186 protein-coding genes and 1 tRNA gene (1 of these 187 running past the window's edge) are annotated in these 197,474 nt (G+C 60.3%); 41 read left to right on the top strand and 146 right to left on the bottom strand.

Annotated elements, in window-relative coordinates; all coding sequences use genetic code 11:
- Positions 1-490: 490 nt before the first annotated feature.
- Entirely contained in the window at positions 491-1,801 is a 1,311-nt protein-coding gene (gene tyrS / locus I6E56_RS14745; protein ID WP_307842882.1) for a tyrosine--tRNA ligase, read from the bottom strand.
- A gap of 135 nt (positions 1,802-1,936) precedes the next feature.
- Between tyrS and I6E56_RS14740 the strand changes: the two genes are divergently transcribed.
- A complete protein-coding gene (locus I6E56_RS14740; protein WP_231601653.1) occupies positions 1,937-2,575 on the top strand; it encodes a SatD family protein in 639 nt (212 codons plus the stop codon).
- Positions 2,572-3,126, top strand: a complete 555-nt coding sequence (locus I6E56_RS14735; RefSeq protein ID WP_197139264.1) for a hypothetical protein — start codon at positions 2,572-2,574, stop codon at positions 3,124-3,126. The genes I6E56_RS14740 and I6E56_RS14735 overlap by 4 nt, the downstream gene beginning before the upstream one ends.
- 36 nt (positions 3,127-3,162) lie before the next feature.
- Here the strand turns inward: I6E56_RS14735 and I6E56_RS14730 are convergent, their stop codons facing one another.
- The 19 genes from I6E56_RS14730 to infC form a co-directional block, all read right to left on the bottom strand.
- Positions 3,163-4,083, bottom strand: coding sequence for a DUF817 domain-containing protein (locus I6E56_RS14730; RefSeq protein WP_197139263.1), 921 nt, complete (start codon positions 4,081-4,083; stop codon positions 3,163-3,165).
- Positions 4,083-4,670 carry a DNA-3-methyladenine glycosylase gene (locus I6E56_RS14725; protein ID WP_197139262.1) on the bottom strand — a complete coding sequence of 196 codons (588 nt, stop codon included), beginning with the start codon at positions 4,668-4,670 and terminating at the stop codon, positions 4,083-4,085. Before I6E56_RS14725 ends, I6E56_RS14730 begins: the two co-directional genes overlap by 1 nt.
- 2 nt (positions 4,671-4,672) lie before the next feature.
- Positions 4,673-6,109, bottom strand: coding sequence for an argininosuccinate lyase (gene argH / locus I6E56_RS14720; RefSeq protein WP_197139261.1), 1,437 nt, complete (start codon positions 6,107-6,109; stop codon positions 4,673-4,675).
- A gap of 2 nt (positions 6,110-6,111) precedes the next feature.
- Positions 6,112-7,311, bottom strand: coding sequence for an argininosuccinate synthase (locus I6E56_RS14715; RefSeq protein WP_010205232.1), 1,200 nt, complete (start codon positions 7,309-7,311; stop codon positions 6,112-6,114).
- 67 nt (positions 7,312-7,378) lie between these two features.
- Entirely contained in the window at positions 7,379-8,305 is a 927-nt protein-coding gene (gene argF / locus I6E56_RS14710; protein ID WP_197126746.1) for an ornithine carbamoyltransferase, read from the bottom strand.
- A complete protein-coding gene (locus I6E56_RS14705) occupies positions 8,302-9,489 on the bottom strand; it encodes an acetylornithine transaminase (protein WP_197139260.1) in 1,188 nt (395 codons plus the stop codon). The genes argF and I6E56_RS14705 overlap by 4 nt, the downstream gene beginning before the upstream one ends.
- Positions 9,486-10,400, bottom strand: a complete 915-nt coding sequence (argB, locus tag I6E56_RS14700; protein WP_197139259.1) for an acetylglutamate kinase — start codon at positions 10,398-10,400, stop codon at positions 9,486-9,488. Before argB ends, I6E56_RS14705 begins: the two co-directional genes overlap by 4 nt.
- Positions 10,400-11,551: a bifunctional glutamate N-acetyltransferase/amino-acid acetyltransferase ArgJ gene (gene argJ / locus I6E56_RS14695; RefSeq protein WP_197139258.1), complete on the bottom strand. Its 1,152-nt coding sequence runs from the start codon at positions 11,549-11,551 to the stop codon at positions 10,400-10,402. The genes argB and argJ overlap by 1 nt, the downstream gene beginning before the upstream one ends.
- Entirely contained in the window at positions 11,548-12,594 is a 1,047-nt protein-coding gene (argC, locus tag I6E56_RS14690; protein ID WP_197139257.1) for an N-acetyl-gamma-glutamyl-phosphate reductase, read from the bottom strand. Before argC ends, argJ begins: the two co-directional genes overlap by 4 nt.
- Before the next feature lie 277 nt (positions 12,595-12,871).
- Positions 12,872-15,364 (bottom strand): phenylalanine--tRNA ligase subunit beta, encoded by a 2,493-nt coding sequence (gene pheT, locus I6E56_RS14685; RefSeq protein ID WP_197139256.1) that lies wholly within the window; start codon positions 15,362-15,364, stop codon positions 12,872-12,874.
- Positions 15,364-16,404 (bottom strand): phenylalanine--tRNA ligase subunit alpha, encoded by a 1,041-nt coding sequence (gene pheS / locus I6E56_RS14680; protein WP_197139255.1) that lies wholly within the window; start codon positions 16,402-16,404, stop codon positions 15,364-15,366. The genes pheT and pheS overlap by 1 nt, the downstream gene beginning before the upstream one ends.
- 11 nt (positions 16,405-16,415) lie before the next feature.
- Positions 16,416-17,348 (bottom strand): amino acid ABC transporter permease, encoded by a 933-nt coding sequence (locus I6E56_RS14675; protein WP_197110593.1) that lies wholly within the window; start codon positions 17,346-17,348, stop codon positions 16,416-16,418.
- Entirely contained in the window at positions 17,345-18,013 is a 669-nt protein-coding gene (locus I6E56_RS14670; RefSeq protein ID WP_197110594.1) for an amino acid ABC transporter permease, read from the bottom strand. Before I6E56_RS14670 ends, I6E56_RS14675 begins: the two co-directional genes overlap by 4 nt.
- 84 nt (positions 18,014-18,097) lie before the next feature.
- On the bottom strand, positions 18,098-18,970 hold the full coding sequence (locus I6E56_RS14665; protein ID WP_197139254.1) for a glutamate ABC transporter substrate-binding protein: 873 nt from the start codon (positions 18,968-18,970) through the stop codon (positions 18,098-18,100).
- Between the two features lie 37 nt (positions 18,971-19,007).
- The gene (locus I6E56_RS14660) at positions 19,008-19,760 is read right to left on the bottom strand and encodes an amino acid ABC transporter ATP-binding protein (protein WP_197110596.1); all 753 of its coding nucleotides are present in this window, start codon (positions 19,758-19,760) and stop codon (positions 19,008-19,010) included.
- Positions 19,761-19,852: 92 nt separating this feature from the next.
- On the bottom strand, positions 19,853-20,656 hold the full coding sequence (locus I6E56_RS14655; RefSeq protein ID WP_197139253.1) for an RNA methyltransferase: 804 nt from the start codon (positions 20,654-20,656) through the stop codon (positions 19,853-19,855).
- A 105-nt stretch (positions 20,657-20,761) separates the two neighbouring features.
- Complete coding sequence (gene rplT, locus I6E56_RS14650) at positions 20,762-21,148, bottom strand: 50S ribosomal protein L20 (protein WP_197126598.1); 387 nt, start codon at positions 21,146-21,148, stop codon at positions 20,762-20,764.
- Positions 21,149-21,166: 18 nt separating this feature from the next.
- Positions 21,167-21,361 carry a 50S ribosomal protein L35 gene (rpmI, locus tag I6E56_RS14645; protein ID WP_197108656.1) on the bottom strand — a complete coding sequence of 65 codons (195 nt, stop codon included), beginning with the start codon at positions 21,359-21,361 and terminating at the stop codon, positions 21,167-21,169.
- A complete protein-coding gene (gene infC, locus I6E56_RS14640; protein WP_197139252.1) occupies positions 21,354-22,067 on the bottom strand; it encodes a translation initiation factor IF-3 in 714 nt (237 codons plus the stop codon). Before infC ends, rpmI begins: the two co-directional genes overlap by 8 nt.
- 213 nt (positions 22,068-22,280) lie before the next feature.
- Here infC and I6E56_RS14635 point away from each other — a divergent pair, with 213 nt between their 5' ends.
- Positions 22,281-22,631 carry a DUF1844 domain-containing protein gene (locus I6E56_RS14635; RefSeq protein ID WP_197126597.1) on the top strand — a complete coding sequence of 117 codons (351 nt, stop codon included), beginning with the start codon at positions 22,281-22,283 and terminating at the stop codon, positions 22,629-22,631.
- Between the two features lie 37 nt (positions 22,632-22,668).
- Here I6E56_RS14635 and I6E56_RS14630 read toward each other — a convergent pair whose 3' ends face one another.
- The 6 genes from I6E56_RS14630 to I6E56_RS14605 form a co-directional block, all read right to left on the bottom strand.
- Positions 22,669-23,457 carry an SseB family protein gene (locus I6E56_RS14630; protein WP_231606737.1) on the bottom strand — a complete coding sequence of 263 codons (789 nt, stop codon included), beginning with the start codon at positions 23,455-23,457 and terminating at the stop codon, positions 22,669-22,671.
- A 59-nt stretch (positions 23,458-23,516) separates the two neighbouring features.
- Positions 23,517-24,266: a bifunctional 1-(5-phosphoribosyl)-5-((5-phosphoribosylamino)methylideneamino)imidazole-4-carboxamide isomerase/phosphoribosylanthranilate isomerase PriA gene (gene priA / locus I6E56_RS14625; RefSeq protein WP_197139251.1), complete on the bottom strand. Its 750-nt coding sequence runs from the start codon at positions 24,264-24,266 to the stop codon at positions 23,517-23,519.
- A 79-nt stretch (positions 24,267-24,345) separates the two neighbouring features.
- Complete coding sequence (gene hisH / locus I6E56_RS14620) at positions 24,346-24,978, bottom strand: imidazole glycerol phosphate synthase subunit HisH (protein ID WP_197139250.1); 633 nt, start codon at positions 24,976-24,978, stop codon at positions 24,346-24,348.
- A 1-nt stretch (position 24,979) separates the two neighbouring features.
- Positions 24,980-25,585 (bottom strand): imidazoleglycerol-phosphate dehydratase HisB, encoded by a 606-nt coding sequence (gene hisB, locus I6E56_RS14615; protein ID WP_197139249.1) that lies wholly within the window; start codon positions 25,583-25,585, stop codon positions 24,980-24,982.
- Positions 25,582-26,670 (bottom strand): histidinol-phosphate transaminase, encoded by a 1,089-nt coding sequence (locus I6E56_RS14610; protein ID WP_197139248.1) that lies wholly within the window; start codon positions 26,668-26,670, stop codon positions 25,582-25,584. The genes hisB and I6E56_RS14610 overlap by 4 nt, the downstream gene beginning before the upstream one ends.
- 73 nt (positions 26,671-26,743) lie before the next feature.
- Complete coding sequence (locus I6E56_RS14605) at positions 26,744-27,106, bottom strand: LysM peptidoglycan-binding domain-containing protein (protein WP_197139247.1); 363 nt, start codon at positions 27,104-27,106, stop codon at positions 26,744-26,746.
- A gap of 235 nt (positions 27,107-27,341) precedes the next feature.
- Here I6E56_RS14605 and lexA point away from each other — a divergent pair, with 235 nt between their 5' ends.
- The gene (gene lexA, locus I6E56_RS14600) at positions 27,342-28,031 is read left to right on the top strand and encodes a transcriptional repressor LexA (RefSeq protein ID WP_197139246.1); all 690 of its coding nucleotides are present in this window, start codon (positions 27,342-27,344) and stop codon (positions 28,029-28,031) included.
- A 30-nt stretch (positions 28,032-28,061) separates the two neighbouring features.
- On the opposite strand, the gene hflX is transcribed toward lexA, so the two are convergent.
- Positions 28,062-29,621, bottom strand: coding sequence for a GTPase HflX (hflX, locus tag I6E56_RS14595; RefSeq protein ID WP_197139245.1), 1,560 nt, complete (start codon positions 29,619-29,621; stop codon positions 28,062-28,064).
- 42 nt (positions 29,622-29,663) lie between these two features.
- On the opposite strand from hflX, the gene I6E56_RS14590 reads away from it, so the two are divergent.
- Positions 29,664-30,299, top strand: a complete 636-nt coding sequence (locus I6E56_RS14590; RefSeq protein ID WP_197139244.1) for a class I SAM-dependent methyltransferase — start codon at positions 29,664-29,666, stop codon at positions 30,297-30,299.
- Positions 30,300-30,337: 38 nt separating this feature from the next.
- Here I6E56_RS14590 and dapF read toward each other — a convergent pair whose 3' ends face one another.
- The 10 genes from dapF to I6E56_RS14540 all read right to left on the bottom strand — a co-directional run bounded on the left by dapF (position 30,338) and on the right by I6E56_RS14540 (position 39,942).
- Positions 30,338-31,216: a diaminopimelate epimerase gene (gene dapF, locus I6E56_RS14585; RefSeq protein WP_197139243.1), complete on the bottom strand. Its 879-nt coding sequence runs from the start codon at positions 31,214-31,216 to the stop codon at positions 30,338-30,340.
- On the bottom strand, positions 31,203-32,261 hold the full coding sequence (gene miaA / locus I6E56_RS14580; RefSeq protein ID WP_197139242.1) for a tRNA (adenosine(37)-N6)-dimethylallyltransferase MiaA: 1,059 nt from the start codon (positions 32,259-32,261) through the stop codon (positions 31,203-31,205). Before miaA ends, dapF begins: the two co-directional genes overlap by 14 nt.
- Before the next feature lie 7 nt (positions 32,262-32,268).
- A complete protein-coding gene (gene miaB, locus I6E56_RS14575) occupies positions 32,269-33,804 on the bottom strand; it encodes a tRNA (N6-isopentenyl adenosine(37)-C2)-methylthiotransferase MiaB (protein WP_197139241.1) in 1,536 nt (511 codons plus the stop codon).
- Between the two features lie 122 nt (positions 33,805-33,926).
- Entirely contained in the window at positions 33,927-34,775 is an 849-nt protein-coding gene (locus I6E56_RS14570; RefSeq protein ID WP_197139240.1) for a regulatory protein RecX, read from the bottom strand.
- Positions 34,776-34,782: 7 nt separating this feature from the next.
- Entirely contained in the window at positions 34,783-35,949 is a 1,167-nt protein-coding gene (gene recA / locus I6E56_RS14565) for a recombinase RecA (protein WP_197139239.1), read from the bottom strand.
- 243 nt (positions 35,950-36,192) lie between these two features.
- The gene (locus I6E56_RS14560; RefSeq protein WP_197139238.1) at positions 36,193-36,417 is read right to left on the bottom strand and encodes a DUF3046 domain-containing protein; all 225 of its coding nucleotides are present in this window, start codon (positions 36,415-36,417) and stop codon (positions 36,193-36,195) included.
- A 97-nt stretch (positions 36,418-36,514) separates the two neighbouring features.
- Entirely contained in the window at positions 36,515-36,823 is a 309-nt protein-coding gene (locus I6E56_RS14555) for a helix-turn-helix domain-containing protein (protein WP_009771924.1), read from the bottom strand.
- Positions 36,824-36,944: 121 nt separating this feature from the next.
- Positions 36,945-38,483, bottom strand: coding sequence for a tripartite tricarboxylate transporter permease (locus I6E56_RS14550; RefSeq protein ID WP_197139237.1), 1,539 nt, complete (start codon positions 38,481-38,483; stop codon positions 36,945-36,947).
- Entirely contained in the window at positions 38,483-39,052 is a 570-nt protein-coding gene (locus I6E56_RS14545; RefSeq protein ID WP_197139236.1) for a tripartite tricarboxylate transporter TctB family protein, read from the bottom strand. The genes I6E56_RS14550 and I6E56_RS14545 overlap by 1 nt, the downstream gene beginning before the upstream one ends.
- Before the next feature lie 2 nt (positions 39,053-39,054).
- Positions 39,055-39,942 (bottom strand): tripartite tricarboxylate transporter substrate-binding protein, encoded by an 888-nt coding sequence (locus tag I6E56_RS14540; RefSeq protein ID WP_307842879.1) that lies wholly within the window; start codon positions 39,940-39,942, stop codon positions 39,055-39,057.
- A 392-nt stretch (positions 39,943-40,334) separates the two neighbouring features.
- On the opposite strand from I6E56_RS14540, the gene I6E56_RS14535 reads away from it, so the two are divergent.
- Positions 40,335-41,963, top strand: coding sequence for a sensor histidine kinase (locus tag I6E56_RS14535; protein WP_197139234.1), 1,629 nt, complete (start codon positions 40,335-40,337; stop codon positions 41,961-41,963).
- Positions 41,960-42,646, top strand: coding sequence for a response regulator (locus tag I6E56_RS14530; protein ID WP_197139233.1), 687 nt, complete (start codon positions 41,960-41,962; stop codon positions 42,644-42,646). The genes I6E56_RS14535 and I6E56_RS14530 overlap by 4 nt, the downstream gene beginning before the upstream one ends.
- A gap of 10 nt (positions 42,647-42,656) precedes the next feature.
- On the opposite strand, the gene I6E56_RS14525 is transcribed toward I6E56_RS14530, so the two are convergent.
- From I6E56_RS14525 to I6E56_RS14480, 10 genes are all read right to left on the bottom strand, one after another.
- Positions 42,657-43,154: a CinA family protein gene (locus tag I6E56_RS14525; RefSeq protein WP_197139232.1), complete on the bottom strand. Its 498-nt coding sequence runs from the start codon at positions 43,152-43,154 to the stop codon at positions 42,657-42,659.
- A gap of 10 nt (positions 43,155-43,164) precedes the next feature.
- The gene (gene pgsA / locus I6E56_RS14520; protein ID WP_307842878.1) at positions 43,165-43,821 is read right to left on the bottom strand and encodes a CDP-diacylglycerol--glycerol-3-phosphate 3-phosphatidyltransferase; all 657 of its coding nucleotides are present in this window, start codon (positions 43,819-43,821) and stop codon (positions 43,165-43,167) included.
- A gap of 4 nt (positions 43,822-43,825) precedes the next feature.
- The gene (locus tag I6E56_RS14515; protein ID WP_197139231.1) at positions 43,826-46,585 is read right to left on the bottom strand and encodes a DNA translocase FtsK; all 2,760 of its coding nucleotides are present in this window, start codon (positions 46,583-46,585) and stop codon (positions 43,826-43,828) included.
- A 74-nt stretch (positions 46,586-46,659) separates the two neighbouring features.
- Entirely contained in the window at positions 46,660-48,060 is a 1,401-nt protein-coding gene (locus I6E56_RS14510) for an ABC transporter permease (protein ID WP_197139230.1), read from the bottom strand.
- On the bottom strand, positions 48,057-48,782 hold the full coding sequence (locus tag I6E56_RS14505; protein WP_197139229.1) for an ABC transporter ATP-binding protein: 726 nt from the start codon (positions 48,780-48,782) through the stop codon (positions 48,057-48,059). Before I6E56_RS14505 ends, I6E56_RS14510 begins: the two co-directional genes overlap by 4 nt.
- Entirely contained in the window at positions 48,782-49,750 is a 969-nt protein-coding gene (locus I6E56_RS14500) for a biotin/lipoyl-binding protein (protein WP_197139228.1), read from the bottom strand. The genes I6E56_RS14505 and I6E56_RS14500 overlap by 1 nt, the downstream gene beginning before the upstream one ends.
- A 197-nt stretch (positions 49,751-49,947) precedes the next feature.
- Positions 49,948-51,624, bottom strand: a complete 1,677-nt coding sequence (locus I6E56_RS14495; protein ID WP_197139227.1) for a ribonuclease J — start codon at positions 51,622-51,624, stop codon at positions 49,948-49,950.
- A 93-nt stretch (positions 51,625-51,717) separates the two neighbouring features.
- Positions 51,718-52,692 carry a 4-hydroxy-tetrahydrodipicolinate synthase gene (gene dapA / locus I6E56_RS14490; RefSeq protein WP_197139226.1) on the bottom strand — a complete coding sequence of 325 codons (975 nt, stop codon included), beginning with the start codon at positions 52,690-52,692 and terminating at the stop codon, positions 51,718-51,720.
- A 9-nt stretch (positions 52,693-52,701) separates the two neighbouring features.
- Entirely contained in the window at positions 52,702-53,262 is a 561-nt protein-coding gene (locus I6E56_RS14485; RefSeq protein WP_197139225.1) for a dihydrofolate reductase, read from the bottom strand.
- The gene (locus tag I6E56_RS14480; protein WP_197139224.1) at positions 53,259-54,068 is read right to left on the bottom strand and encodes a thymidylate synthase; all 810 of its coding nucleotides are present in this window, start codon (positions 54,066-54,068) and stop codon (positions 53,259-53,261) included. Before I6E56_RS14480 ends, I6E56_RS14485 begins: the two co-directional genes overlap by 4 nt.
- 134 nt (positions 54,069-54,202) lie before the next feature.
- Here I6E56_RS14480 and I6E56_RS14475 point away from each other — a divergent pair, with 134 nt between their 5' ends.
- Together I6E56_RS14475 and I6E56_RS14470 are read left to right on the top strand one after the other, a co-directional pair.
- Positions 54,203-54,628: an OsmC family peroxiredoxin gene (locus I6E56_RS14475; protein ID WP_197139223.1), complete on the top strand. Its 426-nt coding sequence runs from the start codon at positions 54,203-54,205 to the stop codon at positions 54,626-54,628.
- A 1-nt stretch (position 54,629) separates the two neighbouring features.
- A complete protein-coding gene (locus tag I6E56_RS14470; RefSeq protein WP_197139222.1) occupies positions 54,630-55,541 on the top strand; it encodes a TIGR01777 family oxidoreductase in 912 nt (303 codons plus the stop codon).
- A 58-nt stretch (positions 55,542-55,599) separates the two neighbouring features.
- Here the strand turns inward: I6E56_RS14470 and I6E56_RS14465 are convergent, their stop codons facing one another.
- Both I6E56_RS14465 and dapB read right to left on the bottom strand, forming a co-directional pair.
- Complete coding sequence (locus I6E56_RS14465; RefSeq protein ID WP_197139221.1) at positions 55,600-56,055, bottom strand: hypothetical protein; 456 nt, start codon at positions 56,053-56,055, stop codon at positions 55,600-55,602.
- Positions 56,052-56,807: a 4-hydroxy-tetrahydrodipicolinate reductase gene (gene dapB / locus I6E56_RS14460; RefSeq protein ID WP_197139220.1), complete on the bottom strand. Its 756-nt coding sequence runs from the start codon at positions 56,805-56,807 to the stop codon at positions 56,052-56,054. The genes I6E56_RS14465 and dapB overlap by 4 nt, the downstream gene beginning before the upstream one ends.
- A 70-nt stretch (positions 56,808-56,877) precedes the next feature.
- On the opposite strand from dapB, the gene I6E56_RS14455 reads away from it, so the two are divergent.
- On the top strand, positions 56,878-57,417 hold the full coding sequence (locus I6E56_RS14455) for a GNAT family N-acetyltransferase (RefSeq protein WP_197139219.1): 540 nt from the start codon (positions 56,878-56,880) through the stop codon (positions 57,415-57,417).
- Positions 57,418-57,472: 55 nt separating this feature from the next.
- On the opposite strand, the gene I6E56_RS14450 is transcribed toward I6E56_RS14455, so the two are convergent.
- Positions 57,473-58,075: a histidine phosphatase family protein gene (locus I6E56_RS14450; protein WP_197126633.1), complete on the bottom strand. Its 603-nt coding sequence runs from the start codon at positions 58,073-58,075 to the stop codon at positions 57,473-57,475.
- Positions 58,076-58,093: 18 nt separating this feature from the next.
- A complete protein-coding gene (locus tag I6E56_RS14445) occupies positions 58,094-59,464 on the bottom strand; it encodes a pitrilysin family protein (protein ID WP_197139218.1) in 1,371 nt (456 codons plus the stop codon).
- A gap of 311 nt (positions 59,465-59,775) precedes the next feature.
- Here I6E56_RS14445 and I6E56_RS14440 point away from each other — a divergent pair, with 311 nt between their 5' ends.
- Positions 59,776-60,366 carry a TetR/AcrR family transcriptional regulator gene (locus tag I6E56_RS14440; RefSeq protein WP_197139217.1) on the top strand — a complete coding sequence of 197 codons (591 nt, stop codon included), beginning with the start codon at positions 59,776-59,778 and terminating at the stop codon, positions 60,364-60,366.
- Between the two features lie 98 nt (positions 60,367-60,464).
- On the opposite strand, the gene I6E56_RS14435 is transcribed toward I6E56_RS14440, so the two are convergent.
- Complete coding sequence (locus tag I6E56_RS14435; RefSeq protein WP_197139216.1) at positions 60,465-61,457, bottom strand: aldo/keto reductase; 993 nt, start codon at positions 61,455-61,457, stop codon at positions 60,465-60,467.
- A 192-nt stretch (positions 61,458-61,649) separates the two neighbouring features.
- On the opposite strand from I6E56_RS14435, the gene I6E56_RS14430 reads away from it, so the two are divergent.
- Positions 61,650-62,180, top strand: coding sequence for a YbhB/YbcL family Raf kinase inhibitor-like protein (locus tag I6E56_RS14430; RefSeq protein WP_197139215.1), 531 nt, complete (start codon positions 61,650-61,652; stop codon positions 62,178-62,180).
- Between the two features lie 92 nt (positions 62,181-62,272).
- Here the strand turns inward: I6E56_RS14430 and I6E56_RS14425 are convergent, their stop codons facing one another.
- Both I6E56_RS14425 and I6E56_RS14420 read right to left on the bottom strand, forming a co-directional pair.
- The gene (locus tag I6E56_RS14425; protein ID WP_197126704.1) at positions 62,273-62,458 is read right to left on the bottom strand and encodes a hypothetical protein; all 186 of its coding nucleotides are present in this window, start codon (positions 62,456-62,458) and stop codon (positions 62,273-62,275) included.
- A 187-nt stretch (positions 62,459-62,645) separates the two neighbouring features.
- Positions 62,646-64,895 (bottom strand): polyribonucleotide nucleotidyltransferase, encoded by a 2,250-nt coding sequence (locus tag I6E56_RS14420; protein WP_197139214.1) that lies wholly within the window; start codon positions 64,893-64,895, stop codon positions 62,646-62,648.
- 320 nt (positions 64,896-65,215) lie between these two features.
- Between I6E56_RS14420 and I6E56_RS14415 the strand changes: the two genes are divergently transcribed.
- Positions 65,216-65,398 carry a DUF5302 domain-containing protein gene (locus I6E56_RS14415; RefSeq protein WP_197108771.1) on the top strand — a complete coding sequence of 61 codons (183 nt, stop codon included), beginning with the start codon at positions 65,216-65,218 and terminating at the stop codon, positions 65,396-65,398.
- Between the two features lie 132 nt (positions 65,399-65,530).
- A complete protein-coding gene (gene ppk2 / locus I6E56_RS14410; RefSeq protein ID WP_197139213.1) occupies positions 65,531-66,463 on the top strand; it encodes a polyphosphate kinase 2 in 933 nt (310 codons plus the stop codon).
- 52 nt (positions 66,464-66,515) lie between these two features.
- Here ppk2 and I6E56_RS14405 read toward each other — a convergent pair whose 3' ends face one another.
- Complete coding sequence (locus I6E56_RS14405; RefSeq protein ID WP_197139212.1) at positions 66,516-67,148, bottom strand: FMN reductase; 633 nt, start codon at positions 67,146-67,148, stop codon at positions 66,516-66,518.
- A gap of 52 nt (positions 67,149-67,200) precedes the next feature.
- Positions 67,201-68,316 (bottom strand): LLM class flavin-dependent oxidoreductase, encoded by a 1,116-nt coding sequence (locus tag I6E56_RS14400; RefSeq protein WP_197139211.1) that lies wholly within the window; start codon positions 68,314-68,316, stop codon positions 67,201-67,203.
- Between the two features lie 206 nt (positions 68,317-68,522).
- Between I6E56_RS14400 and I6E56_RS14395 the strand changes: the two genes are divergently transcribed.
- Both I6E56_RS14395 and I6E56_RS14390 read left to right on the top strand, forming a co-directional pair.
- Positions 68,523-69,488 carry an alpha/beta hydrolase gene (locus I6E56_RS14395; protein ID WP_197139210.1) on the top strand — a complete coding sequence of 322 codons (966 nt, stop codon included), beginning with the start codon at positions 68,523-68,525 and terminating at the stop codon, positions 69,486-69,488.
- Between the two features lie 110 nt (positions 69,489-69,598).
- On the top strand, positions 69,599-70,606 hold the full coding sequence (locus I6E56_RS14390; protein ID WP_197139209.1) for a helix-turn-helix domain-containing protein: 1,008 nt from the start codon (positions 69,599-69,601) through the stop codon (positions 70,604-70,606).
- Between the two features lie 35 nt (positions 70,607-70,641).
- On the opposite strand, the gene I6E56_RS14385 is transcribed toward I6E56_RS14390, so the two are convergent.
- The 5 genes from I6E56_RS14385 to I6E56_RS14365 all read right to left on the bottom strand — a co-directional run bounded on the left by I6E56_RS14385 (position 70,642) and on the right by I6E56_RS14365 (position 74,743).
- Positions 70,642-71,460 carry an anti-sigma factor gene (locus I6E56_RS14385; protein ID WP_197139208.1) on the bottom strand — a complete coding sequence of 273 codons (819 nt, stop codon included), beginning with the start codon at positions 71,458-71,460 and terminating at the stop codon, positions 70,642-70,644.
- Positions 71,447-72,007: an RNA polymerase sigma factor gene (locus I6E56_RS14380; protein WP_197139207.1), complete on the bottom strand. Its 561-nt coding sequence runs from the start codon at positions 72,005-72,007 to the stop codon at positions 71,447-71,449. Before I6E56_RS14380 ends, I6E56_RS14385 begins: the two co-directional genes overlap by 14 nt.
- 20 nt (positions 72,008-72,027) lie before the next feature.
- Positions 72,028-72,636: a class F sortase gene (locus I6E56_RS14375; protein WP_197139206.1), complete on the bottom strand. Its 609-nt coding sequence runs from the start codon at positions 72,634-72,636 to the stop codon at positions 72,028-72,030.
- 69 nt (positions 72,637-72,705) lie between these two features.
- Positions 72,706-73,530, bottom strand: coding sequence for a DUF4397 domain-containing protein (locus I6E56_RS14370; RefSeq protein WP_197139205.1), 825 nt, complete (start codon positions 73,528-73,530; stop codon positions 72,706-72,708).
- Between the two features lie 295 nt (positions 73,531-73,825).
- Complete coding sequence (locus I6E56_RS14365) at positions 73,826-74,743, bottom strand: NADP-dependent oxidoreductase (RefSeq protein ID WP_197139204.1); 918 nt, start codon at positions 74,741-74,743, stop codon at positions 73,826-73,828.
- A 101-nt stretch (positions 74,744-74,844) separates the two neighbouring features.
- Here I6E56_RS14365 and I6E56_RS14360 point away from each other — a divergent pair, with 101 nt between their 5' ends.
- A complete protein-coding gene (locus I6E56_RS14360; RefSeq protein WP_197139203.1) occupies positions 74,845-75,453 on the top strand; it encodes an HdeD family acid-resistance protein in 609 nt (202 codons plus the stop codon).
- A gap of 167 nt (positions 75,454-75,620) precedes the next feature.
- On the opposite strand, the gene rpsO is transcribed toward I6E56_RS14360, so the two are convergent.
- Positions 75,621-75,890 carry a 30S ribosomal protein S15 gene (gene rpsO / locus I6E56_RS14355; protein WP_009771894.1) on the bottom strand — a complete coding sequence of 90 codons (270 nt, stop codon included), beginning with the start codon at positions 75,888-75,890 and terminating at the stop codon, positions 75,621-75,623.
- Between the two features lie 152 nt (positions 75,891-76,042).
- Positions 76,043-76,876, bottom strand: a complete 834-nt coding sequence (locus tag I6E56_RS14350) for a hypothetical protein (protein WP_197139202.1) — start codon at positions 76,874-76,876, stop codon at positions 76,043-76,045.
- 94 nt (positions 76,877-76,970) lie between these two features.
- Here I6E56_RS14350 and I6E56_RS14345 point away from each other — a divergent pair, with 94 nt between their 5' ends.
- Entirely contained in the window at positions 76,971-78,152 is a 1,182-nt protein-coding gene (locus tag I6E56_RS14345) for a MarP family serine protease (RefSeq protein WP_197139201.1), read from the top strand.
- A gap of 9 nt (positions 78,153-78,161) precedes the next feature.
- Here I6E56_RS14345 and I6E56_RS14340 read toward each other — a convergent pair whose 3' ends face one another.
- The 5 genes from I6E56_RS14340 to I6E56_RS14320 all read right to left on the bottom strand — a co-directional run bounded on the left by I6E56_RS14340 (position 78,162) and on the right by I6E56_RS14320 (position 83,412).
- The gene (locus I6E56_RS14340) at positions 78,162-78,611 is read right to left on the bottom strand and encodes a VanZ family protein (RefSeq protein ID WP_197139200.1); all 450 of its coding nucleotides are present in this window, start codon (positions 78,609-78,611) and stop codon (positions 78,162-78,164) included.
- Positions 78,612-78,711: 100 nt separating this feature from the next.
- Positions 78,712-79,389, bottom strand: a complete 678-nt coding sequence (locus I6E56_RS14335; protein WP_197139199.1) for a hypothetical protein — start codon at positions 79,387-79,389, stop codon at positions 78,712-78,714.
- The gene (locus tag I6E56_RS14330; RefSeq protein ID WP_197139198.1) at positions 79,386-80,048 is read right to left on the bottom strand and encodes a lysoplasmalogenase family protein; all 663 of its coding nucleotides are present in this window, start codon (positions 80,046-80,048) and stop codon (positions 79,386-79,388) included. Before I6E56_RS14330 ends, I6E56_RS14335 begins: the two co-directional genes overlap by 4 nt.
- 80 nt (positions 80,049-80,128) lie before the next feature.
- Positions 80,129-80,923, bottom strand: a complete 795-nt coding sequence (locus I6E56_RS14325; RefSeq protein ID WP_307842876.1) for a nuclease-related domain-containing protein — start codon at positions 80,921-80,923, stop codon at positions 80,129-80,131.
- Between the two features lie 218 nt (positions 80,924-81,141).
- Positions 81,142-83,412 (bottom strand): UvrD-helicase domain-containing protein, encoded by a 2,271-nt coding sequence (locus I6E56_RS14320; RefSeq protein ID WP_197139197.1) that lies wholly within the window; start codon positions 83,410-83,412, stop codon positions 81,142-81,144.
- Between the two features lie 241 nt (positions 83,413-83,653).
- Between I6E56_RS14320 and I6E56_RS14315 the strand changes: the two genes are divergently transcribed.
- A complete protein-coding gene (locus tag I6E56_RS14315) occupies positions 83,654-84,730 on the top strand; it encodes a hypothetical protein (RefSeq protein ID WP_197139196.1) in 1,077 nt (358 codons plus the stop codon).
- A 38-nt stretch (positions 84,731-84,768) separates the two neighbouring features.
- Here I6E56_RS14315 and I6E56_RS14310 read toward each other — a convergent pair whose 3' ends face one another.
- The gene (locus I6E56_RS14310; RefSeq protein ID WP_197139195.1) at positions 84,769-86,007 is read right to left on the bottom strand and encodes a PrsW family intramembrane metalloprotease; all 1,239 of its coding nucleotides are present in this window, start codon (positions 86,005-86,007) and stop codon (positions 84,769-84,771) included.
- A 43-nt stretch (positions 86,008-86,050) separates the two neighbouring features.
- Positions 86,051-86,878 (bottom strand): hypothetical protein, encoded by an 828-nt coding sequence (locus tag I6E56_RS14305; protein ID WP_197139194.1) that lies wholly within the window; start codon positions 86,876-86,878, stop codon positions 86,051-86,053.
- 124 nt (positions 86,879-87,002) lie between these two features.
- Between I6E56_RS14305 and I6E56_RS14300 the strand changes: the two genes are divergently transcribed.
- Complete coding sequence (locus I6E56_RS14300) at positions 87,003-88,478, top strand: AlkA N-terminal domain-containing protein (protein ID WP_197139193.1); 1,476 nt, start codon at positions 87,003-87,005, stop codon at positions 88,476-88,478.
- Between the two features lie 9 nt (positions 88,479-88,487).
- A complete protein-coding gene (locus I6E56_RS14295; RefSeq protein ID WP_197139192.1) occupies positions 88,488-89,114 on the top strand; it encodes a protoporphyrinogen oxidase in 627 nt (208 codons plus the stop codon).
- Positions 89,115-89,219: 105 nt separating this feature from the next.
- Here the strand turns inward: I6E56_RS14295 and I6E56_RS14290 are convergent, their stop codons facing one another.
- The 4 genes from I6E56_RS14290 to I6E56_RS14275 all read right to left on the bottom strand — a co-directional run bounded on the left by I6E56_RS14290 (position 89,220) and on the right by I6E56_RS14275 (position 95,458).
- Positions 89,220-90,680, bottom strand: coding sequence for an aspartate ammonia-lyase (locus tag I6E56_RS14290; RefSeq protein ID WP_197139191.1), 1,461 nt, complete (start codon positions 90,678-90,680; stop codon positions 89,220-89,222).
- Positions 90,681-90,809: 129 nt separating this feature from the next.
- On the bottom strand, positions 90,810-92,957 hold the full coding sequence (locus I6E56_RS14285) for a DEAD/DEAH box helicase (protein WP_197139190.1): 2,148 nt from the start codon (positions 92,955-92,957) through the stop codon (positions 90,810-90,812).
- Positions 92,958-93,166: 209 nt separating this feature from the next.
- The gene (locus tag I6E56_RS14280) at positions 93,167-93,511 is read right to left on the bottom strand and encodes a DUF6804 family protein (RefSeq protein WP_197139189.1); all 345 of its coding nucleotides are present in this window, start codon (positions 93,509-93,511) and stop codon (positions 93,167-93,169) included.
- A gap of 51 nt (positions 93,512-93,562) precedes the next feature.
- Positions 93,563-95,458 (bottom strand): DUF2207 domain-containing protein, encoded by a 1,896-nt coding sequence (locus I6E56_RS14275; protein WP_197139188.1) that lies wholly within the window; start codon positions 95,456-95,458, stop codon positions 93,563-93,565.
- 66 nt (positions 95,459-95,524) lie between these two features.
- On the opposite strand from I6E56_RS14275, the gene I6E56_RS14270 reads away from it, so the two are divergent.
- The gene (locus tag I6E56_RS14270; protein WP_197139187.1) at positions 95,525-96,856 is read left to right on the top strand and encodes a M20/M25/M40 family metallo-hydrolase; all 1,332 of its coding nucleotides are present in this window, start codon (positions 95,525-95,527) and stop codon (positions 96,854-96,856) included.
- Positions 96,857-96,877: 21 nt separating this feature from the next.
- Here I6E56_RS14270 and I6E56_RS14265 read toward each other — a convergent pair whose 3' ends face one another.
- The 8 genes from I6E56_RS14265 to I6E56_RS14230 all read right to left on the bottom strand — a co-directional run bounded on the left by I6E56_RS14265 (position 96,878) and on the right by I6E56_RS14230 (position 105,628).
- Complete coding sequence (locus tag I6E56_RS14265) at positions 96,878-97,822, bottom strand: glycerophosphodiester phosphodiesterase family protein (protein ID WP_197139186.1); 945 nt, start codon at positions 97,820-97,822, stop codon at positions 96,878-96,880.
- Positions 97,823-97,911: 89 nt separating this feature from the next.
- On the bottom strand, positions 97,912-98,814 hold the full coding sequence (locus I6E56_RS14260; RefSeq protein ID WP_197139185.1) for a ribokinase: 903 nt from the start codon (positions 98,812-98,814) through the stop codon (positions 97,912-97,914).
- Between the two features lie 39 nt (positions 98,815-98,853).
- Positions 98,854-100,326 (bottom strand): SDR family oxidoreductase, encoded by a 1,473-nt coding sequence (locus tag I6E56_RS14255; RefSeq protein ID WP_197139184.1) that lies wholly within the window; start codon positions 100,324-100,326, stop codon positions 98,854-98,856.
- Between the two features lie 66 nt (positions 100,327-100,392).
- Positions 100,393-101,241: a CAP domain-containing protein gene (locus I6E56_RS14250; RefSeq protein WP_197139183.1), complete on the bottom strand. Its 849-nt coding sequence runs from the start codon at positions 101,239-101,241 to the stop codon at positions 100,393-100,395.
- Between the two features lie 58 nt (positions 101,242-101,299).
- Complete coding sequence (locus I6E56_RS14245; RefSeq protein WP_197139182.1) at positions 101,300-102,157, bottom strand: aldehyde dehydrogenase family protein; 858 nt, start codon at positions 102,155-102,157, stop codon at positions 101,300-101,302.
- Positions 102,154-103,665: an aldehyde dehydrogenase family protein gene (locus I6E56_RS14240; protein ID WP_197139181.1), complete on the bottom strand. Its 1,512-nt coding sequence runs from the start codon at positions 103,663-103,665 to the stop codon at positions 102,154-102,156. The genes I6E56_RS14245 and I6E56_RS14240 overlap by 4 nt, the downstream gene beginning before the upstream one ends.
- A gap of 8 nt (positions 103,666-103,673) precedes the next feature.
- Positions 103,674-104,687: a deoxyribose-phosphate aldolase gene (gene deoC / locus I6E56_RS14235; RefSeq protein ID WP_197108838.1), complete on the bottom strand. Its 1,014-nt coding sequence runs from the start codon at positions 104,685-104,687 to the stop codon at positions 103,674-103,676.
- Positions 104,684-105,628 carry a sugar-binding transcriptional regulator gene (locus tag I6E56_RS14230; protein WP_197139180.1) on the bottom strand — a complete coding sequence of 315 codons (945 nt, stop codon included), beginning with the start codon at positions 105,626-105,628 and terminating at the stop codon, positions 104,684-104,686. Before I6E56_RS14230 ends, deoC begins: the two co-directional genes overlap by 4 nt.
- Positions 105,629-105,817: 189 nt before the next feature.
- Between I6E56_RS14230 and I6E56_RS14225 the strand changes: the two genes are divergently transcribed.
- Positions 105,818-106,780, top strand: coding sequence for an ROK family protein (locus I6E56_RS14225; protein ID WP_197139179.1), 963 nt, complete (start codon positions 105,818-105,820; stop codon positions 106,778-106,780).
- A 19-nt stretch (positions 106,781-106,799) separates the two neighbouring features.
- Here I6E56_RS14225 and I6E56_RS14220 read toward each other — a convergent pair whose 3' ends face one another.
- Entirely contained in the window at positions 106,800-108,050 is a 1,251-nt protein-coding gene (locus tag I6E56_RS14220; protein ID WP_197139178.1) for a CynX/NimT family MFS transporter, read from the bottom strand.
- 90 nt (positions 108,051-108,140) lie between these two features.
- Here I6E56_RS14220 and I6E56_RS14215 point away from each other — a divergent pair, with 90 nt between their 5' ends.
- Positions 108,141-108,410, top strand: coding sequence for a hypothetical protein (locus I6E56_RS14215; protein ID WP_197139177.1), 270 nt, complete (start codon positions 108,141-108,143; stop codon positions 108,408-108,410).
- 10 nt (positions 108,411-108,420) lie between these two features.
- Here the strand turns inward: I6E56_RS14215 and I6E56_RS14210 are convergent, their stop codons facing one another.
- The 4 genes from I6E56_RS14210 to truB are packed head-to-tail and all read right to left on the bottom strand — an operon-like array spanning position 108,421 to position 111,159.
- Positions 108,421-109,377 (bottom strand): bifunctional riboflavin kinase/FAD synthetase, encoded by a 957-nt coding sequence (locus I6E56_RS14210; RefSeq protein WP_197139176.1) that lies wholly within the window; start codon positions 109,375-109,377, stop codon positions 108,421-108,423.
- Position 109,378: 1 nt separating this feature from the next.
- A complete protein-coding gene (locus I6E56_RS14205; protein ID WP_197139175.1) occupies positions 109,379-109,792 on the bottom strand; it encodes a hypothetical protein in 414 nt (137 codons plus the stop codon).
- A 25-nt stretch (positions 109,793-109,817) separates the two neighbouring features.
- Positions 109,818-110,186 carry a hypothetical protein gene (locus tag I6E56_RS14200; RefSeq protein ID WP_197139174.1) on the bottom strand — a complete coding sequence of 123 codons (369 nt, stop codon included), beginning with the start codon at positions 110,184-110,186 and terminating at the stop codon, positions 109,818-109,820.
- The gene (gene truB, locus I6E56_RS14195; RefSeq protein ID WP_197139173.1) at positions 110,179-111,159 is read right to left on the bottom strand and encodes a tRNA pseudouridine(55) synthase TruB; all 981 of its coding nucleotides are present in this window, start codon (positions 111,157-111,159) and stop codon (positions 110,179-110,181) included. Before truB ends, I6E56_RS14200 begins: the two co-directional genes overlap by 8 nt.
- Positions 111,160-111,289: 130 nt before the next feature.
- On the opposite strand from truB, the gene I6E56_RS14190 reads away from it, so the two are divergent.
- Both I6E56_RS14190 and I6E56_RS14185 read left to right on the top strand, forming a co-directional pair.
- Entirely contained in the window at positions 111,290-112,309 is a 1,020-nt protein-coding gene (locus I6E56_RS14190) for a ketopantoate reductase family protein (RefSeq protein WP_197139172.1), read from the top strand.
- 78 nt (positions 112,310-112,387) lie between these two features.
- Entirely contained in the window at positions 112,388-113,263 is an 876-nt protein-coding gene (locus I6E56_RS14185) for an A/G-specific adenine glycosylase (RefSeq protein WP_374062252.1), read from the top strand.
- A 39-nt stretch (positions 113,264-113,302) separates the two neighbouring features.
- On the opposite strand, the gene rbfA is transcribed toward I6E56_RS14185, so the two are convergent.
- The 18 genes from rbfA to I6E56_RS14095 all read right to left on the bottom strand — a co-directional run bounded on the left by rbfA (position 113,303) and on the right by I6E56_RS14095 (position 132,271).
- Positions 113,303-113,785 (bottom strand): 30S ribosome-binding factor RbfA, encoded by a 483-nt coding sequence (rbfA, locus tag I6E56_RS14180; RefSeq protein ID WP_197139170.1) that lies wholly within the window; start codon positions 113,783-113,785, stop codon positions 113,303-113,305.
- A 125-nt stretch (positions 113,786-113,910) separates the two neighbouring features.
- Complete coding sequence (infB, locus tag I6E56_RS14175; protein ID WP_197139169.1) at positions 113,911-116,727, bottom strand: translation initiation factor IF-2; 2,817 nt, start codon at positions 116,725-116,727, stop codon at positions 113,911-113,913.
- Between the two features lie 90 nt (positions 116,728-116,817).
- Positions 116,818-117,108: a YlxR family protein gene (locus tag I6E56_RS14170; RefSeq protein ID WP_197108869.1), complete on the bottom strand. Its 291-nt coding sequence runs from the start codon at positions 117,106-117,108 to the stop codon at positions 116,818-116,820.
- A 121-nt stretch (positions 117,109-117,229) separates the two neighbouring features.
- Positions 117,230-118,228, bottom strand: coding sequence for a transcription termination factor NusA (nusA, locus tag I6E56_RS14165; RefSeq protein WP_197139168.1), 999 nt, complete (start codon positions 118,226-118,228; stop codon positions 117,230-117,232).
- A 75-nt stretch (positions 118,229-118,303) separates the two neighbouring features.
- A complete protein-coding gene (locus I6E56_RS14160) occupies positions 118,304-120,085 on the bottom strand; it encodes a proline--tRNA ligase (RefSeq protein ID WP_197139167.1) in 1,782 nt (593 codons plus the stop codon).
- 18 nt (positions 120,086-120,103) lie between these two features.
- The gene (gene ispG, locus I6E56_RS14155) at positions 120,104-121,252 is read right to left on the bottom strand and encodes a flavodoxin-dependent (E)-4-hydroxy-3-methylbut-2-enyl-diphosphate synthase (RefSeq protein ID WP_197110642.1); all 1,149 of its coding nucleotides are present in this window, start codon (positions 121,250-121,252) and stop codon (positions 120,104-120,106) included.
- Positions 121,253-121,292: 40 nt separating this feature from the next.
- Positions 121,293-122,351 carry an alpha/beta fold hydrolase gene (locus tag I6E56_RS14150; protein ID WP_197139166.1) on the bottom strand — a complete coding sequence of 353 codons (1,059 nt, stop codon included), beginning with the start codon at positions 122,349-122,351 and terminating at the stop codon, positions 121,293-121,295.
- A 45-nt stretch (positions 122,352-122,396) separates the two neighbouring features.
- Positions 122,397-123,038, bottom strand: coding sequence for a CoA transferase subunit B (locus tag I6E56_RS14145; protein WP_197139165.1), 642 nt, complete (start codon positions 123,036-123,038; stop codon positions 122,397-122,399).
- Positions 123,038-123,814, bottom strand: a complete 777-nt coding sequence (locus I6E56_RS14140; RefSeq protein WP_197139164.1) for a CoA transferase subunit A — start codon at positions 123,812-123,814, stop codon at positions 123,038-123,040. The genes I6E56_RS14145 and I6E56_RS14140 overlap by 1 nt, the downstream gene beginning before the upstream one ends.
- Entirely contained in the window at positions 123,811-124,719 is a 909-nt protein-coding gene (locus I6E56_RS14135; RefSeq protein WP_197139163.1) for an alpha/beta fold hydrolase, read from the bottom strand. Before I6E56_RS14135 ends, I6E56_RS14140 begins: the two co-directional genes overlap by 4 nt.
- Positions 124,716-125,462, bottom strand: a complete 747-nt coding sequence (locus I6E56_RS14130) for a 3-hydroxybutyrate dehydrogenase (RefSeq protein ID WP_197139162.1) — start codon at positions 125,460-125,462, stop codon at positions 124,716-124,718. The genes I6E56_RS14135 and I6E56_RS14130 overlap by 4 nt, the downstream gene beginning before the upstream one ends.
- Positions 125,459-126,115: a TetR/AcrR family transcriptional regulator gene (locus tag I6E56_RS14125; protein WP_197108884.1), complete on the bottom strand. Its 657-nt coding sequence runs from the start codon at positions 126,113-126,115 to the stop codon at positions 125,459-125,461. Before I6E56_RS14125 ends, I6E56_RS14130 begins: the two co-directional genes overlap by 4 nt.
- Positions 126,112-127,674: a class I adenylate-forming enzyme family protein gene (locus I6E56_RS14120; protein ID WP_197139161.1), complete on the bottom strand. Its 1,563-nt coding sequence runs from the start codon at positions 127,672-127,674 to the stop codon at positions 126,112-126,114. Before I6E56_RS14120 ends, I6E56_RS14125 begins: the two co-directional genes overlap by 4 nt.
- Positions 127,671-128,750 carry a branched-chain amino acid ABC transporter permease gene (locus I6E56_RS14115; RefSeq protein ID WP_197139160.1) on the bottom strand — a complete coding sequence of 360 codons (1,080 nt, stop codon included), beginning with the start codon at positions 128,748-128,750 and terminating at the stop codon, positions 127,671-127,673. Before I6E56_RS14115 ends, I6E56_RS14120 begins: the two co-directional genes overlap by 4 nt.
- Positions 128,747-129,622: a branched-chain amino acid ABC transporter permease gene (locus tag I6E56_RS14110; protein ID WP_197108889.1), complete on the bottom strand. Its 876-nt coding sequence runs from the start codon at positions 129,620-129,622 to the stop codon at positions 128,747-128,749. Before I6E56_RS14110 ends, I6E56_RS14115 begins: the two co-directional genes overlap by 4 nt.
- Positions 129,619-130,314, bottom strand: a complete 696-nt coding sequence (locus I6E56_RS14105) for an ABC transporter ATP-binding protein (RefSeq protein ID WP_197139159.1) — start codon at positions 130,312-130,314, stop codon at positions 129,619-129,621. Before I6E56_RS14105 ends, I6E56_RS14110 begins: the two co-directional genes overlap by 4 nt.
- Positions 130,311-131,066, bottom strand: a complete 756-nt coding sequence (locus tag I6E56_RS14100) for an ABC transporter ATP-binding protein (protein ID WP_197139158.1) — start codon at positions 131,064-131,066, stop codon at positions 130,311-130,313. The genes I6E56_RS14105 and I6E56_RS14100 overlap by 4 nt, the downstream gene beginning before the upstream one ends.
- 14 nt (positions 131,067-131,080) lie before the next feature.
- Positions 131,081-132,271, bottom strand: coding sequence for a substrate-binding domain-containing protein (locus I6E56_RS14095; RefSeq protein WP_197139157.1), 1,191 nt, complete (start codon positions 132,269-132,271; stop codon positions 131,081-131,083).
- A gap of 127 nt (positions 132,272-132,398) precedes the next feature.
- On the opposite strand from I6E56_RS14095, the gene I6E56_RS14090 reads away from it, so the two are divergent.
- Complete coding sequence (locus I6E56_RS14090) at positions 132,399-133,595, top strand: acetyl-CoA C-acetyltransferase (RefSeq protein WP_197139156.1); 1,197 nt, start codon at positions 132,399-132,401, stop codon at positions 133,593-133,595.
- A gap of 90 nt (positions 133,596-133,685) precedes the next feature.
- Here the strand turns inward: I6E56_RS14090 and I6E56_RS14085 are convergent, their stop codons facing one another.
- The 4 genes from I6E56_RS14085 to I6E56_RS14070 all read right to left on the bottom strand — a co-directional run bounded on the left by I6E56_RS14085 (position 133,686) and on the right by I6E56_RS14070 (position 137,844).
- A complete protein-coding gene (locus I6E56_RS14085) occupies positions 133,686-135,014 on the bottom strand; it encodes an RIP metalloprotease (RefSeq protein ID WP_197139155.1) in 1,329 nt (442 codons plus the stop codon).
- An 89-nt stretch (positions 135,015-135,103) separates the two neighbouring features.
- Positions 135,104-136,186 (bottom strand): 1-deoxy-D-xylulose-5-phosphate reductoisomerase, encoded by a 1,083-nt coding sequence (locus tag I6E56_RS14080; RefSeq protein ID WP_197139154.1) that lies wholly within the window; start codon positions 136,184-136,186, stop codon positions 135,104-135,106.
- 49 nt (positions 136,187-136,235) lie between these two features.
- A complete protein-coding gene (locus tag I6E56_RS14075; protein WP_197139153.1) occupies positions 136,236-137,222 on the bottom strand; it encodes an FKBP-type peptidyl-prolyl cis-trans isomerase in 987 nt (328 codons plus the stop codon).
- A 142-nt stretch (positions 137,223-137,364) separates the two neighbouring features.
- Positions 137,365-137,844: an OsmC family protein gene (locus I6E56_RS14070; RefSeq protein WP_197139152.1), complete on the bottom strand. Its 480-nt coding sequence runs from the start codon at positions 137,842-137,844 to the stop codon at positions 137,365-137,367.
- Positions 137,845-138,032: 188 nt separating this feature from the next.
- Between I6E56_RS14070 and I6E56_RS14065 the strand changes: the two genes are divergently transcribed.
- Positions 138,033-139,016 carry an asparaginase gene (locus I6E56_RS14065; protein ID WP_197139151.1) on the top strand — a complete coding sequence of 328 codons (984 nt, stop codon included), beginning with the start codon at positions 138,033-138,035 and terminating at the stop codon, positions 139,014-139,016.
- Positions 139,017-139,033: 17 nt separating this feature from the next.
- On the opposite strand, the gene I6E56_RS14060 is transcribed toward I6E56_RS14065, so the two are convergent.
- The 11 genes from I6E56_RS14060 to I6E56_RS14010 form a co-directional block, all read right to left on the bottom strand.
- Positions 139,034-140,239, bottom strand: coding sequence for a PotD/PotF family extracellular solute-binding protein (locus I6E56_RS14060; RefSeq protein ID WP_197139150.1), 1,206 nt, complete (start codon positions 140,237-140,239; stop codon positions 139,034-139,036).
- A gap of 210 nt (positions 140,240-140,449) precedes the next feature.
- Positions 140,450-143,413: an FtsK/SpoIIIE domain-containing protein gene (locus tag I6E56_RS14055; protein WP_197139149.1), complete on the bottom strand. Its 2,964-nt coding sequence runs from the start codon at positions 143,411-143,413 to the stop codon at positions 140,450-140,452.
- Between the two features lie 131 nt (positions 143,414-143,544).
- Positions 143,545-146,307, bottom strand: coding sequence for an FHA domain-containing protein (locus tag I6E56_RS14050; RefSeq protein ID WP_197139148.1), 2,763 nt, complete (start codon positions 146,305-146,307; stop codon positions 143,545-143,547).
- Between the two features lie 82 nt (positions 146,308-146,389).
- Complete coding sequence (locus I6E56_RS14045) at positions 146,390-148,681, bottom strand: transglutaminase domain-containing protein (RefSeq protein ID WP_197139147.1); 2,292 nt, start codon at positions 148,679-148,681, stop codon at positions 146,390-146,392.
- Complete coding sequence (locus I6E56_RS14040) at positions 148,678-150,108, bottom strand: DUF58 domain-containing protein (protein ID WP_307842874.1); 1,431 nt, start codon at positions 150,106-150,108, stop codon at positions 148,678-148,680. Before I6E56_RS14040 ends, I6E56_RS14045 begins: the two co-directional genes overlap by 4 nt.
- Positions 150,105-151,076, bottom strand: coding sequence for a MoxR family ATPase (locus I6E56_RS14035; protein ID WP_197139146.1), 972 nt, complete (start codon positions 151,074-151,076; stop codon positions 150,105-150,107). The genes I6E56_RS14040 and I6E56_RS14035 overlap by 4 nt, the downstream gene beginning before the upstream one ends.
- Before the next feature lie 9 nt (positions 151,077-151,085).
- Positions 151,086-156,950, bottom strand: coding sequence for an Ig-like domain-containing protein (locus I6E56_RS14030; RefSeq protein ID WP_197139145.1), 5,865 nt, complete (start codon positions 156,948-156,950; stop codon positions 151,086-151,088).
- Between the two features lie 57 nt (positions 156,951-157,007).
- Complete coding sequence (locus I6E56_RS14025; protein WP_197139144.1) at positions 157,008-158,435, bottom strand: serine/threonine-protein kinase; 1,428 nt, start codon at positions 158,433-158,435, stop codon at positions 157,008-157,010.
- Positions 158,436-158,518: 83 nt separating this feature from the next.
- Positions 158,519-159,349, bottom strand: coding sequence for a PP2C family serine/threonine-protein phosphatase (locus I6E56_RS14020; RefSeq protein ID WP_197139143.1), 831 nt, complete (start codon positions 159,347-159,349; stop codon positions 158,519-158,521).
- Positions 159,350-159,368: 19 nt separating this feature from the next.
- Positions 159,369-159,986: an FHA domain-containing protein gene (locus I6E56_RS15380; RefSeq protein ID WP_197139142.1), complete on the bottom strand. Its 618-nt coding sequence runs from the start codon at positions 159,984-159,986 to the stop codon at positions 159,369-159,371.
- A 43-nt stretch (positions 159,987-160,029) separates the two neighbouring features.
- The gene (locus tag I6E56_RS14010) at positions 160,030-161,466 is read right to left on the bottom strand and encodes an aminobutyraldehyde dehydrogenase (protein WP_197139141.1); all 1,437 of its coding nucleotides are present in this window, start codon (positions 161,464-161,466) and stop codon (positions 160,030-160,032) included.
- Positions 161,467-161,588: 122 nt separating this feature from the next.
- Here I6E56_RS14010 and I6E56_RS14005 point away from each other — a divergent pair, with 122 nt between their 5' ends.
- From I6E56_RS14005 to I6E56_RS13985, 5 genes are all read left to right on the top strand, one after another.
- Entirely contained in the window at positions 161,589-162,071 is a 483-nt protein-coding gene (locus I6E56_RS14005; RefSeq protein WP_197108937.1) for an Lrp/AsnC family transcriptional regulator, read from the top strand.
- Between the two features lie 33 nt (positions 162,072-162,104).
- On the top strand, positions 162,105-163,487 hold the full coding sequence (locus I6E56_RS14000) for an aspartate aminotransferase family protein (protein WP_197139140.1): 1,383 nt from the start codon (positions 162,105-162,107) through the stop codon (positions 163,485-163,487).
- Between the two features lie 55 nt (positions 163,488-163,542).
- Positions 163,543-164,604 carry a hypothetical protein gene (locus tag I6E56_RS13995; RefSeq protein WP_231606734.1) on the top strand — a complete coding sequence of 354 codons (1,062 nt, stop codon included), beginning with the start codon at positions 163,543-163,545 and terminating at the stop codon, positions 164,602-164,604.
- A 91-nt stretch (positions 164,605-164,695) separates the two neighbouring features.
- The gene (locus I6E56_RS13990) at positions 164,696-165,208 is read left to right on the top strand and encodes a methylated-DNA--[protein]-cysteine S-methyltransferase (RefSeq protein WP_197139139.1); all 513 of its coding nucleotides are present in this window, start codon (positions 164,696-164,698) and stop codon (positions 165,206-165,208) included.
- Positions 165,205-165,795 carry a DNA-3-methyladenine glycosylase I gene (locus I6E56_RS13985; protein ID WP_197139138.1) on the top strand — a complete coding sequence of 197 codons (591 nt, stop codon included), beginning with the start codon at positions 165,205-165,207 and terminating at the stop codon, positions 165,793-165,795. Before I6E56_RS13990 ends, I6E56_RS13985 begins: the two co-directional genes overlap by 4 nt.
- Positions 165,796-165,874: 79 nt before the next feature.
- On the opposite strand, the gene I6E56_RS13980 is transcribed toward I6E56_RS13985, so the two are convergent.
- The 13 genes from I6E56_RS13980 to I6E56_RS13920 form a co-directional block, all read right to left on the bottom strand.
- Positions 165,875-166,624 carry a YaaA family protein gene (locus I6E56_RS13980; RefSeq protein ID WP_197139137.1) on the bottom strand — a complete coding sequence of 250 codons (750 nt, stop codon included), beginning with the start codon at positions 166,622-166,624 and terminating at the stop codon, positions 165,875-165,877.
- A complete protein-coding gene (locus I6E56_RS13975) occupies positions 166,621-167,142 on the bottom strand; it encodes an ATP-binding protein (protein WP_197139136.1) in 522 nt (173 codons plus the stop codon). Before I6E56_RS13975 ends, I6E56_RS13980 begins: the two co-directional genes overlap by 4 nt.
- Before the next feature lie 10 nt (positions 167,143-167,152).
- Positions 167,153-167,413, bottom strand: a complete 261-nt coding sequence (locus tag I6E56_RS13970; RefSeq protein WP_197139135.1) for a F0F1 ATP synthase subunit epsilon — start codon at positions 167,411-167,413, stop codon at positions 167,153-167,155.
- 2 nt (positions 167,414-167,415) lie between these two features.
- On the bottom strand, positions 167,416-168,999 hold the full coding sequence (atpD, locus tag I6E56_RS13965; RefSeq protein WP_231606733.1) for a F0F1 ATP synthase subunit beta: 1,584 nt from the start codon (positions 168,997-168,999) through the stop codon (positions 167,416-167,418).
- A 20-nt stretch (positions 169,000-169,019) separates the two neighbouring features.
- A complete protein-coding gene (locus I6E56_RS13960; RefSeq protein WP_197139134.1) occupies positions 169,020-169,919 on the bottom strand; it encodes a F0F1 ATP synthase subunit gamma in 900 nt (299 codons plus the stop codon).
- Between the two features lie 50 nt (positions 169,920-169,969).
- Positions 169,970-171,607: a F0F1 ATP synthase subunit alpha gene (atpA, locus tag I6E56_RS13955; RefSeq protein ID WP_197139133.1), complete on the bottom strand. Its 1,638-nt coding sequence runs from the start codon at positions 171,605-171,607 to the stop codon at positions 169,970-169,972.
- Between the two features lie 37 nt (positions 171,608-171,644).
- Entirely contained in the window at positions 171,645-172,439 is a 795-nt protein-coding gene (locus I6E56_RS13950; RefSeq protein WP_197139132.1) for a F0F1 ATP synthase subunit delta, read from the bottom strand.
- Complete coding sequence (locus I6E56_RS13945) at positions 172,439-172,990, bottom strand: F0F1 ATP synthase subunit B (protein ID WP_197139131.1); 552 nt, start codon at positions 172,988-172,990, stop codon at positions 172,439-172,441. Before I6E56_RS13945 ends, I6E56_RS13950 begins: the two co-directional genes overlap by 1 nt.
- A gap of 28 nt (positions 172,991-173,018) precedes the next feature.
- Complete coding sequence (atpE, locus tag I6E56_RS13940; protein ID WP_197139130.1) at positions 173,019-173,243, bottom strand: ATP synthase F0 subunit C; 225 nt, start codon at positions 173,241-173,243, stop codon at positions 173,019-173,021.
- A gap of 49 nt (positions 173,244-173,292) precedes the next feature.
- A complete protein-coding gene (atpB, locus tag I6E56_RS13935; protein WP_231606754.1) occupies positions 173,293-174,117 on the bottom strand; it encodes a F0F1 ATP synthase subunit A in 825 nt (274 codons plus the stop codon).
- Between the two features lie 119 nt (positions 174,118-174,236).
- A complete protein-coding gene (locus I6E56_RS13930) occupies positions 174,237-174,686 on the bottom strand; it encodes a hypothetical protein (RefSeq protein ID WP_197139129.1) in 450 nt (149 codons plus the stop codon).
- Positions 174,683-175,909 carry an MraY family glycosyltransferase gene (locus tag I6E56_RS13925; RefSeq protein ID WP_307842883.1) on the bottom strand — a complete coding sequence of 409 codons (1,227 nt, stop codon included), beginning with the start codon at positions 175,907-175,909 and terminating at the stop codon, positions 174,683-174,685. The genes I6E56_RS13930 and I6E56_RS13925 overlap by 4 nt, the downstream gene beginning before the upstream one ends.
- Positions 175,906-176,562: an L-threonylcarbamoyladenylate synthase gene (locus tag I6E56_RS13920; protein ID WP_197139128.1), complete on the bottom strand. Its 657-nt coding sequence runs from the start codon at positions 176,560-176,562 to the stop codon at positions 175,906-175,908. The genes I6E56_RS13925 and I6E56_RS13920 overlap by 4 nt, the downstream gene beginning before the upstream one ends.
- A 68-nt stretch (positions 176,563-176,630) precedes the next feature.
- On the opposite strand from I6E56_RS13920, the gene I6E56_RS13915 reads away from it, so the two are divergent.
- A complete protein-coding gene (locus tag I6E56_RS13915; protein ID WP_197139127.1) occupies positions 176,631-177,245 on the top strand; it encodes an HAD family hydrolase in 615 nt (204 codons plus the stop codon).
- 55 nt (positions 177,246-177,300) lie between these two features.
- Here I6E56_RS13915 and prmC read toward each other — a convergent pair whose 3' ends face one another.
- From prmC to argS, 9 genes are all read right to left on the bottom strand, one after another.
- Complete coding sequence (prmC, locus tag I6E56_RS13910; protein ID WP_197139126.1) at positions 177,301-178,173, bottom strand: peptide chain release factor N(5)-glutamine methyltransferase; 873 nt, start codon at positions 178,171-178,173, stop codon at positions 177,301-177,303.
- 8 nt (positions 178,174-178,181) lie between these two features.
- Positions 178,182-179,261, bottom strand: a complete 1,080-nt coding sequence (gene prfA, locus I6E56_RS13905) for a peptide chain release factor 1 (protein ID WP_197108951.1) — start codon at positions 179,259-179,261, stop codon at positions 178,182-178,184.
- 2 nt (positions 179,262-179,263) lie between these two features.
- Positions 179,264-181,549 carry a transcription termination factor Rho gene (gene rho / locus I6E56_RS13900; RefSeq protein ID WP_197139125.1) on the bottom strand — a complete coding sequence of 762 codons (2,286 nt, stop codon included), beginning with the start codon at positions 181,547-181,549 and terminating at the stop codon, positions 179,264-179,266.
- A 132-nt stretch (positions 181,550-181,681) separates the two neighbouring features.
- On the bottom strand, positions 181,682-182,620 hold the full coding sequence (gene thrB / locus I6E56_RS13895) for a homoserine kinase (RefSeq protein WP_197139124.1): 939 nt from the start codon (positions 182,618-182,620) through the stop codon (positions 181,682-181,684).
- A complete protein-coding gene (locus tag I6E56_RS13890; protein WP_197139123.1) occupies positions 182,617-182,754 on the bottom strand; it encodes a hypothetical protein in 138 nt (45 codons plus the stop codon). The genes thrB and I6E56_RS13890 overlap by 4 nt, the downstream gene beginning before the upstream one ends.
- Before the next feature lie 3 nt (positions 182,755-182,757).
- Positions 182,758-184,074, bottom strand: coding sequence for a homoserine dehydrogenase (locus I6E56_RS13885; protein ID WP_197139122.1), 1,317 nt, complete (start codon positions 184,072-184,074; stop codon positions 182,758-182,760).
- Positions 184,071-185,474 (bottom strand): diaminopimelate decarboxylase, encoded by a 1,404-nt coding sequence (lysA, locus tag I6E56_RS13880; protein ID WP_197139121.1) that lies wholly within the window; start codon positions 185,472-185,474, stop codon positions 184,071-184,073. Before lysA ends, I6E56_RS13885 begins: the two co-directional genes overlap by 4 nt.
- A gap of 105 nt (positions 185,475-185,579) precedes the next feature.
- Positions 185,580-186,488, bottom strand: a complete 909-nt coding sequence (locus tag I6E56_RS13875; protein ID WP_197139120.1) for an LmeA family phospholipid-binding protein — start codon at positions 186,486-186,488, stop codon at positions 185,580-185,582.
- Positions 186,489-186,493: 5 nt separating this feature from the next.
- A complete protein-coding gene (gene argS / locus I6E56_RS13870; RefSeq protein WP_197139119.1) occupies positions 186,494-188,155 on the bottom strand; it encodes an arginine--tRNA ligase in 1,662 nt (553 codons plus the stop codon).
- Between the two features lie 99 nt (positions 188,156-188,254).
- Here argS and I6E56_RS13865 point away from each other — a divergent pair, with 99 nt between their 5' ends.
- Positions 188,255-188,881, top strand: coding sequence for an arginyl-tRNA synthetase (locus I6E56_RS13865; protein WP_197139118.1), 627 nt, complete (start codon positions 188,255-188,257; stop codon positions 188,879-188,881).
- 71 nt (positions 188,882-188,952) lie between these two features.
- Here I6E56_RS13865 and I6E56_RS13860 read toward each other — a convergent pair whose 3' ends face one another.
- On the bottom strand, positions 188,953-189,747 hold the full coding sequence (locus I6E56_RS13860; protein WP_197139117.1) for a transglutaminase family protein: 795 nt from the start codon (positions 189,745-189,747) through the stop codon (positions 188,953-188,955).
- An 87-nt stretch (positions 189,748-189,834) separates the two neighbouring features.
- On the opposite strand from I6E56_RS13860, the gene I6E56_RS13855 reads away from it, so the two are divergent.
- Positions 189,835-189,907: transfer RNA gene (locus tag I6E56_RS13855), tRNA-Arg, on the top strand.
- Positions 189,908-189,944: 37 nt separating this feature from the next.
- Here the strand turns inward: I6E56_RS13855 and I6E56_RS13850 are convergent.
- A complete protein-coding gene (locus I6E56_RS13850) occupies positions 189,945-190,310 on the bottom strand; it encodes a helix-turn-helix transcriptional regulator (protein WP_197139116.1) in 366 nt (121 codons plus the stop codon).
- 98 nt (positions 190,311-190,408) lie between these two features.
- Between I6E56_RS13850 and I6E56_RS13845 the strand changes: the two genes are divergently transcribed.
- Positions 190,409-191,689: an NAD(P)-binding protein gene (locus I6E56_RS13845; protein ID WP_197139115.1), complete on the top strand. Its 1,281-nt coding sequence runs from the start codon at positions 190,409-190,411 to the stop codon at positions 191,687-191,689.
- Positions 191,690-191,740: 51 nt separating this feature from the next.
- On the opposite strand, the gene I6E56_RS13840 is transcribed toward I6E56_RS13845, so the two are convergent.
- Positions 191,741-192,403, bottom strand: coding sequence for a pentapeptide repeat-containing protein (locus I6E56_RS13840; protein ID WP_197139114.1), 663 nt, complete (start codon positions 192,401-192,403; stop codon positions 191,741-191,743).
- Positions 192,404-192,484: 81 nt separating this feature from the next.
- On the opposite strand from I6E56_RS13840, the gene I6E56_RS13835 reads away from it, so the two are divergent.
- On the top strand, positions 192,485-192,925 hold the full coding sequence (locus tag I6E56_RS13835; RefSeq protein WP_197139113.1) for a rhodanese-like domain-containing protein: 441 nt from the start codon (positions 192,485-192,487) through the stop codon (positions 192,923-192,925).
- 31 nt (positions 192,926-192,956) lie between these two features.
- Here the strand turns inward: I6E56_RS13835 and I6E56_RS13830 are convergent, their stop codons facing one another.
- Entirely contained in the window at positions 192,957-194,393 is a 1,437-nt protein-coding gene (locus I6E56_RS13830; RefSeq protein WP_197139112.1) for a helix-turn-helix domain-containing protein, read from the bottom strand.
- A 125-nt stretch (positions 194,394-194,518) separates the two neighbouring features.
- On the opposite strand from I6E56_RS13830, the gene I6E56_RS13825 reads away from it, so the two are divergent.
- From I6E56_RS13825 to I6E56_RS13815, 3 genes are all read left to right on the top strand, one after another.
- Positions 194,519-196,348 (top strand): phosphoenolpyruvate carboxykinase (GTP), encoded by a 1,830-nt coding sequence (locus tag I6E56_RS13825; RefSeq protein ID WP_197139111.1) that lies wholly within the window; start codon positions 194,519-194,521, stop codon positions 196,346-196,348.
- Positions 196,349-196,452: 104 nt separating this feature from the next.
- Positions 196,453-196,992, top strand: a complete 540-nt coding sequence (locus tag I6E56_RS13820; RefSeq protein ID WP_197108966.1) for a sigma-70 family RNA polymerase sigma factor — start codon at positions 196,453-196,455, stop codon at positions 196,990-196,992.
- Positions 196,985-197,474 carry the 5' portion of a hypothetical protein gene (locus tag I6E56_RS13815; RefSeq protein ID WP_197139110.1) on the top strand. The gene runs 248 nt beyond the window's last position, so only the first 490 of its 738 coding nucleotides appear in the window; it begins with the start codon at positions 196,985-196,987; its stop codon lies off the right edge, out of view. Before I6E56_RS13820 ends, I6E56_RS13815 begins: the two co-directional genes overlap by 8 nt.

The following is a 197,474-nucleotide window of genomic DNA, read 5'->3' as shown; positions in this document are numbered from 1 at the left end:
GACCACAACTCTAAAGTTGTGGAGGATGGTGGCCCCCACTTGAGGCCGGAAACCTAGCAGCAGAACTGCCCGGGACTTCCGCACCTTTGGGGTGACAAGAGGAAACATTACGTGCATTTCGCCCCCCTCGCCAACACCGACCACATCCCGGGCGTGTCGCAAAAATGAGGCCCCCAAAACACTGTGTAGCACTCGAACCGTGCGGTGAAACTTGAGAGTTAATGGCGGCAATGAGCCAGACAACCGGCGGCAGAGCGACGACTAGTTCGGCGGCACGACTTCGTAAACCAGGAGGGCGAATTGACCTACCGCCCACAACCCAGACGTCGCCAGCGCCTGCAGCCTCGCGAATCGCAGGCAGGGCATCCGCGACAGCTCCACGAACAAAGCGGACGTCGGCGCCTTCGGGAACGGGAAGGTCGCGAGTGGTGAAGACGAACGTTGGCTGGTCACCAAAGTAGTCGGCCCACTTCTGCGGGTGCTGTTCGCGCTAGGAGGTGACGAAGATTCCTGCGAGAGTCTTCTTGCCGCGACGGAGAACGGCCACGTTTCCGGGCAGAAGGTCACTGCCCACCGTGGCCTGGTCATCCGCTACAGCAACGTTGTTGAGGTAGACGCCGCCCTGCGAGATTGCGCGACGCGCTTCGCTCGCACTCGACACCAGTTTCGTGTCGACAAGCAGTTGCACAACGGTCGCATCCGCTGAGGTTTCGACGTGGGCGAGCTCGCGCAGAGCTGCGGCAAGAGTGTCCGCATCCAATGACGCCAACTCCCCTTGGCCGAAGAGAGCTGCGGATGCTGCGATTGCCGCTTCCGTTGCAGTGCGGCCATGAACGAGAGAAGTGACCTCGAAAGCGAGAGTCTTCTGTGCTTCGCGACGAAACGGCGCCTCAGCGACAGCGGTCTCGAGAGCAGTGATCTGTTCCCGCGACAGGAACGTGAAGATCTTCACGCGCTCAATGACATCCGCATCATCAGTATTGAGCCAGAACTGGTAGAACGCGTAGGGGCTCGTCATCTTAGAGTCGAGCCAAATGGCGTTGCCCTCGCTCTTGCCGAACTTGGTGCCATCCGAGTTCGTGATGAGCGGGGTGCCAATGGCGTGAACGCTCGCGCTCTCAGCCTTATGGATGAGGTCGCTGCCGCTGATGAGATTGCCCCACTGGTCGCTGCCACCGGTTTGCAAAACGCAGTCGTAGTTGCGGTAGAGCTCCAAGAAGTCCATGCCCTGCATGACTTGGTAACTGAACTCGGTGTAGCTAATGCCGGCGTCGCTATTGAGACGCGCGCTCACCGCATCCTTTTTGAGCATCGTGCCGACACGGAAGTACTTGCCGACATCGCGCAAGAAATCGATCGCGCTCATCGGCGCTGTCCAGTCGAGGTTATTGACCATGCGCACGGCATTGTCACCCTCGGTGCTCAAGAACTTGGAGACCTGGGCCTGCAAGTAGCTGACCCATTCGGCAACGGTTTCGTTGTCGTTGAGCGTGCGCTCTGCTGTGGGGCGCGGATCTCCGATGAGGCCGGTCGCTCCCCCGACGAGTCCGAGAGGTTTGTGGCCAGCCAGCTGAAGACGGCGCAGCAGCAGAAGCTGCACGAGGTTGCCTAAGTGAAGGCTGGGCGCGGTGGGGTCGAATCCGCAGTAGTAGGTGATGGGGTCACCGTCGAGAAGCTTCTCAAGGGCATCCGCATCGGTAGAGACGTGCACGAGACCGCGCCACGTGAGCTCTTGCCACAAGCTCTCGAAAGAGCTGTCGTTGCTTTGGGTACTGAGAGATTCTGATGCTGTCGCTGACACGTCATTAACCGTAGTGCCTATCGGCGGGGTGCTGAGAGCAGCCTGCCGTTGGTTACCCGCAATGCTGAGGCACTGATCTGAAGAAATCAGGCTTGTGGGCCTGATGTTGAAGAATCAATGCTGTAGCCTTTAGTTATGTTTGTGATCACAGCGGACCAAAGAAACAGCCGCAGCAGCGCGGATGCCGTAGCCCAGACCCTGCAGCGCATCAACACCGAGCGCGCGGATGACCTCGCCCTGCCCGCCGAACGCACCGCGGGAGACGAAGCGCAAATGCTGCTCACGTCGGCACAGGCTGCTCTCGACATCACCCTCGAACTGACCCGCACCGAACAGTGGAGCGTGGGAATCGGTATCGGCGCAGTGCCCCTGCCGTTCGGAACAAGCGTGCGTGCAACCAGTGGCCCTGCCTTTCTCGCCGCGAGAGACGCCATCGACCGCGCCAAGAAGAGTCCAGCCAAATGCGCCGTCGAGTCCGACCCCGAGAGCGAGCTCGCCCGCGACATCGAGCCACTTCTTGAGCTGTTGATTCTGCTTCGCAACCGTCGCACTGACAACGGTTGGGAACTCTACGACTTGCTCAGCACCGGAATCACACAAGCCGACGCGGCCGAGCGCCTCGGCATCTCCCCACAATCTGCCAGCCAGCGGGCTCTCGTCGCCGGGCTTCGCACAGAAGAAGAGGCCGTTCGCGCCCTTGCAAACCTGCTCGACAGAGCACACAGTGGAGTAGCAACCGACAACGCGCTCAGCGCAGAGAAAGGCACGTCATGACCGGCTGGTGGATCGCGGTACTCGTTCTCACAATCGGAGCGATCGGCGCATCCATGATTGCCGCGCGCACCGAAAAGTATTGGCTCGCCACCGTCTCGCTACTGCCTGTCGGTATCGCCCTCATCTTGGGTTCCACTGGAAACCCTCTGCCCGGTGATGCTTCGGAACTAATCATTTTGCTCAGCGCCGCCCTCGTCGCACTAGCCACTCTCGCGGGCAGCCCACTCGTGGCGCTCGTGCTCTCGCTCGCCTCGTATCCGGCGCCGCGCGGCGAACATGGCGGCATCCTCGTGATCGACGCCGACTCTCCCCTGCCCGAACGTGAGATTCTGCGCGGCGGAACCACGATCGGTTACCTCGAACGCTTCGCGTTCATCGCGTCCTTCATGGTGTGGCAGCCCGGAGCGATCGCCGTCATCGTTGCCATCAAAGGACTCGGTCGCTTCTCCGAACTCGAGAACGCGGCTGCCCGCGAACGATTCATCATTGGCACGCTCGTGAGCCTCGTCTGGGCCGGGCTCTGCACCGCAGCCCTGCTTGTCGGACGCTAGGTAGCCCGTCGACACGTGCTCTGCGTGGGCTTAGCGTTACGACTGCGCGGTGGCGTTCTCAGCGATCGCTTCCGGCGGCTGTGGTTTCTCAACCCACGTCACCAAGACCACCGAGACGATCATGAGCAGCAGCCACGAACCGAGCTTGGCGATCGAGACTAACTCCCAACCCTCCGACTGATTGGGATATACCCACGCGTTCGACCACGTTGCCACATTCTCGGCAATCCAAATGAATATCGCGACCAGCACGAACGAGACCAGAATCGGCATCCGGAACCGCGCCCGCGAGACTCTGACGTGCATCACCGTTCGCCACCAGACCACTGCGATCGCCGCAAACAGGAACCACCGGGCATCGACGATGAAGTGATGGCTGAAAAAGTTGACGTAGATCAGCGTGGCCAGAATGGCCGTGATCCAGCGTCGCGGATAGCGATCAAAACGAAGCTCGAAGAGCCGGAACACACGCACCATGTACGAACCGACTGCGGCATACATGAAACCGCTATAGAGCGGGACGCCGAAGATATGCAGCACGCCGTCGCCCTCATAGGTCCACGATCCGGCATCCGTTTTGAAAATCTCCATCACCGTTCCCACAATGTGGAACAGGATGATCACCCGCAGTTCGCGCAGTGTCTCCAGCTTGAAGACCACCATGAGAACTTGGATGGCGAGAGCAGCCAACACCAGAAAATCGTTGCGGGCTAGAGCCGCCGACTCTGGGTACCAGAGGCGTGTGAGCACGAGAACGGCGAGTAGTGCTCCCCCGAACACGCAGGCCCAGGCTTGCTTGAGCACGAACACCGTGAACTCAATAGCCCACGTGCGGAGGCGCTGTGGTTGGACCCGACCACTACCGTGCGGATGCTGCGGACCGCCATCGCGAACGCGGTCAAGACGCCGGTGCGCCCACTCATCAATCCGCTGCTCTAGCGGTGTGAAGCGGGCCACTAGCTGCGCTTGCGCTTCACTGCGGGGCGATACGGGGACACGCTCGGCTCCCCCGGAATCCAGAAGCGCCACGGATACTCGTCAGTGCCGCCAGCACCCGCGACGCCCGTGCGCGGACCAATGCTGAACGGAGACCGCGACTGCGACAGTTCCAGACGAACGCGACCCGACTCTAGGTTGGTTCCCGCGTCATCCAAACGAATGCCCAGCGCAACCGCGAGGCGGGCGGGCCCCATTGCGAGGTCGGCCGGTTTCTTGGATGTTGCGCGACGTTCGGCCGCGACATCCATCCCCTCGATCACTTCGCCCGCGCGCAGTAGAATCCCCGAGGCAACGCCCTCGGGCATGCACACGACATTCGCGCACGTGTGCATCCCATAGGTGAAATAGGTATAGAGATGGCCGGGCGGGCCGTACATGACGGCATTGCGCTTGCCCGGCCCGCGAAAAGCGTGCGAGCCAGGATCGACTTCGCCCATGTACGCCTCGACCTCGGTGAGCCGCACCGCGACCTCACCGACGCGCACGACAGCACCCAGCAAGAGCGGAGCAACCTCAGTTGCCGGCCTGCTGAGCAGTTCGAACACGTCTAGCGGATGACCTGCGGGTCGAGAGCAGCCGCGAGCACTCGAACACGCTCGGTGAGCTCGGCGCGCTGCTCCGCAACGCGCACGGGAGCCGTTCCGCCGACGCCGGCACGGCTCGATACAGAACCCTCCACCGTAAGAACCGCGCGCACATCGCCCGTGAGGTGAGGTGAAATGGCGGCGTAGTCGTCATCGGTCGGTTCGTGAAGTTCGAGCGAGTTGTCTTCACAGAAACGCACGAGGGAACCGCTGATTTCGTGAGCCTCACGGAACGGAACATGCTGGCGCACGAGCCAGTCAGCAACATCCGTCGCCAGGGAGAAACCCTGAGGTGCAAGCTCGGCCATGCGCTCCGTGTTGAAGCGCAACGTTGCCACCATGCCAGTGAACGCTGGCAAGAGCACTTCGAGAGTCTCGACGGAGTCGAACACGGGCTCTTTGTCTTCCTGAAGATCGCGGTTATACGCGAGCGGCAGGGCCTTGAGCGTGGCAAGCAGGCCCGTGAGGTTACCAATGAGGCGACCAGACTTGCCTCGAGCAAGCTCAGCGATGTCGGGGTTCTTCTTCTGGGGCATGATCGACGAGCCCGTGGAATATGCGTCATCGAGCTGCACGAAATCGAACTCGCGCGTGTTCCACAGAATGATCTCTTCGCTGAGTCGCGAAATGTCGATACCAAGCTGCGCGGTAATGAACGCGAACTCTGCCACGACATCCCGGCTCGCGGTTGCATCAATCGAGTTTTCAGTGGGGCGAGCAAGCCCCAGCTCCCGAGCGACCAGCGCGGGGTCGAGCCCCAACGTGCTGCCCGCAAGCGCGCCAGAACCATACGGCGATGTGGATGCGCGAACCTTCCAGTCCCGCAAGCGCTCGAGCGTGCGCACCAGAGGCCACGCGTGCGCGAGCAAATGATGCGCGAGCAGCACTGGCTGCGCATGTTGGAGGTGGGTACGACCCGGCATGATGGCTGCATCGTGCTTCTCAGCCTGCGCCACAATGGCGTCAATCAGGTCGACAACCATCGCGGCAATTGCGCCCGCATGGTCGAGAAGGTACATGCGCACCAGAGTGGCGATTTGGTCGTTGCGGCTGCGCCCGGCACGGAGTTTGCCTCCGACCTCAGCACCCGCACGCTCGATGAGCCCGCGCTCAAGCGCGGCATGAACGTCTTCCTCGGATTCGAGGGCTGTGAAGCTGCCATCGGCAACGGCTGCACTCAAGGATGTCAGGGCATCCGTCATCGTTTCGAGTTCAACGTCGTCGAGGTACCCCGCGGTCGCGAGCGCAACAGCGTGCGCTCGCGAACCGGCGAGGTCATACTGCGCAAGCTGCCAGTCGAAGTGAGTTGATTTGCTCAACCGGGCAAGCTCAGGTGAAGGGCCACTTGCGAAGCGGGCTCCCCAGAGTTGTCCCTCACCAGTTTCGGCAGATTGCGCCATGATTAGCCCTGCTTTGCGTCGCGACGAGCCGAGATCTTGCTCGGCAGTGACCAGAGTTCGATGAAGCCCTTAGCGAGCGACTGGTCGAACGTGTCGCCAGTGTCGTAGGTGGCGAGGCTGAAGTCGTAGAGGCTCTGCTCTGACTTGCGGCCAGTCGGTACCGCACGGCCAGCGTGGAGTGTCATACGGATTTCTCCGCTGACATAGCGCTGGGTGTCGTCGATGAACGCGTCAAGTGAACGCTTGAGACCTGAATACCAGAGTCCGTCGTACACGAGGTTCGACCATTCGGCCTCAACTCCACGCTTGTACCGGGAAAGGTCACGCTCGATCGTGAGTGACTCAAGCTCTTCGTGGGCGGCGATAAGAGCCATCGCGCCGGGAGCTTCGTAAACCTCGCGGCTCTTGATACCGATGAGGCGGTCCTCGACCACGTCGATGCGGCCGATGCCATGCTTGCCCGCGAGCGCATTCATGTGCTCAACGATGGCGAGAGCCGACATCGCGACGCCGTCGATGGCGACAGGAATTCCGGCTTCGAAAGTGATGGTCACTTCATCGGCGGGCAGACCAGCGGCAGGATCAGCGGTGTACTCGTAAAGCTCTTCGATCGGAGCGTTCCACGGGTCCTCAAGGAATCCAGTCTCGACAGCGCGACCCCAGACGTTCTTGTCGATCGAGTAGGGGCTCGCGGCGGACTGGCGAATCGGAAGGTTGTGCTTTTCGGCGTAGATGATCGCCTTGTCACGGGTGAGCGCGAGGTCGCGGACCGGCGCGATGCTCGTGAGGTCGGGGGCGAGAGCCGCAACAGCCGCCTCGAAGCGAACCTGGTCGTTGCCCTTACCGGTGCAACCGTGAGCGACGCTGTCAGCGCCGAGAGCCTTGGCGGTGAGTGCAAGGTGACGCGAGATCACCGGACGGCTAAGAGCCGAAACCAGTGGGTAACGCTTCTGGTACAACGCGTTTGCCTTGAGTGCTGGCATCAGGAAGTCATCAGCGAACTCATCCTTGGCATCGATAACGATCGACTCAACAGCACCACAGTCAAGTGCGCGCTGACGGATGTCATCCATGTTTTCGCCGCCCTGGCCGACGTCAATCGCGAGTGCGACGACCTCTTTGCCTGTGGCGTCCTTGAGCCAGCCGATACCTACTGAAGTGTCGAGTCCGCCCGAGTAGGCGAGAACTACGCGTTCTGACATATGTTTTTCTCCTTGACGTCGTGAATCAGTTTAGGGAACTACTACGGCGGCTTCATGCCGCCAAAAACTAGGCAGCCTGTTCGAGCAACCAAATCATGAGAGCCTTCTGGGCGTGCAGGCGGTTTTCCGCCTCATCCCAGATGACACTCTGCGGGCCATCGATCACGTCGGCCTCAACCTCATACCCGCGGTCAGCAGGCAAGCAGTGCAAGAAGATGGCGTCAGGCTTTGCGAGCGCCATCAGCGCAGTGTCGACCTTGTAAGCACCAAGAGAAGCCACGCGAGCGGCCTTCTCGTCTTCTTTGCCCATCGACACCCACGTGTCGGTGACAACAACATCCGCACCCGTCACGGCTTCAGCCGCGTCGGTGAGAATTGAAATCGAACCACCCGTGGATGCCGCAATCTTCTCCGCGTCAGCGACGACATCCGCCAGCGGTAGGTAATCTTCGGGGCACGCGATGCGCACGTGCATTCCCGCGGTGGCTCCAGCGAGCAGGTAGGAGTGCACCATGTTGTCTGCACCATCACCGAGGAACGTGACGGTCAAGCCCTTGAGCTCGCCCTTGTGCTCGCGAATCGTGAGCAGGTCGGCGAGCAACTGGCACGGGTGGAACTCGTCGCTGAGAGCGTTGATCACGGGAACCTGGGTTCCGTGGGCCATCTCAATAAGACCCTGCTGGCCGTAGGTGCGCCAGACAATGGCGGCGACCTGGCGTTCAAGAACGCGAGCCGTGTCTGAGGCTGTCTCCTTACCGCCGAGCTGACTGTTGGCGGTCGAGATGATGAGCGGCGAACCGCCAAGGTCTGCGATGCCCACAGCGAACGAGACGCGAGTGCGAGTTGATGACTTGTCAAAGATCACAGCAACGGTCTGCGGACCCTCAAGCGGCTTTCGCCCCCACCGATCAGCTTTTACTTTTTCGGCGAGATCGAGAATCTCGAGTTGTTCAGCCGGGCTGAGGTCATCGTCGCGAAGAAAATGCCTGGTCATGATGCCTCCGTAGGTGCTGTGTTGGTCACTTCGTTCAGCACCATGCTGAACGTGTCAATGAATTCGGCGATTTCGGCATCGCCAATGATGAGGGGCGGAGCGAGGCGAACCGTCGACGCATTGGGCGCATTGATAATCAGCCCGTGCTCGAGCGCAGTGGCCACGATCTCTTGCGCGACTGGCTCGGCAAGTCCGATGCCGATCAGGAGTCCGCGACCGCGAAGCTCAATGATCAACGAGGAATCGATGCGGGCCAGTGCGGTGCGCAGTTCGGCACCGCGCTGAGCGGCATTTGCCACGAGGTCGTCAGACTCAATCTGGCCCAAGACCGCTTCCGAAACGGCACAGACGAGTGGGTTGCCACCGAAAGTAGTGCCGTGTTGACCGGGATGCATCAGCGAGGATGCCTTCCCGAACGTCACGAGCGCACCAATCGGCACTCCCCCGCCCATTCCCTTGGCCATAGTGATGGCGTCGGGAACGATTCCGCTCTCTTGGAAGCCAAACCAGTCTCCCGTGCGTCCGGCTCCGGTCTGGATCTCGTCGATAATGAGTAGCACGCCGTGCTGAGTCGTCAGTTCACGAGCCGCTTCGAGGTAGCCGGCGGGCAGCGAGTGCACCCCCGCCTCTCCCTTGATTGGCTCGACGATGAGGGCCGAGACATCCGGTCCGATTGCAGCTTCGAGGGCCTCAATAGTGGACTCGATGTGCTCGACATTGGGAAGCAACGGCTCAAATGGCTCGCGCAACGATGCCTTGCCGGTGATCGAGAGAGCCCCCATAGACCGACCATGGAAGGAATCCATCAACGACAGGATGCGCGGGCGCCCCGTCAGGCGAGCGAGCTTGACGGCAGCTTCGTTTGCCTCTGTGCCCGAGTTCGCAAAGAACACGCGCCCCTCGTCACCGGCACCCGAAATGCGCAGCAGTCGTTCCGCGAGCGCAAGCTGTGGTTCGGTCGCGAAGAAGTTCGAGACGTGCAGGAGATTGGCTTGACGGCTGAGCGCGCCCACAATCGCGGGGTGGTTGTGGCCAAGTGAATTGACCGCAATGCCAGCCAAGAAGTCGAGGTAACGCTTGCCCTCGGAATCGAAGACTGTGCAGCCTTCGCCACTCACGAACTCCACCTTCGGTACACCGAACGTGTTCATCATCCGGTGGGCGTAGTCGTCTTTCCAAGTCATGCGGGTACCACCTCGGTGCCAATTCCATCTTGCGTGAATACTTCGAGCAGGATCGAGTGCGGGGCTCGACCGTCAATGATCGCGGCCTTCGGAACGCCAGCATCCACCGCTTCAAGGCAGGCTGTCATCTTCGGGATCATGCCCGACTCCAGACTCGGCAGCAGCTCACGCAGTTCGTCGGTGTTGATGATCGAGACGAGCGACTCACGGTTGGGCCAATCGCTGTAGAGACCGGCAACATCCGTGAGGATGACGAGCTTGGCAGCGTCGAGCGCAATAGCTAGCGCTGCCGCCGCCGAATCCGCGTTGACGTTCAGCAGGCCAGAGGCATCTTCAGCAATCTCTCCCGCTTCTTGGGCCAGCGTCGACACCACAGGGATGTTGTCACTCGCCAAGACATCAAGCACCCGCTGAGGATCAACCTCGGTGACATTGCCGACCAACCCGAGGTCAACACGCTTGCCCTCGATCTCTTTGATCATGCGTTCACCGATAAACAGCGAATGTTCGTGACCGGCAATGCCGTTAGCAAGATCTCCGTGCTCGTTGATGAGATCAACCAGCTCAGCGCCGACCTGGTCGGTGAGCACATCGCGCACCACATCGATCGACTCTTCTGTCGTCACACGGTAGCCAGCACGGAACTCAGATTCGATACCGCGAATCTTGAGTTCCTTGGTGATCTGGGGGCCGCCACCGTGAACAATCACGGGGCGAACGCCAGCAAGACGCAGATAGACCATGTCTTGGACGAACGCACGCTTCAGCTCGTCATTGATCATGGCGTTGCCACCAAACTTCACCACAATGATGCGGTTACGAAAACGCTTCAACCACGGAAGCGCCTCAATAAGCACTCCCGCCTTCGTCATGGCCTGCTCGTGTTCAGCGCCGTGGGTAAAAGCCGGCATCAGCTGGAGTACGCGCTATTCTCATGCACATAATCGTGCGTGAGATCGTTGGTCAAAATGGTGGCCTCGGCATCGCCGGTGGCCAAATCGATCAGCACGTGCACAGCACGGCCCGTGAGATCCACCTCGTCGCGAGAACGGTCGGGGGCGCCCGCGTGGCAGACCCGCACACCGTTCATCGACACATCGACCGCGTAGGGATCGAAGGCTGCATCCGTGGTTCCGATTGCAGCCAGCACGCGGCCCCAGTTGGGATCGTTGCCGAAGATCGCGGCCTTGAAGAGATTATTGCGAGCAACCGAACGGCCGACCACAACAGCGTCGTCTTCGCTCACTGCACCCACAACTTCGATGCGGATGTCATGGCTTGCGCCCTCAGCATCGCCCTGAAGTTGTTCGGCAAGATCGCTGCACACGCTCGTGACAAGCGCGGCAAACTCGGCAGCATCCGGAGTCACGCCCGAGGCGCCCGACGCCATCAGCGTTACCTGGTCGTTGGTCGACATGCAGCCGTCAGAATCGAGACGGTCGAAACTCACGCGAGTGGCTTCCCGCAGCGCCGCGTCAAGGTCGGCGGAGGCGACAGCGGCGTCAGTGGTGATGACTACGAGCATTGTCGCGAGGCCTGGCGCGAGCATCCCTGCCCCTTTTGCCATGCCGCCGACGGTGTAGCCGGTGCCGGTCGCGACAGTAGTTTTGGGCTTGCTGTCTGTGGTCATGATCGCGAGCGAAGCGTCGGTGCCGCCGTCAGCACTGAGCGCACTGACCGCTGCCGACATTCCGGCGAGCACTTTGTCTTGCGGAAGCGGTTCACCAATAAGACCGGTCGAACACACGAGGATGTCGCCGGCCGATGACCCGAGCGCTTCAGCGACGTGCTCTGCCGTGGCGTGCGTTACCTGAAAGCCCTGTGGGCCCGTGAAGCAGTTGGCTCCGCCCGAGTTGAGGGCGATCGCCGTGGCGATGCCATCGTCGATGACCTGCTTGGACCAGATGATGGGGTGGGCCTGCGCACGGTTGCTCGTGAACACGGCGGCTGCATCGAAGCGTGGGCCGCGGTTGACGACGAGGGCGACATCGAGACCACCACTCGCCTTGAGCCCGGCTTCGACCCCGGCTGCTTCGAATCCTGCGGCTGATGTGACACTCATGGTGCTACTCCGTCCAGCGCCAGACCGAGGGTTTCCTCAAGGCCTAACGCAATATTTGTCGATTGAATCGCGGCGCCTGCGGTGCCCTTTACAAGATTGTCGATCGCGCTGACGACGACTACGCGACGCGCAGCTTCGTCAACGGCAAGCCCGATCAGGGCGGTGTTGGCGCCCAACGTATCAGCGGTGCGAGGGAACTGGCCCTCGGGCAAAACGTGAATGAATGGTTCGTCGGCATACGCGGTCTCCCACGCTTGCCGAATCTGTGCGGCCGTGACCCCGTCAGCGAGCTTCGCAGTGGAGGTCGCCAGGATTCCGCGTGACATGGGCACGAGAACCGGGGTGAACGACACCGTCACCGATGCAGCGCCAGCGACCTTCAAGTTCTGCACGATTTCCGGCGTGTGCCGATGAGTGCCACCAACGGCATACGCCGAAGCAGAGCCCATCATTTCGCTCGCCAGCAGATTCACCTTCAGGCTCTTGCCCGCGCCAGAAGGCCCGACTGCGAGAACGGCCACGATATCTTCTGACTCGATCAACGCGGAACGGATGCCGGGGGCTAGCCCCAGCGTGATGGCTGTCACGTTGCACCCGGGCACCGCAATACGCTTCGAACCGGCGAGAACTTGACGTTGCGTTCCCCCGGCGGCGTGCAGCAGTTCGGGCATCCCGTAGTCCCAGGCACCGTAGAACTCGCCGCCGTAGAACGCAGCCCAGTCGTCTTCACTGGTGAGCCGGTGATCGGCACCACAGTCAACGACGAGAGTGTCGGGGCTGAGTTCAGCCGTCAACGCGCCCGACTTGCCGTGTGGCAACGCAAAGAAAACAACATCGTGTCCGGCGAGCACTTCGGGCTCGGTCGGTTGAAAAACAAGGTGTGCGAGGGACCGCAAATGCGGTTGCACATCGATGAGACGCTGACCGGCGTTACTAAACGCCGTCACAGTCGTGACATCGAACTCAGGATGGGTGGACAGCAGGCGAAGAAGCTCGCCACCGGCATAACCGCTGGCACCGGCCACAGCGACCGAAATTGACATGGAATTACCTTCAGTGGGTTCGGAATCGAGAACACTTGCGGCGGCGAATCACACGGCCTCGTGGGTCGTGACAAAACTCCGCCTATCGTCGCTCGTCAGCCCCGCGGAGAACCGGCGAAGACGGCACCACAAAGCTCAGCGGGAATCGCTGGCTGCAAGTGCGGAAGTCGGTCACATTTATAGAGTAGTCCCCAGAGCGCGCGGCAGGCTAATCGACAAACGCAGAAAGCCGGTTGCCGCTCTGCGAGGGACAACCGGCTTTCGGTCTAACAGACAGCTACTCGCGTAGCTCAGCGCCCACGCGTTCACCAGCAAGGGCGACCGCAGCATTCTTCGCTTCGGTGGCCTCAGCCTGAGTGAGCGTGCGATCACTAGCGCGGAACCGTAGCGCAAAGGTCAGTGACTTGTGCGACTCTGGGATGCCGGTGCCACGGTAGTCATCAACGAGCCGCACGTTCTCCAATAGCTCGCCAGCGCCCTCGCGGATAATGGCCAGCAACTCGCCAGCCGGCACCGTCGCGGGCACCACGAGCGAAAGGTCTTGCGTAGCGGCCGGGTAAGAGATGATGGGCGTCGCAGCGATATCTTCAGCAGCACTCGCAATCAGCACGGCGAGGTCGAGCTCAAGCACCGCAACAACGCGCGGCAAATCGAGTTCGAGTGCCAAGGCGGGCAACAGCTCACCGGCGTAACCAACCGTGTGGTCGCCCACCCGAAGCTCCGCGGTACGACCAGGGTGCATTGCCTGGTGGCTGCCTGCCACGACGTCGATCTCGACCGAGAGCGTTGCTGCCAGGTGCTGAACTGTGGCGAGGGCATCCGCGAGCCCGCGCGAGAGTGCTTGCTGCCCCGGCTGGCGCGTGACGGCATCACCGAGAAACAGCGCGGCAACGTGCCACGGTTGTTCCGGGATGCTCGAGCGCAGTTCGGCGAGAGCGGCGTCGCTGGGCAGCTCATAGCCGAGCGGCAACGAGGTGCTTCCGTAGCGGTGGCCTGCTTCGGGCAGGAATACTGTTCCGACCTCGAAGAGAGCGAGGTCCGTGAGTCCACGAGAGACATTGCGGTGCGCGATCGCCGCGAGGCCAGGTAGCAACGAACGACGCAGGGTTGCGGCATCCGGGTCCAAGGCGTTCGCGAGTTTGATCGTGGTCGCTCCCCCAGCTTCAGGCGAACCAAAGAGATCGTTCGAGTGCTGAGAGATAAACGGGTAGGCCAAGACCTCGGTGAGGCCGGATGCCGCGAGGCTGTTAGAGACGGTGCGTCGCAGGCGCTGGGCGCGAGTGAGCCCGCGGCCAGGAGGGGCCACCGGCAGAACAGCCGGAATACGGTCGTAGCCCACGATGCGGGCAACTTCTTCGACGAGAGTGGTCTTGTCACCAAGGTCGGGACGCCAGCTTGGCGGGGTGACGCTCCAACCAGTGTCAGTCACAGCCACATCGGCGCCAATCGCCTGCAGAGAGTCGGTAATCTCATCAGCCGAGTACCGAACACCGATAAGGCCTTCGGCATACCCCTCGGGCAGATCAACAGCATCTGGCGTGTGCTCGGCCAGAAGATTGCTGCCCAAAGTATCGACGGTGCCGCCACCCAGCTCCACGAGAAGCTCAACGACGCGCGCAGCCGCCGCAGGAGCGACCAACGGGTCAACGCCACGCTCGAAACGACGTGATGCTTCGCTGCCGAGCTTGTGGCGGCGAGCAGTGCGGGCGATCGAAATGGGCTCGAAGTTGGCTGCCTCGATCAGGACGTTGGTGGAGGCATCCGTAATCTCAGTGCTCGCCCCGCCCATGACGCCAGCCAAGCCGATGGGGCCGGAATCGTCAGTGATGAGCAGGTCTTCAGGGTTGAGCGTGCGCGACTTGTCGTCGAGAGTAGTGAGAGTCTCCCCCGCTTTCGCGCGACGAACCGTCAAACCGCCCGACACTCGGTCGAGGTCATAGGCGTGAATCGGCTGCCCGAGTTCGAGCATGACGTAGTTCGTGATGTCGACCGTGAGCGAGATCGAGCGGATGCCGGCGAGCGTCAACCGCGTGATCATCCACGAGGGTGTTGGCTTGGTCACATCCACGTTCCGCACGACGCGCGTGACGAACGCGCGCACTCCGGCGCGACCGCGAATGGGCGCGTCGTCAGCGATAACCACGGGGAATCCGCTCGCCTCAGTGATCGTGGGAGCGTCGGCAGGATCGGTGAACTTTGCGCCCGTCGAGAGCGCGTATTCGCGTGCAACTCCGCGCAACGACATGGCGTAGCCACGGTCGGGTGTCACGTTGATTTCGACCGCGAAGTCATCGAGGCCGAGCAGCTCAATCGCGCTCGTGCCCACCTCGGGGTCAAGGCCCAGCGTGGACAGCACGAGGATGCCATCGTGTTCGTCTCCGAGACCGAGCTCGCGAGTAGACGCGATCATGCCATCCGACACGTGACCATACGTCTTGCGCGCAGCAATCGGGAACGGGCCAGGAAGGACCGAGCCGGGAAGGGTGACTACGACCTTGTCGCCGACAACGAAGTTGTGAGCGCCACACACGATGCCGCGAGGCTCAGCCTCGCCAACGTCAACCTGGCACCAGTTGATGGTCTTGCCATTGGATTGGGGCTCACCAACGAACTCAAGAACCTGGCCAACGACGACCGGTCCAGAGATGTCGAAACCGTGGACGTCTTCTTCTTCAAAGCCAACCTTCACGAGCGCGGCGTGAACCTGTTCGTGGGTGATATCTGTCGGGATCTCAACGAATTCCCGCAACCAACTCATGGGAATTTTCATTAGACCACCATTCCGAACTGCTGGGAGAAGCGAATATCGCCCTCGACCATGTCTCGCATGTCGTTCATCTCGTTGCGGAACTGCAGCGTGCGCTCAATTCCCATTCCGAAGGCGAAGCCTTGGTATTCGTCGGGGTCGATCCCGGCGGCACGAAGCACGTTGGGGTTGACCATTCCGCAGCCGCCCCATTCAACCCAGCGGGCGCCGCCCTTGGCGTTGGGCTGCCACACGTCCATTTCGGCGCTGGGCTCGGTGAACGGGAAGTAGTTGGGGCGCAGACGAATCTGGGCACCCTCGCCGAACATCGCGCGCGCGAGGTGCTCGAGCGTGCCCCGCAGGTTCGCCATGGTGAGGCCCTTGTCGATCGCGATACCCTCCAGCTGGTGGAAGACGGGAGTGTGAGTGGCATCGAGTTCGTCGGTGCGGAACACGCGTCCGGGCGCGACAACGTACACCGGCAGAGGGCGCTCAAGAAGGGAGCGGATCTGAACCGGGCTCGTGTGCGTGCGCAACAGCAAGTGCGAGTCGACGGGGTCAATGAAGAAAGTGTCTTGCATCGCTCGTGCGGGGTGATCTTCGTCGAAGTTGAGGGCGTCAAAGTTGAACCACTCGTTCTCGAGCTCGGGGCCTTCTGCGACCTCCCAGCCCATTCCAACGAAGATGTCGCTCATGTGCTCCATGAGCAGGCTCAGCGGATGCCGCGCTCCCTTGACATAGCGAGTGGCGACGGCCGTGACATCCACGGCTTCTGCCGCGAGCTTCGCTTTCTCTTCGGCGACGGCTAGCTCGGCCTCGCGGGCGCTAAACGCGCCGTTGACGCGGCCGCGTGCGCCACCGATGAGCTTGCCGCTGGCCGCTCGGTCTGCGGGGGCCACGTTTTTCATCTGGGCATTGAGCGCCGCAAGCGGTGACCCTTCGCCAAGATGGGCGCCGCGCACCGTTTTGAGGTCGGCCATTGTCGCGGCGGATTCGATGGCAGCAAGAGCTGCTTCGACCGCTGCGGTTACCGCTGGTTCTGTGATCGGGGTGGGTTCAGACACAAGACCCGAGTTTAGCCGACACCACCACTGCTATTTTTGCGATTGTTCGCGTTTCCGCGTTGCATCGTGATCGCCCGTGTTCCTTCAGCTCCAGGCACCTTCGGGGTGTCTGGAGTGATCTTGCCGAGCTTCGGGCCACTACGTTTCGCCGCGTAGCGAGCGATATACGACAGCGTGAGGTTCATGACGAGATAGATCACAAAACCGACCGCAAACAGGGTGAAGAGATAGCGGCTGCCATAGAAGTTTTGAAGGTTCTTAATCGTTCGTGCAAGCTCGGGGTACGCAACGATGTAGGCGAGAGAGGTGTCTTTCAAGAGCACCACGAGCTGCGCGAGAATGATCGGAAGCATCTGACGGAATGCCTGCGGGAACTCGATGATGAAGCGGGTCTGAAGTGAGGTGAGGCCGACCGATAGCCCACCTTCGCGCTGCCCCCTGGGCAAGGAAATGATGCCCGCGCGCAATGCCTCGCCAATAATGGCGCCGTTATAGATAGCGAGCCCCAACACACCAGCCCAGTAGCTCCCGATCGAGAACAATAGGGAAACGAAGAGGATCAGCAACAGCAGTGGCATGCCACGGAAGAATTCGAGAAGCACGGAGGTGGGGATTCGAATCCACTTCGAGGCCGAGGTTCGCCCGAAAGAAAACAGAATTCCCACAACAATTGCCAAGACCGCAGCGGCACCGGCCATTTGCAGCGTCGCTAGCGCGCCGCGTCCGAAAGCGCCCCATAGTTCGGGGTCGCTAAGAATATCGAGGCGAGAAGGATCGAACATGCCGGGCTGCTCTGCACCATTCGCATTGGTGCGAGGGGCCGCAAGCACCAAGACAATCCACGTGAGACCGGCGAGGATGGCGACCGCCCCAATTACTGACGCAATAGTCGAATTGCGCTTGGTTTTGGGCCCAGGCGCGTCATATAGAACGCTCATGCTCATCGCAGCACCATGACCTTCTTCTCAATCGCTCCGGCTATGAGGCCGAGCGGAACGGTAATGACTAAATAGAGTGCCGCCGCATAAACCAGGGTGATCACGACAGCGTTGCCGTAATCGCGGGCGGCCTCGTACGTCCCTTTGAATAGCTCATTGACGAAGAAGATCCCAGCGACAGAGGTGTTCTTGGTGAGGGCGATAAAAACGTTGATGAGCGGCGGGACAACCATCCGGCTCGCTTGGGGTAAAACCACAAGGCCCACGGTTTGGGTAAAACCCATTCCGATGCTCCGAGCGGCTTCAGCTTGGCCCACGGGGACACCGTTGAACCCAGAACGGATAGCCTCGGCAACGAATGGCGACGTGTAGAGCGTCAGGCCTATAACCGCTAAGAGGAAGAAGTCAAGATCAACACCGAGAATGGGAAGAACCGTCGAGCAAAAAAATAGAACGAGCAATAGCGGAATGTTGCGCAGCAGTTCGGTGTAAATCGTGGCGAACAATCGCAGCGAGGGAACCGGCGAAATACGCATCGTGGCGATCAAGATGCCGACGAAAAAGGCTCCGACCCCCGAGATTGCCAATAACAGGAGCGTCTGCAGAAAACCCTGAAAGTAAACCGGCGTGACGCCAATGATTGCGTCAATCGCGTTGGAGATGGCGTCCATCCAGAGCCTCCTGAAGAATTGTGGGCAGTAGCGTGAGTGGTGCTCGTCCGCGGCCTAGCCGCGAACGAGCACCGGAAACACTAGTTAGTTGCTGTAACGGTCAACAGCCGGCGGGGTCGGCAGCTTCAGAACCTGACCTGCAGTTGTGTTCCATGCCTCATCCCACGAACCGTCGGAGTAGGAGGCCTCGAGCACATCGTTGATGTAGTCGCGGAACTCATCGTCATCGTGGCCAAGCCCGATTCCGTAAGGCTCCTCAGTGAACGGGTTGCTCAGAACTTCGAACTCACCAGGGTTCTGGTCGGCGAGGCCGGCCAAAATCACGTTGTCCGTGGTGACCGCAACAACGTTGCCGTTACGAAGCGGCTCGAGGCAGTTCGAGTACGTGTCAGTAGTGATGAGGTTGACGTCGTACTCAGCGATGTTCGCCTCTGAAGTCGAACCAGCAACGCTGCAGACATCCATGCCTGCGAGGTCCTCGGGGCCAGTGATGCCCTCGGGGTTACCGTCGAGGACGAGGATGTCCTGACCTGCGTTGTAGTACGGCCCGGCGAAGGAAATAACTTCCTTGCGATCGTCGTTAATCGTGTACGTGGCGATAACGATGTCAACGGTGCCGTTCTCAATGAACGTCTCGCGGTTGGCAGAAACTGTCTCTACCCACTCGATGTTGTCTTCGCTAATGCCGAGCGACGACGCAATGATCTTGCCGATCTCTACGTCGAATCCAACAGGCTCGCCTGTCGGGCCAACGAGACCGAACAGCGGCTGATCAAACTTGGTACCGATGGTGATCGATCCTGCATCAGCGAGGTCAGCCATGGTGGTGCCGGCTTCGAAATCGGGAACGACCATGTCGCTGTCGGTAGTAGACGAAGTGTCTGCTGCACACGCGCTGAGGCCAAGAAGGCCTACGGCGGCGATGGCAGAAATCATCAGACCTTTTTTGAGTCTCATGTTTTTCTCCTTGCTGCTGTGGGGATTACCCGCTGAGTTAGTGGGTAAGAATTTTCGAGAGGAAGTCTTGCGCTCTCGGAGATTGGGGGTTGGTGAAGAACTGCTCCGGCTCTGCCTCTTCGACGATTTCGCCATCCGCCATGAAGATGACGCGGTCGGCAGCCTTGCGAGCGAAGCCCATTTCGTGGGTGACCACAAGCATCGTCATGCCGTCTTTAGCGAGCTGCACCATGACATCGAGAACCTCGTTGATCATTTCTGGGTCGAGCGCCGAGGTGGGCTCGTCAAGCAGGATGATCTTCGGGTCCATAGCGAGTGAACGGGCGATAGCAACCCGCTGTTGCTGCCCACCAGAAAGCTGGGCAGGCATCTTGGATGCCTGGTTGCCGATACCAACGCGGTCGAGCAGCTCCATCGCGTGCTTGTCAGCCTCAGCCTTGGAAATCTTGCGCACACGGCGCGGGCCAAGCGTAACGTTCTCAAGAATCGTCTTGTGAGCAAAGAGGTTGAAGGACTGGAACACCATGCCGACGTCTGCGCGCAGCTTGGCGAGGCCAGCCCCCTCTTCGGGAAGCAACTTGCCATCAATAGTGATGGTGCCGTCGTCAATGGTCTCGAGCCGGTTAATCGCACGACAGAGCGTGGACTTTCCCGAGCCACTTGGCCCAATAACGACAACTACCTCGCCACGTTTAATCGTGGTGGAGATGTCTTTGAGCACGTGCAGCTCACCGTAATGTTTGTTGACGTGGTCGATAACGACCAGAGGTTCACCGCTCTGCGCTGCCATTCACCAAGATAAACACACGCCTACAACGAGGGTCAATCGACGCGCCTAGATGTAACACGGTCGTGACACTAAATCACGAGCACCGGTGTCGATTAGTTGCTGCGTTGCGCGAAAGCACTCTCATACAGGCAGACGGATGCTGCAGTAGCCAAGTTCATCGACTCTGCATGTCCGTAGATCGGCACCGAAATAACCCAATCAGCCAACGCATAGTGCTCGTCAGTCAGACCACGAGCTTCATTGCCAAACAGCCACGCCGAGGGCTTATCAAGCACACCCTCATTGCGAGCGGCCAACAAGTCGCCGCCCTTGATATCGGCGGCAAGAACACGCATGCCCTCGCCCTTGACGCGCTCCAGCACCGCTTCGAGCTCAACACCGACGGCAACCGGAAGATGGAACAGAGATCCCGTCGTGGCGCGCACGACTTTGGGGTTGTAAAGGTCAACGCTGCGACCCGTAAGAATCACGCCATCGGCACCAGCGGCATCCGCAGCACGAATGATCGTGCCGGCGTTGCCAGGATCACGGACCTCTTCAAGAATTGCGATCAACTTGGGCCCGCCAGACAGAAGGTCTTTGACCGACGTCGGGAACTGACGGCAGACCGCGAGAATGCCCTGAGGAGTCACGGTGTCTGCCATTGTCTCGAGCACCTGCTCAGAGACGAACTCGATTTCGATCTCCGCTGCTTCGGCGGCACGAGCGAGGTTGCTGTGGCGTTCAAGAGCAGTAGGGGTGGCATAAAGCTCGACCAAGAGATCCGGGCGGAACTCGAGAGCTTCAGCTACGGATTGGGGGCCTTCCAAGAGAAAAAGCCCGGTCTCAGACCGGGCACTCTTCTTTGCAAGTTTGGCCACTGCTCGTACACGTGGCGAGCGCGGGTTATCAATCACGACACTAACCCTAAGCTCGCGCCCCGCACATACGAGAATCGGCACGCTGTAGGGACCAAATTGGTCGCTACAGCGTGCCGATTGCACGAATAGTTGTGCGGCTAGTTACGCAGCCGAACGGGGTGCCGACGTGTCAGCAGGAAGTGCAGCCTTAGCGGTTGCAACCAGCGACGCGAACGTGGCGGGCTCGGTGACCGCAAGGTCAGCGAGGATACGACGGTCAACCTGCACACCAGCAAGGTTCAAACCCTGGATGAGACGGTTGTAGGTGAGGCCGTTTGCGCGCGACGCAGCGTTGATGCGCTGGATCCAGAGACGACGGAACTCACCCTTGCGGGCGCGACGGTCGCGGTACGCGTAGAGGAGGGAGTGAGTGACCTGCTCCTTGGCCTTGCGGTACAGACGCGAACGCTGGCCGCGGTAACCCTTAGCGCGTTCGAGGATTACCCGACGCTTCTTGTGAGCGTTTACCGCCCTTTTAACTCTTGCCATGATGTATTCCTAAACCCTTTACTTACCGAGAAGCTTCTTGATTGTCTTGGCGTCCTGCGGCGCAATGACCTGATCCTGGTTGAGTGCACGCTTACGCTTGCTGCTCTTAACCTCGAGGTTGTGTCGCATACCCGCCTGCTGCTTCATGACCTTGCCGCTACCGGTGACCTTGAAACGCTTCTTGGTGCCTGAGTGCGTCTTCTGCTTAGGCATCTTTCTCCTCTTTCTCTGGAACTTCTGCCTCACGAGGCTTCTTGTTAGCTACCTTGCGGGCCTCGGCTTCAGCCTTAGCTGTTGCCTTGGTCTTGTGTGGGCCAATAATCATGACCATGTTGCGACCGTCAATAGTCGGTGTCGATTCAATAGAACCGAACTCGGACACATCTTCGGCAAACTTCTGAAGCAAACGCACACCCTGATCGGGGCGAGACTGCTCACGGCCACGGAACAAGATCATTGCTTTGACCTTGTCGCCGCCGGCGAGGAATCCTTCGGCACGCTTGCGCTTGGTTTCGTAGTCGTGCTTGTCGATCTTGAGACGGAAACGAACCTCTTTGAGAATCGTGTTCGTCTGGTTGCGACGAGCTTCTTTCGCCTTCTGCGCCTCTTCGTACTTGAACTTGCCGTAATCCATAATCTTGGCAACGGGAGGCTTAGAGCTGGGAGCTACCTCGACCAAATCAAGATCTGCCTCTTGGGCGAGCTTGAGGGCGACGTCAATGGAGACGACACCGACTTGTTCGCCACCGGGTCCGACAAGACGGACCTCAGGGACTCGGATTCGGTCGTTGGTACGGGGATCGCTGATGCGTATTCTCCTTACATTTCGTGGTGCGCAGACAAACGGTATTCGTTTGATCAACGCAGTTCGGCGGATGCCGTGGCACGAAAGAGGATCGTCACGCAGCCAGAGCTGCATCACCCTTTAAAGCTGCGCAGCCGACATCCGGAACAATTCACACAGTCAGGAACCTGATCATGCGTATTGCACCGCAAACGAACTGTGCGGGGTGTAACTACCCGGTAACCTTGTATGCGGTTGACAGGTGGGAGAATCTCCACTTTCGTAACCGGGGCGAGCCCCGGGCCTGCATAAGAATAGCAGAGCGAACCCCAATAAGCGAAGGACATCATGAGCGAGCCCACCCCAGACGAGACAAATGAAGCACGAGACATCTCAGAAGTGCCCGCAGTCGAGGTAATCAACACCGTCGCCGTGCACATGCTCAGCGCTGCCGCCGTGAAACTCGGCCTTTCTGATGGCCCGGATGCGGAGTCAGAGAAGGACCTCGACGAAGCCCGCAAACTAATTACTGCGCTTGCCGGCCTCGTAACCGCCGCCGCGCCTGAGATCGGCGACCACCATGCTCGCCCGCTTCGTGACGGACTCCGCTCGGTTCAGCTCGCCTTCCGCGAAGAGTCGCGGTTTCCCGATGCCCCAGGCAAGGGCCCAGGCGAAAAGTACACCGGCCCCGTCAACTAAGACGGCGCCCGCTAACTGCAGTCAGCTAGTGGGCACGTCAGGCAGTGGGCAAGCCAGCCGCTGGTGCGCGAACGACCTGGACTGCGAGCGAATCGACCGACTGGGCGATGAGTTCAGAAGCACTCCAGCGTTCGCGCATCCGCTCCATAACCGAATCTAAGGTGTCGCGGTCAAGCCCCTCGCGCATCGCTACCTGAACGACCAACTCGGGGCCATGCAACCGTGCACCGGGGTCGCCGGCCAATAGCTGGATGTCAGCGACATATTCTTCGCTCTCTGCGGATGCCACGAACTCGTCCCGCACATCGGCACGCAAGAAGCTCGGCGTCCACGGAACAGACTGCGCGATCGCCCACACTGCCGGTCGACGAAGAATGAACTCGCTGTCGCTGAGCGGATCTATGATGACCAAATCAGTGTTTTCGCTCGCGGCCGCAAGCGCCACACGAGTGCCTGCCGCTGGAACCGGCCGAGCATCTGGGTTCCACGCCTTCATGGCTTCAACGGAACTGAATACGGGTAACACGGCGCGACCATCTGGCCCCGTGACAGTCACGATCGAAAGCTCTTGAGTCTTGTCAATGGTGAGCCCCTTGGGGGACGTCGCCGTCTCCCCTGCCTTGGCAAGCAGCGGGATCAGAAGGCGGGACTCGCGAACCTGATCAACGACCTCGGCCTCGGTTCCCACACCAGAATGAAAGCGGGTGATCGTGGCCATGAGCGCTTCAGGAGCACTGCCATCGTCATCCGGTGCTGCGTTGGGCTCAAAGGAACGACCCTCCCACGGCACGCCTGCGGAATCTGTTGCGTTCATTTCGTCGCCCATGTCAGCTCCCGTGTCAGTGCTAGGTCAGTTTCCGTGTGCGCGCCTGCGAGATGGTTCGGTTAGTGCGAGGAGACGTCGAGCGCTTCAGCGAGCGTGAATGCCTTCGCGTAGAGCGCCTTGCCGACAATCGCACCCTCAAGACCCTGCGGAACAAGTTCGCGCAGTTCAATAAGGTCGTCCAGGCTCGAGATTCCGCCAGAGGCAATGACCGGACGGTGTGTGCGCTCCATGACCTGGCGAAGCAGTTCGATGTTGGGGCCCTGCAGCGTGCCGTCTTTAGTGACATCAGTAACGACGTAGCGGCAGCATCCAGCGGATTCAAGGCGATCGAGAACTGTCCAAATGTCGCCACCCTCTTGAGTCCAGCCGCGAGCAGCCAACGTCGTGCCGCGAACGTCAAGACCAACAGCAATGGCCTCACCATATTCGGCAATAACGTGAGCAGCCCACTCGGGATTCTCCAACGCAGCGGTACCAAGGTTGATGCGCTTCGCACCGGTGGCGAGGGCTGATTCCAACGACTCATCGTCGCGGATACCGCCCGAAAGTTCGATATTGACGCGCTTCGGCGTCGACTTGATGACCTTCTTGATCATCGCGTGGTTGTCGCCACGACCGAATGCAGCGTCGAGGTCAACGAGGTGAATCCACTCGGCACCCTGATCGGCCCAGTCGTGAGCCGCAGCGCACGGATCACCGTAACTCTTCTCAGTGCCTGCCTCACCCTGCGTGAGGCGCACTGCCTTGCCGTCGGCTACATCCACTGCCGGCAGCAGGGTTAGACCGGGGGTTTTGTTGAACTCGCTCATAGATACGCTCTCTAAAGACCTGACCGCGGAACGCCGCGCACAAGCATCCGATACTAGTGCACGTAGAACCAACGCAAAATCAGAAGGTCTTCAACCAGTTGCTTAGTAGTCGGATTCCAGCTTCGCCCGACTTCTCGGGGTGAAATTGAGTGGCAGTCAATGGCCCGTTTTCGACCGCGGCCAAGAATCGGCCACCATGGTCTGCCCACGTGAGCTTCGGCTGCGGAAAAGGTGGCTGAACATCAAGCGTCCACTGTTGTGCGGCGTAGGAGTGCACAAAATAGAAACGTTCGTCGCGCACCGAATCAAACAGCGTCGTGTCGTCAGGAGTCTCGACAGTATTCCACCCCATGTGCGGCAAAACCGGGGCGGGTAACTTTTCTACAACACCAGGCCACTCGTTGAGGCCTTCGGTCTGAATACCATGTTCGTCGCCCGAGGCGAAGAGCACCTGCATGCCGACACAAATACCCATAACCGGGCGACTTCCGGTGAGGCGCTTCTCGATGATTGCGCCCCCGCGAACTGACTCGAGCGCCGACATCACAGCAGCAAAAGCACCAACGCCGGGCACGAGGAGCCCGTCAGCCGCCTCAGCGACCGAACGATCCGCACTCAAGCGAACGTTCGCACCAGCAGCCTCAAGAGCCTTCGCTGCGGAGTGAATGTTGCCGGAACCGTAATCGAGAATGACAACTGAAGGAGCAACCACTCTAGAGCGCACCCTTCGTCGACGGAATGCCTGTTACCCGGGCATCCGGCTCCACAGCGGCGCGCATCGCGCGAGCGAAGGCCTTGAACTCAGCTTCAGCAATGTGGTGCGGGTCGCGGCCACCCAGAACCGTCACGTGGACGGTGATGCCCGCGTTGTAGCTGATCGCCTCAAAGACGTGACGCACCATCGAGCCGGTGAAGTGTCCACCAATAAGGTGCATCTCGAAGCCAGCAGGCTCGCCGGTGTGAACGAGATAGGGACGACCAGAGACGTCAACAACAGCACGCACGAGGGCCTCATCGAGAGGAACAAGTGCGTCACCGTAGCGCGAAATGCCGACCTTCGTGCCGAGTGCCTGCCTGATGGCCATTCCGAGCGCAATGCCAATGTCTTCGACAGTGTGGTGCACATCGATGTGCGTATCCCCAGTGGCCTTGACGGTGAGGTCGATGAGCGAGTGCTTCGAGAACGCCGTCAGCATGTGGTCATAGAAGGGCACGCTTGTGTCGATAGATGAGGTGCCGGTGCCGTCGAGATTGATCGAAAGCTCGATGCTCGACTCGCTGGTTTCGCGCGTAATTGTCGCGGTGCGCTGTGAGGTCATTGTTCAACTCTACCGAGCGTCTGGAGGTCGGCCATCGCATCCAAGAACGCAGTCGTTTCTTCTTCGGTACCCGCGGTGACCCGCAAGTGGTGCGGGATGCCGACGTCGCGGATCAGGATGTCCTGGATAAGGAGCTTGTGGAACAGCTCCTGAGGATCAGCTACGTTGCCAAACAATACGAAGTTGGACTCGCTGGGCACCGGGGTGAACCCCAATGCTTCAAGTCCGGCGCTCATGCGATCACGCTGCGCCTTGATCTCGTCGACCATCGCAAGCATTGCGGGAGCGTGGGCCAGTGCGGCAACGGCCGCCGCCTGCGTGAGTGCAGACAGGTGATACGGAAGTCGCACCAAACGCAGGGCATCGGCAATTGCCGGATCAGCGGCGAGATAGCCCACTCGGGCACCGGCGAAGGCGAATGCCTTGCTCATCGTGCGGGACACGAGAAGTCGCGGGCGACCTTCGAGCAGCGCGAGAGCCGATTCGCGATCGGAGAACTCGGCATACGCTTCGTCGACGAGCACGATGCCATCGGTAGCGTCGTACGCCGCGACGATCGTGTCATTGCTGACCGGAGTACCAGTGGGATTGTTAGGGGAACAGAGAAAAACGACGTCGGGCGTGTGCTCAGCGATTGCGGCAACGACGCTCTCGGGCGTGATGTCGTAGCCAGGATCGCGCGGTGCCGTAACCCACTCGGTGCCGGTGCCCGAGGCGATGATGGAGTGCATCGAGTAGGTGGGCGGAAAGCCAAGCACGCGACGACCTGGCCCGCCGAAAGCCTGAAGCGTCTGCTGAAGCACTTCGTTGGAACCATTGGCCGCCCAGATGTTGTCGGCAGCAAGGCCGTGACCGAGGTAGGCCGCAAGTGATTCGCGGAGTTCAGTGAATTCGCGGTCGGGGTAGCGGTTGGCATTCATGACAGCGCCGGCAAGAGCCATGACGATGTCGGTAGCGACCGCCTCCGGAATCGGATGCGTGTTTTCGTTGACGTTCAGCTGGATGCGAACCGGATCGGTTGGTGCACCGTAGGGAGTGCGACCGCGGAGGTCATCACGAATGGGGAGATCTGATAGCGAAGTCACTCCACCAATGGTAGAGGAACAGGCTGTGGCCGAATGCCGGGGGCCTGCGGCGACACCAGCGGAGCTTGGCAGACTAGTTAGAGAAGCTCGCGGGGATCGCGAGTTCTTGGCCCGCAAAAATGTCTGCTGACGACATTTGGTTCACTTCGATCAACTGGGCAACAACCTCACGCGGGTCGTGGCCTGGGGCGTGCTGCTCGGCGATGTTCCATAGCGACTGACCCGCCGAGACATCGACATAGACGAAGGCGTTCTCATTCGACTCGAGCGTCGCAGCAGCACCGCCGCTGTTGAGCGAGAGAAGAAGGGCCGCAATAACCAGCGGCGTCGCCGCGAGAGTCATCAAGACGACACGACCACGCGTGGTGAGGCGAAGACGCGGTGCGGACTGCCGAGCACGGACAGCCGCGTTAGGTGCAATCACAGCAGTAGACATCATTCGCTCCTCTTGAGGGTGGTATCGCATCCGGCTCTCGGCCGGGAGAACCGGATGCGAAGTTGTGTTCCGAACATACATTCGAATAGTTCGAATATCAAGTACATATTCGAAGAAGCCACTGACATTTGCTCTCGACACTCGAACAAATGTTTGTTTTTGGCCCCTTCTGCGGATACAGTTTCGAATGAGCCACTGACATTGGAATCGTCGGTGGCAGAAATAAGAGGACTCCGTGACTGACGCAACAGCACCCCGTGACGACGCATCTGAGCGCGGAACGCGACGGCGCACCAGCCTGAGCGCTAAGCAGCAGGCAATCCTCGAAATGATTCAGCGAGCAGTCGCCACCCAGGGGTACCCGCCGAGCATGCGCGAGATCGGCGATGCCGTCGGCCTCTCCTCACTGTCGAGCGTTACCCACCAGCTCAACCAGCTCGAGCTCAGTGGCTACGTGCGCCGCGACCCCAATCGCCCTCGCGCCATCGAAGTTCTTATTGACGTACCCAACGCCGTCGACGAATCCAGCACGATCAGCCCGTCAATGGGCGACGCAGCAATGGTGCCGCTTGTCGGTCGTATCGCCGCCGGAATCCCGATCACCGCCGAGCAGCATGTTGAAGAAGTGTTCCCGCTCCCCCGTCAACTCGTGGGCAAGGGTGAACTCTTCATGCTGAAGGTCGTGGGAGATTCCATGATCGATGCCGCCATCTGTGACGGCGACTGGGTCGTCGTGCGTCAACAGCAGACTGCTGAGAACGGCGATATCGTCGCCGCCATGCTCGACGAAGAAGCAACAGTCAAGGTATTCCGTCAGCGCGACGGTCATACCTGGCTATTGCCTCGCAACTCAAACTTCGAGCCGATCCTCGGTGACTACGCCCAAGTGCTCGGCAAAGTAGTAACAGTGTTGCGCGCGCTCTAGAGCACGCACAACACCGCAATTCCGCAACCGCTAGGCCCGCTGCGAAATAAACTCTTCGATCTCAGGAACCCGCGCCGGGTGCACCAGTGCGGTAACCAGCGTGCCCTCTTCGCGGTAATCGGTCGAGATCACTCGACCCTGCACGTGGAGGCGTGAAATGACCTCGCCGCGGTCATACGGCACGAGCAGAGTCACCTCAATCTCAGGAGAAGGCAAGAGTTCTGCGATGCGCGCATTGAGCTCGTCGATGCCCTCACCGGAGCGCGCCGAGACAAAAATGCCCGTCGGCTCCAGGCCACGAATTAGCAGACGCTGATCGTCATCCGCAAGATCGCTCTTGTTGAAAACAACGATCTCGGGAATGTCACGCGCACCGAGTTCGCCAATAACATCACGCACCGTGGCGAGCTGAGCTCCAGGATCAGGATGCGAGGCGTCAACAACGTGCACGATGACATCGGACTGACCGATCTCTTCGAGCGTCGAACGGAAAGCTTCCACCAGCTGATGCGGCAAGTTGCGCACGAAACCAACCGTGTCACTCAACGTGTACAGCCGACCATCGGCAGTTGCCGACTTGCGCACGGTTGCGTCGAGGGTCGCGAACAGGGCGTTCTCCACGAGCACACCCGCGCGCGTCAGGCGGTTCAACAGGCTTGACTTGCCCGCGTTCGTATAGCCCGCGATAGCAACGCTCGGAACCTCAAAGCGATCACGGTTTGCGCGCTTCGCTTCACGTGCCGGCGCAAAGCCCTTGATCTGCTTGCGTAGGCGCGCCATCCGCGTATGGATACGGCGACGATCGAGCTCAATCTTGGTCTCACCGGGGCCACGGCTACCCATACCGGCACCCGCACCACCGACCTGGCCACCGGCCTGGCGGGACATCGATTCACCCCAACCACGCAGACGGGGAAGCAAGTACTCCATTTGAGCGAGCTCAACTTGGGCCTTGCCCTCGCGGCTCGTCGCGTGCTGGCTGAAGATGTCAAGAATTACCGCAGTGCGGTCGATGACCTTGACACCCACAACGTCTTCAAGAGCGCGCCGCTGGCTGGGAGCGAGCTCGGTATCGGCGATCACGGTATCGGCGCCGGTCGCGGCCACCACGTCCTTCAGCTCACGCGCCTTGCCCTTGCCCAGGTACGTGCTCGGGTCGGGGTGGCTACGGCGCTGCAGGAGGCCGTCAAGCACGACGGCGCCCGCAGTCTCGGCTAGCGCAGAAAGCTCGCGAAGCGAGTTCTCAGCCTCGCGCAGGTTTCCCTGCCCGTAGATGCCGATGAGCACCACGTTCTCGATGCGCAGCTGGCGGTATTCGACCTCGGTAACGTCATCAAGTTCGGTCGAGAGCCCAGCAACCCGCTTCAGGGCGTGACGATCCTCGCGATCGAACTGATCACCATCGCGATCGGACTCGTAGTGAGCATCCGATTGCAGCGCCTGAGCGCCAGATTTTCCTGCTCCTTCGGAACCGAAGCGCGTCACTGCGGCATGGTCGGAGCTTTCTGTGGCCAGAACACGGTCGACGGAACGCTCGGCGTCGTCGCCATCGTTGGCCTCGATACTGGTTTCTGTCGTGTTTCGCGTCATTTGGGTTAACCCTACTTGTCTAGTTTTCGGTAAGTTCTGTGCATGGCTAACGAGCATTACTTCTCGTCATCACCCGAGAGTGATCTCAAGTTGCGGACGATTCACGCGACCATTGCTGGTGTCGAACGCGAACTTGTCACGTCAAATGGGATCTTCAGTCCGGAACGGATCGACGCTGGAACCAAGGTTCTACTGGCGAACGTGCCCGCTCCTCCCCCGGGAGGAAACCTGCTTGACCTCGGTTGCGGCTGGGGACCGATGGCGCTCACCCTTGCCCTCGAGTCACCTCATGCAACGGTGTGGGCGGTGGACGTCAACGAGCGCGCACTGGATCTTGTACGCGCAAACGCCGAAAAATTGTCCATACCCAACATTAACGCGGTTTTGCCCGCAGATGTTCCCGAAGACATAACGTTTATGTCTATTTGGTCGAACCCGCCCATCCGCGTCGGCAAGAACGAGCTGCACAACATTCTCCAGACCTGGCTACCCCGCCTCGAAGAAGACGCCGACGCCTGGCTGGTTGTACAAAAGAACCTCGGATCGGATTCCCTCCACCGCTGGATGGAAGCAACCTTCCCCGACGACTTCAGTTTCACTCGCGCCGCAACTAACAAGGGCTACCGGCTACTGCGGGCGAGACACCACGCTGCAACGCTCGACGACGCTGACTCCTAGGCGGCAGCGAAGGGCCGTCAGCGGCCCTCAGCGGCGCGCTACGCGAGTTCGAGGCTGCCGGTGTAAACGAGTTCGGCCGGACCGCTCAGCGACACGTGTTCGCCATCCTCGGTCGGGAACATGCGAACGACAACGGTTCCACCGGGAACGGTGACCCGCCACTGGTGGGGAGCGCTCGCTCCGGCGTAATGACGAATAGCGAGAGCCGCCGCGACAGCACCCGTGCCACACGACAACGTTTCGCCACTGCCGCGCTCGTGCACGCGCATCCGAATCGAACCAACGCCATCTTTGACCAGCGGTTCGGCAGGGACGACGAATTCAACATTCGCACCGTTCTCGGGCAGCGGGTCAATCACCGGGATATACCCGAGGTCAACGCCGTCGAGTTCAGCTTCTTCGGCGAGAGCTACCACCACGTGAGGGTTTCCGACATTGATGCCGAGACCCGGACGAGCGACCTCAAGCTCTTTCGCTCGCACGAGCGGTTCTCCACCGTCGAGCGTCCAACGCCCCATGTCGACCTGATAACCGGCCATGTTGCGCTGGACGTCGCGCACACCGCCACGAGTCCCGATCGGCAAAGTGTCGCCAGGCTCGAAATCAACAAACCCCTCATTGACAAGGTATTCCGCGTAGACACGGATGCCGTTGCCACACATCTCGGAGATGCTGCCGTCGGCATTGCGGTAGTCCATGAACCACTCGGCGTCGGCATCTTCGGCAAGCGCCGCAGCGCCAGCATCGAGACTGCGCGACCGAACGGCGCGAATGATTCCATCGGCGCCAACGCCAAAGTGACGATCGCAAATGGCTGCAACCTGCTTCGGGGTGAGATCAAGCTCACCATCCGGATCAGAAAACAGCACGAAGTCGTTGCCAGTTCCCTGACCTTTAGTGAAGTTAAGCGTTGCCATGCGTTCCATTCTCCCCCATGACGATCGACAGAGCACGCTCTGCCCGCTCGGGATCGTCATACTGCAGCCAATGACACTGGTCGTAGCGCTTGAACCAGCCCACCTGACGACGCGCATAGCGGCGCGTGAGGGCGGCCGTCTGCTCGATCGCGTCTGCCTCCGTGAGCGTGCCATCCAGCTGCTCGATCGCCTGGGCATAACCAATTGCGCGAGCGGCAGTGACACCAAGACCACGCGGTCGAAGCTCCCGCACCTCATCGAGCAACCCGGAATCCCACATCTGCTGCACACGGGCATTGAGGCGAGGAACAAGTTCATCTCTAGGCGCGGCTACACCAAAAATGTGAGCAGGAGTCCATAACTTCTTTTCTTCGGGAAGCCCGGCGCCGAAGGGCTCACCCGTAATCTCGATCACCTCAAGCGCCCGAACGATACGCCGCCCATTGCTCGCGCCGATCGAGTGCGCGGCCGCAGCATCGAGCTGTTGAAGGCGCTGGAAAAGTAGCCCAACACCCAGCTCGTCGAGTTCGGCTTCAAGACGCGCGCGCACCTCCGGGTCTCGGGCGGGGAACTGGAAGTCGTGGATCACGCTCGAGACGTAGAGGCCCGAGCCGCCAACCATGATCGGCACGCGGCCGGCGCTCTGGATTTGCCGAATGATTCGCCGCGCATCCGTTTGGTACTGAGCAACGCTGGCGTCGTCGGTGGGGTCGAGCACATCAAGCAAGTGGTGTGGGATGCCGCGGCGCTGATCGAGAGGCACCTTGGCTGTGCCAATATCCATGCCTCGATACAGCTGCATGGCGTCGGCGTTGATGATCTCGGATGAAATGCCCTGGCGCGCAAGTCCATCCGCGATGTTCAAGGAGAGTTCAGACTTACCTGTACCAGTCGCGCCGACGACCACGACGAGCGGGAACGCCACGGCGCTGTCGCTGTCAAGTGTCGGGTCGGGCGCGGAGCCGGGGTGGTCGGAGCGAGCAGAAACTGCCAACGACGTGGTCAGTTCAGACTGCTCGCGCTCGGCATGCGGTGGTTGTGCCATTTCTTACTTAGCGCAGAGAATCGCTGGGGTCATAGATCGGTGTCGTGGCGACACGGATCGTGGGCAGACCGAGCGATACGCGTGGACTCGCGTCGGCTGCACCGGTGTCGGTGGGAACGCCGCACGAGGCTGCCTCGGCACGGTCCCAGGCATCTCCCGCGCGCGTGCGACGGATGTCGAGCACTCCCCCGGGTTCGGTGTCGGCAACGAGATGGAATGCTGCAGCTTCAGTGATCGTGAGTGTCACGACGTCACCAGGGCGCGGCGTACCGCTTCCGGCAGGAACATTAAAGTGCACGAGCCGTGAGTCTTCCGCCCGGCCAGAGAGTCGCGCTGTTTCTGACTGCTTGCGGCCTTCCATCGCGGTCGCCATCACCTCGACGGTGCGGCCGATCTGCTTGTCATTTTCTTCGCGAGAGATCCTGTCTTGAAGGGCAGCGAGGCGCTCAAAGCGCTCTTGCACGACAGCTTTAGGGATCTGGTCAGCCATGGTGGCCGCGGGAGTTCCGGGGCGGATGGAGTACTGGAAGGTGTACGCCGAGGCGAAACGCGATTCTTCGACCACACGCATGGTGTCTTGGAAGTCTTCCTCGGTCTCACCGGGGAATCCAACGATGATGTCAGTCGTAATCGCAGCGTGAGGCATCTGCGCCCGTACTCGCTCAAGGATGCCGAGGAATTTGGTCGAACGGTAACTGCGGCGCATGGCTTTGAGAATCCGGTCGGAGCCTGACTGCAGCGGCATGTGCAGCTGCGGCATCACATTCGGAGTCTCAGCCATCGCGTCGATAACGTCGTCGGTGAATGCTGCGGGGTGCGGGCTCGTGAACCTGACACGTTCGAGGCCCTCGATGGAGCCCGTGGCGCGCAGCAGTTTGCTGAACGCTTGACGATCGCCGAATTCGACGCCGTAGGAGTTCACGTTTTGGCCGAGGAGCGTGATTTCGGTAGCGCCGTCGTCGACTACAGCTTGAACTTCGGCGAGAATCTCGCCTGGGCGGCGATCTTTCTCTTTGCCGCGCAGCGTGGGGACGATGCAGAAGGTGCAGGTGTTGTTGCAGCCGACAGAGATCGACACCCAAGCGCTGTGGGTTGATTCACGCCGCGTGGGCAGCGTCGACGGAAACACGTCGAGCGATTCAAGGATCTCGAGTTGAGCTTCTTCATTGTGGCGGGCACGCTCGAGCAACGTAGGCAATGAACCCATGTTGTGGGTTCCGAAGACAACATCGACCCACGGTGCTTTTTCAAGGATGACTCCTTGATCCTTCTGGGCAAGGCAACCGCCTACGGCAATTTGCATGCCGTCGTGTTCTTTCTTGACGCTCGCCAACATGCCAAGGTTGCCGTACAACTTGTTGTCGGCGTTCTCACGCACAGCACACGTATTGATAACAACAACGTCGGCCTGACCATCGGTGGCCCGCACATAGCCGGCGGCCTCCAGCGAACCACTCAGGCGTTCTGAATCGTGCACATTCATCTGGCACCCGTAGGTGCGCACTTCGTAGCTGCGCGGGGTCGCCAGTTTTTCGTCAATCATGTGTTCCACCTTAAGCCTCAGCACTGAGCAGAGTTGACAGACGCTTATGGTCACTCTCAGTTACGGGCACATGCCCTCGGCTTACCGTCCCCGGGTCTAGCGAGCTAGAGGGTGCCAAATCTTCAGCGAAAGCGCGGACCGTGGGACGATGCCCCGCCACCCGGCGCCAGCGCTGTGGTGACTGCAGAGGAGACGACAGAGCCCGAGTAGCCTCTACGAAGCAGAAATCCGCTGAGTCGGCGCTTGGCCGTTTCGTTGTCGAGAGAACGCAGTTGCGGAGCGCGTTTGAGTGCGACTTCGTTTGCACGTTCTTGTTCTTCGTCACGTTCGAAGTCAACGACCGCATCAATGTGTTCCTGGTCGATCTTTCGACGCCGAAGCTCCGCGATGATTCCGCCCGAGCCTAGGCCTTTACGTTCGCGCAATGTGCGGGTGAGTGTTTCGGCGAGGGCAGCATCGTCGAGGAGCGCGGATCCTTCGAGACGTTCGATCTCTGCCTCGATCTCCTCAGACTCAAATTCACGCGTTCCAAGAAACTGCGTCATCTCGTGCGATGACATTCCGCGTCGCGCGAGCGCCCGCATGCTGACCCGGCTGATCTCGGAGAAGCCATCCCGAGCTTGCTTACGGGCCTTTCGCGATGAGCCATCGTGCGATTCTGCTGTCGCGGATCCGTTCGCGGGGTGGTCCGCCGCAACCGCTGCTTCTGAAAATACTGGGTCAGCGACGAATCGCGGTTCCCGACGAGTTTCTAGCGGTGGTTCCTCTTCGTCGTGAGACGAGCTGAAATCACGCATTGTTGGTAAGGCACGAAGCACGGCAAGGGGTTCTGCGGCCGGCTCTGCTGCCCATTCTTCTTCTGGGGAGGATTCCTCCGACGCCGGCTCCACCACGTCTGCATGCGCGGCGCTTGACCTGTCAGCAAAGAGGTTGATGACGGGGGCGATGTAATCGTCGTCGGAGGAATTCACAGTATTCCTACTGTCCAGAAGCCTTTTTGAGCGGCGCGGCAGCAGTCTTAGCCGCTACCGGCAGTGTGGGGCCATCAGCTTTGGCGTCAGCCTTAGCGCTCGCCTTTGCTGCCTTCTCCGCGAGTGCAGCAGCGTCAGCAACCGCTTTCGCTTCGCTAGCGTTTGCAGCCTTAGCTTCGGCACCCACACCGAGCTTGCGCATGATCTTCTGCTCAATCTCCAGCGCAATAGCAGGATTTTGGAGCAGGAAAGCACGAGACTTCTCTTTGCCCTGGCCAAGCTGGTCGCCCTCGTAGGTGTACCACGCGCCTGACTTGCGCACGATCTCATGGTCGACACCAAAGTCGATGAGGCTACCTTCACGGGAGATTCCGATGCCGTAGAGGATGTCGAATTCCGCCTGTTTGAAGGGTGGCGCCATCTTGTTCTTCACGACCTTGACCCGCGTGCGGTTACCCACCGCATCCGTGCCGTCTTTAAGCGTTTCGATACGACGGATGTCGAGGCGTACTGACGCGTAGAACTTAAGCGCCTTACCGCCGGCGGTGGTTTCGGGGCTACCGAAGAACACACCGATCTTTTCACGCAGTTGGTTAATGAAGATCATGGTCGTGTTGGTCTGGCTCAGGCCACCGGTGAGCTTACGCAGCGCTTGCGACATGAGTCGAGCCTGAAGGCCTACGTGAGTGTCACCCATCTCACCTTCGATTTCCGCACGCGGAACCAGAGCAGCAACCGAGTCAATAACGATCAAATCGATCGAACCACTTCGCACCAGCATGTCGGCGATTTCAAGCGCCTGCTCACCGGTGTCGGGCTGCGAGACGAGAAGCGCATCGATGTCGACACCAAGCTTCGCTGCGTACTCAGGATCGAGCGCGTGCTCGGCGTCGATGAAGGCTGCGATTCCACCATTGCGCTGGGCATTAGCGATGGCGTGCAAGGTGAGCGTGGTCTTACCCGAGGATTCCGGACCGTAAATCTCGACGATACGACCGCGAGGAAGCCCGCCTATGCCGAGCGCGACGTCCAAAGCGATCGAGCCGGTGGGAATAACCTCCACCGGAGCGCGCTCATCGCTGCCGAGGCGCATAACTGAGCCCTTGCCGAATTGACGGTCGATTTGAGCGAGAGCAGTTTCAAGGGACTTCTCGCGGTCTGCTACTGATGGCATTGTTTCTTCTCCAGTGGTCGTAGGTTGCTGCCCATAGGCTGTCGTGATTGGTGTGGACCGATGATGCAAGGCCCGCAACCTCCCGACAAAGGCTGTGTTGCTAATGCCACGCTACGGGCATGCTCTGACATTCCAGAGAAGCGACGTGCGTAACTCATCCAATCTCAATATTCGAAAGGATGTTAGGGAGAAGACTAACAATATCGAACAAATGTTCGAACACGCCACGCAGGAGCGAAAAGATTACTTCTTAGGCTCGCGCTGCCCAACGCCATAGCGGCGATCCGCGGGAACATCCATGGCATCGCACAGCGCCGCCCACACCTGCTTCGCGGGGACACCACGCGAGAGCGCCTGCGACGCAGTAACGCCGCCAACGGAACCGAGCACTTGATCATCGACGAGAACGCGGCCGTAAGCCTCGCCGAATTCATCGGAGACAGCCAACCAGAACTCACTCAATCGCATGACTCCACCCTAAACGCGACAACAGCGCGCAGAACGCACGAATGCCCCGCTCCACACCGGAACGGGGCACTGACGTGATGACGCCGACGTGATGGGGTTAGCGCGAAACCAGATTCGAATCGAACTCTGCGACGAGTTCGTCTGGCAGAGTATCCGGAATCGTGGTCGCGCCTTCGATGACAGCAAGACGGTCGCCAACCTCGCGCATAATCACGGAGATAGGCGTGTCGAGAGCTTCAGCTACCGAGGCAAGAATTTCAGAACTAGCCTCTTTCTGACCACGTTCAACTTCACTGAGGTAGCCAAGCGCAACGCTTGCCTTGCTAGCGACCTGACGAAGAGTGCGGCCCTTCTGCAGACGGACGTCTCGGAGTACGTCCCCAATTTCTTGACGAACGAGAACCATTGGACCCTCCCCTTAAATTCAGTGATGAAAAGCTTACCGTGGTGAAACTGTAGTCAATTTCATCTGTATATGTGTTGTGAGTACATAGTGTCCAATCAAAAAGAGCATCTGTATATTCCCATTACGGGGCACTAACTTGTTCAACGTCGATCTGAGCACTCTCCATGCGCTGTTGACGAGATTTAAGGAACAGTCCAAGAACGAGAAACGCGATGAGTGAAATGTACGCTATCGCCGCAAACGGACTTGTCACCAAAGCGCTCAGGTCGCCTTGGCTTATCGCAAGGGCCTTGCGTAGCTGCGTCTCTGCCATCGGCCCAAGGATTCCTCCAATGACCATGGGCGCAACGGGGTACCCAAAGCGCCTCATCAAGAATCCCACGAGCCCCACTACCAACAGGATCAGTACATCAAGGTAGTTGAAGTTCATCGCGTAGACCCCGAGCGCCGCAAACAACAGAATGCCGGCATACAGATACGGTCGTGGCACCTGAAGAACCTTGACCCAGATCCCCACCAGCGGCAGGTTCAGAATCAGCAACATGATGTTTCCGATGTAGAGGCTCGCGATCAGCGCCCAGACGAGCGCACTTTGATTCTGAAAAAGTAGCGGGCCAGGTTGGATTCCGTAGGACTGGAATGCCGAAAGGATAATTGCTGCCGTAGCGGTCGTGGGCAATCCCAAAGTGAGCAGCGGAACGAGCACTCCCGCCGCCGCGGCATTATTAGCCGCCTCCGGGCCGGCAACGCCCTCAATAGCGCCTCTGCCGAACTGTTCACGGCGACCCTTTTTAGCCAAACGTTTTTCAGCGGCATACGACAAGAAGGTCGCAACATCCGCCCCTCCGGCCGGAATGGTGCCGATTGGGAAGCCAATAGCGGTTCCCCGCAACCAGGGACGCCACGACAGTGCCCAGTCTTCTTTAGACATCCAATTGCGCCATCCCTTAGTTACCGGGATGAGCGCGACTGGCCCCGATTTGAGACGCGACGCCACATAGAGAGACTCCCCCACGGCGAACAGCCCGACAGCGATGAGTACGACATCGATACCGTCGGCCAATACCGGTACGCCGCCCGTGAACCGTTGTTGCCCCGTGAGAACTTCGGTGCCGACGAGACCGAGGAAGAGCCCAAGTCCCAGCGAGAGCATTCCGCGAGAAACCGACTTTCCCATGAGCGCTCCTACGGTCGCAAAAGCCACAATCATCAGCGCGAAGTAATCCGGCGGCCCCAAAGTAACCGCCCAGCGCGCCAAAATCGGCGCCACGAGAGTGAGCCCGATCGTCGCGACGCTCGCAGCGATAAATGACCCGATGGCGGCCGTGGCCAGTGCCGCAGCACCTCGACCCTTCTTGGCCATCTTGTTGCCCTCAAGCGCGGTAACAATCGACGCCGATTCTCCCGGAGTATTCAAAAGAATCGACGTTGTCGATCCGCCATACATTCCGCCGTAATAGATTCCAGCAAACACGATCAGCGCCGCAGCTGGGTCGAGCGTGTAGGTGATCGGAAGCAGCAGAGCGACCGTCATCGCTGGACCGATACCGGGCAGGACACCCACAGCAGTGCCCACAACAACGCCGAAAAGCGCGTAGAGCAAATATTCCGGCTGAAGAGCGGTAGCAAACCCCGCCATCAGCTGAGCAAAGTTATCCATTAGAAAAAGGGGATCCAATCGAGAAGGGGCCCCGCGGGCAGCGAAAGTCCGAGCAGCTGCCCGAAGAGGAAATAGATAGTGAACGCGAGCGCAAGCGCGATCGCGAAAGCCCAGCGGAGCCGTTTGGCGCCCAAGGTCCACGCTGAACCGGCAAAGAGCACAGCGGCAGCAAACGGCCATCCGATGAACTGGATGAGGTAGGCGTGGGCGGTGAAGAAAGCGATCAACTTGCCCACCGTCACCCAGTCGGTATCGACGGTGCTGTCGACATCCTCCCCCTCGTCAGCTTCTCCGAGTCGGCCGCGACGGATGCCCACAAACACGGCGATGGCAGCACACAACAGCAGCGCTCCGACGAGGTAAGGGAACGATCGAGGGCCGAGAGTATTGCTGGACAGCGGAATCCGGATGAAGTTGGCGGCGATGAGCACATAGATACCGATCGCTGCCGTGAGTGCCGCAAAAAGGTACTCCCCCACCGGCACGTGCGGAGTGGAATTCAGCTCAGAAACGGAGCGGGGCTCGCCCGGCGTAGACACGCCGGACGAGCCTGACTGTGATGGCGTCATCACTAACCGATGAGCCCGATGTCTTTGAGCACTGCCGTTACATCGGTGATGTTCTCGGTCACATACGCGTCGAAGTCGTCGCCGGCCAAGAATGCATCACTCCACCCCTTTTCCTCCAGGGTTTGCGCCCAAGCGTCGCTCTCAGCGATGGCCGTCACCAAGTCGATGAGTTGCTGTCGCTCACTGTCGGAGATGCCGCCCGGCGCAAGAACTCCGCGCCAGTTCGTGATCTCTAGGTCGTATCCCTCATCAATAATCGTGGGAACTCCGGGAAGCAGTTCACTCGGTTCGGCGCTGGAGACCGCAAGGGCGCGGAGCTCTCCTGCTTTAACGTGCTCGGCAAACTCGCTGACGCCAGAGATGCCAGCAGACACCTTGTTACCGAGAAGCAGGGTGACTGCCTCGCCGCCTCCGGCATTCGGAATGTAGTTCAATTTTGCGTTGATATCGCTCGAGCTTTGACCGGCTTCTTTCAATAATTGCGCCGCCAGGATGTGGTCGACTCCACCGGCAGATCCGCCCGTGATCGAGACGTCCTTTCCATTCGCAATCATGTCGTCGACGAGGTCGCTCAAGGTCTCGTAGGGAGACTCTTTTGGCACAACAATCACGCCAGCTTCCTCAGTGAGGCGAGCGATCGGCGTTGTGTCCTCGAGGCGCGATTCTGAAGTGTTGGTCTCGACCGCGCCGACCATGACAAAGCCAGTCAGCATCAAGGTGATCGGATCGCTCTCGTTGGCAAGCGACGAAAGACCGATAGTGCCGCCCGCTCCGCCAATGTTGGTGACGGGGGCAGATGAGATGAGTCCTTCGCTCGTGCCGACCTCAGCCAGAGCACGACCAGTTTGGTCCCACCCTCCACCGGGGTCTGCCGGAACGATAATACTCACTGACGACAAAGCGGCAGGTTCACCGTCCGAGTCGGCGGTCGTGCCGCTAGTGCTGCACCCCACGAGACTAAAAGCTGACAGACCGACCGCTACGGTGACGGCCCCCCGCCGCCATGATCGGTGCTGTGATAACGAAGAAATGTGCATTGCTCCTCCTTGAGCTGAACAGATAAAGCGCTGGGCTGCCTCGCCTGACGTAGACGAGATGCGGGTCACGATTTCTCCATCAGGCACACACGAGCCGCAGCACTCCCCACACGCTAGGGAGAGCGACCGGCAAACGGAACAATCTGGTCATAGCGGTTGTTTTGGTCTTTCTGAAACCAGATTTCTGGACATCAAGACTGCATCAGCCCCACAAACTCGGGCACACTGGTGCAGTGATCCGGTCGATGAAGCTCCGTACACAATTGCTACTACTGCAGTTAGCGATCGTGCTTGTTGCTGTGCTTGGCACCGGGTTTGTGGCGGGATGGCTCCAGGAACAGCAGCTGAGGGACTCGTATCGTGACCGGATGATTGCGGTCGCCCAATCGGTCGCGACGCTTCCCGCGATCATCTCCGCGCTCGACTCCGACCAGCCAAGCGAGACCGTCCAGCCCATTGCTGAAGTCGTGCGCGAAGCATCCGATGTGACATACGTGGTCGTCGTGGATAGCGACGGAATTCGGCTATCTCATCCCACGCCAGCACTCATCGGAGAGCAAGTCTCCACAGATCCGAGCGACGTGCTCGCCGGCGAGATTTACGTCGGGACTCAAACCGGCACGCTCGGCGAATCTTGGCGAGTGAAAGTGCCCATCTTCGACGGCGACCGGATCGTCGGCGCCGTCTCAGTTGGCATCCTCGAATCGAATCTTCGCACCGACTATCTCGGAAACTCCGTTGTGTTGTTCGTGACTATCGGCGTCGCCGCAGTCTTCGGCGTGGTGGGTGCAGCATGGGTGACGTCTGTAATTCGACGACGCATTTATGGGCTCGAGCCCGACGAGATCGTTGGACTGCTTGAAGCCCGCGAAGCAATGCTGCACGGGCTGCGGGAAGGACTAGTAGCGCTCGATGAACACGGTCGCATTGCACTCATCAACGACTCAGGCGCGGACCTTCTCGGCCTCGATGATCCCCACGGCGTCGTCGGCCACCCAGCAATCGACGTGCTGAGCGACGAACTTGTGAGGATGCTCGATGATGACGGGTCACGGCAACGGCTCGTGCTCGTCGGTGAACGCGTGCTCCTCGTGCAGTGCGATGTTGCACTGATCGACGACCGGCTGCTCGGATCTGTTTTCATTCTGCGCGACAACACAAAGCTTCACGCGCTGATGCGCGATCTCGATGGCGCCAACGACCTCGCCGATGGCCTACGGGTTCAAGCTCACGGTTTCGCAAACAAACTCCACGTGATTAGCGGGCTACTGGAACTCGGCCATGTGTCCGAAGCTGTCTCATTCATTGAACGCGTCGGTGACGGCGGAACCCTGTCGAGCGTGACCAACGGCAGCGGAATCCGGGATCTCGAGATCGCCGCGCTTCTCCTCGTGAAGCAAATGCGGGCGCACGAGTCAGGCATCAATCTCGAACTGGACTCGTCATCGGCGCTGTCACCGCTCGCCACACACTCTCGAGGCGAAGGGGCACGCGACGACCTCCTCACCGTTCTCGGAAACCTCGTCGACAACGCGACAGAGGCGTGCTCCCCCGGAGCACGAGTGCGAGTTCGAATCCTCGAAACGTTTCACAGCTTCGAAATCGAAGTATCGGATGACGGACCGGGCATTCCCGAAAAGCTGCGGAGCAAGGTCTTCAGCCCCGGCTTCTCGACCAAAGGACCACCTCCCGGAGTGGTCACTGCCACCCGAGGCATCGGCCTCACCCTCGTTGAACGGATCGCCCATCGCCACGGCGGCGAAGCACTCCTGGCAACCTCTCCCACCCTTGGCGGCACGACCATTATCGTGCGTCTGCCGTTTGCCGAAACAGCGCGTCAGACGAACGCGAAAGAAGCTGAGGTATTGCTGTGACGGCACCGATCCGCGTCCTGGTCATTGACGACGACTTCGCCGTAGCCCACCTACATCGCCAATTCGTGGATGCCCATGACAAATTTGAAGTTGTCGCTGAAGCACACACGGGTGCAGCTGCCCTCGATGCCATCGACCGCCTCAATCCCGACCTCGTGCTGCTCGACTTCTATTTGCCCGATTTCTCTGGACTCGAAGTGCTGAGTCGGCTGCGGGTCGAACAGGCACGCTATACCGAGGTAATCGCCGTTACGGCGGCACGCGATATCGCGAGTGTGCGCCAGGCACGGGCTAACGGCATCCGGCACTACCTCATCAAACCGTTTACCGCGACAGCCCTCCGAGAACGACTTGATGAGGTAGCTCGCTCGTACCAGACGCTCGATAGCGTTCGACGAGTCGAGACCCTGAGTCAAAATATCGTTGACAATCTCATTCTCGGCACCCATCAGACTCGGGCGCTTCCACCTAAGGGACTCTCAGCCGCAACCCTTGAACTCGTCAGCAGGGCGCTTGCGACAGCACCCGCAGATCTCTCTGCTGCTGAGGTCGCCGAGATTATCGGGATGTCGCGAGTCGGCGCACGACGTTATCTTGAGCACCTCGTGCACGTGGGCACCGCGCTCGTCGAGCCCCGATACGGTTCTACGGGTCGGCCGGTGCACCGCTATCGGGCACGCTGATAACTGATCTTTAGTGGTCTGAAGTGAGGTAGTCGTACAGGCACTGCAGCGCGGCCTGAACAGCCTGCTGACGGATCTCATGACGATCTCCTGCAAACTGGAAATCTCTCGTCTCGACGAAGCCAGTGGCCGCGAAACCGATGAACACGGTTCCGGGCGGCTTGCCCTCGTGGGAGTCAGGCCCTGCGACCCCCGTCGTTGCCAATCCGAAGTACGCCTGTTGCTCGCCTACTCCGAGAACCTCGCGCGCTCCGGTGGCCATGTAGGCCGCGACATCCGGATGCACCGTGCCATGGATTGCGAGAAGGCTCGCGTCTACGCCCAGAACCTGATGTTTGATGGCGGTGTTGTAGGCCACCACTGCCCCGTTGAGCACAGCGGATGCACCAGGCACTGCCACGAGCGACGCGCACAACAGACCTCCCGTCAAGGACTCGGCTAGAGCAAGGGTTTGTCGTTGTTCGGTGAGAATCGCCACAATTTTTGTGGCGAGTTCTTCAGTAGTCACTGGGGAAGGGTCACGCTCCTGAGTTGGTTTTGCGGGTGTGGCGCCATGCTTGCCACAGGTATTCGATGCCGGTGTACACGGTGAGCACCACAGCGATTGCCATGACGAACCAGTTGAGCCAGAGGACCCACGAGCCGAGCACGGTGAACAGCGGCACTAGGAAGAGGGAAATTGCGACGGCCTGCAGAACTGTCTTCAATTTGCCCCCGCGGGAGGCCGGAACAACGACCTTCGACAGCACGGCGAAACGGTAGATCGTGATGCCGAACTCGCGAACGAGGATGAGAATCGTGATCCACCATGGCAGCTCGCCCAGAATCGACAGGGCGACGAGAGCGCCACCGGTGAGGATTTTGTCGGCGATGGGATCGAGGATGATCCCGACGTTCGTGATGAGGTTTCGCCCCCGCGCCAGCTGGCCGTCGACCGTGTCGGTAACGATGGCGAAGATGAAGAGCGCTGCCGCCAAGTAGCGGATGAGCCCCATCTCGCCGTCATCAAGCAGCAGCATCCAGATGAAGAGCGGAGCGAGGAATATACGCACAACCGTGATGATGTTGGCGATATTCGCGTTCGATGCCGGAGTGTCACCCTTGCGAATCATGCGGCCACGAAATGCGTTGGCGCGATGGGGCGGAGCGGATTCAGAAACTGGTTGGTCGCCCACGCGATCACTCCCGATCGGTCAAGTTCCAGGCGTCCTCGTCTGAGGCGCTTTCTACTTCATCGTATCCGCTGAGAGACTCTTCTACCGCGTCGACAGGACCCGGCTCGTCTTCTCCCCGGAGTCGAGCGAGCACCGCAGGCAGTTGTTCAGCCGATACGAGCACGTCTCGAGCCTTGGACCCTTCGGATGGGCCAACGATCTCACGCGACTCAAGCAGGTCCATCAGCCGGCCGGCTTTGGCAAACCCCACACGCAGTTTGCGCTGCAACATCGAGGTAGAACCGAACTGTGTACTGACAATGAGCTCTGTCGCCGCCAGCAGCACATCAATGTCATCCCCAATGTCAGCATCAATCTGCTTCTTCTCAGCGACTACAGCGACATCATTGCGGTACTCAGGCTCTGCCTGAGCAATTACGTGCTTCACGATCTCGGCAATTTCGCTTTCAGGAACCCACGCTCCTTGAACGCGAATGGCCTTGGAAGCACCCATGGGCAAGAAGAGCGCGTCTCCCTGACCAATGAGCTTGTCTGCACCTGGCTGGTCGAGGATCACGCGAGAGTCCGTCATGCTCGACACCGCGAAGGCGAGCCGCGAGGGCACGTTTGCCTTGATAAGACCGGTGACGACGTCGACGCTGGGGCGCTGGGTAGCAAGCACGAGGTGGATTCCTGATGCACGCGCCAGTTGTGTAATGCGCACAATCGAGTCTTCAACATCGCGCGGCGCGACCATCATCAGGTCAGCGAGCTCATCAACGACGATCAGCAGGTAGGGATAGGGCTTGAGCTTGCGTTGGCTACCCTCGGGAAGCTTGATCTCATCAGCGATCACTGCACGGTTGAAGTCGTCGATGTGACGGAACCCGAAACTTGCCAGGTCGTCGTAACGCATATCCATCTCTTTCACGACCCACGCAAGAGCTTCTGCAGCCTTTTTCGGGTTCGTGATGATGGGAGTAATGAGGTGCGGAACGCCAGCGTAGATCGAGAGCTCGACACGCTTGGGGTCGATGAGAACCATGCGGACTTCGGCAGGCTTAGCCCGCATCAGCACCGAAGTGATCATTGAGTTCACAAAACTCGACTTACCCGAACCGGTCGAACCAGCAACCAAAAGGTGGGGCATTTTGGCGAGGTTAGCAACAACGAACCCGCCCTCGACATCTTTGCCGAGACCAATAGTCATGGGGTGTTCGCTCTTCGTGCTTGCGCTCGAACGTAGTACGTCGCCGAGCGACACAATCTCGCGGTCCTTATTCGGGATCTCAACGCCGATAGCGCTCTTGCCCGGAATGGGCGACAGGATGTTGACCTCGTTGCTCGCAACCGCGTAGCTGATGTTGCGGGCGAGCGCGGTAACGCGCTCCACCTTCACGCCAGGACCAAGTTCAAGCTCATAGCGCGTAACCGAGGGACCGCGACTGAAACCAGTGACCGTTGCATCCACGCTGAACTGCTTGAGCACTTCGGTGATCGCTGCGACTACTTCGTCGTTTGCGGCCGAGCGCGACTTCGGTGGGGTTCCCGCCGAGAGCATGACAGCCTGAGGAAGGCGATACACCGCGTTGGACTGCGGGGTCGTCTCGTGCGGGCCATCGAACTCGCCCGCATTGCCCTTTTCGCTGGCCTTGGTCGTGAAACCGGGCAGAATACCCGGGCCGTCGTCGCGCACACCGGTGGCTGCGGCATCCACTTCTCCGGTCGCGTACTTCTTGACCGCGTCTTCTGCTTTGAGGAGATCTTCGAGCAGCTCGACGCCAAACTCGTCTTCTTTTTTGGTGAGATCTTTTGCTGCCGGCGGCTGAACTGGAGCAACTGATGGCTTTGACACGGGAGCGACGACCTCGGTCGGCTGATCGCGCGAGATGACGGGACTGTCGAATGCCTTGTCTTCTGTCTGCTGAGACTTGTTACGGCGCCACCACGGCAAGGATCCCGTGTCGTTGACATCGCCAAGCCCGATGTCTGTCAACGAACCGAATTGAACCGAATCGTTCTTGTTGGTTCCCGTCGAATTCTTCGCCGCGGCCCGTTCTTCATCTGACTGCAGCTGCGCGCCGAAGAGGTACGCGTAAAGCTCACGCAGTCGCGAAGGAAGCCGGTTTGGCGGGGTCTTGGTAACAATGAAGAGGGAGAGCACGAGCAAAAGCACGATCAACGGCACTGCAAGCCACATGCCGCCTAGCCAGAGCAGCGGATTGGCCAGAAGCCACCCGAATACTCCCCCGGCACGAGCAATTGCCTCGGCGCCCTCGGAGGGATGCGGCTGGCTGCTATAGACATGACACAGCGCCGCAACAGTCACGATAAGAATGCTGAGGCCGATGCCGATTCGGCCATTGTCATGAACGCTTGACGGATGCCGGAACATCCAAATTGCCAAGAGCAGCAAGATAACGGGCAGCGCGAAGGCCACGCGACCGACGAGGCCACCGAAGGTATACGCGTCGAGGGCGATCGCTACCGAATCGGTGGGGTTAAACCACTCCACGACGGCGCCAACAATCGCGAGCACAAAGAAGAGAAAGGGTACGCCGTCGCGACGCTCATCTTTAGTGAGCTCTTCACGACCGAAAACTCGGAACGCACCACCGACCATGTGCGCGAGTGCGAGCCAGAGCTTGGTGAGAGGGCCTTCCGGCTCGACCGGAGGCGTCTTGCCGCGAGGCAATCGTTTCGTTGCTTGAGTCTTATTCGTCGTGTTTCTGGCGCGCGGTTTCGACGCACCCGAGCGCGAGGTCGACGATGTACGCGTAGCCATAATTCAACGCTACCGGGCGCCTCTGTCAGAGCAAGGCAGCGACACTCATCACGCCCGCTCTGCGATCGGCAGCCCTAGTAGCGAATTGCATCAATGACTTTCACTCTGACTGCCACGAGAGCAGGCATCAAACCCGCTAAAGCTCCTACCGCCGCGGATGCCGCGAGCGCGATCAACGCTGCCTCCAGCGGGAACGGGGGAAGATCTTGAACCCCGGGAGCGATCAGCTCTTGCACCGACGGATTCTGGACGATCACGATCGCGAGGGCGACACCGATGACACCGGCGGCAACCGTCGCGACGACGCTTTCCATCATCACGGCGAAGAAGACACGACCGGCGGTGGCCCCAAATGCGCGGCGAACACCAATTTCCCGTACGCGGTACTTGACGGTCACGAGAGAGATGTTGACGAGTCCGAGTCCACCGAGGAGCAGTATCAGGCCGGCGATGCCACCGATGACCCATTGCAGGGGCTCGAGCGGGCTGGGCCCACCCCAGGCGAGATAGTCATTTCGGTTGACGTTCGCCGTCCACCCTTCCCCAAAGTCGCCGAGCATGTCACGCGTGATGATGTCTTGCAGTTGCGCAGATTGTTCTTCGGGAACCCACAATTCATAGCTGATATCTGTTTGCTGCCCCGCTGAGGTTCCGATGAGAGCCCGGAATGGTTCCGCCAGCATCGAGAGGGTGAGCCCGGTAGAAAACGGTTGGGGCAAGAAGACTCCCACTACGACGGCAGTAGTAGCGGTTTCCCCTTCCAACTCGATAGTCGGGTGGGTGCGCAGATCGGGGCGACCCAGCGCGTCATAAAACTCGTCGTTGATTACAACGGCAGGAGCTAGCCGGTTCGCATCCTCCTCAGTGAGCCAACGCCCCTCACCCAGCTCGACGCGATGCATAACGCCATAGGCAGCGCTCACTCCCTGCACAGCCGTGAACTGCGTGCCATTGACGAGGTTGGCAGTGATATCCCCCCGCAATAGCGGTGTCGCGTGACTGATCTGGTAGCGATCGATGATGCTTTCCAAGCTGGCCACGAAAGTGGCTGTATCAAGATTCTGCGTTCCGCCTTCTTGGTACGGCGGATACACGGCAAGCGTTGCGGGGCGACCACTGCCCCGCTCAAACTGTTCCGTCTGGGCTTGGCCGAACACGGTACCCGCACCCACGACAGTGGCGAGCGCGCACACCGCGACACCAATCCCGATCAGGCTCAACAAGACACGGGTGCGATTGATGCGCACCTCATCCCACGCTTCAACCACTGCGCCAACGACACCGCTGACCACGGCACCGCGAGGCTCCTGACGAATTACGGCAAGCTCAGAACTCGGGCGTGCAACGAGTTCAGCGGATGTCGCGGGCCCGGCCGTCAGTCCCGCAGGCTCGATCGGTGGTTCCGCGGGCTCGCTCGGTGCCTCCACAGGCTCAGCCGGTGAATCCGCAGGCTTTTTCTTGCGCCACCAGCTCATAGCGCAGCCTCCGGCAGACTCGCGGCGAGCATTTTGCGCACATCAATAGCTTCCAACACCCCACCGTCGAGGCGGTAGTGCCGGCGGGCCAGCGCTGCGACATTCGGGTCGTGCGTGATGGTGATGAGAGCCGCGCCTGATTGCTCAGCAACGTCATCCAGCAAAGCCATCACCGTTTTGCCTGTTTCGACATCCAGAGCACCGGTCGGTTCGTCGGCGAGGATCAGGCGGGGGCTGCGAACAAGAGCGCGTGCGATAGCGACACGTTGTTGTTCACCACCCGAGAGCTTTTCAGGCATCGAGGCCATCCGGTCGCCAAGCCCGACGCGGTCGAGCATCTCTGCGGCGATAGCTTTACGTCGCCAAAATTGGCGCCCGGAGGCATAGAGCAAAGGGGTCATTACATTTTCGAGAGCGGTGCGACCGGCCAAGAGATTGAACTGCTGAAAGATGAAACCGACATCTCTGCCGCGCTTGCGGTCGCGTTTGCTGCCGGCGAGCTTCTCGAGCGGTTCACCGTCGAACACGATGCGACCACTGGTGGGGTTGTCGATGAGGCCGAGAAGATTGAGCAGGGTGGACTTTCCGGAACCCGAACGCCCCACAATGCTGATGTGGTCGCCCACCTCGACATTGAGAGTGATTCCTTTGAGAATCTCCAGCGTCGAGAAATCAGGCAACTCGACCGAGCGCGTTACGGCGTCAAGCGAGAGCAATGGCATTAGTAGCACACCACTTCAGTGCCCTCGTAGTAACAGTTGTCTGGCAAGGCTTCATCGCCGGTCGCCTCAGCGCCAGGCACGAACTGCAAGATGGTGTCTCCCACGTCGACTCCAGAGACTACTTCGACGTTAATACCGTCGTTCAGCCCGAGAACGACCTCTCGCTCCTCCGTCGTACCATCGGGCATCACGAAGTGAACGATGCCGGAAAGCGCAGTGCCTTCCACTGCGGTGATCGGCACGACCATGACGTCTTCGGCAATCCCGCCTGCGATCGTGATGTCAGCGGTGAGCCCGGGAAAGACCACGACGTCACTCGGCACTGTGCACGACACTGTTGGCCCGGATGATGCTTCCGCACCGGATTCGTCGCCGCTAGCAAACGCGATGCTGAGCCCCGTGCACGTAAATGGCGTCGGACCACCGTTGATCGCGACGCTCGCCTCTTCTGGACGATCCACGAGACGATAGAGCTGTTCTGACGGCACAGTTCCGCTCACAATATAGGACGGTGGCGCAACGTTCCCGACCGGAGAGCCCACCTGAAACGATGAGCCCACGAGAGCAGTGAAGTCGGCGAGCTTGCCTGTTGCCGGTGCCTCAACGATTTTCCATTGAGTTCCCGATGTGCCATCGGAATTGGCCACTTCAGCCCGCAGCTTCAGGATCTCCTGCCCCTTCTTCACCGATTGTCCGGCCGACACGGCAACTTCGCGCACCTCACCCGAGAGCGTTGCAGGAATGGGCACTGCAGCGGCCGCGGCGATACTCCCGGTCAGCTCCACATCGTTGGTGATCGTTCCCGTCACCACTTCATAGTGCTGTTCTTCAATCGCCACCGTTGGATACTCGAGGCTGTCGGCAGTCAGGGCATCGCCGAAGAAAGCAAATTTCACGAGCGCTGCGGCGATAATGGCAAAAATGATCATCCGGATGATGGGAAAGACCCACCTGCGCGCAACACTCATGTGACATCCCGACTCTGAAGACGCTCAGCCGACACAGCCGAGCAATCTTCACATCACACCATCTCGAGCACAGAAAAACAAGCCCATCGTGTGCCATCGTGCAGACGTCTAAGGCCCCGACGAGACGGGGTCACAGAGCAAAGAGTCCGGGCACACAAATGGCGCGGAAGCCGAAGCCGCCGCGCCATCCATAAAACCTACGCTTCGATGATGACCGGAACGATCATCGGCCGGCGACGGTGCTGAGTGTTGACCCAACGCCCCACCGTGCGACGAACCACCTGAGCGAACGCATGAGTATCGCGCGTGCCATTCTCGGCAGCATCCGTCAGCGCCTTCACCACCTGTGGAAGCACAGCGTCAAACACACCCTCGTCTTCTGCGAAGCCACGAGACTGGATCTCGGGCCCCACGATGACCTTGCCTGTTTGCGGGTCGACTGCAACGAAAATGGAGATGAAACCCTCTTCGGCAAGGATGCGGCGATCCTTGAGGTCAGCCTCCGTGATCTCGCCAACGCTTGAGCCATCAACGTAAACAAAACCGACATCAAGCTGACCAACAACAGCCGCGTGGCCGTCCTTCAGGTCAATGACCGTGCCATCTTCGGCAATGATCGTGTTTTCGGCGGGCACGCCTGACTGAATAGCGAGGTTCGCATTTGCGACCAAGTGGCGGTACTCACCGTGAACTGGCAGCACGTTCTTGGGGCGCAAAATGTTGTAGCAGTAGAGCAACTCGCCCGCGGCAGCGTGACCTGAGACGTGCACCTTGGCGTTCGCCTTGTGCACGACGTTGGCACCCAACTTCGTAAGCCCATTGATGACGCGGTAGACCGCGTTCTCGTTGCCGGGGATGAGGCTCGACGCGAGGATGACAGTGTCGCCCTTACCGACCTCAATCTGGTGTTCCATGTTGGCCATGCGCGCCAGAACAGCCATTGGCTCACCCTGGCTGCCGGTGGACATGTACACGAGCTGGTTGTCGGGGTAGTTGACGGCTTTCTTGGCGTCTAACAGAACCCCGTCGGGCACCTTGAGGAACCCCAGGTCTGACGCGATGCCCATGTTGCGCACCATCGAACGCCCCATCAGGACTACCTTGCGGTTGTTAGCGATCGCGGCATCCAGAACCTGCTGAACTCGGTGCACGTGGCTCGAGAAGCTCGCGACGATTACGCGTCGAGGAGCCTTAGCAATGACCGCTTCGAGCACAGGGCCGATGTCACGCTCGTTGGGGGTGAAGCCGGGAACGTCTGCGTTGGTCGAGTCGGAAAGGAACAGGTCGATTCCTGCTTCGCCAAGACGCGCAAACGCACGAAGATCGGTGATGCGGTTGTCGAGCGGCAACTGGTCCATCTTGAAGTCACCCGTGTGCAAGACAGTTCCAGCCACGGTCGTGATGGCGACAGCGAGTGCATCCGGGATCGAGTGGTTCACGGCCACGAACTCGAGGTCGAAGGGACCGATCTTCTCTTTCTGGCCCTCGGTGACGTTGAGCGTGTATGGCTTGATGCGGTGCTCTTTGAGCTTCGCCTCGATCAACGCGAGCGTGAGAGTCGATCCGATCAGCGGGATGTCTTGGCGCAAGCGCAAGAGATAAGGAACAGCACCGATGTGATCCTCGTGGCCGTGCGTGAGCACAATGCCGAGGATGTCGTCGAGACGATCACGAATCGAGCTGAAGTCAGGAAGAATCAGGTCGACTCCGGGCTGGTGCTCCTCGGGGAACAACACGCCACAGTCGACGATGAGGATCTTGCCGTCAATTTCGAACGTGGTCATGTTGCGACCGATTTCGCCAAGACCACCGATCGGGGTGACACGGAGCGTTCCCGACTCAAGCGCGGGCGGATCAAAAATAGAAACTGGCATTCAGTACCTTGCAGATAGATGTGTGGGGCCGTCAGCCCCCGTGCGAAAAATGTGGGCCATGCCCGTGGCAGAGCCTACCCCGCGTGGGCGAACCTAGCGGGTCGCCCCGGCAATTTTGGGCAAGGCTCCCCCAGCCGCAGCGTTGCGGTCAGGGCGAAAGTTGGACAGATCGAGCCCCTCGATACCCGAGACGAGAGCCAACTCGTCTTCGATACGGGCTGCCTCAGCGTCTTCGGGACCGACGAGCGGCAAGCGCACGCGCGGGCTCGAAATTCGCCCAAGGCCGTGAAGGATGTACTTGGCAGCAACCGTGCCAGGAACGTGGGTCATCGCCGCACGCACGAGTGGCTCGAGAGCTTGGTGGGCGGCCGTTGCCGTTGCAAGGTCCCCCGCATTGACGGCATCCACCATCACACGGTACGGCGCTGGCGCGATATTAGCGGTGACTCCGATGAGCCCAGAAGCACCAATCGACATGTGAGGCAGAGCGTTCGAGTCGTCGCCAGAAAAGTAGAGGAGGTCAGTCTGGTTGAGCACACGGCTCACCTCGCTGAAGTCACCCTTCGCATCTTTGACAGCAAGGATGTTGGGGTGCTTGGCGGCGCGAAGGATGGTTTCGTACGTGATCGGGATGCCGGTGCGACCAGGAATGTCGTACATGATCACGGGCAGGTCGGTCGCGTCCGCGATCATGCGGAAGTGGGTGAGGACTCCCGCCTGCGTTGGCTTGTTGTAGTACGGCGTGACGATCATGACGCCATCAGCGCCCGCCTTCTCGCTCGCTTTGTAGAGCTCGATCGCGTGGGCGGTCTCGTTTGAGCCACCGCCCGTGATGATCTTTGCTCGGCCGGCAGATACCGACTTCGCGACCTCTACGAGTTTGATCTTCTCGGGGTCAGTGAGCGTGCTCGTCTCGCCCGTGGTGCCGGTGACAACAATGCCGTCAGCTCCAGAACTAATCACGCTATCGATGTGCTTCTCTACATCGGCCCAATCGACTTCACCCTCAGAGGTGAAGGGCGTAATGAGCGCAACAAGGACTTGGCCGAAGGGATTCTCTTTACTCACCCCTCTAGGCTACCGCTGCTGAGGCTCTTGGTTCTCGTAACGCAAAAATCGGTAGCGAAGATCGGTGGATGATGTGTGCCAGCCGTCGACCGGATCGGTGGCGGCGAGCATCCACGTGTCACCGATTTTGGGTGCCACAGTGTCACCATCAAAGGTCGCCGCTATCTCGGTGACTTCTACCCGACTAGCGTGACTGAGAACTGCTGCAAAGATTTCCGCTCCGCCAATGACCCACACGGTGTCGGGTTGCTCAGCTTCGCCCTGTTCAGTGGATGCCGCGGCAAGTTCAATCGCTGCCTCGATACTGTGCGCGACTTCGGCTCCGCTCGCGGCCCACGCTTTTTGACGAGTGACAACGATATTGCGTCGCCCTGGCAGTGGGCGAAATCGTGGATTCAGGGAGTCCCACGTCTTGCGCCCCATGATGACGGGGCTGCCGAGGGTGAGTTCTTTGAAGTGTGTGAGGTCTTCGGGCAAATGCCACGGCATCGAGCCGTCGTGGCCGATTATCCCACCGGCGGATTGCGCCCAGATCAGAGCGACAGGTGAGCGGCGCGCGGTGCCGCTCACACTGCAACCGGAGCTTTGATGGCCGGGTGGTGCTCGTAGCCGACAATCTCGAAGTCTTCAAAGTTGTAGTCGAAGATGCTCGCTGGCTTCGCAGTGATCGCCAGCTGCGGTGCCGCAAACGGTTCGCGAGAAAGTTGTTCGGTCACTTGCTCAACGTGGTTGTCGTAGATGTGGCAGTCGCCGCCCGTCCAGACGAAGTCACCGACCTCGAGGCCGGTCTGCTCTGCTACGAGGTGAGTGAGCAGCGCGTAGCTCGCAATGTTGAAGGGCACGCCCAAGAACAGGTCAGCACTGCGCTGATAGAGCTGGCAAGACAGCTTGCCGTCTGCGACATAAAACTGGAAGAACGCGTGACACGGCGCGAGAGCCATCTTCGGGATGTCTGCAGGATTCCAGGCCGTCACGATCAGACGCCGTGAATCGGGGTTGGTCTTGATCTGCTCGAGGACCTCGGAGATCTGGTCGATTTGCTCACCAGACGGTGTTGGCCAGGAGCGCCACTGAACGCCGTAGACAGGGCCAAGCTCGCCGTCGGCATCCGCCCATTCATTCCAAATGCTGACACCGTTGTCGCGCAACCACGACACGTTGCTTTCGCCGCGCAAGAACCACAAGAGTTCGTAGGCGATCGACTTGAAATGCACCCGTTTGGTCGTGATGAGGGGAAATCCCTCGGCGAGGTTGAACCGTAGCTGGCGCCCGAACACACTGCGGGTGCCTGTGCCGGTGCGGTCGCCCTTAGCTACGCCGTTCGCAAGCGTGTCGCGCAGCAGGTCTTCATATGGGGTTGCGATCGTGGATGCCATCGAACCAATAGTACTGAGTGCACAGCCGGAAACACCACGATTCGACCGAGCCACTCACGGCACCGATTTCACACGGCTTTCTCATGCGCGCTGCATAGCCAGCGCATAGTGTTGAGGTCGACGAAAGGACAGCAATGCCTGTTACGAGCGAAGCAACAACTCTCTGGTTCGGCGACCTCTTCAGCGGCAAAGGAACCACGTCAATGGATTCCTCTGACGCCGCAGAATTCCCGGTTACCTGGGCCGCACGATCCGAAGGTCAAGAAGCAACAACGAACCCCGAAGAGCTTTTGGGCGCTGCCCACTCTGCCTGCTTCGCCATGGCGTTCTCCAACGGTTTAGCCGAAAATGGCACGCCCGCCGAAAGCCTGCAAGTCACCGCCGCGGTCACCTTCGACCCCGCCGAGGGCATCACCGGCAGCCACTTGCTCGTGAGCGCCAAAGTGGCAGACCTCAGCGATGACGACTTTCAGCGCCTAGCGACAGAAGCCAAGGAAGGCTGCCCCGTTTCGCGAGCGCTGACCGGCATCCCGATCACTCTCGAAGCGAGCTTGGCCTAAAATGAGCGGGCCCGCTCCCCATCCCACAATTTCTCGAGTCTTGGTTGCTGGCGCGACTGGCTACATCGGAACAGAGCTGGTAGCCCAACTCACCGCCGCGGGATTCGAAGTTATGCAGCTTGTGCGTCGAGAACCGACTGCCGAGGGCGAATACCAGTGGGATCCACGATCGGGCACGGTGGACGAATGGGCCATCGAACGCGCAGACGCGGTCATTAATCTCGCTGGTGCACCAACGGGCAAACTTCCCTGGACGCCCAGCTATAAGCGCGAGATTCTGCGGTCGCGCGTGGATGGCACCCGCGCGCTTGCCGAGGCGATTCGACGAGCGTCGAATCCGCCATCCGTGTTTCTCAGCGGGTCGGCTGTCGGCTACTTCGGCAGCCGCCCCGGCGAAGTGCTCACCGATGAGTCGAGCAAGGGAACAGGATTTCTCAGTGATGTCGTCTACGCGTGGGAGCAAGCAGCGCGACTAACACCGAGCACCACACGGCTCGTCATGTTCCGCACCGGAATTGTGGTCGGCCGGGGCGGAGCATTCACTCCCCTCAACCTGTTGACACGGTTCGGAGTCGGAAGTCGTCTCGGTAGCGGCGCTCAATATTGGCCGTGGATCAGCCTGCACGATGAAGCTGCAGCAATTATCCATCTCCTGCGCAGTGATTTTGCCGGTGCTGTTTCGCTTGTGGGGCCCACCCCGGCAACAGCTAAAACTGTCACAAAAACTCTGGCCCGCATAATGAAACGGCCACACTGGTTTGTCGTGCCGAGCTTTGCCTTCCGGATGCTGGGTGACGCAGGAAAGGACCTCATTTTGGTCGATGAGAACGTGCAATCGACCACTCTCGCCAAGACAGGGTTCGAGTTCACCCACACCACGATCGAACAAGCGATCGACGCTTTCGTCGAGTAGCGGCTAATTGCGAGCTGTTAGCTGGAGTCAGGGAGCGAAGCGCAACTAGGGATGTGCGCTAGGCAGCCGGCGTCGGCTTGACTCGCGAGAGCGCGATCGCCCGCCGCGTCGCCCAACGAGCCCGCTTGCGGTCGCCGCTAGCGTCATAGGCTAGCCCCAAGCGCAGCCAGGCACGCCATGATTCTGGTGCAGCCTCGGCCTCGGTGCGATAGCGGTCGAAAGCGCGATCTGCCGTCACGGGATCGGGGCGGCCACTCGGCAAGAGCTCGACAACCTCGTCCGGCAGCGCACCTTCCTCCTCGAGAGTGGTGAGCAGGCGCTCGGCCCGGAAGATGAAAAATAGTTCTGCGGCGAGTGCCCAAAACCCGATCAGCGGAAGCACGAGCAGAGCCCAGCCCATGACGTTGGCAATGGGTTGATCGATGCGGATGAGCACGATCGAATAGTTGATCACGAAGATCATGTAGAGCGCGAGAAGCGCCACCATGACCAGTGCGGCTATGCGTGTTTTCATGCGGAGGGTTCGCCCGATGCTGGTGAGAGGTCTATGAGTTGGTCGAGACCAACCGTCACGCCGGTAGCGCTGACCACGGCACGGAGTCCCAACAGGATGCCGGCCTCGTAGGAATCTTGCGACATTGTGCGGTGGTCGATGGTGAGCGCTTCGCCGGGACCACCGAAAATGACCTGCTGGTGCGCGATCACTCCCGTCATTCGCAGGCTGTGCACGGGAATGCCAGCCACTTGCTCGCCCCGGGCGCGCTGATCGACGTGCGGTGCCAACGCCGGGCCACGCTCTGAGCGAGCATCCGCCATGAGCTCGGCGGTGCGCACTGCGGTGCCCGACGGAGAATCGACCTTGGCGGCGTGATGGCTCTCGATGATTTCGATCGAGTCGAAGTAGCGAGCGGCGGCGGTTGCAAAGGACGTCGCGAGGGCCGAGCCGACAGAAAAGTTGGGGATGATGACGACGCCAATCTCGGGAGTCTCCGTCAACGTCGAGCGCAAGCCCTGAACGCGGTCCTCGCTCCAGCCCGACGTGCCGACAAGAACGCTCTTGCCGTTGCTGATCGCGAAATCGACGACCGAGGGTGAGACACTCGGCTGTGTGACATCCACCACGATGTCTGCGGCCAGCATCTCGCTGAGTTCAGACCGTGAGTTGAGGGCGGCGACGAGCGAGAAGTCAGCAGCAGCCTCCACGACGCCACTAATATATTTGCCCATGCGACCGGTTGCGCCGACTACCGCTACTTTCGTTGTCATTGTTCAAATCTACCAATCCTGAGCAGCGTCGCCGACTACTCCCCCACGACGCCGCGAGTACGCTGGTGCTGTGCCACAGTTTCGATCCCTTCCCGTGACGGATGCCCTTGCCCACGAACTTCTGACGGAATACTTCAGCTACCGCGCTGAGACCTTTCCGACGCCCTCTGGCTATGTCACGACGTTCCCCACACCGGAACAGTTCACGGAGCCGCAGGGGGTATTCCTCGTGATCGAAGCCGATCCCGGGCTCGGCGCTGATCTCGAACCCGATGTTGGCCCCGGCGCCGCAGCAGAAGCATCGACCGTCGGAGCGCAGCCGCGCGCCACCGCACTCGGGTGTGGTGGCATCCGCCAGCTTGAACCTAGTCGCTTCGAAGTGAAGCACCTCTGGGTGCGACCGGAGGGTCGCGGTGCAGGTCTTGGCCGCCAGCTTCTCAGCGAACTCGAACGACGAGCGCGCGAATGGGGCGCCACGGAACTCGTGCTCGACACGAACGAAAGTCTCGCCGCTGCTGGCGGTCTCTACCGTTCGAGCGGCTTTGAGCCGTGTGAGCCTTACAACGACAATTCGAACGCCACGACGTGGTACCTCAAGACACTGCGCTAATCACGGCGCCCGATGTCGCTGCCGTTCTTGACGCAGAGCTATCTAGCAGAACGGTCTAGTAGGGCTGTTCGGTGGGCAGCCCGGTGCGAAGCTCAGCCGGCAAGTGCCCCAGGTCGTTGTGGGTCACGAGCACGGGTGGCTTGGCGCTGCGGACTCGGATGATCGTCAAACCGCAATTGGCTTGGTTGAGCCCGAGCCAGCGCCACTGGTCGCCACCGAGAACTTCGCGCACAAACCACGAAATTACGAAATTGTGGGTAATCAGCAGGTCGTGACGATCTTCGCGTGCCGGAGTCAGAAACTCGTTGACCGCGTCTTCCATCTGTGCCTGCCCGGCATCGATCTCTTCATCCGTAACGGAACCGAAGAAGGGCTCAAAGGCGGCGGGCATATCGTGAGTCGGGCCGCTGGGGATGCAGTCCATGAGCAGCGTTGTTGGCTGAGACTCGAGAGCGGGCATCCGTTCGGTCATAATCGCTGCAGTTTCTTCTGCACGCTGGAGAGGCGAATGGAACGCTCGAGTAAAGGGAACACCACTCAGGCGTTCCGAAATTGCCTGGGCCTGCCGAACTCCTTTGCCCGACAGCGGGCCATCGGGTAGTCCGTGTTCTGCGTCCTGCTGTTCTCCGTGACGTACGAGATACAGGTAATGCGCCATCATCATTCCTTTGCTGTTCTAACTCTGGGCGACGTTGCCGAGAGCAAGCCCTGAGAACATCTCTTCGTTGACGGCCCCGACCGCTGCAATAGAGAGGGGGCGCGACGAGAGTTCTTGGGCAAGTTCCTGAATGTCTTCGGCAGTGACTGCCGAGATGCGGGCAATGGAGGCGTCGAGGTCGACGAACTCACCGAGAGTAAGCTCGCTGCGCCCGAGACGTGACATGCGGGAATCGGAGTCTTCGAGCGCGAGCGCTGACCCTCCCCGCAGTTGGCCAATCGCCCGGCTGATCTCTTCGTCGGTGACGTGGGCGGTGCCGAGCTTATGAAACTCTTCGAGCATCAGCTCGGTGACCTGAGTGACTTTCTCTGGCGAGCATCCGGCGTAGATGCCGAACACGCCTGCATCGGAGTAGCTCGGCGAGAACGAGTAGACAGAGTAGGCAAGCCCGCGCTTCTCGCGCACCTCTTGGAAGAGTCGCGATGACATACCGCTGCCCAAAATGGAGTTCAACACCGTGAGCGTCGCGCGACGGCTATCGGTTGCGGAGAGCCCTTCGACGCCGGCAATGATATTGGCCTGCTCGATCGGGCGATGGGTGACATGCAGTCGTTGACCCGGCGTGAGCACTGGAAAATGCGCGCTAGCAGAAAGGTCGCGACGCGCGACCGGAGCCGCTTCTACCGAGAGATCCCACCCTGCCGCCACGAGGCACGACGAGATAGCCACCACGAGCTCATCGTGGTCGACAGCCCCCGCCACCGTGATCACGAGGTCTTGTGGGCGATAGTTCGCTTGGTAGTGATCCCAGACAGCATCGCGCGAGATCGCATTGATGGTGTCGGGGTTTCCCCCAATCGGACGACCAAGAGGATGCGCGCCAAAGACAGCCTCGAAGTAGCGCTCGCTAGCGACATCTGTGGGGTCGTCGTCGGCCATCGCTAGTTCTTCAAGGATGACGCCGCGCTCGTTAGCGAACTCAGTGGGATCGATGAGGCTCGAGGTGAGCATGTCGCCGATAACTTCGATCGCCATCGGAAGGTCAATGTCTTGCACCTTGGCGTAGTAACAGGTGTATTCCTTGGCGGTCATCGCATTGTGCTCGCCGCCGACAGCATCGAAGCTCACGGCAATATCAAGGGCTGACCGCGAAGCAGTGCCTTTGAACAGGAGGTGCTCAAGGAAGTGAGTGGCTCCGAATGTCTCCGGATGCTCGTCGCGGGAGCCCGCGGCAACCCAGTAGCCCACGGTTGCGCTGCGCGCTCCGGGTACTTGTTCGCTCAAAATGCGCACACCGCTCGGCAAAACAGTTCTACGAACGAGACTGTCGCCTGTTGCGGTGAACGACAGTTCGGGAAGGTCAAGAGGAAGAATTACAGCGTCGCTCATCACCACTGAGCCTACGTCATTAGTTGGTACTGCGAGTTGGTGCGTCACATTCTGTCGAATTCCGTCCCCCATATTGGGGTAAAAAAAAGGGGACAGACAGACTTGTCTGTATGTCCTCATATGCTAATGTTCTTTGTAGGCACCCGAAGCCAACAACCCATCATCCGGACCCGAACCGGTTGATGTAAACCACACAACCCGGACCCGAATTCAGGTTGTGAAAACAAACCGCATCGCTTGGACCCGAATCTAGCGATGCACATAGTGGGGACAGTTCCTGATCCGAACCTCCACGGAAGGAGTGCGCTGCGATGGTATTTGAGACACCAGAGACCGCGCAGCGCGCTCCGGCCAAAGGCCGCATCCTTGAGACGGCCAACACACTCTTCTACCAAGACGGCATTCTGAACGTCGGTGTAGACCGCATCATCGCCCAGTCGAGCGTGACCAAGGCAACCTTCTATAAGCACTACCGCTCAAAAGACAACCTCATCCTTGAGTACGTCAAGAGCCGCCGAGCCGCCGTAGAAGCCGAAGTTCAGTCGATTATCGACAACGCCGCTTCCCCCCACGATGCCGTTCTTGGCCTCTTGGAATCGGTCGCCGCAGAACTCACTAAGCCTGACTTCCGCGGATGCCCGTTCCTCAACGTTGTCGCAGAGTTCCCCGACCCGACGCACTCGGTTCGCCTACTCATCTCTGATCACCGCGACTGGTACAACGAGTCGCTCTACGACCTCATGCGCGCCGCAGAACATCCCTTTGCAGGCGACGCTGCTGACGAGCTCATGCTCGCTAAAGATGGCGCCCTTGCCGGCGGTTACGCTGGCGACACGATTGCTGCAGGCGCAGCAATGGCTCGCGTGATCAAGCGCGTTCTCGACGAAGCGGTCAAGGTCTAGCGACCCACCCGCGTGCCCGTTGATGCACGCTCACTGCTGAATCGAAGCAGTAGCTAGATACGCGATCAATGCCAGAACACGCCTGCTACGAGCGCGCGTTAGAAGCTAGAGACGCGATCCAACTCGGCTGACTGGTGCCGTGTCAATTGCACGCGTGCCGCAGCGATGAGCTCGGGGACCTGTTCTGCACGGCTAGCACTCACCACGGGCGCTACAACTCCAGGCTTGTTCAACAGCCACGCCAACGCGATGGTCGCCACGCTCTCATCTTGTTCTTCGGCGACTCCATCAAGCGCATTCAAAATCTTGATGCCGCGGCGGCGCAAGTACTGCGCCGCATCGTGACCCCGTGAGTTGAGCGCCAGATCGGCACGCTGGCGGTATTTGCCGCTCAAGAAGCCGCTCGCGAGCGCAAACCGAGGCATGACGCCAAGCCCCTGAATGGCGGCCACGTGGGCGAGCCCTGTTTCGTACTCGCTACGGTGAAGAAGGTTGTAGTGCGCTTGCACCGCCACCATGGGAGCAACCCCCATCTGGCCACACGCAATGCGCGCCTGAATGAGGCGGTTGCCCGTGTGATCGGAACCGCCGAAATAGCGCACCTTGCCTTCGCCAATGAGTTCATCGACGGCGAGCAGAGTCTCGTCGAAGTCGACGCTCTCGTCATCGACGTGCAGATACAAAAGATCGATGTGGGATGTCCCTAACCGCGCAAGCGAGGCATCCACTGAGCGCTTGATCGCGTCCGCTTCCATGCCTGGATTGTCACGGCTCTTTCCGACCTTCGTCGCCACCACAATTTGATCGCGGTTGCGACGGACGCGCATCCACTTTCCGATCATGAGCTCGCTCCGGCCAGAAGCATACGAGTCTGCGGTGTCGATGAAGTTGCCTCCACCGTCGGCAAAAGCATTGAGGATCGAGGCTGTTGCAGCATCATCCGCTGTCCAACCGAAGATGTTCCCGCTGAGAGCTATGGGGAAAACACGGAGGTCCGATGACCCAATTACCCTGGTCGAGAAATGCTGCCCGGTTCTTGGACGCGCGCGAGTGGAACCCGTCAGTGATTGCGTCGGGTGCACTTGCGTCATAACGGCCTCCCACAAGGCTTTTGGTAAGAATATGTCGCCGTCGGAGTGAATGGAGAGAGGACAGACAGATCGTTATTAGTCCGTGTCGAAATCCGTCATTTTCGGGTCACACACCGCTCGAAAGTGTCGTCCAAGCATCATTCTCGTCATACTGGCCACAGCGCCGTTTTTGCAATCGAGAGGACCGTTACCGTGAATGACCCCAACTGGAAACTACCCGAAGTGCCCACCTTCGCACTCGAGAGCCCCGACTTCGAAGAGGGCGACATGCTCCCGCAGTGGGCTCGCTCCGGAATCGCGAACGCCGGCGGCGAAGACCGTTCCCCCACGTTGCACTGGCACGGCTTCCCGTCGGGCACGAAAAGCTTCGCGTTGACAGTCTTCGACCCCGACGCCCCCACCGGCAGCGGCTGGTGGCACTGGGCCGCCTACAACATCCCGGCCTCCGTCGAATCGTTGCCACAAGACGCCGGCAACCCGGATGCCCAGCTCATGCCCAACGGCGCAATCACTCTTCCCAACGAGCTGCGGCTCACCTCTTTTCAGGGAGCAGCCCCACCCGCCGGTCATGGACCGCACCGCTACGTCTTCACCGTGAGTGCGCTCAACGTCGAACGCCTGGACGTTGCTGAAGGAAGCACTCCCGCCATGCTCGGGTTCGCATTGCGTGACCATGTCGTCGCCCGCGCACAGCTGATTGGCATCTCGAGCACTAGCGAATAGCTCGCGCACGAAGCGCGCAGCAGACAGCGCAGGCAGGTCACACATCCCGTATCGGGAATACGGGCAATCGGGAGAGCGCGGGAGTCTTTGACTTAGGTGTTGCGGCGGTAGTAATGCGGAACGCGTTCGTAGCCTCGGTTGCGCATCTTCGCAACAACCACGCTGACGACCACGACGATTACAACAATGCCGAGGGCCACCCACAAATACCATGCGGTCTCTAGCCAAATGAGCATGTCGCTCATGAAGGCATCAAGAGGTGTAGTGATTCGGGTCACAACCACACAATAGCGCGGTATCCCCCACATAGCGGCACCCCAACGAAGGGCAGACTAGGGTGACTACCCCCTTTCTGGCTGTCTTTTGCTCAAGAAATTCTTCGTGCGCACACTTCCACGTGCCGCTAACGACACAGCGCCCCTTCTCAATGAGAAGAGGCGCTGTGTGATGTACGTCTAGCGGGACTTAGCTTTCGTCAGCGGGAGCCGCTGCTTCTGCGTCAGCCTCGTCGAGAACGGGAGCGAGCGAGAGCTTGCCACGGTCATCGATCTTGGTGATTTCAACCTGAATCTTCTGGCCGACTCCGAGCACGTCTTCGACGTTCTCAACACGCTTGCCACCGGCAAGCTTGCGGACCTCAGAGATGTGCAGCAGTCCATCTTTGCCCGGGGTGAGCGAAACGAAAGCACCAAAGGTAGCGATCTTGACGACCGTACCCAAGAAGCGTTCGCCAACCTCAGGGTTGAGCGGGTTCGCGATGGCGTTAACCGCCGCGCGTGCAGCCTCAGCAGAAGGACCATCGACAGCGCCGATGTAGACCGTTCCGTCATCCTCAATCGAGATGTCGGCTCCGGTGTCATCCTGGATCTGGTTGATGTTCTTGCCCTTAGGGCCAATCAGCTCACCGATCTTGTCGATCGGGATCTGAACCGAGATCACGCGAGGAGCCGTGGGGGCCATCTCGTCGGGAGCATCGATTGCAGCGTTGATCACCGAAAGAATCGCGGTACGCGCTTCCTTAGCCTGCTTGAGTGCACCGTCGAGAACCGACGAAGGCAAACCAGCGAGCTTGGTGTCGAGCTGAATAGCGGTAATGAATTCGCTCGTACCGGCAACCTTGAAGTCCATGTCGCCGAGTGCATCTTCAGCACCGAGGATGTCGGTGAGAGCTGCGTAGCGCGTAACGCCATCAACTTCATCCGAAATCAGGCCCATGGCGATACCGGCAACGGGTGCGCGCAGCGGCACACCAGCGTTGAGCAGCGACAAGGTTGAAGCACAGACGGAACCCATCGACGTCGAACCGTTGGAACCGAGAGCCTCGGAAACCTGGCGGATCGCGTAAGGGAAGTCTTCACGAGCAGGAAGCACCGGTGCGATAGCGCGCTCGGCAAGGAAGCCGTGCCCGATCTCGCGACGCTTCGGGCTACCAACGCGACCGGTCTCACCAGTCGAGTAGGGCGGGAAGTTGTAGTGGTGCATGTAGCGCTTCTTGGTCACTGGTGCCAGTGAGTCAATCTGCTGCTCCATCTTGAGCATGTTCAGCGTGGTGACACCCAGGATCTGAGTCTCGCCGCGCTGGAAGATTGCCGAACCGTGAACGCGAGGAATGACCTCGACCTCAGCATCGAGCGCACGAATGTCGCTCAAGCCACGGCCGTCGATACGGATTCCCTCGGTGAGTACGCGGGCGCGCATAACCTTCTTGCTGACGGCCTTGTACGCTCCGCCAACCATGCCGAGTACGTCTTCGCTGAGTTCTTCAGCGTCAACCTTGGACTGAACCTCAGCCTTGACGCGAGCCTTGAGCTCGTCGTCAGCGGTCTGGCGCTCGATCTTGTCAGCGATCTTGTAGACGTCGCGAAGCTCAGCTTCAGCGATTTCGCTGACCGCGTTGTACGCCTGGTCGGAGTACGGCGGGAAGAGCTTGAACTCGGCAACAGGCTTGGCAGCCTTGTTGGCGACCTCGAGCTGAGCCTTGACGAGCTGCTTGAGGAACGGCTTCGATGCTTCAAGTCCTTGAGCAACAACAGCCTCGTCGGGCTTGGTTGCGCCGGCCTTGATGAGCTCCCAGCTGTTCTCGGTAGCTTCTGCTTCCACCATCATGATGGCGATGTCTTCTTCACCCTGGTCGTTGGTGACCATGCGGCCAGCAACGGTGAGGTCGAAGACAGCGTCAGCAAGCTGGCTGTGCTTCGGGAAGGCAACCCACTGGTCGTTGATCAGAGCCATGCGGATGCCGGCAACGGGACCATAGAACGGCAGACCCGAAATCTGGGTGCTGAGCGATGCAGCGTTGATCGAGAGGGCGTCGTAGAACTCGTCAGGAGCGATGCTCAGAACGGTGATGACGATCTGGACTTCGTTGCGGAGTCCCTCAACGAACGTCGGACGCATCGGACGGTCAATGAGACGGCAGACGAGGATGGCTTCCGTGGATGGGCGACCCTCGCGACGGAAGAAGCTGCCGGGGATCTTGCCCGCTGCGTAGGAACGCTCTTCAACATCCACAGTGAGTGGGAAGAAGTCGAAGCCTTCACGCGGGTGCTTGCCAGCGCTGGTTGCGCTCAAGATCATTGTTTCTTCGTCGAGGTACGCAGCGACGGCACCCTGTGCCTGCTGAGCGAGTCGACCGGTTTCGAAGCGCACGGTGCGCTTGCCGAACTTGCCGTTATCGAGAACGGCTTCGGCGAATGTGATTTCTGGACCCTCCATGCGGGGGTTTCTCCTTTGTTTTACGTCGCGCACCCGTGTGGTGTGCGACTCGTCAAGGAGCAGGAGCGGGCAGAAGGACGCGATGGTTCACGCGCATGCCTAGAGTGGCGGCGCGTGTCTGGCCAACAGTAGAAAGCCTCCGAACAACTCGGAAAATTACCACCGGTGACCAGCTTCTTGCCAGCCTGCTCCGTGCGTTGCCCTCTAACTAACAGGACAACTCCCATAATCGTAGCACCGGGGGCCTGTGAACCCCCAGCGATTGGCGCGCGACACGGACGAGCAGCGCGTTGTCATAGAGGTGGCCTACGCTGATAAGTATGGAACCCACAGAAGAAACACCCTCTGCGAGCGAAGAGAACAAGCGCAGGTTCCGCGAGGCGCTTGACCGCAAGCAGGGCAAGCAGACCGACCGACCGGGACACCTGGATGCTGAATCAGCTATTCAAGGAACCCACGACCGGGCTGACCACAAGCGCGACTTCCGCCGCAAGACCGGGTAGTCACGGCTGCATGACGCGTAGCTCGACAAGCTTCCCTCAGTGAATTCAGTGCTTTTCTCGGTGAGTTCAGTTCTTTTCTCACTGAGCTAAGTTTTTCGAGCTACTTTTTTCTACACGCTGTAGAATTGCGGAATGACCTCATCCAACGGTGATTCAGAACCAGAAGCCAGCTCCGCCGCGGTCTCGCGTGAGAGCGCAACGAGTGCCCCCTCCCCTCGAGATCACAGCGTTCTGCCGCCTCAGGAACCGAAAGTCGCATGGCGGCACGGTCACCCCTATGAGTCCAAAATGTCCCGCCGCGAATACGAGCGCCAGAAACGATTGCTTCAGATCGAACTGCTCAAGCTCCAATCGTGGATCAAGGAGACAGACCGAAAGGTCGTCATCATCTTTGAGGGCCGCGACGCCGCAGGTAAGGGCGGCGCCATCAAACGATTCATGGAGCATTTGAACCCGCGAGGGGCTCGGGTGGTCGCGCTCGAAGTCCCCACCGAACGCGAGCGAAAGCAGTGGTACTTCCAGCGGTACGTGCAGCACCTGCCGACCGGTGGCGAGATAGTGATCTTCGACCGCTCCTGGTACAACCGAGCCGGCGTAGAACGCGTAATGGACTATTGCACGCCGCATGAGCATCTCGAGTTCACCCGCTCGGCACCCGAGTTTGAGCGCATGCTCGTGCAGTCGGGCATCCATTTGGTGAAGTTCTGGTTCTCGGTTGGCCGGGATGAACAACGCGCACGGTTTGCCGCGCGCTCCCACGATGCCGTGCGGCAATGGAAGCTATCGCCAACAGACCTCGCGAGCCTCGACAAATGGGATGACTATACCGAGGCCAAAGAAGCGATGTTCTTCTATACCGATACCCCACAGGCCCCGTGGACCGTCGTTAAATCCAACGACAAGAAGCTCGCTCGCACCGAAGCGATGCGTTGGCTGCTCGCACAATTCGATTACACCACCAAAGACAACGATGTAGTCGGGATTCCTGATCCGAAAGTGATCGGCAGCCCGCGATCAATCTACGACGATGGCGAAGTACTCGGTGGAACATTCCCCACCGTCTAGACCCTCGACAGCGGACTCGGTTTCACCCGCGCCCGCCACCGCTGGATGATTTTTATTGCGCCCCAAAGCTCCCGACGGGGCTGAATCCCTCGGGAAGGGCAAACGGGTCGATCACCCGCGAGGAACGATCGGAAACCGCGGCGAGCGCCGCCAACTCGCCTGCTGCCCGAGAGATTCGTGCGGGAAGGGTGCTCGACGCACTGTCTGAACCACTTCCCCAATCGGCGGATGCCGCATACACGCCCGTCGGCACCGCCACAGCGTGAAGGTAGCTGAACAGCGGTCGCATCGCGTAGTCGATTGCGAGCGAGTGCCGATCGGTGCCACCGGTCGCGCCGAGCAGTATTGGTAGGTCGGTGAGAGATTGCGGGTCGAGCACATCGATGAATGATTTGAACAGCCCGCTATAGCTCGTGGTGAAGATGGGCGTGACGGCGATGAGTCCGTCAGCGCCAGTAACCGCGGCGATGGCTTCGTCGAGCTTGGCGCTCGGGAACCCCGTGAGCAGGTTGTTCGTCACATCGTGCGCAAGGTCGCGCAACTCGACGACGGTCACTTCGGCTTCGATGCCACGTTCCCGCAGGTCGATGACGGTTGCCTCAGTGAGGCGGTCGGCGAGGAGACGGGTTGACGACGGCTGGCTGAGTCCAGCGGCGATGACGGCAATCTTCTTGACGTCGGTCATGGTGTGCTTCTTTCTCTGGATCTGACGGTGAGGGGCGCGGCGGGGCGCGAAACTAGATAGTCGCCGGGGCGTCGGCTGCGGAGGCGGCGAGAGCCGCATCACGCTGAGCGACGAGCGAGGCGTGGGTTGGGGCATCCGGAACTTCGGCAGGACGGTTCGTGGCGAACTCCTTGCGGAGCACCGGCACAACTTCTTCACCGAGAATGTCGAGCTGTTCGAGAACGGTCGTGAGCGGCAAGCCGGCGTGGTCCATGAGGAAGAGCTGACGCTGGTAGTCGCCGAAGTGTTCGCGCATCCCGGCGTACTTGTCGATGACCTCTTGCGGGCTGCCCACAGCCAGGGGCGTCTGGTCAGTGAAGTCCTCCATCGACGGACCGTGGCCATACACGGGAGCGTTGTCGAAGTACGGGCGGAATTCTGCCTTCGCCGCCTGCGAGTTGCTGCGCATAAATGCTTGGCCGCCGAGACCCACGATCGCCTGCGCCGCAGTGCCGTGGCCGTAGTGCTCGAAGCGCTGGCGGTAGTAATTCACGAGCTTCATGTAGTGCTCTTTGGGCCAGAAGATGTTGTTCGCGAAGAAGCCATCGCCGTAGTACGCGGCCTGCTCAGCAATCTCGGGGCTGCGGATCGAGCCGTGCCAGACAAACGGTGGCACGCCATCCAACGGTCGTGGGGTCGACTGGAAACCCTGCAGTGGTGTGCGGAACTTGCCTTCCCAGTTGACGAACTCTTCGCGCCACAGCTTGTGCAACAGCGAATAGTTTTCGATGGCGAGCGGGATGCCCTCGCGAATGTCTTTGCCAAACCACGGGTACACCGGACCGGTGTTACCGCGGCCCATCATGAGATCGGCGCGACCATCGGAGAGGTGTTGAAGCATCGCGTAGTCTTCGGCGATCTTCACGGGGTCGTTGGTCGTGATGAGCGTTGTGCTCGTCGAGAGAATGAGCTTCTCGGTCTGCGCGGCGATGTAGGCCAGCGTGGTCGTGGGGCTTGACGAGAAGAACGGTGGGTTGTGGTGCTCCCCCAGGGCGAAGACATCGAGCCCGACTTCTTCCGCCTTCTTGGCGATCGTGACGATGTCCTTGATGCGTTCGCCTTCGGTGGGCGTGCGGCCGTTTGTCGGGTCAGTCGTGACATCGCTAACGGTGAAAATTCCGAACTGCATGGTGTGCTCCGGTCTCCCAAAATCTGTCTGGATGAATCAGTTATCCGGTTCAACCGTGCTGTTTCCTGATAATTCCAGTGCCAGACCGCCAGATGGCGGGTTGGCGGCGTCGATCTGAGAACCCGTGGCGGTTCTTCGCCCGCACCGCCGCCGCTAGCGTTGAGCTACGCCGTCACAACGAAGTGATGCCGACCAATGGAGGTCACATGAATTCGCACAAAGTTCAGCCCGCTCCGCCGTTCGATACCGAGTTGGCCGCAATTCTCAGCGTCATCAACGAACAGCTTCCGCCCACGATCACGCCAGAGATGATCGAACCGTTTCGGGTTGGTCTCGCCAGCGACGTTCCAGCTCTGCTCGACGGCCGCAGCATCACCCATCGCGAACAGTCCATCCCTGGACCAGACGGGGATCTGATCGTGTCAATCTTCGCGCGCGCCGACCACAGCGTTGCCGGCCCCGGCATTTTCTACACCCACGGCGGTGGCATGGTTATGGGTGATCGCTTCACCGGGATGGCAACAATGCTCGCGTGGGTTGAGGAGTTGGATGCTGTAGTCGTCTCTGTTGAGTACCGCCTCGCTCCCGAGCATCCAGATCCAGCACCTGTCGAAGACTGCTACGCGGGCCTCGTGTGGACGGCAGCCAACGCCGCTGAACTAGGCATCGACCCTGCCAAGTTAGTGATCTCCGGAGGAAGCGCCGGCGGAGGGCTCGCCGCCGGAACTGCCCTTCTGGCGAGAGACCGCGGAGGACCCAAGCTTGCCGCTCAGGTACTGATTTATCCCATGCTCGATGACCGCAACCACACCGTGTCGAGCTATCAAATCGATGGCACAGGAATCTGGGATCGCGGCAGCAACGACACCGGCTGGGATGCGTTGCTCGGCGACCGCCGCAACACCGATCAGGTTTCGATTTATGCGGCGCCTGCTCGGGCAACCGACCTCAGCAATCTGCCTCCCACATTCATCGATGTTGGTACCTCAGAAGTGTTCAGAGACGAGGACGTGGCTTTCGCCTCGGCAATCTGGGCGGCTGGCGGACACTGCGAGCTCCATGTCTGGCCGGGAGGCTTTCACGGTTACGATTCAGTCGCTCCTTTCGCCGCGCTCTCGATCGCCACTCAAGATGCTCGGCTCAGCTGGCTGCGCCGCACGCTCGGCATGTAGAGCGTCAGCCCCAGGTCACGCCGATGTGGTTCGAGTTCTCCCCGCTGCCCCTGCCGCCCACACGCTGGCGGCAATAGAGTAGGGCTCGAACCACAGAGGGCGGAACGAGAATGCAAGAACTAGCAGGGCGACTACAAGCGCTTGATCCTGAAGCAAGCGAAACTCTTCGGGTCATCTCCTACTTCGATGCGCTCACTGCTGGTCATGCCAGCACTGAAGTACTCGTGCGCGGGGCGAGCATGCTTGCTGGATGCCCGGCCGGACTCACCGCGCCAGCGCTCAGCCTTCGCATCGATGCTCGCGGTCGGCGCAGCGCAGACCCGGGCGCTGTCGGATCATGGCCATCACGCCCCGTCACCGGCGGTGGCACCGTATGGATCGAACGCGACGGCAACGTCCACGCAAACGACGACATGATTCTGGAACGCGTCGCGTTGGCGCTCAGCATCCTGTTCGAGCGCACCGGGCCTGCCGATTCTTTCCATAATCCCGTCGAAACGCTCGTCGATGTCGCCGAGAGTGGAGAGAACCGTCAGTTGGCCGCCCAAGCGCTTCACTTGGTTTCCACGACCCGCTACAGAGTGATTGCCCAGCCGGCGAGCGCCGCACACGCTGCTGCCGACCCCTCAGCTGTCATCGCCACTGTCGCTGGCGCTATTCGCGCCGAGATCGTGCTCAGCACGGATGCCGTAGCGGCTCCGCGAGCCGGCATCGGCATCGCTGCCGCACCACACGATCTCGCTCGGTCGTGGTCTTCGGCGCTCACAGCGCTGCGCTTGACCTCCGATCATGAGCCCGTGCTGTGCGGCGACGATCTTGGTTCGCTGTTGTTGCTCGCCGAGATAAGCCCTGCCGGAGCGCCCGAAAACTGCGATCTGCAATCAGTGGGCTTAGTGATTCGTGAGACACCGCGAATCATCACCATGCTCGACACTTTGGCCGCAAGCGAGAGCTTGCGCGCAGCAGCTTCCTCGCTTGGGTTCCACCATTCCACGGTGCAGTCCCGCGCTGAAGAGTTGAGCGGCAAGCTCGGTTTCGACGTGCGCACCTCGCGCGGCCGTACCCGACTGTCTGTCGCTCTCGCCCTGCACCGGCTTGAGACCGCCCACTTCGACTAGCGGGGCGACCGTGCCCTGTGCCTCGGCTGAGCGCGCTATGCCTCTGTCGAAAGCTGACCGCGCACGATGGAGTCGCCGGAGTGCGCCGGGTCTCCGTCGAACTGTTCCTCCGAGATGTCTACGAGGTCGTAACTCGAAATATCGAGGCCGTCGGGAACCGTGAACTGGCCTGACGTGCCCTCCACGATCCCGAGACTCACCAGAGCCGTGGCATCCGTCGTGATGAGCCAGACTTCACGGTAACCACCATCGGTCGTCGGAGCATCAAGATTCACGTCGATGATTCGGGTGCCATCGGGTAGCTCTTCGAGCGTGGCCACACCACTGGAATCTGGCCACGCCGGGAACGCATCGAGAGTCGCACTCGCGAGAATTGTCGGCTGAGAGGATGGCTGGAATGTCGCCCAGATCGCTGATCCTGCTGCCGCCACGAGCGCTACCGCCGCCGCCGCCGCAAGCACACCGATCCACGGCCGGCGTCGACGTCGTTCGGCGAGCGAGTGAACATTCGTGGCCGGGGAGACTTCGGCATCAGCTGGCTCGGGAGCAACATCAGCCGTAGTGGCTAGGTCGTGCCCCGCAGCCACGTCGGGCTCAACAGCCACTTTGGGCTCAACAGCAGAAGGATCGGCCGCGAGCGAAAGCTCGTCGCTGATGCGCTCCCACACGCGCGACGGCGGTTCCACGAGCTCGCCAGCATCGAAGGTCGAGCGACCAACCATGGCAGCACGGGAAAGCACTTCGATCTCGCGGCGGCATTGTTCACACTCGCTGACATGCACACTGTCTTCAGGGAGGGCGACTTGCTCACCGAGGGCGAGCAGCGCAAGGATCTCCGGATCAACGTGTCGCATAGGTCGCCTCCAATCGTGTTCGCATCCGTTGCAGACTGCGCCGGATATGGCTCTTGACCGTGCCGAGAGGTAGTTCGAGACGGTCGGCTATTTGGTTGTGGGTGAGATCGTCGAAAAATGCCAATCTCATGATCGCTTGGGCATCTGGTTCAAGGCGAGAAATCTCATCGGCCACCATCAACGTGTCCGCTAAGTCGAAGTCTTCCACGACTGCGTCCCCTCGGGATGTTGTGGCGGCCAGTTGCTCGTGAAGTCTGCGCACTCGTGCTCGAGCTTCATGAGTATCCGCGATCTTGTTCTTAGTGATCCCAACGAGCCAGGCAGAGAGACTGGAGCGTTCGGGCTTGAAACTTGAGCGTCCCGTCCAAGCAGAGACAAAGACCTTCTGAGTCACATCTTCAGCATCGCCCTGATCGCCGAGCGATCGAACAGCAAGCGTGAAGACAAGTGACGACCAACGGTTGTACACCTCAGCGAGCGCGGATTCGTCGCCGGCGATGAAAGCGCGCGTCATGCGGGCTTCGTCTGCGGCTTCGTCGTCCGTCATGGTTCTCCTGCTGTGAGGGATCATAGCGGGTTTGCGATCGCTATGACGTTGTCAGAATACTGTCGAACATTTTCGTCGAACTGTCCACCACAGGTCAGTAGAACAATTCGCGGAGCCCCGGCACGATCAAACACCTGATCGAGCGGAACCTGCTCTTTTTCAACGCTCTGCACAGACTCGAGAACGTAACGGTGCTCGACACCATCTTCCGTTGTCACAATGATCTCTGCATCCGCTGGCATGTCCTTGAGGGCGGCAAACGGCCCGACGCCCTGAATGAAGTCGTCCACGTGCGCGGTGATCACAGTCGATCCCGTGTCGCTACTGGGGGAAGCGCCGTAGCGGTACCAGCCCGCCACCGTGATGGTTTCGGGGATCTGCATAAACCCGTCATCTTGGACTCCCACCGGGTCGATCTGGATGTCGATCGCCACAGAGGGAATCTGAAGACGAATCGGTGCAGAGACCTGCGCTACCGGCGCAAGTTCGCTCGACTGACGAGGCACATCAACCACCGCGGTTGGCGGCGGAGACGGTACCGCAGTCGGAGCAATCGATTCTGCCGGGGCAGCAGCACAACCAGCAAGGAGAAGCGCCATGACGGTGAGGGCTAGGATTCTCGGGGCCATGACGTTCTCCTTGCTGGGGTGTGTGAGTGCTGGTGTTGCTGGGTCGTGCTGTGGAGGTTGTGCTGGCGACTACTTCGCGGCGCGAGCTGCGGTGAGTCGGGTCGCGGCGAATCCTGCGAGAGCAAGAAGAGCTAGGAGGCCACCGAGGCTGGCGAAGAGGATCCCGTTGTTGTTGTCAGCGACGAGCCCGGCGGTGCCGGCATCCACTCCATCAGGGTTCGAGTGGAGACCATCGATGGTCTGCACAGCAATGTCGAGGTTGTCGTCTTCTGCACTTCCCCAGGCGTACACGATCGTGTTGATGCCCTCGGCGATTTCAACATCTGCCGGGCCGATCACAGGGTCGGTGGTTCCAGTGAGCGCGACCGCGGCGGAAATGGTTCCGACGCCAAGGTCAGCCTTTACTTCGTCGGGGTTGCTGAGGTTTTCGAATGCTGCTGCACCGTCGGCCAACACGTCAACGGAGGGAGCTGCTGCGGTGTGGCGAACCGTGAGTCGGCCTTCACCAGCAGCGATAGTGCTGAGATCGTTCGTGAAGAGGCTCGCCGTTGGGTCACCCGATTCGTCGAGGTGAGCCACTGCGGTGTAGCTCATGTTGCCCTCGAGAGTGAGGTCGATGGGACCGATTGCGGGCGACGAGTCGTCTGCAGCATCCGAAGTGGTGATCGCGACCGTGTACGTGTCGGCCGGAAGGTCGAGGGGGCCAGCAAGATCTCCGGGTTCGAAGTCGTCGAGGGTGAGTTCGCCATTGACATACACGTCGACGGTGAGGCCGGGTACGGCGTGAAGAACGTACAGGTCTGCGGTCGTGTCAGAGATTGCATTGGCGGGAATGGCGACGCCTACGGCGGCAATCGCTCCGGCGGCTACACCGGCAAAAATTTTGTTTCGCACTGTTCTAGTCCTCTCATGGTCTGGCGTAATTCGCCTTACATGGAGTACTTCCGGCTGAACCCCGGTTTTGGATGCAGCAATCTCACAAAAACTTTAACGATTGTTTTCCGAGGCGGTCGTCGCCGACCCCTCGGGGCCCGATTCCGGGCCACCCGACTCCGGACCGGAAGCCACTTTTCGGCGCCAGCCGAGCCACGCCATAACGATGGCTCCCGCTATGAAAGCCCAGAATGCGGAGCTGGAAAATGGGGCTAGTCGCTCGCTGCGCAGGGAGAGTTCTGGGTTAGGCGATGCTTTAGAGCTTGAGTACGATCTTGCCGCGCGAGTGACCCTCGAGAAGCTTCGCGTATGCCTCAGAGACGTGCTCGAAGGGGAAGACAGAGTCGATCGACACCTGCACAGAGCCGTCAGCAACCAGTGCGGCAAGCGCCGCAAGGTCTGCTGGGGTGGCACCGGCTGCACCAATGCCTGACGTACCGTATTCCGAGAGGGCGGCATAGTCGGCGATCGTGTTGATGCGGTTGGCCGGGGCACCGAGCGCAAGCGCAGCATCCACAGTTTCGCGGCCGTTGTTATCGAGGGCGGCAGTGATGCCCTCTGGGCTGATCTCGAGAATGCGTTCGACCATCCCCTCGCCGTACTTCACGGGATGGATGCCGAGCGAGCGCAAGAACTCGTGATTCGATTCGCTAGCGGAGCCAATCACTGTCGCGCCCTTGAGCTTCGCAAGCTGGGCAGCGATGGAACCGACGCCGCCCGCTGCCGCGCTCACCAAGACAGTGTCGGCGGGTGTGAGATCGATCTCCTCGACGCTTGCCCAGGCCGTGCGCCCGACGATGTCGAGACCACCGGCCTGTTCCCAGCTGAGGCCCTCGGGCTTGCGTACGAGCTTCTCAGCCGGCACCACCACATAATCAGCTTGGCCACTAAAGCCCTTGCCACCGAGAACCTCGTCGCCAACAGTCCAACCGTCGACCCCTGCACCAACTTCATCGACAACACCGGCAAAGTCGTTGCCGTTGCCGCTCGGAAATTGCACATCCTGAGGAGCAGCGGTTGCGGCTCCCCTAAACACCTTCGAGTCGAAAGGATTGATGCCGGCGAACTTGACTCGCACGCGCACCTCCCCCGCGCCCGCATGAGGTTCAGTGACTTCGGAAATGGTGAGCACTTCAGGCCCACCGAGCTGGGAGAAAGTAACACGTCGCGACATACTTCGAGCCTAACCGGTGCGTCGCAGTTGCACACCGAGCCAATCAAGCTGGGAGAATGGCGGAGTAAGGCATCACTTGACAACTCTGGATAAGGACCATCATGAGCTCGTCTGACAGCACGACACCTCCCATCGCTTCGATAAACGACCTTCTTCCCGGTTTGCTCCGCGTGCACCGCGGGCAACTCATGGCGGTTGCCGTCATTGGGCTCGTGCTCGGAGTTATCGGTCTGCTGTTCCCCGGCGCAACGCTGCTCACCATCGCGGTGCTCTTCGGTATCTACCTCATTGCCTCCGGCATCTATCGCGTCACGGCCGCGTTCGTCGCCAACAACCTTGATTCCCCCATGCGCTGGACGACCGGCCTCCTGGGACTCCTCGTTGTGATCGCCGGCATCCTGTGCCTCGCGAATCCCTTCCAGTCGCTCGTTGCGCTCGCCCTCGTCATCGGAATCGGCTGGATTCTCGAAGGAATCGTCGACCTCGTCGGAGGTGTACGCGGCACCATCCACCCTCGCTGGTTCGGCTGGGTCAGCGGAATCGTCTCCATGGCGGCTGGAGTCGCCATGTTCGTTCTGCCAGCGGCCGGAGTGTTCTCCCTCGTTGCGATCGGTGCAATTCTGATGATCGCCGTCAGCCTGACCACGCTGCTGACGCTACCTCGCAAGCCCAAGAACGCTACCGATGGCACCAAGGCTGCAACCATCTAGCGAGCACTCTCGATCGACCGAACGGGGTCAGGCCAGCCGCAAGGTTCGCCTGACCCCGTTCTGGTTAACCAACCCGCAGGGTCAGCGCGAGATCGCGGCCTCTCCCGGAAACAACAAAGGCCGCCATCGCATTGCGATGACGGCCTTTGGCAAGTGTGACGAATCGACTAGCGACGCAGTCCCAGCTTCTCGATCAGCGTACGGTAACGCGTGATGTCAACGTTCTGCAGGTAACCCAGCAGACGGCGACGCTGACCAACAAGAAGAAGCAGTCCACGACGTGAGTGGTGGTCGTGCTTGTGCATCTTGAGGTGCTCCGTGAGGTCGAGGATGCGACGAGTCATCATCGCGATCTGGACCTCGGGGGATCCCGTGTCACCTGGGTGGGTTGCGTATTCTTCGATGATCGCCTTCTTGATACTTGCTTCAAGTGCCATAAGGTAATCCCCTCTCTAGTCGTTGCGCGGTGCCCATAGCTGAATGCTTGAGCTCTCTTAATCCGCGGCCGTTGGACGGCAACCTTGAAAGCTTAGCAGAATGGATGCTCCTGCAGCACTATCCCGAGACAAGCACTATCCCTGGACAAGCACTATCCCGAGATGAGCGCGATGATGGCGGGAATCGCAAACGCCAACATCGTAACGGTAGCCGCGAGCGCAACCGCTGCCCCGAGCACAATCCACAACCGGTAGCGTCGGCGGGCAGCATCCACTTCAGTTCGTAATCGCTCGAAACGAGCAGTCAGTCGCACGCTCGAGCTTGTAATGGCCGGGCGCACGTGCCAGCCAGTGAGCCGGCCCGCCACCGGCGCAAGAGCCGCGACCTGAGCGCGGGAGTACACCGCCTCATGGCGGATCAACCAGCCAGCGAGTTCACCAAGAGCAAGCACTGGTACTGGTGCTTTCGCCCGACCACGAATCAGGTCAATTGCACCGGTGAGTGCCACGATCGGCCGCACGGCGACGTCTGCCGCTCCCAACAACGTGAATGCTTCAGACAGCTGATCAGCGCGAGCAGAGGCTTCGCGCACATAGGCCACACGGTGCCCATTCACGAGAATCATCCGGCCAGCATTGACGATCCTGTCTCCCGGATGCCGACGGCTGCATACGAGAAAGGCGCCGGCCGGGCCGAGCACAAGATGGTCGGCGCCGATGCTCTGATCCTGTTCGTCGTCAGCGTGCGCGACCATCCAATCAGATCCCAACGCGGCGAGCGCGACCGCCGACTCAAGCTCGCCAACCCCGTGCGGATACAAATCATTGGCTTCCGGCGACAGCGGGCTCACTCCGCGGAGCGACTGAAACCACGTGCGCGGCTCGTGCTCAGCCTGCGCGCGAAGGCACGCTGACATCCCGAGACCGAAGCCATAGTCGGGCGCTGGGTTCGCCAGAGCGTGGCCATTGTGCGCGCTATCGCTCACCGGATCCCCCCATATCGTCCGCTCAGAGAATATCTCGCCTCCCGCTGTGCCCCAACTCGACGCCTCCCGCTTCGACGCCCTTTAGGCTAAGACCATGAACGTGGCGCCCTTGCTCGATCTACTCCTCGTAGTAGTTCTGCTTGGCTATGTCATCTATGGCCTCACGATCGGGCTCACTCGCGGCATCTTCGTGATTGCCGGTGTTGGCGTTGGCATCTTCTTTGCCACGCTGCTCGCGCCCGCGGCATCCCAACTCACCTCTGTTCCTCAAGTGCGAGTCATCATCGCCGTCTCGGTGGCCGTAGGGCTCATCGCGATGGGACACGCTGTCGGTGTCGCGGCGGGCAAAGCGATCCACGTAGAGATTCGAACCAGCGCACTGCGGGGAGCAAACCGGGCGGTCGGCGGACTCGTGATTGGCGTCGTTGCGGCCCTCGTTATCTCCACAGTGAGTTTTAGCGCCGCCCAACTTGGTGTACCGATACTGTCGCGCACCATTGCCTCGTCAACGGTCATCCGCACAATTCAAGACATCACTCCAGACGTCGTCGAGGCGAGCATCGCGCGCTGGCGTACCGTGCTCACCGAACAGGCTCTGCCTGTGATTGGCACGCCGCTCGGCGACCCCAACGCTCTCATCCCGACAATCGATTCCGACAGTCCAGCCCTCGCGGCTGCTGCCCAATCAGTCGTGCGTATTACGGGAAATGCCTACGCGTGCGGTCAGGGCCAGACTGGAAGCGGATTTGTGATCGCCTCCGAGCGAGTAATGACAAACGCCCATGTGGTCTCTGGAACCACTGGACCAGTCGTCGAAGCCTTAAACGGTCAAGTCCTGCCGAGCAGCATCGTCTATTTCGATTCGGTCAATGACCTCGCGGTGCTCGCTGTCCCTGGCTTGAGCGCCGACCCGTTGCGCCTCGGCGTCACCGCCAGACCGGGGACGAGCACAGCAATTCAGGGGTATCCCTACGGCGGACCGTTTAGCACTCACGCCTCCCTTGTTCAGCAGATCAGCACCTTTGAGAGCCCCGACATCTATGGCGACGGAGGTTCACCTCGCGAGGTTTATACCCTCGCCGGGCAGGTTAATCCCGGAAATTCGGGCGGTCCGCTTCTCACTCTCGACGGAGACGTCGTCGGAGCTATCTTCGGCAGCAGCACCGAACAGGACAACGTCGGATACGCTCTCACGCTGGATGCCGTACAGCCGGTTGCCGAGAATGCAACCAACCTTACGAGCACCGTTTCTACCGGCGCGTGCATCGCTCACTAGCCTCTGAGATCACGCCGCCACGGCTCTTCGGCGACCACCGGCAGCACCGATCCCCCGAACGACAGCGGCACCTAAGAGAGCAACCACAACGCCGATTGCAGCTCCGGCCGAATTCGAAACGATGTCGCGGAGATCGAAAACTCGCGAGGGAATGAATTGCTGGACGATCTCAATCCCCACCGTCAGCACGATGGCAAGCGCGAGAGCAAGCCACCCTCGACGTGAGCCAACCAGCAGCACGAAGAACAATCCCACGGGCACAAATAGCGCGATGTTGGCCAAGAACTCGACGTCGGTGACCGTCAGCGAGCGTGTTGCTGGAAAACGATCCACCAGGTTGGTGAGCTGGTGAAGCAGGCTGTTTCGTGGATTGCCCGAGGTGGAAGTCAGCGTCATGAGAGCCACAACAGCCAGATAAGCAAACGTGAGGAAACTCAGAAGAATGTGACGGCGAGACATCTGTCAATCGTGCGCTATCGCACCGGCATAGCGACTGCTCCACGGGCAACTCTCCGCGGACTCATGACTAATCCATAGCTCAACGAGCCGCCCTCAGCGGTTAGCGTTCGAAGCGCAAGTACTCCGGCTCATCCGGTGTTCCCGGGCACGTGTCGACGGTTGATTCGCCCTCTGCGCTAAACGCGAACCACGACCATTCGTCGCCAAGTTTCTTGCCAATCGAGCGCGGAATCAGAAAACGAACTGTGGAGCCGTCTACTGAGGCGTCATCGGTTTCTAGCTCGTCACGCTCGTCACGGTTCAGCTCGTAGGCTGACACCTCATCGATCTCACCATCGTCGAGCTCGATGATGAATTGGTAGGCGCGGTCGCCATCATCCGGTTCCGCGTAGATTCCGAGCTGAGATGAATCCCGACCGACGGGCGCAGTAAGCGCGATTTCTACCGCGACTTCATCGCGATCCGATTGCAGAATTTGAGCGAACGCGATATCGAGCGACTCGACTTCCTCCGTAAAATCGACACATTCATGGCCGCTCGATTCGCCGACAGGAGCGATCACTGTCGACTCCGGTTCAGGAGAACTCGACTCGAGCGGTGCGACAGATGATGGTGACGCAGCGACCGGAACCGGTGGTGCCTCAGTCGACGAGGCCGCCGCCAGAGTGATCACAACGGTCAGAAAGACCGCAAAGACAAGAAGCACAACAAGCCCAACAACCACCGGCACAACGGCAACGCGTCGGTTCACAGAAGGCTCAGAAGGCTCGGGAGTCACCCAGATACGCTAGCAGTGTTGCGAGAAGCTCTCCGTGCGACAACAAAGCCGACCGCGATCAAAAACTGACCACCGGTATAGAGAGCCATGATGAGGGCATCCGACTGCCACCACACCGCAGCTGGCGCAAAAAGAGCCCACGCCAAAGCGGTATCTGATGTCAAGAATAAAACTGCTCCGGATGCGATCAACCGGTTTGTCGCGAATGCCGACGCTGTGGATGCGGCCAGCACAGCACCGTAGGCGGCAAGAGGCCCAAAAAATGGTCCAAGGTCGGCGCGCAAGACAAGGAGAAGGCCTCCCCACCAGACAACGAGAACTGCAGTCGCCCACGGAACGCGACGAGATCGCACGGCCCTCAAAAACAGGGCAAGGTACACGGCGTGAGCGGCAAGAAAGGCGGCGAGGCCGATGATGAAACTCGAGCTCGCGGCATCCGCCACAAAAATATCGCCAACCCAAGCCAGGGCAAGCGCACCGACAAAGGCATAATCGGGCCACCGCAGCGGGCGCACGCTACCCAGAACGACACCAATAGCGAGTGTCGGCATGAGGAGGAATTTGGTGGGTGTCGCTAGAGCGTCCCAGCCCGCGAGGAGACTCACGACGTGAATGAGCGCCACAGCGACGTAGAAACCACACCACCGGAGATTGATCACGCTCACAGCGTAGGGCGAATAATCTCTTCTGTGAATAATTATCGCGGTTTTATTGAACTCGAAACGGACGCGCCGCGATGCTAGTTCAGCACGAGGCGAGTCAGCACCGATGTGAGAACCCACACCGAGAGAAAAGTGACTATAAGCGCGGCCAGCACCCAGAGGAACCTCCGCAAATTTGCCGTCCTGACATCGTGGTGAATGCCCACGAACGCATGCGTGAGCTTGCGCGCTTTCTGCGCCGCCTGGTGGGGCTGCGGCCACGTTGATCCCGCTTCTGCCGCGCTTGAGATCGTGGCGACTTCGTCTCCCGTGAAAATCGCAACCACATTAACAAGCCACTGTTCGAGTTGCATCGAGCTCAGCACCCGAACGTCGGCGGGTGCGGCAAGCATCGACAACTTCACCGGCTCAACGACAACGAGAACCGGAATAACGTCAACTTCTTTACCGAGCGCGACGGCGAGCGCGGCAGCAACAATGCGCGCGGATTCTCGCGCCCGGACGATGGCGTCACTCAGCGATTTCGCCACAACCAGCTCATCGCCGTTGACGGCGACATCGTCGCCTTGGCAGTTGACAACAGTGATCGCGAAAATGCCCGCACGCCCGACGGCAAAATGATCAAGCGAGGTCTCCCCCACCGGAACTCCGTGGAGAACGTCCCAGGCGTGCCCTAGACGATCGAGGATTGAACCAACCAATAGTTCCCCGACAGCGCCGCGATACTGAGCGCGGCTTTCGGCAGAGAGCGGCGATACTCCGATAAACCGCGCGATTGCGCTTCGCGGCGCGCGACGTGATTGAGCCTCGACGACAGCGGCCATGGCCGACTGTCCGGCGATCCGGCCGCGAAGATCGTTATTCTGCGGCACGCAGACCTCCAGCTCTCACATGCACCTGATTGCATGCGGAAATACGTTGGGCCGGAGGCTCCCCCGCCTCCGGCCCGACTCGTGGCGAAGAATCGCTCCCGAGTGAAGGTTCCTCCCCCGAGGAATAACTTCTAGATACATACTGCCGAACCTGTGAATCTGCCGAAACCCCCACTATTGGGCATACCCGAGTGGGGGTCAACTACTCAGACCACCCTCTATGACGGTTCGGGAATACCTTCCGGAAGCCCCTCGGCCGCGACAATGGCTAGGCGTTGAGTTGGCCGCGTCATGGCGACATACAGTGCCGCAGCACCGCGAGAAATCTCTTTGACGATGCGTTGTGGCTCGACCACAATTACCGAATCAAACTCGAGCCCCTTCGACTCGCGCGGCGTCAGCACCGCGATGGGCTTGTTGAGCCCAGCAGCACCCTCGCCGACCTCGCCGACGAATGACTGCTGCAGAGCATCCACGATCGTGCTCGTGAGGGAGTCACTGACGATCACAGCAATAGTGCCGTCGCTCGAAATCGCACGGTCGGCCGTCACCACATCGCTCACACTCGAACCGAGTTGTTTCGGCGTTGTGATCGTGACGGCGACCGGCCACTGACTCTTTCTGACCGCACGCGAAGGAGTGATCGATACGTTGTGAGCTACTGCAACTGCTTCGGCAACCGCAACGATCTGTGAGGGTGTGCGGTAGTTGACAGTGAGTTCCTCAAGACGCCAGTGGTCGCCGATCTCAGCCGACAACGCAGTGCCCCAACTTGAGGCAGCCGCTGCAGCACTCGCCTGAGCAATGTCTCCGACAATCGTGAACGACTTCAAGGGATTGCGACGTGCCAGCAGTTTCCACTGCATTGGCGACAGTTCCTGAGCCTCGTCAACCACAATGTGCCCATAGGTCCACGACCGGTCGGCGGAAGCCAGTTCCGCCGTTGTCGACCGTTCAACGCTCGCTTCGAAACCCTCGGCCAAAGTCTCGGCATCGATCATCCCGTCAACACCCATATTGCGGATCGCTGCCGTTGCGTTCTCCACGTCGCGTTTACGTTGCTGCTTGCGCTCGTGTTCCGCTGCGGTCTGGGCCAGATCTACTTCACCAAGCAACTCAGCAGCTTCGTCGAGCAGGGCAACATCGCTGATCGTGAACGGCACGTCCCGCTCGCGACGCAGCAACTCGCGCTGCTCAGGCGTCCAGTGGGGCGTGAGGCTCTTCAACCAGCCAGGTCGGGCATAGAGGTCGTTAATAAGTTTCTGGGGCGTCAGCGGCATCCACGCGGTGTTGAGCGCAACCTTGACATCGTGAGCAGTGCGAATGTCTTCGCGCAACCACTTCTGGTCAGCGTCGTCGATCGTGTTGCCATGGGAGCGCAACTGATCAGCAAGCAAGCGACTGATGCCCGCGATCGCCGCCTTATTGAAGATCACCCGGGCAAGGTTGTGTGGTTTGTGAGAGTCCCAGGCTTTCTGCATGGCTGACTTCAGGAGGTCGGCAGGAACATCCAAGATCTCCCCGTTGATCTCCATGCGCTGAGTTTCAGTCGGCACGACGCGACGCGAACGAACCGCGCGCTTGATGAGCGCCGCCATTTCGAGCGAGCCCTTGAGCCGCGCCACTGCCGCGTCATCATCATGGCGCGCATCGGCTCCCGGATAGAGCTGCCCCAGGCTAGCCAAGACAACACCCGTCTCACCGAGCGAAGGCAGCACCGCTTCGATATAGCGCAAGAACGACCGCGATGGCCCCACAATGAGAACTCCGGATGACGAGAGCCGTTCTCGGTGGGAGTACAACAAGAAAGCGGCGCGGTGCAACGCGACCGCCGTTTTTCCTGTGCCTGGACCGCCCTGCACGACGAGCGCGCCACGTAGCTCGGAGCGGATGATCGCATCCTGCTCGGCCTGAATGGTCGCGACAATATCGCCCATGCGGCCGGTGCGCTCTGCCGTGAGACTCGCCATGAGGGCTGCTTCGCCCTGAAGCGATGCTGCATCGGTTTCAAGGAGCTCGGCGTCGAAGATCTCATCGTCGATGCGCACGATGTCGCGACCCTTGCTCTGCAAGTGCCGGCGAGCGCGGGCACCCAACGGCGTCGCGGCAGTTGCTTGGTAGAAGGCTCGAGCTTGGGGAACACGCCAGTCGAGCAGTAGCGAGCGCTGATCTTCATCGCGCAATCCGATTCGGCCGATGTACCGGACGGGGCGCTCAACAGCGTTGTCGCTTTCAGCGTCGGTCTCGGACTCCACCTCAAGCTCAAGACGTCCGAAAGCAAGCCGCTCATCGATCTCGCGCAACTGACCGATCCGGTCTTCGTAGATGCGAGCGAAAGCGTCACGCTCTGACCGGTTTTGATGGGTGCCACCTGGCGCACTCCGGCGCACCGCTTCGAGCTGTTCTTGAGCGGCTCCCCGCAGGGCGTCTAGTCGTCGGTAGAGGCCATGGACATAGTCCCGCTCACGTTCAAGCTCACTCGATGACATCAGCTGTCCTCTCCAAATTGCGACCTCCAATCGTACGCGCTTTTTGACTATGAATTCGCCGCTTAACTCTTGCGCTCAGCGAAACTCAGTGGCAATCTAAAAGCAGTTAAAACTCATCGCCCTCTAGGTCGCAGGCAGTGCCGCACCAGCGGGCGATGAGTCTGTTAAGGGACAAAGACCGAGCAGATCACCCCCAAAGGGAGGCTGCAGCAGAGAGCATTCCTGCCCCTACGATGGTCGGATGCTCCGCTCTATCGACTACTCCGGGTTGATCTATCCCGTGAACCCGCACGATGTCGCGGAGTTCAGGACCACTCACCGCGGACTATTCGGCTATTCGCAGGCACACCTTCTGGGCAGAGTGCTGATGGTGAGCTTCATCATCGTCGCGTTCATCGCCTTCGCTGGCGTACCGTTCGCGTTGATCGTCGCGCACGACTTTCGTAACGTCGTGCAAACCGGCAACATTGCCCCGGTCATACCCATGCTTATCGTCGCTGGCCTCGTCGTGGCCGTTGCCGCGGGCGCGCTCTATACCGTGGTGCGGGCGTGGCGAAAAGACGGCGGTCCGTGGCAGCGGTTCTACCGCATGAACAAGTTCGCCACGGATAACGATCTGGCTTATTCGCCGAAGGACAACACGATCGAGTATCCCGGGTTGATCTTCGCCGAGGGCGGGAATCGGTCGATTCGTGATCGGTTCCGAAGCGTTGTCGGCCGCGCGCTCGACTATGGAAATTACCGGTACACCACCGGCTCCGGAAAGAACCGTCGTACCTACGACTGGGGTTTCTTGGCATTCGAACTCGACCGTGCCCTGCCCCACATGGTTCTGGATGCCACTCGCAATAACCAATTCTTTGGCATGAGCAACCTTCCCCAAACCTTCGCAAAGAATCAGGTCCTCAAGCTCGAGGGTGATTTCAATTCGCATTTCACCCTCTACTGCCCCCACGAATACGAGCGCGATGCGCTCTACATTTTCACGCCCGACCTGATGGCGCTGCTGATCGACAATGCGGGAGCGTACGACGTGGAAGTCGTCGACAAGTGGCTGCTGGTGTATTCCCCGAAACCATTTGACCTTGTTGATCCGGCCCAGCACCGCCGTCTTCTCGGTATCGCTGACACCGTTGGCACAAAAACGGTGCGGCAGTCACGTCGCTATGCCGATGAAACAATCGGCGATTACAGCGTGAACCTAGTGGCTCCCCGCGGTCAACGTCTCAAGGCTGGCATCCCTGCAACCACCCTCGTGATGGTCGCGCTCTTCGCGGCAGTGTGGGGCATCCCTTTTGTGCTCCGGATGTTCAACTAGGGTTTTGGTGCTCGCGATTCAGCAAATCGATACGAGCGTTACGGTCGCGGCGCACCAGTGAGCGCATGGCGTGCTTCGACGATTGCGCCGAGCAAGACCGCCTCATCCGCTATCGCGCCGATTCGATCACGCCCCGTAATGATGCGCTGACGCGCAAACGCGAGCCGCGTTGCTTCTTGGATGTAGACCTTCATCGTGTCGCGCTTGTTGTTCCGCGAAGCCCATGCCAGCGCCTGTCGACGCCCCTGTGACGTCGCAAGCACCGCTACCTCATCCTGATTGAACCAGCCAGCGTTCGCATATTCTGTGAGCCTCTCGAATGTCATGCGCTCCTCTTGACGGCGCAGATACACCACGATGACGACGGCGATGATGAAGAGCGGCACTTGGACGATCGCGTAGTAGCCGAAGAAATCATTCACAAAAAAGAGTGCGCCGTTCCAGAGAGCGTGCAATGCGATGGCCAGGCCAAGCCCCGCAGCAAAGATTCCGACGCTTCGAGTATTGCTCTTCGAGCGCACTGCGAATCCTAAGGCGATGCCGGTACAGGCTGTGAACATCACGTGCGCGAACGGTGACATGAGGCCGCGAATGAGGAACAGTTGCAGGATGCCTGTGCTGTTGTCTCCCACGTTCAGGAGTTCGGAACCGAAATAGAGAATGTTTTCGGTGAAGGCGAATCCGCCAGCGATCCACGCTGCGTAAACGAGGCCATCGACCGGGCCATCGAAGTGGCGCCGGGCAACCCAGAAGATCACCAGGATTCCGAGCGCTTTTCCGGCTTCCTCGACGACAGGCGCTTGGATGGCGGCCGAGAAGAACTCGTAGCCGGGCCCTGGGCCTCCCAGAGAATTGATGACGTTGTCGATTTCGGCCCCGACAATGAGCGCGAGCAATACGGCAACGCCGGCACCCCAGAGGAAGGCAAACGCTACGGCGAGCCGAGGCTCTGGTTCCCAACGGTCGATCCACCGCACGGCAAAAAAGACCACCGCGAGAGGGACGAGGGCCAAAATTCCACCGAGTGCGAAAGCGTCGGTTCCGATGCCCGAGATCACGTAGACAACGACGAAAAGAAGAACGAAAGAGAGGGCGATGACTCCCAGAATTCCTAGGATCAGCAGGCCTGGCCCCCGAGGCTGAGGCACATGCGGCGGCAAGCGGTGTTGGCGTGCCTGATCGGCGATCTCGGCGGAGGCCGCCGTCGGGTGTGGTGCTGATCGTCCAGAAGATGCGGTGAAATCGGGAGTCGCAGAAGCAGAATGGCTCTCGGTCATGTCAACGAGACTAACGTGCGGGCAACACCTCCCCGCGCCAGAACTACTCGGCTTCTTGCTGCTCGCGCAGAATACTGAGGGCACGAGTGACGCGATCGCCGAGCCCCGCGACGCGCTTCTTTGACGAGCGCTCGGCCTCCACGATCAAACTCATGAGCTCGCCGCGGTAGACGTCCTGAGTCGAACGAACCGATAGGCCAAGCGCAAGGGACGCGCGTGCTGCTGATACGCCAATATTGATGCTCACGCTAAACGCGATGATTGTGAATCCAAGAACCCAGGATGGCTGCGTGCCCTGCGCCAGCTGGACTGCTGCGGTGACGATGAGGGCAACCGAAAGCAGCGGTGCGATAAGCCGATGTGGTGTGCGCAGGCTCAGACGCAGTACCGCAGCAAGCTTCGTGTTATCCGTAATCCGGTCGTTGTGCAGTGCGGCGTCGATTGCAGCGACACGGGCGCGAAACTCATCCATCTGGTCCTGGTGAATCCGCAATCCCGTCGTCTCAATGAGTTCGTCACGCACGAGTCGATAGCTATCAGCCGGAGGACGAACCACCACGACCGCAATAATCGCGACGATCGCTACAGCCACAACGACGGTGCTGAGCGCAACGAGGGTTGCCGCTGGCGCTTGGGCAGGCTCAGCGAAGAAGAGTCGAGTGCTCCAGTCGGCAGCGATTGCCATCACAACGATGCCGACAGCGGCGACCGGCACGGTCCACGCCACGGGGTGCAGGCGAAGTCGCGTGCGAACTCCGCGTGCAAGCCGGAGGTGGTCGAAGCGCGCAGTGCCGTAGTCAGCGAGTTGTGCCGAGAAGGCGACAAGCCAGAGTGCCGCCAGAACGGTGAGTAGTGTCCACGAAGATTCCACGGTGCGACTGTACTCGTTACTGTCGCCGACGGAGTGATCGAGCACGGGTGGCGTGGAGGAAATAGACCGTAACGATGTCTGATTTCCGCTGGTCACGCCCCAACCGGGGTGACAGAGTTAAGCCATGTCCTCCCCCACGTTCAGCTTCGATGAGCAATACCGCGCCCTCTGTTCGCGGGATGCTCGCTTCGACGGTCAATTCATCGCTGGCGTGCACTCCACGGGAATCTACTGCCGCCCCAGCTGCCCTGCTGTGGCGCCAAAACCTCGCAATGTGCGCTTCTATCGCACCGCTGCCGCCGCCCACGAAGCGGGCCTACGCGCCTGCAAACGCTGCCAGCCGGATGCCGTTCCCGGCTCGCCCGAATGGAATCTCAACGATGATCTCGCCTCGCGCGCCATGCGACTCATCGCCGACGGTGTTGTCGAACGCGACGGCGTAGAAGGGCTATCGACACGCCTCGGCTACACCAGCCGCCACCTCACACGCGTACTCTCCGCCGAACTCGGCGCCGGTCCGCTCGCACTCGCCCGCGCTCACCGCGCCCAAGCCGCCCGCACCTTGCTCGCCGCGACAGAGCTCAGTATTTCTGACGTTGCGTTCGCTGCCGGGTTTTCCAGCATCCGTCAGTTCAACGACACCATTCAAGCGGTGTACGAAACCACACCGAGCCAACTTCGCGCCCTTGCCCGCCGCGGCGCTGCAGCCCATCCCCACGGTGGCGTCGAACGACCGTCAGCGCTCACGCTTCGTTTGCCCACTCGCGCCCCATTTGACGGCGCCGGGCTCATGACGTTCTTCGCCAACCACGCCGTTGCCGGCATCGAGACTGCTACCGACACCAGCCTTGAGCGCGCCATCCGGCTGCCGGGAGGCATCGCTCGAGTGCGACTTGAACTCAGCGACCACGGCATCCTCTGCACAGCCCAATTGGCCAGAATTTCGGATGTCGCCCCACTCGTCGCCCGCGTGCGTCGTCTCTTCGACCTCGACGCTGACTCGCACGCGATCGATCGCGCGCTGAGCAGCGATCCGGCGCTGGCTGACTCCGTGGCACGCGTTCCCGGAATGCGCCTCCCCGGCAGCGTCGACACCGAAGAGACTCTCTTTCGCACGCTCATCGGCCAGCAGATTTCCGTGGCTGCCGCCCGCACGGTGCATGCCCGCGTCGTGAAAGAACTGGGCAGCGACGGGCTGTTTCCCTCCGCAGCCGTGCTCGCGGCATCCGGAGCACAGGTTCTGCGGGGTCCGGCCACGCGCGTTGCGAGCATCCTCGGGGTCGCCGAAGCCATCGCCTCGGGAGACCTCGAGTTGGATGTCTCGACCCCTGTCGACGAATTCACAGCAAGCTTGATGGCGATGCCCGGAATCGGCCCGTGGACCGCCGGCTACATGGCGATGCGCGTGCTCGGCAACTCCGACATCATGCTCAGCAGCGACCTCGTTGTTCGCCAAGGTGCTGGGGAGTTGGGGCTGCCCGATACCGCGAAGGCTCTCACTGCTTACTCGAGCCGCTGGGCGCCGTGGCGAAGCTACGCGTGCATGCACTTGTGGCGATCGAGGCCCGTACAGGTGGAGCGAAAGGCAACGTCACCGTAGGCTGGGGTCATGAACGCCAGACTCTTCATCCTCGGTTTCGGTATCGCTGTCGGATACGTTGTTGGCGCCCGCGCCGGCCGTGAACGTTACGACCAAATGAAGGGCAAAGCCACCCAGGTGTGGGAGAGCCCTCGAGTGTCGAGCGCGCGCACTTCGGTCGAAGAATATGCCCGCACTCAGGCCCCGATCGTGCGTGACAAAGCAACCGCCGTTGCCAAAGCGACGCCGGGTTTTGTGAGCGAAAAGGCGAAGGATGTCGCCGAGAACACTCGCGAATTTGCTGAGCACACGCGCGACACCGCCAAAGATCTCGCGGAGAACGCAAAGAAGTCAGCCAAGGAGCTCGCGGAGAACGCGAAAGAGTCAGCGAAAGAGCTAGCCGACAACGCGAAGGAATCCGCCAAGGGACTCGCCGATCGTGCATCGAGCACCGCACGCGGTGCCGTCGGTCGCGTCACGGAAACCGCTGACGACGTTCGCGAGAACGCCAATAAGGAACTAGCAGAGCTTCGCGAACGCGGCGAAGAAGCCATCGACCGCGCTTTTATTACCGCGGGTAAAGCACGGGATGAAGCCCTCGCGCCTCTTGATGACGAAGACGATGAGGACTACGACGAACCGGCCGCTCAGAAGTAAAGCCACACACACCGTTCTCAGTTGTCGCTCAGGAGCGACCTGACCACACAAAGACGCCCCAGCCTCTCTCGAGAAGCTAGGGCGTCTTTCTGGTTGAGGGTGTGGTTACTTCTCTTCTTCCAGCCACGGTAGCGAGATCGCTGCCGTCATCGGCGAAGTTCCACTGAGACGCTCGGGCGTGAGAACACGCTTCACGTCTTCTTCCTTCATGAGCCCCGACGACACAACAAGCTGCGCAATCGACGCGTTTGTCGTGAGCGCCGTATGCGCGAGATTTGCTGCCGCTGCGTAGCCGATGTAGGGCGTCAGCGCTGTCACGACGCCTACGCTCGTCTCGACCTGCGCCGCGAGTCGCTCTTCATTGGCGGTAATGCCATCGATGCAGTTTTCTCTCAGCGTGCGGCACGCGTTGGTCATCCACATCACTGATTGCAAGATCGAGTGAGCGATCACCGGTTCGAAGGCGTTGAGCTGCAATTGGCCAGCCTCCGCAGCCGCTGTGACCGTGGCATCCGCCCCAATAACGCTGAAGGCAACCTGGTTGACGACTTCAGGGATAACCGGGTTGACCTTGCCGGGCATGATCGACGAACCGGCCTGCTTAGCGGGCAAGTTGATCTCGCCAAAACCTGCCTGTGGGCCGCTCGACAGCAACCGAAGGTCGTTACAAATCTTGGAAAGCTTGACGGCAGATCGCTTGAGCACACTGCTGAGGGTCATGAAGATTCCGACGTCGCTCGTGGCCTCGATGAGGTCGAACGCGGTCTTCATCTCAATGCCTGTGGCCTCGGTGAGGTGGCGGCGCACAGCCTCGGCGTAGCGAGAGTCGGCGGTGATACCGGTGCCGATCGCGGTTGCGCCCATGTTGATCTCGCTCATGAACGGCAAGACCTCGGTGAGGCGCTCGTAGTCTTCTTCGAGGGTGTGCGAGAACCCTGTGAATTCTTGCCCTAGGGTCATCGGCACGGCGTCTTGCATTTGCGTGCGGCCGATTTTGAGGATGTTGACGAACTCGCGTCCCTTGGCACCGAACGACTGCGAGAGCAATTCGTGCTCCACGAGCAGCCGCCGCACCGAGAACACCATCGCGAGTTTGATCGCCGTGGGGTACACGTCGTTCGTGCTCTGGCTGCGGTTGACGTCATCAATCGGATGCAGGTACGAGTACTCGCCCTTATTGTGTCCCAGGATTTCCAGAGCACGGTTCGCGATCACTTCGTTCGCGTTCATGTTGGTCGATGTGCCAGCACCGCCCTGAATTACTCCGACGCAGAACTCTGCGTGCAGAGCCCCATCAAGAATCTCTTGGCAGGCCTGATCGATTGCGTGCGCCTTGCGCGAATCGAGAACGCCCAGCTCAGCGTTGGCGCGTGCTGCTGCCTGCTTGATATGAGCGAGCGCGCGGACAAGATCGGGGTAAACGGAGATAGCGCGACGCGTGATCGGAAAGTTTTGCATCGCGCGTAACGTGTGCACTCCCCAATATGCATCAACGGGGACCTCAAGCGAGCCGAGTGAATCGGATTCGATACGGGTGGCGGTGTTTTGCACAGAGGTGTTGCTCAACTCTTTTTCTCATCTCCATTGATTTTTGGCGCGACACACAAGCGTTGTGATCACGCCTCAAGTGTACGCTCGCGACCAGTCGCGCTGGAGGAGAAAGCCGTGGCCAGAAAGCCACTTCTTAACGTGCGGCTATTCCTTGATAGCGTCACGCAAGAGCGCCGAAAGAGCCTGCAACTGGATGTTGGCTTCGGCTACCACTGCCTCATCAGATCCGTCGAGCGCACGGGCGGCAAGGCCGGCCTTGCTGTCGATGAGTTCTGCGATGCGAGCATCAATCGTGTGCGCGGCGATGATGCGCCAGGCAGTGACCGGAAGCTCTTGGCCGATGCGGTGCACGCGGTCGATTGCCTGCGTCTGCTCGGCGTTGGTCCAGCTCAATTCGGCAAGCACCACGTTGGATGCAGCCTGCAGGTTGAGCCCAACACCAGCAGCGGTGAGCGACGCAACCACGATCGCGACATCCGGATCATTGGCAAAGGAATCAATAGCGTTCTGACGCGCCTTGGCACTCTGATCGCCACGGATGGAGACAGCCTTGAGGCCGACCTTGGCGAAGTGAGCTTCTGCGGTGTCCATGACGTCGATGTGCTTGGCGAAGAAGACGACCTTGCCCACGGAGCGAGCGAGCTGCGCCGTGTAGTCGGCGGCCAGCGTTGCCTTGGCCTGACCAATGCGCCGTACCATCGTGAAGACGTTCTCGCCGGTGGTTGCACTCTTCGACTCTTCGAGTTCGGCGTGAGCAACAACCCGAATGAGGTCTTCGATAGCAACGTCGGGCTTGAGCTTGCGCACTCGAGTGAAACGGTCGACAAGGCGAGCCGTGAGGGCTTGCTCTGCTGCCCGAATCGAGCGGCCCAGGTCGTCATCGAGCTCCACAGGAATATCGGCGATACGGCGGGCGGGGATGTCGGCAGCGACGTCAACCTTCTTGCGACGCACGATTCCCATATCGATGACGGCGCGGCGCGCTTCGGAGAAGAACCCGGGATCGGCTGGCGTGAGATCGGAGTCTTCGAGCTTCGACATGAGCGGCGCGAGCGGCTTGGTGCCGTCGATCCAGCCGAGGAACTGCCAGATAGCGCGGAAGTCTTCGATCGAGTTGATCAGGGGGGTTCCGGTCAGCGCCATGAGAAGCGCTTTCGGGTAGGTGGCGCGGATGCTTTGCGACAGGCTGAGAACGTGCTTGGAGCGTTCAGATTTGAGGTTCTTAATGAAGTGGGCTTCGTCGACGACCATGCCCTTGAATCCGAAACGGCCGAGCCAGCCGACGTGGCGGTCGAGAACTTCGTAGTTGACGATCACGACGTCGCTGAACGCGTCTACCGTGTCGCCATCACCGTGCACAACGGTCGCGCTGCGACCCGGAGTCCAGAGTTCAACTTCACGTTCCCAGTTGGTTTTGACGACGTTCGGCACTACGACTAGCAGCGGGTACGAGTTAGAGGCTTCCGCCGCCATCAGCGCCTGCGCTGTCTTGCCGAGTCCTGGCTCATCGGCGAGCAAGAAGGTGCGGTGACCCTGCTTGACGACCTCGACGAATCGCGCCTGGTGACGCATGAGTTCAAGATTTCCGCGAGTGCGCAGCGATGCGGCCTCTGGCAACTCCATTGATGCCGCTCCGCCGCCGGAGCCGTGCTCAAACGCACGAAAGAGTGGATCAATGAGTTCCCAGTTAGCGAGACGATTGCTGTGTTCCTTCTGCGGAGCAATCGCGCTGAAATCGGGAGCCAAGAACGGGTTTGCCATCTGCATCTGACGAACGGATGCCGGAACAACCTGCTTTTCGACCTGCTTGTCAACGGGCTTAGGTTCTTCGGAAATAATCAGTTCATCGGGGCTCAGCTCGACGCCGGCGTCGAGGAGCAAGTCGCGGCGCAGCGCCTTCGCTGCGGGAGTGATGGGTGCTGACTCCCCCAACATCGAAAGCAGGCTCGTGTCTCGAGCGGCGGTCTTAGCAAGAATGCCGGCGAGGCCATCGAGGCGCTTTTGTTCATTCGCACGCTCAGAGTCAGTGAGGGTCGCATCCGTCTTTACGCGAGCACGTTCTTCGCGCAGCAGAAGAGCCGCAACTTGGAAGCGGGCACGGTTGGCTGGCTTGAGGGGTCCCTTCTGCACAGCCGTTTCGACCTCGCGCGCGGCGCGGGCCAATACAGGGATCACACCGGTGTCATCACCGGGACGAGCACGACGGCGCTGGGCGCCTCCCGCTTGGCGCTGACCCGAATTTTTGGGTCGCTTATTGCGCTGTGAGGAATCGGACTTTGACGAGGTGGTCAATTATTCTCCTGGCGCTAGGGCGAGCGGCTCAGTCGCGGGTACGAGGATTCATAGCCGTTGAACGAATAGACGTTGCCACGATAGGGACTTCAATAGAGTGACAACATCCACTCAAAGGAGCCAGACCCAACTGCGATGCGATTGGTGGTCTCAAGGGATGCGTGAATCAGTCTACGCAGAAAATCGCCGGAGTGCGCTATCCGAGCGAATTAACCTCGACTTGTGGGGTCTGTGACCCGAGCCCCAACGCCGACGGCGATGAACACGAGGGCTGCGGTGTAGTGCAAACCTTGGAAAAGTTGGACGTCTGCAATCTCAATCGGAACGATCGGATTCCAGACGATGGCAATCGGAATGAGCCCGATGGCCCACCACCACTGGCGAACCTGCCAGACAAGGACAACGCAGATGAGCGCGAGGATGCTCACCACGTAGCGCACGATCGTGAAGATCTCGGTTCCGATCACGCCTGCACCAACCAGCAGCACGAGTACGGCGAGGATTGCGGCGGGCAACGCTACGCGGCGGGGACGATTCGGATACGTTGCACTCACTCGTTTGAATATACCCGCCTCACGATGCGCGAGTTCGCCGCTCCGGAACCGCTAGACCCCGCCGCCTCCACCGCCGCCACCGCCGCCACCAGACGAACCGCCTCCGCCGGAACCGCCGCTGGAGCTGCTTGACGCGCTTCCGGAGTAGGAGCTAGCGATCGACGATGACACTGTCGAAATGCTCGATGCGAAGACTGCCGCGTTGAACGCTCCCGAGCCTGAATACCACTCGGGAGATTCGTCGTCGTAGTACTTGCCCAACTCGGTCAGCCATTCTTTCTCGAGACCGAAAATGACCGCGTAGGGAAGAAGCTTTTCGTACACTTTCAGAACATCGGCAGCGCCGGTGTCCTCGTTGTGTTCCCGAAGGGCGCCCGCCGGACTCTGCAACATGCGCAATCGATCAGCCTCAGCCAATCGGATATAGAGCTCAAGCCCCGCGAGATGATCCCGTAACTCCGCCCCCTCCGGGGTGAGCGGCGAGCGAAACAGCAAGAACACGCACGCGAAGGCAACCCCCATCGCGAACACGATGACGACGAACGGGAAAGCTGACCCGTACGAGCCCGAGATCAGCACTGCACCCAGAACGATAGAGGTCAGGGCCGCGAGCGCCGCCACCAGAAGCGGAAGGTAACGATTGGCCGGCACCTTTCGTCGATACCCCGCAGCGATCAGCCCAGAATTCTGTTTCTGCACAATTGTGTAGAGCGCACGGCTGAGCTTGGAGTCCGCTGTTTTCAGTTCCCGAATCGCTCCGTGGTGCAGGGAATTGCCGAAAAGTGCCCGCAGGATTTCTAGCTCGTAGCCCTCGACCCTCGTGGGATCAACGAGTTCAAGCCGGTACTCGGTTCGTGTGCGGAAAGCCCCCTTCGACTCCCGCTCAAGCACACGCAAGGTACCGCGCACAGCAAAGTCCAGAATCTGAGCGGCGACCACTCGCGTGCGCTTATTGATCACGAGAGCGGCGGTAGCGACCGAAACTCCCTTCGGCGGCGCATACTCAGCAATGATCGTCGGACGCCCAGCAGCATCCGCAAGTTGTGTACGTCGCAGACGGATCGCCCAGACGAGGGCACCCAGCGCAGCGAGAAAGCCGACCGACTGCCCGTATCCCGCCGGGGAGGCCAAATAGGAACTGTCACGCTCGACGAACGTGCCAGGCTCAAAGCCAAACGCGACCGTGACATTCTGGCCGCGCTGCAGCAATCCATGCGCGGCGACGTACGTATCGGCATCGGAGGCAGCGATTTCACACTGTTGCGTGGATCGCGCGATGCCCCAATAACAATCGGGCTCAGCCACCAGAGCGTCGCTGAGCCCCTCGCCTAAATGAATCGTGGCCTCAACCGAGCCGAAGGGCTGATTCCACCCGGTGCCGTTGGTGTCCCAATAGAATTCGTCGGCGTTAGTGTCGGGGGCGAATGCTGTAACGTTCGACTGCTCGTAGCTAAAAATGTACGTCTGCGGCCCCTCAACGAACGAGGCTGCGGCGCTGGTGACAAGCGTGAACTCGTCATCATTCTCTACGTCGAACGGTCGTGCGGCGCCCGTCTCATCCGTCACGGAAATATCGTGCACCTCGACGGGAACTCCCTTGTAGTAATTGGGGATTGCCCGGAGCATGCCACGGTTTTGATCGGCCGGAAAAATAGCGACGAACGTTTCTACCGTGCGTAGCGTCGACCGGCCGTCAGCATCCCGATCAAGAAAGAACTCTGCATCGTAACTATCGAAGACAAAGTCATCGAGACCCGCGTGAACCACGCTGGTGACCGCGTCGCTGACATTACTGCTGACGATCGGATGCTCGGCAGCCGTCGCGGTGAGAGGTGCTGCGCCCAGCGCCAGCGCCACCGCTAGCGCCGCCACAAGCCGCGCGCCGAAACCCACGCCACGCCCCACGTTCACGTGCACTCGAGCGTGTTGCTTGCCTCTGGTTGTCATCGCGTCTCCGTTTCCTTCACCCTCGCGGGAAAACACGCACCGCCCAGCGCTCGCTAGAGTCGAGGTATGAAGAGTGCTTTGGCTGTCGAACATCTGCAAGAACTCGTTCGAATTCCCACCATTTCTCGGGAGGATGCCTCCACTACTGAATGGCATGAGTTCGACCGTTTCGCCCAGACGTTGCGCAAACTGTATCCACTGTGCCACAGCCGGCTCGAGCGTGAAACGGTGCTGGACCATTCCCTCATTTTCCGCTGGCGCGGCCGTGCATCGACCGAACCCGCTGTGCTCATGGGGCACTACGACGTCGTCGCGGCCACCAACGAGGGCTGGAAGCGTCCTCCCTTTGCTGCTGAGCTCAGCGGCAAAGACGATGAGCAGCTGATGTGGGGTCGTGGCACGCTCGACGACAAGGGTTCTGTTGTCGCCATCCTCGAGGCTGTCGAGACACAACTCGAAGCTGGACTGGTTCCGGCCCAAGACATTTATCTGTGCTTCGGTCACGATGAGGAAACTCACGGCACCGGTGCAGCCGCCATTGTTGATCTTCTCGAAAGTCGCGGCGTGCGGCCCACTCTCGTTCTTGACGAAGGCGGTGCCATTGTCGATGACGTCTTTGAACAGGTGGACTCGCCGATGGCAGTCGTCGGAGTTGCTGAGAAGGGCACCGCAGCTCTTCGCCTGACGGTCGACCAATCCGGCGGTCATGCTTCTACCCCGCCGAAGTTTCCCGCAGCGGTGCGTCTTGCTCAGGCAATTGTTCGTCTCAACTCTCGACCGTTTCCCTCGCAACTGACCCCTACGGGCGCCGACCTGATGCGCTTGCTTGGCGAGCATGCTGGCGGCGTCACCGGCTACTTGCTGCGCAATGTGTCCTGGACGAAAACCCTGCTGCTGCCTATCCTCGTGCGCAAGAGTGACGAGCTCGCTGCCATGATGCGCACGACGCAAGCGGTCACCATTCTCGAGGGCGGTCACGCCGTCAATGCCATGCCTGAACGTGTCAGTGCCGTCATCAATGTGCGTATCGCGGTGAATTCGAGTCTCGACGAGACGGTCAAGCATGTGACGCGCGCGATCAACGACAAGCGCGTTCGGGTAACGGTCGACTCCCCCGGTGAGCCATCGCCAGTGTCGGCCACGACGGGCCTCGCTTGGGAGTTGCTGCGCTCAACAATTGAGAAAAGCTTCCCGGGAACTCTGGTTACTCCCTACGTGCAAAACGGCGCCACTGATAGTCGGCACTTCACCCGCATCAGCACCGGTGTGTACCGCTTCACCCCGTTCGCGATGGCGCGCGAGGTGCGCGACACTTTGCACGCCCGCAATGAACGGATGCTCGTGAGCAGCTACCTCGACGGTATTGCGTTTTATCGAGCCCTCATCGCTTCTCTCTAGACGACGACGGTCGCGACGGCGTTAATCTGCGGCAACACGAGGAAGCGCCAAGGGAAGGGTGTCTGTGTCGACAACTTCTTGTGCAATCCAGGTTCCCAGCTCTGCCGGCCGATCGGTGACAATGCCATCGACGCCGAGGGCTACGGCATCCGACCACGTGTCTGAATCGTTGAGGGTATAAATCAATATGCCGAGACCGGCATCATGAACGCGGTGCACAAGGTCAGGGTCTTGGGTGATGGCTTTTTCGCTCGTCACGAGCGCGACTGCGCCTGATGCCGCCGCGAGTTCAGCGGGGTCGCCCACAATGTTGCGGACGATGAGCATCCCCGGGAGTTCAGGACTGACGCGCTGCACCGCCTGCAGCGTCACGATGTCGAAACTTCCGATGATGACATGGTTGTTCACACCGTTGCGGGCAATCAGGTCGGCGACGAGTGCAACCTGATCGTCGGTCCACGACCCTTTGAGTTCCAAAATCGCGTTCTTGGTCGACCAACGGAGCACGCCCAAGAACTGCTCAAGAGTAGGCACGGTGGCTCCCGCAAATTCCTCGCCGAACCATGAACCAGCGTCGAGAGCGGAAAGCTCCTCGTAGGTGTATTGCCACACCGGGCCGGTGCCGTCGGTCGTGCGATCGACGGTCCAGTCGTGCATGAGCACGGGAACGCCATCGGCCGTCAGCTGAACATCCGTTTCGACGTAGTCAGCCGCACTGTCGAGTGCGAGGCTCAAGGCTTCGATGGTGTTCTCGGGTGCCACTGACACGTCGCCGCGATGGCCCGCAATGAACGCGGCCTCCCCTGGCGCTTTGAGCGACGTAAAAACTCCGGCCGCATGCACTCGGATCACATTCGCGTTCAAGACGAGTGCGAGGGTGATTGCGGTGACTATCGTGGCCGCTAGCGCCGCTCTCCATGCTCGAAGGTGATGTTTCGGGTATGCCGGGTGGTGCGATGTCGCCATTGACTCGCCATCCTCGTGTCGGGTTGCCGCACGTTCGCGGTGACCCCACTATAGCGAGCCTGTTACCAATTCGTTACCTTCTGCGCGAATTACTTGAGGCGTGTCTCAATAGCCGCCCGGAGCGGAATCGAAGGCACAGCACCGTGGTTCTCTACCGAAATGGATGCCGCAGCGCCAGCAAAGCGCAGAGCATCATCCATCATCATTCCTTCGACGACACCCGCGGCGAAGGCACCACAGAACGTGTCGCCAGCGCCCGTAGCGTCTACGGCCGTGACCCGGTGAGCGGGAACGACGACCGGCTCAGAGCCGACGCGGTGAAGAGCAGCGCCCTTCGAGCCCAGAGTGACAATGACGGTGGAGACGAGGCTCAAGAGACGCTCGCCCACTCCTTCGAGCTCGGCAGAGAGATCGTTATCGCGCGCAAGTTCAGCAGCTTCGTGTTCATTGACGATCAGGATGTCGAGGTTATCCAACAGTTCTTTGGGCAGCGCCTGAATTGGTGCTGCATTCAGAATCACGCGCGTGCCAACCGCACGAGCGATGCGAGCAGACTCGATCACGGTAGCCAGTGGGATCTCCAGCTGCATCATGAGGGCGGATGCTGCGCTGATCGCGGCAGAGTCTTCACTCGTGAGGTTGGCAACATCATTGTTGGCACCGGCCTCAACGATGATCGTGTTCTCGCCGGTCGGATCGACGGCGATGAGCGCCGTGCCCGTTGGCTTGTCTGTGGTCTTGAGGTGGGAAACATCAATCGAATCGGCCGCGAGTCCGTTGCGCACCATGTCACCGAAACCATCGTCTCCGACAGCACCGATGAACGTGGTTGCTACTCCCGCGCGCGCCGCGGCGACTGCCTGGTTTTGACCCTTGCCGCCGAGCGCGGTGTTGAGCCCTTGAGAGAGGACAGTCTCTCCCGGAGACGGAATCCGTTCTACCCGAAAGACCTGATCAATGTTTGCGCTACCGACGACGACGATTCCTGACATTAGTCAAAAGTAGCGCATTCCCGGTGCGAGCGGCGCACTTTATTCGGCAGACTCGGCTTCGGCCGCGGCCACAATCCGGTTGACCATGCCGCTAAAGATCACGCCGTGGAACGGCAAAATTGCCGCCCAGTACAGTCGCCCACCCAGCCCACTCGGAAAGAACACGGCACGTTGGCGATACAGCGCGCCCTGGTCACCGCGATCCTCAACAGTGAGTTCGAGCCACGCCCGCCCGGGAAGTTTCATCTCGGCACGCAACCGCAAGCTGTGCCCGCGGTCGATGCTTTCCACGCGCCAAAAGTCGAGAGCATCGCCCGTATTCAACATGCTCGGATGCCGCCGGCCACGACGCAGGCCGACCCCGCCAACCAGCTTGTCGAGCCAGCCGCGCAGAGCCCACGCCAGCGGGAAGGAATACCACCCGTTCTCGCCACCGATTCCCTCGACGACACCCCACAAGGCATCCGCCGAGGCGGGCGTTTCACGTTCCCGAAGGTCGGTGTAGACCGTGTGCCCTGTCCACTCCGGGTCACTGGGAATCGGATCGCTCGGCGCGCCAACAACGGTGGCATCCTGCCAGCTCGTCTCGACTTCGCCGTCGCCCATCTTCACAAGAGCCAAACGAACCGATGCCCGGTATCCCGTGAGGCCACCCTCAGGATCCGGAATGAAATCCGACACCGATGTATCGCGCACGACACAGTCGAACTGCAGTGACTCAATGATCGGCACTGCGAGCAAACGCGGGATGGGGGTCACTAGGTTGACCCACTGCGAAGCGAGCCACGGGGTCAGCACGGGCAACGACGCGATGGGGCGCTGGTGAAGGCCAGCCTCGAGAGCGTAGCCATTCATCATTTGGCCGTAACGCAGCACATCCGGGCCGCCGATGTCGAAACTGCGATTGAGCTCTGAGGGCAGTTCGAGGGCAGAGACGAGGTAGTAAAGCACGTCGCGCACGGCGATCGGCTGAATAAAGTTGCGCACCCATTTCGGCGCAGGCATATAGGGAAGCACCTCGGTGAGGTGGCGGATCATTTCGAACGATGCCGACCCTGAACCGATCACCACGCCGGCGTTGAACGCGATCGTGGGCACGCCAGATTCCAGCAGGATGTTGCCAACTTCGGCACGACTGCGCAAGTGACGGCTGAGTTCAGAGATATCCCCGGCCGGGTGCAAGCCACCGAGATAGACGATGCGCGAGACGCCCGCCTTTTTCGCTGCCTTCGCCACATTGGTCGCAGAAAGCTTCTCGGTCTTTTCGAAGTCCCCAGCGGCGCCCATCGCGTGCACCAGGTAGTAGAGCGCATCGATGTCGACCATGGCATCCGTGAGCGTGCTCGCGTCGGTGAGATCTCCCTCAACGACATCAACATCGTCACGCCACGGAACGTCGTGAAGTTTGCGGGGATTGCGTACGAGAACTCGCACTGTGTGACCCGCTTCGATCAGCCGAGGGACGAGTCGGCCACCCAAATATCCTGTTGCTCCAGTTACAAGAACGCGCATGCGGTAAGCCTAGGCAGCGCGACTGGGAAGCAGCGCACAAACGCCTTGATACTCGCTGCTGAACCGCTACTTGCGGGCGCGCCGGCCTACCGGGCGCCGAGACTTCATGCGGCGCCACATCAGAAACCAGAAGCCAGCGCCCAAGGCAAGCAAGCTGAAGAAGATAGTCCACGAGATCCACGTGTAGTCCGGTCGAGCCCCATACACGCTCGCCTGCAACTCCGCTTGAGACAGAGTGGGGGCAACGGTGGTATCGACCTCGCCGATTGTGCCGCTAGACGCCGAACCCGACGACGAATCTGTTCCCGAGCCAGCCTCGGCGGTTTCGCTTGCTGTCGGCGTTGGTGTGGGCGTTGGCGTTGCGGACGACGCCGGTGTCTCGCTTGACTCCTCAGAAGGCTCAGGGTCGGCAGTGGGCGCTGCCACTGCAGTCGAGGCATCCGGACCCGTGTGGCCAGGATAGGTTGCGAAAACCTGCACTCCCCACGTCGTGCCGCCGCTCGTATAGAACGCGATACCGATATCGGTGAACGCGCCCAGAATGTTCTCGCGGTGCCCCTTAGACGCCATCCAGCCATCGTGCATCGCCTGCGCGGTGCGGTAACCCTGCGCCACATTCTCGCCAGCAGACCGCCACCCGGTCGGAATCTGCGCCGAGTAGTCGGGGTTGTGCGACATGTTGTTGCTCGCCGCCATCTTCTTGGCCCATGCCAAAGCGACCGCGTCCATCTCAGCATTGCGGATGAGACCAAGCTGGCCGTCATCCCACCGCGCTTCATTCACGAGACTATAAATCGTGTCTGCCTCAGCCGCAGAAGCAGGGCTCGCCGCGGAGACAGGGACAAGAAGTATCGCCAGCAGAAAGGCAAAGGCGGCGCTGACAATACGAGACGGAGTGTGGCGTGAAAAAATCATTACTCAGCAAGTATCCGTAGATACGAGCGCAGAGCAACCCCCACGCCACACCTCTCGGCTAAATCAGAGACTTCGTGTGCCAGACCGTCTTTGTTTCGGTCCACTGAACGATGCGTTCGACGGACGGTGCGGGAACTCCCACGACCGGGCCAAGAACGCGCTTGAGCGTGTCGGCAGCCGAGATCTGAAGGTCAACCCACTCGAGCTGTTCTGCTCCAGCGAGGTCGAGACCATTGACATCCGCATGACTCGCAAGCCACGGCGCGATCTCTGCTGGTGAACCCGTGAGGATATTGACGACGCCCCCGGGAACGTCACTCGTCGCGAGAACCTCAGAGAGGCTTATCGCGCTGAGCGGAGCGTTCTGGTGAGCAACCACGACAACCGTGTTGCCGCTGACCAGAGCCGGAGCAATGACGCTCACGAGCCCGAGCAGCGAAGACGAGTCCTGCGGAGCCACGATGGCAATGACGCCACTGGGCTCCGGGGTCGAGAGGTTGAAGTACGGACCAGAAACGGGGTTACCGTTACCGGCAACCTGCACGTACTTGTCTGCCCAGCCCGCATACCAAACCCACGCATCGATTGCCGTATCGAGCTGTGCGGTCGCTGCCGACTTCGAGAGCGATTCGGTAGCCATGAGCTCGTCGATGAACTGCTCGCGACGACCCTCCAACAGTTCTGCAATGCGGTACAGCACCTGGCCGCGGTTGTAGCCCGTGGCCCCCGACCAACCGCTGAAGGCTGCGCGGGCGGCGACTACGGCATCCCGAGCGTCCTTGCGGCTTGCCAGGGCTGCGTTCGCGAGGAAGGCGCCCTTCTTGGTTGCTACCTCGTAGGTGCGGCCGCTTTCACTGCGCGGAAACTTGCCACCGATATAGAGCTTGTAGGTCTTAGGAACCGTGAGACGGGTCATTTCTTGCCACCTTTCGTGACGGCGGGCGCGGCCCATCCAGCGGATTCTAAGTAGGAGGCCAGTCCGTGACGGCCACCCTCGCGGCCGTAGCCACTCTCCTTGTAGCCACCAAACGGCGACGCAGGATCGAAACGGTTGAACGTGTTGGCCCAGATGACGCCAGCGCGCAACTTGTCAGCCACAGCGAGGACTCGTGAGCCCTTCTCGCTCCAAATGCCCGCAGACAGCCCGTAGGGCGTGTTGTTGGCCTTAGCGATAGCTTCTGCGGGAGTGCGGAACGTGAGAACGCTCAGCACTGGTCCGAAAACTTCTTCACGAGCGATGCGACTCGAGGTCGATACGTTCGTGAAGATTGTGGGTGCAAACCAGAAACCGTTTTCGGGAATCGGGCAGTCGGCGGTCCAGCGCTCTGAACCTTCGGCTTCACCAATGTCGCTGAGTTCACGGATGCGGTCGAGCTGAGCCTTGGAGTTGATCGCACCGATGTCGGTGTTCTTGTCGAGCGGGTCCCCCATGCGCAGCGTGGACAGTCGCGCCTTGAGACGGTCGACGACCTCATCGTGAACATTCTCTTGAACCAGAAGGCGCGATCCTGCACAGCAGACGTGGCCCTGGTTGAAGAAGATGCCGTTGACGATTCCCTCGATGGCTTGGTCCATGGGGGCGTCATCGAAGACGATGTTCGCCGCCTTGCCACCGAGTTCGAGGGTGACTTTCTTGCCCGTGCCTGCGACCGACTTCGCGATTGCACGGCCAACACCGGTTGAGCCAGTGAAGGCGACCTTGTTGACGTCGGGGTGGTTGACGAGCGCGTGGCCCGTGTCGCCGGCGCCGGTGACGATGTTGACGACACCCTTGGGCAGGTCAGCCTGCTGCAGGATTTCGGCGAAGATCATGGCGCTCAGCGGAGTGGTCTCTGCCGGCTTGATCACGACGGTGTTTCCTGCCGCGAGCGCCGGAGCGATCTTCCACGCGAGCATGAGCAGCGGGAAGTTCCACGGGATTACCTGAGCGGCAACACCGAGCGACTGCGGGTTCGGGCCGAGACCCGCGTAGTCGAGCTTGTCAGCCCAACCGGCGTAGTAGAAGAACCAGGCAGCAACGAGAGGCACGTCAACGTCGCGGCTCTCCTTGATCGGCTTTCCGTTATCGAGGCTCTCGGCAACAGCAAGCTCGCGAGCCCGCTCCTGCACGAGGCGCGCAATGCGGAAGAGGTACTTGCCTCGGTCTGCACCCGACAGCTTCGACCACGTACGGTCGTAAGCCTTGCGGGCTGCAGCGACGGCGACATCCACATCAGCGCTGTTGGCATTGGAGATCGAGGCGATCTCCTTTTCGGTTGCCGGTGAGATCGTGCTGAACGCGTCGCCGCGACCATCCACAAATTCACCGTCGATGAAGAGACCGTAGTGCTTCTTCAAGTGCAGAACCGAAGTCGATTCGGGGGCGGGGGCGTAGTCGAGAAAGCTCGGGGCCTTCGCGGTTACCGCTTTGTCATTCTCTGTCATGGTGTGCCTTAGTCAATCGTGACGTAGTCGGGGCCGGAGTAGTGACCGGTGGTGAGTTTCTGACGCTGCATGAGCACGTCATTGAGAAGACTGGATGCTCCGAAGCGGAACAGGTGCGGCTGAAGCCATTCCTCGCCAACCGTTTCAGCAACCGTGACGAGGTATTTGATGGCATCCTTCGAGCTGCGGATGCCGCCGGCAGGCTTCACACCGATCTTCTCCCCGGTGAGCAGGTGCCAGTCGCGCACAACCTCGAGCATGAGCAGTGTGACGGGCAAAGTTGCGGCGGGCGCGACCTTACCGGTGGACGTCTTGATGAAGTCTCCCCCGGCCAGAATTGCCAGCCAGGATGCGCGGCGAACGTTGTCGTAGGTGTTGAGCTCGCCGGTCTCCAAGATCACCTTGAGGTGAGCGTAGGTACCGTTCTCGCGGCGGCAGGCTTCCTTGACCGCAACGATCTGGTCAAAGACAACTCCGTACTTGCCGGAGAGGAAGGCGCCACGGTCGATGACCATGTCGATTTCGTCTGCACCGTTAGCGACGGCTTCCTTCGTGTCCATGATCTTGATCGGCAACGATGAGCGTCCGCTCGGGAACGCGGTGGCGACGGCAGCAACGTTGATTCCGTTGTCTGAGCCGTTCGACCACGATGATCCGAGGGCTTCGGCCGCGTAAGGAACCATGTCGCCATACACGCAGACAGCAGCGACCTGAGGAGTCGAGGCATCCGAAGCATCCGGCAATACAGCCTTGGCGGCAAGAGAGCGAACCTTGCCAGGGGTATCTGCGCCTTCGAGGGTAGTGAGGTCGATGAGCTTGATGATGGTGTCGAGCGCCCAGGCCTTTGACGTGGTCTTGATTGAGCGAGTGCCGAGCGCTGCGGCACGCTGCTCAAGACCGACCGCGTCGACGCCCGGAAGCCCCTCGAGGTGAAGCTTGAGAGATTTCTCGGTCAGGTCTGCTCCGATGAGATTGACCGCGCGCTCAGCAGGAGCGAGCGCGATGGCCGATTCGATTGTCATGTAGTTTCCTCCAGAAGGGCGTGAGCGGTGGCCTCATCGGTGACGATGACGGAACACAGCCCACTCGTAACGACGGCGCGCGCGACGTCATGTTTAGCGTCGCCAGCGACGACAAAAATTGCGTGCTCAGCAGCACGGAGCTCATCAAGGCCGATACCGACGGTTCGTTCGTCGAGTGCCGAATCGACGATCTTGCCTGCGCTATCGATGTAGCGACCGACAACGTCGCCGACCGCTCCCTTAGCCACAAGTTCGTCAACATCACTCTCAGTGAGGTACCCGCTGTCGACGTGCACAGAACTAGCTCCGGCAACGCCAGCGCTATAGAGATACGCGGATGCCGAAGCACCCAACGCGCGAACATTTGCCACCGTGCGGTCACGTTCAATCGCACGCTTCGTTTCGACCTGCTCAAGAATCGCGGGGATCGGCAGCAGCATTGCTTGGCCGTGTCCCTTTTGCGCAATGGTCACGGCGGTCTGCTCTGCAGTGCCCTGCTTGCTATTGAGGCTCACTCCACCATTGATCTGCACCACTTGAACGCCAATGGTCCAGCCGTCAGCGAGCAAACGAGCGACCTCGTCGAGGGTGCGACCCCAGCTCACGCCGAGGGTACGGGGAATGGGACGGACCGCAGCGAGGTAATCGGCGGCGGCTTGCGCCACCCGCGGGCTCACTTCTTCGTCATCGGCCGGAAGCGGAACAACAACGGCATCTTTGAGACCGAAACGGTCGCGCAGTTGACGTTCGACATCCAGCCTGCGGGCACGAGGGTGCACGATCTCAATGCGAACAATGCCGGCTTCGCGAGCGCGAGTGAGCAAGCGGCCCACTTTCCAGCGAGTTATTCCGAGGAGGGCTCCGACTTCATCTTGCGTTTTGTTCTCTTCGTAATAGAGCTCGGCAACGCGCACGGCCAAGAGTTCGGTTGATTCATCCACTGCTGCCTCCTGCTTCAACGATAGAGTCACAGGCACCGACCTGCAACATATGCGGGGGCGCTTGCTCAGATGAGCAGGCAGACACCGCCTTGAGTGCGCACACGAGCAGCCAACACCCTGAAGCTGAACACCACACGAACGTCCACAGGTGCACGATGACCACCCCGCGAACCCAATAAGGTGGATGCCGTGACCACCACCACATCAGACCGCTATGCCCTCGCCATTGATATTGGCGGAACCAAAGTTGAGGCTGCCCTCGTCAACCCCGACGGAGTCGTTCTCAGCTCGAGCCGCTTTCGCGCCCCCACGGGTCGCGCATCCTCGAGTGCCCAACTCTCCGAGAGCGTGCGCACCGTTGTGCGCCAGACGGTTGCCGAGCTTCCGGATGGCGCTGAGCTACTCGGTGCTGGCATCGGAAGCGCCGGCCCGATCTCCGTGTCGCGTGGCGAAATCTCCCCCCTAAACTTGCCCGCATGGCGCGACTTTGGCGTCCGATCGCTCGTCGAAGAAGAATTGCCAGGACTCACGGTGTCTCTGCGCGGCGATGGAAACTGCATCGCTCTGGCGGAACACTGGATCGGCGCCGCCCAGGGAGTGAAGTACTTCATGGGAATGGTTGTTTCCACCGGTGTCGGCGGCGGGCTCATCCTTGACAATCAGCTCATCGACGGTCCCACGGGCAACGGCGGCCATTTCGGTCACGTCGAAGTTGGCGGAGAAACTGTCATCTGCGGTTGTGGCGGAACAGGCTGCGTCGAAGCAGTCGCCTCCGGCCCCAAAACCGTGGAATGGGCACAGTCGCAGGGCTGGACCGGTACGACCGGCGAAGAACTGTCTGCTGACTACGCGGCGGGAAACGACATCGCGATCGCGGCAGTGCGCCGCTCTGCCCGTGCCGTCGGCCATGCAATAGCGTCAGCCACTGCGCTTGTTGATCTCGAACTCGTCGCGATCGGCGGGGGCTTCTCCCACGTCGCCGCCGACTACATCGATCTTGTCTCAGAAGCGATAACCGACCGGGCGCCGTTCCCGTTCATCACCAAGGTACGTGTTGTCGCCTCGGGACTCTCCAGCGATGGTCCTCTCATTGGTGCTGCATCTCTAGTGCACCACCCCGAGCGACTAAGCACCTCCGCGCTCGGCCGCTAGTTTGCTGGCTGCTCGCCAGTTACTCGTCGAGTGCGGCCGCCGGAAAGTCGATCTCGTCTTCGACGAAACTGGGCCGGGCAAGCATGACAGCGCTGACGAGCGCGAGCAGACTGGTCACGAGCAAGAACATCAGCGGCCACACCCAGCCGCCGCTCAATTCACGCACAAGCGCGACAGCGAATGGCCCGAGTGCCGCCACAGAGTAGGCAACGCTCTGCACGAAACCACTAAGCGCTGCTGAACCTTCGTGACTTCTCGTGCGCAAGTTGATGAGCACCAGACACAGCGGGAACAGGATCGACCCGATTCCCACGAGCACCACCCACAGCCAGGTCGCGACCGTCGGAGCGAAAGCCAAACCGGCAAATCCGAGAACGCCAGCAAACACTCCCCCGGCGATCACCACGCCAATATTGGATACACGGCTGGCAAGAATCGGGCTCAGGATACCGAGCGGAATACCGATGAGGCCGAAGAGCGACAGCATTGCGCCGGCTTCGACCGGCGTGAACTCAGCGGACTCGATCAGAATCTCGGGCAGCCACGCGAAAAACGAGTAGAACGCAATCGAGGAAACCCCGAAGGCGATAGTGATGGCCCACGCCGTTCGTGACTTGGCAACCGCCCACACCGAGATGTGGGGAGTCAGCGGGAGAACACTCTCATCATCGGCAACAGCGCGACGAGTGGCGTGACTACCGCGCAACGTCAGCATGAGCCATGGCACAAAGGCGGTGAGTGCGAGAGCAGCCCAAACTGCAACCGATACACGCCAGCCTGCAGCATCGGAGATGGGTGCCGCGAAGAACGCCGGTATTGCAGCTCCCAATGAGATGAGAACCACATAGCCACCCGTGACCGTCGCCAAACGGTCTGGGAAGTACTTCTTGACCGCGGGCGGCAGCAAGACGTTGCCGATACCCATTCCCGCGAGTGCGACAAAGCTGCCGACGGCGAGCACAATGTAGTCGTCACTGATGGCACGAATCGTCGAACCGGCGACCATCGCTGCCGCCGCAATCAGTAGGCCAGCGTCAAGGCCACGAGCGCGAGCGAGGGCAGGCGCGGCAACGCCTGCGATCGCGAAAGCAATGGGAGGCAGCATCCCGAGCACGCCGAGCCCCAGGCTCGAGATCGGAATATCGTTTTCGATCACGCCAATGATGGGCGAGATGGCCGCGACTGCGGTGCGCACATTCAGCGCAACGAACAGGATGCCAGCGAGGGCAAGAATGCGGCCCTTCCACAGGGCACGCTCGGAGGTACTCATTTACCCGAGTCTAGGTCCCGAAATCCCCTACCCCTACGATGGTGGGTATCGCCGACAACTCGTGTCGGCTGGCATCTCAGGGAGACAGATATGGGTAACAGCGGATTCGACCTCGGCGACATCGGCGACGTCGTCGGCGACCTCGTCAAAGGCAAAGGTCTCGACACTGACGCTCTCGAGCCCATCTGGGAAGGCATCCAGCCGACCCTCAAGGGGCTCGACACCGACACGATCCTCGAGACCGTCGCGAACTGGGCCAAGGACCTCAACCTGCCCATCGTCGGCAATGTGCCCGATGACGTGGTCGAGAATCTCAAGAACGGCGTCAAGGTTCCCCTCAACAAGCTCATTAAGGGCTAGCCCTATAGAACTATTTCTTGGGCGCCTCTTTTGCGGGGACGCCCAAGATTTCTCTTACCGCAACCTCATCAAGACACATTTGCTCAATAAGAGCATCGACGGTCGTGTACTTGACCATGCCGCGAACGTATTCGACAAATTCGATTTCGACTCGCTTGCCATAGATATCGAAATCTTGGTCGAGAGCATGCGCTTCGACCTGCTTCTCCGGCACCCCGTCAAAAGTCGGGTTGTTGCCGATCGAGACCGCGGCCGCAAAGCGAACCCCGTCCACAACGAGCCACGCCGCGTAGACACCATCCGCTGGAATGAAGCCTTCAGAGTTTCGTTCCAAATTGGCGGTCGGATACCCGAGTTCGCGCCCGCGCTGCTGGCCGAGTACCACCACACCCCGAACCGAGTGCGGGGCCGTGAGCAATTGCCCAGCCTCAGCCACTCGGCCCTCAGCGAGAAGCTCGCGCACAAAAGTGGAGGAGACGCGACGGCCTTCTTCAAGAGCAATGTCGTCAATGACAACGACCTCAAAACCGTGTTGCTCGCCGAGCGTGCGTAGCAAAGCGACATCGCCAGCGCCGCGAGCGCCAAAGCGGAAATCGGCTCCGACGAGAACAACTTTGGTATCGAGCGCCCCCGCGAGCACCGACGCAACAAAGTCCTCAGCGGAGACTTCGCTCAAGGCACGGTCAAAGGTTAAGACAAGAGCGGCGTCGACGTCGGTCGTGGCCAGTCGTTCCAGCTTCTGTTGCTTGCTCAACAAGGGTTGCGGGCACGCTGCAGGGTTCAACAGGCTCATCGGATTACGGTCAAACGTCACAACGACTGAGCGCAAACCACGCTCAGCGGCAACCGCGCGCAGCCGTTCAAGCACCGCACGGTGTCCGCTGTGCACGCCATCGAACTTGCCGATCGTGACAGCGACCGGACCAAACGTCGCGGGAACGGCATCAATCGAATCGAAAATATTCATGTCAGCGTTTCCCCTCAGCACGACGCACCCGGTACAGCCAGATAAGGCCGAGCACCGGAAGAGCGAGAGGAACGAAGAGATAGCCAGCACCAAAAGCTGACCAGACGGTATCTGCCGGGAACAACACGGCATCCACCTGGCTGAGGGTTCCCACAGTGATGACTCCGACAAGTTCGAACACGATCGCGAACACGGCGACACGGAACCAGACGCGACCCGAGCGGATGAGAGCAACAGTCGCAACAATGTAGACGAGCCCTGCTAGCCCAGACAACAAATACGCCAAAGGTGCCTCGTCGAACTTGGTGGCGATCTGAAACAGCGACCGCGCGGTAGCGCCAAGCGCCATCACCGCATAGACGGCGATCAGCACTCGGCCGATGCCCGAGGCAGTCGAAGAAGCTTTCCTAGTCATCACGTTCAACTTTAGGCGCTCTCGGCTACGCCAATTGCACAAACCAGATTTGGCTCATGCGGTAGACCATGACGGCGATCGACAAACAGGCAACGCCCAAGATCACCGTGCTCCAGCGGTTGCGCTCGATAAGCCCCCACATGACCGCTGCGGGAGGAATCAGGATGGCCGAAACCAGATAGATCCAAAACTCCAGCGAACTGCCCGTAGCCACATTGCCGAGCAACGGCGCAATGATCGCCATCACCAGTTGGACGATGAGCAACAGCTCAACCAGCAACGTTGCACCCAGGGTGTAGTCATTGGGCTTCACTCGCGCGAAACCGACTATCAGTGCGCCAAGGCCAGCAACGACCGCCACAACGATCTGAACCCACACAAACCACTCAACCATTTTTCGGGGTTCCTTCCTCAGAGGCTAGCTCGCCGTCAGCTGCGGCGGCGGGCACACTTTCCGGCGCTGCTGGCTCGGCATCCGGCCGAAAGTTGGAGAGGATGCGGGCGCGGCCGTCAACGATCTCCAAGAGACCAACCAAGCGGCCATCCGCATTAATAGCGGCGATAGCCCCCTCCCCCTGAGGCTCCAGGGCGATCTGCTTACCCTGCGCCAAATCTGCCGCCTGCTCGTCATCGAGATCAACAGTGTCGAAGAGCACACGAGCCACCACTGCCGGCGCTACGAGCTTCGTTTCGAGATCCTCATCGACAGCACTCGCGTCGCCAACCGAGAACGGTCCAACTCTGGTGCGACGCAACACCGTCAGGTGACCGCCGACGCCCAGTGCCTCCCCCAGATCTCGAGCAAGAGCACGAATGTAGGTACCCGAGGAACAATCCACACGAACCTTCACATCAATGAACTCTCCGCGCGCGATCTCCAGCACCTCGAAAGCAGAAACCGTGACCGCTCGCTCAGCGAGCACAACTTCTTCGCCCGCGCGAGCCAACGTGTAAGCGCGGCGACCATCTACCTTGATGGCGCTCACGGAACTGGGGCGCTGCGAAATAGCGCCGGTGAGGTTAGCCACGGCGTGCGCAATGGCATCGTCGGTTACGGCAGCGAGAGCCGCGGCATCCGCAGTCTCAGAAAGCTCTCCCTCAGCGTCGTCGGTATTCGACGAAGCGCCCAGACGAATTGTGGCGGTGTATTGCTTGTCAAGGCCCACAAGATAAGTGAGCAGTCGAGTCGCATTGTTGACCCCGAGCACGAGGAGCCCAGTAGCCATCGGATCGAGCGTGCCCGCATGCCCAATCTTGCGGGTGCCCACCGATTTGCGCGCCCGAGAAATGACGCCATGACTCGTGATGCCTTGAGGCTTATCCACGAACAGAATCCCGCTCGTAGGATTGCGCGGCGGCTTAGCCATAACATTCCTTTCGCACGGGCGCCCGGGATGGGCAGCCTCACAACTTTAGCCAATTCTGCGGCGCTCGATGTGCGTTACTCACCGCGGACCGTCACGAGAAATGTTTACCCAGTGCGCCTAGACTGCCGCTATGCGAATCGGCGTTATTGGGGCGGGTGCCGTGGGCGGTGCAATTGCAGCGTTACTCGCGCGCGCCGGCAACGACGTTGAAGTGACTGCTCGCGGAGCCCATCTGCAGGCCATCCGCGAATCGGGGCTCACTCTCACTGGCGCTTGGGGCGACAGCGTCTCTCGTGTGCGTGTTGCTGGCACCCTCAGCCGCGTCAACGAACTCGTGATCGTCGCCACAAAAGCGCACGATGCCGAAGAGGCGATTCGCGAGAACATCCGCTTCTTGCGCGACCTCCCGGTCATCATCTTCCAGAACGGTCTCGATTCGCTCGATGTCGCCACCCACGCTTCACCGCGATCCGACATGATCGGCGGCCTCGCCACCTTCGCTTCATCATTCCTCTCCCCCGGCACCATCCACGTCACCGCCGCCGGCCCCAGCTACCTCGGAGTCGCCGGGGACAACGATGTGCCCGCACGGTACGCCGCACACGTGCTCAACGCCGTGATGCCGACCTTCGCGGTTCCCAATTTTCGCGGCGCGCAGTGGACGAAACTGGTCATCAACCAGGTCAATGCGCTACCGGCCATTACCGGCCTCAGCGTTCAAGCCGTCATCGCTGATCGCTCGCTTCGGCACGTTATGACCGCGAGTATGCGCGAGACAGCCCGCACAGCTCTCGCCAGCGGCATCCGCTTCGAAACGTTGCAGGGGCTCTCTCACCGACGCCTCCGCACCCTTGCACGGTCTCCGCTGTGGCTTGGCCAGATCATTCCCCTGCTCATGAGCCGACGCATGGGCAGCACGCCCAATCCCGGTTCTACGTTGCAGAGCATTCGGCGCGGACAACCCAGTGAAGTGGATGCCCTCAACGGTGCCGTCGTAAGGGCCGCGTATGAACTGAATAGTTCCGCCCCCATCAATGCGCTCATGGTGGAACTCGTGCATGCCGTTGAACAGACGGGGGACTTTTTCAGCTCCGACGTTGTTGCGGCACGCTTTGCCGCGCTCGATACCGCCCCTCTTCGCGATCGCTAGCCAACACCAACTCCGCCTCGACCATGCGCCCCACAGCGCCGACGAAAAAGACACCCTTCCGTGACCCCAAAGACCGCGATACCTGATCGTGCAGAACTCGCTCAGCTCATCCGAGACTGGTTTGCCGAGCACGGCCGTGACCTGCCCTGGCGACAGGATGGTTTCGGGGCGTGGGGCATCCTCGTGAGCGAGATCATGTTGCAGCAGACCCCCGTGGTTCGCGTCATCCCCCGGCTCGCGCAGTGGCTCGATCGATGGCCTTCGCCCGCCGCCCTTGCTGCTTCTGCCCCCGGCGACGCCGTTCGAGCGTGGGAACGACTCGGCTACCCGCGCCGCGCGCTCAATCTCCACGCTGCCGCGACCGCCATAGCGGAGCACCATGGCAATGTCGTTCCCGAGGACGTGCCCACCCTGCTCGCACTACCCGGGATCGGTGATTACACGGCTCGCGCTGTCGCGGTCTTCGCTTACGGGCATCACCATCCGGTCGTCGACACCAATGTGCGCCGTGTGATTGCCCGCGCCGTCAACGGAGAGGGCGAAGCGGGCCCTCCGTCGACGAAGAGAGACCTCGCAGCGATGGAGCAGCTTCTGCCCGCCGACCGGGATGCTTCGCAGGCCACGAACGCGGCCGTCATGGAACTTGGTGCGATCGTGTGCACCGCCAAGAAACCACTGTGCGAGGAATGCCCGGTTCGTGAGCTGTGCGCGTGGCGTGCTGCCGGCTACCCCACCTACGAAGGCAAGCGGCAGGTCGTACAGAAAAAGTTTGAGGGCTCAGACCGTCAAGTTCGCGGGCTCATCCTCGCTGAACTTCGCGCTAGCGATGTGCCAGTCACCGCAGTTGAAATCACTCAGGTGTGGGCGGACGCCGAACAGCGTGAGCGCGCTCTGGCAGGCCTCCTTAAGGACGGACTGGCCGTTGCTGAGGATTCGGGTTACGTTCTGCCCTAGCGGGCGTTAATCAGGCGCGCTTTTACCGCCTGGCGGGAGCTAGGCCCGAGTCGCGTCATCCTCGTCGTCGTCGAAGCCAGCGGCTTCTTCTTCGGCGGCAATGTCGCGAGGCTTCACGTAGGGGTCTTCATCTCCCGCGTACTTCGCGCTCTTCTTGAGAGCGTCAACTGACGCGTCTCGCTGTTGGGCTTCCGTAAGAAGCGAGTCGATGAGAGCCGCGTTCTCGGGGATGCCGTCTGCAATGAACTGAATTGATGGCGTGAGGCGTGCGGTGAGATTCTTACCCACTTCGCGACGCACGAGGCCGGTGGCCGACTTGAGAGCCGCTGCACTGTCGCTGCGTTCTTCGTCAGTGCCGTACACGGTGTAAAAGACGGAAGCATGCTGGAGGTCGCCGGTCACCCGAACGTCGGTGATGGTGACAAACCCGAGTCGGGGGTCTCTGATGCCACGCTCAAGCGTTTTGGCAACGATTACCTTGATGCGGTCCGCCATTTTTGCGGCACGAGCTGCGTCAACCATCTCTACTCCTTCTAAAACTTTCGCTGCCTCGAGATTAACCGAGGCGTTGACGGCAGCCTGGGCAGGAAGCTTGCGGAGCCTGCGTAGCTCCGCTTCCTGCCCAGGTTGCCGTCATAAGCCAACGGCTAAACCCGCGGCTTTTCCTTCATTTCAATTGTCTCGATCTCGTCACCGATTTGGATGTCGTTGAACTTACCAAGTCCGATACCGGCTTCGAAGTCGGTACGAACTTCAGTGACGTCATCCTTGAAGCGACGCAGTGAGTCGATCGCCAGGTTGTCGCCAACGACGACACCTTCGCGGATAACTCGTGCTTTGGCGTTTCGCGTGATCGTTCCCGATCGCACGATGACACCGGCGATGTTTCCGACCTTGGAGGAGCGGAAGATCTCGCGGATCTCAGCAACGCCCGACTGAACTTCTTCAAATTCAGGCTTGAGCATTCCCTTGAGCGAGTTCTCCACGTCTTCAAGTGCGGCGTAGATGACCGAGTAGAAGCGCACGTCGACACCTTCGCGAACGGCGCGCTCGCGCGCCTTCGGGTCGGGGCGAACGTTGAATCCAATGATGATGGCGTTGTCGACCGTGGCGAGGTTGATGTCGCTTTCGGTAACAGCACCGACACCGCGGTGGATGATGCGCAGCTGAACCGAGTCATCAACATCAATCTTGAGCAACGACTCTTCGAGAGCTTCAACAGCACCCGATACGTCACCCTTGATGATGAGGTTGAGCGACTCGACCTTGCCGTCTTCGAGGGCCTTCGTGAAGTCCTCGAGGCTGATGCGCTTGCGGCTGCGAGCGAGCAACGCGTTGCGCTCTGCTGCTTCGCGCTTTTCAGCGATCTGGCGAGCCATACGGTCGTCGTCGGTAACCAAGAACACGTCGCCGGCCTTGGGTACTGAAGTCAGTCCAAGAACAGCAACGGGACGCGATGGCTCGGCCTTGGTGACCGAATCGCCGTTCTCGTCGAACATTGCACGAACGCGACCATAGGCGGTTCCGGCAACGATCGGGTCTCCGATCGACAGCGTTCCCGACTGGATGAGCACGGTAGCAACAGCACCGCGACCCTTGTCGAGCTTGGCTTCGATCGCGACACCACGCGCATCCTTGTTGGGGTTTGCGCGCAGGTCGAGTCCGGCATCCGCTGTCAGGAGCACTGCGTCAAGAAGCTCGGTAATACCGACCTTGTTGAGCGCCGATACGTCCATGAACATGGTGTCTCCACCGTATTCTTCAGCCACGAGACCGAATTCGGTGAGCTGCTGGCGCACCTTGGCCGGGTTCGCACCCTCTTTATCGATCTTGTTGATCGCGACAACGATCGGAACGTTTGCTGCCTGAGCGTGGTTGAGTGCTTCAACCGTCTGGGGCATGATTCCGTCGTCTGCTGCGACCACGAGGATCGCGACGTCGGTGACCTGAGCACCACGAGCACGCATAGCGGTGAACGCTTCGTGACCCGGGGTGTCAATGAAGGTGATCGGACGTTCGATACCGTCGTGCTCTTTGACAACTTGGTAAGCACCGATGTGCTGGGTGATGCCACCGGCTTCGCCCGCAACAACGTTGGCGTTACGGATAGCGTCAAGCAGCTTGGTCTTACCGTGGTCAACGTGACCCATGACGGTGACAACAGGAGGACGAATAACGAGTTCGTCTTCCGATTCGTCTTCGAGTTCTTGATCGAGGTCCATGTCGAAGCCGAGCAGGAGCTCGCGGTCTTCTTCTTCTGGCGAGACCATTTCGATCTTGAAGCCGAGTTCTTCACCCAGGATGTCGAACGTTGCCTCATCGAGAGACTCGGTTGCTGTCGCCATTTGTCCCAAGTGGAACAGCACGGTGACGAGGTTTCCGGGGCTCGTGTCGATCTTGTCGGCGAAGTCGGTGATGGATGCACCACGGCGAAGACGAATAACTTCCTTGCCGTTTCCGCGCGGGACGCTAACGCCACCAAGCGACGGTGCTTCTCTCAGTTCGAACTCTGCCCGCTTCGCCCGCTTGGACTTGCGTGCCTTGCTCTTGCCGCCACCGCGACCGAAAGCACCTGCGGTGCCTCCACCGGGGCCACGACCGCGTCCACCAGCTGGCGGACGGTTAGGACCAAAGTTGTTTCCTGGTGTTCCACCGGGACGGAATCCGCCACCAGCTGCACCTGGGCGTGCGCCGGCGCCTGCTCCAGCAGGACCGCCTGGACGCTGACCGAAGCCACCTGGGCGCTGACCCTGGCCGGGTCCACCGGGACGAGGCGAGCCGGGGCGAGGTGAACCGGGGCGCGGCGAACCGGGACGAGGCGCACCCGGACGCGGAGCGCCAGGACGAGGAAGGCCCGGACGCGGAGCGCCAGGACGAGGAATCGAGCTTGCGCCACCGGCAGGTGCCGGTCGCCCCATGCCCTGGTTCGAGGCGAAGGGGTTGTTTCCCGGACGGGGAGTACCCGGACGAGGAACAGCGGAAGGGTTGGGAGCATCTGCTGCGCCGCCCGCGGGCTTTGCACCAGACTCGGCAGAAGCTTTCTCAGCGGCCAATGCCTTTTCAGCAGCCAATGCCTGAGCTTGACGCTCGGCAACGGTCAGAGGAGCGGGAGCCGCGCCTTCTTCTGGTTCAGCAGCCTGCTCGGGCTCCGGTGCGGCAGCGGGTGCTTCCTCAGCAACAGGTGCTGGGGTCGGTGCGCTTGGCATCGGAGTTTTGGGCTTCGGCGTCGCTTTAGCGGCAGCCTTCGGCGCGGCCTTGGGAGCAGCCTTAGGCTTCTCCGGCTCTGCCGGTGCTTTCGCTGCGTCAGCTTCGAGTGCAGCCTTCAACCGTCGTGCGACGGGGGGCTCAATGCTCGATGACGGGCCCTTAACGAATTCGCCCATTTCTTTGAGCTTCGCTAGAGCAGCCTTGCTATCGACGCCAGCTTCGGCGGCGACTTCGTGTACGCGTGGTTTTGCAGCCACTTTTCTCCTGTCTGGGTCTGCTCCCAGACAGGGGCAGACCACTAATTACGGACGGAACTCATTTCGAGCCGCTCATTAGTTGTCCATAGGTCAATCAGCCTGTTCGTTAGGGGACATCGGTTGATGTCCCGCCTCATATTCAGCTAACACTGAAAGAAGTGCTCCGGTATCTAGCGGTGGTTCCACCTTCAACGCACGTGCAAAAGCTCTGCGTTTGATTGCAGACTCAAAACACGTGGTTGTGGGATGAAGCCACGCACCGCGACCCGGAAGTGTGGCCGAATGGTCGGCCACAACCGCACCGTGAGATGCGATAACCCTCAGTAACGAGGATCTGCTGGCGCTCGCGCGACAGCCAATACACGTTCTTACTGCTTCCATGATACCCCTACTCTGCAATCCCGCACTCCCCCGCGCCCGAGAATAAACGCACGCTGCGAGGGAACGCTACCGGCTTTCCCCACAGCACACCGTGCTGAGGGGAAAGCCAGGCGTACGACTATTAGTCGTCGAGAATCGAGTCGGGCTGGATGTCGATGCGCGCACCGGTGAGCTTGGCAGCCAGTCGGGCGTTCTGCCCTTCCTTGCCAATCGCCAACGACAGTTGGTAGTCAGGCACGAGGGCACGCACTGCTTTGGTGGCCTCATCGATCACGAAGGAGCTCGATACCTTGGCGGGCGAGAGCGCATTAGCGACAAACGTGGCCAGGTTCTCGGAGTAGTCGACGATGTCGATTTTCTCGTTGTTGAGTTCCGCTGTTACCGCTCGCACCCGCTGGCCGAGCTCGCCAATGCACGAACCCTTCGCGTTGATGCCGGTCTCGGTTGCCCGAACCGCCATCTTGGTGCGGTGACCTGCCTCGCGGGCGACAGAAGTGATTTCTACCAGTCCGCTGGCAATCTCAGGAACCTCAAGTGCGAAGAGCTTACGAACCAGCGACGGGTGGGTGCGGCTGACCGTAATCTGCGGCCCCTTGTCGCCCTTGCTCACTGCGGTGACGTAGACCCGCAAGCGCGAGCCGTGCTTGTATTCTTCGCTCGGAACCTGCTCTTCGGGAGGCATGATTGCCTCCACCGAGCCGAGGTCGATGTGGATCATGCGCGGGTTGGGACCCTGCTGAATCACGCCGGCAACGATGTCACCCTCGCGACCCTTGAACTCGCCAAGAACCTTGTCGTCACCAATGTCACGCAAGCGCTGGTTGATGACCTGTTTTGCTGCGAACGCTGCAATACGTCCGAAATCACTGGGGCTGTCTTCAGCCTCGCCAATAACCGCACCCTCTTCGTCGTGCTCAGGGACCCAGACACTGACGTGTCCAGTTTTGCGGTCGAGCACAACACGAGCGGTTGGCTGCACTTCTGCAGCCTTACCTTCGGGAGCCTCAACGTGCTTGAGATAGGCGCTCAGAATCGCCTGCTCAATGATCTGCACCAGTTCTTCGAACGGTATCTCTCGCTCGCGCTCCATCATGCGCAGCACGCTCAAGTCGATATCCATTGAGGACCTCCGATATTCATTTAGGGGTGATGACTCGGAACCGTCTGCGGCTCCGAACTTGCTAGTTTAGCTGGCTTATTTAGTGAGTGCAGCGACGACGTCAGCGACAGGGGTGCTCGTTCGCTCGTTCGTGACGCGATCCCAGACTTCGACCATTCCGTTGGCCGCGTCACGACCAACAATCACGATCATGGGGACACCGAGAAGCTCAGCATCGCCGAACTTCACGCCGGGCGATACCTTCGGGCGATCATCGAAAAGCACGTCGAGACCGGACTGCTCAAGCGAGCTCACAAGGTCTTCGGCGGTCTCATAGACAACAGCATCCTTGCCCGCCGCGACGATATGCACGTCGAAGGGGCTGATCTGCTTGGGCCACAACAGGCCCTTGCCGTCGTTTGTGGTCTCAGCGATGGCCGCCATCAAACGGGTAACACCGATTCCGTAGGACCCCATCGTGACGGTCACAAGCTTGCCGTTCTCATCGAGAACCTTGAGACCAAGAACCTCGGCATACTTGCGGCCGAGCTGGAAGACGTGACCGATTTCCATACCGCGAGCGGTTTCGATGGGACCGCTGCCATCGGGGGCAGGGTCGCCGGCGCGGACATCCGACACCTCAACGGTGCCGTCAGAGATGAAGTCACGCCCGGCAACAAGGCCAAGAACGTGCTTTTCGTGGATGTTGGCGCCCGTGATCCACTGAGTGCCATCAACAACGCGGGGGTCGAGTACGAAGCGCACGCCCGTCGTCGACTTTTCGCCGATGACAGCGCCCTCGGGCGACCATGGACCGATGTAGCCCTTAACGAAGCCGGGGTTTCCCTCGAGCTTGGCCAGCTCGGCGAAATCTTTCTCCGTGGCGGGTTCGACCTCAGCCGGGGCGAAGGCAACTTCGGCGCGCTTCATGTCAACATCACGGTCGCCGGGCAAACCGACGACAACAAGTTCGCGGGTTCCGTCGATCGAGGTGAGAGCCAGAACGATGTTCTTGAGCGTGTCTGCTGCAGTCCAGGGACGATCATCGCGGGGCTGCTCTTCGTTAGCGAGAGCAACAAGAGTGTCGATCGTGGGAGTGTTCGGCGAATCGAAGACCAGCGGAGCGGGCAGGCAGTCAATCGGCAATGCCTCGGGAACGGTCGTGCGGTACGCCTCAACGTTGGCGGCATAGCCTCCAGCCGAGCGCACGAAGGTGTCTTCACCGACGGGAGTCGGGTGCAAGAACTCTTCGCTCTTCGAGCCACCCATCGCGCCGGCATCCGCGCTGACAATCACATATTCGAGACCGAGGCGGTTGAAGATGCGCTCGTAGGCATCACGGTGCTGCTGGTACGACACATCGAGGCCGGCATCCGTGTAGTCGAAGGAATAGCTGTCTTTCATCGAGAACTCGCGACCGCGCAGCAGACCAGCACGGGGGCGGGCCTCATCGCGGTACTTGTCCTGGATTTGGTACAGCGATAGTGGCAAGTCTTTGTAGCTCGAGTACAGGTCTTTCACGAGCAACGTGAAGACTTCTTCGTGCGTGGGCGCCAACAGATAGTCGGCGTCTTTGCGGTCTTTCAAACGGAAAATTCCGTCGCCGTACTCGGTCCAGCGACCCGTGAGCTCGTAGGGTTCGCGCGGCAGCAGAGCCGGGAACAGCACCTCTTGGGCACCGAACGACTCAAGCTCTTCGCGGATGACCGCTTCAATCTTGCGGCGAACCTTGAGCCCGAGCGGCAACCACGCAAAAACACCGGGAGCCTGACGACGGATGTAGCCGGCGCGCACCAAAAGGCGGTGGCTTGCTACTTCAGCATCGACGGGATCTTCGCGAAGCGTGCGGACAAAGAGTTGAGAGAGACGTGTAGACACGCCTCAATGGTAGTGCGCCTACGGGGTGAGAACTTGCGGACTTCCCGTTGCACCGGCAGGCATCTCTGCTGCGATGCGGTTGGCCTCTTCGATCAAGGTCGCCACGATGTCTGCTTCGGGAACAGTCTTGATGACTTCACCCTTCACAAAGATCTGGCCCTTGCCGTTACCGCTGGCAACACCGAGGTCAGCTTCACGAGCTTCACCCGGACCGTTGACAACACAACCCATAACAGCGACGCGCAACGGAACCGTCATTCCCTCGAGGCCCTCAGTGACATCGTTGGCGAGCTTGTAGACATCGACCTGAGCGCGACCACACGACGGGCACGACACAATTTCAAGCTTGCGCTCACGCAGGTTGAGCGACTGCAGAATCTGCAGGCCAACCTTGATCTCCTGCACGGGAGGAGCCGACAGCGAGACACGAATCGTGTCTCCGATGCCCTCCGAAAGCAGGATACCGAACGCCGTAGCGCTCTTGATAGTGCCCTGGAACTCCGGCCCAGCCTCGGTCACACCGAGGTGCAGCGGCCAGTCGCCGCGCTCAGCGAGCATGCGGTACGCCTTGACCATGACAATGGGGTCGTTGTGCTTGACCGAAATTTTGAAGTCGTGGAAGTCGTGCTCTTCGAAAAGGCTTGCCTCCCAGACAGCGCTCTCCACGAGCGCCTCAGCGGTGGCCTTGCCGTACTTCTGCAGCAGACTCGGCTCGAGCGAACCGGCGTTGATACCGATGCGCAGGCTTGTGCCCGCATCCTTGGCCGCCTTAGCGATCTCGCCAACCTTGTCGTCGAACTTGCGAATGTTGCCCGGGTTGACGCGCACGGCGCCCACTCCGGCATCAATCGCCGAGAAAACATAACGCGGCTGGAAGTGGATGTCGGCAATAACCGGAATCTGGCTCTTCTTCGCAATGATGTGCAGCACATCCGCGTCATCCTGATGCGGCACAGCGACACGCACGATGTCACAACCGGACGCCGTGAGTTCGGCAATCTGCTGCAGCGTCGCGTCAATGTTGGTGGTCTGCGTCGTCGTCATGGACTGGACGCTCACTTGTGACTCGCTGCCGACTCCTACTGAACCGACCTTGATCTGCCGGGTCTTGCGACGGGGAGCGAGGACTTCAGGGACTTTCGGCATTCCGAGATTAATTGCTGGCACTAACCCATCCTAAAGCCGACTCCTGAACATCAGCGGAACGCTAGCGCGCGCCGAGGTGAGCAGTCAGTGCATCAACGAACTCCTGCGGGCGTTCAAGGTGGGCCGAGTGGCCACAGTTCTCCCACGCTAACTCGGTGTATTGCCCGCCGTTGGCCTGATACTGGTCGAACACGGCACGGGTCTGCTCGATCATCGGCTGCGGCGGAGCAACCTCGGCGCCGGGCCAGCCGGGAATCACGCCAAGCTGCCCCAAAAAGTTCAGGTCGAAACCCGAGGCATCCGACACGATCTCGTCTTGCAGACCGCGTACCCACAAAATGCGCGGCTTGGTGGCAAGTTCGGTAATGCCGCTGACGTTGAAGTGGTCGGGAGTCATGGTGTTGAGCACTCCGCGACCGCCGGGACCAAAGCCGGGCCAGGGCTCAACAACCACCGAGTCGCCAGGGTAATTGTCCTCGCCAGTGGCTGTCGTGAGCATCGACTCGACCCACAGATCTTCGTGCTCGGCGTGAGCTGCGGCATCCGCCACATAGGCCGTACGGAACACCATGCGAGCGGATGTCGGCGAATCGTCGGCCGCATCGCCCGCGTTCAATTGAGCGACAAAGTCGGGGTTTGCTCCCCCGCCGCCGGTTCCCGAGCACTCCAGATTCAGGAGCTCGCCATTCGCCCCCTTCGTTCCACCGAAGCCATAGGGCGAAACGGGTGACACGAACGTGACCGTGTCGACGCGGTCAGGGTGATCGAGCATGAACTGCATCACGATTCCGCCGCCCATGCTCCAGCCAGCGAAGCTCGCGCGCTCAATGCCGAGGGTGTCGAGCACAGCAGCGATGTCGTCAGAGAAATCGCGAACGCCGCGGGTGGCATCCACGGGAAGCGTTTCGCTGTCGCCGAAGCCGCGCAGGTCAATTGCCAACGCGCGAACGCTGCTATCGAGCGCGAGCATCGTGGGCTGCCAGAACAGCGACGACGAGACGTTTCCGTGCACGAACACCACCGTCGACGTTGCGGTGTCGGATGGGCGCTCGAGAACCGACGCGACAATGCGCGGTGTGGTGACGCTGTGCTGAACGATGCCGTCGAGAAGGGTAGCCATGGTGTGTCCTTTGGTGAGTTGAACTACGGGTGGTGGCGAAACTGGTTAGGAAGTGAGCTCGACAATGAGCTCGGGTTCAGTGGCTGCGCGAACGGTCGCTTCATCAACGCCGGGGGCAAGTTCACGAAGCACGAGCCCGCGATCGGTGATATCAATCACGGCGAGATCGGTGATGATGCGGTGAACGACACCGCGGCCGGTCAGCGGTAGCGAGCACTCGTTCACGATCTTGGGGCTGCCATCTTTGGCGACATGCTCCATGAGAACGATGACGCGAGCCGCGCCGTGCACAAGGTCCATGGCGCCGCCTGGACCCTTGACCATCTTGCCGGGGATCATCCAGTTGGCGAGGTCACCGGCCACCGACACCTGCATGGCGCCGAGAATGGCCGCATCGATCTTGCCGCCGCGGATCATTCCGAAGCTCATAGCGGAATCGAAGAAGGCGGTGCCCGGGAGAGTCGTGACCGTCTCTTTTCCCGCGTTGATGAGGTCGGGATCGACATTTCCTTCGGTGGGGTATGGCCCAACGCCGAGGATGCCATTCTCCGACTGCAGCACAACCGTGCGGCCCTCGGGAACGTAATTCGGCACCAGGGTCGGAAGGCCGATACCGAGGTTCACATAGGAGCCATCAGCCAGTTCGAGAGCGGCACGCGCCGCCATTTCTTCGCGAGTCAAAGCCATTATGCGACCACCTTCTGCACTGTGCGACGTTCGATCCTTTTCTCGACATCGGGGCCAACCTCGATGATCCGCGTGACATACACGCCGGGCAAGTGAACGGCATCCGGCTCGATCTCACCGGGCTCCACGAGTTCTTCGACCTGGGCGATGCAGACGCGGCCAGCCATCGCGGCCAGCGGCGAGAAGTTGCGCGCCGACTTAGCGAAGACGAGGTTGCCGTGACGGTCACCCTTGAGAGCGTGCACGAGCGAAAAGTCTGTCGTGATCGACTCTTCGAGCACGAAGTCTTTGGCGGTGCCGTTGACCTCGAATGAGCGAACCTCTTTCTGGGGCGAGGCAATCGCAATGCCGCCCGAACCGTCGTACCGACGCGGTAGGCCGCCCTCGGCGACCTGCGTGCCCACGCCCGTCTGAGTGAAAAATGCACCAATACCCGAGCCACCAGCACGCAACTTCTCGGCCAAAGTACCTTGAGGCGTCAGCTCGACTTCAAGCTCGCCGGTCAAAAACTGGCGCTCGAACTCCTTGTTTTCTCCCACATACGACGACGTCATCTTGCGGATGCGGCGGGCAGCAAGCAGAACGCCAAGCCCCCAATCGTCCACACCACAGTTGTTGCTGACAATGCTGAGATCGTCTGACCCCGACTCGAGCAGCGCTTGGATGAGCACCATCGGATTACCGCAGAGGCCGAAGCCGCCAACGGCAAGAGATGCCCCGCTGGGAATATCAGCGACCGCTTCGGCTGCTGACCCCACTGTCTTATCGATGCTCACGCTCGGACCTCCCGCGGTTGATTCGCTAATAATTCGGTCATGACGCCCGCGACACGGTCTGCACCACGTGGCGTCAAAGTAATCGTGTAGTGATTGACGTCTGGCACCTCGTGAAACTCCACGTGAGGAAGCTCCGACCGCCATTGGTCGCACTGTTCCGGAGAATACAACGCCGGAACCTGATTGAGAAGACCCCGCGGCGCCCGGATGAAGTGCACGGGCATCGTGAGCCCCTGAAGCCCGGCAAGATAGTCGGTGTCGCCGCTCAACTGCAGCGCATCGAAACTGACCGCAGCAAGGTTGCTCGCCGGGTGCAGCTCGGGGGCAGTTCCCACCAAGTCGTAATCGACATAGTCGCGGATGGCCTCAGTGAAGTTATCGGCAAACGCCGGGTGCACTCGCCAAAACTCTTGGTAGCTCTCGCGGTCGGCGAATGTCATCGACAGCCGATCAACAGCCGGCCCCAAAATCACCTGCGGCAGATCTTCCATTGACACGCCCTCGGGTGCCGGAATCGGCAAACCGCCATCGATCAAGAGAAGGCTCGAGACACGCTCCGGGTACTGCGCCGCCAACGTTGCCGCGACGAAAGCACCCATCGAATGCCCGACGACGAGCGCGGACGCAGTGCCGGTTGCAGCCAACAGCGCGTTCATGTCCTTCGCGTGCTGCGGCATCCCGAACGGTGCGGGAAGGTCTCGGCTCGCACCGCGACCGCGCAGATCGGGCGCGATTACCCGGTAGTCGGGGAACGAAGCCGCGACAAGCGGCCACGACATATGCGATGCCGTGATGCCGTGGATGAGCAGGATAGTGCCGCGAGGTTCCGACTCGGGTTCCCACATCGCCGCGGTGAGTTCACCGCCGTCGACCAGGCACGTGATGGTGGTGTGTTGCTCGGTCATCGTGCGCTCCAGCCGCCATCCATCGTGTACGAGGCGCCTGTGACCATTCCGGCCGTGTCACCCGCGAGCCAGAGCACGAGGTCGGCGACCTCACTCGGTTCGAGCAGTCGCTTGATCGCGCTCTCGGTGAGCATGACTTTCTCGACGACTTCAGATTCTGGGATGCCGTGCACCTTGGCCTGATCGGCAATCTGCTTTTCGACGAGCGGTGTGCGCACGTAGCCAGGGTTGACGCAATTGCTTGTGACGCCGTGGGCGCCGCCCTCGAGCGCTGTGACTTTCGAGAAGCCCTCTAGTCCGTGCTTCGCGGTGACATACGCCGACTTGTACGGCGAGGCACGGAGCCCGTGTACCGAGCTGATGTTGATGATGCGGCCGAACTCACGCTCGTACATTTTCGGCAGAGCAGCCCGAACGAGCAAGAACGGTGCCTTAACCATGAGGTCAAGGATGCGGCTGAACATCGCCGGATCGAAGCTCTCGATGGGGCTCACGTGTTGGATGCCCGCGTTGTTGACGATGACATCCACGTCGAGCGTGAGATCGGCGAGCGCCACCGTGTCGGTGAGGTCAATCTGCCACGCTTCACCACCAATGCGGTCGGCTTGAGCCTTCGCGGCATCACCATTGAGGTCGGCCACGATGACGTGGGCTCCAGCGCGAGCAAGTGACTCGGTGCACGCGGCGCCAATTCCACTCGCTCCGCCGGTGACGAGGGCTCGACGGCCCGTGAGATCGGTCATTTCTCGACTCCTTCGGTGCGCGGCTCTGGCACGGCCAAAGCGCGGCGGATAAACGTAATCATCTGATCGAGAACTTCATCGGGCACGCGGGAGGTACCGCTCGCGGTCGGGTCAGCATCGTGGCCGGCGTCGGGCGAATCGCCCCACAGCACCCAGCGCATCCCGATCATTTCGCCGATTCCCATGAGGGCCCACGCGGCGACGGTCGGGTCGATGTCTCCGATTTCGCCGAGCAGTTGAGCTTCTTTGAGGCCCTCGATGTAGCCGTCGACGATGCGGGAATAGTGCAGACGCAGCGACTTGGGCGACACGAACTCGGCCTCGCGCACGACGCGGTAGAGGGCGGGATGTTCGGCGGTGAATTCGAAGAAAGCCCTGAACCCAGCACGCTCTGATTCGATGCGGTTGGATGCCGCCCCCGACGCTTCGCTCATGGCACGACGAACGCGGCGGTTGAGATCCTCAACGAGCTCTTCGAAGATTTCGAGCTTGCTTGCGAAGTAGAGATAGAACGTGCCTTGGCCAACGCCGGCCTCTTCTGTGATGCGCACGACCGAGGCATCCGTGTAGCCATAGCGGGCAAAGATTGTTTCGGCAGCCTCGATCAACTTCGTCTTAGTGCGAGTGCCGCGAGCGGTAAGGGGTGTGCTCATGAACTGATCCGTCCGTGGTGTGTTGGCTGTTCGGTCCATTGCTCTAGCAATACTCGGCGACGGACTTTGTCGCTGGATGATCGAGGAATCTGTTCAACGAAAATCACTCGTTTGGGCACTTTGAACTTGGCGAGACTTGCCCGAGCAAACTCGAGAACGTCGGTCTCGTCGGTCGATGCTCCTGATCGCACGACCACCCAGACGATAGCGACTTCGCCCCACGTCTCGTCGGGCACCCCAACGACGGCAACGTCGGCAATCGCCGGATGCCCGAACAGCACACCTTCGATTTCGGCGGGGGCGACAGATTCTCCCCCGGTGATGAAGATGTCTTTGAGGCGGTCGAGCACGCGGTAGTAGCCCTCCGCGTCGCGACTGACGAGATCGCCGGTTGCCAGCCAGCCGTTGCGGAGCGCGAGCGCTGTAGCTTCGGGGGCACGAAAGTAGCCGCTGAAGACTCCGGGGCCGTGCACGAGTAATTCGCCCTGGCCCGCGCCCTCGATGCGTTCTCCCGTCACGGGGTCGGCGATGTCAACATCCACATGAGGGTAGGGCTTGCCGGCCGAGCCGATGCGCGTGCGCGCTTCTTCATCGGGCAGGCACAAGACGTTCGGCGCTGCCTCGGTAAGACCGTAACCCTGAGTGAGGGCGACCCCGCGGCTGTGCCAGACGCGCAAGAGCGGTTCGGGCATCGGCGCTCCCCCGACAATGGCATGTTCAAGGCTCGAGAGGTCGCTTGAAGCGAATCGCGGATGCTGCGACAGGATCAAGTAGTTCGCGGGCACGCCCATCATCGTGGTGATGCGGCGGTCGGCGATGAGCTGCAGCACTCGGGCCGGATCAAACGTGCGCTCGAGCACAACGGTCGCGCCCATCCACCAGGCCAGCAGCGGCTGAATGTTCCAACCACCGACGTGGTACTGCGGCATGACCGCGAGCACAGTGTCGGCGCTCGTGATCTCGGCCGTGCGCGAGAGCGAAAGGTTGGTCCAGAAGCAATTGGCGTGAGTGAGGATCGCGCCCTTGGCCTGCTCGAGAGTTCCCGAGGTGAAGATGATCAGCAGAGGATCGTCGTCGCGCACGGCACGACGCACGGGGTCGACGCTCGCATGCTGGAGCGGGGCGACAATGTCGCGTTCAATACCGTGAGTGCCAAGGATGCCGCGAGCGATCGGTGCAATGAGGCGGTCGGTGGCGAGGGTTGCCAAGGTTGCGAACTCGTCCTCAACGAGCAGCAGTGCGGGGTCGGCCTGTTCCAGTTGTTGGGCGATCTCCCTCGGCGACAAACGCCACGAGAGCGGCACGAGCACGAGTCCGGCCTTGGCGCAGGCGAAGAACACGACGACGTGGTCCGAGCTATTGCCCGTGATGGTGGCGATGCGATCGCCAACACCATAGCCGCCATCGAGGAAGGCTTCGGCGAGCGCCGTAGCCCGATCATCCAGTTGGCGGTAGGTCAGCACGACACCGCGGTCATCGACAGCAACTCTGTCTGGTGTCGCGAGTGCGCGGTCGGCGGTCCACCGCCCTAGCGTGTGTAGCCCTTCAGACTGGGTCATTCCGCCTCCTCAAGCAGCTTGCGCTCTGACGGTGTGGCAGAGGTGCCTGTGGAGAGGCGCTTCACCGCACCGGCGATTCCTCCGGGAAGGAACAACACCACAAGGATAAACAGGGTGCCGAGGATAAAGAGCGGTTCGGAGAGAGGAATGCGCAAAATCGCGGGAAGTCCATCGATGGCATCCGAACTTGCGAGCGCGGTGAGCCGCTGGTCGAGCAGCGTGTAGATGATGCCGCCGACGATGGCGCCCCAGCGCGAGCCGACACCTCCGAGCACCACAATCACAAGAATGGTGAGCGTGAAATCGGCCGAAGTGGCCCGCGGTGTGGTGCCGCTTTGCAGCAGCAAGTGCACCATTCCCACGAGCGATGCCAGCACGGAGGCGATAACGAACGCCATGAGCTTCACGCCGAAGGGACGGAGGCCGAGCACCCGCACGCGCAACTCGTTTTCCCGAGTTGCCGTCACGGCGTGGCCAGCACGCGAGTTTTCGAACCACGCGACAACGACGAACACAACGACGAGCAATGCGAGTGAAAGCCAGTACAGGTTGCGGGTGTTGATCACTCCGATGAAGAAATCTGGGATGTGCTCGGTGTCGAGTCGCAGGCCTTCTTCACCACCCGTGATGGCGGGGTTGCGTCGCACGAGCACGTTGCCGGCTTGAGCGAAGGCGAGCGTGACCATCGCGAAAGAAATCCCCGTGACGCGCAGACTCAGCGAGCCCAGGAGATACGCGGCGGCAATGACAACCGCGAGCGTCAGCCCGAGAGCAGGAATCAGCGTCAGCTCGGTCTGCTGCAGCACTATGCCGAGACCATAGGCCCCGAGAGCGAAGTACAGCGCGTGGCCGAAGGACAGCATCCCGGCCGTGCCAAAGAGCAAGTGGTAGCTGAGCGCCAGCGACGCAAAGAGCAAAGCGAGCGCGAGCAGTTGAAGCGTGCCAGGCGTGTAGGTGGCGCCCGGCAGCACGCCGGGGATCGAGAGGTTGAGCAGTGGCAGCAGTGCGGCTACGACGACGAGAACGCCGCCGACGATCCACCAGGTGCGCTGACTCAGGTGTGCGAGCGACTTCATGCTTTCTTCCCCAAGATTCCGGTTGGGCGCACCAACAAGACGACGGCGAGCAGGAGAACGACCATGAGGTCACCTGTTCCACCCCAGAAATAGTTCGCAAACTGCTGCAGGACGGCGACCACCACCGACGCGATAGCGGCGCCAGCGAGTGAACCCAGGCCACCGATCACGGTGACAATGAACGCGAAGATCAGTAGCGATCCGCCGAGCTGGGGCGAAACGTAGCCGAAGTAGTGCGAGGCGAGGACGCCGCCCAAACCGGCGGCAGCGCCACCGATCGCGAACACGACGGTGAAGGCCTTGCGCACATCGATACCGAGCGCGGTCACCATGGAGCGGTTTTCAACGCCGGCCCGAATGATGAGGCCGAAGCGGGTGTAGCGCAAGAAGGCAACGATTCCGAGCAGCACCAGAACTGCCGCACCGATCATCAAGAAACGGTCGTTGGGAACGCGGGCCCCCAAGATCTCGGTGGTCTGCGACAACCACGGAGGTGCTGTCACGTAGATCGGGTCGGTACCCCAGATGCCCTCGAACAGTGCAACCGTCGCGAGCGCCAATCCGACCGTCACGAGCACTTGCTCGATATGCCGGTTGTAGAGACGCCGGATGAGCAGAAACTCGGTCGCGGCCGCTACAGCAGCACCGACGACCATTCCGAGCAGCATCGAGGCGATGAGGGTGCCCCAGCTTTCGCCGCCCATCCGTCTCGAGAGCTCCCAGCCGGCGAAGGCACCGAGAGTCAGGAACGAGCCGTGCGCAAAGTTCAGCACGCCCATAAGGCCGTAAATCAGAGAGAGACCGGAGGCGACCAAGAAGTAGAGCGCACCGAGGCCCAGTCCTGTGATGAGCAGGAGAATTATGGTGCTCACGCGACCCCCAACAATTCTTTCGTGAGGGCTTCGTTGCCCAAGAGTTCTTCGGCGCTGCCGTCGTAAACCACGCGACCGCCTTCGAGCACGATGGCCTTCTCGGCGAGCATCCGCACGACCTGCAAGTTCTGTTCGACCAGGAGCACCGGCACGGTTTGAGCGGCACGTTCGAGTGCTTTCGCGACATCCATCACAATCAACGGCGCGAGGCCCTTGGTCGGTTCGTCAACGAGGAGGACCTTGTTGTCGTTCACGAGCGCTCGCGCCAGTGACACCATCTGCTGTTGGCCACCCGAGAGGGTGCCAGCAAGCTGACCGGCCCGCGCAATGAGGTCCGGAAAAAGTTCTTCAATGAGTTGGCGGTTCGGCGTGGAATCACGCTCAGCCAAACGGAGATTCTCGTTCACGGTGAGCGAGGAAAAAACTTCGCGGTCTTCGGGAACATAACCAACGCCCCGCTGCACGATGCGGTGAGTCGGCTCGCGATCAACGCGCTCCCCCGCAATCGTCACTTCACCCGAGCGCTCGATGAGGCCCATGATGGCCCGCAGAGTGCTCGTCTTACCAACACCATTGCGGCCGAGAAGCGCCGTCACGCCGACGGGGAGCATCTCAAAGCTCACATCCTCGACAACTTGCTGACCCTCGATGCTGGCGTTCAAACCAGCAACCGTCAGAATCGATTCGGTCATAGTGGCGCCCCCAAATAGGCCTTCTGCACCGCTTCGTCTGCCATGACGGCATCCGGGGTGTCACACGCGAGCACACTGCCATGGTGCATAACGGCGACCCGGTCGACAAGGCCGAGAACGACATCCATGTGATGTTCGACCATCAGCACGGTGCGACCCGACTGGTGAACCTGGCGAATAACTTCGGTGAGCCCGGCAACGTCGCCAGAAGCGACACCGGCCATCGGCTCGTCGAGCAGGATGACGCTGGGATCGGTAGCCAACAACATGGCGATTTCGAGCTTGCGCTTGTCACCGTGCGACAGCACCCCCGCCTCCGTTGCGGCGTGGTGGCTGAGCCCGACCTCGTCGAGGCGAGCTCGAGCAATCGTGGTCGCTTTGTCGTGCGACCGCGGAAAGCGCAGTACCGAGGTGGCACCGCCCAGCTTCACTTGAGCGGCGAGGCGCACGTTCTCCAGCGCACTGAGCGCCGGGAAGAGGCTGGATGTTTGAAAGGTTCTGCCGAGCCCAGCCCGGGCCCGCGCATCAATGGTCTGATTCGTGACATCACGCCCTTCAAGAGTGACGGTTCCCGCTGTGGGAGTCATCACCCCCGAGATGAGGTTGAAGAGCGTGGTTTTTCCGGCCCCATTCGGGCCGATCACGCCGAGCATCTCACCCTGGGCGATCGAGAGGGACACGTCATCGATGATGACGGCTCCCCCGATCGTGAGGGCAAGGTGCTCGACCGTGAGCACGGGCTGGTTCGACATAGTTCTCTAGGTACTTACTCTGCGATGGGCGGGGTTACGGCGTCAGCATCGACGGCCGTGACGAGCTCAGGAATCCACGAGTCGCCATCGGCGACCAGCGAGACTTGGAACATCGGCTGGATCATCGCGTGGTCTTCAGCGCGAACCGTGATCGATCCCTTGACGGAATCGAAGGTCCAGCCTTCGAGCGCGGCGATCATTGCGTCGACGTCGTCGCCACCTTCACGCACTGCCTGAACAACCATCTGAGCGGCAACGAAGCCGTCGGGCGAGAACAGGTCGGCCTGCTTGCCCTCTGCTTCGAGGTAGCTGATCATGGCGCTGTTGGCGTCATTGTCGGTCGCTCCTGCGAAGTAGTGGTTGAGGAAGCTGATCTGGTCGCTCGCGGCGCCGTAAGCGCCGTACGTCGAGATGTCGCCAAGACCGGTTGCTACCGGAACGCTATCGAACACGCCCTGCTGGCTGAGCGCCTCCCACATCGCGCCCGAGGTTGCTCCGGCCCACGCGACGAACACGAGGTCGGGCTGAGCATCAACGATCTGCTGTGCGAACGGGGTGAACTCGGTGGCATCTTCGGGAACGAGAAGGCTCGTCACGTCAGCACCCTGGCCGCCTAGAACGGCGGTTGCTGCCGCTACGTTGCCCTGACCAAAAGCGGTGTCTTGGCCGAAGACCAGAACAGACTGGCCTGCCGGGTCACCGATGAAGGTACCGGCTGTCGCGACGTCTTGGTAGCTCTGACGACCCGAGCGGAACGTGTAATCGTTCACGCCGGTGATGCCGTCAGCCGCGGCCGGCCCGGAAATGTAGAGAACCTTGTTCTGTTCGGCCTGCTCAGCAATAGCGAGCGCGATTCCGGAGGAGACCGTGCCGATGATGATCTTCTGGCCCTGGCCAATCACGTCTTTCGCGGCGGTGACAGCCTTGTCAGCGTCGCCGGCGTCATCCGTGATTTCGATGTTGAGCTCGCGGCCGTCAACGGCGCCTGTGCCGTCGGTGGCGTAGTCGAGCCCGGCATCGAAGCCGGCGAGATAGGCCTCACCGTACGCTGCCAAGGCTCCGGTCTGAGAGGTAATGATGGAGATGTCGACGGGAGCGAGTTCGTCGCCACCTGTTCCGCCATCAGCACTGGGGGCGCAGCCCGCCAGTGTGAGTGCAACCGTCGCAATTAACGCCGGAGCGAGGTATTTTTTACTGACCCGCATGATGGGACCTTTCCTGCTGCCTTAGGAGGATTGTGATCTGAACCTGAGACCCGGTTCAGGTTTCATGTAGCCTATGGTTGCGCAACCGCGCTGTCAAGAACGGCACATAAACAAAGGAGTTTGCACAGTGGCCAACACCCCCGCACCCAACGACGTAGTGATCCTCTCGGCAACACGCACCCCTCAAGGGAAACTGCGCGGACAACTTGCCGCTCTCACCGCTGTCGAACTCGGCGCCATCGCGCTGCGCGCCGCCGTTGAACGCTCCGGCGTGGATGTCGACGACATCGATCAGGTGATCTTCGGTCAGGTGATTCAGGCCGGCGCTGGCCAAAACCCTGCGCGCCAGACCTCCATCGCGGCAGGCCTCGCTTGGAAAACCCCCGCCGTCACGGTGAACAAGGTCTGCCTCTCCGGGCTTGCCGCCATTGTGGATGCCGCTCGCCTCATCCGTCTCGGCGAAGCCAGCGTTGTGGCTGCCGGCGGCCAAGAGTCGATGACCAACGCTCCTCACGTTCTCCCGGGATCGCGCATGGGCTGGGCATACGGCACCATCTCGGCCCTCGACACCGCCGCCCACGATGCCCTCACGGATGCCTTCGATGCTGAGTCGATGGGCGCAAGCACCGAACGCCACAACGGACGCCTCGAGATCGGTCGCACCGAGCAGGACGAGATCGCTGCCGCCTCGCACCAGCGGGCAGCCGCCGCGATTGAGGCTGGAGTTTTCGCCGACGAAATCGTGCCCGTCACTATCCCCCAACGTAAGGGCGATGACCTCGTTCTCGACACGGATGAGGGCGTGCGCGCCAACACCACCGTCGACACCCTTGCTGGGTTGCGCCCCGCTTTCGACCCCGAGGGCACCATTACCGCTGGCAACTCCTCGCCCCTGAGCGACGGTGCTTCTGCCGTGATTCTGGCCAGCCGCGCGTGGGCCGAAGAACACAATCTGCCGTGGCTTGCTGTGCTCGACCGCTCGGGTCACGTCGCCGGGCCAGACAACTCGTTGCACTCGCAGCCCGCGCGCGCTATTGCCGCTGCTCTCGACAACGCCGGCTGGAGCGCCGGGGATCTCGACTTTGCCGAGATCAACGAAGCCTTCGCCGCGGTGAGCCTGCGCTCAACGTCCGAGCTCGGGTTGAGCCACGACATCGTAAACATTCACGGAGGCGCTATCGCGATCGGCCACCCGGTCGGAGCATCCGGTGCTCGCCTCGTCGTACACGCTGCCCACGAGCTGGCACGCCGCGGCTCAGGCCGTGCTGCCGTTGCACTCTGTGGCGGCGGCGGTCAGGGCGACGCCCTGCTGCTCACGCGCTAAAGCTGCGTAGCTGTGGTCGCGTTCAGTTGAATGCGACCACAGCGCCAGCTCGGCTCAGTCGGCGGACTCGCGCGTCAGACTCGCTCGAAGCTAGAACGGTGAGATGGGCTTCACGATGTCGGCGTAGACCAACATCAAGGTCATGAGCCCGAGGAGCACAACGACAACAAGGGTCAGTGGCACGAACTTGGCAGTATCAAGCGGCCCGGGATCTGGCTTACCGAATAGCTTCGCGAAGAAGCGGCGCACGCCCTCGAAGAGTGCACCCACAATGTGACCACCATCGAGCGGCAGGAGCGGCACGAGGTTGAAGACAAAGAGTGCAACGTTGAGGGACCCGACCAGGCTAATGAGATACGCGGCACGGTCCGCGACAGTCGCCGCCTCCAAGCTCGTTGCCTCTCCAGCAATACGCCCGACACCGACGAGGCCAATCGGGCCATTCGGGTCGCGTTCCTCCGTGCCGAATGCTGCAACCGCGACATCAACCATGCGCTGCGGAAGCGTCAGGACGACCTCCGCTACAGCGACGACGTTATCGCCAACAGCAGGCAACACAGCGGTCACAGGTTGACGCACTGTCTCAGCCGCCGGCCCGATACCCAAGAAGCCGTACTCCTCAGTGAGTGCTTCGCCCTCATCGTTCTCGACGATCTCGCCACTGTCGTCGTAGACGTAACGCTCGGCGAGCAGAGGCTCGGCCGTCAACGTGACCTCCTCGCCTGCACGCTCGACCACGATCGTGAGTTCGTCCCCCGCCGCAGCGCGAATGTGCTCAGTGATCTCGTCCCACGTCTCGATCGGCTCGCCATCCATCGACACAATGCGATCATCAGGCTGGATACCGGCAGCAAGCGCCGGGGCCACGGGATCGCTCGCAGCGCAGACATCTCTGTCGGCGGACGCAGGAATCACGCACTCAGAGACAGTGCTGATCGTCGTGGAGGCTTGAGCCGTTCCGAAACCCATCAACAGAATTGCAAACATCACGATCGCAATGAGCAAGTTCATAAACGGCCCACCGAGCATGATGATTACCCGCTTGAACACCGGCAGTTTGTAAAACGCACGCGACTCATCGCCATCGATGATGGTGTCGGCGCTGGACTCACGCGCGTCCTGCACAAGCGTTTGAAAGATGCCCGTTGTCGCACTGCGTGAACCCTCCTGCGCCTTGCCGGGAGGGAACATGCCAGCCATCGAGATATATCCGCCGAGCGGAATGGCCTTAAGGCCATACTCCGTCTCGCCGCGCTTGCGTGAGAAAACTGTGGGGCCGAAGCCGATCATGTACTGACCAACGCGCACGCCAAAGAGCTTCGCCGGCAGCAAATGACCAATTTCATGCAGGCCAATAGATACAGCGAGCCCGACGACAAGAATCAGGACGCCAAGAATGTACAAGAGCACGTTTTCCACTCGCTAAGAATAGTCACGAGCACCGACGCCCGCCTGTACTGGTGCTGTGGAAGCCCCAGAACCACCCCGCATTGGGGGCGAATGCGTTGTTAGGAGCGGGTCGCCACAACGGCATCCGCCGTGCGTCGCGCCCACGACTCGGCCTCCGATAGCGCATCGAGAGTGAGTTCGGCCGGCTCATGGCTCTGCACCACTTGCTCAACGACATCCAAAATATCGAGGTAGCCAATGGCACCAGCATGGAATGCAAGCACCGCTTGCTCGTTGGCCGCATTGAACACAGCCGGGAACGTCAGGCCCGCGGAACCAACAGCTTTGGCCATTTCCACAGCCGGGAATACCTCATTATCGAGAGGTTCGAAGCTCCACGTGCTCGCCGTCGTCCAATCGAGCGGCGCTCCGACGCCGGCAATCCTCTCTGGCCAAGCCAAACCGAGAGAGATCGGCAAACGCATGTTTGGAGGACTCGCCTGAGCGATCGTCGAGCCATCGACGAATTCAACCATCGAATGCACGATGGACTGCGGATGCACTGTCACAGCAATGCGCTCGTAAGGCACGTCGAACAGCAAGTGCGCCTCGATCACTTCGAGGCCCTTATTCACGAGCGTAGAAGAGTTCGTCGTGATCACGAGACCCATATCCCAGGTGGGGTGCGCGAGCGCCTCCCGCGGAGTTACGTCGCGCAGCGAATCCCGAGTGCGGCCCCGGAACGGTCCCCCGGATGCCGTGAGCACCAAGCGGCGCACCTCCGAGTGATCGCCAGAGCGCAGCGCTTGGGCGATCGCCGAGTGCTCCGAGTCAACAGGAACAATTTGCCCGGGCTTCGCTCGCGACGTGACCAGTTCTCCGCCGACAATCAGACTCTCTTTGTTGGCGAGGGCCAGTGTTGCACCGGATTCGAGAGCCGCGAGCGTAGGGCCCAGACCTACAGAACCGGTGATGCCGTTCACGACGACGTCGGCAGGGACATCCCGCACCAGTTGGGCGGCCTGCTCAGCACCGAAGGCGATGTGCTGCACGCCAAAGCGTGCCGCCTGTTCTTCGACGAGCGTGCGGTTGCTGCCTGCCGCCAGACCGACGACCTCGAATCGATCACGGTTTGCCTCGATTACCTCGAGGGTTTGCGTGCCGATCGAGCCCGTCGATCCAAGCAGAATTATCTTGCGCATCCCGCTACTTTAGTTGGCTCACATAAATGTGCGTCAACGACCGGGCGAGTTAGCCGATACCGACAATGTCTACGACGAACACGATGGTGTCAGTGCCCGAAATTCCTGCGCTTTCGCTGCCCTCTTCACCGTAGCCTTCGCTTGGCGGAAGCACGGCGATGATTTGCGAGCCGACCTGCTGGCCCTCAAGCGCAGTCTTGAATCCGCTCACTACCTGACCGGTGTTGAACGTCGACGGCTCTCCGCGAGCCCAGCTCTCGTCGAAGACTTCACCGGTGGTCCAGTTCATGCCCACGTAGTGGACAACGACATCCGAGTTCTCTTCGACAGTTTCGCCGTCGCCCTGCTTGAGCACGGCAACTTCGAGCTCCGTTGGCGGGTCAGTGTCGGGGATGGTGATAGTCGGTCGGCCATCGTCATCGAGTTCGACAGTCGGGAAGCCTTCTACTGCCGGCTGGTCTTCACCATCGGCGCGCGGAAGAGCAGGCTCAGCGGGCTCATCGACAGAAACAACATCGACAACAAAGACGATATCGTCGTCGGCGCCGACTCCGAGCGATTCGCGGCTCTCGTCATCGGCGAAGGATTCCTCGGGAGGAATCACACCGACAACGCGGGTGCCTGCCGTGGAGCACTCAATGGTCTTGACGATTCCGACCAAGAACTGCTCAGCGTCCACGGGGAACGGGGTGAGGCCAGTTTCGTCGTACGTCGTGGAGGAAAGTTCTTCTCCGGTCGCACCGCTGTACAGCGAGAACTGAACGTTCGCGGTGGAGGCTTCGACCGCCATCAGGTCACCGTCACCGGCGATAGCAACCGTGCGCTCAGTTTCTGAAACGTCGGTCGGGAAGTCGATAGTGACCTCCGGCTTTACGCCGAAGTCGCCACTGACTTCAACCGCATCAGAAGCGGAACCGGATGCTGTCGGAACGCAGTCGCCGGTGGCGCTCTCCGTCGTGGTTGTATCAGCGGGCGAACACGCCGCAAGCGACGCCACGACGCCGATGGTCAACAAAAATGGAATCGCTTTACGCACAAGAACCCTTCACAACACGAACACGGAGCACCAATCCTGCCGTACCGCGGCTGTACAAAGCGTGTGGAATCGCCGCCGAAACCTCGACAGTTCTCCCTGTAACCGCTATGACACTCCCGCAGCACTCAGGTGAATGCGGCAATTACTCGACTTCAGCTTGCATGATGATTCGGGGTTGGTGCAAAACCGGAAAGTTGACGGATGAGGCGATGAAGCACTTCTGGCTCGCTTCAGCGTGGGCATCCATGGCGTCCTCGGAGTTGCCCGCCGCGATGGTGACCACGGGTCGCAGCGTGACCGAGGTGAAGTGCCCGCCACCGTTGTCCGTCTGTTTCATCGTGCCGGAAACTTCGTCGTGGTACGCCGTCACGACGATGCCGCGGCTCACTGCGACGTGCAGGTAGCTCAACATGTGGCATTGGCTGAGCGCCGCGATAAGAAGCTCTTCGGGATTCCAACGATCAGCGGACCCGTGAAAGACGCGGGCGCTCGAACCATCGATTGGATGCTTTCCCACGGCGGTGATCTCGTTGTGGCGAGAATAACCGCGATAGTTCGAGGTGCCCTCGCCCAGATTTCCGGACCATTCCAAGCGCGCTTCGAAATTGTGGTCGATGTTCATCAAAATCTCCCTCACCGACCTCCGCGGCCGACATTGGCGATCGCACCGGGCGATCGGGCAAACACTTATCTCGCCATCACCGTATCGGTCAACGCTGGGAAGCCACGCCGTCCTGAGAGGTGCACGCCGTACTGCGGTTCGCGAGCGTGCCATACCCACGCACACTCCGGCGGCGATAACGTAGGAGAGTGAACTCCCCCTCGACATCTGCTGCTACCGCTCTCACCGTCAACGACACCGTTCAGCTCGCCGTTCTTGAACGCTCCGGGATGATCGAGTCGCGCCACTTGGGGGCCGCGGTTGTGCTCTCGCCCGACGGCACCGAACAACGCCGGTTAGGCAACCCCGATGCCCTTATCTATCCCCGCTCAACGCTCAAGCCGATGCAGGCGATCACCGTTCTTCGATCAGGGGTCGCCCTCACCGACGAACAGCTCGTGCTGGCGAGCGCCAGCCACACTGGTAGCCAACGCCACCAAGACGTGGTTGCTTCAACCCTGGCCGCCTACGGACTCACAGAAGATGACTTGCGCTGCCCACCTGACTGGCCCGCTGATTCCGCGACCCGACGTGCCTCCGAGGCTCCTCGTCGCCTTGCGATGAATTGTTCAGGCAAGCACGCGAGCTTCTTGGCGGCCTGCATGGTCAATGACTGGCCCCTCGAAAGCTACCTCGAGCACGCGCATCCACTCCAAGAGCGCATTCGGCAGACGGTAGTCGAATTCACGGGCAAGCCCATTGCGCATGAAGGAACGGATGGATGCGGGGCTCCAGTCTTCGCCATGAGTCTGGTCTCCCTTGCCACCGCCATTCAGCGCGTTGTTACCGCCACGGCAGACACCGATCCGCACGCTGCCGCCCTCGTGAACGCCATTCGCGCTAACGCCTGGGGCCTCGACATGCCCCAGGTGGCCGAAGCAATGGATACTCTCGGGATCGTTGCGAAGCGCGGGGCCGAAGGCGTTCTCATCGCGGCAGCCCCGGACGGCACTACGGTCACTCTCAAGATTCTTGACGGGTCGATCCGTCCCTTGCTGCCCGTCGGGCTCTCGCTGCTTGTTGAAGCTGGAGCGCTCGATGCGGATGCCGTCGCCGGCGTGCTGGCAGCCACGACCGAGCAGGTGCTCGGCCGTGGACTCCCTGTCGGCGAGCTCCGTTTCGAGCTCGCGTAAAACACTTCGCTTGCCGGCTAGCCCTTGCCCGTTATGCGGCGGAATTCCGCGTTGAACGACTGATCGTCGGTGGTGCTGAGCGTGCGGAAAGTGCGCGCTCGTGACATTGCGGTCGCATTAGGGAAGGTGAATTGGTTCGACGCCAGTGCCGGGAAGTGCTCGATGGCGTACTCAAGCGTTCCTTCAACCGGGCTCACGCAATGGATCCACTCCACGACCTCAGTCGCAACAGCGGGGTCATAGTAGAAGTTCATGAGCTTTTCGGCGCTTGCCTTATGGGAAGCACCGGCGGGAATCACGAGCGAGTCGGTGAAGAATGTTCCACCAGAGCCAGGAAGCAAGAATTTGAACTTCTCATATCCAGCCTGAGCGTTGAGAACGACAACGTCGCCGGCGCGAGCGAACCCGGCAATAGCTTCGCCCGACTTAAGCTTTTCGAGGTAATCGCTGCCGTAGACACCGAGGATGTGCTCTGACGTCAGGTGCTCTTCGAGCACCGCGCTTGCCTTTTTATACTCCTCAATTCCCCAATCTTCCTCAGCAATGTCGACACCCTGAGCAAGCAACAGCATTCCCATGGTGTGACGCATTTCTGCGAGGACGACAACTTTGCCCTTGAGCTCGTCGTTCCACAGCTGATCGACAGAGAGGACTCCCCTGGGGTACTCCTCAGCGTTCCAAGCGAGGCCGATGAAACCACTTTGCCAGGGCAGCGAGTAGGTCCGATCGGGGTCAAAGTCTGGGCTCGCGAGAGACTCCGTGAGATTTGCCTTGTTGGGGATGTTTGCCGCATCCATCTCTTGGGCGTACCCGAATCGGATGAGTCGTGCTGCCATCCAATCGCTGACACAAATGATGTCTGCGCCCGTCGGCTCTCCCAAAGAGAGTTGGTCTTTCATCGTCAGGTAGAAACCAACGTTGTCTTCGACAATCGGATTGTACTCAACGTCAATTCCGGTCTCCTCGCTAAACGCCTTAAGCGTTGGGGAGCGCCCGCTGAGATCTTCATCGATGTATGACGGCCAGCTTGCCCACACGAGCGAGTTATCGCTATCGGATATGTCATTCACCTCAGACCCATCAGGCGCAGCACATGCTGCGAGAGCGAGCGCAGATGCGCCAAGCCCTGCTCCTTGCAGCAGTCGCCTGCGGCTGAGTTGAGATTGCTTCGCCTGCAGCATTAGCTGCTGGATCGTCGGATCCTGCGGAAGTGGTCTCGTCACTGTTTCTCCTTCGCCCCCACCAGTTACCCCGATGGTAGTGAGCGCGGTTTGCTTTGTTAAAGCCCCAGTTAGGAGGGGCCTTGCGGGTCCGTTGCAATAATTCCATGTTTCCGAGCCAGATTCGCCCCATTATTGTGCCCAATTCGGGTACCGCAGGGCCAAATTCTTTGTCGTGAAGCGCGGTACAACCCCGAATTGGGCACGCTGCGCCTAATCCGCTTCGGGGGTGCGATGAGACACCCGCACACGCTGCGTCTGACCGGAGTCGCTGAGACGCCAGTATTCGCGCGCCCCGCCGGTTAGCGGTGGCGGAAGCTCGCGAGTGCGCGCGAGCTGGCGATAGTCACTAAGACTGCAGCCGTCAAGAACCACAGTTGCGTGGGAACGCAGCGTCGCCAGCGCGCCCCACCGTGATTGCCATTCGTCGACGGACCCGATAAGCGCGATCGGAGAGCTTGCGCCGCTGGGGCTGATGATGAGATCTCGTTCCGCCCCCGGTGCGCCGTCGACGTTGCGTATCTCCCAGCCAGCGGCAGCAAAAGCAGCCACGCTGGCAGCGGGACGGCTGCTCGCCACGACGACGTGATGGTCGGGGTTCAGCGTTGCGGTTAACACTCGTTCCGCCACAGGAAGGTACTCTGCGCTCTCTGCAATTTGGAGCCTGTTTCCCTTCCAAAGCCCTCCCCCAGCGGGCAAATTAGCGACGAAGTTTTCTGAAGCGCCCCCAGAAAGAACGAAATCCTGTCGATTGCTGAAATGTAGTCGCAGCACGCTCGGCATCAGCGGCGAGAGCGACTGTAACGGCGCAGTGATTCGCTGAGCGCTAGCGATAACCCAGATGCTGTTGGCGGGGCCCTCCCTCAGTACTCGGGTGAGCCGCTCCACAACCACGGGACGATACTCGTCGTCGAAACGCGCGAGTACAGCATCGATGTCGTCAATAACGAGGTGAGTGGGTTGCAGTGGATAGGCCGCTTCATCGCTGAAATCAAGGCGACCATAAGCGATCGCAAGGGAATCCCAGAATGCCGCAGGCTCAGCGCTCATCACGGTTACCTCTGCCGCGCTCACGTGGGCAAGCGTGGTGAGCGCCGTCGTCTTACCGCTGCCGGATGCGCCCAAAAGCAACAAATGTCCGTCGTCCAGCGGCGACCAACCGGCGATGCCGTGGCGCTGGAGTTCAGGCAAGTCGGTCATACCGAAGTGGAGTACATCTGAGCTCACCGAATTCGAATTGTCACCGTCCCTTTCTTCGCCGAGCGCGGCCAGCACGGTGCCGAGCGAGACGTGTTCGCTCAGAGGCTCACACCAAGGACGGCGCGGTGGCCCTGTGACCGGCCAGCGCTCGGCCACCGCAGTGATGTCCTGGGGCGTGACCAGCGCGAACTGCACAAGGTCGGCCGAGGAGGAGCCGTGCGCGACCCACGCGCGACCTTTTGCATCGGCAGGCAGCTCCGCAGCGCGATCGCTGCCGATGACCGCCGAGCTGTCGGCCCCGTTGTTCACGCGAAGAGAGATCCGCAAGTCTGCGTTGGCAAGCAGAGCGTCACGGACAACGCCCGATGGCCGCTGCGTACACAGGATGAGATGCACACCGAGCGATCGCCCGCGCGCCGCTATGTCGCTAAAGAGCGCGTGAAGTTGCGGGTAGTCCGCCATCATCGCCGCGAATTCGTCGACCACGATCACAAGTCGAGGCTCGTTCGTAAGCTCTGAGATGTCCCGCGCGCCAGCCATAGCCAGCACACGTTCTCGATGTCGCAATTCGGCACGAAGACTTGCGAATGCACGCGCTGCGGCTGCCTCATCGAGATCGGTGATGATTCCGACGGTGTGTGGAAGTTGCGTTAGTCCCGCAAAAGCAGAGCCACCCTTGAAGTCGATCAGCAAGAAAGTTACATCGTCCGGTGAGGTTTCTGCCGCCATCGCGAGCACCCACGCGATGAGGAGCTCGCTCTTGCCACTGCCGGTCGTGCCACCGACGATGGCATGGGGTCCATCGCCGACAAGGTCGATGGCCAGTGCCCCCGAGGCCGTTACAGCAGGGTGTGCCACCAAAGATTTGCGTCGCTCTAGGGCTGAACCGTGAACCGTGCGCGGACGCTTATCAAGCTCATCGAAGGCCAACGAGCCAGGAAGCGTGTGATCACCTGAGGCGAGACCGTCGCGAGCAGCGATGTCGTGCGCCGCTCGAGCCCAGACCAACGCCTGCTCTCTGCCGAGTAAGGATGGCTCGAAATCACGGCGTTGGTGACGGTCGGGATGGCGGACAACGGCAATACCTTCGGCGTTGGTACGGATGACAATGCGATGCCCGCTTGGAACCTGTTTTTCTTCGGAGACAACCGTGATCGAGACGCGGGGACTCGCATTGCCCAGCGCGCCCCAGTGCACACTCGCGATCTCACTGCCGGCGCTCCCCTCGTGCGACGGCTGCTCACTATGTCCGTTCGAGCGCAGCAGGCGATGAGGCAACCGCTCTCCCCACGTCTCAGCGGCGAACACTCCGGTAAGGCGCACCCAACTCGAGGTAGGAGCGAGCGTGCGAGCGAGCTGGATCGCTAACGACCGCGCGAGCGATAGTGCCATCAGATTGTTGCCAAAAAGAGCGATTCCGAGGCGAGCATTTACTGCAATAGGGGCGCAACTTACATACTCCGCCTGCTCGGTCAAACCGCGATAGGCGTCGTGAACCTCACGTGGCGCTGAGTCGTGCACGCCGGCTCGGTCGATAGCAAGACTGCTGCGCACATTGCCGTACCCAAGATGAACGGGAAGCACATCATCCGGCTCTCGCATCCACCGCGAAGCATCGGTGAGTACATCGTTCACCAGCATGATGGCGGTGGGGGTTCTTTCTTCCAGTTCGGAGAGCTCGCGGCGGTGATAGGTGCGAATTTCACCTGAGGTTGTTGCCACATCCGCGCTGAAACGCGCTCGCTCGACGCGCTTCGTCTTGCGCGCCGTAATCCGCGAGTCGACATAACTTCCGGTCGCAGCCAGAGGCCCGAGTGCGGCGAAAACAAGCGCGAAAGCAGAGCCAGTAATCAACCAGATCGCGACCGACGCGACTACTGGCACTATGGCCGCAACCACAGGAAACCGGAAGGGCGCTGGCGCCTGTGGCGGAGCAGGCAAAGAAATACGCGGGTCAGGAAGGGAAGATTCAGTCACGTGCCTACTTCAGCAGGCCATGCTCGCGCGAAGTCGCGTACAGCTACCTCCGTGGAGGGTGCTGCTCGACGTAGCGCTGTGCAGGGACAGTTGAGTCTGCGGTAGATCCCAGCGAGATCAATCCGTTAGCCCTAGCTAACGATGAAAAACTGCTCCCCAATTTCCACTCGGGTTCCGCGAACGACCCGATATCGCTTTCCGGGCTCGCAGCGCTTCGGTTCGGCGCCTGGCTCCCTCACGATCGATCCGTTTCCGGAATACCGGTCACTAATCCAGAACACCCCGCTCATCTGACCAAACTCGAGATGAGTCTTGGACACCGATTTGCTGGGGTCCGTGATCGGCACCACGATGTCGAATTTCTCGGAAGGCTCCGGGATCGGATTGCGGCCGACGAGACCGGTTCCAGTAACGATGACGCTGTCGCCCGTACTAAATTGCAGCACAAACCGAGTGCCAGCGACGCTTCGCTCAACTATTCGCGTGTCTTCGACGTCTTCATCGTCAGCTCCGAGCGAGGCCAGTGGGAGCGGTGGCGAAATCGGAAGCTCAACCCGCTGGTGCGACTTCGGCGGCGGCGCAAGAACTGAGAAGGGTTTCGAGCCCGTCGAGTGAGCGTCAGCGACTTCGTGCGATTCTTCAGGCTCGAGGTCTGTGGCTCCAGCGGCATCCGCAACGACCGCGAAGGTTGGCGGTTGCTCGGAGTCGGGCACCGAACTGGGTTCCATTTCGTAATCAATTCCAGACTCCCCCGCTAGGGAAGGTGTGTCGGCCGCGAACTGTTCTTCGACTTCGGGCTCTACGGCGGCTGCTGATGCAGATTCGGTCACTGGGCTCGGCTCCGCGAGTGCGTCGGTGGCAAAACTGACATCCAGATTCGGTGCGGGGATTGACGCGATGGATACCTCCCCGTCTGCGTTCTCAGAGCGGTTGGTCTCTCCAGTCTCGGCAGATTCGACGACGTCGACTCTGGCTGGTTCGAGCGGAACCGGAGATGCGGCGCGCGCTTCAGCTCGGGCGCCGGGGCCGACGCCGTGTCGCACGAATCCGCAGGAGCCACAGAAAATGTCAGATTCCGCCAGAACGGTGCCGCATTGTTGGCATGTCTCGACAGAGGGCTGTGCGGAGTCAGCCAGCGGCTCGGCCGTGGCACTAGCAACCGCTTCAATAACCTCAGCACGCGGTTGCGTTCCGCGACCATCGGATGAGCTGGGGCCCGTTGCTGTCGCTGCTTCTACGGACTCTTCCTTGCCAGCGACCGCGGTAGGAGCTGGCTGGTCATCCACTCGCTCCGAAGCCAGAGGCGCGAAGGCTGATGCTCGCAAGCGGTCTGCCGTCGTAAATAGAGGTTCTTCGCCCAGCGGACGCACCGGCTTCACTCGAGAGTGAACTGAATGCGATTCCACGACGTCGGGACGACCAACTTTGCTCATGTCTGGCTCGAAGGCAGACCGTGATAACGGCGCTGGCTCCACGAGCGGCTCTGGTTCAGGTTCCGGCTCTGGGTTCGGCTCAGGCTCTGGCTGTGGTTCTGGTTCTGGTTCTGGTTCTGGTTCTGGTTCTGGTTCTGGTTCTGGTTCTGGCTCAGGCTCAGGCGCTGGGTGAGGTTCTGGCCGAGGTTCTGGGGCCGGCTCCGGCTCAACGTCAGCGTCAGCGCTCTCGGGCACGTCCAATTGTCCTGGTTCGATCAGGGTTTCAATGGCTGGCTCAGCGTCCGGGGCTGATTCCGTTTCCGGCTCGCTCTCGTCCGCGGAGTCTGCTTCGGGCTCCGGCTCGGCTCCAGACTCAGCTGCTGGTGCAGGCGCTGGGTCAGAGGCCAGCTCAGGCTCAGTTAACACATCACTGGCGATCTCGGATGTTGCTGGCTTATTAGCTTCCTCGACGGGATGGAATTCCACAGCGACGTCCGCGTCGAATTGTGCGTCGTCCTCGGGCTCGGCACTGTGCGCATCCACGTCACCGTCTCGTTCTTCTGCATTGCTCCCGAGCACGGGCTCATCAGGCTCGACCTGTTCAGGCTCCACCACTTCCGGCTCGGCCAATTCCGGCACGACCTGTTCAGGCTCCACCACTTCCGGCTCGGCCAATTCCGGCTCGACCTGTTCCGGCTCGACCCGTTCTGCCTCAACCAGTTCAGGCGCGATAACTTCGGCGATGTCCGCGGTCGCAGCGAACTCATCCACTGCCGGTGCAGGTGCTGGTGTCTCGTGCCAGTTTTCTGCTGGCGTTACCGGCGATAGATCCGGCAGGGAATGCGCAATGCCATCGGCAGCGCTCTCCACAACGCTGTCGACCACAATGTTCTGATCAAATGTGAGCAACGCGGGATTGGCGACCTCGTCGTACGGGCCGTCTTCATCGAATGGAAGCACCTCGTCGTAGGGGCCGTCTTCGTCGAGCGGTAGTTCCTGCTCGACATCATCATCGGTACTCACCGAAGCAGCATCAGCCGAAACTTCGGTATCAGTCACGCCCGCATCGGGAGCAGCCAGCGACGGTTGAGAGGCAAGAGAGACCGGGGCATCGGTGCGCACAACGTCAGCCGCAGCAGTCAGCACCAGCGGATCTCCCAGCCGCAACGTGGGAGCGTCATCCGCAAGCGCGTCAACTTCTGACACGAGAGCGTCGCGAAGTGATGACGGCAGCTGTGTGCTGTGTTCGGCAACATTCGGTTCTGAGGGTGCTTCTGGTGCTGCCTCAGCGATGGGCACAGGAGTGCTGGGCACAGAAGTGCTGGGCACAGGAGCGCTGGCCGTGGGGGCAGCTCCCCGGTTGCGGCGCCGACGCAAATGATCTGGTGCCTCGTCCTTGGCATTATCCGAACGTGCAGGCGCGTCGACAGCGGCAGTGGATGCATCTGCCCCGACAGCGCCCCTGCGGGCGCGACGAGACATCGCAGGCCGCCCACACTCAGCACAGTAGACGGCATCGGCGGGCAGTTGCGTCGCACAGAAAGAGCAATTCACGGGTAGTCCTTTATCGCTTAAACAGACTTGTGACACTATAACCACCGAGCGATCGCAGTGATATTTTGGTCTTGAACCGCGCCCAGCGCGACAGTCCAGTATTGAGTTGAGATTCCATTTCTGTCACGTTCGTCCAGAACGCATCAGCTTCGGCAGTTTCCGGTTCAGCCCCGGAGAAAATAGCGCGATCAGCATGCTCGGCGAGTTCGCGAGCATCCGGTGTCGCCATCACAGCAGCAACCTCTGTCCGGGTTCCAGAAAGCGGTGGCGAGTAGCCATGATCAATGAGGGAATCCTCGAATTCCTGCCACCCGCCGCTGATCTGTTCCACCGTCGACTCAGCACGTTTGCGAAGCTGACGGCGTCGTGCCTTGGCCAAAACAATCAACAGGAAGGGTGCGGCCGCTACCAGCAGCGCTAGCAACGACCATCCTGTAACCCGCAATACGGCGAGAACAGCCTGGAGTACAGGATCGAGGTCGGGCTGCAACGCTTGTTCGCTGTCCGGGTTCGACTGACGGTTCGTCGTATCAGACTCGATTTCAGGCGGCTGGACCACAGTTTGGGGCCGCGCAACCTGTGCGATGTCGTCGGGATCCTCCTCTGGGATCTCTCGGAGCGGTGGGTTGGGGTCGATGGTGACCCAGCCATACTCAGCGGTATTCACTTCGATCCAAGCGGAGACGTCATCGCCTCGAACTTGAGGGTCAGATGTGACGAAGCCGAGAACAACGCGAGTCGGGAATCCCAACTCGTTCGCCATTATCGACGCGGCAACCGCATACTGTTCACCGTCGCCGATCATGCGCGGGGAGGTAAAGAGTTCGGCAATGCGATCGGCAGAATGGCCGGAGCGGCTTGTGGGTTCATCCACTCCGACACCGTGACTGATGTACCCATCAGTTGCAAGACCCTCCAGCATGGCAGCGAGGCGCTCCCCTGGTGTGGTTACGCCGCGAACATACTGGTCAAGCCGTTCGGTGAGTTCTTCTGGCGACTCCCGCACAGCGGGAACTTCGGCAAGGCCTGGTGTGAGAGCGCTGATTTCGTCGGCACTTGGTTGCAGCGGCACAACGCCTTCGAACGTGTAACTATCGCCGCTCTCAAGACCTCCGACAACGGCCGCCGTTCCAGAAACTTCGTTGTAGTAGAACGAATCGCGAAGGTCAGCTTCGTTCGCGCCCGAAAAATCTACTTGTTCAAACAAGCCAACTGTCGGCAGCCAGACACCCTCATACCCCTCGATAGTGATCGTCAGCTCAACCTGATCGCCCTCGACATCCGACTGATCAAAACGGGATGGCACGCGCGAGAAGGAGCCAGACGCGCTCGACACCCGGTCACTGCCGACCGCATAGACGACGCCGCTGTAGCTATCGAGTGTCGCAAGTCTCACTCGGGTGCCCAACGGAACCCCAGATACATCGAATAGCACTGAATTTGCACTGCTGGGCTGCCAATAACGACGAAAACCAGAAAGAGGACTCACGTAGTCGCGCGGGTCGAATGGTTCCACGATTGCTGTTCTCAGCACAGAACGGTTATTGGTGGCTGGCGCGACGTCGACGGCCACGAGTGCGAACGCCGATGCGATCGCGAGGATGACGAGAGCACTAATCATCGTGCGGACGCCAGCAAATCCGAACTCGCGCTTGCGTCTCGTACTTCCGGGCGCTTCCTTCGCTGCTTCAAGAGCGTTGACCGTGTCACGACGACGACGCCAGCGGAACCACACCATTGCAAGCGCGATCACAATCAAGAGCGCGAGCGCGAGCGCAACGGGTTGGTCAGGATAGGTCGGGCCAAACGCGATCGCCATTACGAAGATTACGATCGGCGGAACCACAGAAAGTTCTACGAGTTTAGTGCGGAAAACTACGCTCAGCGAAATAACGGTGCCGAAAAAAACTAAGACAAGAGCGGGAACAAGAAGCGCCTGATAATTTCCGACTGGCAGCGAGATGGTCAGTAGCTGCTTCCACCCGAGCGCAACGCCGAAAACGAGATCCCTGAGGCCATTGAGAGTGGGAACGATCCCCCACTGGGTCTCGGACGGAACAGCCAAGGGCACGCCGATGGCGAGAAAAATGAGCACCGCAACCACCGTCGTGGTCAAGAACGACAGTCGACGCCACAGAGAAAGAAGTGCGACCACAGAGCCAGCGAGTACCCCGACGGCAATCAAGACAGTGAGATCTTGAGTGCGATAGATCGGCCACAGCGCTGCAGAAGCGAGGGCAATAGCGAGCCAGAGCAGCGCCCCGGAAACAACAACGAATGATGGAGTGACTCGTGTGGTCATACTGCCACCGATCTCGAGAGTGCCCTTTTGAGCTCTTCGAGGTACCCGATAGTGAGAACGCTGAGCCCGGAGACTCGTCGAAGACCCGGAACAGCTTCGGGATCACAGACAATCGCGACAACTTCAACATTCGCTGCGAACTTCGTCGAGGCCGCGCGAAGTTGCTGGGAGGTGACGGTCGATCCGCAAATCAGGAACGCGACGGACACCCCGTTGGTTTGATCCGAGGTCACTCTGGCAACGTCGATGAGGCGCAATGCGGTCTCAGCACGCTGGACTCTCGTAAGGTCATCCAGCAGGCGTACTCCCGTGAGGGTGGAGAGAGCCCGCACTGCAAAAACCTTGCGCTTGGCGAACTGAGGCGTTTGCTCGCTCGCAACCACTGTGACCGTGCGGGCATCACGGATTGCCTGTGCGCCGAGTGAACCGGCAACGCTGACAGCCATCTCGAACTCATAATCGTTCTCATAATCTGCGGCAGCCAGACTCAGCGCGATTACAAGATGGCTCCGTCGAGTTTCTTCAAACTGGCGCACCATGTAGCGGCCGGTGCGCGCAGTCGTCTTCCAGTGGATGTTGCGTCGCTCGTCACCGCGCACGTACTCACGCAGGGCGTGAAAAGAGATGTCGTTATTCGCGAGATCTTTGGTGGGGTTGCCTTCCAAGTCGCGGATGAGGCCTGTGCTCACACTGGGAATACTGATCGTGCGCGGGTGTACGAAAACCTCGGAAGATTCGGTCCATACCAACTCGCGACGCACCAAACCCACAGGGTCGGCACGCACCGTGCGCACGGGCCCCACTGAGATGACGCCCCGTCGTTGAGTGGGAATGAGAAACTCGTGCGTCGCTGAGCCGCCTGGACGCAAACTCGGCAGCACTGCCTCCGCGTAGCTTGCAGCAATCGGAATCTCAGCCACTACGCCCAGACTTCGACTTTTGCCCTCATTCACTCCCTGTACCTCGCCGCTTGCACTTTCTCCGACAACGACGCGATGGTGGCCAACATGCAAACTGATTGTTAGCTGGCTGCGACCAAAGAGGTAAATAGCGGCCATGAAGGCGATCGCAGCAAGGGCGAACCCCACAACGACTAGTTCTTGCCACGCAATTGTGTAGCCCACAATCAGTGTTGTGGGCGCAAGCAGGAGCACGACCCAGCCAAGCGGGGTCACTACGGCTGTAACGCGCTTCGCGTAGCGGGACAGCATCTCTCGGGCGATCACCGAGAACCGCACTGTGGCAACAATCAGATCAGCAAGAAACCCCGTGCGGTAGCCGACAATCCGTGTTCGTGCGTTGTCGAGGCCCCGAATAGCGGTGGGGAAGTCTGAATCTGAGCGCGACTTATTGCCGCTCGGACCCGAATGTTCCGCCGCGGTGTGTTGTGGCTGCCCTTTCGCCGAGCGGTTGAGAAGTGAACTCACACGGCTTGCCGTTCTGTGGGCGGCGGGTTTTCGATGAGGATCTGAGCAATCACGCTCGAGGCGGTCACTCCCTCAAACTCGGCTTCGGCATCGATCACGAGACGATGAGCAAGCACTGATTCGGCAAGAGCCTTGACGTCATCCGGAACCACGTAGTGGCGACCGTGCGATGCCGCGAGAGTCTTCGCCGAACGAACCAATGCCAGCGCACCACGCACGCTCACGCCGAGGCGGACTTCCGCGGCGCCACGGGTCGCCTCGACGAGGCGGCTGACATAGTCGTTGATCGTGGGATCTACGTGCACGGTACGTGCCAACTGCGCCATCTCGACTACAAGCTCAGCGCTAACAACCGGCTCAATAGTGGTTGAGTGGGCGGCAACGCCAGCTCCGTCAAGAATTCGCAACGTTGACGCGCGGTCGGGATAACCGATCGACGCTTTCATCAGGAAGCGGTCCAACTGGGCTTCCGGTAGACGATAGGTTCCGGCCTGCTCGATGGGGTTCTGAGTAGCGATAACCATAAATGGAGCACCAACAGGATGCGTGACGCCATCGACGGTAACTTGGCCCTCCTCCATGACTTCAAGCAGTGCAGCTTGAGTCTTGGGGCTTGCCCGGTTGATTTCATCGGCCAGCACAATGTTGGAAAAGATCGGTCCAGCATGGAACTCGAATTCGTTGTCGCGCTGATCGAAAATGCTGACACCAGTAATGTCTCCCGGCAGTAAGTCGGGGGTGAACTGGATGCGGTTCGTTGTGCCCGAGACGCTTTGTGCGATAGCGCGCGCAAACGACGTCTTTCCTGTGCCGGGGTAGTCCTCGAGGAGGAGATGACCTTCGCTCAGTAGGGCGGTGAATCCGAGGCGCACCACAAACGTCTTTCCGAGCAGCACTTGCTCGACGTTCGTGACAAGTCGGTTGAAGCTTTCTGCGAACCATGCGGCTTCGTCGGGAGTCATCGTCATAGCGCACCTCTAGTCATAGTCGTATCCGTTATAAGTTCTGTCGTACACCTGACCGCCATTAGCAATCACACGCACGAGAAGCGTCGGTGTTCCTAGGAGAAGCGCAACATCAGCGTGGCAGCTGTCTCCAGGGGTGGTGACGTCTGCTGTCTGCCAAGGACCCAAAGTCACTCCACCACACCGGTAGCGCACTGCCTCGTAGTTTCCGGTTGGCCAGTCGAGCCACTCGAATGTTCCGCTGTCATTCAATAGATCATTGTCAGAGGTGAAAGTCAGTCCCCCCACCGACGGGTTCACTGGCGTGCCTAGCTCGAAGGGAGCCGACCATTGAGGCTGACAAATCGGGCCTGATCCGTAACTTCGGCACGCTCTCACCTCTACTGAAATATCCTGACCATACTGTTGCCCACCGTCAGCCGTCAGGAACGACCCGAGAGCTACGGGGCCGAAGATGGTTCCTGGAACAGTGCCGCCACTGAGGCGGTAGTAGAGCGTGTAGTCGCTATTGAGTGAGTCGGTCCCCGCCATTCCGCCAGTGACCGTGAAATCAAAGTTGTTGCCATTGGCGATGGGGCCCGCTGTGCTGAGGCTCGTCACTACTGCCGGTGGAGTGTGTGCGATGACTGTCGGCGAGGAGGTGCATCCCTGGCCGTTGCTCGCGAACACCAACATCGTGTAAGTGCGGTTGGGCGATAGCCCGTTAAACGTCGCCGAGGTACTGGTGCCAACTGCCGACAGCTTCGCCCCGTTGCCAGTAATCGAACCGTCCGGAGAACAAGTCGGTTGCGTTCCGGTGAATGCAGCGGCTGTGTAGGTCGTTACAGGGCGTCCGTTTGAATTGAATGCACCCGCCCATGACAAATTCGCAGTGGTGTCGTTCACAACTGTGGCGACTGGGGCGGACAGCGCGATCGGCGGTCCCGCCGGCACGGCGCTGCGCGGCTCACTGGTGTTCCACACCGACAGCGCTGTGTAGGCCGCGTTACGCGGACTCACCGTGTACGTGACTGCTACGCCGTTATCGAGGACCCATGTTGCCGGTGTTTCCCAAGTGCACGTCGTGGTGTCGCACTGGGCAAGACCAAGTGTGGTTTCGAAGCCACCGACAGCGATGCGGTAGCGGTCAACTGCCGAACCACCAGCCGGGGTCGGCACCGCATTCCACGTCAATCGCAGACCGTGATCCAAAGGAGAGGAACTCAACGTTGTTGGCGCTGCAGGAATGATGTCCGACCACACAGAGTCTGCGAGCGTTACCGGATCCGACTCTCCGATCGCGTTAACCGCGACGACGGTGACCTTCACGGAATTCGTTGGCCCGTTGCCCGTCGTCGGAATAGCGCACGTTGTTCCGGCACACTCGGTGGTGTTGACGAGCACTCCGTCAGATTTAGTCGTCACCCGGTACGAGGTTATGGCCGAGTTGTTTGCCGGACCCGCGTTCCACCGCATCATGATGGTTTTGTCACTAAAACCGCTTGGCCCAAGGGTCGAAATCGCATCGGGCACATCTTGCACCGAGATCAACACCGTGCCCCAGACGTACCGCGTCTCGTCATTCGTTGCATCCGCAACCCGATATTGCAGGTTCACGTCGCCGGGCACCGCGCTATCGGAGACAGTGACCGTGATGGTGCTGTTGTCGCTGCTGGGTACGATCGAGAGCCCTGCGGGGATGGACCCTCCCCCGAGGCCACGAATGTCGACCACGCGCAACGGCGAACCGGGGAACGGGTTAGTTGAGGCATCGTTGGCAAGCACGTCGACTACGGTCGTTTCGCCACGTTGGGCGATCGCGATGTCAGCGGCTGCGCTCGCAAGCGGGCGCGTTGACGGCACAACATTGAGTTCGATGCGACCTGATTTGCCCTCCGACAGATCATCGCGAACCCCTAGAGAAATTGAGGTGAGCGTACCCTTCACCGCACTGCTGTTGGCACGAAGCGTCAACAATGTGCCATCAAGCGAGTAGGTAAAGCCTTCAGGCAAGGGGCTCAGGATCGAGTACGCGAGCTCGTCGAGGTCGTCGGGGTACGGATACGTCGTGAGTTTGAGGAGATCAATTTCTTTCTCCTGACCGGGCTCGAACTCAATCACAGCGCCGCCAAAAACAGGAGCTTGGTTGTCGCGAGGGAGTACATCGATAGGCAGCACCAAAATTGCTGTGCGGCCCTCAGGATCAGAGGCCGAGCTGCCGTCGGTGACTTCAAACGAAATGGATGCCGGCCCGAAGTACTTTTCTGCCGACGTGAAGACGAGCGTGTCTTCGTCGCGCACGAGGTCGGAACCATCGCTGTGGGTGGCTAACACCGTACTCGAGTCCGTGAGGCGCACTGACTTCTCGCCGACCGCAATGATGTAGTCGTTGAGGTCGATAACGAGCGTGCTCTCACTGTTGATACTGAGTTTTGGAGCACGGCGATCAAGCTGCGGCAGCGCATCGTCGTATCCAGGAACGTTGATGAACGCGTAGCTGAATACCGTGGGATCGGAAGGATTGGTAACGCGGAACGGGATGATTTGTCCGTCGTCTCCCACGGACACTTCGATCTGCTTATCGGAGGTGACTCTGGCCGCGTCGCCGAATCCGGGGTAGATAGTGAGATCGAGAGTTCCCGGGTCACCATCTGCAAAAAATACTCCGGAGAGAACGTCCACCGTCACACGGTTACGGTCAAGCACATCAGAAAGAGTTAGGACGCTATCGGTCGCTATCGGGTAGGCCGGACTGGCATCCGGGTCCACGGTGACACGGATGAAGTTCTGGCTCGAGCCGCCCGTCTCGTTTTCGATCGCGTAGATGATTCCATAATCTCCAGGCTCCGTCGGAGGGGTAACGTTTACGACGTCGCCGACTATCTCGGCGACGGTAACGGCGTCATTGGGTTCCACAGAAACCACCGAAAGCGTACTGCCGTCAGGATCAGAATCGTTGGCGAGCACCTGCACTGACACCGTGATGCCCGGCTTCACCGTTACTTCATCGATGATCGCGACCGGGTTGCGCGCACCATCGAGGCGCGGACTAATCCCGATGTTGATCTCTCCGTTTGCACGGGCACCGAGCGAATCGATGAGGGTGTAGCTGAAGGTGTCCGTTCCCGCGGAATACTCTCCCGCTTGGTACACAAAGGTATTGGAATCGACTTCAAGGACTGCGCCCTTGCTTGGGTTCGTTGCTTGACCGAGCAACTGAACGGAGTCCCCGTCAGGGTCCGCCGATGTCAGCGGAATTTGTACGCGTACGGTATCTCCAGCGAGCACTCGAGCGGTGACAGTTGGTGGAACCGGCGCGTTGTTGCTGGATGCGTCTAGCTCTCGCACGGCAATGCGCACGATCGCAGTCGCGGACTGTCCATCTGGGCCAGCGACTTGGTATGCGGCTGTGAAGTTTCCCGTGCGATCCGGGGCGAGGTAGCGCAGTACGTCACCGGAGGCGAACAGCAATCCTGAGTCATCAGGGAGGTCTTGTGCGAGCTTCGGCACAAGGGTCAGCTCAAGCCCATCAGGGTGTTCGTCGTTCGCAAGAACGACAATATCGACCGCTTGTCCCACGCGCACTGTCACGGAATCGTCGTTGGCGATCGGCGCCTGCAGCTGCGATGGCGCCGCTATCTCAACGACAGTGATAACGCCTACGGCATCCGCGAGTCCGTTGCTAATGCGGTAATTGAAACTGACTGGCCCATCGTCGAGCGGGGCCTCTAGGCTCACTCGAACCAGGCGCTGCTCGAGGATTTCTGCGCGCACCCCGGAACCAGCGGAAAGATTCATGATCTCAGTGACGAGAAGCACCCCACCGGCCGGATCGACATCTGTTCCGGCAACATCGATTCGTTCGTTCTGAAGAGTTTGAACGAAAACTGTCTTGGGAACCGTAATGGGCGTCGTGTTGGCGTCGGGCGGAGACACGACGTCAATACGCACGGTCGCGGTGTACGTGAGGTTGCCATCGGTCACGACGTACTCAAGATTGTGGCTGCGAATCTCGTCGCTCTCGAACCGGAAAGTTCCCGTTTCATAGCTCGGCAGTATTTGAGCGCCAGTCTTCGCCGGGACACTATTGAGTCGGATGTTGCCGTTGCCGCCACGCACATGGCTGAGCGGCGAAACGGTAATCTCTTTGCCCGCGTAGGCGAGCACCACGAAGGGATCGGCTTCAATGGGCACTTCGCCAGCGGCTTTCACCGAGACGGAGACACCGCCGGAGCTTTCGCTTGTGCCATCCGAGACTACGAGGGTGACGACCTTGAGCTCTCCGCCAGCACCGGAGTCAGAGAAGATGAGGTCTCCCCCCGGCTTATAGCTAACGACGTCGGGCGCAGCTACGGAGGCACTCGTCAAATAGAAGGGATCACCGTCAGGATCGACCCAATCACCCAAGATCTGGTTCGTTACTCGGCCACCTGACTGCACGGTGAGGTCGGTAGACCGCACTTGCTCCGGCGGCGAATTCTCTGAGTCTTCCCGAATCTCTACCGTCACGGTCGCGCTAGCGGTTCCTCCGCGACCGTCGCTAACGGTGTAATCGAAGCTGACTTGACCGCTTGCGCCCGCTTCGAGCGTGATTTGAATCTGTTGGCGCTCGTTGATGCGATCGATTCGCCCGAAGTTGGGATTGATTGTCGGGAGTTCTTCGACGACCAACACGTCGCCATTCGGATCGTAATCGTTGAGCAAAATGGGGAGCACGGTGGCTCGTCCTGGCCGGGCACCAAAGGTGTCATCTACCGCCACGGGCGGCTGCTGAACGCTATCAACCTCAGGCTCGACGTCGAGAAGGTTCTGCTCAACCTCAGGCTCTTCGTCGTCAGCCGTGATCAGCTGGTTCCAGTTATCGATCAACTCTCCGGCTTCTTGCACCGCCCACGTTCGGCCTGAAAGCCGGTCATTGAGCACGGCTCGTGAACCATTCACTGCGTAGGAGAGCTGCGCGTTGGCATCCATTTCGCTGAGTTGCAGCATGATGCCCTCGCCGGGGTCAGTGGGACAACGACGCCAATTCTCCCCGCTGGACCACGCAGCGAATTCGCACTCCCCCAGACGCAACGGAGCGGCCGCGACACCGGACTGTCCCGTCGCGAGCCCTACGGCCGCAGCACCACTGAGAGGAACGCTGATTACTCCCTGACTGTACCCAACGAGAACGCGCTCACCGTCGACGGAGGGAAGCTGTACGACAGTGCCGTTTCCGTCGTCGACGAGCCCAGTGAGGTCGACTGTGCGACCGTCCATGTAGAGCAACTCGGCATCTGAATCGAGTACCGCCCACTCACCGGCCACTGAGGTGATGCTGAGTTCCGCCGTCGGGTCAAGCTCGAGAGTCACACTCGATTCGGCGACGTCGGAAATTGCAGCGTTTACTCGAAAAAGCTGACTCGTCGAAGGCGAGAACGCGTAGAGCAAGCCGTCGTCATCAACGCTCACAATCGCGTCAGCACCAAGGCTCAGCGATGCTGGGGATTCCGCATCAAAATTAAGAAAGTCCTCATAGGACCTAATCCAGAGTTCTCCTGTTCCATGCTCCAGCACGACAACGTTGTCGCCGGCGAAATAAACCTCGGGCTGGTTGGGCGGAAGCGCAACGCTCTCATCAATTTCTGACAGCGCAGGATCGACAACATCGATCGCGCTTTCCGATCGGTCAAATAGCAAGACGCTATCGCCATGTTGAACGACTTCAAGATCAGCGCTCTGAGCGCTTACGACGGAGTTGATCTCGAGCACTTCCGTGCTCGCGCGCCCGATCGCCTGTTCTTGATTATTCGCTACCCACACGGCACCATCAGCCAAGTCAACTTCTTGCGCGGTATAGCCGGTCGACACGATTGCGACCGTGGCCACGAGCGCCACAATCGCAGAGACACTCACCACGCCGATCACTGTTGAACGGCGGGCCCTACCCCAGCCCTTAACCACAGCTACCCATCATCACGGCAACACCGCACACTTCTGCGCACTCGCGACACCTGATTTGCCGTCCCGTGTAACCGTGACAGATATGCAGACGTTCTCGCCGGACTCGGCATCGACGACAAAACTTGGTTCGCGCTGCTGCACAGGAGGCTGGTTGTCTGTTGTTGTGATTTGGTACCAGTCGCCTGTTTCAAGGCCCGGATCGACCCAAGAAAACTCAACGACGTCAGTGGAAACGCTAGCGCTGATGTCACTCACCGTCGGAATATCGCTGGAGCCAGACTGCAAACCGACAAGAGTCACGGTGGCCCCGAGCACCACGACAAGAGCCGCAACGGCAACACCAATCCACGCAACAGTTTGCATGCCACGGGTACGCGGAATCGGACTCATCCCGGTCTTTCGACGAGACATTTTGCCTTCAGCCGCGTCGCTCTCAAATGAGCCGAAACTATCTTCGACAGCCGCAGGGCGCCGGCGTTTACGTCGTTGTGATGATGTCATCGTGGCCGCTTGGCCGGGGCGAACTCGCGTGCGGTCCTCAAGTTCAGCCACGGTCGCGAGCGCCCAGTCATCCATCGCTACTTCGATAGGGGTCTGAGAGAGCCCAAGCTCCGACTCAACCGCCTGCAACTCGTGCACGAGTTCGAGCACGCTTCCCTGACGAGCTTCAGGCTTGCGTGACATGGCGCGATTGAGCGCACGCTCAAGACTTTCGGGGACATCGCTACGACCGGTTGCCCGTGGCTTGGCGCGGTTGATCCGCGAAATTAGGTCGGTCGATTTATTCGACTCCCCCGGTATTTCAAAGGGTGAGCGCCCGGCCAGCAGCGAGTACACGGTCGCAGCGTACGACCACAGTTCGGACTCAATCGTGCCAGCCGTTTCGTCCATCAGGACTTCAGGCGCCGACCACGGGATCGACATGCCCACGGCTTCAAGGTTTTCGGACTCGCTCAGCGTTGCGGCGATGCCGAAGTCAGACAACACGGCGTGCCCATAGGCAGTCGTCAGGATGTTTGACGGCTTGATATCTCGGTGCAAGACCCCCGAGCGGTGAGCCGTCTCTATAGCGCTGCCGATCTTGATCGCAATACGCAAAACTTCGGGAACAGGAAGACGTTCGACCCGATACCGCTGACTAAGGGTCGATGAACAGAGTTCCATTACCAGATAGGGGCGACCGTCAGAAGAGACACTGGCTTGATACACCGTGAGGATCGAGGGGTGCGAACTGAGCTGCGCCATAAGGTTCGCTTCAGCTTGAAACATAAGGCGCACTTGATCGTTGACGACTTCGCTGAGCATAACCTTGACGGCGACTTGTCGACGCGGCATATTCTGCTCATATAAGAACACGTCGGCGAAACCACCGGAACCCAAAACGTGAACATGCGAGAACCCGGGCAGGGCAGGCGGATCTGAGGGCAGTCTTCGAGCCACAGAACACCCCTTACAAGTCGTCGAGTTCGATCATTCTAAGTGAGTAAACCACTCAAAATTCGGTTTCTGCCCCTTGTCTGGGGTCAGATTGTCTGTCCCCAGTATGGAGGACTCGATTGGTCCGCGGTTGTAGGTACTTCTAACACATCGATGATAATTGCAGTGATATTGTCACGACCGCCGCTCGCGAGCGCCGAATCGATGAGTTCCGCCACGGTTGCATCAGCCAAATCATGCTTCGCAAATATCCGCGCAATCTCTGCATCCGAGACCTCCCGAGTGAGACCATCAGAGCAGATCAAGAGCCGCTGACCCTGCCGAATCGGCAGCATCCAAAAGTCGGGAGAAGTCGTCGCGTTGAACCCCACTGCGCGAGTGATGATGTTGGCGTCAGGATGATCCTCCGCTTCCTCACGTGAAATTACCCCGGCATCCACAAGATCTTGAACAACGGAGTGGTCTCGTGTGACCTGTACCAGTTCGCCCCCGTCGTAGTTGTATACGCGACTGTCGCCCACGTTGAACACAGCAAAGCTCGCCGTCTCATGGTGTTCGGTAATCACAACTCCGGTCACGGTGGTGCCGACGCCCAGCTCGCTGTCTTGGGAAATCAGTCCGATATAGTCCGTTGCCCGCTCGAGCGCGCGCTCAACCGCGCGGGCGGGCAAAAAGTCTCCGGTAATAGCGTCGTCCAGCCGTTCGACGACGGCAGCACTAGCCAGATCGCCAGCGGAGTGACCGCCCATTCCATCAGCCACAGCAAACATGGGAGAACGCGCGACGTAGCTGTCCTCGTTTGCGGCGCGACGATGGCCAGTATGAGTTCCCGCAGCCCACGCAAACGTGAATGTTTGCTGTTCTCGCCCCGGTAGGGCGATGGTGTGCCCCGGGTTGTTGCCGCCGATTTCGGTCACGGCTACCTTCCTGCCCGTTTTACTCCAGACGCCGCCGAGGCAGAATCCGAATGATGTTTCCGTCACCAATATCCACTAGCGTGCCGGTCGTAACGACTACCGACTCACCCTGACGGAGTTTTCGTGCAGCATTTCCTGGCACTTGAACGAGTGACCCGTTCGTTGATCGGAGATCAGTCACGATCACCGAAGCCCCCAATTGTCGCACTTCGACGTGCGTTTCTGAGACCTCACGGAGCGGCGACTGCACCGCGACAAGGCGAGGCCCCACACCTTTAACAATGCGCGGTGGCCGCGGATCACGACCAAACACGCATGCGTGCTCCAGCGAATGCGCCTGCCCTGTTCCGTCGAGCTGCACCCGGTAGTACAGCGCTGAGGATTCGGATGCGGGCGGAGCTGCAGCCTGCTGGGGAGGCTTCACTTGGGCGGCCGCGCGCGCTCGTAGTCGCGCTGCCTCCTGAGCGGTGGTCGGCGACGCCTGCTTTGCTTGTGCCGCCTCCGGACGCTCATATGGCTGCACGGTGGCTAGTCGACGGCGAGAACTGATGATGACGGTGTCATCCAGATCGGGAACGCTCGACCAAACGGTGGGCCGTTGGCTCGCCGTTATCGTGTCGTCAAAATCATGCCTCACGCCGCAATCTTAGACACGCTTGACGATTTCCCGTGGGAGCCCGTCACGCTTGTCCGATAAAACTCATCACGTGTTTGATACGCGTGTAGTCCTCGAAGCCGTAACTCGACAGATCTTTGCCATAGCCGGAGTGTTTGAAACCACCGTGTGGCATCTCCGCAACGATGGGAATGTGGGTGTTGATCCACACACATCCGAAATCGAGGTGCTTCGCGAAACGCATGGCACGACCGTGGTCACGTGTCCACACGCTCGAAGCCAATCCGTAGTTGACGTCGTTGGCCCACTCCAGCGCTTGGTTCTCATCCGTGAATTTCTGGACGGTGATGACGGGGCCGAAGATTTCATTCTGCACGGCGGAGTCGTGTTGCTGCAGCCCAGAAACGATCGTGGCTTCATAGAAGTAGCCCTGGCTGCCTTGGCGCGTGCCGCCGAGCTCGACGTGAGCGTGCGAGGGCAACTCCTCGATCACGCGTGACACTTGAGCGAGCTGGTTCGCGTTGTTGACAGCACCGAAATAGACGTCTTCGTTTGGTGCACCCGTTGTCGCGTTGTCACGCGTCCAGGCTACGAGGGCTGCCACGAATTCGTCATGTACCTGCTCGTGCACGATCACTCGGGTGGCCGCGGTGCAGTCTTGGCCCGCGTTGAAATAGCCTGCGGCCCCAATTCCGGCAACGGCGGACTCGATGTCGGCATCGTCAAAGACAATGACCGGAGCCTTGCCGCCCAGTTCCAAGTGCACACGCTTGAGATCAACGGATGCGGCCTTAGCAACTTCCATTCCCGCCCGCACCGATCCCGTAATCGAGACCATCTGTGGCGTCTTGTGGTCGATCATGAGACCGCCAGTGGTCCGGTCGCCCGTCAGAACGTTGAAGACGCCGGCTGGCAGGAACTCGGAGGCGACCTCGGCGAACAGCAGGGTGGCCGAGGGAGTCGTGTCGCTGGGCTTCAGCACCGTCGTGTTGCCGGCGGCGATTGCCGGGGCAACTTTCCAGACGGCCATGTTGAGTGGGTAGTTCCACGGCGCTACTTGACCAATTACACCGATCGGCTCGCGACGAATCGATGACGTGTGGTCCTTCATATACTCGGCGGAGGCCATACCCGAGAGGTGTCGAGACTCTCCCGCAAAGAATCGGATCTGGTCAACGGAGAGCATGATCTCGTCCGCGACAAGACTGGCGCGAGGCTTTCCGGTGTCTTTCGATTCAAGGTCGGCAAATTCGTCGGCGCGTGCTTCCATGGCATCGGCGATGCGGAACAGGGCGAGTTGGCGCTCCGATGGGGTGGTTTCGCCCCAGGTCTCAAAAGCGGTGGATGCGGCAGCGTAGGCAGCGTCGACGTCGGCCGCTGACGAAACAGGCGACTCCGCGTAGCGGTGCTCAGTCGCGGGGTCGATCACGTCGAAACTGGACTCGGTGCGCGCGGCTACATACTCGCCGTTGATGAAGTTCTTGATTTCTGAAGCGCTCATGCGTCAACGATAGCGAGGGTGTCCTCCGGAATCTACCCGCAGACTGACGGTTTCCGCAGCAAAATCACTATTTTGATTCGGAATCGCTTGCAGAAGCGGGTTTGAACTGACAAAATCGAGGCATGACCACCCCGTCGCGTAGTTCCGCAAACAAGCCTGTGCATCTTGACGACGTTTCAAAGGCCATCATCGAGCAGCTTCAGAACGATGGCCGACGCTCCTACGCTGAGATCGGTAAGGCAGTTGGCCTCAGTGAAGCCGCCGTTCGTCAGCGCGTGCAGAAGCTGACAGACTCCGGCGTCATGCAGGTCGTCGCGGTTACCGACCCCATGCAGCTTGGCTTCTTTCGTCAAGCCATGATCGGCATCCAAGTCTCGGGAGACACAACCGTCGTCGCCGAAACGATTGGAAAGTTGCCCGCTGTCGACTACGTCGTTCTCACCGCTGGCAGCTTCGACATCCTCGCCGAAGTGGTCTGCGAAAACGACGACGACCTTATCGACCTTCTTAACCGCGACATCCGCGGAATCGACGGCGTGCGTTCGACGGAAACCTTCGTCTATCTGCGCCTCCACAAGCAGTTCTACAACTGGGGAACGCGCTAAGCGTTCCCCCAACCCCTCAAGAAAGCGTCAGCCATGTCAGAGTACGACGAAGCCGATCTTCAACAAAAAGCCAAAGACCACCTGTGGATGCACTTCTCTCGCCAATCGGTGATGGAAGACGGTGCCGGGGTTCCCATCATCGTGCGCGGCGAAGGCCACCACATTTATGACAGCAAAGGCAACAAGTACTTCGACGGCTTGAGCGGACTTTTCGTGGTCAATGCTGGCCACGGCCGCAAGCGCCTCGCCGAGGTTGCCGCCAAGCAAGCCGAAGAGCTCGCGTTCTTCCCGATCTGGTCCTACGCGCACCCCAACGCCATCGAGTTGGCAGATCGTCTGGCTGGTTACGCGCCCGGCGACCTCAACCGCGTGTTTTTCTCCACTGGCGGTGGCGAAGCCGTTGAGACTGCATTCAAGCTGGCTAAGCAGTACTGGAAGCTGCAGGGCCGTCACACCAAGCACAAGGTAATCTCTCGTGCCGTTGCTTACCACGGCACCCCGCAGGGCGCTCTCGCCATTACGGGCATCCCCGGCATGAAGGAAATGTTTGAGCCCTTGGTACCTGGCGGCTTCCGCGTGCCAAACACTAACTACTACCGCGCCGAAGAAATGGGCTTCCACGGCACCGAAGAAGAATTCGGACTGTGGGCGGCCAACCGCATCGAGGAAATGATTCTCTTCGAAGGCCCTGAGACTGTTGCAGCCGTATTCCTCGAGCCCGTGCAAAACTCGGGTGGATGCTTCCCGCCTCCCCCCGGCTATTTCCAACGTGTTCGCGAGATCTGTGACGAATACGACGTACTGCTGGTCAGCGACGAAGTCATTTGTGCCTTCGGTCGCCTTGGCCACATGTTCGCGTGCGACGCCTACGACTACGTTCCCGACATGATCACGTGTGCCAAGGGAATGACGAGTGGCTACTCGCCCATCGGCGCCACAATCGTGTCTGACCGCATCTACGAGCCCTTCAAGCACGGCGCCACGACGTTCTACCACGGGTACACCTTCGGCGGACATCCGGTTTCCGCTGCGGTTGCCTTGGAGAACCTCGACATTTTCGAAGAAGAGAAGATCAACGAGCACGTTCGCGAGAACTCGCCGAAGTTCCGGGCTGCCCTTGAGCGCCTGCTCGACCTTCCTATCGTCGGCGATGTGCGTGGCGATGGATACTTCTTTGGCATCGAGCTTGTGAAAGATAAGGCGACAAAAGAGACCTTCAACGAGGACGAATCCGAGCGCCTGCTCCGCGGGTTCTTGTCGAAGGCGCTCTACGAAGCCGGCTTGTACTGCCGCGCGGATGACCGTGGCGATCCTGTGATTCAGCTGGCACCGCCCCTTACGATCGGTCCGGCTGAATTTGACGAGATAGAATCCATACTGCGTTCGGTTCTGACCGAAGCATGGAGCCGTCTCTAGAACTCACCGCGTTCGCCCCTCCCTCTGACCCCACGGCTCGGATAGTGTTCTTTTCGTGAGTATTGAGGATAATTCGCTCCAGCAGCGACCGCACGATAGCGATACCCGCATTACTGTTGCGCGGGTCATCGCGATCGTGCTTGCTGTTGCGCTCAATCTTGCGGTCATCGGGGGCGGCGTCTGGGCCCTTACGAACCAGCAGCGCATTTCAGATCAGTTCGCTGTGTGGGATTTTGAGCCTTCGGCGAGCGTCCAAGCCTATGTAGCGTCGGCGGGAATGTCTGAAGAGGGCGAGTTCTTGTTTTACGCAAGTCAGCCCACGATCCAGACAAACCCCCTGTTTAATAGCACCTGCTCCAACGTGGAAGAGAACTTCGGCGTGCTCGGTTGCTACTTTCCGAGCAGCAAATCTATCTTCCTCTACGACGTTACGGATGAACGTCTCGCCGGCATCGAAGAGGTCGTAGCTGCCCACGAAATGCTGCACGCTGCGTGGGATCGCCTCTCGAGCGCGGAACAGGATCGCTTGACCCCTCTGCTCGAAGCAGAAGCTGAGACCATGAAAGACGACCCCGAGTTCGCTACGACCCTTGAGTTCTACGCGAAAACCGAGCCAGGCGAACGCGCAAACGAATTGCATTCGATCGTCGGTACCGAGTTCGCCGATCTCAGCCCTGAGCTCGAGGCACACTATGCGGAGTACTTCACTGACCGCGCAACGGTTGTAGCTCTTCACGAAAAGTCGAACGCTGTGTTTACCGAGCAATTGGAAGCGAGCGCGAAGCTCGTGGATCAGCTCGATACCCTTCGCGAAAGCATCGACGACGCGTACGCGAGTTACAACAGCGGCTACGACGCCCTCAACGAAGATATCGATAGTTTCAATTTTCGAGCAGATCGCGGCGATTTCAACACACGCGACTTGCAGGTGAGCGCCAATAATGAACGCAGCTCGCTGATCGAGCGGCAAGATTCACTCAACTCGCTCTATGACTCGATCCAGGCAGACGTCGATACCTATGACGGTCTCGTGGAGCAGCTGGAGGCTCTCAACTCGACGATTAGCGAGCTCAACCAGAGCATCAATATCGAGCCTCGCGACGACGCTGGCATCTAAGACCTCTCCTCTACAAGCCACAGAACTTGGTCGAATTGCAATGTCCGAAAATAGCCAGCAGCTCGGGAACTCCGCAGCGTACGCTCGAGACATGCACACGATCACATCCCCCTCCACAGAGGTGGCGTACCTGCTCAGGGTGCCGTCTCCCATCGGCCGCATCGAGCTCACCAGTGATGGAGAGCACGTAACAGGGCTCGCCATAGAAAGCTCAGGCGTGCTCCCCCACGATCAGCAGCATGAACGTTCCTGCGCCGTTCTCGATAACGCTTCTACGCAACTCGCGCAGTATTTCGCTGGCACCCGACGTTCTTTTGAGTTGCCCCTTTCCACCGTGGGCACGGAGTTCCAACGTTCAGTGTGGTTTGAACTCGGCCAGCTCCCGTTCGGCGCTGCTGTGTCGTACGCCGACATTGGCCGCGCCACAGGGCGCCCGAGTGCTGGCAGAGCCGTCGGCGGTGCCGTCGGCGCAAATCCGATCCCCATCATCGTGCCCTGTCACCGGGTGCTTGCTTCCAACCAGCGCATTACCGGCTACAGCGGCGGCGAGGGTGTGCCCACCAAGGTCTGGTTGCTCAACCATGAGGGGATCCTCCACAAGTGAGTGAGCGGGAAGCGCTGATTGTCGGCCCCGATAGTCGCGCACGGTGCAGCTGGGTTGGCGACGATGAGTTGTATCGCAAATACCACGATGAGGAGTGGGGAAACCCCCTGCGGGGCGACCACCGGCTGTTTGAGAAGATCATGCTCGAAGCATTCCAAGCTGGGTTGTCCTGGATCACGATCCTCCGTCGACGCGAAGGAATCCGGGATGCCTTCGACAACTTTGATGCAACCGCAATCGCACGCTACGGTGACGAAGAGGTGGCACGGCTCCTCGCCGACCCTCGCATCATCCGCAATCGTCTCAAGGTCTCAGCTGCAATCACTAATGCACGCGCGACTCTCGAGCTAACTCAGAATGACCCGGGTGCGCTCGATGCACTCCTGTGGAGCTTTGCGCCGCCCGCTCGCGCCACACGACTGCACTCTTTTGCCGAGGTTCCGGCCATTACCGAAGAATCAACCGCTATGAGCAAAGCGCTCAAGGCACGCGGCTATCGTTTCGTTGGCCCCACAACGATGTACGCGCTTATGCAGTCAGCGGGCATGGTTGATGACCATCTCGAAGGTTGTTGGCGCGTGGCATAGCCATACTGCAATGAGGGCGATCAATACCGCGCTTTTCCCCCACGCTCTGGTTCGCGATGACGGTCGGTAGCGAGAACGGCTAGGCGTTCTTCACGACAAGGTCCAGCTCGCCATCGGCGCCAGATTCAAGCCGGAACCCCGCACTATTCGCCCAAGCTACGAGTGAATCGGCAGACTCATGGTCAATTCCGGCGCTGATGAGAGCGCGCGTGAATTGGCCTTTTGATTTTTTATTGAAATGGCTGAGCGCTACCCGTTTGCCGTCAGCACCTTCAGTCACCACCCGCAGGTAAACGCTGTGGGGAGCGGCAGCGCCCAGTTGCGCGTACGCCTCCGACCGCAAGTCCAGCTGTAGCCCTGCAACCGACGCCAAAGCTGCCGATACTGGCGCACGCCAGTGCCGCTTCAACGGAATACCTGGCACCTTGGAATTATGGGAAAGTCGGTACGCCGGGATGGGATCGCCCGCGCCGATTGGCCCAAAGAGTGCAGAGTGCACCAGCACGCTCTTCTTCGCGAAAGTCCATTCGTCAGGAGACAGCGACGCGGCATCTAGGCCATCGAAAAGAACTCCGGTATAGCGCTGGAGGGCGGGCACTACCGGGGCGACGGCGAGCGTGCGATTGCGTTCAACCTCGAATAGTTGCTTCGCACTAATGCCCAATGCGCGCTGCGCGCCCTCGGGATCGCGTGCCAAATGAATGACGGCGTTCCAGACGGCTTTTCGCTCACCAGCTAGTTGCGGGAACGAAAGTTTCGTAAAGTCGAACGCAGCGCTGTCGTCGCCCCCGTCACGTTTAGTTTCCGAGGGTGGAAGAAGAATTATCACGCGTCAAGAAACGCAGATGCCCGTTCGACGTTCACGCCAATGGGGCCGGCCGAATCGAGAGTGATACGGGCGACAGCCCCGCTCACGCCGCCCCACGGGGAATACTCTTCGACGCTCTGCTCGACCGCATCGCGTTCAGCTGCCCCGAACATAGCGCGCTTTGCAGCGCGCTCCACGAGCCGTTCTTGGTGAACTGCTTCATCGGAGCAAACCACTTCAATGAACCGGATTCCGGAGTCGGTGCGTTTAGCGAGACTTACCCACTGTTCACGAGCCGGAGCCACCGCGTTGACAGCATCAATAATGATGTCATCGCCGTTCAGTAAGACCGATTCTGCAAGTGCTTCTGCCACGAGGTACGCAGCAAGCCCAATTGGCTGCCCAGCGCTAATACCAGCCCTGAGGATTGCTGTTTCGATCTGATCGACGGAGAGCACTGTGGTCTTGCGCCGGGCGCCCACGACCTCAGCGATCGTGGTTTTTCCTGCGCCCGGCAACCCGGCCATCGCTATAAGCATGAAAAGTAAACTAGACCAGTTCTGCGGTGCTTGCCACCACTGTTACGGTGTTGTGCTCAACCGAGAGGAAGCCGTTATCCGCCGTAGCGGTCACATTCTTGCCATCTGCGGTGGTCACACGAACCTCGCCCTTGGCCAGAATCGCAAGAAGCGGTTCGTGCCCGGGAAGGATACCGATCTCACCTTCGGTGGTGCGAGCGATGAGCTGGCTCGCCTCCCCCGACCAGATTTCCTGGTCGGCGGAGACGACGCTCACTGTCAGAACTGCCATTGTTAGGAGTTCTCTTTCTGAATCTTGGCCCACTGTTCTTCGACATCGTTGATGCCACCGACGTTGAAGAACGCCTGCTCAGCAACATGGTCGAACTCGCCCTTGACGATCGCGTCGAACGACTCGATGGTCTCCTTGAGCGGAACAGTCGAACCCTCAACACCGGTGAACTTCTTCGCCATGTAGGTGTTCTGCGAAAGGAACTGCTGGATGCGACGTGCGCGCGATACGGTGATCTTGTCTTCTTCAGAGAGCTCGTCAACACCGAGGATCGCGATGATCTCTTGGAGCTCCTTGTTCTTCTGCAGAATCTGCTTCACGTTGGTCGCGACACGGTAGTGGTCGGCACCTAGGTAACGGGGGTCGAGGATACGACTCGTCGAGGTGAGCGGGTCAACGGCCGGGTACAGACCCTTCGATGCGATTTCACGGCTGAGCTCAGTCGTTGCGTCGAGGTGGGCGAAGGTGGTTGCCGGAGCCGGGTCGGTGTAGTCATCGGCAGGAACGTAAATTGCCTGCAGTGACGTAATCGAGTGACCACGTGTCGAGGTGATGCGCTCCTGAAGGATACCCATCTCGTCGGCGAGGTTCGGCTGGTAACCAACAGCGGAAGGCATGCGACCGAGGAGGGTCGAAACCTCACCACCGGCCTGCGTGAAGCGGAAGATGTTGTCGATGAAGAGCAACACGTCTTGCTTCTGAACGTCACGGAAGTACTCAGCCATAGTGAGGGCCGAGAGGGCAACGCGAAGACGCGTTCCTGGCGGCTCATCCATCTGGCCGAAGACTAGAGCGGTCTTATCGAAGACTCCAGCCTCTTCCATCTCAACAATGAGGTCGTTACCTTCACGGGTACGCTCACCGACACCGGCGAATACCGAGACACCACCGTGGTCGGAGGCAACGCGCTGGATCATTTCCTGGATCAGAACGGTCTTACCGACACCGGCACCACCGAAGAGACCAATCTTTCCACCGAGTACGTAGGGCGTGAGGAGGTCGATGACCTTGATACCGGTCTCGAAGAGTTCCGTCTTCGACTCAAGCTGGTCGAATGCCGGGGGCTTGCGGTGAATGGGCCAGCGCTCGGTAATCTCAACGGTCTCGCCGTTGACCTTGCCGTCTTCATCCGCGTTGAGGATGTCACCAGTGACGTTGAAGACCTTGCCCTTGGTAACGTCACCAACGGGAACGGTGATCTGCTCGCCGGAGTCGCGAACTTCCTGACCACGGACGAGTCCGTCAGTCGGCTTGAGCGCGATGGCGCGAACTACGTCGTCACCGAGGTGCTGAGCAACCTCGAGAGTGATCTCGGTTGTCTCGCCGCCGATGGTGACGTTGGTCTTGAGCGCGTTGTAGATTCCGGGGATGGAATCATGCGGGAACTCGACGTCTACAACTGGGCCGATTACCCGCGAGATGCGGCCGATACCGGCAACAGTCGCAGCAGGAACCGTCTTGGCAGCTGCCTTCTTTGCAGGCGTCTTCTTGGCGGGGGCCTTTACGGCTGCTGCCTTAGTCGCTGCTGCTTTTGTGGTTGCTGCTTTTGCAGCGGGGGCCTTCTTGGCCGGGGCTTTTTCAGTCATGGCTTCCCTATCTATGGTTCTTACTTAGCCGAGCTGAGGGCGTCCGCGCCGCCCACGATCTCGGAAATCTGCTGGGTGATCTCCGACTGACGCGCGTTGTTAGCCAAGCGCGTGTAGTCGTTGATGAGCTTGTCTGCGTTGTCGCTTGCAGACTTCATTGCCTTCTGCGTCGCGGCGTGCTTTGCAGCGGCAGACTGGAGCATGGCGTTGAAGATACGGCTCTCGATGTACACAGGAAGCAAGGCGTCTAGCACCTTGTCTACCTCTGGTTCGAACTCATAGAGCGGGAGAATCTCCGACTCTTCGGGTGCCTCGACACCTTCAACGATCTCAAGTGGGAGAAGACGAACAACCTCAGGAACCTGCAGAAGCATGCTCACTAAGCGGTTGTACACGATGTGGATCTCGTCCACTCCGCCTTCGCTTGCCGGCTGCAAGAATTTGCTGACGACTGCGTCACCGATTTCTTTGGCGGTTTCGAACTCAGGTGAGTCCGTGCCGCCAGTCCAAATCTGCTCTGCATCGCGCTTGCGGAAAGCGAAGTATGCGGCGGACTTACGCCCTACGAGGTAGTAAACAACCTCTTTGCCTTCGGCTTCGAGTCGAGCAGCGAGTTCGCCAGCTTCGCGGAGAACGTTCGTATTGAACGCTCCCGCGAGTCCGCGGTCACTCGAGAAGATGACGACCGCTGCGCGGTCGATCGTCTCGGGTTCGGTTGTCAGCACGTGATCGACATTCGAGAAAGTCGCCACCGCCGAGACGGCGCGAGTGACCGCACGTGAGTACGGACCCGATGCAGCAACCCGCTGCTTCGCCTTTTGAATGCGCGACGCGGAGATCAGCTCCATCGCGCGTGTGATCTTCTTGGTCGTCTTGGCAGAACTAATTTTCTGCCGGTAGACCCGAAGTTGCGCTCCCATGGCTTTCTAACTTTCTATGTCGTGTTGGTCGATGATCACTGGTGCAGAGCTCAGCGCTTCTGCTTGACGATCTTCTCTTGAGCGATGTCTTCTTCAGCGATCTCTTCGAACTGCTCAGAACCAACGGAGTTGAGGGACTTGCCCTCACCCGTCTGGAAGCCAAGCTTGAAAGCTTCGACTCCGGCATCCATGTCAGCGATCAACTGGTCATCGAGTGCGTTCTTCTCGCGAAGAGTGTCGAGGACCTTGGTGTTGCGGGCGAGGTAGTCGTGCAGCTCGCTCTCAAAACGCAGGATGTCTTCAACAGGTACTTCATCGAGCTTGCCGTTGGTGCCGGCCCAGATCGAAACAACCTGCTTCTCGACGGGGAACGGCGAGTACTGCGGCTGGCGAAGCAACTCGGTGAGGCGAGCGCCTCGAGCGAGCTGGCGACGGCTCGTGGGGTCGAGGTCGGATGCGAACATCGCGAATGCTTCGAGTGAGCGGTACTGAGCGAGCTCGAGCTTCAGCGTTCCCGAAACCTTCTTGATCGACTTGACCTGAGCGTCTCCACCCACACGCGAAACCGAGATTCCTACGTCGACTGCCGGACGCTGGTTGGCGTTGAACAGGTCGGACTGGAGGAAGATCTGGCCGTCGGTGATCGAGATCACGTTGGTCGGGATGTAGGCCGCAACGTCGTTTGCCTTGGTCTCGATGATGGGCAGACCCGTCATCGATCCGGCACCGAGCTCGTCGGAGAGCTTGGCACAACGCTCGAGCAGACGAGAGTGCAGGTAGAACACGTCACCGGGGTATGCTTCGCGCCCTGGCGGACGGCGAAGGAGCAGCGATACTGCACGGTAGGCCTCAGCCTGCTTGGAGAGGTCATCGAAGATGATCAGTACGTGCTTGCCGCCGTACATCCAGTGCTGGCCGATGGCCGAACCGGTGTAGGGAGCGAGGTACTTGAATCCTGCGGGGTCGGATGCGGGAGCGGCCACGATGGTGGTGTACTCCATGGCGCCGGCTTCTTCGAGTGCGCCCTTGACAGCAGCAATCGTCGAACCCTTTTGACCGATAGCAACGTAGATGCAGCGAACCTGCTTGTTCTCGTCGCCCGACTCCCAGTTTTGCTTCTGGTTGATGATGGTGTCGATCGCAATGGCCGTCTTACCGGTCTGGCGGTCACCAATGATGAGCTGGCGCTGGCCACGGCCGATCGGAATCATGGCGTCAATTGCCTTGATTCCGGTCTGCATGGGCTCGTGGACACTCTTGCGGTCCATGACGCCGGGAGCCTGAAGCTCGAGCGCGCGACGGGTCTCAGCCTTGATCTCGCCGAGACCGTCGATCGGGGCGCCCAGGGGGTCAACCACACGACCGAGGAAAGCGTCGCCGACGGGAGCGGAAAGTACTTCGCCGGTGCGTGTAACTTCCATACCTTCGACGATGCCGGTGAACTCACCGAGGATGACGACACCGATCTCGTCTTCGTCGAGGTTCTGAGCGAGGCCCAGGGTGCCATCGGCGAAGCGGATGAGCTCGTTGGCCATGACGCCGGGAAGGCCGTCAACGTGTGCGATACCGTCGGCAGCGTCTACGACGGTGCCTGTCTCGGTCGTCGCAGCCTTGCCAGGCTCGTAAGCCTTGACGAAGTCCTTGAGCGCGTCGCGGATGTCGTCCGGACTAATGCTGAGTTCTGCCATTGTGTTTTCCTATTCCGTGGAAAGGTCTGCTAACTCGCTAGCCCGCGAGTTGGATCCTGAGGTCGTTGAGCTTGGTGGAAACGCTGCCGTCGATGACTTCGTCACCGATCTGAACGCGTACCCCACCGATGAGCGAGGGGTCGATACGAACGTTGAGTTTGAGCTCGCGTCCGTAGTTCTTGGTAAGGCCGACGCGCAGACGTTCGAGCTGTGCGGCCTTAAGCGGCGCGGCGGTCGTAATTGTTGCGACTGACTCGCCCGCTTGGTCGGCCACAATGTCGGCGGCCGTCGCGACGAGCTCGCCGATACGGCGGCCACGCGGCTGCTGCACGAGCTGATCGATGATTGCGATCGACTGATCGGAGGCTTTGCCTGCGAGCAGTTCGCGAACCAGCGCCGACTTCGATGCAGCGGAACCAAGTTTGCTTCCGACAGCGAGTTCTAACTCAGCATCGGATGACACGGTGTCGCCGAAGGCGAACAGTTCGTCATCAATGGAGAGCTTCGCCGGAGCGGACTTCGCAATTGCGCGAATGCCGATCTCTTCAATTCCTGCGAGCAGGTCATCGGCATCCGACCAGCGAACGCTCACGATTGCTGAAAGTACGGTGCGCGTTGACGCGCTCAGCGACGAGAAAACCGAACCGACAATGGCGGCTTTGTCTTTCGCAGCGGCGGCAGGATCGGCCAAAGCGGAGCGTAGTTGAGCGGAATCGCCCACAACACGCCCTGCTTCAAACAGCTCTGCGCCAGTGGCCAGAGAGTTCTTGACAGTGACGGATGACAGAGCATCCTTCGCTGCGACAAGCGCTTCTCTCGTAGCTGATCCCATTACTTCTTCGCCTTCGCCTTCTCTGAAGCCTCAAGGTCGGCCAGGAACTGGTCGACGAGTGCGGAGGACTTCTTGTCGTCCGTCAAGCTCTGCCCGATAACGCCCGATGCGAGGTCGATGGCCATTGAGCCAACTTCGCTACGGAGCGAGACGAGAGCGGCTTGGCGCTCTGCTTCGATCGTGGCTTGTGCGTTCGCAGTGATGCGAGCGGCCTCAACCGTTGCCTGCTCTTTGAGCTCGTTGACAATCTCGGTGCCCTCAAGTCGCGCCTGTTCGCGAATCTTCGCGGCCTCGGCACGCCCTTCGGCGAGTTGCGTCTTGTACTGCTCAAGAGCCTCAGCGGCTTCAGCCTGAGCAATCTCAGCCTTCTTGATGCCACCTTCGATGGCATCAGCGCGAGCATCAAGGGTCTTCGTCAGTGCAGGAAGGAACTTCTTCCAGAAGAAGAAGAGGAGAATCGCGAAAGCGACCGCCGACCACACAACGTCATAGCTCGCGGGGAAAAATAGGTTGGGTTCTTCTTCTACCGCAGTGAACACAGCGCTCAGCATCCCAGCCTCCTCAATCAGTTGTTAGTAATTAGGGGAAAGGGATGAATGCAACTGCGATCGCGATGAACGCGAGCGCCTCGGTGAATGCAATACCGAGGAACATGAGGCCCGTGAGTCGACCCTGGAGTTCTGGTTGGCGGGCAACAGACTCAACGGTCTTACCAACAACAATTCCCACACCGATGGCGGGTCCAATGGTTGCAACACCGAATGCGAGGGATGCAATGTTTCCAGTCAGCTCTGCGACGTTCATATGATTTTCCTTCCGTGGTTTTCTAATCCAGGCGGGTGCCGGGATCGGTCTAGTGCTCTTCGACCAGCGCGAGCTGGATGTATACGGCAGTCAGGAATGTAAAGACATAGGCCTGAAGTACCGCTACAAGGAGTTCGAAGATTGTGAAGATGATGCCAAAGGCCAAGGTTCCAATGCTGAACAGACCGAAAAGGCCGCCAGCAGTGAAGAGGAAGAACTGCGTTGCTGAGAAGCACAGAACGAGGAGCATGTGGCCCGCGATCATGTTCATCAGAAGTCGCAGCGCCAACGTAACGGGGCGAAGGATGAAGGTCGAGAGGAACTCGATCGGAGTCACCGCAATGTAGAGCAAGGGCGGCACTCCCGGGGGGAACAGCGATGACTTGAAGAAGCCCATGCCCTGTTTTTTGATGCCCGCGTAAATGAAGACAACGTAGGCCACAACCGCGAGCACAAGGGGAACACCGATAACTGAGGTTCCGGCGATGTTGAGCCCTGGCACAATGCCCGTGATATTCATCGCGAGGATCATGAAGAACATGGTCGCGAGCAGCGGCATGAAGCGCTTGCCCTCTTCTTTGCCGAGCGCTCCGTCAGCGATGTTGGTCTGAACGAATCCGACCGCCATTTCAAGAATGCTCTGGCCGCGGCCGGGGATCATCCGCATGCGGCGAGTACCCACCCAGAACAGCAGGATCAAGACAGCGACGGCTATGAACCGAACCATCATGATGCGGTTGATTTCAAACGGAGTATCTACGAACAGGAAACCTGCAGGGAAGAACTCATACAGGGTGGGGCCGTGAAAGCCCCCATCGCCTGATCCGTCATCGGTGGCAAAGGGCGCTAAGAGCGCGAGAGCGTTATATAACAGCGCTGTCTCCAGAATCGGGGCGTGTAAATACGCGGCGATGAAAATTGGGGGGTTGTAACAGGAACTAACTCTATCAAGAGAATTACGCTCACGACGAATCTGCGGGCGAATCCGCCAGATTAGTTTGACGTCGAGGTATCTTCACCTGGCAACTGCACTCCGGGCACGTAACTTTCGCGTGCCCGAACGAACGCCAGCACGTCGACGATGAGGCTACCGAGCACCGCCGCGAGCATCGAGAAGAAGAATACGACAGGCTCCAAGAACGGCTGGCCGCGCAGCACAACCAAGATGGCGATGAACAGGACGAACTTGATCAGCCACGCGCCCAGAACGATCGCGAAGAAGATGGTGCTCGATGAATCGCCCCCGGTTGCCCGCGACGCGATCACAATGCTGCCGGCGGTAAGCGCCATAAAGAGGGCGGTGAGCCCAGCGCCGATCAAGGCACTGATCAAACCGGATGTATCCGCGACGAGATAGCCAACGATGGATCCAACCACCGCGATGCTGACGGTCAAGATCGCGCCGTAGGCGATCGCGCGGCCGAGAATTGACGAAGACTTCATTCGGTGGGTTCCTTTGTGTCGTTCTGAGTCGTGCTGTCGGTGGATGCGGCATCCAAACCGTCAAATCGTGCGTCATCGAGAGATTCTTGCTCAGCGGCCAGACGTTGAGCAGCAGCTTCGCGGGATTTGCGCCGGCTCAATGGTGCAAGCGTGAGAGCAGCACAGCCAGCGAGGCCGACAACAAACATGAGCGCTGCCCATCGCCAGGGCACGAAGGTGAATGCGAGCACTCCGACCGAAGCAACGAAAGTCCAGCTGTAGAGAATGAGCACGGCGTGCAGGTGAGAGTGGCCCATGTCGAGCAGGCGGTGGTGCAGGTGCTGGCGGTCCGCCGTGAAGGGTGATTTGCCCGCCCGGAGGCGTCGCAAGATGGCGAGACCAAAATCCAGCAACGGGATCACTAAGACTGCCACCGGGAGAAGGATCGGGATGAAGGCCGGCAAGAAACTGAGCGTGAATTTGTCGGGCTGAGCCAGCTCTGTGTTGTCCACTTGGCCCGTGACGGAGATCGCCGACGCTGCCATCACGAGTCCGACAAGCAGAGCACCGGAGTCGCCCATAAACATCTTGGCAGGATGGAAGTTCACAGGCAGCAACCCGACGCACGCTCCGATCAAGATTGCAGTCGCGAGGGACGCCAAGTTGAAGTATTCCGTTTGCGCTTGCCCCTGCAGCAGGTAGGCGTACACAAAGAAAACACTGCTCGCAATGATCGCGACGCCCGCAACAAGGCCGTCGAGACCGTCGATGAAGTTGACCGCGTTCATGACGAGAACTATCGCGAAGATAGTAATGATGATTGAGATATGGGGCGACACGATCGTCTTGCCCCCGATAGGGAGCGTAGAAAGCTGCACACCGGGCCACGCGACGACAAAAGCCGCGATGATCTGGCCAGCCAACTTGGTGAGCCAGTCAAGATCCCAAATGTCGTCAGCAACGCCAATCACGACGACAATGAGAGCTCCACCGAGCAAACCAAACACTTTGCTTGGCTCGTCGAAAATCAAAGAAAAATTGTCGAAGCTCGACGCCACGGCGAAAGCTACGACAATTCCAAAGAACATCGCCACACCACCGAGTCGTGGTGTCGGAGTCGTGTGCACATCACGCTGGCGAACCTGCGGATACAGCTTGTACTTGAGGCTCACTTTGAGCACAACAAGCGACAAGACATACGTGATCATTGCGGCGATACCCGCAATGAAGAAGTAGAAAACTATTCGCACCGATCGGCCCCGATCAGTTCGCGAATAGCGTCGGCCGAAATGACGCCCTCACGCACGATGCGCAGCTTGCCGCCGTCGACAAGCAAGCCCGTCGCATCCACAATCGTAGAAGCGAGCTCGCCGCCCTCGCCATCATCGAGGTACACCGAAACTGACTCCCCCAGCATTTCCTTGGCGGCAGCAGCGGAACGCGCCGCCGGAAGACCGGTGCTGTTGGCACTCGAAACTGCAAGCGGACCCGTCTCAGACAGGAGCTCTAGAGCAATGCGGCTAGACGGCATCCGCAACGCCACAGTGCCCTGGGTCTCCCCCAGATCCCACATCAACGAAGGCTGCGCCGGAAGAATGATGGTGAGACCACCAGGCCAAAACTCGGCGACAAGAGTGCGCACTTCGTCAGGAACCTGAGCGGCAAGCGCATCAAGGGTAGGGATGCCCGGGATTAACACCGGCGGAGGCGACTGCCTCGTGCGCCCCTTGGCATCAATAAGCTTTTGCACCGCCTCGGGCTGAAAAGCGTCAGCAGCGACCCCATAGACAGTGTCAGTAGGGATCACGACAAGATCGCCGCGGCCAATAGCCACGCGAGCGAGTCGCATGCCGGTCAAGAGCTGTGCTTCGTCGGCGCAATCAAAAAGGTCATCCATGTCCCCAACATGGTACCGGGGTTAACAGTGAAAGACTGGTCACGACTAACAGATAGCGATGGCCGACAATGACGCTGCTTTTCATCTTTGACATGGATGACGTGCTCTATAAGTACGACTGGCGAGCACGCATGGCCGCCATGAGTGAGCTCACGGGGCTCAGTTTTCTCGATTTACGACGCCTCTGGTGGCACGAAAACGGCGAGTTCGGGGCCGAAGCGGGCCTGTATCCAACCGGCGATGAGTATCTCGCAGCCTTTGAAGAAGCGATCGGCCACAGCGTGGATGTCGACCGCTGGCTAGAGATTCGAGCCAACGCGATGACCGCGTGGCCTGATTCGCTCGCCGCCGCCCGACGAGCGTCAGAACTGGGTCAAGCGACCCTGCTCACCAACAACGGGTCACTGCTCGGAGACAACCTTTCCGTGGTCGCTCCCGAGCTCGTCGAAATTTTTGGCGACCACTTGCGATCATCGAGCTACTACGGAGCTCGGAAGCCGAATCCGGTCGTGTTCGAGCGCACGTTGGAGGCGTACGGCATCGAAGCCGAGAACGCGTTCTTCGCCGACGACATGGCCGATAACGTGGCCGGAGCGGAAACACTCGGCATCACCGGACACCACTTTCGCACGGGAGTAGAACTGCACCAGGCGATTGAAGAGTTTGCCGCTGCTCGCGCCTAAGCGCCTCCGTCAACAGCAGCCAGCGCTGCTTCGGAACGTCGTGGCGCCGTGTCGGCTACAGCAGCGCCGTGGTTGCGCGGTCGCGGCCGAGGAGGTCTTTGTGGTGAGCTACGGCGTTCCAGCCGTCCGCCGTGAGCAGTGCGGCCAATGCCGGAGCTTGCTCCTCGCCGTGCTCGAGCACGAGAGTGCCACCCTGGTGCAATAGACGGCGAGCCGTCGTTGAGACGCGGCGTACGACATCCATGCCGTCTTCTCCCCCGTAGAGCGCCAGAGCGGGGTCGTGGAGTTGCACTTCGATATCGCGCGGGATTGCGGCCGCGGGAATGTAAGGCGGGTTCGAAATAACGACATCAACCGTGCCGTCGAGCTCCGGGAAAGCGTCCCCCAGGTCGGCGTTGATGAGCGTCGCGTTATCGGCGCCATAGCGACGAAAGTTCTCGCTTGTGTACGGCATCGCGTCCGGTGACAGCTCGACCGCATAAATACGAGCGCGCGGCACCTCCGTGGCCATCGAGAGCGCAATCGCCCCGCTGCCGGTGCCGAGATCGACACCGATCGGCTCGGGAATTGCGCTCGCGTTGAGGGCATCGATCGCGAACTGCACGACAGTTTCCGTTTCGGGCCGCGGCACAAAGACGCCGGGACCAACGCGCAATTCAAGATTGCGGAACGGCGCGATGCCCGTGATGTGCTGCAATGGCTCGCGGGCAGCACGGCGGGCAAAGAGTTCGCGAACGGTAGCTTCTGCCGTCGCCGGAACGAGTGCACCCGTGACCATGCGCACGCGCAACTCGCCGCGGCTCAGCTCGAGAACGTGGGCGACCAGCAGCTCCGCATCAACTGCCGGAGAAGGAACTCCCGCAGCACTCAACGACTCAGTGCCGCTGCCTACAAGGTCAGCGACACTGATGTTGTGCTCGGCAGTCATTGTCTCGCTCAGGAGTCGTTTCCTACAGCAGCCAATCGTGCCTCTTCATCAGCCATGATGCATGACTGGATAACGGGCTCGAGGGCGCCGTTGATCGCCTGGTCAAGGTTGTAGGCCTTGTACCCGGTGCGGTGATCCGCAATCCGGTTCTCAGGGAAGTTATACGTGCGAATGCGCTCGGAGCGATCCATCGTGCGGATCTGGCTCTTGCGGTACTCGCTCGCTTCGGCATCCGCTTCTTCTTGGTATCGAGCCAAGATGCGGGCACGCAGCACTCGCATACCGGCTTCGCGGTTTTGCAGTTGCGATTTCTCGTTCTGCATAGCTACGACGATGCCAGTCGGAAGGTGAGTAATACGAACAGCGGAGTCAGTGGTGTTCACCGACTGACCACCGGGACCCGAGGAACGGTAGACGTCGATCTTGAGATCGTTCTGGCTGATCTCAACCTCTTCAGGCTCGTCGACCTCTGGGAACACGAGCACACCAGCAGCAGAGGTGTGGATGCGACCTTGAGACTCGGTGGCGGGCACACGCTGAACGCGGTGCACTCCCCCCTCGTACTTCAAGTGCGCCCAGACGCCCTCAGCGGGATCGCTCGAGTTGCCCTTAACAGCCAACTGAACATCTTTGATGCCGCCGAGGTCGCTCGAGGTCTGCTCGATGATCTCTGTTTTCCACTTCTTTGACTCTGCATAGTGCAAGTACATGCGCAGCAGGTCGCCAGCGAAGAGCGCCGATTCGGCGCCGCCCTCCCCCATCTTGATTTCCATGATCACATCACGGGAATCGTTGGGGTCACGCGGAATCAGAATGCGACGAAGCTTCTCTTGAGCAGCCTCGAGAGTCTCGGTGAGCCCGGGGATCTCTGCAGCGAATGACTCATCTTCGTCAGCCATTTCGGTGGCTGCCGCAAGGTCATCCGTCAACTGACGCCAGTTATGGTACGCCGCAACAATGCGCGACAATTCGGCGTAACGTCGGTTGACTTTCTTCGAGCGGACCGGGTCTGAGTGGAGCTCGGGATCAGCTAGCTGACCTTCGAGCTCCCCATGCTCGGTCAGCAGCGACTGTACTGACTCGAACATAGTTAGTCCTCTTTTGTGCCGTTAGTGGAAGGAAGTGACTTCTGGATCTGCATGAGGAACTCAACGTTCGACTGCGTCTCCTTCAGCTTATTCAACACGATCTCGAGCGCAGCCTGCTGGTCAAGACCAGCAAGGGCGCGACGCAAGTTCCAGGTGACCTTGACTTCGTCGGCACCGAGAAGCATCTCTTCGCGACGTGTTCCGGATGCATTGAAGTCGACCGCGGGGAAGATGCGCTTGTCAGCCAGCTGGCGCGACAGACGCAGTTCCATGTTGCCGGTGCCCTTGAACTCTTCGAAGATAACCTCGTCCATCTTCGAACCAGTCTCGACGAGCGCGGTAGCGATGATGGTGAGCGAGCCGCCCTCTTCAACGTTGCGAGCCGCACCGAAGAAACGCTTCGGCGGGTACAGCGCTGCGGAGTCGACGCCACCGGAAAGAACGCGCCCTGAGGCCGGTGCAGTCAGGTTGTAGGCACGGCCGAGGCGCGTGATCGAGTCGAGCAGTACGACCACGTCGTGACCGAGCTCAACGAGTCGCTTAGCGCGCTCGATAGCCAATTCGGCAACCGTGGTGTGGTCTTCAGCGGGGCGGTCGAAGGTCGAAGCAATAACTTCGCCCTTGACGGTGCGCTGCATGTCAGTAACTTCTTCTGGACGCTCGTCAACGAGAACAACCATGAGGTGAACCTCGGGGTTGTTCTTGGAGATCGCGTTCGCGATGGCCTGAAGAACCTGGGTCTTGCCTGCCTTGGGCGGCGAAACGATCAGCCCGCGCTGGCCCTTGCCGATCGGAGCAGCAAGGTCGATGATGCGCGTCGACAGCATCGACGGCTCAGTCTCGAGGCGCAGACGATCCTGCGGGTAGAGCGGCGTGAGCTTGCCGAATTCAACACGGTTCGCAGCCTCTTCAACGGGAAGACCGTTGATCGAGTCGATGCGCACAATCGCGTTGTACTTCTGGCGGCCCTGGCTGTTGTCACCCTCACGCGGCTGGCGAATAGCGCCAACAACGGCGTCACCCTTGCGGAGGTTGTACTTCTTGACCTGGCCAAGTGACACGTACACGTCGCTGTTACCGGGAAGGTAACCAGTGGTGCGGACGAAAGCGTAGTTGTCGAGAACGTCGAGGATGCCGGCAACCGGAATCAGTACGTCATCATCGGTGATCTCGGGCTCGAAGTCGTCGCCCATGTTTCCACGGCCACGCTTGCGGTCACGGTAACGACCGCGTCCACCACGCTCGGAGTCAACGTCACCGCCGCGCGAGTCATCGTTGTTGCGGCTGTTTCCGCCGTTGTTGTTGCCGTTGCGGTTTCCGCTGTTGTTGCCCTCAGCGTTGTTGCCATCGCCGTTGTTGTTCTGGCGACGGTTGTTGTTTTGACGGCCCGAACCCTCAGCGTTTTGGCTACTGCCATTACGGCTGCGGTTGCGGTTGCGGTTGCGGCCGGAACCCGACTCGTTGTCGGAATCGTTGTCGTCGTTGTTGTCAGAACCGCTGTTCTTGTCGGCGTTGTTGTTCTTGTCAGCGTTGCTGTTCTTGTCGGCGTTGCTGTTCTTGTCGTCGTTGCTGTTCTTGTCGTCGGAGTTCTTGTCAGAGCTATCGGCGTTGTTACCGCCCTTGTCACTCTTGTTGTCGCTCTTACGGTTGTCGTTCTTGTTACCGCCCTTGGCAGCCTTGCTGTCGTTGTCGGTCGACTTCACATCGGCCGACTTCACGACAGCCGAAGCTGCGGTGTCGTCGCTCGATGCGTCCGCAGGTGCAGCGCTACGGCTGGAGCTGCGGCGGTTGCGCTTGGGGGCTGCATCGGCTGCGGGAGCATCGGTGGATGCTGCTGCGCTGCTCGATGCGGTGGTGCTTGCTGCGGCATCCGACTCGGGAGCGGCAGCAGCCTCAGTCTTCTTCTTACGAGGAGCCGTCTTCGGCTTCTCCGCTGCAGCGTCGGCGGCAGGTGCCTGAGCAGCTGAATCCTTCGACGATGAAGCGCTCTTGTCTACCTGAGGAGCGCCAGCGGGGCTCTCGGTGCCGGCAATAGCCGCACCGTCAGTGCTCGTGACACGGCGCGAAGCGCGCTTGCGAGCCGGAGCTGCTGCAGCCTCGGTGGGTGGGGTTGATGCGGTGTTGCTGTTGTTCTTCTCGTTAATTGCGTCCACGAGATCTCCTTTGCGAAGTTTGGAAGTACCGGTGATGCCGCGTTCGGCTGCCATAGCTTGAAGCTCGGGCAGTCGCAACGCGCTCAGCGCGGCACGGGAATCCACGCTTGATGCGTGGTTGTTGACGTCAGTCACTACTTGGGGTTCCTTTCCCCAGCCAAGATTGATTTCCTTGGTGGAGAGCTAGTCGCTCACCGATGTCTGCGCGGATGCACAGGAATCTAAATTCGGGGATACGACGGGTGAAGTGCGACCGGGAGGCTACGACTACGCCGTAGCTTCTACCTGGTGCTCATTCACTGTAGCACCTTTGAAGTCCACGGCTAAGAGGAGGCTTTCCCACGGCGTTGCGGCGTGCTCCTGCACGAGAGCCGCGGCTTCCAGACGCCGCGCAGGGTCATCGGCCAAGACGAGAACCGAGGGCCCTGCCCCGGAAACAACCGCGGCATGGCCGTGTGAGCGCAGCATCCGGATCAGTTCTGTCGTCTGCGGCATTGCGGCAGCCCGGTAGTCCTGATGGAGGCGGTCGCCGGTGGCTTCGAGCAACACTTCAGGGCTCTGAGTGAGTGCCGCAATGAGTAATGCAGCACGCGAAACGTTGTACACGGCATCGGCGTAGGGCACGGCATCCGGTTGCAAACTGCGCGCATGCGCCGTCGACACCCGAAAATCGGGCACAAGAACAAGCGGTGACACTCCACGGTGCACCATTAGCTTTTTGGCCTGCGGCCCCGAGTCAGTAGTCCACGCGATCGTGAGCCCACCCAAGAGGGCAGGCGCGACGTTATCGGGGTGCCCCTCGAGTTCCGTGGCTAGCACGAGGAGGATTGCGGCATCCATCTTGACGATGCCCTCGAGCAGCCCCTTGGCCGCCATGACGCCCGAAACGATTGCCGCAGCAGACGAACCAAGTCCCCCACCGTGCGGGATGACGTTTGTCGCCGAAACGTGCAGCGCTGGCATGGTCTGCCCAAAGTGCGTAAAGCAGTGCTGAATCGCCTGGATGACGAGGTTTGACTCATCGGTCGCTACGATTCCGGCGCCAACACCCGTGACCTCAATCGTGACGCCAGAGCCCTCGACAGCAGTGACGATCAACTCGTCATAGTGCGACAGTGCAAGCCCGAGCGTGTCAAACCCCGGGCCAAGGTTCGCCGAAGTCGCCGGCACACGCACGACGACACTGCGACCGACGAGCGAGGTCATGCCTTCGCCAGCCCCAGAAAGCGGGCACTGGTGTCGCTGAGCTTCGCCTTCGACGCTGCCATAGTCGTACCGAGACAGTCGGCGTGCTCGTGAAGAAGATTTTTCTGCTGCCGGTTGCTGATTCCACTGCTCATTAGCTACAGTCCTTCAACTCTCAAAACGGACACCACATCGCGCACAACCGAGTTCTCGGTCAATGCTGCCACCGTAGCGGCCAGCGATTCATCGGTTGCCTCGTGCGTAACCGTAATGAGGGTAGCGCTCGGCACGCCGTCATTCACCGCGCCGACAGCCTGGTTGACCGCCTCAACAGAGACACCATTGTCGCTAAAGACGGCAGCAATTGTGGCGAGTACACCGGGCTCATCAACGACCGTCAACGTGATCTGGTAGCGCGTCATGACGCGGGAGATCGGCAAAATGGGGAGATTAGCGTGCGTCGACTCGGCGACGCCAGGACCACCAATGACGTGGCGGCGAGCAGCAGAGACAACATCACCGAGCACAGCGGATGCCGTTTCGATTCCACCAGCGCCAGCGCCATAGAACATGAGGCTGCCTGCGGCTTCGGCCTCAACAAACACCGCGTTGTTCGCGCCGTGCACTGCAGCGAGCGGGTGCGCCAGCGGAACGAGTGCCGGATGCACACGAGAGCTGACACCAGCGGTGCTGCCGTCAGGGTTCAGGATGCGTTCGCAAATGGCCAGCAGCTTGACGACATAGCCAGCCTTGCGAGCCGCAACAACCTGATCGGCGGTGACGCCAGTGATTCCCTCACGGTGAACCGATTCCAGCGGAACGCGAGTGTGGAACGCGAGGCTCGAGAGCAGCGCGGCCTTCTGGGCGGCGTCATAGCCTTCGATGTCCGCGGTGGGATCGGCTTCGGCATACCCCAGGCGAGTTGCCTCAGCGAGGGCGTCGTCGAAACTATCGCCCGTGGCATCCATGCGGTCAAGAATGTAGTTGGTGGTGCCGTTGACGATCCCCAGAATGCGCTTGATGCGGTCGCCAGCGAGGCTGTCATGCAACGGACGGATGATCGGGATCGCACCCGCAACGGCGGCTTCGTAATAGAGCTGCGCGCCGACTTGAGCGGCCTCTTCGAAGAGTTCTGCTCCGTGGTGAGCAAGGAGCGCCTTGTTAGCGGTGACGACGTCGGCGCCCGAGTGCAGGGCCTTGAGGATCCAGGTACGTGCGGGCTCGAGCCCACCAATCAGCTCAATCACGATGTCTGCTCCGACGATGAGCGACTCTGCATCGGTCGTCAGGAGTTCTTGGGGGATGCTGGTGTCGCGAGGAGCGTCAAGGTCACGGACAGCGACGCCCACGACTTCGAGCCCGGCTCCCGCACGGGCGGCGAGTTCGTCAGCATGCTCGAGCAACAGTGCGGTGACCTGCGATCCGACACTCCCTCCGCCCAAAACTGCGACACGAAGGTTGCGGTATTCGATCATTCAGAGTCTCCCGATGGTGTAATTCCCGCGTCGCGGCTGAGTAGGTCGTCTTCGGTTTCGCCGCGCACAATGATGCGGGCCTGGCCAGCGCGCACCGCAACGACGGGCGGGCGCGCAAGATAGTTGTAGTTGTTCGACATCGCCCAACCGTAGGCACCGGTTGCTGGCACGGCGATAACGTCGTCAATCTCGACGTCGCCGGGCAGATACTCGGCGCGCACGACGATGTCGCCCGCTTCACAGTGCTTGCCCACGATGCGTGCAAGCTCGGGGGCAGCATCCGAAACCCGATTGGCGATGCGAGCCGAGTAGTCGGCCTCGTAGAGCGCTGGACGGATGTTGTCGCTCATGCCGCCATCGACGCTGACGTACTTGCGCACGGCCACACCATCAACGAGAACATCTTTGATCGTGCCCACCGTGTAGAGCGTGGTTGTCGATGGACCAATGATCGATCGGCCTGGCTCAATCGCAATGATCGGCACCGGGATCTCGAGCCGAGCGCACTCGACCTCAACGATCGTAGCCAGCGACGCGGCAAGCTCAGCAACCGGCAACGCCTGATCGACCGAGGTATACGCGATACCAAAGCCGCCGCCCAGATTGAGCTCGGGCACCGGAGCAACCACCGACAAACGAGCATGCAACTCAAGCAAACGACGTGCCGCCTCAGCGAAGCCCGCAGTATCAAAAATTTGCGAACCAATATGCGAATGGATGCCCACAAAATCCAACGAAGGATGCATGCGAATCTGCTCCACGAGCGCCTCAGCCTCCGCAAGCGGGACACCAAACTTCTGGTCCTCCCGCGCCGTCGCCAAGTACTCGTGGGTTGATGCGTGAACCCCGCTATTGATGCGCAAGCGCACCCGCTGGGTTCGACCGTGCCGTGTGGCGGCTTCAGCAACCCGACCGATTTCGACGACGCTGTCGATAACGATGGGGCCGATGCCCGCGCGCACGGCACGGTCGATCTCGGAAAGACTTTTGTTGTTGCCGTGGAATCCCAAGTGCGACGCATCCGTGCCAGCTGCGAGCGCAACAGCCATCTCGCCAGCCGAAGCAACATCGATGTTGAGACCAGCGGCCGTCATCCAGCGAACGACCTCAGTGCAGAGAAACGCTTTGCCCGCGTAGTAGACCTTGACTCCGGAGCCGATGCGAGTGAACTCGGCATCGAACGCCGCCTTGATTTCGGTGGCGCGAGCAATCGCATCCGCTTCATCCACAACATAGACAGGAGTGCCGAAGCGGGAGACGAGCTCGCCGGCAGTGACCCCCGCAATCGTCAGTTCGCCGTTCTCGGCGCGCGCAGCAGAGCGCGACCAGACGGTCGACGGCAAAGAGTTTGCTTCGGCGGGGGCTTCAAGCCACTCGGGCGCCAGCGGGTTCGCGAACACAGTCGCACCTCACAGAGATGTAGACGGAAAACGGCGGATTGTGTCCGCACGGGCCTTGGGGATGCTCACCACTCTAACGGCTGGCGCCGCTAGCGCTGAATCGGGTTACGGCGCTGGACACTCGCCATATTGTTCCCAGGCTGCGTCGCCGAGCGCGATGCCGTCAGCACTGAGTTGGATGAGGAGGGTGTCGTCTGCGATGGCGACAGAGTCGATCGTCAACGCGGTCGGCAATGAGGACGCAACGCAAAACTCTTGAGAGCTAAGAAGACTTCCCGCGAGACCCGAAACGAGCGCATTCGCTTGCAAGTCTGCGACCGAAATCTGCTCGTCACCAAGAATTACTGACTCCGGCTCGAAGGCGATCGCATCGCCGGCAGCAACAGGAACCAAATCAACGGCGACGGGGATCTGAATGAAGAACACCTCAAACACGGTCGACACTCGAATGGCAGAACCGTTGAGTTCGATTGAGTCGAGCCCGGTACCGCTCAGCGTTGTCGCAAGCTTCGACACTTCGCTGCCCGCGATGGAAACATCCATCGAGAGAGTGTCGACCGGGTTCGAGGTCACTACCGGAACACCAGTAGCAACAACGCTCACTGATGATTCGAGTCCGTTGACTTCAAAACTATCGACATCGATCGTCACGACATCGAGACCGCCTGTCAGGGCCTGCACGATAAGCGAACCGGGGCCGAGATCGACCGCAACACCATCGATCGATTCAAGGTTCAACGACGAAGCGATCTCGTCCCGAACAAGGCCAGTGGCGATGGTGCGACCCACTGTCTCCACGAGAATGACACCGATTATCAGGATGATCGCGACAATTCCGAGCACGAGCCACCAGATCCAGCGTCGGCGACGGGGGCGGGACTTTGCTTCAGGCTCTGCAGTGTCATCCAGACGCAACTCAACCGTCGGTTGAGCACCCAAATCGAGCGTCGGCTTAGTTCCGTCGTCGATAGCGGACGCGTGCGGCTCCTGGCCGGGTTGGTCGTCGGAAGCCACGAAAGTTACATCCGCTCGGGTGCGCTGACCCCGAGCATCCAGAGGCTGTTGCGAAGAACCTGGCCGACAGCGTCGTTGACCCACAGGCGCGTGCGGTGGACATCGGTGACTTCTTCATCGTTCTGAGGAGTGACTCGGCACTGGTCGTACCACCGGTGATAACTGCCCGCGAGCTCTTCCGCGAATCGTGCAATGCGGTGCGGTTCACGCAGCTCCGCCGCCTGCGCGACGATGCGGGGGAACTCAGCAAGAACGCCAAGCAGGATGCTCTCCGATTCGTTCGTGAGAAGCGAAGCATCGAAGACGCTGCGATCCACTCCCGACTCCCCCGCGTTGCGAGCAACGCTGTGAGTGCGCGCGTGAGCGTACTGAACGTAGAAGACGGGGTTGTCGTTGGTGCGCTTTTGCAGAATCTCGGGGTCGAGGTTGAGCGGCGAATCGGAGGGGTAGCGGCCGAGCGAGTAGCGCAACGCATCCGTTCCGAGCCATTCGCGAAGGTCATCAAGCTCGATGATGTTGCCGGCGCGCTTGGACAAGCGAGCACCATTGATGCTGACGAGCTGCCCGATGAGCACCTCAATGTCTTTGTTGGGGTCGTCACCGGCAGCGCCCGCGAGCGCCTTGAGGCGGTGGACGTAGCCGTGGTGGTCGGCACCGAGCAAGTAGATCTTGTGGGCGAAGCCACGGTCGCCCTTGCTCAGGTAGTAGGCCGCATCGGCGGCAAAGTAGGTGTAGATACCGTTACCGCGCTTGATCACGCGGTCTTTGTCATCACCGAAGTCGGTGGTCTTGACCCACACGGCATCGTCGATATCGGCGACGTGGCCCTGAGCGCGCAAACGCTCGACGGCGGTATCGATGGCGCTCTTGCCGTCAGCCTGGACCGCATGAAGTTCACGCTCGCTGAACCACACATCGAAATGAACGTTGAATGCGGCAAGAGACTTCTTGATTTCGCCGAGCTGGAGTTCGTAACCACGCTCGCGCGCAACAGCGATGGCCGCGTCATGGTCGAGTTCGAGGATTTCGGGGTTAGAGGCGAGCACACGCTGAGCGAGCTCAGTGATGTATGCGCCCGGGTAGCCATTCTCCGGAGTGGGCTCGCCCTTCGCCGACGCCAGAATCGATGCCCCGAAGTTGTCCATCTGGTTTCCGGCGTCATTGATGTAGAACTCGCTCACGAGCTCAGCACCGGCAGCCTTCAAGATGCGGGCAAGCGAGTCGCCGAGAGCCGCCCACCGGGTGTGACCGATGTGCAGGGGCCCGGTGGGGTTCGCCGAAACAAACTCCAGGTTGATGGTCTGACCCGCGAGGGATTCATTGTGGCCGTAGGCCTCGCCCTGCTCGACGATTGTCTTCGCGAGTGCGCCAGCGGCAGCGGCATCCAACGTGATGTTAATGAAGCCGGGACCCGCAACATCCACCGAGGAAATGCCATCGATCGCGCGGGCCTGCTCAGCAATTTCGGTCGCGAGTTCGCGGGGATTCGCCCCCAGCTGCTTCGCCAGCTTCATAGCGATGTTGGATGCCCAATCACCATGATCGCGGTTGCGCGGACGCTCGAGCACCAGATCGTTCACGGTCAGGCCCAAATCGGGCGTGCCGCGGTCAGCCGCAATGCGGGAGACGACAGAGAGCAAGGTGGCAGAAAGGTCAGCAGGATTCACCCCTCAAGAGTACTGGGTGACGACTGAGCTTCTGGCGCAGTTAGCGACAATGCCGGGTCACTGCACTTCGATGGCGTCTCAGGTCACCAGAATGGGACCATGGCACTTCGACTTCGCGTTATTCCTGCAGTGATCGCACTGAGCGCATCCGCTCTCTTGTTGAGCGCGTGCGTTCCGACCGAACCAACGCCGAGCGCGTCGCCCACCACCACATCACCGTCGAGCACTGCATCGCCGACCGCGACGGCGCCCACCGCCTCAGCCTCCGCAAGCAGCCCCACGGCCTCCGCAGAACCGACGGCAACCGCAGCACCTGCCCCGAAAGCTACACCCGTTGACATTGCCTGCTCAGCACTCATCACGCCCCAGGAAATGTACGATTTCAACCCCAATTACGTGTTGCTGAACAACTTCACCCCCGCAGCCGGATCGACCGCCGCTGCGGCCGTTGATATGCAGGGCACGGCCTGCCGCTGGGAAAACGGAACCAGCGGAACCACAATCGACGTCTCTGTTGCGCAACCAGCCTCCAGCTCAATCAGCTCGCTCAAAACGAACGCTGGTGCAAGCACCGATAGCTACGCTGGCTACTTTTCGTCCGCAGGTGGCACGGGAACTGCTCAAGTCTTCACCGGCCCCTACTGGGCGACCATCAGCTCGCCGCTGTTCTCGCGCGCCAGCAATGCGACCGCCCTTGTTGCGGATGTCACTGCCGCACTGAAGTAACACCCGCCGGTTTGCCGCACGGCGCTCGGCGGCGACGCGGGCAGTTGCCGCAGTCATAAAAGCTCGGGCAGCTAGGGAAGCTGAACCGGCGACCGGTGATCATCGATGGGCAGCGTGTCTGCCGTGACGGTGATCGAAAGCTTCTGCAAGAACAGGTCAGCCCAGTGATTGGTGAGGAAGGCCGTATCGGCTGCATCCCGGCCCGTCGCAATGCGCACGAGCGATTGACGCGGAGCAAGCCCCGTGGAATCAACGACCCACCACGCACCATCAACATAGGCCTCGGCGACGGCATGGAAGTCCATCGGGCTCAGACCGGGCGCATACACCGAGGCATAGCGCGCAGGCACATCTTTGGCGCGCAGCATCGAAATGGTGAGATGCGCGTAGTCACGGCAGACGCCCTGGCGCGCCAACAGCGAGTGGGCTGCACCATCGGTCGCCAAAGAAACGCCCGGCGTGTAGCGCATGTTCGCCCCAACCCAATCACGCACTGCTTGAAGCAACTCGTGACCGGTCTGGGCAGGAAACAACGAACGAGCGCTCGGAAGCAGAACATCAGACTCGCAATACCGGCTCGGTCGCAAGTATTCGACGAGGTCAATCTCGTTAACCGGTGCGGGCTCGGGAGTTTCCTCCACGGTGGCGGCGTAGTCCACGACGAGCTGCCCCGGCCCCGCAACGAGCGAATGCAGGCGGGTGCCGCGCGCATCGACCAACTCTGTTGGTTGCTGAGGCACGCCATCCAACACGAAATCGATGGATTCGGATGCCGTAGGCCAGCGCGCAGACACCGCAATGCTAAAGACCATTTCGGTGCGACCACGAAGGTCAAGTTCTTGGTGGGAGGTAACGGTACGCAGCATGGCTCGATACTGTCATGAGAAGCTGAACTGGTCATCCCCACAGCGTGCTAATAGCAGGTGGCAATTGCTTGCTAGGATGGAGCCCTTGCCTTCGTAGCTCAGGGGATAGAGCGCCGGTTTCCGGTACCGTAGGTCGGGGGTTCGATTCCCTCCGGGGGCACTGTTATCTTCACCCGCACACTGATTGTTCCGAGCCGCTACGAGACCACGCAGCAGGCGTCAGCGCCGGCATCGGTGCTCGTCGCAACAGACGCGAGCATCTTGACGGGCTCGGCGAAGGCTTCGCAGCACAGTTCGTAGACGTTGGAACGACCGCGCGGCGTGACCGTGACGAGGCCATTGTCGCGCAGAGGCGCCAAGTGGTGACTCACCAATGTTTGACTCAGGCCCGTGGCATCCGTGAGTTCACGCACTGTGTGAGGGCGTTCAGTGAGCAGGAGCACGAGCTGCAACCGGTTGGGATCGCCGAGGGCGCGCAACAGTGGCGCTAGGCTCTGGGCTCGCTCGGCCGAGGCAGACCAAGTGGGCTTCTGAATAGTCAGAAGATCGACGCGTTCACTCATGCGCTCAATCTTACACAGGATCTTTGTTATCAACAGCATTTGCTGTTATTGTGAGCGAGCGCTAGTGGTGCTGCTGGCGACGATTTTCAAGGAGAGCAATGACAACCGCACAATCCCCCTCCACACTGCCCGTCGTCGTTATCGGCGCTGGGCCCATTGGGCTCGCCGCCGCTGCCAACCTCACTACACGCGGCATCGACGCCGTCGTGCTCGAAGCTGGAACCCAGGCGGGTGCAGCGATCAGCGACTGGGGCCACGTCTCCCTTTTCTCCGCTTGGTCCTACAACATTGACCCCATCGGCCGCACACTTCTCGAAAAAACGAACTGGGTCTCCCCCGATCCCGATGCGCTCCCCACCGGTGGCGAACTCGTGCGCGACTACCTACTTCCCCTCGCCGCTACCGCCGAAGTGGCCCCCTTGATCCGCTACAACAGTCGCGTGATCGGGATGTCGCGCCAAGGCATCGACTCCACCACAACCATGGGCCGCGAGCGCCGACCGCTCCTAGTTCGCGTTGACTCCGCTGATGGCGTGTACGACATCCTCGCCTCGGCGATCATCGATGCCTCGGGAACGTGGGGCCACAACAACCCGATCGGCGCATCCGGACTCCCCGCGACAGGTGAAGCCGACAGCGCTGCCTGGCTCACCGGCCCGCTCCCCGACGTTCTCGGCCGCGACCGCGCGCGCTTCGCAGGTAAGCACACCCTCGTGATCGGCATGGGCCACTCAGCGGCCAACACGCTGCTGGCTCTCGCCGAGCTGCGCGACAGTGAACCCGGCACCGACATCACCTGGGCTATTCGCGGTCGCTCTGCTCGCCGCCTCTACGGCGGCGGCACTGCCGATGAGCTGCCGGGTCGTGGCGCGCTCGGAACGCGCCTCAAAGCTGCTGTCGAATCCGGCGCGATTACCTTGCTCACTGACTTCACCACTACCGAACTTGCACCTGAGCCCGATGGTCGACTGCGCGTGATCAGCAACAACCCCGATGGCGAACAAGCTGTGACCGTAGATTCTCTCGCCGCCGCCACCGGCTTTCGCCCCGACCTCGGCATCCTGCGTGAGCTACACCTCAGCTTCGACCCCGTGCTTGAGGCTCCCGTTGCGCTCGCGCCCCTCATCGACCCGAACGTGCACAGTTGCGGCACCGTCGAGCCTCACGGTGCCAGCGTGCTGTCGCATCCGGAGAAGAACGTCTACGTGGTCGGCATGAAGAGCTACGGCCGAGCACCCACATTTCTTATGGCTACTGGCTATGAGCAAGTGCGCTCCGTGGTCGCAGCAATCGCGGGCGATACTGCGAGCGCTGGTCGAGTGAGCCTGATGCTTCCGGAAACTGGAGTGTGCTGCAGCTCAAGCGGCGGAGGCTGCTGAGCCAGCCCCACAGCTCAGCAGAGCCTTGCAGCGCTTCCCCGCCGGGCGCACCTATTCTTCGAGCACGATGCCCAAGTGGGCAGCTAGCATCGGGGCGAACTCAGCCAGTTGGTAGGAGTTGATGGTTGCGCCCTTGAGATGCTCGACCCCAGCGACGTGGCGCAACTCAAGAGCTCGCAAGTCGACATTCGCCAACGTAGCGCGGGTGAGATCAAGAGTGTTCACCTGCGTGTTCGTGAACGAGACCCGGTTGGCCGTGGCAGCGCCGAGGTCGAGTTCGTCGATCAGGCAGTCGTCAAACAGCACATCCTGAAGGTGGGCGCCCCGCAGATTTAGGTAGCCAATACGGCAATGGGTAAAACGAACCGACTTCCAGGTGGATTCGTACAATTCGGCCGAGCCCAGCCGAGATCCCTCGAAGCTCACATCCCGAAGATTCGAGCGGGGTGCCGTAAAGATGGGGGCGTTGAGTTTCTCGAAGCGTGTCTCGACGAACTTCGCCGACCGAAAGTCGGCCCCGTTGGCCTCCACGGCGGAAAACTCGCACTCAGAAAACGAGGCACCCGAGAGATCCCGATCGCTGAGATCGGATGCCTCAAACCGCTGGCCGTCATAGCTTTCGTGGGCTTGCAGTTCGGTCGCATCGCCTTCAGCCAGATTCTCGAGGATCAGCGCGTTCACGAGCGGTGACGCCGTCGCAGCTTTCTTTGCCATGTAATCGCTCTCTCCTAGTGAGGGTGTCTCGCGAATCGAAGTTACCCCACACCACCGTCGCTTCCCCACTACTGTGTTGCCATGACGCCTCCCGCAACTGCCGCTGACCGAGTCGCCCACTTTTCACGCAAGCTTGACTTCGAAACCGATCCCTCGGATGTCGGAGCGGCCCTCGAGACACAGGAACGTTTCGTGTTGATCGATTCCCGAGGCGATGCGGCCTGGAACCAAGGCCACGCCATCGGAGCCGTGCACATGCCGACTGCGGACATCAGCGAGCGGGCCAGCGGCGAGATCGCCCTCGATATGCCCGTTGTCGTGTATTGCTGGGGCCCCGGCTGCAACGGCGGCACGAAGGCTGCCCTCGAGTTCGCACGACTCGGCTACGAGGTTCGCGAAATGATCGGCGGCTTCGAATACTGGGCGCGCGAAGGCTATCCCGTCGCCGATAGCAATGGTCCAGTCATCCGCGAAAAAGATCCGCTCACCGCTCCAGTTTCAGCGATCTCCTGCGACTGCTAGCAGCAGGACGCCTCGGCCCGGCTCGAACGCCCTACCGCGCGTCGCTCGAGTGCGACTCCAAGAATTCGTAGAGCTCACGGTCATCCACTCCCGGGAAGGTTCCCGAGGGCAGCGGCGAGAGAATGTGGGCGTGCAGCTTGGCGCTCGACCAGGCGTTGCCTGACCAGCGATCGCGCAACTCGTCTTCGGGTTTGCGGCAGCAGCTTTCGTCGGGGCAGGTTGACGACTGGCGCACATCCGTTGCCCGGCCACGGAACCATTTCGAGTGCGCAAAGGGCACGCCGATGGTGATGGAGAACTCTTCCGCATCCGTTGTTCCCGTTTGGGCTGACTCGAAGAAGCTGCCCTCTGGGGTGTCGGTGTACTGGTAAAACTCGGTCGTGCGATTCGTGCGGGTGAATGCGGTGCGCGCGCTCCACTTGCGGCACACAAACTGGCCCTCTGCCGATCCCGTAACGTCGACTGGCAGACGCAGACCATCATTCTCGTAGGCCTTGTAGACAGCCCCATCGTCACCGACGCGCAAGAAGTGCGTTTCGAGGTCGAGGTGCGAGGTTGCCAAGTTAGTGAAGCGCAGCGCAGCCGCTTCGTGGGTGACGCCGAAGGCATCCCGAAAATCTTCGACGGCGATGTTGCGATTCGTCTTGGCTTCGCTCAAGAACTCAACGGACTGCTTCAAGGGCATGAGTACGGCGGCCGCAAAGTAGTTAATTTCCAGACGCTGGTGTAAGAACTCGGCGTAGCTGGTGGGTTCGGTGTGCCCAAGCACGCGGTGCGCCATCGCCTGAAGTGCCATGGAGCGCAAGCCGTGACCGCCAGGGATGGATGCCGGGGGCAAGTAAATGCGTCCGTGCTTGAGGTCCGTTACCGAGCGCGCGGAGTGGGGCAAGTCGTGCACGTGCACGAGCTCGAAGCCAAGCGATTCTGCCATCAGGCTCACGGCCCGGTGAGTCAAGGCGCCCGTGGTGTGGTTTCCGGCGAGCGTCAACTTTTCGGCTTCTTTTTCGAGCTCAGGCAAGTAGTTGTCGAGGGCGCGCATGCGAATGCGCAGCTCGGTATTGGCGCGCCGGGCCTCCTCGGGAGTGGCAATCGCTTTGCGCGACCGCGTCGAAAGCTCATGGTGGAGGCCAACGATTGCTTCGAGAGTCTCATCGGGAATGCCCTTGGACGGGCGGATCTTGGGTAACCCCAGCGAGGCGTAGATCGTGCTGCGTTGTAAGCGATCGAGCTCGATTTCGAGGGCAGCCCGTTTAGTGGGCGGCGACTCCTCCAAGAGATCGGAAAGTTGGATGTCCGCGGCTGTTGCAATGGCCGACAGCAGAGAGAGGCGTGGTTCGCGCCGCCCGTTCTCCATGAGGGAAAGCTGGCTACCCGCCACACCGACCTTGTCTCCCAATTGATCGAGGGTCATGCCGGCGGTCGTGCGGAAATGTCGGATGCGTTGCCCGAGAGTCACAAGATCATTCACACGTTCACTATAACTAAAGAATGGTGATTCTTTCCACTCGATTCGCCAACGTGGCGAGCAAAAGTGGGTCATCATCGAATAACAACAGTTTTTTCAGCACAACAACTCTTCAGCGGAAGGTAGAAATGAGCATCGCCGAGATGACAAGAACGCACTTCTCCGCACCCGACGGAACAAATCACAGTGTTATCACGTGGGTGGAACAGATCGCCGCCCTCACACAGCCCGACGAAATCGTCTGGTGCAACGGAAGCCCCGAGGAAGCAGATGAGCTCGCAGCCGAAATGGTTGCCGCCGGCACGCTCACCCGCCTCAACGACGAGTACCGTCCCCACAGCTACCTTGCCCGCAGCGACCCGAGTGATGTCGCTCGCGTCGAAGCCCGAACCTTCATTTGCTCCGCCGAAGAAGTAGACGCTGGCCCCTCCAACAACTGGGCCGAGCCCGCAGAAATGCGCAACACGCTTGACGACCTCTTCGCCGGCAGCATGCGCGGTCGTCGGATGTACGTTGTTCCCTTCTCCATGGGCCCGCTCGGTTCCCCGCTCGCCAAGATCGGCGTGCAGGTAACGGACTCCCCCTACGTCGTCATGAGCATGGGCATCATGACGCGAATGGGAACCGCCGTTCTCAATGCCATCGATGACTCCACTGAATGGGTGCGCGCCATCCACTCGGTCGGTGCACCGCTGGAAGCCGGTCAGGCTGACGTGCCGTGGCCCTGCAACCAGACCAAATACATCAGCCACTTCCCCGAGACTCGCGAAATCTGGTCGTTCGGTTCCGCCTACGGCGGCAACGCGATTCTCGCGAAGAAGTCATTCGCACTGCGCATCGCTTCAGTGATCGCTCGCGAAGAGGGCTGGCTTGCTGAGCACATGTTGCTCCTCAAGCTCACCAACCCCCGCGGTCGCGTATTCCACATCGCGGCAGCATTCCCCAGCGCCTGCGGCAAGACCAACTTGGCCATGCTCAAGCCGACCATCCCCGGCTGGAAGGCCGAGACGATTGGCGACGACATCGCGTGGCTCGGCAAGGGAGCCGATGGCCGCCTGCGCGCCATCAACCCTGAAGCTGGCTTCTTTGGAGTGGCACCGGGCACCGGCTACGCCACCAACGAGACCGCGATGGACACCATCTGGGGCAACACCGTTTTCACCAACGTCGGCCTGAAAGATAACGGCGACGTGTGGTGGGAAGGCATGAGCGATGAGGCGCCTGAGCACCTTATCGATTGGCAGGGTAACGACTGGACGCCAGAATCTGGCACCCCGTCGGCACACCCGAACTCACGTTTTACTGTGGCAGCAGCACAATGTCCCAGCATCGCAGATGACTGGGAATCGCCACAGGGCGTCGTTATTGACGCCATAATCTTCGGCGGTCGCCGCGCGACCAACGTGCCGCTAGTGGTGGAGGCACGAGATTGGGAGCATGGCGTCTACCTGGGCGCCACCATCTCATCTGAGCGGACGGCGGCTGCCGAAGGCACCATTGGCGAACTACGGAGAGATCCGTTCGCCATGATGCCCTTCTGTGGATACAACATGGCAGACCATTGGGCCCACTGGCTCTCGGTCGGTCAGGATCTCCGCGGATCCGGCACGGTGCCACGCATTTTCCAAGTCAACTGGTTCCGCAAGGGTGCCGACGGCTCCTTCTTGTGGCCAGGATTTGGCGAAAACTCGCGCGTGCTCGAATGGATTCTCAACCGTGTTGACGGCACGGTTGCCGCCCGCGAAAGTGCCCTCGGGTTGATGCCGCGTGAAGGCGACCTCAACATCGACGGTCTCGAACTCGCCGATGACACCATGGAACAGCTTTTCGCGATCGATAACGACTCGTGGATGGCCGAAGCCGAAGCTACCGAAAAATTCTTCGCCACCTTCGACGGCCGTGTTCCTGCCGCAGTTTCTCGCCAACTTGAGCACCTGAAAACACGTCTCCAGAGCTAACCAACGAAACCGCCTCGCCGTTCGTCTTTACTAGTGTGACCACAATTGCGCTAACTATTGGCCATTCCTCGGCCACAATAGAGACGACGGCGAGGAGGGGCTCAGTGACTGAGACCGAAAACACCCCTGCCCGCTGGGAAGACGTAGTTACACAACTCGTCGAAGAGCGCGGCGAAGCACTAACGCGCTACGCGTACCTGATTTCGGGAAACCGCGACGACGCCTCCGACCTTGTGCACGATGCCCTCGTGAAAACATTCGGCCGCCTACGCAACGGCTTTGGCATCGCCAGCGCCGAAGCCTATGTGCGTCGAGCGATTCTGAACACCTACCTTGACCGCGGTCGAAAGATCAGCCGCTGGCGCAAGATTGCCCACCTCACGGTGGAGCCCGACATCCACGAATCTGCGGACGCCGACACCGAGGCTCGATTAGATTTGCAGTCTCAGCTGATGAAGTTGCGGCCCCGCGAGCGCGCTTGCGTTGTGCTGCGTTACTACGAAGACCTCAAGGTGGACGACATCGCTGCGACGCTAGATATCAGCTCAGGGGCTGTAAAACGTTATTTGAGCGACGCCCTCGGCCGCATGGCTGTGAGCCTTGATCGCGATGCTGCCGACACCGTAGGAGGCCACCGTGGTTGATGAGAACGAGCTTCGCGCACACCTGACGTCGGGCGAACCGCCCGCCATAGCTATTGATACAGCCGCTGTTATTTCACGAAGCAAGTCGCGTCGTCGTCCGCGCCAGTGGGCTGTCGGCGTTGCCGGCGCACTCGCGGTTGGTTCGCTGATCTTTACGGGAGCCAGCGTGCTGCCGCTGTTCACGAACAGCACTACGGCCGTGAGCGTGCTGGCAGAGGATTCCTCCCCAGAGTCGGCAGCAGATTCCTCGGACGCCGGAGCAGCCCAAGCATCTCCCGACGATTCTCTGGGTTTTGGGTTATGCGGTGCGACCATTCCTGAAGAGTCCGCGTCTCCCTTCGGCCTAACGCTCGAACTCGAACTTGCCGCAGAGGTTGTGGCCTCGGGCAGTGCCTTCGGAACGGTACGTCTGACGAATGAGTCGAATGCCCCCGTGCAGGGAACAACCGCATCGGTGCCTGACGTCAATCTCCTCGACAACT

The sequence above is a fragment of the Salinibacterium sp. NK8237 genome, from assembly GCF_015864955.1.
GTDB lineage: Bacteria > Actinomycetota > Actinomycetes > Actinomycetales > Microbacteriaceae > Rhodoglobus.
Note: the sequence above shows the minus strand (reverse complement) of the source record. Positions and strands in the feature narration are given on the sequence as shown.

Coding starts and splice junctions, on each gene's coding strand:
- I6E56_RS14315 (WP_197139196.1), top strand. CDS start 83,654: ATGCTCCGCTCTATCGACTACTCCGGGTTGATCTATCCCGTGAACCCG.
- infC (WP_197139252.1), bottom strand. CDS start 22,067: ATGCAGCTCTGGCTGCGTGACGATCCTCTTTCGTGCCACGGCATCCGC.
- I6E56_RS13920 (WP_197139128.1), bottom strand. CDS start 176,562: ATGGATGACCTTTTTGATTGCGCCGACGAAGCACAGCTCTTGACCGGC.
- rpmI (WP_197108656.1), bottom strand. CDS start 21,361: ATGCCTAAGCAGAAGACGCACTCAGGCACCAAGAAGCGTTTCAAGGTC.
- dapB (WP_197139220.1), bottom strand. CDS start 56,807: ATGACAACGAAAGTAGCGGTAGTCGGCGCAACCGGTCGCATGGGCAAA.
- dapF (WP_197139243.1), bottom strand. CDS start 31,216: ATGGCAACGCTTAACTTCACTAAAGGTCAGGGAACTGGCAACGACTTC.
- I6E56_RS14105 (WP_197139159.1), bottom strand. CDS start 130,314: ATGACCGAATCGATTCTGACGGTTGCTGGTTTGAACGCCAGCATCGAG.
- I6E56_RS14300 (WP_197139193.1), top strand. CDS start 87,003: ATGTCCTCCCCCACGTTCAGCTTCGATGAGCAATACCGCGCCCTCTGT.
- rbfA (WP_197139170.1), bottom strand. CDS start 113,785: ATGGTTGACGCAGCTCGTGCCGCAAAAATGGCGGACCGCATCAAGGTA.
- I6E56_RS14340 (WP_197139200.1), bottom strand. CDS start 78,611: ATGTCTCGCCGTCACATTCTTCTGAGTTTCCTCACGTTTGCTTATCTG.
- I6E56_RS14590 (WP_197139244.1), top strand. CDS start 29,664: ATGGCTAACGAGCATTACTTCTCGTCATCACCCGAGAGTGATCTCAAG.
- I6E56_RS14190 (WP_197139172.1), top strand. CDS start 111,290: ATGCGAATCGGCGTTATTGGGGCGGGTGCCGTGGGCGGTGCAATTGCA.
- recA (WP_197139239.1), bottom strand. CDS start 35,949: ATGCCATCAGTAGCAGACCGCGAGAAGTCCCTTGAAACTGCTCTCGCT.
- I6E56_RS14375 (WP_197139206.1), bottom strand. CDS start 72,636: ATGGCCCCGAGAATCCTAGCCCTCACCGTCATGGCGCTTCTCCTTGCT.
- rplT (WP_197126598.1), bottom strand. CDS start 21,148: ATGGCAAGAGTTAAAAGGGCGGTAAACGCTCACAAGAAGCGTCGGGTA.
- truB (WP_197139173.1), bottom strand. CDS start 111,159: ATGGCTAAGCCGCCGCGCAATCCTACGAGCGGGATTCTGTTCGTGGAT.
- I6E56_RS14475 (WP_197139223.1), top strand. CDS start 54,203: ATGCCTGTTACGAGCGAAGCAACAACTCTCTGGTTCGGCGACCTCTTC.
- I6E56_RS14735 (WP_197139264.1), top strand. CDS start 2,572: ATGACCGGCTGGTGGATCGCGGTACTCGTTCTCACAATCGGAGCGATC.
- I6E56_RS14400 (WP_197139211.1), bottom strand. CDS start 68,316: ATGCAGTTCGGAATTTTCACCGTTAGCGATGTCACGACTGACCCGACA.
- I6E56_RS14440 (WP_197139217.1), top strand. CDS start 59,776: ATGGTATTTGAGACACCAGAGACCGCGCAGCGCGCTCCGGCCAAAGGC.
- I6E56_RS13975 (WP_197139136.1), bottom strand. CDS start 167,142: ATGCTTATAGCGATGGCCGGGTTGCCGGGCGCAGGAAAAACCACGATC.
- I6E56_RS14505 (WP_197139229.1), bottom strand. CDS start 48,782: ATGCCATTGCTCTCGCTTGACGCCGTAACGCGCTCGGTCGAGTTGCCT.
- I6E56_RS14405 (WP_197139212.1), bottom strand. CDS start 67,148: ATGACCGACGTCAAGAAGATTGCCGTCATCGCCGCTGGACTCAGCCAG.
- I6E56_RS14210 (WP_197139176.1), bottom strand. CDS start 109,377: ATGAATATTTTCGATTCGATTGATGCCGTTCCCGCGACGTTTGGTCCG.
- I6E56_RS14435 (WP_197139216.1), bottom strand. CDS start 61,457: ATGACGCAAGTGCACCCGACGCAATCACTGACGGGTTCCACTCGCGCG.
- argB (WP_197139259.1), bottom strand. CDS start 10,400: ATGCCGGCTTTTACCCACGGCGCTGAACACGAGCAGGCCATGACGAAG.
- I6E56_RS14465 (WP_197139221.1), bottom strand. CDS start 56,055: ATGAAAACACGCATAGCCGCACTGGTCATGGTGGCGCTTCTCGCGCTC.
- I6E56_RS13885 (WP_197139122.1), bottom strand. CDS start 184,074: ATGATCGAATACCGCAACCTTCGTGTCGCAGTTTTGGGCGGAGGGAGT.
- nusA (WP_197139168.1), bottom strand. CDS start 118,228: ATGGATATCGACTTGAGCGTGCTGCGCATGATGGAGCGCGAGCGAGAG.
- I6E56_RS13865 (WP_197139118.1), top strand. CDS start 188,255: ATGGCACTTCGACTTCGCGTTATTCCTGCAGTGATCGCACTGAGCGCA.
- I6E56_RS14495 (WP_197139227.1), bottom strand. CDS start 51,624: ATGCCAGTTTCTATTTTTGATCCGCCCGCGCTTGAGTCGGGAACGCTC.
- ppk2 (WP_197139213.1), top strand. CDS start 65,531: ATGACCTCATCCAACGGTGATTCAGAACCAGAAGCCAGCTCCGCCGCG.
- I6E56_RS14095 (WP_197139157.1), bottom strand. CDS start 132,271: ATGCGGGTCAGTAAAAAATACCTCGCTCCGGCGTTAATTGCGACGGTT.
- I6E56_RS14420 (WP_197139214.1), bottom strand. CDS start 64,895: ATGGAGGGTCCAGAAATCACATTCGCCGAAGCCGTTCTCGATAACGGC.
- I6E56_RS14545 (WP_197139236.1), bottom strand. CDS start 39,052: ATGACGCCATCACAGTCAGGCTCGTCCGGCGTGTCTACGCCGGGCGAG.
- I6E56_RS13970 (WP_197139135.1), bottom strand. CDS start 167,413: ATGGCAGTTCTGACAGTGAGCGTCGTCTCCGCCGACCAGGAAATCTGG.
- I6E56_RS14100 (WP_197139158.1), bottom strand. CDS start 131,066: ATGTCGAACCAGCCCGTGCTCACGGTCGAGCACCTTGCCCTCACGATC.
- I6E56_RS14120 (WP_197139161.1), bottom strand. CDS start 127,674: ATGACCCAGTCTGAAGGGCTACACACGCTAGGGCGGTGGACCGCCGAC.
- I6E56_RS13850 (WP_197139116.1), bottom strand. CDS start 190,310: ATGAGTGAACGCGTCGATCTTCTGACTATTCAGAAGCCCACTTGGTCT.
- I6E56_RS14245 (WP_197139182.1), bottom strand. CDS start 102,157: ATGACCCGTCTCACGGTTCCTAAGACCTACAAGCTCTATATCGGTGGC.
- I6E56_RS14080 (WP_197139154.1), bottom strand. CDS start 136,186: ATGCGCAAGATAATTCTGCTTGGATCGACGGGCTCGATCGGCACGCAA.
- hflX (WP_197139245.1), bottom strand. CDS start 29,621: ATGACGCGAAACACGACAGAAACCAGTATCGAGGCCAACGATGGCGAC.
- I6E56_RS14605 (WP_197139247.1), bottom strand. CDS start 27,106: ATGTCTACTGCTGTGATTGCACCTAACGCGGCTGTCCGTGCTCGGCAG.
- I6E56_RS14470 (WP_197139222.1), top strand. CDS start 54,630: ATGAGCGGGCCCGCTCCCCATCCCACAATTTCTCGAGTCTTGGTTGCT.
- I6E56_RS14675 (WP_197110593.1), bottom strand. CDS start 17,348: ATGAGCATGAGCGTTCTATATGACGCGCCTGGGCCCAAAACCAAGCGC.
- I6E56_RS14215 (WP_197139177.1), top strand. CDS start 108,141: ATGGGTAACAGCGGATTCGACCTCGGCGACATCGGCGACGTCGTCGGC.
- I6E56_RS13890 (WP_197139123.1), bottom strand. CDS start 182,754: ATGAGCAGTGGAATCAGCAACCGGCAGCAGAAAAATCTTCTTCACGAG.
- prfA (WP_197108951.1), bottom strand. CDS start 179,261: ATGTTCGAGTCAGTACAGTCGCTGCTGACCGAGCATGGGGAGCTCGAA.
- I6E56_RS14010 (WP_197139141.1), bottom strand. CDS start 161,466: ATGAGCGCTTCAGAAATCAAGAACTTCATCAACGGCGAGTATGTAGCC.
- I6E56_RS14705 (WP_197139260.1), bottom strand. CDS start 9,489: ATGACTTGGAAAGACGACTACGCCCACCGGATGATGAACACGTTCGGT.
- I6E56_RS14145 (WP_197139165.1), bottom strand. CDS start 123,038: ATGGCTTTGACTCGCGAAGAAATGGCGGCGCGTGCCGCTCTCGAACTG.
- thrB (WP_197139124.1), bottom strand. CDS start 182,620: ATGACCTCGCTCGTCGGTCGCAGTGTCGTCGTGCGTGTGCCGGCGACT.
- I6E56_RS14000 (WP_197139140.1), top strand. CDS start 162,105: ATGTCAGAGTACGACGAAGCCGATCTTCAACAAAAAGCCAAAGACCAC.
- I6E56_RS14390 (WP_197139209.1), top strand. CDS start 69,599: ATGCAAGAACTAGCAGGGCGACTACAAGCGCTTGATCCTGAAGCAAGC.
- I6E56_RS14555 (WP_009771924.1), bottom strand. CDS start 36,823: ATGGTTCTCGTTCGTCAAGAAATTGGGGACGTACTCCGAGACGTCCGT.
- I6E56_RS14170 (WP_197108869.1), bottom strand. CDS start 117,108: ATGGAAGCAGTAAGAACGTGTATTGGCTGTCGCGCGAGCGCCAGCAGA.
- I6E56_RS13845 (WP_197139115.1), top strand. CDS start 190,409: ATGACAACCGCACAATCCCCCTCCACACTGCCCGTCGTCGTTATCGGC.
- I6E56_RS14360 (WP_197139203.1), top strand. CDS start 74,845: ATGAGCTCGTCTGACAGCACGACACCTCCCATCGCTTCGATAAACGAC.
- I6E56_RS14660 (WP_197110596.1), bottom strand. CDS start 19,760: ATGGCAGCGCAGAGCGGTGAACCTCTGGTCGTTATCGACCACGTCAAC.
- I6E56_RS14500 (WP_197139228.1), bottom strand. CDS start 49,750: ATGAGTGTTGCGCGCAGGTGGGTCTTTCCCATCATCCGGATGATCATT.
- I6E56_RS14365 (WP_197139204.1), bottom strand. CDS start 74,743: ATGTCGCGACGTGTTACTTTCTCCCAGCTCGGTGGGCCTGAAGTGCTC.
- pheT (WP_197139256.1), bottom strand. CDS start 15,364: ATGAAAATTCCCATGAGTTGGTTGCGGGAATTCGTTGAGATCCCGACA.
- I6E56_RS14665 (WP_197139254.1), bottom strand. CDS start 18,970: ATGAGACTCAAAAAAGGTCTGATGATTTCTGCCATCGCCGCCGTAGGC.
- atpD (WP_231606733.1), bottom strand. CDS start 168,999: ATGACTGAAAAAGCCCCGGCCAAGAAGGCCCCCGCTGCAAAAGCAGCA.
- argJ (WP_197139258.1), bottom strand. CDS start 11,551: ATGAGTGTCACATCAGCCGCAGGATTCGAAGCAGCCGGGGTCGAAGCC.
- argH (WP_197139261.1), bottom strand. CDS start 6,109: ATGGCGCAATCTGCCGAAACTGGTGAGGGACAACTCTGGGGAGCCCGC.
- I6E56_RS14550 (WP_197139237.1), bottom strand. CDS start 38,483: ATGGATAACTTTGCTCAGCTGATGGCGGGGTTTGCTACCGCTCTTCAG.
- I6E56_RS14250 (WP_197139183.1), bottom strand. CDS start 101,241: ATGATTTTTTCACGCCACACTCCGTCTCGTATTGTCAGCGCCGCCTTT.
- I6E56_RS14050 (WP_197139148.1), bottom strand. CDS start 146,307: ATGTCTCGTCGCGCCCGCAGGGGCGCTGTCGGGGCAGATGCATCCACT.
- I6E56_RS14265 (WP_197139186.1), bottom strand. CDS start 97,822: ATGGCGACATCGCACCACCCGGCATACCCGAAACATCACCTTCGAGCA.
- I6E56_RS14045 (WP_197139147.1), bottom strand. CDS start 148,681: ATGACCACACGAGTCACTCCATCATTCGTTGTTGTTTCCGGGGCGCTG.
- hisB (WP_197139249.1), bottom strand. CDS start 25,585: ATGACCTCACAGCGCACCGCGACAATTACGCGCGAAACCAGCGAGTCG.
- atpA (WP_197139133.1), bottom strand. CDS start 171,607: ATGGCAGAACTCAGCATTAGTCCGGACGACATCCGCGACGCGCTCAAG.
- I6E56_RS14070 (WP_197139152.1), bottom strand. CDS start 137,844: ATGAACATCGACCACAATTTCGAAGCGCGCTTGGAATGGTCCGGAAAT.
- I6E56_RS14310 (WP_197139195.1), bottom strand. CDS start 86,007: ATGACCGAGAGCCATTCTGCTTCTGCGACTCCCGATTTCACCGCATCT.
- argF (WP_197126746.1), bottom strand. CDS start 8,305: ATGACCAGGCATTTTCTTCGCGACGATGACCTCAGCCCGGCTGAACAA.
- I6E56_RS14205 (WP_197139175.1), bottom strand. CDS start 109,792: ATGACTAGGAAAGCTTCTTCGACTGCCTCGGGCATCGGCCGAGTGCTG.
- I6E56_RS14480 (WP_197139224.1), bottom strand. CDS start 54,068: ATGGCATCCACGATCGCAACCCCATATGAAGACCTGCTGCGCGACACG.
- I6E56_RS13945 (WP_197139131.1), bottom strand. CDS start 172,990: ATGCTGAGCGCTGTGTTCACTGCGGTAGAAGAAGAACCCAACCTATTT.
- I6E56_RS14005 (WP_197108937.1), top strand. CDS start 161,589: ATGACCACCCCGTCGCGTAGTTCCGCAAACAAGCCTGTGCATCTTGAC.
- miaB (WP_197139241.1), bottom strand. CDS start 33,804: ATGATTGACGAAAAACTGGCGACCCCGCGCAGCTACGAAGTGCGCACC.
- I6E56_RS14255 (WP_197139184.1), bottom strand. CDS start 100,326: ATGCGCGTTCTTGTAACTGGAGCAACAGGATATTTGGGTGGCCGACTC.
- I6E56_RS13950 (WP_197139132.1), bottom strand. CDS start 172,439: ATGGGATCAGCTACGAGAGAAGCGCTTGTCGCAGCGAAGGATGCTCTG.
- I6E56_RS14510 (WP_197139230.1), bottom strand. CDS start 48,060: ATGAGCTGGTGGCGCAAGAAAAAGCCTGCGGATTCACCGGCTGAGCCT.
- I6E56_RS14240 (WP_197139181.1), bottom strand. CDS start 103,665: ATGACAGAGAATGACAAAGCGGTAACCGCGAAGGCCCCGAGCTTTCTC.
- I6E56_RS14445 (WP_197139218.1), bottom strand. CDS start 59,464: ATGAGCGACGCTGTAATTCTTCCTCTTGACCTTCCCGAACTGTCGTTC.
- I6E56_RS14515 (WP_197139231.1), bottom strand. CDS start 46,585: ATGGCTACGCGTACATCGTCGACCTCGCGCTCGGGTGCGTCGAAACCG.
- I6E56_RS13990 (WP_197139139.1), top strand. CDS start 164,696: ATGCACACGATCACATCCCCCTCCACAGAGGTGGCGTACCTGCTCAGG.
- I6E56_RS13915 (WP_197139127.1), top strand. CDS start 176,631: ATGACGCTGCTTTTCATCTTTGACATGGATGACGTGCTCTATAAGTAC.
- I6E56_RS14150 (WP_197139166.1), bottom strand. CDS start 122,351: ATGGCTACCCTTCTCGACGGCATCGTTCAGCACAGCGTCACCACACCG.
- I6E56_RS14450 (WP_197126633.1), bottom strand. CDS start 58,075: ATGGCGCATTACCTGTATCTCGTACGTCACGGAGAACAGCAGGACGCA.
- I6E56_RS14125 (WP_197108884.1), bottom strand. CDS start 126,115: ATGAGCACACCCCTTACCGCTCGCGGCACTCGCACTAAGACGAAGTTG.
- I6E56_RS13825 (WP_197139111.1), top strand. CDS start 194,519: ATGAGCATCGCCGAGATGACAAGAACGCACTTCTCCGCACCCGACGGA.
- I6E56_RS13835 (WP_197139113.1), top strand. CDS start 192,485: ATGACGCCTCCCGCAACTGCCGCTGACCGAGTCGCCCACTTTTCACGC.
- I6E56_RS13960 (WP_197139134.1), bottom strand. CDS start 169,919: ATGGGAGCGCAACTTCGGGTCTACCGGCAGAAAATTAGTTCTGCCAAG.
- I6E56_RS14415 (WP_197108771.1), top strand. CDS start 65,216: ATGGAACCCACAGAAGAAACACCCTCTGCGAGCGAAGAGAACAAGCGC.
- I6E56_RS14345 (WP_197139201.1), top strand. CDS start 76,971: ATGAACGTGGCGCCCTTGCTCGATCTACTCCTCGTAGTAGTTCTGCTT.
- deoC (WP_197108838.1), bottom strand. CDS start 104,687: ATGACAATCGAATCGGCCATCGCGCTCGCTCCTGCTGAGCGCGCGGTC.
- I6E56_RS14135 (WP_197139163.1), bottom strand. CDS start 124,719: ATGACCGAGCAACACACCACCATCACGTGCCTGGTCGACGGCGGTGAA.
- I6E56_RS14115 (WP_197139160.1), bottom strand. CDS start 128,750: ATGAAGTCGCTCGCACACCTGAGTCAGCGCACCTGGTGGATCGTCGGC.
- atpE (WP_197139130.1), bottom strand. CDS start 173,243: ATGAACGTCGCAGAGCTGACTGGAAACATTGCATCCCTCGCATTCGGT.
- rpsO (WP_009771894.1), bottom strand. CDS start 75,890: ATGGCACTTGAAGCAAGTATCAAGAAGGCGATCATCGAAGAATACGCA.
- argC (WP_197139257.1), bottom strand. CDS start 12,594: ATGTCAATTTCGGTCGCTGTGGCCGGTGCCAGCGGTTATGCCGGTGGC.
- I6E56_RS14270 (WP_197139187.1), top strand. CDS start 95,525: ATGAAGAGTGCTTTGGCTGTCGAACATCTGCAAGAACTCGTTCGAATT.
- I6E56_RS13930 (WP_197139129.1), bottom strand. CDS start 174,686: ATGAAGTCTTCGTCAATTCTCGGCCGCGCGATCGCCTACGGCGCGATC.
- I6E56_RS14395 (WP_197139210.1), top strand. CDS start 68,523: ATGAATTCGCACAAAGTTCAGCCCGCTCCGCCGTTCGATACCGAGTTG.
- I6E56_RS14260 (WP_197139185.1), bottom strand. CDS start 98,814: ATGTCAGGAATCGTCGTCGTCGGTAGCGCAAACATTGATCAGGTCTTT.
- I6E56_RS14295 (WP_197139192.1), top strand. CDS start 88,488: ATGAACGCCAGACTCTTCATCCTCGGTTTCGGTATCGCTGTCGGATAC.
- I6E56_RS14635 (WP_197126597.1), top strand. CDS start 22,281: ATGAGCGAGCCCACCCCAGACGAGACAAATGAAGCACGAGACATCTCA.
- I6E56_RS14130 (WP_197139162.1), bottom strand. CDS start 125,462: ATGACCGATCTCACGGGCCGTCGAGCCCTCGTCACCGGCGGAGCGAGT.
- I6E56_RS14200 (WP_197139174.1), bottom strand. CDS start 110,186: ATGGTTGAGTGGTTTGTGTGGGTTCAGATCGTTGTGGCGGTCGTTGCT.
- I6E56_RS14220 (WP_197139178.1), bottom strand. CDS start 108,050: ATGAGTACCTCCGAGCGTGCCCTGTGGAAGGGCCGCATTCTTGCCCTC.
- I6E56_RS14560 (WP_197139238.1), bottom strand. CDS start 36,417: ATGCGATTGAGTGAGTTCTGGTTGGCTGTCTCCGATGAATTCGGCGAG.
- I6E56_RS14715 (WP_010205232.1), bottom strand. CDS start 7,311: ATGTCAGAACGCGTAGTTCTCGCCTACTCGGGCGGACTCGACACTTCA.
- I6E56_RS14670 (WP_197110594.1), bottom strand. CDS start 18,013: ATGGACGCCATCTCCAACGCGATTGACGCAATCATTGGCGTCACGCCG.
- I6E56_RS14275 (WP_197139188.1), bottom strand. CDS start 95,458: ATGACAACCAGAGGCAAGCAACACGCTCGAGTGCACGTGAACGTGGGG.
- I6E56_RS14535 (WP_197139234.1), top strand. CDS start 40,335: ATGAAGCTCCGTACACAATTGCTACTACTGCAGTTAGCGATCGTGCTT.
- prmC (WP_197139126.1), bottom strand. CDS start 178,173: ATGACTGCCGAGCACAACATCAGTGTCGCTGACCTTGTAGGCAGCGGC.
- miaA (WP_197139242.1), bottom strand. CDS start 32,261: ATGGCACAACCACCGCATGCCGAGCGCGAGCAGTCTGAACTGACCACG.
- I6E56_RS14630 (WP_231606737.1), bottom strand. CDS start 23,457: ATGGGCGACGAAATGAACGCAACAGATTCCGCAGGCGTGCCGTGGGAG.
- I6E56_RS14320 (WP_197139197.1), bottom strand. CDS start 83,412: ATGTCATCGAGTGAGCTTGAACGTGAGCGGGACTATGTCCATGGCCTC.
- I6E56_RS14380 (WP_197139207.1), bottom strand. CDS start 72,007: ATGACGGACGACGAAGCCGCAGACGAAGCCCGCATGACGCGCGCTTTC.
- priA (WP_197139251.1), bottom strand. CDS start 24,266: ATGAGCGAGTTCAACAAAACCCCCGGTCTAACCCTGCTGCCGGCAGTG.
- I6E56_RS14740 (WP_231601653.1), top strand. CDS start 1,937: ATGTTTGTGATCACAGCGGACCAAAGAAACAGCCGCAGCAGCGCGGAT.
- I6E56_RS13860 (WP_197139117.1), bottom strand. CDS start 189,747: ATGCTGCGTACCGTTACCTCCCACCAAGAACTTGACCTTCGTGGTCGC.
- I6E56_RS14035 (WP_197139146.1), bottom strand. CDS start 151,076: ATGACGATGACTCCCGACGAAGCCGCATGGTTCGCAGAAAGCTTCAAC.
- I6E56_RS13840 (WP_197139114.1), bottom strand. CDS start 192,403: ATGGCAAAGAAAGCTGCGACGGCGTCACCGCTCGTGAACGCGCTGATC.
- I6E56_RS14385 (WP_197139208.1), bottom strand. CDS start 71,460: ATGCGACACGTTGATCCGGAGATCCTTGCGCTGCTCGCCCTCGGTGAG.